This is a genomic window from Pseudomonas sp. fls2-241-R2A-110 (assembly GCF_030209165.1).
Taxonomy (GTDB): Bacteria; Pseudomonadota; Gammaproteobacteria; order Pseudomonadales; family Pseudomonadaceae; genus Aquipseudomonas.
Genome location: NZ_JARVSN010000024.1, coordinates 57,672 through 236,915, shown reverse-complemented (window position 1 = coordinate 236,915; position 179,244 = coordinate 57,672). Strand labels below are relative to the sequence as shown.

161 protein-coding genes, 3 tRNA genes and 2 pseudogenes (1 of these 166 cut by a window edge) are annotated in these 179,244 nt (G+C 58.3%); 106 read left to right on the top strand and 60 right to left on the bottom strand.

Annotated features, from left to right (window positions below; genetic code table 11):
- Positions 1–284: 284 nt before the first annotated feature.
- Together QRN31_RS20770 and QRN31_RS20765 are read right to left on the bottom strand one after the other, a co-directional pair.
- Positions 285–485, bottom strand: a complete 201-nt coding sequence (locus QRN31_RS20770; protein ID WP_038983272.1) for a YbdD/YjiX family protein — start codon at positions 483–485, stop codon at positions 285–287.
- A 15-nt stretch (positions 486–500) separates the two neighbouring features.
- The gene (locus QRN31_RS20765; RefSeq protein ID WP_285434180.1) at positions 501–2,558 is read right to left on the bottom strand and encodes a carbon starvation CstA family protein; all 2,058 of its coding nucleotides are present in this window, start codon (positions 2,556–2,558) and stop codon (positions 501–503) included.
- Positions 2,559–2,935: 377 nt separating this feature from the next.
- Between QRN31_RS20765 and QRN31_RS20760 the strand changes: the two genes are divergently transcribed.
- From QRN31_RS20760 to QRN31_RS20740, 5 genes are all read left to right on the top strand, one after another.
- Complete coding sequence (locus QRN31_RS20760) at positions 2,936–4,303, top strand: cache domain-containing protein (RefSeq protein WP_285434178.1); 1,368 nt, start codon at positions 2,936–2,938, stop codon at positions 4,301–4,303.
- Positions 4,304–4,336: 33 nt separating this feature from the next.
- The gene (locus QRN31_RS20755; protein WP_285434203.1) at positions 4,337–4,969 is read left to right on the top strand and encodes a response regulator; all 633 of its coding nucleotides are present in this window, start codon (positions 4,337–4,339) and stop codon (positions 4,967–4,969) included.
- Positions 4,970–5,123: 154 nt separating this feature from the next.
- Positions 5,124–6,662 (top strand): TolC family protein, encoded by a 1,539-nt coding sequence (locus tag QRN31_RS20750; protein ID WP_285434177.1) that lies wholly within the window; start codon positions 5,124–5,126, stop codon positions 6,660–6,662.
- On the top strand, positions 6,659–7,777 hold the full coding sequence (locus QRN31_RS20745; protein WP_285434176.1) for an HlyD family secretion protein: 1,119 nt from the start codon (positions 6,659–6,661) through the stop codon (positions 7,775–7,777). Before QRN31_RS20750 ends, QRN31_RS20745 begins: the two co-directional genes overlap by 4 nt.
- On the top strand, positions 7,767–8,792 hold the full coding sequence (locus QRN31_RS20740) for a DUF2955 domain-containing protein (RefSeq protein ID WP_285434175.1): 1,026 nt from the start codon (positions 7,767–7,769) through the stop codon (positions 8,790–8,792). Before QRN31_RS20745 ends, QRN31_RS20740 begins: the two co-directional genes overlap by 11 nt.
- On the opposite strand, the gene QRN31_RS20735 is transcribed toward QRN31_RS20740, so the two are convergent.
- Positions 8,777–9,070, bottom strand: a complete 294-nt coding sequence (locus QRN31_RS20735) for a hypothetical protein (RefSeq protein ID WP_285434174.1) — start codon at positions 9,068–9,070, stop codon at positions 8,777–8,779. The two genes, QRN31_RS20740 and QRN31_RS20735, sit on opposite strands and share 16 nt — an antisense overlap.
- Positions 9,071–9,292: 222 nt before the next feature.
- Here QRN31_RS20735 and QRN31_RS20730 point away from each other — a divergent pair, with 222 nt between their 5' ends.
- Entirely contained in the window at positions 9,293–11,677 is a 2,385-nt protein-coding gene (locus tag QRN31_RS20730; RefSeq protein WP_285434173.1) for a DUF3772 domain-containing protein, read from the top strand.
- A gap of 23 nt (positions 11,678–11,700) precedes the next feature.
- Here the strand turns inward: QRN31_RS20730 and QRN31_RS20725 are convergent, their stop codons facing one another.
- Positions 11,701–12,621, bottom strand: a complete 921-nt coding sequence (locus tag QRN31_RS20725) for a helix-turn-helix domain-containing protein (RefSeq protein WP_285434172.1) — start codon at positions 12,619–12,621, stop codon at positions 11,701–11,703.
- Positions 12,622–12,783: 162 nt separating this feature from the next.
- On the opposite strand from QRN31_RS20725, the gene QRN31_RS20720 reads away from it, so the two are divergent.
- The 13 genes from QRN31_RS20720 (at position 12,784) to QRN31_RS20660 (ending at position 28,449) form a co-directional block, all read left to right on the top strand.
- The gene (locus tag QRN31_RS20720) at positions 12,784–14,142 is read left to right on the top strand and encodes a glutamine synthetase family protein (protein WP_285434170.1); all 1,359 of its coding nucleotides are present in this window, start codon (positions 12,784–12,786) and stop codon (positions 14,140–14,142) included.
- A gap of 169 nt (positions 14,143–14,311) precedes the next feature.
- Positions 14,312–15,400 carry a polyamine ABC transporter substrate-binding protein gene (locus QRN31_RS20715; protein WP_285434169.1) on the top strand — a complete coding sequence of 363 codons (1,089 nt, stop codon included), beginning with the start codon at positions 14,312–14,314 and terminating at the stop codon, positions 15,398–15,400.
- Positions 15,397–16,689 (top strand): NAD(P)/FAD-dependent oxidoreductase, encoded by a 1,293-nt coding sequence (locus QRN31_RS20710; RefSeq protein ID WP_285434167.1) that lies wholly within the window; start codon positions 15,397–15,399, stop codon positions 16,687–16,689. The genes QRN31_RS20715 and QRN31_RS20710 overlap by 4 nt, the downstream gene beginning before the upstream one ends.
- A 212-nt stretch (positions 16,690–16,901) precedes the next feature.
- Positions 16,902–17,498 carry a paraquat-inducible protein A gene (locus QRN31_RS20705; RefSeq protein WP_285434166.1) on the top strand — a complete coding sequence of 199 codons (597 nt, stop codon included), beginning with the start codon at positions 16,902–16,904 and terminating at the stop codon, positions 17,496–17,498.
- On the top strand, positions 17,495–18,154 hold the full coding sequence (locus QRN31_RS20700) for a paraquat-inducible protein A (RefSeq protein ID WP_285434165.1): 660 nt from the start codon (positions 17,495–17,497) through the stop codon (positions 18,152–18,154). Before QRN31_RS20705 ends, QRN31_RS20700 begins: the two co-directional genes overlap by 4 nt.
- Complete coding sequence (locus QRN31_RS20695) at positions 18,135–19,790, top strand: PqiB family protein (protein WP_285434163.1); 1,656 nt, start codon at positions 18,135–18,137, stop codon at positions 19,788–19,790. Before QRN31_RS20700 ends, QRN31_RS20695 begins: the two co-directional genes overlap by 20 nt.
- Before the next feature lie 17 nt (positions 19,791–19,807).
- Positions 19,808–20,368: a PqiC family protein gene (locus tag QRN31_RS20690; RefSeq protein ID WP_285434162.1), complete on the top strand. Its 561-nt coding sequence runs from the start codon at positions 19,808–19,810 to the stop codon at positions 20,366–20,368.
- A gap of 217 nt (positions 20,369–20,585) precedes the next feature.
- The gene (gene pmrG / locus QRN31_RS20685) at positions 20,586–21,221 is read left to right on the top strand and encodes a lipopolysaccharide core heptose(II)-phosphate phosphatase PmrG (protein ID WP_285434201.1); all 636 of its coding nucleotides are present in this window, start codon (positions 20,586–20,588) and stop codon (positions 21,219–21,221) included.
- An 87-nt stretch (positions 21,222–21,308) separates the two neighbouring features.
- Entirely contained in the window at positions 21,309–23,009 is a 1,701-nt protein-coding gene (arnT, locus tag QRN31_RS20680; RefSeq protein WP_285434161.1) for a lipid IV(A) 4-amino-4-deoxy-L-arabinosyltransferase, read from the top strand.
- Between the two features lie 43 nt (positions 23,010–23,052).
- Positions 23,053–24,579 carry an ArnT family glycosyltransferase gene (locus tag QRN31_RS20675; RefSeq protein ID WP_285434160.1) on the top strand — a complete coding sequence of 509 codons (1,527 nt, stop codon included), beginning with the start codon at positions 23,053–23,055 and terminating at the stop codon, positions 24,577–24,579.
- A gap of 187 nt (positions 24,580–24,766) precedes the next feature.
- Positions 24,767–25,780, top strand: a complete 1,014-nt coding sequence (locus QRN31_RS20670) for an iron ABC transporter substrate-binding protein (RefSeq protein WP_285434159.1) — start codon at positions 24,767–24,769, stop codon at positions 25,778–25,780.
- Positions 25,781–25,783: 3 nt separating this feature from the next.
- Positions 25,784–27,382, top strand: a complete 1,599-nt coding sequence (locus QRN31_RS20665; RefSeq protein ID WP_285434199.1) for an ABC transporter permease — start codon at positions 25,784–25,786, stop codon at positions 27,380–27,382.
- Entirely contained in the window at positions 27,379–28,449 is a 1,071-nt protein-coding gene (locus QRN31_RS20660; protein WP_285434158.1) for an ABC transporter ATP-binding protein, read from the top strand. The genes QRN31_RS20665 and QRN31_RS20660 overlap by 4 nt, the downstream gene beginning before the upstream one ends.
- Before the next feature lie 10 nt (positions 28,450–28,459).
- On the opposite strand, the gene QRN31_RS20655 is transcribed toward QRN31_RS20660, so the two are convergent.
- Entirely contained in the window at positions 28,460–29,350 is an 891-nt protein-coding gene (locus tag QRN31_RS20655; RefSeq protein ID WP_285434197.1) for a site-specific integrase, read from the bottom strand.
- A gap of 436 nt (positions 29,351–29,786) precedes the next feature.
- Here QRN31_RS20655 and arnB point away from each other — a divergent pair, with 436 nt between their 5' ends.
- The 9 genes from arnB to QRN31_RS20610 are packed head-to-tail and all read left to right on the top strand — an operon-like array spanning position 29,787 to position 40,194.
- Positions 29,787–30,935 carry a UDP-4-amino-4-deoxy-L-arabinose aminotransferase gene (arnB, locus tag QRN31_RS20650; RefSeq protein WP_285434156.1) on the top strand — a complete coding sequence of 383 codons (1,149 nt, stop codon included), beginning with the start codon at positions 29,787–29,789 and terminating at the stop codon, positions 30,933–30,935.
- Positions 30,932–31,951 carry an undecaprenyl-phosphate 4-deoxy-4-formamido-L-arabinose transferase gene (arnC, locus tag QRN31_RS20645; RefSeq protein WP_285434154.1) on the top strand — a complete coding sequence of 340 codons (1,020 nt, stop codon included), beginning with the start codon at positions 30,932–30,934 and terminating at the stop codon, positions 31,949–31,951. The genes arnB and arnC overlap by 4 nt, the downstream gene beginning before the upstream one ends.
- Positions 31,948–33,954 (top strand): bifunctional UDP-4-amino-4-deoxy-L-arabinose formyltransferase/UDP-glucuronic acid oxidase ArnA, encoded by a 2,007-nt coding sequence (gene arnA / locus QRN31_RS20640; RefSeq protein ID WP_285434153.1) that lies wholly within the window; start codon positions 31,948–31,950, stop codon positions 33,952–33,954. The genes arnC and arnA overlap by 4 nt, the downstream gene beginning before the upstream one ends.
- Positions 33,954–34,838, top strand: a complete 885-nt coding sequence (arnD, locus tag QRN31_RS20635) for a 4-deoxy-4-formamido-L-arabinose-phosphoundecaprenol deformylase (protein WP_285434152.1) — start codon at positions 33,954–33,956, stop codon at positions 34,836–34,838. The genes arnA and arnD overlap by 1 nt, the downstream gene beginning before the upstream one ends.
- Complete coding sequence (arnT, locus tag QRN31_RS20630; protein ID WP_285434151.1) at positions 34,835–36,484, top strand: lipid IV(A) 4-amino-4-deoxy-L-arabinosyltransferase; 1,650 nt, start codon at positions 34,835–34,837, stop codon at positions 36,482–36,484. Before arnD ends, arnT (QRN31_RS20630) begins: the two co-directional genes overlap by 4 nt.
- Positions 36,481–36,825: a 4-amino-4-deoxy-L-arabinose-phosphoundecaprenol flippase subunit ArnE gene (gene arnE, locus QRN31_RS20625; RefSeq protein ID WP_285434150.1), complete on the top strand. Its 345-nt coding sequence runs from the start codon at positions 36,481–36,483 to the stop codon at positions 36,823–36,825. Before arnT (QRN31_RS20630) ends, arnE begins: the two co-directional genes overlap by 4 nt.
- Positions 36,822–37,223, top strand: coding sequence for a 4-amino-4-deoxy-L-arabinose-phosphoundecaprenol flippase subunit ArnF (arnF, locus tag QRN31_RS20620; protein WP_285434148.1), 402 nt, complete (start codon positions 36,822–36,824; stop codon positions 37,221–37,223). The genes arnE and arnF overlap by 4 nt, the downstream gene beginning before the upstream one ends.
- Positions 37,220–38,599 carry a UDP-glucose dehydrogenase family protein gene (locus QRN31_RS20615; protein WP_285434147.1) on the top strand — a complete coding sequence of 460 codons (1,380 nt, stop codon included), beginning with the start codon at positions 37,220–37,222 and terminating at the stop codon, positions 38,597–38,599. Before arnF ends, QRN31_RS20615 begins: the two co-directional genes overlap by 4 nt.
- The gene (locus tag QRN31_RS20610; protein ID WP_285434145.1) at positions 38,596–40,194 is read left to right on the top strand and encodes an ArnT family glycosyltransferase; all 1,599 of its coding nucleotides are present in this window, start codon (positions 38,596–38,598) and stop codon (positions 40,192–40,194) included. Before QRN31_RS20615 ends, QRN31_RS20610 begins: the two co-directional genes overlap by 4 nt.
- Before the next feature lie 52 nt (positions 40,195–40,246).
- Here the strand turns inward: QRN31_RS20610 and QRN31_RS20605 are convergent, their stop codons facing one another.
- Positions 40,247–41,212 (bottom strand): LysR family transcriptional regulator, encoded by a 966-nt coding sequence (locus QRN31_RS20605; protein WP_285434144.1) that lies wholly within the window; start codon positions 41,210–41,212, stop codon positions 40,247–40,249.
- Positions 41,213–41,508: 296 nt separating this feature from the next.
- Between QRN31_RS20605 and argH the strand changes: the two genes are divergently transcribed.
- The 13 genes from argH to QRN31_RS20540 all read left to right on the top strand — a co-directional run bounded on the left by argH (position 41,509) and on the right by QRN31_RS20540 (position 55,396).
- Positions 41,509–42,936, top strand: coding sequence for an argininosuccinate lyase (gene argH / locus QRN31_RS20600; RefSeq protein WP_285434143.1), 1,428 nt, complete (start codon positions 41,509–41,511; stop codon positions 42,934–42,936).
- Between the two features lie 149 nt (positions 42,937–43,085).
- Positions 43,086–43,964, top strand: coding sequence for an amino acid ABC transporter permease (locus QRN31_RS20595; protein WP_285434142.1), 879 nt, complete (start codon positions 43,086–43,088; stop codon positions 43,962–43,964).
- A 10-nt stretch (positions 43,965–43,974) separates the two neighbouring features.
- On the top strand, positions 43,975–44,739 hold the full coding sequence (locus tag QRN31_RS20590) for an amino acid ABC transporter ATP-binding protein (protein WP_208668100.1): 765 nt from the start codon (positions 43,975–43,977) through the stop codon (positions 44,737–44,739).
- A gap of 39 nt (positions 44,740–44,778) precedes the next feature.
- Positions 44,779–45,603 carry an ABC transporter substrate-binding protein gene (locus tag QRN31_RS20585; RefSeq protein WP_285434141.1) on the top strand — a complete coding sequence of 275 codons (825 nt, stop codon included), beginning with the start codon at positions 44,779–44,781 and terminating at the stop codon, positions 45,601–45,603.
- A gap of 151 nt (positions 45,604–45,754) precedes the next feature.
- Positions 45,755–46,603 carry a polysaccharide deacetylase family protein gene (locus QRN31_RS20580; protein ID WP_285434139.1) on the top strand — a complete coding sequence of 283 codons (849 nt, stop codon included), beginning with the start codon at positions 45,755–45,757 and terminating at the stop codon, positions 46,601–46,603.
- Positions 46,596–47,483, top strand: coding sequence for a polysaccharide deacetylase family protein (locus QRN31_RS20575; protein ID WP_285434137.1), 888 nt, complete (start codon positions 46,596–46,598; stop codon positions 47,481–47,483). The genes QRN31_RS20580 and QRN31_RS20575 overlap by 8 nt, the downstream gene beginning before the upstream one ends.
- The gene (locus tag QRN31_RS20570) at positions 47,480–48,856 is read left to right on the top strand and encodes an MmgE/PrpD family protein (protein WP_285434136.1); all 1,377 of its coding nucleotides are present in this window, start codon (positions 47,480–47,482) and stop codon (positions 48,854–48,856) included. The genes QRN31_RS20575 and QRN31_RS20570 overlap by 4 nt, the downstream gene beginning before the upstream one ends.
- A gap of 16 nt (positions 48,857–48,872) precedes the next feature.
- Positions 48,873–50,051, top strand: a complete 1,179-nt coding sequence (locus tag QRN31_RS20565; RefSeq protein WP_285434135.1) for an MFS transporter — start codon at positions 48,873–48,875, stop codon at positions 50,049–50,051.
- A 159-nt stretch (positions 50,052–50,210) separates the two neighbouring features.
- Positions 50,211–50,918, top strand: a complete 708-nt coding sequence (locus tag QRN31_RS20560) for an HPP family protein (RefSeq protein ID WP_285434133.1) — start codon at positions 50,211–50,213, stop codon at positions 50,916–50,918.
- Positions 50,919–51,283: 365 nt separating this feature from the next.
- The gene (locus QRN31_RS20555) at positions 51,284–52,906 is read left to right on the top strand and encodes an acyl-CoA dehydrogenase family protein (RefSeq protein ID WP_285434132.1); all 1,623 of its coding nucleotides are present in this window, start codon (positions 51,284–51,286) and stop codon (positions 52,904–52,906) included.
- Between the two features lie 2 nt (positions 52,907–52,908).
- Positions 52,909–54,141: a cytochrome P450 gene (locus tag QRN31_RS20550; protein WP_285434130.1), complete on the top strand. Its 1,233-nt coding sequence runs from the start codon at positions 52,909–52,911 to the stop codon at positions 54,139–54,141.
- Positions 54,138–54,536 (top strand): Rid family hydrolase, encoded by a 399-nt coding sequence (locus tag QRN31_RS20545; protein WP_285434129.1) that lies wholly within the window; start codon positions 54,138–54,140, stop codon positions 54,534–54,536. Before QRN31_RS20550 ends, QRN31_RS20545 begins: the two co-directional genes overlap by 4 nt.
- The gene (locus QRN31_RS20540; RefSeq protein ID WP_285434127.1) at positions 54,533–55,396 is read left to right on the top strand and encodes an alpha/beta hydrolase; all 864 of its coding nucleotides are present in this window, start codon (positions 54,533–54,535) and stop codon (positions 55,394–55,396) included. Before QRN31_RS20545 ends, QRN31_RS20540 begins: the two co-directional genes overlap by 4 nt.
- Before the next feature lie 98 nt (positions 55,397–55,494).
- On the opposite strand, the gene QRN31_RS20535 is transcribed toward QRN31_RS20540, so the two are convergent.
- The 8 genes from QRN31_RS20535 to QRN31_RS20500 form a co-directional block, all read right to left on the bottom strand.
- Complete coding sequence (locus QRN31_RS20535; RefSeq protein ID WP_285434126.1) at positions 55,495–55,857, bottom strand: DUF6124 family protein; 363 nt, start codon at positions 55,855–55,857, stop codon at positions 55,495–55,497.
- A gap of 582 nt (positions 55,858–56,439) precedes the next feature.
- Positions 56,440–57,474: an arginine N-succinyltransferase gene (astA, locus tag QRN31_RS20530; RefSeq protein ID WP_285434125.1), complete on the bottom strand. Its 1,035-nt coding sequence runs from the start codon at positions 57,472–57,474 to the stop codon at positions 56,440–56,442.
- On the bottom strand, positions 57,471–58,409 hold the full coding sequence (ctlX, locus tag QRN31_RS20525) for a citrulline utilization hydrolase CtlX (RefSeq protein ID WP_285434123.1): 939 nt from the start codon (positions 58,407–58,409) through the stop codon (positions 57,471–57,473). Before ctlX ends, astA begins: the two co-directional genes overlap by 4 nt.
- Before the next feature lie 271 nt (positions 58,410–58,680).
- A complete protein-coding gene (locus QRN31_RS20520) occupies positions 58,681–59,160 on the bottom strand; it encodes an Lrp/AsnC family transcriptional regulator (protein ID WP_008026500.1) in 480 nt (159 codons plus the stop codon).
- Positions 59,161–59,172: 12 nt separating this feature from the next.
- A complete protein-coding gene (locus QRN31_RS20515; RefSeq protein ID WP_285434120.1) occupies positions 59,173–59,934 on the bottom strand; it encodes an ABC transporter ATP-binding protein in 762 nt (253 codons plus the stop codon).
- Positions 59,935–59,987: 53 nt separating this feature from the next.
- Positions 59,988–60,698 (bottom strand): ABC transporter permease, encoded by a 711-nt coding sequence (locus QRN31_RS20510; RefSeq protein WP_285434118.1) that lies wholly within the window; start codon positions 60,696–60,698, stop codon positions 59,988–59,990.
- Positions 60,695–61,420 carry an ABC transporter permease gene (locus tag QRN31_RS20505; protein WP_285434116.1) on the bottom strand — a complete coding sequence of 242 codons (726 nt, stop codon included), beginning with the start codon at positions 61,418–61,420 and terminating at the stop codon, positions 60,695–60,697. The genes QRN31_RS20510 and QRN31_RS20505 overlap by 4 nt, the downstream gene beginning before the upstream one ends.
- A 61-nt stretch (positions 61,421–61,481) precedes the next feature.
- A complete protein-coding gene (locus QRN31_RS20500; RefSeq protein ID WP_285434115.1) occupies positions 61,482–62,261 on the bottom strand; it encodes a transporter substrate-binding domain-containing protein in 780 nt (259 codons plus the stop codon).
- Between the two features lie 448 nt (positions 62,262–62,709).
- On the opposite strand from QRN31_RS20500, the gene QRN31_RS20495 reads away from it, so the two are divergent.
- Together QRN31_RS20495 and QRN31_RS20490 are read left to right on the top strand one after the other, a co-directional pair.
- On the top strand, positions 62,710–63,816 hold the full coding sequence (locus QRN31_RS20495) for an enoyl-CoA hydratase/isomerase family protein (RefSeq protein ID WP_285434114.1): 1,107 nt from the start codon (positions 62,710–62,712) through the stop codon (positions 63,814–63,816).
- 3 nt (positions 63,817–63,819) lie between these two features.
- Positions 63,820–64,971: an acyl-CoA dehydrogenase family protein gene (locus QRN31_RS20490; RefSeq protein WP_285434112.1), complete on the top strand. Its 1,152-nt coding sequence runs from the start codon at positions 63,820–63,822 to the stop codon at positions 64,969–64,971.
- A 126-nt stretch (positions 64,972–65,097) separates the two neighbouring features.
- Here QRN31_RS20490 and QRN31_RS20485 read toward each other — a convergent pair whose 3' ends face one another.
- The 6 genes from QRN31_RS20485 to QRN31_RS20460 all read right to left on the bottom strand — a co-directional run bounded on the left by QRN31_RS20485 (position 65,098) and on the right by QRN31_RS20460 (position 72,059).
- Positions 65,098–65,871 (bottom strand): enoyl-CoA hydratase, encoded by a 774-nt coding sequence (locus tag QRN31_RS20485; protein ID WP_285434195.1) that lies wholly within the window; start codon positions 65,869–65,871, stop codon positions 65,098–65,100.
- A gap of 28 nt (positions 65,872–65,899) precedes the next feature.
- Positions 65,900–67,027, bottom strand: coding sequence for an acyl-CoA dehydrogenase (locus tag QRN31_RS20480; RefSeq protein WP_285434110.1), 1,128 nt, complete (start codon positions 67,025–67,027; stop codon positions 65,900–65,902).
- A gap of 116 nt (positions 67,028–67,143) precedes the next feature.
- Positions 67,144–68,337: an acetyl-CoA C-acyltransferase gene (locus QRN31_RS20475; RefSeq protein WP_285434109.1), complete on the bottom strand. Its 1,194-nt coding sequence runs from the start codon at positions 68,335–68,337 to the stop codon at positions 67,144–67,146.
- Between the two features lie 12 nt (positions 68,338–68,349).
- Positions 68,350–69,111: an SDR family NAD(P)-dependent oxidoreductase gene (locus QRN31_RS20470; RefSeq protein WP_285434107.1), complete on the bottom strand. Its 762-nt coding sequence runs from the start codon at positions 69,109–69,111 to the stop codon at positions 68,350–68,352.
- 16 nt (positions 69,112–69,127) lie between these two features.
- Positions 69,128–70,792, bottom strand: a complete 1,665-nt coding sequence (locus QRN31_RS20465) for an AMP-binding protein (protein ID WP_285434106.1) — start codon at positions 70,790–70,792, stop codon at positions 69,128–69,130.
- A 250-nt stretch (positions 70,793–71,042) separates the two neighbouring features.
- Positions 71,043–72,059, bottom strand: coding sequence for an AraC family transcriptional regulator (locus QRN31_RS20460; protein ID WP_285434104.1), 1,017 nt, complete (start codon positions 72,057–72,059; stop codon positions 71,043–71,045).
- Between the two features lie 196 nt (positions 72,060–72,255).
- On the opposite strand from QRN31_RS20460, the gene efeU reads away from it, so the two are divergent.
- From efeU to efeO (QRN31_RS20440), 4 genes are read left to right on the top strand one after another with little or no spacing between them, the layout of a single operon-like run.
- Positions 72,256–73,095 carry an iron uptake transporter permease EfeU gene (gene efeU / locus QRN31_RS20455; RefSeq protein ID WP_285434102.1) on the top strand — a complete coding sequence of 280 codons (840 nt, stop codon included), beginning with the start codon at positions 72,256–72,258 and terminating at the stop codon, positions 73,093–73,095.
- Positions 73,096–73,103: 8 nt separating this feature from the next.
- Positions 73,104–74,324 (top strand): iron uptake system protein EfeO, encoded by a 1,221-nt coding sequence (gene efeO, locus QRN31_RS20450; protein ID WP_285434101.1) that lies wholly within the window; start codon positions 73,104–73,106, stop codon positions 74,322–74,324.
- Positions 74,321–75,619, top strand: a complete 1,299-nt coding sequence (gene efeB / locus QRN31_RS20445; protein WP_285434100.1) for an iron uptake transporter deferrochelatase/peroxidase subunit — start codon at positions 74,321–74,323, stop codon at positions 75,617–75,619. The genes efeO (QRN31_RS20450) and efeB overlap by 4 nt, the downstream gene beginning before the upstream one ends.
- 23 nt (positions 75,620–75,642) lie before the next feature.
- Positions 75,643–76,467: an iron uptake system protein EfeO gene (gene efeO, locus QRN31_RS20440; RefSeq protein WP_285434099.1), complete on the top strand. Its 825-nt coding sequence runs from the start codon at positions 75,643–75,645 to the stop codon at positions 76,465–76,467.
- 136 nt (positions 76,468–76,603) lie between these two features.
- On the opposite strand, the gene pssA is transcribed toward efeO (QRN31_RS20440), so the two are convergent.
- Entirely contained in the window at positions 76,604–77,947 is a 1,344-nt protein-coding gene (pssA, locus tag QRN31_RS20435; RefSeq protein ID WP_285434098.1) for a CDP-diacylglycerol--serine O-phosphatidyltransferase, read from the bottom strand.
- A gap of 244 nt (positions 77,948–78,191) precedes the next feature.
- Here pssA and QRN31_RS20430 point away from each other — a divergent pair, with 244 nt between their 5' ends.
- Positions 78,192–78,755: a TetR/AcrR family transcriptional regulator gene (locus QRN31_RS20430; RefSeq protein ID WP_285434096.1), complete on the top strand. Its 564-nt coding sequence runs from the start codon at positions 78,192–78,194 to the stop codon at positions 78,753–78,755.
- Positions 78,756–78,810: 55 nt separating this feature from the next.
- Positions 78,811–79,287, top strand: coding sequence for a nuclear transport factor 2 family protein (locus tag QRN31_RS20425; RefSeq protein WP_222586513.1), 477 nt, complete (start codon positions 78,811–78,813; stop codon positions 79,285–79,287).
- A gap of 125 nt (positions 79,288–79,412) precedes the next feature.
- On the opposite strand, the gene sfnG is transcribed toward QRN31_RS20425, so the two are convergent.
- Complete coding sequence (gene sfnG, locus QRN31_RS20420) at positions 79,413–80,507, bottom strand: dimethylsulfone monooxygenase SfnG (RefSeq protein WP_285434094.1); 1,095 nt, start codon at positions 80,505–80,507, stop codon at positions 79,413–79,415.
- Positions 80,508–80,850: 343 nt separating this feature from the next.
- Here sfnG and QRN31_RS20415 point away from each other — a divergent pair, with 343 nt between their 5' ends.
- Complete coding sequence (locus tag QRN31_RS20415; protein ID WP_285434092.1) at positions 80,851–82,089, top strand: acyl-CoA dehydrogenase family protein; 1,239 nt, start codon at positions 80,851–80,853, stop codon at positions 82,087–82,089.
- 180 nt (positions 82,090–82,269) lie between these two features.
- Positions 82,270–83,049 carry a TSUP family transporter gene (locus tag QRN31_RS20410; protein ID WP_259154910.1) on the top strand — a complete coding sequence of 260 codons (780 nt, stop codon included), beginning with the start codon at positions 82,270–82,272 and terminating at the stop codon, positions 83,047–83,049.
- Here QRN31_RS20410 and nudC read toward each other — a convergent pair.
- The 3 genes from nudC to QRN31_RS20395 form a co-directional block, all read right to left on the bottom strand.
- Entirely contained in the window at positions 83,017–83,847 is an 831-nt protein-coding gene (nudC, locus tag QRN31_RS20405) for an NAD(+) diphosphatase (protein WP_285434091.1), read from the bottom strand. The two genes, QRN31_RS20410 and nudC, sit on opposite strands and share 33 nt — an antisense overlap.
- Before the next feature lie 6 nt (positions 83,848–83,853).
- On the bottom strand, positions 83,854–84,666 hold the full coding sequence (locus tag QRN31_RS20400; RefSeq protein WP_285434089.1) for a crotonase/enoyl-CoA hydratase family protein: 813 nt from the start codon (positions 84,664–84,666) through the stop codon (positions 83,854–83,856).
- Between the two features lie 217 nt (positions 84,667–84,883).
- The gene (locus tag QRN31_RS20395) at positions 84,884–85,657 is read right to left on the bottom strand and encodes a class I SAM-dependent methyltransferase (RefSeq protein ID WP_285434088.1); all 774 of its coding nucleotides are present in this window, start codon (positions 85,655–85,657) and stop codon (positions 84,884–84,886) included.
- Between the two features lie 193 nt (positions 85,658–85,850).
- On the opposite strand from QRN31_RS20395, the gene QRN31_RS20390 reads away from it, so the two are divergent.
- The 5 genes from QRN31_RS20390 (at position 85,851) to QRN31_RS20370 (ending at position 88,603) form a co-directional block, all read left to right on the top strand.
- Complete coding sequence (locus QRN31_RS20390) at positions 85,851–86,381, top strand: tetratricopeptide repeat protein (RefSeq protein ID WP_285434086.1); 531 nt, start codon at positions 85,851–85,853, stop codon at positions 86,379–86,381.
- A 65-nt stretch (positions 86,382–86,446) separates the two neighbouring features.
- A complete protein-coding gene (locus tag QRN31_RS20385; protein ID WP_261985155.1) occupies positions 86,447–86,932 on the top strand; it encodes an RNA polymerase sigma factor in 486 nt (161 codons plus the stop codon).
- On the top strand, positions 86,929–87,696 hold the full coding sequence (locus tag QRN31_RS20380; protein ID WP_285434084.1) for an anti-sigma factor family protein: 768 nt from the start codon (positions 86,929–86,931) through the stop codon (positions 87,694–87,696). Before QRN31_RS20385 ends, QRN31_RS20380 begins: the two co-directional genes overlap by 4 nt.
- 359 nt (positions 87,697–88,055) lie before the next feature.
- Positions 88,056–88,340 carry a DUF3077 domain-containing protein gene (locus QRN31_RS20375; protein ID WP_285434082.1) on the top strand — a complete coding sequence of 95 codons (285 nt, stop codon included), beginning with the start codon at positions 88,056–88,058 and terminating at the stop codon, positions 88,338–88,340.
- Positions 88,337–88,603: a short-chain dehydrogenase gene (locus tag QRN31_RS20370; RefSeq protein WP_285434081.1), complete on the top strand. Its 267-nt coding sequence runs from the start codon at positions 88,337–88,339 to the stop codon at positions 88,601–88,603. The genes QRN31_RS20375 and QRN31_RS20370 overlap by 4 nt, the downstream gene beginning before the upstream one ends.
- Positions 88,604–88,844: 241 nt before the next feature.
- On the opposite strand, the gene QRN31_RS20365 is transcribed toward QRN31_RS20370, so the two are convergent.
- The 3 genes from QRN31_RS20365 to QRN31_RS20355 form a co-directional block, all read right to left on the bottom strand.
- Positions 88,845–89,087, bottom strand: coding sequence for a hypothetical protein (locus QRN31_RS20365; RefSeq protein WP_285434080.1), 243 nt, complete (start codon positions 89,085–89,087; stop codon positions 88,845–88,847).
- A gap of 130 nt (positions 89,088–89,217) precedes the next feature.
- Entirely contained in the window at positions 89,218–90,519 is a 1,302-nt protein-coding gene (locus tag QRN31_RS20360) for an ATP-binding protein (RefSeq protein WP_285434079.1), read from the bottom strand.
- Between the two features lie 4 nt (positions 90,520–90,523).
- Positions 90,524–91,225 (bottom strand): response regulator, encoded by a 702-nt coding sequence (locus tag QRN31_RS20355; RefSeq protein WP_285434078.1) that lies wholly within the window; start codon positions 91,223–91,225, stop codon positions 90,524–90,526.
- A gap of 269 nt (positions 91,226–91,494) precedes the next feature.
- Between QRN31_RS20355 and QRN31_RS20350 the strand changes: the two genes are divergently transcribed.
- The 7 genes from QRN31_RS20350 to QRN31_RS20320 all read left to right on the top strand — a co-directional run bounded on the left by QRN31_RS20350 (position 91,495) and on the right by QRN31_RS20320 (position 99,780).
- Positions 91,495–92,652 (top strand): efflux RND transporter periplasmic adaptor subunit, encoded by a 1,158-nt coding sequence (locus QRN31_RS20350; protein ID WP_285434077.1) that lies wholly within the window; start codon positions 91,495–91,497, stop codon positions 92,650–92,652.
- Positions 92,653–92,666: 14 nt separating this feature from the next.
- Positions 92,667–95,762, top strand: a complete 3,096-nt coding sequence (locus QRN31_RS20345; RefSeq protein WP_285434076.1) for a multidrug efflux RND transporter permease subunit — start codon at positions 92,667–92,669, stop codon at positions 95,760–95,762.
- 186 nt (positions 95,763–95,948) lie between these two features.
- On the top strand, positions 95,949–96,842 hold the full coding sequence (locus tag QRN31_RS20340) for a hypothetical protein (protein WP_285434075.1): 894 nt from the start codon (positions 95,949–95,951) through the stop codon (positions 96,840–96,842).
- 108 nt (positions 96,843–96,950) lie between these two features.
- Positions 96,951–97,592, top strand: coding sequence for a DUF1345 domain-containing protein (locus QRN31_RS20335; protein ID WP_285434074.1), 642 nt, complete (start codon positions 96,951–96,953; stop codon positions 97,590–97,592).
- A 76-nt stretch (positions 97,593–97,668) separates the two neighbouring features.
- Positions 97,669–98,508 carry an AraC family transcriptional regulator gene (locus QRN31_RS20330; protein ID WP_285434073.1) on the top strand — a complete coding sequence of 280 codons (840 nt, stop codon included), beginning with the start codon at positions 97,669–97,671 and terminating at the stop codon, positions 98,506–98,508.
- Positions 98,509–98,559: 51 nt separating this feature from the next.
- Positions 98,560–99,174 (top strand): LysE family translocator, encoded by a 615-nt coding sequence (locus QRN31_RS20325; RefSeq protein ID WP_285434072.1) that lies wholly within the window; start codon positions 98,560–98,562, stop codon positions 99,172–99,174.
- Positions 99,175–99,318: 144 nt separating this feature from the next.
- The gene (locus QRN31_RS20320) at positions 99,319–99,780 is read left to right on the top strand and encodes a hypothetical protein (RefSeq protein WP_222586497.1); all 462 of its coding nucleotides are present in this window, start codon (positions 99,319–99,321) and stop codon (positions 99,778–99,780) included.
- A 52-nt stretch (positions 99,781–99,832) separates the two neighbouring features.
- On the opposite strand, the gene QRN31_RS20315 is transcribed toward QRN31_RS20320, so the two are convergent.
- Positions 99,833–102,340, bottom strand: a complete 2,508-nt coding sequence (locus tag QRN31_RS20315; protein ID WP_285434071.1) for an autotransporter outer membrane beta-barrel domain-containing protein — start codon at positions 102,338–102,340, stop codon at positions 99,833–99,835.
- 311 nt (positions 102,341–102,651) lie between these two features.
- Positions 102,652–105,747, bottom strand: coding sequence for a hypothetical protein (locus QRN31_RS20310; RefSeq protein WP_285434070.1), 3,096 nt, complete (start codon positions 105,745–105,747; stop codon positions 102,652–102,654).
- Between the two features lie 236 nt (positions 105,748–105,983).
- Here QRN31_RS20310 and QRN31_RS20305 point away from each other — a divergent pair, with 236 nt between their 5' ends.
- From QRN31_RS20305 to QRN31_RS20285, 5 genes are all read left to right on the top strand, one after another.
- On the top strand, positions 105,984–107,009 hold the full coding sequence (locus tag QRN31_RS20305; RefSeq protein WP_285434069.1) for a LacI family DNA-binding transcriptional regulator: 1,026 nt from the start codon (positions 105,984–105,986) through the stop codon (positions 107,007–107,009).
- A gap of 168 nt (positions 107,010–107,177) precedes the next feature.
- Complete coding sequence (locus tag QRN31_RS20300) at positions 107,178–107,960, top strand: sugar phosphate isomerase/epimerase family protein (RefSeq protein WP_285434068.1); 783 nt, start codon at positions 107,178–107,180, stop codon at positions 107,958–107,960.
- Positions 107,953–108,939 (top strand): sugar kinase, encoded by a 987-nt coding sequence (locus tag QRN31_RS20295; protein WP_285434067.1) that lies wholly within the window; start codon positions 107,953–107,955, stop codon positions 108,937–108,939. Before QRN31_RS20300 ends, QRN31_RS20295 begins: the two co-directional genes overlap by 8 nt.
- Before the next feature lie 105 nt (positions 108,940–109,044).
- Positions 109,045–110,334: an MFS transporter gene (locus QRN31_RS20290; RefSeq protein WP_285434066.1), complete on the top strand. Its 1,290-nt coding sequence runs from the start codon at positions 109,045–109,047 to the stop codon at positions 110,332–110,334.
- 21 nt (positions 110,335–110,355) lie between these two features.
- Positions 110,356–111,333, top strand: a complete 978-nt coding sequence (locus tag QRN31_RS20285) for an NAD(P)-dependent oxidoreductase (protein WP_285434065.1) — start codon at positions 110,356–110,358, stop codon at positions 111,331–111,333.
- A 128-nt stretch (positions 111,334–111,461) separates the two neighbouring features.
- Here the strand turns inward: QRN31_RS20285 and QRN31_RS20280 are convergent, their stop codons facing one another.
- The 4 genes from QRN31_RS20280 to QRN31_RS20265 all read right to left on the bottom strand — a co-directional run bounded on the left by QRN31_RS20280 (position 111,462) and on the right by QRN31_RS20265 (position 117,121).
- A complete protein-coding gene (locus tag QRN31_RS20280) occupies positions 111,462–112,649 on the bottom strand; it encodes a pyridoxal phosphate-dependent aminotransferase (RefSeq protein ID WP_285434064.1) in 1,188 nt (395 codons plus the stop codon).
- Between the two features lie 43 nt (positions 112,650–112,692).
- A complete protein-coding gene (locus QRN31_RS20275; RefSeq protein ID WP_285434063.1) occupies positions 112,693–114,318 on the bottom strand; it encodes a methyl-accepting chemotaxis protein in 1,626 nt (541 codons plus the stop codon).
- 335 nt (positions 114,319–114,653) lie between these two features.
- Complete coding sequence (locus QRN31_RS20270; protein ID WP_285434062.1) at positions 114,654–115,796, bottom strand: glycerate kinase; 1,143 nt, start codon at positions 115,794–115,796, stop codon at positions 114,654–114,656.
- 206 nt (positions 115,797–116,002) lie between these two features.
- A complete protein-coding gene (locus tag QRN31_RS20265; protein WP_285434061.1) occupies positions 116,003–117,121 on the bottom strand; it encodes a sugar diacid recognition domain-containing protein in 1,119 nt (372 codons plus the stop codon).
- 169 nt (positions 117,122–117,290) lie between these two features.
- Between QRN31_RS20265 and QRN31_RS20260 the strand changes: the two genes are divergently transcribed.
- Positions 117,291–118,601, top strand: coding sequence for an MFS transporter (locus tag QRN31_RS20260; protein ID WP_285434060.1), 1,311 nt, complete (start codon positions 117,291–117,293; stop codon positions 118,599–118,601).
- Between the two features lie 144 nt (positions 118,602–118,745).
- On the opposite strand, the gene QRN31_RS20255 is transcribed toward QRN31_RS20260, so the two are convergent.
- The gene (locus tag QRN31_RS20255; RefSeq protein WP_285434059.1) at positions 118,746–119,105 is read right to left on the bottom strand and encodes a DUF6124 family protein; all 360 of its coding nucleotides are present in this window, start codon (positions 119,103–119,105) and stop codon (positions 118,746–118,748) included.
- Between the two features lie 582 nt (positions 119,106–119,687).
- On the opposite strand from QRN31_RS20255, the gene QRN31_RS20250 reads away from it, so the two are divergent.
- Both QRN31_RS20250 and rarD read left to right on the top strand, forming a co-directional pair.
- Positions 119,688–120,701, top strand: a complete 1,014-nt coding sequence (locus QRN31_RS20250) for an aldo/keto reductase (RefSeq protein ID WP_285434058.1) — start codon at positions 119,688–119,690, stop codon at positions 120,699–120,701.
- Positions 120,702–120,910: 209 nt separating this feature from the next.
- Positions 120,911–121,792, top strand: coding sequence for an EamA family transporter RarD (gene rarD / locus QRN31_RS20245; protein WP_285434057.1), 882 nt, complete (start codon positions 120,911–120,913; stop codon positions 121,790–121,792).
- Positions 121,793–121,919: 127 nt separating this feature from the next.
- Here the strand turns inward: rarD and hppD are convergent, their stop codons facing one another.
- The gene (hppD, locus tag QRN31_RS20240; protein WP_285434056.1) at positions 121,920–122,996 is read right to left on the bottom strand and encodes a 4-hydroxyphenylpyruvate dioxygenase; all 1,077 of its coding nucleotides are present in this window, start codon (positions 122,994–122,996) and stop codon (positions 121,920–121,922) included.
- Positions 122,997–123,246: 250 nt separating this feature from the next.
- Positions 123,247–124,185, bottom strand: coding sequence for a DMT family transporter (locus QRN31_RS20235; RefSeq protein WP_285434055.1), 939 nt, complete (start codon positions 124,183–124,185; stop codon positions 123,247–123,249).
- 76 nt (positions 124,186–124,261) lie between these two features.
- Between QRN31_RS20235 and QRN31_RS20230 the strand changes: the two genes are divergently transcribed.
- The 4 genes from QRN31_RS20230 (at position 124,262) to QRN31_RS20215 (ending at position 127,384) form a co-directional block, all read left to right on the top strand.
- Positions 124,262–125,134 (top strand): LysR family transcriptional regulator, encoded by an 873-nt coding sequence (locus QRN31_RS20230; RefSeq protein ID WP_285434054.1) that lies wholly within the window; start codon positions 124,262–124,264, stop codon positions 125,132–125,134.
- Positions 125,135–125,248: 114 nt separating this feature from the next.
- Positions 125,249–126,784: an EAL domain-containing protein gene (locus QRN31_RS20225; protein ID WP_285434053.1), complete on the top strand. Its 1,536-nt coding sequence runs from the start codon at positions 125,249–125,251 to the stop codon at positions 126,782–126,784.
- Positions 126,785–126,852: 68 nt separating this feature from the next.
- Positions 126,853–127,035 (top strand): hypothetical protein, encoded by a 183-nt coding sequence (locus QRN31_RS20220; protein ID WP_208668044.1) that lies wholly within the window; start codon positions 126,853–126,855, stop codon positions 127,033–127,035.
- Positions 127,019–127,384 carry a histone-like nucleoid-structuring protein, MvaT/MvaU family gene (locus QRN31_RS20215; protein ID WP_285434052.1) on the top strand — a complete coding sequence of 122 codons (366 nt, stop codon included), beginning with the start codon at positions 127,019–127,021 and terminating at the stop codon, positions 127,382–127,384. The genes QRN31_RS20220 and QRN31_RS20215 overlap by 17 nt, the downstream gene beginning before the upstream one ends.
- 175 nt (positions 127,385–127,559) lie before the next feature.
- Here QRN31_RS20215 and QRN31_RS20210 read toward each other — a convergent pair whose 3' ends face one another.
- Positions 127,560–128,084, bottom strand: a complete 525-nt coding sequence (locus QRN31_RS20210) for a DUF4946 domain-containing protein (RefSeq protein ID WP_285434193.1) — start codon at positions 128,082–128,084, stop codon at positions 127,560–127,562.
- Between the two features lie 145 nt (positions 128,085–128,229).
- On the opposite strand from QRN31_RS20210, the gene gloA reads away from it, so the two are divergent.
- On the top strand, positions 128,230–128,751 hold the full coding sequence (gene gloA, locus QRN31_RS20205) for a lactoylglutathione lyase (protein ID WP_285434051.1): 522 nt from the start codon (positions 128,230–128,232) through the stop codon (positions 128,749–128,751).
- A gap of 89 nt (positions 128,752–128,840) precedes the next feature.
- Here gloA and ahpF read toward each other — a convergent pair whose 3' ends face one another.
- The 3 genes from ahpF to QRN31_RS20190 form a co-directional block, all read right to left on the bottom strand.
- A complete protein-coding gene (gene ahpF, locus QRN31_RS20200) occupies positions 128,841–130,403 on the bottom strand; it encodes an alkyl hydroperoxide reductase subunit F (protein WP_285434191.1) in 1,563 nt (520 codons plus the stop codon).
- Positions 130,404–130,525: 122 nt separating this feature from the next.
- Positions 130,526–131,089: an alkyl hydroperoxide reductase subunit C gene (gene ahpC / locus QRN31_RS20195; protein ID WP_046047429.1), complete on the bottom strand. Its 564-nt coding sequence runs from the start codon at positions 131,087–131,089 to the stop codon at positions 130,526–130,528.
- Positions 131,090–131,239: 150 nt separating this feature from the next.
- Positions 131,240–132,178: a site-specific integrase gene (locus QRN31_RS20190; RefSeq protein ID WP_285434050.1), complete on the bottom strand. Its 939-nt coding sequence runs from the start codon at positions 132,176–132,178 to the stop codon at positions 131,240–131,242.
- A 178-nt stretch (positions 132,179–132,356) separates the two neighbouring features.
- Here QRN31_RS20190 and QRN31_RS20185 point away from each other — a divergent pair, with 178 nt between their 5' ends.
- Positions 132,357–133,376 carry a DNA-binding protein gene (locus QRN31_RS20185; protein WP_222586473.1) on the top strand — a complete coding sequence of 340 codons (1,020 nt, stop codon included), beginning with the start codon at positions 132,357–132,359 and terminating at the stop codon, positions 133,374–133,376.
- On the opposite strand, the gene gorA is transcribed toward QRN31_RS20185, so the two are convergent.
- Together gorA and galU are read right to left on the bottom strand one after the other, a co-directional pair.
- On the bottom strand, positions 133,373–134,731 hold the full coding sequence (gene gorA / locus QRN31_RS20180) for a glutathione-disulfide reductase (RefSeq protein ID WP_285434049.1): 1,359 nt from the start codon (positions 134,729–134,731) through the stop codon (positions 133,373–133,375). The two genes, QRN31_RS20185 and gorA, sit on opposite strands and share 4 nt — an antisense overlap.
- Positions 134,732–134,862: 131 nt before the next feature.
- Positions 134,863–135,702: a UTP--glucose-1-phosphate uridylyltransferase GalU gene (galU, locus tag QRN31_RS20175; protein WP_090183531.1), complete on the bottom strand. Its 840-nt coding sequence runs from the start codon at positions 135,700–135,702 to the stop codon at positions 134,863–134,865.
- Between the two features lie 270 nt (positions 135,703–135,972).
- On the opposite strand from galU, the gene QRN31_RS20170 reads away from it, so the two are divergent.
- Both QRN31_RS20170 and QRN31_RS20165 read left to right on the top strand, forming a co-directional pair.
- Positions 135,973–136,158, top strand: coding sequence for a hypothetical protein (locus tag QRN31_RS20170; protein ID WP_259154957.1), 186 nt, complete (start codon positions 135,973–135,975; stop codon positions 136,156–136,158).
- A 141-nt stretch (positions 136,159–136,299) separates the two neighbouring features.
- Entirely contained in the window at positions 136,300–136,581 is a 282-nt protein-coding gene (locus tag QRN31_RS20165; protein WP_285434048.1) for a hypothetical protein, read from the top strand.
- A gap of 11 nt (positions 136,582–136,592) precedes the next feature.
- Here the strand turns inward: QRN31_RS20165 and QRN31_RS20160 are convergent, their stop codons facing one another.
- Together QRN31_RS20160 and QRN31_RS20155 are read right to left on the bottom strand one after the other, a co-directional pair.
- Entirely contained in the window at positions 136,593–136,823 is a 231-nt protein-coding gene (locus tag QRN31_RS20160; protein ID WP_259154958.1) for a hypothetical protein, read from the bottom strand.
- Between the two features lie 72 nt (positions 136,824–136,895).
- On the bottom strand, positions 136,896–137,252 hold the full coding sequence (locus QRN31_RS20155) for a hypothetical protein (protein ID WP_222590411.1): 357 nt from the start codon (positions 137,250–137,252) through the stop codon (positions 136,896–136,898).
- Positions 137,253–137,464: 212 nt separating this feature from the next.
- Here QRN31_RS20155 and QRN31_RS20150 point away from each other — a divergent pair, with 212 nt between their 5' ends.
- From QRN31_RS20150 to ada, 5 genes are all read left to right on the top strand, one after another.
- Positions 137,465–137,767 (top strand): DUF1883 domain-containing protein, encoded by a 303-nt coding sequence (locus QRN31_RS20150; RefSeq protein WP_007900033.1) that lies wholly within the window; start codon positions 137,465–137,467, stop codon positions 137,765–137,767.
- A gap of 35 nt (positions 137,768–137,802) precedes the next feature.
- On the top strand, positions 137,803–137,982 hold the full coding sequence (locus tag QRN31_RS20145) for a hypothetical protein (RefSeq protein ID WP_285434047.1): 180 nt from the start codon (positions 137,803–137,805) through the stop codon (positions 137,980–137,982).
- A gap of 135 nt (positions 137,983–138,117) precedes the next feature.
- The gene (locus QRN31_RS20140) at positions 138,118–138,822 is read left to right on the top strand and encodes a 2OG-Fe(II) oxygenase (protein ID WP_285434046.1); all 705 of its coding nucleotides are present in this window, start codon (positions 138,118–138,120) and stop codon (positions 138,820–138,822) included.
- Positions 138,812–139,492, top strand: coding sequence for a DNA oxidative demethylase AlkB (gene alkB, locus QRN31_RS20135; protein ID WP_285434045.1), 681 nt, complete (start codon positions 138,812–138,814; stop codon positions 139,490–139,492). Before QRN31_RS20140 ends, alkB begins: the two co-directional genes overlap by 11 nt.
- Before the next feature lie 87 nt (positions 139,493–139,579).
- Positions 139,580–140,644 (top strand): bifunctional DNA-binding transcriptional regulator/O6-methylguanine-DNA methyltransferase Ada, encoded by a 1,065-nt coding sequence (gene ada / locus QRN31_RS20130; protein ID WP_285434044.1) that lies wholly within the window; start codon positions 139,580–139,582, stop codon positions 140,642–140,644.
- Here the strand turns inward: ada and acuI are convergent, their stop codons facing one another.
- Entirely contained in the window at positions 140,645–141,628 is a 984-nt protein-coding gene (gene acuI, locus QRN31_RS20125; RefSeq protein ID WP_285434043.1) for an acrylyl-CoA reductase (NADPH), read from the bottom strand.
- A 210-nt stretch (positions 141,629–141,838) separates the two neighbouring features.
- Here acuI and QRN31_RS20120 point away from each other — a divergent pair, with 210 nt between their 5' ends.
- The 8 genes from QRN31_RS20120 to QRN31_RS20085 all read left to right on the top strand — a co-directional run bounded on the left by QRN31_RS20120 (position 141,839) and on the right by QRN31_RS20085 (position 147,930).
- Positions 141,839–142,903 carry an NAD(P)H-dependent flavin oxidoreductase gene (locus QRN31_RS20120; protein WP_285434042.1) on the top strand — a complete coding sequence of 355 codons (1,065 nt, stop codon included), beginning with the start codon at positions 141,839–141,841 and terminating at the stop codon, positions 142,901–142,903.
- A 144-nt stretch (positions 142,904–143,047) separates the two neighbouring features.
- Positions 143,048–143,815 carry a molybdate ABC transporter substrate-binding protein gene (gene modA, locus QRN31_RS20115; RefSeq protein ID WP_285434041.1) on the top strand — a complete coding sequence of 256 codons (768 nt, stop codon included), beginning with the start codon at positions 143,048–143,050 and terminating at the stop codon, positions 143,813–143,815.
- Positions 143,816–144,496 carry a molybdate ABC transporter permease subunit gene (modB, locus tag QRN31_RS20110; protein ID WP_285434040.1) on the top strand — a complete coding sequence of 227 codons (681 nt, stop codon included), beginning with the start codon at positions 143,816–143,818 and terminating at the stop codon, positions 144,494–144,496. It abuts the gene before it with no gap.
- Between the two features lie 3 nt (positions 144,497–144,499).
- Positions 144,500–145,579 carry a molybdenum ABC transporter ATP-binding protein gene (gene modC / locus QRN31_RS20105; protein WP_285434038.1) on the top strand — a complete coding sequence of 360 codons (1,080 nt, stop codon included), beginning with the start codon at positions 144,500–144,502 and terminating at the stop codon, positions 145,577–145,579.
- A 76-nt stretch (positions 145,580–145,655) separates the two neighbouring features.
- Positions 145,656–146,696, top strand: coding sequence for a DNA topoisomerase IB (locus QRN31_RS20100; RefSeq protein ID WP_285434037.1), 1,041 nt, complete (start codon positions 145,656–145,658; stop codon positions 146,694–146,696).
- Between the two features lie 71 nt (positions 146,697–146,767).
- On the top strand, positions 146,768–146,989 hold the full coding sequence (locus QRN31_RS20095; RefSeq protein WP_090188686.1) for a hypothetical protein: 222 nt from the start codon (positions 146,768–146,770) through the stop codon (positions 146,987–146,989).
- 113 nt (positions 146,990–147,102) lie between these two features.
- Positions 147,103–147,333: a hypothetical protein gene (locus QRN31_RS20090; RefSeq protein WP_090183510.1), complete on the top strand. Its 231-nt coding sequence runs from the start codon at positions 147,103–147,105 to the stop codon at positions 147,331–147,333.
- 312 nt (positions 147,334–147,645) lie between these two features.
- The gene (locus QRN31_RS20085; protein WP_285434036.1) at positions 147,646–147,930 is read left to right on the top strand and encodes a hypothetical protein; all 285 of its coding nucleotides are present in this window, start codon (positions 147,646–147,648) and stop codon (positions 147,928–147,930) included.
- A gap of 89 nt (positions 147,931–148,019) precedes the next feature.
- Here the strand turns inward: QRN31_RS20085 and QRN31_RS20080 are convergent.
- A tRNA-Leu gene (locus tag QRN31_RS20080) sits at positions 148,020–148,106 on the bottom strand.
- 403 nt (positions 148,107–148,509) lie between these two features.
- On the opposite strand from QRN31_RS20080, the gene QRN31_RS20075 reads away from it, so the two are divergent.
- The 3 genes from QRN31_RS20075 (at position 148,510) to QRN31_RS20065 (ending at position 154,359) form a co-directional block, all read left to right on the top strand.
- Positions 148,510–148,752, top strand: a complete 243-nt coding sequence (locus QRN31_RS20075) for a hypothetical protein (RefSeq protein ID WP_285434189.1) — start codon at positions 148,510–148,512, stop codon at positions 148,750–148,752.
- A gap of 989 nt (positions 148,753–149,741) precedes the next feature.
- On the top strand, positions 149,742–152,675 hold the full coding sequence (locus QRN31_RS20070) for an ATP-binding protein (RefSeq protein WP_285434035.1): 2,934 nt from the start codon (positions 149,742–149,744) through the stop codon (positions 152,673–152,675).
- Positions 152,668–154,359, top strand: coding sequence for a response regulator receiver domain (locus QRN31_RS20065; protein WP_285434034.1), 1,692 nt, complete (start codon positions 152,668–152,670; stop codon positions 154,357–154,359). The genes QRN31_RS20070 and QRN31_RS20065 overlap by 8 nt, the downstream gene beginning before the upstream one ends.
- An 18-nt stretch (positions 154,360–154,377) precedes the next feature.
- Here QRN31_RS20065 and QRN31_RS20060 read toward each other — a convergent pair whose 3' ends face one another.
- Complete coding sequence (locus QRN31_RS20060) at positions 154,378–155,544, bottom strand: DNA cytosine methyltransferase (RefSeq protein ID WP_285434033.1); 1,167 nt, start codon at positions 155,542–155,544, stop codon at positions 154,378–154,380.
- Between the two features lie 195 nt (positions 155,545–155,739).
- On the opposite strand from QRN31_RS20060, the pseudogene QRN31_RS20055 reads away from it, so the two are divergent.
- A pseudogene (locus QRN31_RS20055) lies at positions 155,740–155,963 on the top strand (DUF159 family protein); the annotation flags it as partial.
- A 124-nt stretch (positions 155,964–156,087) separates the two neighbouring features.
- Here QRN31_RS20055 and QRN31_RS20050 read toward each other — a convergent pair.
- A pseudogene (locus QRN31_RS20050) lies at positions 156,088–156,264 on the bottom strand (DNA adenine methylase); the annotation flags it as partial.
- Here QRN31_RS20050 and QRN31_RS20045 point away from each other — a divergent pair.
- A complete protein-coding gene (locus QRN31_RS20045) occupies positions 156,205–157,104 on the top strand; it encodes a tyrosine-type recombinase/integrase (protein WP_285434032.1) in 900 nt (299 codons plus the stop codon). The pseudogene QRN31_RS20050 and the gene QRN31_RS20045 overlap by 60 nt on opposite strands.
- Positions 157,105–157,415: 311 nt before the next feature.
- Here the strand turns inward: QRN31_RS20045 and QRN31_RS20040 are convergent, their stop codons facing one another.
- From QRN31_RS20040 to QRN31_RS19990, 11 genes are all read right to left on the bottom strand, one after another.
- Positions 157,416–158,729, bottom strand: a complete 1,314-nt coding sequence (locus tag QRN31_RS20040) for a PDDEXK-like family protein (protein WP_285434031.1) — start codon at positions 158,727–158,729, stop codon at positions 157,416–157,418.
- 100 nt (positions 158,730–158,829) lie between these two features.
- Positions 158,830–159,792 carry a hypothetical protein gene (locus QRN31_RS20035; protein WP_285434030.1) on the bottom strand — a complete coding sequence of 321 codons (963 nt, stop codon included), beginning with the start codon at positions 159,790–159,792 and terminating at the stop codon, positions 158,830–158,832.
- Between the two features lie 303 nt (positions 159,793–160,095).
- A complete protein-coding gene (locus tag QRN31_RS20030; protein ID WP_285434029.1) occupies positions 160,096–160,563 on the bottom strand; it encodes a hypothetical protein in 468 nt (155 codons plus the stop codon).
- Positions 160,564–161,040: 477 nt separating this feature from the next.
- Entirely contained in the window at positions 161,041–162,288 is a 1,248-nt protein-coding gene (locus QRN31_RS20025) for a hypothetical protein (RefSeq protein WP_285434028.1), read from the bottom strand.
- A gap of 506 nt (positions 162,289–162,794) precedes the next feature.
- Positions 162,795–162,868: transfer RNA gene (locus QRN31_RS20020), tRNA-Cys, on the bottom strand.
- Positions 162,869–162,914: 46 nt separating this feature from the next.
- Positions 162,915–162,990: transfer RNA gene (locus tag QRN31_RS20015), tRNA-Gly, on the bottom strand.
- 63 nt (positions 162,991–163,053) lie between these two features.
- Positions 163,054–163,614 (bottom strand): CDP-diacylglycerol--glycerol-3-phosphate 3-phosphatidyltransferase, encoded by a 561-nt coding sequence (pgsA, locus tag QRN31_RS20010; RefSeq protein ID WP_090183490.1) that lies wholly within the window; start codon positions 163,612–163,614, stop codon positions 163,054–163,056.
- A 32-nt stretch (positions 163,615–163,646) separates the two neighbouring features.
- Positions 163,647–165,470: an excinuclease ABC subunit UvrC gene (uvrC, locus tag QRN31_RS20005; RefSeq protein ID WP_090183489.1), complete on the bottom strand. Its 1,824-nt coding sequence runs from the start codon at positions 165,468–165,470 to the stop codon at positions 163,647–163,649.
- A 2-nt stretch (positions 165,471–165,472) separates the two neighbouring features.
- On the bottom strand, positions 165,473–166,114 hold the full coding sequence (gene gacA, locus QRN31_RS20000) for a response regulator transcription factor GacA (RefSeq protein WP_008015884.1): 642 nt from the start codon (positions 166,112–166,114) through the stop codon (positions 165,473–165,475).
- Between the two features lie 127 nt (positions 166,115–166,241).
- Positions 166,242–166,688 (bottom strand): GNAT family N-acetyltransferase, encoded by a 447-nt coding sequence (locus QRN31_RS19995; protein WP_285434023.1) that lies wholly within the window; start codon positions 166,686–166,688, stop codon positions 166,242–166,244.
- Positions 166,685–167,443, bottom strand: coding sequence for a carbon-nitrogen hydrolase family protein (locus tag QRN31_RS19990; protein ID WP_285434022.1), 759 nt, complete (start codon positions 167,441–167,443; stop codon positions 166,685–166,687). Before QRN31_RS19990 ends, QRN31_RS19995 begins: the two co-directional genes overlap by 4 nt.
- 626 nt (positions 167,444–168,069) lie before the next feature.
- Between QRN31_RS19990 and QRN31_RS19985 the strand changes: the two genes are divergently transcribed.
- The 9 genes from QRN31_RS19985 to QRN31_RS19945 form a co-directional block, all read left to right on the top strand.
- Positions 168,070–169,158 (top strand): 3-deoxy-7-phosphoheptulonate synthase, encoded by a 1,089-nt coding sequence (locus QRN31_RS19985; RefSeq protein ID WP_285434020.1) that lies wholly within the window; start codon positions 168,070–168,072, stop codon positions 169,156–169,158.
- Between the two features lie 299 nt (positions 169,159–169,457).
- Positions 169,458–170,339, top strand: coding sequence for an esterase/lipase family protein (locus QRN31_RS19980; RefSeq protein ID WP_285434018.1), 882 nt, complete (start codon positions 169,458–169,460; stop codon positions 170,337–170,339).
- A 98-nt stretch (positions 170,340–170,437) separates the two neighbouring features.
- Complete coding sequence (locus tag QRN31_RS19975; RefSeq protein WP_008150918.1) at positions 170,438–170,719, top strand: peptidylprolyl isomerase; 282 nt, start codon at positions 170,438–170,440, stop codon at positions 170,717–170,719.
- A gap of 134 nt (positions 170,720–170,853) precedes the next feature.
- Positions 170,854–172,722: an extracellular solute-binding protein gene (locus tag QRN31_RS19970; RefSeq protein ID WP_285434014.1), complete on the top strand. Its 1,869-nt coding sequence runs from the start codon at positions 170,854–170,856 to the stop codon at positions 172,720–172,722.
- Positions 172,722–173,783, top strand: coding sequence for a microcin C ABC transporter permease YejB (locus QRN31_RS19965; RefSeq protein WP_285434012.1), 1,062 nt, complete (start codon positions 172,722–172,724; stop codon positions 173,781–173,783). The genes QRN31_RS19970 and QRN31_RS19965 overlap by 1 nt, the downstream gene beginning before the upstream one ends.
- Complete coding sequence (locus tag QRN31_RS19960; RefSeq protein WP_259155057.1) at positions 173,783–174,805, top strand: ABC transporter permease; 1,023 nt, start codon at positions 173,783–173,785, stop codon at positions 174,803–174,805. The genes QRN31_RS19965 and QRN31_RS19960 overlap by 1 nt, the downstream gene beginning before the upstream one ends.
- Positions 174,806–174,817: 12 nt before the next feature.
- Complete coding sequence (locus tag QRN31_RS19955) at positions 174,818–176,398, top strand: ABC transporter ATP-binding protein (protein WP_285434011.1); 1,581 nt, start codon at positions 174,818–174,820, stop codon at positions 176,396–176,398.
- Between the two features lie 151 nt (positions 176,399–176,549).
- Positions 176,550–177,965, top strand: a complete 1,416-nt coding sequence (locus QRN31_RS19950; RefSeq protein WP_285434009.1) for a sigma-54 interaction domain-containing protein — start codon at positions 176,550–176,552, stop codon at positions 177,963–177,965.
- A gap of 287 nt (positions 177,966–178,252) precedes the next feature.
- A protein-coding gene (locus tag QRN31_RS19945) for a GntP family permease (protein ID WP_285434007.1) crosses the window boundary here: on the top strand, positions 178,253–179,244 show its 5' portion. The gene runs 400 nt beyond the window's last position; the window shows 992 of its 1,392 coding nt (coding positions 1–992); the start codon lies at positions 178,253–178,255; its stop codon lies off the right edge, out of view.

The following is a 179,244-nucleotide window of genomic DNA, read 5'->3' as shown; positions in this document are numbered from 1 at the left end:
GGCCGATGGCGGCGGGCCCACGGAGCAGGACCGGAGCGAGGGCATGCCGAGCCTAAGCGAGGCACCGAACGTCAGGGGCAAGAGCCCTTTGGTTACTTTGGGGCTTTTCCAAAGTGACCCGCCGTCAGGGCGGAACCCTAAGCCGCCGTAACCGCAGCAACGGATATGCCCCCAATCCCACCCCAAAAACCATCTTAAGTAAACATCATCAGCCAAATCATCCGGCTTTTCCGTGCACTCAGACGCAGTATCAGAGCAACTTCAGCAATGGCTTCCCCATTCACTCAACAACAGCGAGTCTGTCCATTGCCACCGCCGTATCGCGCTTCCTGACGTTCCCGAAAGAACACCTCATAGCTCATCACCGGCTTGTCCGGGTGTTTGGTTTGCATATGCTCGACGTAGGTGTCGTAGTCCGGCATCCCGACCATCAAGCGCGCAGCCTGACCAAGGTATTTACCGAGACGACTCAAGTCATTAAACATGCTCGCCCTCCTCCATCAAACCTGCGGGATTGCCTGATACGGCGCTTCTTTATCCGTACGTTCTTTGCTGCCCCAGGCGGCGATACCGACCTTAAGTGCAAAGAACAGGATGCTGAAGACCACAAACAGAAACAGCGCCGTCAACGTGGCGTTGGTGTAGGCGTTGAAGATCACGTGCTGCATCTGGTCGATGCTTTTGGCCGGGGCGAGGATCTGACCATTGGCCAGGGCATCGCTGTACTTCTTGGCCAAGGCCAGGAAGCCAATCGCCGGGTTGGCATCGAAGAGCTTGATGAAACTTGCCGTGACGGTGCAGATCAGCAGCCACACGGCGGGCAGCATGGTCACCCACACATAGCGCTGGCGTTTCATTTTGATCAGCACAACGGTGGCCAACATCAGCGCAATACCGGCGAGCATCTGGTTGGAGATACCGAACAGCGGCCACAAGGTGTTGATGCCGCCCAGTGGATCGATCACGCCCTGATACAGCAAATAGCCCCACATCGCCACACAACCGGCAGTCGCGATCAGGTTGGCGGGCCAGGAGTCGGTGCGTTTCAGCGACGGCACGAAGGAGCCGAGCAAGTCCTGCAGCATGAAGCGTCCGGCACGCGTGCCCGCGTCCACGGCGGTCAGGATAAACAGCGCTTCGAACAGGATCGCGAAGTGGTACCAGAACGCCATGGTGTTTTCACCGGGCAGGACGTGGTGCAGGATCTGCGCGATACCGACCGCCAGGGTCGGCGCACCGCCGGCACGGGCCAGGATGGTGGTTTCACCGATGTCCTTGGCCACCGCTTGCAACGCGTCCGGGGTAATCGCAAAGCCCCAGCTGCTGACGGTTTGCGCCACCGAAACCACATCCGCGCCGACCAGTGCCGCCGGGCTGTTCATGGCGAAATAGACGCCTGGCTCGATCACCGACGCGGCGACCATGGCCATGATGGCGACGAAGGATTCCATCAGCATGCCGCCGTAACCGATGTAACGGGCATGGCCTTCGCTCGCAAGCAACTTCGGTGTTGTACCGGAAGCGATCAGCGCGTGGAAACCCGAGACCGCGCCACAGGCAATGGTGATAAACAGGAACGGGAACAGAGCGCCCTTCCACACCGGCCCGGTGCCGTCGATGAACTGGGTCAAGGCCGGCATTTTCAGGTCGGGCATGGTGATCAGGATGCCGATCGCCAGCGCCACGATGGTGCCGATTTTAAGGAAAGTTGACAGGTAGTCGCGCGGGGCCAGGATCAGCCAAACCGGCAATACGGCCGCCACAAAACCGTAGCCGATCAGCATCCAGGTGATCTGGATACCGGTGAAGGTGAAGGCTTTGGCCCAGACCGGATCAGCGGCGATTTGCCCGCCCAGCCAGATCGAACCGAGCAGCAACAGCACACCGACCACGGAGATTTCACCGATGCGCCCCGGGCGGATGTAGCGCATGTAGATGCCCATGAACATCGCAATCGGGATGGTCGCCATCACCGTGAAAATGCCCCATGGGCTCTCGGCCAGGGCCTTGACCACGATCAGCGCCAGCACCGCGAGGATGATGATCATGATCAGGAAGCAGCCAAACAGCGCGATGGTCCCGGGGATGCGGCCCATTTCTTCACGGACCATGTCGCCCAGGGAGCGGCCGTTGCGGCGGGTGGACATAAACAGGACCATGAAGTCCTGAACGGCACCGGCCAGCACCACGCCGGCGATCAGCCACAGCGTGCCGGGCAAGTACCCCATCTGTGCGGCCAATACCGGACCGACCAGCGGCCCCGCGCCGGCGATGGCGGCGAAGTGGTGACCGAAAAGCACGTGTTTATTGGTCGGCACGTAGTCCAGGCCATCGTTATTGATGACCGCGGGCGTGGCACGATTGGGGTCGAGTTGCATCACTTTGGTGGCGATGAACAGGCTGTAATAGCGGTATGCAACGAGGTAAATAGCGACTGCTGCGACTACGATCCAGAGGGCGTTGATCGCTTCGCCGCGGCGCAGGGCCACGACACTCAGCGCAAACGCTCCCAGGACAGCCACGGCAAACCAGGCGAGGTGTTTAGCCAGACGGGGCATAGCGTGTCTCCTGCCGACAGCCAGTGACTGCGGCGGTAATTTTTATAATTGTGTCCGCGGTGCGGAGCTGGCCCAATATCTGCGCATGTCGTCTACAAATAAATCCGCGTTACTACGTACGTGGCATCTACGTAGTTCTACGTAGATGCTGCAGATCCTCTGTAGGAGTGAGCCTGCTCGCGATAGCGGACTGACACTCACCATCAATGTCGTCTGATACACCGCTATCGCGAGCAGGCTCACTCCCACAGGGTTTTGTATTTGAGTTGAAGGACACCAAAGCCGCAGGTCATTCCGTCCTGCCGCGCTACAGGACGCGCGTATCTTTGGCATATGATGCCGGCCTTCGCCCACCCTCCGCCCGGTCAGGAGCCAAGATGCAGCTCAAACACAAAATCGTCGCGCTCGGGATTCTGCCGCTGGTCCTGGCGATTGCGGTGATCTGCGCGCTGGTGATTTCCCTGAACCGTCAACTCGGCGACCAACAGGCGCAACTGATCGAAGACAGTATTCTGGCGAGCAAGCGTGCCGAACTTAAAAACTACGTGGAAATGGCGCAAAGCCTGATCGCGCCGCTGTACGACGACGGCCACGGTGATGAGCACGCCCAGCGACAAGTGCTGGAAGAACTGCGCAAACTCAGCTTCGGCATCAATGGTTATTTCTTCGTCTACGACCGCGAGGGTCGTAGCCTGATGCACGCGCGCCAGTCGGAACTGGTGGGCAAATACCTGTGGGACATGAAGGATCCGCACGGTTTGCCGGTGATCCAGGCGCTGCTAAACAGCGCACAGTCAGGCGAAGGCTTTCAGCGCTATGCCTGGAACAAACCCTCCTCCGGCAAAGTGACCGACAAGCTGGCCTACGTGGTGATGCTGGATCGCTGGGGCTGGATGCTCGGCACCGGCATCTACCTTGAGGACGTTGAACGCGCCACTCAACAAGCGCGCGACGAAGTGGCCCAGGGCATCCGCAAAACCATGCTGGCGATTGCCGTCGTCGCCCTTGTCGCGGTGTTGTTTGTCTTTGCCAGCGGCATGACGCTGAACGTCAGCGAGCATCGGCTGGCGGACAAAAAGCTTCAGCGCCTGACCCAACGGATCGTCAGCCTGCAGGAGGAAGAACGATCACGGGTGTCCCGTGAACTGCACGACGGTATCAGTCAGTTGCTCGTCTCCATCAAGTTTCAGTTCGAACTGGCCAGCCTTCTGTTGGAGAACGGCCCGGCACAAGACAAAGGGTTGAGCACGCTAAAAGAGGCCACGCAGCGCCTTGGGGACGCGATTGGCGAGGTTCGCAGCCTCTCTCACGATTTGCGCTCCTCGTTGCTCGACACCCTGGGTCTGCCGGCCGCCATCGGCCAACTCGCCACGGAGTTCGAGCAACGCAGCGGTCTGAAAGTGACCTACGACGATAATGAATTCGACTGTGATCTGGTCGATGGCGCGGCGGTCTCTCTGTTTCGGATCGTGCAAGAAGGCCTGACCAATATAGAACGCCATGCCCAGGCTAGAAACGTCTCCATTACCCTGCACGGTTCGGCGGATTCCGTACGGCTGACCGTGGTCGATGACGGCGTCGGTTTCAACGTGGCTCAGGTCGAGCGTCGCCATGCAGGCATCGGGTTGCGTAATATCCGTGAGCGCGTCGAACATTTTGGCGGGCGTTTCGACCTGGTCTCGCTACCCGGAAGAAGTGAGCTGGACGTGCTGCTGCCAATGAAAGCACCCGGTTCAAAACACTGAAACACCCCACTACAACAAGAGTGAATGACCGCAATGAACCTGCCCTGCCCGATCCGCGTCGCTCTGGTCGACGATCACGCCCTGGTCCGCGATGGGATCAAAGCCCTGCTCGCGGTCATGGCGCCGCTGGAGGTGGTGGGCGAAGCCGAAAGTGGCGCCGATGCCATCGAGATGGTCGGACGTTGCCAGCCAGACCTGTTGCTGGTCGACATCAGCCTGCGGGACATGAACGGGCTCGAGCTGACGCGCCTGTTACGCAGTCAGTACCCGTCGCTCAAAGTGCTGGTGCTGAGCATGTACGACAATTATGAATACGTGAGTGAATCCGTTCGCGCCGGCGCCAGTGGCTATGTGCTGAAGAACTCGCCGTCGCGGGAAATCATTGCGGCGATCGAAGCCATTGCCAGTGGCGGCACGTTTTACAGCGCCGAAATCGCCCAGCGGCTGATTGCCGATAAAGGCACCGACAACGAGCTGACGCCGCGCGAGAGCCAGGTGCTGTACAAAATGGCTCAGGGCTTGAACAACAAGGAAATGGCCCGTGAACTCGACATCAGCGTGCGCACGGTGGAAACCCACCGTCTGAGCATCCGGCGCAAACTCAACATCGACAAACCCGCCGCGCTGGTCAAATACGCCATCGATCACGGGATCATTTCGCCGTAGAGCGCCCTGCATTCAACGTGACCTTGGAGGCTGCCTTTTATCGTCGTGCCGTTCAATGATCGCTGAAGGTTTGAGGGCGCTTGAAAAGCTTGGCCGCCGATGGCGCGATTGGGCGGCTATGCTCCAGTGATCGTCCCTGGCTGGAACCTACGGAATGCCTCCACGTCGATCCCTGCTGATGAGGCCGGGCCACCTCATGTTGCTGGGCTTGCTGGGGCTGAGCGGCTGCGTACGGGTGGGACCCGACTTCCAGTCTCCCGCAGAGGCGTGGATCAAACACTGGGACACCCCTGCCCTTGCCCACGCCAGCCAGCGCGCGCTGACGCCGGACCTGCGGCAATGGTGGAGCGTCTTCAACGACCCGGTCCTGGACCGTTTGATCGCTGAGGCCGATGCCCATAACTCAGACCTGAAAATCGCCGGCCTGCGCGTGGTTGAAGCGCGCGCCCAACTGGGCATTGCTCAAAGCACCTTGTACCCGCAACTACAACAAGCCAGCGCCGACAGTTTGTACGTCAACCGCCGACAATCGGGCGGCAACAATCCGCAGGACAGTCATTTCTGGCAATACAGTGCCGGGTTCGACATCGGCTGGGAGCTGGATTTCTGGGGGCGCTTCAGTCGAGCGATCGAGTCATCGGATGCCAGCTATTTTGCCGCACAAGCCAACTACGAAGACGTGCTCGTGTTGCTGCGCGCCCAGGTTGCGGACAGCTACTTTTCGTTGCGCACTTCCGAGGCGCGGCTGCGCGTCGCCCGGGAAAACGCCAAACAGCAACTGCGCAACGTCGACATCACCGAAAAACTGTTCAAAAGTGGCCAGAGTGCCGAGCTGGACCTGCAACAGGCCAAGACCCAATACCTGGGCACCCTCAGCACCTTGCCGACGCTCGAAGATCAGATCCAGCGAACCCGCAACGCTTTGTCCGTACTGATCGGGCAACCGCCCGGCGCCTTGCCGCAGCTGGCGGAAAACCCAGGATTGATCCCGCTGGTCGACCGCGCCGTGCTGCAGGACATACCGGCCAATTTGCTGCTGCGTCGGCCCGACGTACGCGCCGCCGAGCTGAACGTCGCCGCACAGTCGGCTCTGATCGGTGTCGCCGAAAGCGATTTCTATCCGTCGCTGACCTTGCTGGGCAGCATTGTCTGGTCGGCCGATACGCTCAAGGGCACGTCCAGGAGCCTGGACCTGATCGGCGGCCCCAGTCTGAGCTGGAACGTGTTCGATTACGGCAGGATCAGCAACAACGTGCGCGTTCAGGATGCGCGCCTGCAGCAGCTGATCGAGGCCTATCGCGACAAAGTCCGTCAGGCCGCGCGGGAGGCCGACGATGCCGCCTATGGGGTGATCAAGTCGCTGGAAGGCGAACAAATCCTCGCGCAAGCTGAAGTGACCGCCAAGCGTTCGCTGGTGCTCGCCAGCGTCCAGTACCGCGAAGGTTATTCGGATTTCCAGCGGGTCCTGGACGCGCAACGCGCGCTGCTCGAGCAGCAGGACAACTACCTGGTCGCTCGCAGCAACGCCGTGAGCAATCTGATTGCCCTCTACAAATCCCTGGGCGGCGGGTGGTACAGCGCCCAGCCAATCATCGATCCGGCCACCCGCCAGCAGATGGAACAACGCACCGACTGGGGCGACCTGTTGCACGAAGCCGGCTCCCCTCTGCCCGACAAGGTAAAACAACCATGAGCGAAGCCGCGCAGACCGTTCCCGAAGCGCCCGCGCCCGACCCGGCGAAAAAAGGCATCAAATGGGTGTTGCTGCTGATTGTCCTGAGCCTGACGTGGTACCTGCTGGCCGACCGCTTCACGCCCTACACCCAACAGGCGCGGGTGGGAGCGTTCGTCATTCCGGTCGCGTCTGAAGTTGCCGGGCGGGTGATCCGCGTCAACGTGCGCAACAATCAGGACGTCAAGGCCGGTGACGTGCTCTTCGAGGTCGATCCGCAGCCGTATCAGATTGCCGTCGACCGGGCACGCGCAGACCTGGAATCGACACGCCGACAGGTCGGCGCCAGCACCGCCGGCATTGCCTCGGCACAAGCCAACTTGCGGGCCGCCCAGGCCAACGAACTCAAGGCCAGGCAAGACAATCAGCGTCTCGAAGGCTTGTATCGCGAAGACCCCGGCACCATTTCCGTACGCGTGCTTGAAGTGTCCCGTGCCAACCGTGAACAGGCGGTCAGCCAGGTCGCCGCCGCTCGTGCCGAAGTCCAGCGTGCGCGCGAGCAGGAAGGCGGCAGCGAGGAAACCAACGCCCTGCTGCGCAGCGCTGCCACGGCGCTGTCCAAAGCCGAACTGGATTTGTCCAACACGCAGATCCGTGCGCGCTCGGCGGGGCTGATCACCGACCTGCGCACCGACGCCGGGCAATTCGCCGCGGCCGGTAGCCCGGTCATGACCTTGATTGCCATCCACGATGTATGGATCAGCGCGGACATGACCGAAAACAACCTGGGCCTGATCAAGCCCGAGACGCCAGTCGCCATCGTGCTGGACGCGCTGCCGGGCGAAATTTTCGAAGGCCAGGTGCGCAGTGTCGGGTACGGCGTCAGCGTCGGGCAGCCAACCCAGCCGGGGACGTTGCCCAGCGTGCAAAACAGTCGCGACTGGTTGCGGCCGGCACAGCGCTTTCCGGTGATCATCCAGTTCTCCCCAGCGTCACTCGCCACGCTGCGCGACAACCGAGCCATCCGTGCCGGCGGGCAGGCGGAAGTCATGGCCTTCCCCACCGACGGCAATCCGTTGAATCCGCTTGGCCGATTGTTTGTGGGGTTCATGAGCTGGCTGAGCTATGCCTATTAAGCGCACACCGCGCGAACAACGCGCGCTGCGCCTGGCCACGGGCACGGCGCTGTGCCTGGCCGCCAGTTTCGGCCTGGCGTTGCCGATTCCCTTTTTAGCGCCGGTGTTGTGCCTGATCCTGCTGGCCTCGGTCAATCGGCCGCTGCCGTTCAAGGCGGCCGTGGTGCTTGCCTTGGTCGCGATGCTAACCACCAGTGTCGGCCTGCTATTGATTCCGATACTGCGTTATTACCCTGTCAGCGGGGTGCTGGTGATCGGTGTGAGTCTGTTCCTGGTCTTTCGTTTTGGCCTGCGCGGCGGCAATCCGCTGATCGTGACCTTTCTGGTGATCGGCCTGACCATGATCTCCTCGGCAGGCGTCGCTGAATTCGACCTGGCGGCGATGGTCATCGGGGCTCTGGTCAAGGGCTTGCTCCTTGCAGTGTTGGTCGTGGCGATCAGTCACGGATTATTCCCGGACCCGCCGAATGCCCCTTCGCCGCCGCCCGCCGCGCCCCTGCCCGACGAAGAAGTCAGCAGGGTTGCGCTACGAGCCACACTGATCGTGCTACCGGCATTCCTCTTGGCGCTGATCGACCCGGCAGGTTACTTGCCCATCATCCTCAAGGCCGTCAGCCTCGGCCAGCAAAGCTCCACGACTAACGCCCGCAACGCCGGCCGTGAACTCGTCGGTTCAACCTTGTACGCGGGCCTGCTGGCGATTCTGTTCTGGAGCGCCCTGAGTCTGTTTGTGCACCTGTGGATGTTCTTTCTGTGGATGCTGCTGTTCGCCCTGGTGCTGGCGCGCAAACTGTATGCCCTGAGCCCGACGCGATTCACCCCCGGGTTCTGGCTCAACACCCTGATCACGCTGATTATCCTGTTGGGCCAGTCGGTGCAGGACAGTGTCGCCGGCAAGGACGTGTACACGGCGTTTGCCGTGCGCATGGGGTTGTTCCTGCTCGTGACGCTGTATGCCTGCCTGATGGTTCATCTGCTTGTGGCACGGCGGGAGAAAACTCAAGGATTGACCTGATAACCCCTTGCCTGCAGGCAATTGACATAGGCCATCTTCGCTTCGTCCTGGTCGCCTTCATAAAATTCATCATGCTGACGCCCGTGGGTCTCAGGCGCAACGGTGCCCGAGGGCGGCGGCGTTGGGCTCTGACTGAGCGCCACGTCATGGCAATCATCGACATCGAGCTGGGTTTGTTGCGAGTCCTGTCCCTTCATCGGCACGACGGTTTCGGCCCAGGCCTGGGGGCATGAAACGGCCAATACAGCGCACAGACTGATAAACCACACCTTACTCATAAAGATCTCCAACGCAGTCCGTTACCCTGCAAGTACACCGGGTGGTTTGGCAGTTCAAGACAGATCACCGACTTATTGAGCAAAAAGGAGTGTAGATCACACACCGTTCGTTCCCCTCGCGCAATGGCCCTGAAGGCGCCTGTCCATGATTCTTTTCGATCGTTTTGGCGTGATGGCCTAACCTCATAGGTTAAGCGACCAATAACAGAGCCGGGCACTCCTATGCGCAAGGCATTGAAGGCAGTCATTTTCGTCGTGCTCACGCTGCTTGGACCGAGTGCCACCTGGCTGTCGGCCGCCGAGCTGCTGCCTCCATCGGCTGTTTTAGGCACTTCGTCCGCTGCGATCTCCCAGAGTGATCTGCAAGCGCTGCAAGCCCGCCTCGACCGGATCAAGCAGCAAATATCGCAGGCCAATAACCTCACACAGATGGTCGGCCTGCAGGACACCGTGCAGTTGTTTATTAAGGATGTGGACACCCTGCAGTCTTCCCTGCTGCCCGAACAGAAGCAGCTACAAGCCCAACTTGATGTGCTGGGCCCGGTGTCGCAGGGCGATATCACGCCAGAAAAATCGGACATTGCAACGCAAAGTGCCTATCTGTCCGAGCAAAAGGCCAAAGTCGATTTCAATTTGAAAACCCTGGCGGCGCTGAGAAGCAACGCTGCCGACCTGATCATTCAAATTGCCGGCATCCGGCGCAGCATTCTGGAAACCGAAGTCACGCTGCGCAGCGGCAGCATCCTGTCGCCGGGGTTCTGGGCACCGTTTTTCAATCCGCTGCCGGAGGACCGCCAGCGTTTTGCAGAATTCATCCAGCAGGCCGGCAGTGCGCTCCAGGCTGCCTGGCAGCCCGGCAATCGACTGTCTGGCATCACCCTGATTTTGCTGGCGGCGGCCCTTTGGTCCTGGGGCCGAAGAATCGCCGAACGCGGGCTGACCTGGATGTGCATTCATCGAATGCCCGAAGGTCGTTTGCGCCGAAGTTCCCTCGCACTGGCTTCTGTCGTGGCCACAGTGTTGACCACCGCCGGTGCGGTGCAACTGCTGTTTTATGCGCTCACGCGAGACTTGCCGCTGTCGCCCGTGATTCAGAACTTTGCCGATGAATTCGAAAAAGTCATCTATGTCTGCATCCTGATCACCGGTTTGAGCCGGGCGCTGCTGTCGACCCGGCATCCGTCCTGGCGCCTGCCCGCCATCGCCGACCCGGTTGCGCTGGCGATCCAGCCCTACCCCAGACTGTTGTCCGTCACGCTGCTGATTCTGGTGGGCCTGGCACAAATCACCAATGTCACCGGCATGAGCGCACCGGCCATCCTCTTTGGCCGGGGACTGATTTCGCTCCTGGTCACACTGATTATCGGTGCCTTGTTCCGGCGTGCCAGCCAAGTCCGAAGAGCCGTGGTGGACAGCGGTGAGGCGCCCGAATCGAGCACCACCCTGGCCGGCCTGATTTACTCGTTCGCCGCCGTCGTGATTGTGGTGGCGCTGCTTGCGCTGCTGATCGGCTATGTCTCCCTGGCAAGGTTCATCACTTATCAACTGGTCTGGGGATTCATCATCCTGTGCGGGTTCTACTTGTTGACGCAGGTGTTCAGAGACAGCTGTGAGTACCTGTTTTCACCCAAGAGCCCCAGCGGCAAGGCGTTCAAGCAATTGCTCGGTATCGGCGATGTGCGCCTTGAGCAAGTCTCGATCATTTTGTCCGGCGTGGGGCGTGCCACGTTAATTTTATTGGCGGTGATTTCACTGTTTGTGGGCGGGGTCGGTACCACACTCGGGCAACTGTTTACCCAAACGTTCGCCATCCTCGGCGGCGACGGCTTGCGCAAACTGAACATCATCCCTGACCACCTGTTGAAAGCCGTACTGGCCCTGTTGATCGGTATCTACCTGATTCGCTCACTGCGCCGATGGCTGGATGACGAACTCCTGCCCAAGACCGACATGGACCCCGGCATGTGCGCCTCGCTGAGCACACTGTTTTCCAACATCGGTTATGCCTTGGTGATTCTGATGACCCTGTCATCACTGGGCATCAAATGGACCAACCTGGCGTGGATCGTCAGCGCCTTGTCCGTGGGCATCGGTTTCGGCTTGCAGGAAATCGTCAAGAATTTCGTCTCTGGCCTGATTCTCCTGACCGAGCGACCGGTCAAGGTGGGCGACCTGATCAGCATCAGCGGCGTCGAAGGCGACATTCGGCGCATCAACGTCAGGGCCACCGAAATACAACTCAGTGACCGCTCGATCGTCATCGTCCCCAACTCACAATTGATTTCGCAGAACCTGCGCAACGTCACCCTTGGCGGCAGTGCCCAAGGGGTCGCGACACTCGAACTGGTATTCCCGCTGGACATTGACCCTGAACAAGTGAAAACCCTGCTGCACGACACCTATCAGGAACACGAAACCATCCTGGAAAAACCGGCGCCGTTTGTACGCTTCAGCAAACTGACTCCCGACGGCATCACGTTGACGGTCACCGGTTACGTCAGCAGCCCGAGAATCGTCGGCATAACCAAAAGCGATCTGCTGTTTGAAATTCTCAAGCGATTGGGGGCAGCGGGTATTGAGCTGGCGAAACCGGCGCCAGTGACCTGACTGGACGCCAGGCAATGCCGACCTTAAACCGGGGTTCTTTTCGGCCCTGCGCGTTTCAGCGTTTCGCTCGGCAGTTCCTTGAACAGCGCCCGGTAACTGCTGGAAAACCGTCCCAAATGCCAGAACGACCAGTTCATCGCCACTTCGGCGACAGTCGTCTCATTCGGGGTTCGGGCCAGCAATTCGCGGTGCGCGCTGTTCAGTCGGCGCAGGCGCAGCCAATGGGTCGGGGTCATGGCGGTGAAGGCCTTGAACGCATGCTGCAATTGACGCAGGGACACCCCGGCCACCTGGGACAGTTCCAGCAAGTTGAGGGTTTCTTCCGGTGAATCAGCCGCCCACTCACCGATGCGTTTCATGATCGTGCGCTCTTCGGTGCGCCGCTGCAGGCCACCGCGGTCCAGGCACACACAAGCGTTATCGAGGATGTAGAGGCAATCCTCCAGCAACTGCTGGGTCAGCGCTTCCTTGCTCGGTGGATCGAGCGTCTCTGCCAGCCGGGTCAAGGTGCCGCTCAACCAGCGGCTGAACAAGGCGTTCTGCCCGCAGTTGAGCGGCGACATGAACAAGCCTTCCAGCCGCGCGATGTTCAAACCGTGGCGCTGGACGAACTCGGGGCCGAACACCACGGCGATTTCCTGATAGTTCTCCGGGGTGATCCAGATGTTGCGGCTTTCGCCATTCAACACGTACAGCGCGTTGTCGCTGCGATCGAAACAAAACGCCAACGCCCCCTGCGGCGCACTGAAATTCTGCTCGACCCGGGTGTTCATCTGTTCTTCGTAAATCTCCACGCCTTGCAGGTCCAGGTAGCGCACGCGCCCGGCGAAATGCCCCGGTGACATCTGTTGATAGTGCTGCACCCAACCCGGTGTGGCACGGATTTGCGCGGCGACATCATCGGTATTGAACGCTTGAACCTGTAACGGACTGGACGCTGACATGGGATGACCTTACGCACTCGTTTGGTGCGTTTTGGTGTGGCTTAAAGTGGATAGATAGAACGACAAGGCTCGCCCAAGATAGTCGTCAACGCGTCACAGGGGAAGTGTGTGGTGGATGAAGCCGCCCTCCCCGACGTTAATAAAACCAATAACGAGGTCTTTATGAATGTCCCCTTCGATCAGCTGTTCACGTGGCTGAAAGATCACAAGATTACCGAAGTCGAGTGTGTGGTCAGCGACTTGACCGGCATTGCTCGCGGCAAAATCGCACCCACCAACAAGTTCCTGCATGAGCGAGGCATGCGCCTGCCGGAAAGTGTGCTGTTGCAAACGGTAACCGGGGACTTTGTCGACGACGACATTTACTACGACCTGCTGGACCCTGCCGACATCGACATGGTCTGCAAGCCGGACGCCGACGCGGTGTACGTAATTCCATGGGCCATCGAACCGACAGCAATCGTGATCCACGACACCTTCGACAAGTTCGGCAACCCGATCGAACTGTCGCCACGCAACGTGCTGAAGAAAGTGTTGCAGCTGTACACCGACAAAGGCTGGCGGCCGATTGTCGCGCCGGAAATGGAGTTCTACCTGACCCAGCGCTGTGAAGACCCGGACTTGCCGCTCAAGGCACCGATGGGCCGTTCGGGGCGCGCTGAAAGTGGTCGCCAATCGTTTTCAATCGATGCCGCCAACGAATTCGACCCGCTGTTCGAAGACGTCTACGACTGGTGCGAACTGCAAGGCCTGGACCTCGACACGCTGATCCATGAGGACGGCCCGGCGCAGATGGAAATCAACTTTCGTCATGGCAACGCGCTGGACCTGGCCGACCAGATCACCGTGTTCAAGCGGACCATGCGTGAGGCGGCACTCAAGCACAACGTCGCGGCGACGTTCATGGCCAAACCGATTGGCGATGAACCCGGTAGCGCCATGCACATTCACCAGAGTGTGGTCGACATTGCCACGGGCAAGCCGATCTTCGTCGACGCCGACGGCAACATGAGCGAACTGTTTCTGCACCACATTGGCGGCCTGCAAAAATACATCCCCAAAGTACTACCGATGTTTGCGCCGAACGTGAACTCGTTCCGCCGCTTCCTGCCGGACACTTCAGCGCCGGTGAACGTCGAATGGGGCGAAGAGAACCGCACCGTCGGCCTGCGTGTGCCTACCTCAAGCCCTGAAGCCATGCGCGTCGAGAACCGATTGCCGGGCGCGGACGCCAACCCATATCTGGCGATTGCCGCCAGCCTGCTGTGCGGCTACATCGGCATGGTCGAAGGCGTTGAACCGAGCGCGGCGGTGCAAGGTCGAGCCTACGAACGACGCAACCTGCGCTTGCCGATCACCATCGAAGACGCGCTGACGCAGATGGAAGAAAGCGAAACCATCGAGCGTTACCTGGGCAGCAAATTCGTCAGGGGTTACGTCGCGGTCAAGCGTGCCGAGCACGAAAACTTCAAGCGCGTGATCAGCTCCTGGGAGCGCGAGTTCCTGCTGTTCAGCGTTTAACCCCTTCCCATTGATCGTTCCCACGTCGAGGCGTCGAACCGTCTGCGTGGGAATGCCTCAAGGGACGCTCCGCGTTCCAATGGGACGCAGAGCGTCCCGGGCTGCATTCCCACGCGGAGCGTGGGAACGATCACACCGATCACAATCCAATAATTCAAAGAGGTGTCGAATGCGTCTATTGAAATCCATGGTTCCGGTCGCGCTGACCTTGCTGTTCAGCGCGGTTGCGCAGGCCCAGCCTACCGTCAGTGTCTACAACTGGACCGATTACATCGGCGACACCACTCTCGTCGACTTCCAGGCCAAAACCGGCATCAAGGTGATCTACGACGTATTCGATTCCAATGAAACCCTGGAGGGCAAACTGCTCGCCGGCCGCACCGGGTATGACGTGGTGGTTCCGTCCAACCACTTCCTCGCCCGCCAGGTGAAGGCCGGCGCGTTCCTCAAGCTGGATCGCGCACAGCTGCCGAACTTCAAGAACCTGGACCCGAAGCTGCTGGCATTGCTGGAGAAAAACGATCCGGGTAACGAGCATTCCGTGCCGTACCTGTGGGGCACCAACGGCATCGGCTACAACGTCGACAAGATCAAGCAAGTGCTGGGCATTGATCACATCGACTCCTGGGCTGTGCTGTTCGAACCTGAAAACATCAAGAAGCTCAGCCAATGCGGTGTGTCGATGATGGACTCGGCCGATGAAGTGTTCCCGGCGATCCTCAATTACATGGGCATGGACCCGCGTAGCGAGAACCCTGAAGACTACAAAAAAGCCGAAGCCAAGCTGTTGAGCATCCGGCCTTACATCACTTATTTCCATTCGTCCAAGTACGTGTCGGACCTGGCCAACGGCGACATCTGCGTAGCCTTTGGTTATTCGGGCGATGTGTTCCAGGCGGCCAACCGCGCCAAGGAAGCCAAGAACGGCGTGAACATCGCCTACGCCATCCCAAAGGAAGGCAGCAACCTGTGGTTTGACCTGCTGGCGATTCCGGCCGATGCCAGCAATCCGAAACAAGCCCATGCCTTTATCAACTACCTGCTGGACCCGCCAGTCATTGCCAAGGTCAGCGCCTCGGTCGGCTACGCCAACCCCAACCCGCCCGCGAAGGCGTTCATGGACGCTGAGTTGGTGAACAACCCTGAGGTGTATCCGCCGCAGGCTGTCCTCGACAAACTCTACATTTCAACCACCCCGCCCCAGGCGATCATGCGATTGATGACCCGTTCCTGGAGCAAAGTGAAGTCCAACAAATGAACAACGAACACGCACAGTCCTATTACGCCGCGACAGCCCATCACCTGACGCCCTTCCCTGCGTTGATCGAGGATCTGTTCGCCGATGTCTGCGTGATCGGCGGCGGTTTTACCGGGGTCAACACCGCCATCGAACTGGCACAGCGCGGGCTCTCGGTGATTGTGCTGGAAGGCCGGCGCATCGGCTGGGGCGCCAGTGGGCGCAACGGTGGGCAATTGATCCGCGGCATCGGGCATGACGTTAGTGGCTTCAGTCGTTATGTCGGCGAAGAAGGCGTGCGCTATCTAGAACGCGCGGGCATTGAGTCGGTGGAATTGGTGGGCAAGCGTATTCGCGATCACGGTATCGATTGCGACCTGCGCTGGGGCTTTTGCGAACTGGCCAACACCCCGGCGCAGTTCGCGGCCTTCAAAGCGGAACAGGCCGATTTGATCGACTCGGGTTACGCCCACGAAACGCGGTTGGTCGGACCAGAACAGATCCGTCAGCAGGTGGTGAATTCCGGCGTGTATGCCGGCGGGTTGGTCGACATGGGTTCCGGTCATTTGCATCCACTCAACCTGGTGCTTGGCGAAGCACGGCTCGCGCAGTCACTGGGTGTGCAGATTTTCGAGCAGAGCCCGGTGCTCGAGGTTATTCATGGCAGCACCGTGCAGGTTCGTTGCGCCGCAGGCACAGTGCGCGCCGGCAGCCTGGTGCTGGCGTGCAATGCGCACCTGGAAGACCTCGAACCGACACTCAGCGGCAAGGTGCTCCCGGCAGGCAGCTACATCATTGCCACTGAACCTTTGAGACCAGAGGTGGCGGCGCAGTTGATCCCGCAGAACCTGGCGTTGTGCGACCAGAAAGTCGGGCTCGATTACTACCGGCTCTCGGCGGATCGGCGCTTGCTGTTCGGCGGTGCCTGCCATTATTCCGGGCGCGATCCGGCGGACATCAGCGCCTACATGCGCCCACAGATGCTCAAGGTTTTCCCGCAACTGGCCAATGTGCGCATTGATTACCAATGGGGTGGCAAGATCGGCATCTCGGCCAATCGCTTTCCTCAGGTCGGGCGCTTGCGACAGCACCCGAACGTGTTCTACGCCCAAGGATATTCCGGGCATGGGCTGAACGTGACCCATTGGTGCGCGAAGCTCTTGGGCGAAGCCATCCATGCTGGACACAGCCAGGGCTTCGACGTGTTCAGCGCCATACCGCACATGACCTTCCCCGGTGGACCAATGCTGCGCTCGCCACTGCTGGCGCTCGGCATGTTCTGGTATCGCTTGCGCGAATTGCTTGGCTGAAGGCCATGATCGTTCCCACGCTCTGCGTGGGAATGCCTCACCGGACGCTCTGCGTCCGCTTTTTGGAACGCGGAGCGTCCCTGGCTGCATTCCCACGCAGAGCGTGGGAACGATCAACATCAGGCGTTTACGCCTTTCGATTTGCTCTATCGCTAGGCACTTCTATATTGAGGAGGTGCTCTGACTTTCCTGTGTCCTGGCGAGTACGGCCTATGGCTACGACAAACCACCTGATCATTTGCGAGCACTGCGACAGCGTGTATGAAAAAGTCACGCTCGCCAAACATCAAAAAACCCTGTGCATACGCTGCGGCGGCGTGCTTCAGCGTTATAACGGCTTGACGGTGGAGCAGCGCCTGGCGCTGACCTTCACCGCGCTGATGCTGTGGATTTTCGCCAATTTCTACCCAATCATGAACATCAGCCTCAAGGGTCTGAAAAACAGTGCAACCCTCTGGGATTCGGTACTGGCCCTGAGCCTCGGCCCCATCACGTTCATCGCCATGGTGGCGGCAATTGCGATGATCATCGCCCCGATTTTTCAGCTGGTGCTACTGATCTGGGTGCTCGGCTACGCCCTCGCCTCCCGACGCTCGCCAGGTTTCAGGTTTTGCATGCGCTGGCTGGAAACCCTCAGGCCCTGGAGCATGCTGGAGGTGTGCCTCTTGGGCGCGATGGTCGCGGTCATCAAGCTGGCCGGGTTGCTCGATGTACTGCCGGGTATCGGCCTGTTTGCCCTCGCCATACTCAGCCTGATGATGATCCGCATTGCCGGTCGCGATATCCGTGAGCTGTGGGACATCTTATGAACTTGCCCCCGGTCGCCAGCGAACTCAACCTGTGCCTGTGCCACACCTGCGGGATTGCCTGCGACATGACCGGTGAGCCCCACGAATGCGAGCGTTGCGGCGCGCCACTGCACCGGCGCAAAACCAACTCGCTGGCCCGGACCTGGGCCTACATGTTCACGGCCCTGGCGTTTTACGTGCCGGCCAATCTGTTGCCGGTAATGAACACCAAGATGGTCGGCCATGGCGCCGACAGCACGATCATGAGCGGTGTACTGGAGTTCTGGGAAGCCGGTGCCTGGGACATCGCCCTGATCATCTTCATCGCCAGCATTGCGGTGCCGGGGATCAAGTTCGTCGCACTGACGCTGCTGCTGGTCACGGTGCACCGCGACAGCGACTGGGCGCGCAAAGAGCGCTCAAAACTGTACCGGTTCGTCGAGGTCATCGGTTATTGGTCAATGCTCGACGTAATTGTCGTGGCGCTGGTGGCCTCACTGGTCAAGTTCCAAGCCCTGGCCGATATCGAGCCGCGCCCGGGCATTCTGTTTTTTGGCCTGGTGGTGGTGTTCACCATGCTGTCGGCGATGAGTTTCGACCCTCGACTGATCTGGGATAGCGAGCGGTCGGACACCCACCGGAATGAGGAGGACATGGATGAAGTCGCAAGCCACTGACGGGCCGCAAGCTCCCGGGCAAGCCCCCGTAAAAACTCGTCGTTTCAGTGTTTCACTGGTCTGGATCGTGCCCATCGTTGCGGTACTGGTGGGGATTTCCCTGGTGGTCCACAGCCTGTTGCAGGAAGGCCCGACCATCACCGTCACCTTCAAGACCGGTGATGGCCTGACCGCCAACAAGACTGAAGTCAAATACCGCAGCGTGGTGATCGGCCATGTCTCGGACGTCGAACTGAGCAACGATCAGAAGAGTGTGAACGCGACAATCAAGCTGGCCAAACAGGCGGAAAGTTTTACCCGCGCAGACTCGCAATTCTGGGTGGTGCGTCCGCGCATCGGGGCCGGCGGGGTGTCGGGCATCGATACCCTGCTCTCCGGTGATTACATCGGCGCCGACATTGGCCAGGCCAACGCTCGCTCCAAGCAATTCAAGGGCATTGAAAACCCGCCACCCATTACCTATGGCGAGCCGGGCAAGCGTTTCACCCTGCACACCGAGGACCTTGGTTCACTGGACATCGGCTCGCCGGTGTACTACCGCAAAATCCCGGTCGGCCAGGTCGTCGCCTACGCTCTGGACCCTGACGGCAAAGGCGTGAACATCGACGTATTCATCCACGCGCCCAATGACGCCTATGTCACCGAAAACACCCGATTCTGGAACGCCAGCGGCTTTGATGTCAGCGTCGGCGCCAATGGTTTTGCGGTGAAGACCGAGTCGTTGTCCTCGATTCTGGTGGGTGGCATCGCGTTTCGCGCACCCGATTACAACCCCGACGACAAGCCCGCGCCTGAAGAGTACGCCTACGAATTGTTCGAGGACCAGCAGACCGCCCTCGCCCCTCCCAATGGCAAACCGCAGTTCCTGTCCCTGCGTTTCGACCAGGCTCTGCGTGGACTGAAGGTCGATGCGCCGGTGGAATTCCTCGGGATGGAAATCGGCAAAGTGGTCTCAGTCAATCTGGATTTCGACGAGAAGAAAAAGAGCTTCCCGGTCAACGTCGGCATCGTGATCTACCCGCAACGTCTGGGTAAGGCACACACAAAATTGCTCAAAGCCTACAATCATGACCCCAGTGACGAAGCCGGTGGCGTGCGGCTTATCGGCTCCTTTATCGAGAATGGCCTGCGTGCACAGGCACGCAGCGGCAACCTGTTGACCGGTCAGTTGTACATCGCGCTGGATTTCTATCCGAAGGCTGAAAAAGTCGTGTTCGATCCAAGTGCTCGCCCTGTCATCATTCCGACCGTTCCTGGCAGCCTCGAAGAACTCCAGGGAAAACTGGAAGCCATGGTCGACAAGCTCAACAAACTGCCGGTGGAACGCATCGCCGGCAACCTGGACAGCAACCTCGTCGAATTGCGTAAAGGCCTGGCGCAGTTCAATGCCAAGACCCTGCCCGGGGTGCAAACAACCCTGGCCGACGTCAGCAAGACCTTGCAATCAGCCAGTTCGACCTTGGCCGAGGATTCGCCGCAACGAGAACAGTTGACCCAGACCCTGGACGAACTGGGACGCATGTCGCGCTCCTTGCGTGAGCTCTCGGATTACCTGGGGCGGCATCCGGAATCGCTGATTCGCGGGCGCCCCAACAACGCCGCGCCGATGGATCTGAAAGCGCCGCCGCGCAACTGACCACAGGAGCAATACCCATGGCTTTGAAGCTGAAAATCACCTTGGTCACCGCGCTGTTGCTGCTTGCCGCATGCCGCAGTGATCCGATTCATTTTCACACCCTGACTCCGGCACAGCCAGGAGGAACAGCCAGGGGCAACGCTGCGGATGTCGTGATTGAAAGCATTACCGTGCCGCCGCAAGTCGATCGCCCGCAGATCGTCATCCGTCAGGGCAGCAGTGGGCTGGTCATTCTTGAAACCGAATGGTGGGGTGCGAGCCTGCCGGATGAATTGAGCAGCGCACTGGTGGATCAACTGGTCAACAGCAATCTGCAGCACAAAATCTCATTGCGTGTGGATTTTCAACGCTTTGATTCGATACCCGGCCAATACGCGCTGATCGACGTCAAATGGCGCCTGCGCAATCCCGGCGACACCGACAACACACTGGTGACATGCCGCAGTACCTTGCAAACCCCTTCAGGCCCAAGCATCGATGATTTGGTGGTCGCCCATCAGAACAACGTGAAACACCTGACCGCGCTCATCAGCCAAGCGGCCAAAGGCCCCTCGCGGGGTTGCCCTGCGTCACCCTGAACCGCCCGCTGCAAGTAAATCACTCTCAAACTCGACGGTGCGCACGTTTGTGCGCGTCCGCTTTACCTAAACAACGTAGGAGATAACAATTTGCAACAACTTATTAATGTTGCTCCGGCAATATCTCTGCAATTTTTTCACATTCGTTTCACTACTCCGCTACCTGAGCAGATTTAATTTTAGGCGCATCGTTCCCACCTTACATAACGAAGAACTCATGACTTCTCGGTTAATAAAACTGGCGTCACTCAGCGCAGCCCTCGTAGTGGTTGTACTGGTTTCAGGCTTTGCCTATTGGTCAAGATCGCCAGTCAATCTGGGCGGTGCCAACGCCGAAGACCGATCTCAATTGTTGCGGCAATGGCAAGCCGGCGAAGTCGTTGCGCTGGTTCGTCATGCCGAGCGCTGTGACCGTTCCAGCAACCCGTGCTTCGGCCCGGCGGACGGCATAACCAAAGTGGGTAACGATGCCGCCATCGCTGTGGGCCAAGGTTTCACGCGGCTGGGCATGGATCAGGCCGATGTGATAAGCAGCCCGGCCACTCGTACGGCGCAAACGGCGCACGCCATGTTCAGCAAAGATGCGATCGCTCAGGACTGGCTCGCCAGTTGTGGCAAACCCCTGCGTAACGATGTCGTGGCCCATAAACGTGCTAACCATAATCTGGTGCTGGTCACTCACAGTGGCTGCATCAGCGATTTTGAAGCACAAACAGGCTACCCTCATGCGGCAACAAGCGAATATGGCAGTTCCTTGCTCGTCCACATTGACGCGAAAGGGGAACTTAAAATACTTGGGATCGTGAAGGCCGATGACTGGAAATCCTTGCTGCAAGGCAGCAGCGTCCAGTAACGAACTTTAACGACTACAGCAGCCTCACGCTTTTAGTTATTTTCAATTTTAAAATTGCGCTCTCGCGTATAGCGCCAAGGACGAAAAATGACGTCTCGTAACCCCCTGCCCAACACTATTTCCCGTGCGTCCAGTCCGGTTGACCGCTGGCTGTTGCCCGGCTTGCTGTTGGCATTCGTGATGTTTTACCTGTTACCGATGCTGACCCACGGCCTGTGGATTCCCGACGAAACCCGCTATGCCCAGATCAGCCAGGAAATGCTCCTCAGCGGCAACTGGATTTCTCCGCATTTCATGGGTATTCGCTACTTCGAAAAACCCATTGCCGGTTACTGGATGATCGCCATCGGCCAGGCCGTGTTTGGCGACAACCTGTTCGGCGTACGTATTGCCTCGGCAGTGAGCACCGGGCTGAGTATCTGGCTGGCGTATTTGATTGCCCAGCGATTCTGGAACGATCCGCGCAAGAGTTTCGCCTGCGCAATGCTCTACATGAGTTTCGGCCTGATCGCGGGGCAAGCCGGGTACGCCAACCTAGATCCGCAATTCACGCTCTGGGTCAACTTGAGCCTTGTAGCCTTGTGGTTTGCCCTCGATAGCCAGTCTTCGCGAGGTAAATTGGGGGCTTGGGCATTGTTGGGCGTTGCCTGTGGCATGGGCTTCATGACCAAAGGCTTTCTAGCCTGGCTGCTGCCGGTGTTGATCGCCCTGCCCTACATGATCTGGCAGCGCCGGATGGGTGAACTGTTGCGTTACGGTCCACTGGCGGTAGTCGTGGCGACGCTGGTGAGCCTGCCGTGGGTGCTCGCCATTCACCATCAGGAACCTGACTTCTGGCGGTTTTTCTTCTGGAACGAACACGTCCGCCGGTTCTCCGCCGAGAATGCCCAGCACGCTCGACCATGGTGGTTTTACCTGCCGCTGCTGCTTGCTTCGAGCTTGCCTTGGGCGGTACTGCTGCCCAATACACTGATCGACGGCTGGAAAAACAAGCGTCAACCGGTCATTGGCTTCCTGCTGCTCTGGATGCTCCTGCCACTGGCCTTCTTCAGTACAAGTAGCGGAAAACTGCCGACTTACATCATGCCGTGCCTGTTGCCTCTGGCCTTGCTGATGGGGCACGCAATCATGGAGATGCTGAGCCAGCAGCGAGGCAAGCTGATTCGCATCAACGGCGTGGTCAACGTCGTTATCGCTACCGTGGCCCTGATCGCGCTGCTGTATCTGCAGGCCACTAAAGAGATCTACGCAAACACCGAGATGTTCAGTCTGTCCCTGATGTTCTTCGCATTGATCGGCTGGATCATCGCCAACGCCTTGCAAGTTCTGCGTCCACTGTTGTTCTGGGCCATGCCAGCCCTTGGACTCTGGTTGCTGGTGGCGTTGCTACCGGCGGCGATGCCGTCACAGATTGTCAATAGCAAGATGCCCGACCAGTTCATCGCCGAGCACCTGGACGCATTAAGCCAGACATCCTCCCTGCTCAGTAATGACCTGGGCGCGGCATCGGCCTTGTCGTGGCGGCTCAAGCGGCCACAGGTCGACCTATTCAACACTATCGGCGAGCTGAAATACGGTCTCGACGACCCCGCCATGGCATCGCGCAAAGTGACGATGGACAATGTGGGGCAATGGATGACCGAAGCTCGCAAGAAAGGTGCGGTCGGTGTAGTGATGCGGGTCAACAGCGTCCAGGAAGTGCAGGAGGTCGAACTGTTGCCCATCGATGGCAAACGCTATCAACGCGGCAACCTGGAGATCCTGATCTTCCCGCAAAGCCAACCTTGACCAGCTAACGCCACATCAGCGCTTCACCTAAAGGAAACCCTTCATGAAGTTTTGGACAACTGACAGGGGCGCATTGGCGCTCCTGCTGGGCGCGTGTGCGCTGATGCTGTTACTGGGGTTGGGCGGTCGGGAGTTGTGGGGGGCGGAAACCCGATGGGCCAACATCTCGTTGCAGATGCTGCAGAGCGGTGACTATTTCGATCCGTACCTCAAGGGCGGCCCGTATTACGACAAACCACTGCCCTCCTACTGGCTGATCACGGCGACCGCGTGGCTGATCGGTGGCTTGAACCACTGGTCATTGCGCCTGACCTCGGTCATTGCCGCGTGGCTCACCGTCTGGCTGGTGTACTTGATCGGCGAGCAGCTCTTTCGCAAAGGCACCGGCCTGATTGCCGGCTGGATGTTGGCGACCACCTTCTATTTCATCTTCTGGGCACGCGTCGCCACGGCTGACATCCTCACCGTGTGCGGTGTAGTGGCTGCAGTCTGGTGGTATTGGCGCGGGCCGGATGACACGCGTTTTAGTCGCTACCTGGGCTTTTTCCTGTTGCTGTCCCTGACCTCACTGCTCAAAGGCTTGATCGGGTTCATTCTGCCGGGCCTGGTGTTGCTGCCGCATGTCGTGCAGGACGGTCGCTGGAAACGCCACCTCAATCTGCGGATGTGCGCCGCCTTGGTGATCGCCGGGGCGTTCTACATTACGCCGTTCATGTTGTCGCATATCTATGGCGCACCGACTTATGGCGAAAGCGGCCTGAGCCTGGTGTTGCGGGAAAACGTCGTGCGGTTTTTCCAGCCCTTCGACCACATCGGACCGATTTACACCTACCTGATTTACCTCCCGGTCTACACCTTGCCTTGGGCGCCTTGCTGGCTGCTGGGGTTGTGGGTGGCGCTGCGCAATTGGCGCAGCATGGAACCCAATACCCGCTGGCTGGTGTGGGGCTTGGGTCTGTTGATGCTGTTTTTCACCGCCAGTGGCAGTCGACGCAGTTATTACGTATTGCCCTTGGTGCCCTTCGCCCAATTGCTGGGTGCGTGGTGGATCACTCACCGAATGGCTGAGCGCAACGAGACCGGCAGGTTCACTCGCAAGTTGAAAATTGGCTTCGGTGTGGCCACCGCGTTGTTGGTGTTGGTGATCGGTGTCGTCTATCCGTGGACCAACGGTGGCGGTGGCGTGATTGCATTCGCAGAAACGGTCAAGCTTGAGGCCAGCAAACGTGCGCCTTTGGATAAATGGAACATGGTGATGATCGAGGTGGACAACAAATTGCCGATGTACTTGCAAACCGGCGGCGCCCCCTTCTATTACGTGCGCGAAGACCAGGACTTTCCTCGCAATGGCAATACCGAGGCGCTTATGGCCTGGCTGGACCGCACCAGCGGCCAACACTGGGATCCACAGCGCACTATTGTCGTCGCGCAGTTCCGCAATGGCGATCCGTTACCGTTGAACTACCTGGGTTCGGATCATCATGTCATCACCACCACCCCCACCAACGGCGAACGTATGTTTCATGCTCGGGAGGACCAAAGCGTTGCCTATATCCCTGGCATTCAGTAGCTAATCCACCGGACAATGGTCAGCAGCGCTGCTAATCTGAATGGAAATGACATGTATTAACGGTTTTTTTAACGTTTTTTTCTCATTTCCCCCTCTACATTCGCAGCCATCCAAAAATTGCAAATGATTCGCATTGATACACACGCGACTTGTTTGCATGACGACCATTGCCAGGAGCTGCTACCGAATGACCGCCCGTGTCCCCGCGTTTCTGAAAAAAGCATTATTGGCCACCGCGCTGATCAGCGCCGCCCACGCATATGCCGCCGATACCGACGGCATTGTGGTCTATAACGCTCAGCACGAGAGCCTGACCAAGGCCTGGATTGACGGTTTTACCAAGGAAACCGGGATCAAGGTCACCGTGCGCAATGGCGACGACACCGAGATGGGTAACCAGATCGTGCAGGAAGGCGCCGCGTCCCCTGCCGACGTGTTCCTGACCGAAAACTCCCCGGCGATGGTGCTGGTCGACAACGCAGGGCTTTTTGCACCGGTTGCACCGTCTACCCTCGAGCAGGTCGGCGAAGCTTATCGTCCGGCCCACGGCAAATGGGTCGGTATCGCTGCGCGCTCCACGGTGTTTGTCTATAACCCGAGCAAACTGCCCGAAGCCGAGCTGCCAAAATCGCTGATGGACCTTGCGGGCCCGAACTGGAAAGGTCGCTGGGGAGCATCACCCGCTGGTGCCGACTTCCAGGCTATCGTCGCGGCAGTGCTGGAACTCAAGGGCGAAGCGGCTACGCTTGAATGGCTCAAGGCGATGAAAACCAATTTCACCGCCTACCGCGGCAACAGCGCCGTGCTCAAGGCGGTCAACGCCGGACAGGTCGACAGCGGCGTGATCTATCACTACTACAGCTTCGGCGATCAGGCCAAAACGGGCGAGAACAGCAAGAACACCGCCCTGCACTACTTCAAGCACAAGGATCCGGGCGCCTTCGTCAGCGTTTCGGGTGGCGGCGTCCTGGCCTCCAGCCAGCACAAGGAACAAGCTCAGGCGTTCCTGAAATGGGTGACCGGCAAAGACGGCCAGAACGTCCTGAAAACCGGCAACTCGTTTGAATACGCCGTGGGCAAAAACGCGCAATCCAATCCAAAACTGGTGCCATTGCAACAGCTCGATGCGCCAGCGGTCGATGCTTCGAAACTCGACAGCAAAAAAGCCGTGGAGCTGATGACTCAAGCGGGGCTGCTCTAATTGATACCTGAAACACTGCCCGCAAATTTACCTGCGGCGATTCCCGACAACCTGCGCAGACGCCCCCGCGGCCTCTTCGCAGGTCGCGGTGGCGCGTGGGTCATCGGTTTGTCGGTGCTGGTTTCGCTGCTGGCACTGATGCCGATTGCCTTTGTCATCGGGGTCTCGATCCAGACCGGCTGGACAACGCTGGTGCCGCTGGTGTTTCGGCCACGGGTCGGCGAATTGCTGATCAACACCGTGTTGCTGGTGGTGATCACGATTCCCCTGTGCATTGCGCTTGGCCTGGCTCTGGCCTGGCTGACGGAACGCACCAACCTGCCGGGGCGACGTGCCTGGTCGTTGCTGGCGACCGCCCCGCTGGCGGTGCCGGCCTTCGTGCACAGTTATGCATGGGTCAGCCTGGTGCCGCCGATACACGGGCTATTTGCCGGGGTGCTGGTCTCGGTGATCGCCTATTTCCCGTTTCTGTACTTGCCTGTCGCCGCAACGTTGCGGCGGCTCGACCCGGCCATCGAAGACGTGGCCGAATCGATGGGACTCAAGCCTTGGGCGATCTTTATTCGCGTGGTGCTGCCGCAGCTGCGTCTGGCCATCTGTGGCGGCGCCTTGCTGGTGGGCCTGCACCTGCTGGCCGAATACGGTCTGTACGCGATGATCCGCTTTGACACCTTCACCACGGCGATCTTCGATCAGTTCAAATCGACCTTCAACGGTCCCGCCGCGCACATGCTGGCCAGTGTGCTCGCCCTGTGCTGCCTGGCGATGCTGACCGCCGAATCGGCTGCTCGCGGCTCGGCGCGTTACGCCCGGGTCGGCTCCGGCAGCGCGCGTGAGCAACGGGTTGTACGCCTCGGCGCAGGATCGACGGCTCTCGCGCTGACGCTGCAAATCAGCACCTGCGTGCTGGCGCTCGGTGTTCCGTTGATTACGTTGGGCAAATGGCTGATAGCGGGAGGCGCACAGGTCTGGAACCTGGCCGAGTTGATGCCCGCGCTTGAACAAACCCTGCTGCTGGGGGCCGCAGGCGCGGCGCTCACCACCTGCGCGGCCATCCCGATTGCGTGGCTGTCGATTCGTTCTCCCGGTCGTCTGCAACGCCTGCTGGAAAGCTGCAACTACATCACCAGCTCGTTGCCCGGTATCGTCGTGGCACTGGCCCTGGTGACCGTGACCATTCATTTCGCCCGACCGATATACCAGACCACCATCACGGTGCTGCTGGCGTACCTGCTGATGTTCTTGCCGCGCGCCCTGGTCAGTTTGCGCGCAGGAATCGCGCAAGCACCTGTAGAACTGGAAAACATAGCGCGCAGCCTCGGCCGCTCGCCCGCGCAGGCCTTGTGGCTGGTCACCCTGCGCCTGGCCGCCCCCGGTGCAGCCGCCGGTGCAGCGCTGGTGTTTCTGGCGATCACCAACGAGCTGACCGCGACCCTGTTGCTCGCGCCCAATGGTACCCGCACCCTGGCCACTGGCTTCTGGGCGCTGACCAGTGAAATCGACTACGTCGCCGCAGCGCCCTATGCCCTGCTGATGATCCTGCTGTCGCTCCCGTTGACCGGACTCCTCTATCACCAATCCAAACGAACGGCTGGCCGATGAACGCTCTTGAACTCCATTCGATCTCCAAGTTCTACGGCTCCCAGCGGGCCTTGGAAAACGTCAGTCTGTCGGTGCCGACTGGCAGCCGAACGGTGATTGTCGGCCCCTCCGGCTCCGGTAAAACCACGCTGTTGCGGATGATCGCCGGCTTCGAGTTCCCGGACACCGGCAGCCTCTCGCTTAACGGTCAGATATTGGTCGATGAGACCCACGAAGTCCCGGCGCATCAGCGTTTGATTGGCTATGTCCCACAGGATGGCGCCCTGTTTCCGCACATGACCGTGGCCGCCAACATCGGTTTTGGGCTGTCCACCAAAGGTGAGGCAAAGCAGCAACGTATCGCCGAATTGATGGACAGCGTGGCCCTGGACGCAAAAATGGCCAATCGTTGGCCCCATGAACTGTCCGGCGGCCAACAACAGCGAGTGGCGCTGGCACGAGCCCTGGCGCAGCAGCCGCGCCTGATGCTGCTCGACGAGCCGTTCTCGGCACTCGATACCGGCCTTCGCGGCGCCATGCGCAAAATGGTGGCGCGATTGCTGAGCGATGCCGGCGTGACCACCATTCTGGTCACCCATGACCAGAGTGAAGCGTTGTCGTTCGCCGATCAGTTGGCGGTCATGCGCGATGGTCGCCTGGTTCAGTCAGGCCATCCGCTGGACCTCTACCGTTATCCCGACGATGAACAGACGGCGCTGTTTCTCGGTGATGCCGTGGTCATGCCCGCCAGAATCGAAGCCGGGTGGGCCCATTGCGATCTGGGGCGCATACCGGTCAACAACCACAGGAACAACAACTCAGCGCAGATCATGTTGCGCCCCGAGCAACTGCAACTGATCAGCATCCAGCCCAGTCCTGCCGAAGGTCCCGGGTGTCGCGCCGTGGTGACCGACCGGGATTTCAGCGGCAACACCTGCACCTTGACCGTGGAATTGCAGCCTTCAACGGCTGGCGAACAGCCAGGCCGGTCCTTGATGGTGCGCAGCTCCGGCATGTATGCACCGCCCGCCGGCAGTGCAGTTCACGTCTCGACGATTGGCCACGCCCACGTTTTGGGTGAGTCCTGATTTCACCCCGTCAAAGATCGAACCGGTCCACCGCCCGCCGCCGCTCGTTGTCGTCACGCACATCGTAGTTGGCGGTGGTCTGGATGTTGCTGTGGTGCGCAAGTTTCTGCGCGATCGACAGGTCGAACTCCTCGATCACCCGGGTAATGAACGAACGGCGGAAATCATGCGGCATGATTTTCACGCCGACCTGCGCACCACGTTGCCGGGCGATGTAATAGATCGCATGTTTGGTGATGCGCTCGCGAGTGATGTGACTGCCACGGCGGATTCGGTTGAACAGGAACGGATCGTCCACTTCACCTTCCTTGAGCAGCGAACGGCGCAGCTCCAGCCAGTCCTGCAACTTGGCAAAGGCCCAGGCCGGCGCGTATTTGATCAATTGCTTGTTGCCCTTGGCCGTGACCCGCAAGCTGCGTTCGGCGAAGTCCACCTGTGACAGGTCGAGGTTCACCGACTCGGACTTGCGCATCCCCGAACCATACAAAATCCCGATGATCGCCGCGTCTCTCAACCCTTGTGGACGTGGGTCCGCCGCGCAAACCGCCATGAGCTCTTGAATCAGCGAGCGCCTGAGGTTGCGGCCCTGGGACAACCGCGTACCGGCGATGCCCTTGACCGAACGCATTTTCAGCAAGTGTTCCTGGCTGATCAGACTCATGCGCCACGCTTCGTTCATCACCCCACGCACTGCGTTGACGTAGAGCGAGGAAGTGTTCGGCGCATAACCGTCCGCGCGCAATGCCGCCACCAGCGCAATGACATTGTCAGGTTGAAGCTGATGCCAGGGAATCTCCTCGACATTCATGTCCTCGAACCCCAAACGGTCGGCTGCATCCTGCAAAACGTAGCGCATGGTCAACTGACTGGACGGCGCCAATCGGGCGAGGTAGACGGTCATCGGGTTGGTTTTTGAAGCGGCGGTATCGGTGATAGGTAAGTCAGTCAAACGTAACGGCCTTGATTGGAAATCACTTGAACAAAACAACTAAGGGTTGCAACAATATTTATCTAACGCGAGACACTTGTGCGGGAATGTTCTTCGAAGAAGCAGGATGAGCGGCGTAAGGCTGAACAGTGCCTGTATGACTTCCAGATAAACGATTACTCGACCGGCTTTTCATGTTCCTTTCACAAAATCTGGCATAACCTTGATTGATCTGGAAAAAGTCTGCTCCTCGCCCAAACTGCCGACACAAACGACAAAAGTCAATTGAGGTCGCGCATCGCGATGCTGATACAAGTAATTGATGCAGCGCTGATTTTTAGTCTAAGCTTTCGTTGGATCCAACGAATCAGCGCTGAACGTCCGTAATTTTTTCAACCCCGAGGTGCCAATGAGTCAGGCTTTTCTCCCCTTCTCCCGCCCGAGTATCGGCGATGAAGAAATTGCCGCCGTAGAGCAAGTATTGCGCTCTGGCTGGATCACGACCGGGCCGAAAAACCAGGAACTGGAAGAGCAATTTGCTCATTACGTGGGCAGCCGTCACGCCGTGGCACTTTCCTCGGCCACTGGCGCGATGCATATCACGTTGCTGGCGCTGGGAATCGGTCCAGGGGATGAAGTCATCACACCGTCCCAGACCTGGGTGTCCACTGCCAACATGATTTGCCTGCTGGGCGCCACACCCGTATTCGTCGACGTTGACCGCGACACGCTGATGAGCGACGTGGCCAGCATCGAAGCGGCCATCACCCCGCGCACCAAGGCAATCATTCCGGTGCATTACGCGGGTGCCGCATTTGATCTGGACCCGCTTTACGCGCTGGCCGACAAGCACGGCATTACGGTTATCGAAGACGCCGCCCATGCAGCCGGCACCCTCTACAAAGGTCGCCATGTCGGCGCCCAAGGCACCGCAATTTTCTCGTTCCACGCGATCAAGAACATGACCTGCGCCGAAGGCGCGATGTTCGTCAGTGACGATGAAGCCCTCGCCAATCGAGTGCGCATGCTCAAGTTTCACGGCCTCGGCGTTGATGCCTACGACCGCCTGACCCACGGCAGAAAACCTCAAGCCCAAGTGATTGAGCCGGGTTTCAAATACAACCTGGCCGATATCAACGCCGCCATTGCCCTGGTACAACTCAAGCGCCTTGACGAGATCAATGCCAAGCGTACAGAACTGGCCCAGACCTACCTGAAACGTCTGGAAGGCTCCAAGGCACTGCCGTTGGTCATGCCGACCTACCCGCAGCAACACGCCTGGCACCTGTTCATCCTGCGCATTGACGCCGAGCGCTGCGGTCTGGATCGCGAAGCCTTCATGAAGGCCTTGCAGGAGCAGAACATCGGCACCGGCATTCATTTCATCGCAACGCACTTGCACACCTACTACCGTCAGCGCTTTCCTGACATCTATCTCCCCAACACCGAATGGAACTCGGCGCGTCTGTGCTCGATTCCGTTATTCCCCGACATGACCACCGACGATGTCAACCGTGTCGTCGATGCCATTGAAAACACACTGGACACACGCCTGTGAAACCGTATCCGATCCATTGCGTGTCGATCGTCATCCCGGTCTACAACGAGCAAGACAGCCTGCCGGAGTTGCTGCGACGCACCGAAGCGGCATGCGAGCAACTGAACCATGACTATGAAATCGTCCTGGTCGATGACGGTAGCCGCGACGACTCCGCACAAATCCTTGAAGAAGCTGCCCAGCGTGAGTCCAGCAAGGTGGTCGCGGTCATTCTCAACCGCAACTACGGCCAGCACGCCGCAATCATGGCCGGTTTCGAACAGTGCAAAGGCGACGTAGTCATCACGCTCGACGCCGACCTGCAGAACCCTCCGGAAGAAATTCCGCGCCTGGTCGCCCAGGCCGAACTCGGTTACGACGTCGTCGCCACGGTCCGCAGCAATCGCCAGGATTCGGCCATGCGCCGCTGGCCTTCGAAGCTGATCAACCTCGCCGTGCAGCGCTCCACCGGCGTTGCAATGAGCGACTACGGCTGCATGCTGAGGGCCTATCGTCGGACCATCGTCGACGCCATGCTCGCCTGCCGTGAGCGCAGCACGTTCATCCCGATTCTGGCCAACAGTTTCGCCCGGCACACCACGGAAATCCTGGTGATGCACGCCGAGCGCGAGCACGGCGAGTCCAAGTACAGCCCGATGCGTCTGATCAACCTGATGTTCGACCTGATCACGTGCATGACCACCACGCCGTTGCGGCTGCTGAGCATTGTCGGCTTCGCCATGGCGGCACTCGGCGTGCTGTTTGCCACTGCGCTGATTGTCCTGCGCCTGGCCTTCGGCGCCAGCTGGGCAGGCCACGGCACGTTCGTGCTGTTCGCGGTGTTGTTCGTATTCACCGGCGGGCAATTTATCGGCATGGGGCTGTTGGGTGAATACCTGGGCCGCATGTACAGCGATGTACGCGCACGTCCACGTTTCTTCATCGAAAAAGTTCTGCGTAGCCAACCCGCCACGCCAGTTTCCGTTGTCACTGTTGACGGCCTCACTTCCACTTCTTCAGATCAGGTTCTCTCATGAGCGCAAAAGCTGTTGTCTTCGCCTATCACGATATTGGCTGTGCCGGCATCGAATCCTTGCTCGACTCGGGTTTCGACATCGCCGCGGTGTTTACCCATGCCGATGATCCGAAGGAAAACGCCTTTTACGGCTCTGTAGCGCAACTGTGCGCGCGCAAAGGCATCCCGGTGCATGCACCGGAAGACGCCAACCATCCACTGTGGATCGAGCGCATCAGCAAACTCAATCCTGAATATCTGTTTTCTTTCTACTACCGCAACCTGTTGGGCGAACCGCTGTTGGCCACGGCCAGCAAAGGCGCATTCAACCTGCACGGTTCGTTGCTGCCGCGCTATCGCGGTCGCGCACCGGCCAACTGGGTGCTGGTCAATGGTGAAACCGAAACCGGCGTGACCTTGCACCGCATGGTCAAGCGCGCCGACGCTGGCGCAATCCTGGTCCAGAAAAAAGTTGCGATCGAGCGCAGCGACACCGCACTGACCCTGCACGGAAAATTGCGCCAGGCCGCCTCCGACCTGCTGCACGACACCCTGCCTCAGCTGCTTGCCGGCAAAGCTGTCGAAACGCCGCAGGACGAATCCAAAGCCACCGTGTTCGGCCGCCGCACCGCTGCCGACGGCAAGATCGAATGGAAACGCCCGGCTGAAGAACTGTTCAACCTGGTCCGTGCTGTCACCCAACCTTACCCGGGCGCGTTCTGCGACGTGGGCGAACACAAACTGATTGTCTGGAGCGCAGAAGTCGCCAAGGGCAATGAAGGTCAGAAACCAGGACGAGTCATCAGCGTCGATCCACTGCGCATCGCGTGTGGCGAAGATTCGCTGGTAATCACCTCCGGCCAGCGCAACGAAACCGGCTTGTACCTGAGTGGCCCGCAACTGTCCAACGAACTGGGCCTGGTCGACGGCTCCATGCTGCGCGGCGCCGAGTCCGGCCGCGGCCCGCGTCGCACCCGAGTACTGATCCTCGGTGTGAACGGCTTCATAGGCAATCACTTGTCCGAGCGTCTGCTGCGTGACGACCGCTACGAAGTGTACGGCCTGGACATCGGTTCGGACGCCATCGAGCGTCTGCGTAAACACCCGCGCTTCCACTTCGTCGAAGGCGACATCAGCATTCACTCCGAGTGGATCGAATACCACATCAAGAAGTGCGACGTGGTTCTGCCGCTGGTGGCCATTGCCACCCCGATCGAATACACCCGTAACCCGCTGCGCGTGTTCGAGCTCGACTTCGAAGAGAACCTGAAGCTGGTTCGTTACTGCGTCAAGTACAACAAGCGCGTGATCTTCCCGTCGACTTCCGAAGTCTATGGCATGTGCCAGGATCAGAACTTCGACGAAGACACCTCCAACCTCATCGTCGGTCCGATCAACAAGCAGCGCTGGATCTACTCGGTCTCCAAGCAACTGCTTGACCGGGTCATCTGGGCCTATGGCCAGAAAGGCCTGAACTTCACCCTGTTCCGTCCGTTCAACTGGATGGGGCCACGCCTGGACCGTCTGGACTCGGCGCGTATCGGCAGCTCGCGTGCGATCACTCAATTGATCCTGAACCTGGTGGAAGGCACGCCGATCCGCTTGTTCGACGGCGGTGAACAAAAACGCTGCTTTACTGACATCGCCGACGGCGTTGAAGCACTGGCACGGATCATCGACAACGATAACGATGCCTGCAACGGCCAGATCATCAACATCGGTAACCCGGACAACGAAGCCAGCATTCGTCAGTTGGGCGAAGAGCTGCTGCGTCAGTTCGAAGCTCACCCATTGCGCGACAACTTCCCGCCGTTCGCCGGCTTCCGCGATGTAGAAAGCAAAGCGTTCTACGGCACCGGCTATCAGGACGTGTCCCACCGCAAACCGAGCGTCGCCAACGCCAAGCGCCTGCTGGGCTGGACGCCGACCGTAGAGATGAGCGAAACCATCGGCAATACACTGGACTTCTTCCTGCGTGAGGCCATGCTTGAAATCTCGGAGTCCTCCAAAGAAGAATCACGCTGATGCAGGCAGGCCTTCGAATCGATGTAGACACTTACCGAGGCACCCGTGAGGGGGTGCCTCGTCTGCTTGAAATCCTCGATGAAGCGCAGGTCAAGGCAACGTTTTTCTTCAGTGTCGGACCGGACAACATGGGGCGCCATTTATGGCGCCTCATCCGCCCGCAATTTCTCTGGAAAATGTTGCGTTCCAACGCCGCGGGCCTGTATGGCTGGGACATCTTGCTGGCCGGTACGGCCTGGCCTGGCAAACCGATTGGCCGCGATCTCGGTCACTTGATGCGCCAGGCCCAGGCTGCCGGGCACGAGGTTGGCCTGCACGCCTGGGATCACCATGGCTGGCAGGCCAATGCCGGACGCTGGAGCGACGCGCAGCTGATCGAACAGATCCGCATGGGCGTGGATACCCTCAGCGATATCCTCGGGCAAAAAGTCGAGTGTTCGGCGGCTGCCGGTTGGCGTGCGGATGAACGGGTGATCGAGGCCAAAGAGGCGTTCGGCTTTCGCTATAACAGCGACTGTCGTGGCCAAAACCTGTTTCGGCCGATCCTGGCCGAGGGTGGTTTGGCTGCCCCGCAAATCCCGGTCGACCTGCCGACTTTCGATGAAGTGGTGGGCCCAGTGGTGGCCGCCAAGGATTTCAACGCGTTCATTCTCGATCGATTCAAACCAGAGAACCTCAACGTCTACACTATTCATGCCGAAGTAGAAGGGATTCTGATGGCTAACGATTTCCGTCAATTGCTGGCCGATGCACGCCAGCGTGACATTCGTTTTACACCCTTGGGCAATCTGTTGCCCGAGACCCTTGCCACCTTGCCAACGGGCCGTGTCGTGCGCGGCAATCTCGATGGCCGAGAAGGCTGGCTCGGAGTGCAACACGCATGAGTAACCGCTTGGCATTACCGCTGTTGCTGGTGATTTTCCTGCTGGCCTACTTGTTGCCATTAGGCAGCCACGGTTTATGGATTCCCGATGAAACCCGCTACGCCCAGATCAGCCAGGACATGCTCCTGAGTGGCAACTGGGTGTCGCCGCATTTCATGAGCCTGCGCTATTTCGAAAAACCGGTAGCGGGTTACTGGATGATTGCCGCCAGCCAGGCGCTGTTTGGTCAGAACCTGTTTGGTGTGCGCTTCGCCTCGGCCCTGAGCATGGGCCTTAGCGTATTGCTGTGCTTCCTGGTCGCCCGTCGACTGTGGAACGATCCGCGCAAGAGCTTTGCCTGTGCGCTGCTGTACATGAGTCTGACGGTGATCGCCGCTCAGGCCGGTTACGCCAATCTCGATCCTCAATTCACCTTTTGGGTCAACCTGAGTCTGGTCGCGTTGTGGTTTGCGCTGGACAGCGCTGACCGCACACGCCGTTTGATCGGCTGGGTGGTGCTGGGACTCGCCTGCGGTATGGGTTTCATGACCAAGGGGTTTCTCGCCTGGTTGCTGCCGGTGCTCGTCGCCCTGCCCTGGATGATCTGGCAAAAACGTTGGCGTGAGCTGCTGATCTACGGTCCGCTGGGGATTGCCGTGGCCATTGCGGTCAGCTTGCCGTGGGTCCTGGCGGTGCACGCGCAAGAACCTGATTACTGGCGATTCTTCTTCTGGCATGAACACATTCGCCGCTTTGCCGGTGACGATGCCCAGCATGACGCGCCGTGGTGGTTTTATCTGCCGTTGCTGGTCGGTTTCAGTTTGCCATGGGTGGCGTTACTGCCTCCCGCGCTGAAGCAGGCGTGGCAAAGCCGCAAGCAGGCTCACATCGGCTTCCTGTTGCTGTGGCTGCTGATGCCGCTGCTGTTTTTCAGCCTGAGCAAAGGAAAACTGCCGAGTTATATCCTGCCGTGCCTGCTGCCATTGGCGTTGCTGCTGGGTAATGCGCTGGCTGACCGGCTCAAGCTGGAACAGGGTCGGGCGATTGGACTCAACGGTTTGCTCAACCTGATCCTGGGCGTGACCCTCCTGCTCGCGCTGGTCTACCTGCAACTGAAAAAGCCGCTGTACGACCATGAATTGCACAATCTGGTATTGGTATTCATCGGCCTGATCGGCTGGATCATGGCGAACTTGCTGCAAGCCTTCCGCCCCCTGCAATGCTGGGCTGCACCAGCATTCGGCAGCCTGCTGCTGATCGGACTGTTGCCCGCCGGGCTGCCCAATTCGGTGGTGTCCAACAAGACGCCTGACCAGTTCATCCTGCATCACGTCGACGAACTGGCGCAGACCGGTAAATTGTTGAGCAACGATCTTGGCACTGCTTCGGCCCTGGCCTGGCGCCTGAAACGCCCCGACGTTGCGTTGTACAACACGGTAGGCGAGCTGAAATACGGACTTGCCTATCCTGATAGCTCGAAGCAACGAGTGGACACCGACAGCGTACAAGAATGGATGCGCGAAGCGCGTCGCAACGGTTCTGTCGGCGTGGTGATGCGGGTCAAGGGTGACGATGAACTGCAAGAAATCGAGCTCTTGCCCAAAGACGGCAAACGTTATGAACAAGGCAACCTGGTCATTCTGATCTTCCCTCAAGGTGCGTCATGAGCCTGCTACTGCTCCTGGTCGCGTGCCTGCTGACCTGTCTGGGCCAGATCGCCCAGAAGTACGCCGTCGAGAGCTGGCGCTCCAAGCCGTCTGGCTGGGGCGAGAAATTGTGCTCGCCCTGGCTTTGGCTGGCACTCGCCTCGTTGGGATTTGGCCTGCTCGTCTGGTTGCTGGTGCTGCAGCGCCTTGAAGTCGGCATTGCCTATCCAATGCTGAGCATCAATTTCGTGCTGATTACTCTGGTTGCACGTTTTGTCTTTCACGAAACCATCGACCGTCGCCACTGGCTGGGTGTAGCCCTGGTCATTGGTGGTGTCGTTCTGCTGGGGCAACACGCATGAGCCGGCGCCGTGGAATTACCTTCGCCATGGGCAGCGTGCTGCTCGTGAGCGCGGCCCAGCTGGGCATGCGCTGGAGCATGACGCACCTGCCGTCACCCGATGCCTGGCTCAGCGCCCCCCTTGATAAACTGGCCATCGCCGTGGTGTTTACCGCGATTGTGGCCTATGCAATGTCGATGCTCTGCTGGCTCGCCGCCCTGCGTGATCTGCCGCTGGGCCGGGCCTATTCGCTGCTGAGCATCAGCTATGCGCTGGTGTACCTGCTGGCCGCCAGCCTGCCGTTTTTCAACGAAACATTCAGTCTTTCTAAGACTCTGGGGGTGGCCTTGGTCATGCTCGGGGTCATCACCATCAACACACGTCCAGTTAGCGCGCCCGAACTCAGGAGTGCATCATGAAAATCAGTGTATTTGGAAGCGGTTATGTGGGTCTGGTGCAGGCAGCCGTTCTGGCTGAGGTTGGCCACGACGTGGTCTGCATGGACATCGACGCAAAGAAAGTCGAACTGCTGAAACAAGGCCATGTGAGCATTTTCGAACCGGGGCTTGCTGCCCTCGTTCGCGAAAGCCTGGAAGCCAAACGCTTGCATTTCACCACCGACGAAAAACTCGCCGTGCAGCATGGTCAGGTGCTGTTTATCGCGGTTGGCACGCCGTCCCAAGAGGACGGATCGGCGGACTTGAGCTACGTGTTCTCGGTAGGCGAAGCGGTTGCGCGCCATCGTGAGCAACCGGTGATTCTGGTGGAAAAATCCACTGTACCAGTGGGCACTGGCGACGCGTTGCGGGCACACATGGACAAGTGCCTGGTCAAAATCGACCGAAAGCTGCAGTTCGATATCGTCTCCAACCCCGAGTTTCTGAAAGAAGGCTCGGCGGTTGCCGATTGCCGCCGGCCAGACCGGATCATCGTTGGCTGTGAACGTGATGAAGTGCGCGACGTAATGCGCGACCTCTACTCGCCGTTCAACCGCAACCACGACCGCATCATGTTCATGGACCTGCGCAGCGCCGAGCTGACCAAGTACGCCGCCAACTGCATGCTGGCGACCAAGATCAGCTTCATCAACCAGATCGCCGAACTGGCCGAGCACCTCGGTGCGGACATCGAATCGGTGCGTCTGGGCATCGGCGCCGACTCGCGCATCGGTTACCACTTCATCTACCCCGGCTGCGGTTATGGCGGCTCGTGTTTCCCCAAAGACATGCGCGCGTTGATCCATAGCGCCAAAGAAGCGCACTGCTCCAGCGATCTGCTGCAAGCGGTGGAGGCCATCAACGAACGGCAAAAGAACAAGCTGTTCGATCGCATCAACGCTTTTTACAAGGGCGATCTGGCTGGCAAAACCTTCGCCGTATGGGGCCTGGCGTTCAAACCGAACACCGACGACATGCGTGATGCGCCGAGCCGGGTTCTCCTGGAATCGCTGTGGGCCGCCGGCGCCAGCGTGCGCGCGTTCGACCCGGAAGCCATGCAGGAGACCCAGCAGCTGTACCCGAACGAATCGAAGCTGATGCTGATGGGTACTCCGGAATCGGTGCTGTCCGGTGCTGACGCGCTGGTCATCTGTACCGAGTGGCAACAGTTCAAGGCTCCGGATTTCGATCTGATCCAGGAGCGGTTGAATGCACCGGTAATCTTTGACGGGCGCAATCTCTACGATGCCGAACGCCTGGCACGCAGTGGTTTCATGTACTTCCCGATGGGCCGTGGAGAGTCGCGCAAACTGCCGATTCCTCTGCAGCAGTGGCCTGCTAAACAAGGCGTCGCTTGACCGCCCTATCGCCTCCTGTTCGTCGGCAGTCGCTGGTTCTAGGGCTGCTGGCGCTGCTGTTGTTCATTGCAGGGGTGTATCAGCAGACAGTCATCGGTTTTGATTCGCGGTTCATTTTGTTTGCCCAAGAGATGCTGCGTCATGGGCCAACGGTTTTTCCGACGTCCTATGGCCAGCCCTACGCTGACTATTCGGCGGTTTCAACGCTCTTCATCTGGCTGCTGTCGTTGCCCTTTGGGCACATCAACAGCCTGACAGCCTGGTTGCCGAGCGCGTTGGCGGCGGCGGTGATCGTCGCGCTGATGTACCGTTTGCTGGCGCCCTACTCCCCTCGTTGGGCGCTGCTAAGCATCGCGATGCTGCTGTTGACGAGTACCTTCATCACCGAAACCCGTGCGGTATCCCAGGATCTGATCCTCGCCGCCGTGGCTTTTGCTGTGTTTTATCTGGGTTACGCTGCCGATCATTTCGGCGCGCGACGTCGCTGGCTGCTGATCTTTACCCTGCTGCTCTTGGGGTTCGGCGTTCGTGGGCCGATCGGCCTGGTGGTGCCAACCGGCATGTTGTGCAGCTATTTCCTGCTCAATCGGCAATGGCAGCGCCTGTTCGGATTCGGCCTGTTAGCGGCGCTTCTGCTGACGGTGTGCGTCGGTGCCGTGTTGTGGTTGGCGGAAGCCATCGGCGGCCCGGACTTCATGCATGACGTGGTGCGCATGCAGTTCCTGGGGCGCATGGACGGTAGCGAAGGCGTCAGCGGTTCGCTGTATTACTTCACCAGTTCGCTCGGCAACTACGCGCTTGCCTATCCGCTGGCTCTGCTGGCATTGGCTGCGGTCTGTCTGACGAATCCACGTCAGGCGGGCCCCGAGCTGCGCTTGTTGCAATACTGCACGGCAGCGGCGCTGATCGTAATGGTCGGGCTGTCGATCCCCCAGGCGAAGAAAGCCCGCTACCTGCTACCGATGGTGCCTATGGCGGCGATCATTGCGGCGTATCCCTTTCAGGTAGCACAGGGTCGGTTGTTTGCGTGGTTGCGCGGGTTGATGCAAGCCGTGTGGTTGCTGATGCCGGTGCTGTTGGGCGTTCTATTGCTGGTTCTCCATCGACGTTATCCCGAAGAACTGCCTTCGATTACCGGCATATTGATCTTTCTCGTTGCGCTGCAAGCGATTGCCGTGGCGACATTTTTCAGACCGCGATGGCAGGCACAGGTGTTGGCGTTGTGTGCGGTGCTGGCATTGTGGACGGTTTACATCGTGGTATACGAACCGGTCGAACGCAGCCTTTATGACACCCAATCCTTTAGCCGTGCCGCCTTCGCGCTCGTACAGAAAGAACCAGCGCCGCTGGTGATGCACGGGATGGGCAAGGATGCCAAGGCGATCAAGTTCATGGTCAATATCGAACAGGACCTGCAACCGGTGTTTACCGAATCGGCACAGGAACTGGAGAGTATTCAGGGGCCCGCGTGGCTAATGATGGACCGCCACTATTACAACGCCTTGAAAGGCACTGCCTTGGGCAACTTGGAACCGGCATTAAGTGGGCGTTTCGATAAAAACGACTTCATATTGCTGCACTTGCTCAAACCATAAACCCGCCAAAAATAAGCCCCGGGAATCGTTGTCTGCTCATCGGGGCTTATCATCAAACCGGCGCCTTCAGATCAACCCCCAACGCCTGCGCAAACGCTTTAACCAGCGGACTGCGCACGGTGTTGTGGCGCAGGATCAAATTGAACGGCGTGACGAGGCTTATCAGGTCCGGACGCACCGCCCGAAGCAGCCCTTGAGCCACCATCGAGGCGGCGTAATGCTGAGGCAGAAAACCGACGAATCGCCCGGTCTTGATCAACAGCGCCACGGCTTCCACCTGAGTGGCTGACGCCGAAAAACTGTCGTAGTGAGCAAAATTCAGCTTGTCGCGATGAATCGCGTAGCGGTGGTTCACACACTCGTGATCCTTGAGCACCTGGCTGCCGATTTCAGCGTCCGGCACCGAAAACAACGGGTGACCGACCGCGCAGTAAACTTCCGAACGTTCTTCATACAGCGCATAGTAATCAAACTCTTCGCGCTTCTGATAAACCGGGACAATACCGGCCACTAACCGACCTTCTACAACGCCTCGTTCCACTTCATCCAGTTGTGAAGCCTGAAGTTGAAACCTTACTTTCGGCGACGTTTCATTAATGTGCCTTAGCGCTGCAACTAACGGTGAATTAGGGTCGGAAATTGTATTGTCGATAACCCCCACACCCAAGTCACCAATAAGTTCATTTTGTGCCGAACTAAGCCGATCGCGAAAGTTATCGACCGAGGCAAATAGATCGATGGACGCCTGGTACACAAGACGCCCTTCTTCGGTCAGGTGAAACCCTTCCCGCCCTCGGGTGCACAAGCGCATGCCAATGCGAATTTCAAGGTCGGAGATCTGTTTGCTGATGGCTGCCAGCCCCACATTCAGCTCGTTCTGAGCCGCACTAAAGCCCCCCGCTTCGACCACCGCCTTGAATACTTTGAGCAATTTGAAATCCAGCCCACTGAGGGCCAACGGTGCCCGATGTACCGTTTTCGGTGGCGGGTTTCCGGAATTGGAAAGTGGGGTTTCCATAATGCTTATTTACCTCTGGCGCGCTATTCAACAACCTGTGTCCAACAACAAAAACATAGCTGGCCAATAATAATGAACACAGAAAACCAGGCTTGGCAACCGCTAATAATTTCCGAACTTCAGTGCCAACTCACTGATTTCGAACCATTAAAAGCTGACACTTCGATCAGTTCTCGCCCTTTCGCAACTGCCCCTTTTGAAACCTGCTTTGGCCCCATCACGCCCGATTGATTCGTGGCGCGATTTCAGGCCCTGGCACACCGATTTCAGTTCGCTTACCGACGAGGAAAACAACAATGTCTCAAACCACCGACCGTCTCTGGGGTGCTCGCTTCAAAAGCGGTCCGTCCGAAGCCCTGGCGGCCCTGTCCCGTTGCCCCGAGCGCTACTTTCGCCTCACCCCTTACGACCTGGCCGGCTCCAAGGCGCATGCCCGTGAACTGCAACGCGCCGGACTGTTGAGCGAGCAGGAAACCCTGACCATGCTCGACGCCCTGCAACGCATCGGCGATGACTTTCGCGCCGGCAGCATCGCGCCGACCCTGGACGACGAAGACGTCCACACCTTTATCGAACGCCTGCTGACTGAACGCCTCGGCCCACTGGGCGGCAAACTGCGCGCCGGCCGCTCGCGCAACGATCAGACGGCCAACGACCTGCGCCTGTTCCTGCGCGATCATGTGCGCACCCTGGCCGTTGAAGTGCTGGACTTGCAGCAAGCCCTGGTGGAGCAGGCCGAGCAACACATCGAAAGCATCTGCCCCGGTTTCACTCACCTGCAACAAGCACAGCCCATCGTCTTCGCTCACCACTTGCTGGCTCACGCCCAATCGATGCTGCGTGACGTGCAACGCCTGGTCGACTGGGACGTGCGCACTTCCTTGTCGCCATTGGGTGCCGCAGCGATGGCCGGCTCCGCCATCGCGCGCTTGCCGCAGCAGTCGGCCAAGGAAATGGGTTACAGCGGCGTCTGCGAAAACTCCATCGACGCCGTGGCCAGCCGCGATCACGTCGCCGAATTCCTGTTTATCGCCAGCATGCTCGGGATCAACATCTCCCGCCTCGCCGAAGAGTTTTGCCTGTGGTCGTCGCGCCAGTTCCGTTGGGTCGCGCTGGACGATGCCTACGCCACCGGCAGTTCGATCATGCCGCAGAAGAAGAACCCGGACATCGCCGAACTGGCCCGTGGCAAGGCCGGCCGACTGATAGGCAATCTGACCGGTTTGCTGTCGACCCTCAAGTCCCTGCCGCTGTCGTACAACCGCGACTTGAGCGAAGACAAGAACGGCGTGCTCGACAGCGTCGACACCCTGCTGCTGGTGCTGCCGGCGATGGCCGGGATGGTCGCGACCATGAAGGTCAACGTTGAAGAACTGCGGCGTCAGGCGCCATTGGGCTTCACCCTCGCCACCGAAGTCGCCGACTGGCTGGCCATGCGCGGCGTGCCGTTCAAGGAAGCTCACGAAATCACCGGCGCGCTGGTCCAGGCCTGTGAGAAACACGACCTCGAATTGTGGGAAGCGTCCCCGGCGCTGCTGGCCGAGATCGATCCACGCCTCACCGCCGAGGTGCGCGACAGCCTGACCCTGGAAGCTGCCATTGCTGCCCGCAGTGGTTGGGGCGGCACAGCGCCGCAACAGGTTCGCGAACAGATCGGCCGCCTGAAAACCGCGCTCGCCGCCCAGCAAGCGTGGACCGAAAACTATCAGGGGTTCCGCCTCTAAAGCAGTACGCAAAACCTGTGGGAGCGAGCTTGCTCGCGATAGCGGTATTACATTCAACAGAGATGTCGACTGACCCGCCGCCATCGCGAGCAAGCTCGCTCCCACAGGGATTGAGTCGGACCTGAAACACCCGCTTACGGAGAAACAACATGAGCCAGACTCAGGCAGAACGACTCCAGTCGGAGCGCAAACTGGCGGAAAACCAGTTCGATATCACCCAGTACGATCACGTGCCACGGCGTTACTACGGGCGGATCTTTTTCGCCACGTTGATCGTCATTGCGATCATCGGCCTGGTGCGCGCCTTCGCCGAAGGCAAGATCGAATGGTCATACATCGGCCAGTTCCTCACCTCCCAGGCCATCATGTGGGGCTTGCTCAACACCATCGTCATGGCGGTGCTGGCGATGGCGCTGGGCATTGTCTTCGGGGTCATCACCGCGATCATGCGCATGTCGGCCAACCCGATCCTGCGCTACGTGGCAGTGACCTACACCTGGCTGTTCCGCGGCACACCGCTGATCCTGCAACTGCTGTTGTGGTTCAACCTGGCGCTGATCTTTCCCACCATCGGCATTCCCGGCGTGTTCGAGATGGACACCGTGAGCCTGATGACGCCATTCGTGGCCGCCCTCCTCGGCTTGAGCATCAACCAGGGCGCCTACACCGCCGAAGTGGTGCGCGCCGGCCTGCTCTCGGTCGACACCGGCCAGTACGAAGCGGCCAAGTCGATCGGCATGCCGCGCTTGCAAGCGCTGCGCCGGATCATCCTGCCGCAAGCCATGCGGATCATCATTCCGCCGGTCGGCAACGAGTTCATCGGCATGGTGAAAATGACCTCCCTGGCGAGCGTCATCCAGTACTCGGAACTGCTCTACAACGCGCAAAACATCTACTACGCCAATGCCCGGGTCATGGAGCTGCTGATCGTCGCCGGTATCTGGTACCTGGCCACCGTCACCGTGCTGTCCTTCGGTCAAAGTCGTCTGGAGCGTCGTTTCGCTCGCGGCGCCGGCAAGCGTTCTTGAGGAGCCCAACATGAGAAGCATCGTCAAGGCCGTGAGCCTGAACAAATATTACGACCAGTTCCACGCGCTCAAAGACATCAACATCGAAGTCGAGCAAGGCGAAGTGCTGTGCATCATCGGCCCGTCCGGGTCCGGCAAAAGCACCTTGCTGCGTTGCGTCAACCAGCTGGAAAAGATCGACAAGGGCGGCCTTTGGGTCGACGGCGAACTGGTTGGTTACCGCATCGCCGGCAACAAACTGCACGAACTCAATGAATCGCAAATTGCCCGTCAGCGGCTGGCCACCGGCATGGTGTTCCAGCGTTTCAACCTGTTCCCGCACATGACGGTGCTGCAAAACATCATCGAAGGGCCGTGCCAGGTGCTCAAGCGTTCACCCAAAGAGGCGACCGAAGAAGCCGTGGAACTGCTCGCCCGCGTCGGCCTGGCCGACAAGCGCAACAGCTACCCGATCGAACTCTCGGGTGGTCAGCAACAACGCGTCGCCATTGCTCGCGCATTGGCCATGCGACCCAAGCTGATGCTGTTCGATGAACCCACTTCGGCACTCGACCCGGAACTGGTCGGTGAGGTGCTGTCGGTGATGCGCGATCTGGCGCAAACCGGCATGACCATGATCGTCGTCACCCATGAACTGGGCTTCGCCCGTGAGGTTTCCAACCGCATGGTGTTCATGGACGGCGGGCAGATCGTGGAGGCTGGAAGCCCCGAAGAAATACTAATAAGTCCGCAAAACCCACGCACCCAAAGCTTCATTTCTGCCGTTCGAACCTAAGCGCCCATTGGCGCTCACAACACTCATAAGAGAACGACCATGAAGAACTTCGTTATCCCCGCAGTACTCGCAGGCCTGATGGCTTCCAGCTTCACCATGGCCGCCGAATTGCCGGCCAGCATCAAGGCCAAGGGCGAGATCGTCGTCGCGATCATGCCGAACTACCCGCCAATGGATTTCAAGGACCCGGCCACCAACACCCTCACCGGCCTCGATTACGACCTGGGCAACGCCCTGGCCGAGCGTCTGGGCGTGAAGATCAAATGGCAGGAAACCGGCTTCGAGCAAATGATCAATGCGCTGACCACCGACCGCGTGGACATGGTGCTGTCGGGCATGACCGACACCGCGGAGCGTCAGGCCAGCGTGACCTTCGTCGACTACTTCACCAGCGGTCCACAGTTCTACACGCTGCAAAAGAACAAGGACTTCAACGAGATCACTGACCTGTGCGGCAAGAAAGTCGGCACCAGCCGCCGCACCACCTTCCCGGCAGAAATCGCCGAGTGGAGCAAGGCCAACTGCGAAGCCGCCGGCAAGCCTGCGATCAATGTGATCGGCACCGAAGGTTCGGCCGATGCCCGTGCGCAACTGCGTCAGAGCCGTATCGATGCCGCGATGCAAGGCAGCGAAACCCTTCCTTACCTGAAGACTCAGGAAAAGGACATGTACAAAACCGTTGGCCTGCCGATCTCGCAGCAGTTCACCGGCCTTGGCGTGAGCAAGAAAAAGCCTGAGTTGAGTGAAGCCGTGAAGGTCGCGCTGCAAAGCATGATCGACGACGGCACGTACCAGACCATCCTGAAGAAATGGGACCTGGAACTGGGCGCGATCAAAACCGTGACCGTTAACGCCGGTAAATAAGCTGTCGAGATAAATGCAATACCTGTGGGAGCGGGCTTGCCCGCGAAGGGTCCATCACATTCAACATTGATGTCACCTGAGAGTCCGCCATCGCGGGCAAGCCCGCTCCCACAAGGTTTGTGATTGTTTATAGATCGTCGGAGCACTAACGATGTCCTCCTCGCTACCCCCCACCTGGCCCGACCAGCACACAGCCTGTCTAGCCCTGGCCTTCGACCTCGACGGCCCCACCGGCGATGCCATGCTCAATGGCTCGATCTGGCGCAAGCCCGAGTATTTCGGCTTTGGCGGTTACGGACCCTATCGAGCGTTGCCGCGCCTGCTTGATCTGCTTGACGAGTTCCGGATTCCGACGACGTTTTTCGTCCCGGCCTGGGTCGTGGAAAACTGGCCGAAACAATGCCAGGCGATCGTCGAGCGCGGGCATGAGGTGGCGTACCACGGCTACAAACACGAATCCTTTTACGCCCTGACGCTGGAACAGCAAAAGGACGTGATGAAGCTGTCCCGCGAGGTGTTCTGGAAGCACCTGAACATCCGCGCCGAAGGCTTTCGCACGCCATCCGGCGATTGGCGGGCAGAAACCCCGGCCATGCTGGTGGAAGCCGGCGTGACCTATTCGAGCAGCATGCGCGGCGACGACCGACCGTATCTGGTCAACGTCCCGGGCTTCGACACTCCGCTGGTGGAAATCCCCGGCCGCTGGGAAATGGACGACTACGCCTCCCTCGCCTACACCCGCGCACCGGACTTCCCTTCCGGCCTGGACCGCACCGCCAGCTACGCACTGACCCTGGACAACTGGTGCCGCGAGTACGACGGCGCCATGAATGAAGGGCTGTGCCTGACCACCCTGTTCCACCCCAAGATCACCGGCAAGCCGGGGCGCATCCTGCTGCTGGAAAAACTCTTCGAACACATGCGCCAGCGCGATGACGTGTGGTTCGCCACCTGCCGCGATGTCGCCCAGTGGTGGCTGAAGGAGCATCACCATGACTGATTCCGCTGTCTGGCCCAAAGGCTACCGCTGTGCCGTGGTCCTGACCGTCGATTACAACGACATCCACGGCATCCTGACCCAGGCGCCGGAAGTCGCCGGGCGCGACAAGACGCTGTCGGTCTGGCGTTACGGCACCCAGCGCGGGGTCGAGCGTTTGCTCGACCTGTTCGCCGAGCTCGGGGTGCGCAGCAGCTGGTGCATTCCCGGCATCGTCGCCGAGGAAAATCCACAGCACCTTCAATCCATTCAAGCCGGCGGACATGAGATTGCCTGCGCGGGCTATCGCCACCAGAACTACGACACTCTCAGCCTCGCCGAGCAAAACGCCGAGATCGCCAAGGGCTGCGACGCCTTGCAAGCACTGACCGGCGTACGTCCTACAGGCTTTCGCATTCCGGCTGGCAACGGCGCGCCGGGCTTCATCGAAGCCTTGAGGGATCACGGCATTCGCTGGTCGTCGTCGTGGCGTGGCGATGATTTGCCCTTCGCGCATCCCACGGCCCCCGAAGTGATCGAGTTGCCGTTGCACTATGAGCTGGAAGACGAACCCTATTTCGCCTTCAACCTCAGCCCGGCCGTGCCGCCAGCGCAATCGCGAATCGCCTCTTACAGTCACACTCTGGGCAACCTGCAAATGGACTTTGCCGGGTTTCACCGGTTCGGCCTGTGCTACGTGCTGCGCCTGCACCCGGAAATCATTGCCACGCCAGGGCGGATTGGCGTGTTGCGCGAATTGCTGCAAGGCATCCAGCAACACGATGACGTCTGGATCGCCACGGCCGGCGAGGTCGCGCAATGGTGGGCGGATTCAGCGATGCCTGTCGCCGAGGATCATCCGGCATCCGTGTATGAGCGCCATTATCGGGATTACCTGCTATGACCGAACGCATGCAGCGACTGGCGCGGTTTTGCGTCGATACGCAATTTGAAGACCTGCCACCGGCGCTGGTGGCGCAAGCCAAACGGCACATCCTCGACACCTTCGGCGCGACCCTGGCCGGAGCCGAGAGCGCGGTGGCGCAACAAGCCCGCCAGGTATTTGCCGGTGAGACCGGTAACACCCTGGTCTGGGGCACTGACCTGAGGATCGGGGCCGCGCAGGCGGCGATACTCAATGGGGTCGCCGCTCATGCACTGGAACTGGATGACACGGGTGGCTGCGACCATTCCGGCGCGGTGGTGCTGCCGGCGGTCATGGCCGCAGTGTCGATGTCTGAACGACCGGTAAGTGGCCGCGAGCTGATCACCGCCGTCGTCATCGGCTACGACATTGGCCGGCGCGTGCTCGAAGCGTGCGGCAGCTATTCGGCCCACAACGGCGCTGGCTGGCATTCGACCGCCACCTGTGGCGTGTTTGGCGCAGCCGCCGCGTGTGCGCGGATTCTTGGTCTGGATGCGCCACAAACCTTGTCGGCGCTGGGCATTGCCGGCAGCTTCAGCGGCGGTCTGTGGGCCTTCATTCATGACGGTTCGCAGAGCAAGAAACTTCACACAGGCCGTGCCGCGGAAGGCGGATTGCTGGCGGCGCGATTTGCCCGCCAAGGCATCACCGGGCCGTCAAAGTTGTTCGATGATGTCTGGGGCGGTTTTCTCAAGACCCTGGCTGGTGACGCGGCCGTGTCCGAAGCGCTGGACGCCGACCTCGGCGTGGTGTGGAAACTCGCCCGCTGCTCGATCAAGCCTTATGCCGCGTGTCGCGGGACACACTCGGCGATCGATGCATTGGGCCTGTTGCTGGATCAATTGCAGGTGGATGCCAGCCGGGTCGAAGACGTTCAGGTGTCGCTGTGCGGGTTTCTTCAGGACATGTGTGGCGGGCAGAATGTCAGCACCCTGGCGGCAGCGCAGATGAGCCTGCCCTATGCTCTCGCCGCCCGGCTGGTGCATGGCCATTGTCGGCTGCAAGCCTATGACGATCAGCAACGTGGCGATCCGCGCATCGCTCACTGGATGTCGCGCATTCACCTTGAAGTGGACCCGCAACTGTCAGAGGATGGCGAGCCCGTCGTCAGCCTGCGGACCGTGGACGGTCGGCAGGCTAGCCTGTGTGTCGACCCGCCATTGGGTGCGCCGGGAAATCCGTTGAGTGATGCGGCACTGGAAGAGAAGTTTTTCAGCCTCGCCGGGCGGGTCATGCCGCGGGAGCGGGCTGAGGAGCTGCTTGAGCAGTTGTGGCGACTTGAAGAATCGGAATCTGTTGAGACATTGATCGTTCCCACGCTCTGCGTGGGAACGATCATCAAATCTGAATAAGGACATTTGCCCCACCGTGGTCACTTACTCGCTTGTTATCCGCCGCCTGATGATCGTTTCGCTGACCATCGTCGTCAGCCGCGCCATCACCAGTCCGCTGCTGACGTTGTTCCTGAGCAACAAACTGGGCCTCAACCAACAGGACGTCGGCTTACTGCTAGGCATCGCGGTGTTCATCGCCACCCTGCTCGCGCTCTACGGCGGCTACATCATCGACCGGCTCGAAAAGCGCCGTTTGCTGATTCTTGCGATGCTCTCCAGCGCCATCGGCTTTGTCCTGCTGACTTTCGCCGAAAACCTCTACCTGACCACGGCCACGCTGGTGATCACCGAAACCGCCTCGGCGCTGTTCCTCATCGGCTCCAAGGCGATCCTCAGCGAAAACCTGCCCATGGGCCAGCGCGCCAAGGCCTTTTCGTTGCGCTACACCCTAACCAACATCGGCTACGCCACCGGGCCGATGCTCGGCGTGGTGATTGCCGGTGTGTACCCGATTGCACCGTTCCTGATAGCCGGCGGCATCGCGTTTTTCAGCATCTTCCTGATGATCGGGATTCCCAAGGACGCGGCCCCGACACCCGCAATCGGCCAACCACAAAGTTTTCTGAAAACCCTGATCACCCTGAAGAACGACCGCACGCTGATCATGTTCACCTGCGGTTGCCTGCTCAGCACCGTGGTGCACGGACGTTTCACCCTGTACCTGTCGCAATACCTGTTGGTGACCCACGATTCGAAACGCGCCCTGCAAACCATGGCTGCCCTGCTCGCCTGCAATGCCATTAGTGTGATTCTGCTGCAATACCAGATCGGCCGTTTTCTAAAGCGCGAGCAACTGCGCTACTGGATCGCCGGTGGCACCAGCCTGTTCATCGTCGGCCTGATCGGTTTCAGCCTGGCCGACAGCCTGGTGTCGTGGTGCGTTGCCATGTTCATCTTCACCCTCGGCGAAATGATCATTTACCCCGCCGAATTCCTCTTCGTCGACACCCTGGCCCCCGAAGAGCTGCGCGGCAGCTATTACGGCGCGCAGAACCTGGCCGCGCTGGGCGGTGCCTTGAGCCCGGTGATCTGCGGTTTTCTGCTGATGCACACGCCCGCGCCCACCATGTTTTATGCCCTGAGCGCACTGACCGCGATGGGCGGATTCCTGTGTTTCATTAGCGGACGTCGCGTCGCGATGCAGCAAAAATAATGCACTGAAACTGCATTAATATGAATTTGTCAGCATCGGCATTCATCGGCACACTGTGCCCCGTTCCTCCCCCAATAGTTGGAACTCCTTCAAGGGCTTTCTGGGTATCCCAGCTAAGCCTTTTTTTTTCCTCGGATTTTTCATTGGATCGTTAGCCCCATGCTTGCTCGCTGGTTACCTGCCGCCGTCAACACCCGCCCTTCAGAATGGAGCCGTGCCGCCATCGGCATGTCCCTGGGCACGCTGTTCAGCGTCTGGCTGTGCAGCCAGGTGTTCGGCATGCAAGTGGCACAGCATTTAATCGGGCCGCTGGGTGCCTCGGCAGTGTTGCTGTTCGCGGTGTCTTCCGGCGCCCTTGCGCAGCCGTGGTCAATTGTTGGCGGTTACTTGAGCGCCGGGGTGATTTCGCTGCTGGTCGCTCACGTCCTCGGGCGAACCCTGGGCAGCGCGTGTCTGGCGGCCGGCATGGCGCTGATTCTGATGTGCTGGCTGCGTTGCCTGCACCCGCCGGCCGGGGCCTTGGCCTTGCTGTTGGTGCTGGCTGATCCGGCGACCATCGCGATGGACTGGAAAGCCCTCGGCCCGGTCATGCTCAGCGCAATGACCATGCTGGCAAGCGCCCTGGCCTACAACAACCTGACGCGCATTCGCTACCCCAAACGCGCCAGCGAACCGGTGGCGGTGGTGCCTGCCGATCATCCTCCGATCGACAGCCAGGCGATCACTGCCCAGGACCTGAAACTGGCGCTGGCGGACATGGAAGCGTTCTTCGACGTCACCCCCGAAGACCTTGAACAACTGATCCATATCAGTGAGTTGCACGCCAAACGTCGCAGTATTGGTGAAGTGTTGTCGCGTCGCGTGTAGCGCGAAGGGAGCGACCAATGGTCAAGCCATCGCCTTGCCTGTCGCCGATCTGTTGCTACAGTCAAAAACGTACCGCATAGAGTTGTCTGCCTTTCACTACGAAGTCTGGCTCGCCGTAATGTCCAGTAGCGATGACACAGAAGTCTGGCTATGGAGAAACACTCATTGTTGTTGAGTGGCGACGCTGCCTTCGCGCTTTGACAGAACCGCGCCTCCCCAGGAAAACACCACGCAATCCGTCGTGACCGCTGCCATTGGCAGCCGTTGGTTCATGGCGAGTCGATTGTCGTGTTGTGTGCTGCGCCAGCCCTCTGGCTCTGGTGGTTTCGAAACCATTTTTTCGAAATCCGAGAGAGGGATCTTCCATGAGCAATACACTGCTGAACATGCTGCGAACCCCCGCGTTCGACGCAAGGGCCCGCCACGCCTTGCCTTTGCGCGACTACATGGAGTTGACCATCAGCCGCATGCGCCAGATCGTCCGGTCCGGGCTGATCACCAATGACAAGTGGCTGGGTCAACCCTGTCAGTCGGACATGCGCCAGATGTGCAATGACCTTGGAATCGTCGGCGCCTATGACTACGCGCTGTTTTCCTCGATTGTCGACCACATGATTGCCGGCAACGCGTTGTTCGCCCAAGGCGACGCCCTGCAAGTCGCGCGCTGCCGTCAGGAAGTGATCGAAATGAGCCAGGTCTACGCCTTTGGCTGCACGGAAATTCACAGCGGTTCCGACGTCGCCAACCTGCAAACCACCGTGACCTATGATCGAACCAATGCGTGCCTGATCCTGCATACGCCTTTGCCGGACGCCTGCAAATTCTGGATCGGCAACGCGCTGTACGCCGCGCAAGTGGTCATGGTGCTGGCGCGCTTGATCGTCGATGGCAAGGACGAAGGCCTGCACTGGTTCCGGGTGCCGATCCGCGAGCAGGAAAGCGGTCCGCTGTTACGCGGCGTCAAGGTCATCGCCTGCGACCCGAAAGGCGGAATCCATGCCAATCAAGTGGCCGGCCTGTGCTTCTACGACATGCGACTGACGCTGGACGCGATGATGCAGCGCCATGCCCGGTTCAGCACTGAAGGGCGATTTGTCAGCGACGTGCCCAAAGACAAGCGTGTGACCAGCGCCATGGAAACGTTCATTCAGGAGCGCGTGTTGCTGCTGGCGGCGGCCCGGGGTGCAGCGGGCCTTTGCGCTCATCTGGCGTATCGGTTTGTCGGCCATCGACAGGTCAAACGCGCTGACGGAGGCGAACCGCTATTGGCCAAACCGCTGATTCGGCAACGGTTGTACGTCGAGCAGCTAAAGGCCCTCGCCCTGAAAATTCTGGAACAGGCAGTGCTGTCACGCTTCGAGGCCATGTGGGATCAGCCCGACAAACGCAAGGAGCTGCACATTCTCGCGGCCATCGCCAAGAGCGTCGGCACCTGGGTCGGGCTGGACGTGATGCGCAAGTGCCGCGAGCTGTGTGGTTCCCAGGGTTTTCACCATCACAACCAGATCGTCACGCTGTGCATGGATTGCGAGATCAGCATCACGTTTGCCGGCGACAACAGCGTCATGGCCTACCAAGTGGCCAGGGATGCCGTGACCCGTCCGCGATTTGCCTCGCGGCCCACGGATAACGTTGCTCAGCGAGTCGAGAAGACCATTGTCGAGCGCTGTAACAGCCCCGCTGACGTTTCACATGCCCAGGCGCTGGCCTTGACCCATGCCCGGGCGCTCGACTTGATCATCAGCGAAGTGCAGAGCTCTCACGTGATTTCACCGGAGCTGCTGAGTGACATCGTCAACGTGTTCGCCGCGTACCTGAGCGAAGGCGGCGTGAGCGTAGACCAGGCCAAATTGAACGAACACGCCACTGAAGGCTGGATCTCGCTGCTGGGCGCCTTGCTGCAGCCGCCGCCGGAACTGATCACTGCGCCTATCAATGATGCGGACTACATCCGTCAATTCACCGCCGCCTTGTACGAGGAGCAATGAACATGGACAGTGAAACGCTACTCGACTTCACCGATCGCAAGACGGTTCAGGATCCTTATCCCGCCTACGCCTGGCTGCGTGAGCATCAACCGGTGTATTGGTGCCCGCACTTCAAAGCCTGGTTCTTGACCCGGTACAGCGATGTCTTTGCCGCGCAGGCAGACACCAGACGCTACTCCTCGAACCGCATGCAGCAACTGGTCGATGCCCAGGTGCCCCCCGACAAACGCGCGCAACTGGCAACGTTCGTCAAACTGGCGTCCAAGTGGATGTACGCAGAGGATGGCAAGGATCACAAGGACAGTCGCCACCTGCTGGGCAAAGCCTTCAACCCTCGCGTCATCGAATCGTTGCGCCAGGACATCGAACAGATCACCAAGGGCGAACTGGACGCGCTAGAACCCCAGACAGACTTGATGGCCAAACTGTTCAATCGCGTTCCGGCGCTGATCCTGGCCAACCTCTATGGCATCCCCCGCGAAGACGCGCTGAAACTCAGGCGCTGGACCGACGACATTCTAATCTTCCTGGTTGGCAGCCTGGACCCGGACAAAGGGCCTGAGCAGGCGCTAAAAGGCGTCGAGGAAATGTACGCGTATTTCGCCGACGTCATCGAGCAGCGGCGAAAACACCCCGAAGACGATCTGGTCAGCCGGGTCCTGGAGGCCTGCAAGGGCGGCGATTCGAGCCTTGATCAGGTGCTTGCGCAAATCGTCTTCATTCTGGTGGCGGGCTACACCACCAGCGCTGACCAGTTGTGTATCGGGCTCCTTCATTTGCTTGAGCACCCCGAGCAACACCAGGCCCTCAAGGCCAATCCGGACCGGATCAAGTCAGCCATCGAAGAGATGCTGCGTTTCGACTCGGCAGGCTCTTTCAGCCATCGGGTGCTCAACGAAGACGTCACGATCCATGGCGTGACGATGAAACAAGGCGACCTGGTCTACCTGATGCGCGCATCGGCCAATCGCGATCCGGCGAAATTCCCCGACCCCGATCGTTTCGACATCGACCGCAAACACAACGATCACCTGGCGTTTGGTCGCGGCGAGCATTTCTGCATGGGCACGGCGCTGTTCAGGCTGGAAGCCGAAGTGGTGTTCAGCGCGCTGTTCAAGCGCTTTCCCGATTTGCGCCTGATTGCCGACAACCCGGCGATCTGGCGCACCAACAACCTGCAATTTCGTGGACTGAAATCACTGCCCATTGATCTGGGCAAGGGAGCAGCACAATGAAAATCCAACGCGTTTTTTCCGCAGCACCGTGGGAAACCGAAGCCTGCTACTGCAGGGCAATCCGGGTGGGTGAGCGCATTTTGATGGGCGGCACCGTGGCGTTTGATGACAAGGGCAAGCCATTCAAGCCCGGAAATGCGTACAAACAGACCCTGCGTTGCCTGGAAATCATAGAAACCTCCATCAAGCAGCTTGGCGTAGATCGACGAAGCATCATCGGGATTCGCATTTATACGACAAGCATGAAGTTCTGGCCGGACATCGCGAGGGCGCACAAGAAATTTTTCAAGGGCCACCCACCGACATTGATGTGTCTGGCGGTCAGCGAATTGATCAGCAAAGAATATGTGGTTGAGATAACCACCGAAGCGATCTCCTGCAAGGTGAAATCATGACGGCCAATCAACAGGACTTTGGACCTACCGTAGAAGGTGCCAGAACAGCACTTCGCGACGTGCTCGTCGTCAGCGTTCGCGACCTGTCGATCCAAAGCCACGGCCGCCCATTGCCACTAAGGCTTTACACCCCCGCCGGCCCCGGCCCCTTTGCCGTATTGATGTTTTTCCATGGCGGCGGCTGGGTCACCGGCGATCTGGACACCCACGACGGTTTTTGCCGGGTGATGTGTGAATGGGCCGGTTGCGCCGTGGTGGCCGTGGACTACGCCCGGCCGCCCGAACACGTCTTCCCTGCGGCGGTAGACGATTGCTGCGCGGCGACCGAATGGGTTGTCGAATATGGCCCAGCCATGGGGCTGGATCCTTCGCGAATGGCAGTGGCGGGCGGAGGCTCGGGTGGCGGGCTAGCAGCGGTCATTTGCCAATGGGCCCGTGAACACTCGCGGTTGTCGATCATCTTTCAGCTGTTGCTTTACCCGTTGCTGGACTGTCTGGCTCAACATCCTTCGCACCGGGAGTTTGCCGAAGGCTTCGGGCTGACCGGCAAAATGCTTGAGTGGTACATCAATCAATACGTGCCCAATGGGGTCTCGCGCGATGATCCACGCCTTTCTCCCCTGCGCCACCAACACCTGCGTGGCTTGCCGCCTGCGTTGATCATCACCTCTGAACGGGATGTATTGCGCGACGAAGGCCGGGAGTATGTGCGCCGGCTGACGGAGGCCGACGTACCGGTTCAACACAAAGAATATTCGGGCATGCTCCACGGTTTTATCAACTACCCGGCGGACTCTGATGATGCCAAGCAGGCACTACTGCTCTGCGCTCAGTCGCTGCAGAGGCACTTTCACCCATGAAAAATGGATAGGGCCCCCGTTGGGCTGCGAAGCGACCCCAAAAATGGGGCCGCTGCACAGCTCAACGCGTTACCTGCTGCTCACCATGCAGGCCGCAGCTACTGGGGCAGATCAATTTTATCCAGCACACGATTCGCGGTGATCTCCGCCACCATGATGCTGTTCGAAATCCCCAAAAGCGCATAACGCGATTCGCCCTCCAGATGATCCACCAACTGATGGACCATCACATCGACCGAAGCCAACGTCTCGACCAGATAAACCGCCAGGGTTTCGGCCGTGGCGTCAGGGTCTATGGAAAACAGGGTACTGGGTGTGCGCGGGATGGCTTTGATGTCGGCGTTCGACGGGAAATGGAAGTCGAGGGCTCGCTCGGCGGCTTCGTTGAATTTTTTGGAATCGGTGGATTCGTAGGGGGAAACGTCGTCGGTTTCGGGTGGGTTGGGTGTTGGTTTGAACATAGGTGAAACTCCTCTCATCGTATATGGAGCCATCACCCTCGCTACCAAACGACGGGTGGTGACCATGCACAGGTTGGTAGACCGGGATGTGAGGAGACCGGCGCGCCCGAAGACGCCCTGCGCATGACCACCATAAAACAGAGGCGAAAAAACGCCGCAAATGGTGATGCTTTGCACCTCACATAAAACCCGGGGCTACCAAACCCCCATCGCTGTTCTTCAGCGACGGGGAAACGATAAAACCCAGGCCCAAGGCGCACAAGCCGGCGGATTCTGGCGCAGTCGTAGGCAACGACGCAAGGATGTGTAGCCTGAGAGAGTTTCTGGAGATGTCGATTAAACATCTCCGTTTAATTTCTCCTGGCTAAAACAGAAACGCTCTTCGATGTCACGCCGGAAGAACCATAACAATTTAACAATATCAGTTAGTTACACGCCATACTTCGCAAAATTGATGAAGTCAAAGCCAACGTTTCTGACGTCACACATCCCACGCCCTTTTTAGCCCCTTTTAGCGCGTGCAAATGCACGCGTGTGGCTGACCAGGGCCAGTGTCCTGGCCCTTGGCACGCGAGCAAGGGTTCAAGCCGCAGATAACTGCCGTGCCGGCACCGCCAGACTCACCGCACGCACCGACGCACCCGCGCTCAGCCCCAGGGTTTTGGCAGTCTGCGCATCCACAATCAACGTGCCGGCGGCGACCCGCGCCGGTGCCGCCGTGATCCGGCACTCGGCGAACTGGCGGTTATGAATCAAGTAAGTCGCCGCCTGTTCTCCCGGTGTGCCAATGCTCAATTGCAGCACCTGGCTGTCACGCACCGCGCGGATGTCGCCGGTGGCGCATTCAATCAGCGGCCCGCCGTCGAAAATGTCGATGTAGTCTCGGTGCTCGAAGCCTTCCGCCTTGAGCATGCCCAGCGCCGGTTCGGTGTTGGGGTGCACCCGGCCGATCACCGTTCGCGCCGCTTCGGGCAATAGGCAGGTCGGTAGCGGAAACTTGGGCATCAACTCGGCGATGAAGGTCTTGTTGCCCAGGCCTGTGAGGTAATCGGCATCGGCAAAGTCCATCTTGAAGAAGTGCCGCCCCAAGCCTTCCCAGAACGGTGAGACGCCCTCTTCGTCCGAATAGCCGCGCATTTCGGCAATGACCTTGTCGCCGAACTGCTGACGGAACTCCGCCAGAAACAGGAACCGCGCCTTGGACAACAGACGGCCATTGAGCCCGCTGCGGTGGTCGGCATGCAGGAACAGCGAGCACAACTCAGAATGGCCGGTCATGTCGTTGCCCAGGAACAGCGTCGGCAATTGCTGATTGATCCCGAGGTTTTTCGAGGCGGCGACAAACAGGCCCAAACGATAGTTGTACCAAGGCTCGCGCAGCCCGACGGCACCGGCCAGTGCGCAAATGCCGATGGCTTCTTGCTGATCGTTCTCCAGCACAAACAGGTAGTCGGCATCGGCGCGCTCGGCCTCGCCAGCAAAGGTTTTCGCCGCCCATTCCAGACGCTGGCGCAAACGCGACGCATCGGCGGGCAAGGTGGTCAAACCGGTTCCGGCGCTGTGGGCCAAGGCTAGCAGGGCCGGCAAGTCTGCCGGTGTGGCGGGACGGACGATCATTGCGCGTGCTCCTGTGCAGCTTGATGTTTGGGTAGAAAGACCTCGGCCAACATGCAACGGGCGCTGCCGCCACCGATGCGCTCGATGGTGTCGATGTTGACCGGCAGCGGCGTGGCGTGGGTTTCGATCACGCGGCGCTGATCGGCCTCCAGCGATTGCCAGGCAGTGCGCGACATCACCAGCAGTGGTTCGCCTACGGCGGTCCGGACTTCCAGCATGTTGCCGGCGAAGGACTCCAGTTGTGCCCAGTTCAAGGCGATGACCTGCTTGCCGCTGTCTTCGAGCCTTGAGCGCAGGGCCAGGCGTTCAGCGGGCGCAGCGACCGAGTCCAGGCACGCCACGGCCAGGCGCGTGCCAACGCTCATCATTACGTTGGTGTGGTAGATCGCAACGCCGTGGCGATCCACCGCGTTGAAAGCACAGAGCTCGTAGCCCAGGTGATTGACCAACTGGTCCAGCGCCAGGGCGTGGGTGCGCGTGGAATAACCGGCGTAGCAAATCCGTTGCTCGCGATCCAGCACCATGCTGCCGGTGCCCTCCAGGAACACGTCCTGTTGCTCGAGGTTGGAAAGGTCCAGCAACTGCTCCACCCGGTACTCATCGCGCAGCCAGTCGAGTACGCCTTTGTCCCGCTCCAGACGCCGGTTATGGCCCTGCATCGGGTACAACACCAACGTGCCGTCGGGGTGGCTGCTCCACCAGTTGTTGGGAAAGATCGAGTCCGGGGTGTGCGGCGCTTCGCGGTCGTTATGCACCCTGACGTCGACGCCGTGCTCACGCAGCGCGGCAACGTAGCCATCGAACTCTTGCAGGGCTTTTTGCTGAACGTCTTCGCTGACGGCGGCCGGCTGCTGGAAACGGTTGTTCGCCGCCGTGTCCTGATTGAAGGAGAAACGTGTCGGGCGAATCATCAAAACGGTATTGGTGGTTTGCATGGGCACAGATTCAATGAGGGTTGAGAGGTGCTCATTGTCTGTTTTGGCAGCGGAAAAACCCGGTTGATGAGGGGGTTGCCGATGATGGAAACGGCTGAAAATTCTGGCTGGCTCAGCCGATTCGGCGAGGGCTGAATACGGGTCGGAAAGCTGCATAAAACTGTGGGAGTGAGCCTGCTCGCGATGGCGGTGGGTCAGTCAACATAGTTGTCGTCTGACACTGCGCCATCGCGAGCAGGCTCACTCCCACAGGTTGTATTTCGTTGCAGACCTATTCCATCGTGGTCTTGACCATCGCCAGTTCCGGATGGCTCACCAGCTTGTCGATGTGCAGCTCAGGATCATCGAACCAGACCTCGGTCAGCACCCGGTAATGCTCCATGTCCCGGCAACGCATGCGCAGGCTGTAGTCGAACGCGCCGCTGATCAACCGACATTCCAGCACCTGCGGACAGGCGCGGACCTTGGCCTCGAAGGCCTTTTGCGCGGCCCGTCCACTCTGGTTCGACAACGCCACCAACACCAGCAACGACAGGCCTGGCGTCAGTTTCTTCTCATCGAGAATCGCACCGTAACCACGGATAACCCCGAGCTGTTCAAGTTTGCGCACCCGCTCCAGGCAGGGCCTGGGTGTCAGGTGCACGCGCTCGGAAAGCTTTTGATAAGTGATGCGCCCTTCGTGGCGCAGCACTTCGATGATTGCCTGATCGATACGATCAAGCACGATCGACAGATCGCGGATATCCGCCATGTACGTCTTGCCTCACTTCAAACGACCCGATAGGAATTGCTGTAAACGTTCACTCTTGGGCTGGTCGAGGATCGTTGCATCACCCTGCTCCTCGACCCGCCCCTGATGCAAGAACAACACTTGGCTGGACACTTGCCGGGCGAAACCCATTTCGTGGGTCACCATCAACATTGTCCTGCCCTCTTCGGCCAGCGCCTGAATCACTTTCAGCACCTCGCCCACCAGTTCCGGGTCGAGTGCCGAGGTCGGCTCATCGAACAACAGAATCTCCGGTTCCACGGCCAGGGCCCGGGCAATCGCGACGCGTTGTTGCTGGCCACCGGACAGAAACGCCGGGTATTGATCTGCCACCCGTTGCGGCAAACCGACCTTGTCCAGATAAGCCCGGGCGCTGTCTTCGGCGGCCTTTCGGCTAACCCCCAACACGCGACACGGCGCCAGCACAATGTTCTCCAGCACCGTCAGGTGGCTCCACAAGTTGAAATGCTGGAACACCATCGCCAGCCGTGTGCGCAAACGTTGCAACTGCTTCGGGTTGGCAACGCGCATGCCACCGACGCCCTGACGCGTGAGGACTCGCTCACCATCCAGGGCAATGGCGCCCTCGTCCGCGCGCTCCAGAAAGTTGATGCAGCGCAGCATGGTGCTTTTACCCGAACCGCTGGCGCCGATCATGCTCACCACATCCCCGGCCCGTGCGTTCAACGAGACGCCCTTGAGCACTTCATTGTCACCAAAGCGTTTATACAGATTTTCAACCGTGAGTTTGTACATGCAAAAAACTCCTGCAGCCGCGCCGGCCGCGACGCTGCTTTGGATAAAAGAATTTAGTGAGCCGGGCCGAGGAAACTCAGCCAGCGCTTCTCCGCCAACCGGAAGGCGCCAACCAGGCCAAACGACAGGGCGAGGTACAGCAAGCCGGCAATGCCGAAGGCCTGGAAGGTCATGAACGTCGCGGCATTGGCATCCCGGGCGATTTTGAGAATGTCCGGAATGGTCGCGGTGAAGGCCACCGACGTGGCGTGCAGCATCAGGATCACTTCGTTGCTGTAATACGGCAGCGCGCGGCGTAACGCCGAAGGCAGGATCAGCCGCAGGTACAGGCGCCAACCGCTCAAGCCATACGCGTGGGCGGCCTCGATTTCGCCGTAGGGAATGCTGCGAATCGCCCCGGCGAAGATCTCGACGGTGTAAGCGCAGGTGTTGAGGGTGAACGCCAGCAACGTGCAGTTCATCGCGTCGCGAAAGAACGCTTCGAGCAAGGGTTGCGAACGAACCACGGCGATGCCGTAAATCCCGCTGTAGCAAATCAGCAACTGGATATACAGCGGCGTACCGCGAAATACGTAGGTGAACAGCTGAACCGGCCAGCGCAGCAGCCCCCAGCGCGACACCCGCAGGATCGCCAACGGCAGCGACAGGAAAAACCCCATCACAATGCTTGCCACCAGCAACCACAGGGTCATGGCCAGGCCGGTCAGCGTGTCGCCGTCGGTGAACAGGAAGGGTTTCCAGTATTCGGCAATCAACTCGATCATCGCGCCATCCCCCGCACGCCCTGGTTGTAGCGCCGCTCCAGCACCCGCAGGACGTAGTTCGACGCGCTGGTGATCAGCAAGTACAGCACTGCGGCCAGCAACAGAAAGTCGAGCATGTTGAAGGTGCTTTTACCGGCCTCCTGCGCGACCTTGACCAAATCAGACAAGCCAATGATCGAGACCAGCGCGGTAGCCTTGAGCAGCACCAGCCAGTTGTTGCCCAGGCTCGGCAAGGCAAAGCGCATCATTTGCGGGAACACCACGAAGCGAAAGCGCTGCCAGCGATTCAGGCCAAAACACGCGGCGGCCTCCTGCTGACCGCGCGGCACACTCAAAATCGCCCCGCGAAAGGTTTCAGTGAAGTACGCGCCATAGATGAAACCGAGGGTGACGATGCCGGCCACGAACGGGTCGATTTCCATGTAGGCCCAGCCCATGGCTTCGGTCAGGCTGCTCAGCCAGCCTTGCAGGCTGTAGAAAATCAGCAGCATCAGCACCAGGTCCGGCACACCGCGAATCAGCGTCGTGTAAAAAGTCGCCGGCAGGTTGAACAGCTTCAGCGGCGACAATTTCGCCGCCGCGCCGAGCAGCCCCAGCGCCATGCTGACCACCAGTGAAAGCGCCGCCAGTTTGAGCGTGACCCAAGTGCCGTGCAGCAACAATGGGCCATAGCCTTGCAGGGCCGAGAGGTCGACCCCGATCAGATTCAGGAAGGAATTCACGCCAGTCACCCGTCTTGAGGCGCCCGACGGTCGCTGCGACACAGCGACCGGGGCGCGAGGATCAGTTGTTGTAGAGGTCCAGATCGCCGAAGTGTTTCTGCTGGATCTGTGCGTAGATGCCCTTCTCATGCAGGGCCTTGATGGCGGCATTGAGCATGCCTTTGAGTTCGTCGTTGTCCTTGCGCACGCCGATGGCGATTTCCGACGGTACCAACGGGTCGCTGATGCCTTCGCTGTTCTGGAAGTCCGCGCCTTGCGGCGAAGTCAGGAAGCTCATCTGCGCTTGCAGTTTGTCCTGGATCGAGGCATCGAGACGGCCATAAACCAGGTCGGCGTACACCTGATCCTGATTCTGATAGGCCTTGAGCTTCACCCCGCCCGGCCCCAGTTTGGCCTTGGCGTAGGTTTCCTGAATCGTGCCCTGCATGTAGCCGATGGTCTTGCCGCGCAGCGACTCGGCGGTGGGCAATAAACCAGAGTCCTTGCGGGTGACGATGGCGGTTGGTCCGGCATAGAGGCGATCAGTGAAGTCGATCTGTTTTTTGCGGGTTTCGGTGACGGTCATCGAGGACTCGATGGCGTCGAACTTGCCAGCCTTGAGGCCGGGAATCAGTCCATCAAAGTCATTGCTGACCCACACGCAAGTCAGCTTCAGCTCGGCACAGATGGCATTGCCCAAGTCCACGCCAAACCCTTGCACGCCGCCATCGGCGGTAGTTGACTCAAAGGGTGGGTAGCTCGGGTTAACGCCGAATCTCAGCTCTTTCCATTCCTTGGCGCCGGCACCCGTGGAGCAGCACAGCAACGCGAGTACCGACAAGCTCAGCCATTTAGTCTTCATCTTCTTGAATCCCGATTTATTTGGAATTATCGCGGCCGGATTGACCAGGCCACCTTTATGGGCAGGAACAGAGAGTCGATGCGGCCAACACCGCAACAGCGTTCTTTTTGTTTTGTACGCAGGGCCGCACTCTGCGGCACCCGGCTTGAAACCCTCGGCACAGAGGGCTTGAAACCGGAGGTCAGAATGCCAACAGATGAGCAGGGGCTGGTGTCGTACGGGCCGGCGCAGACACCCGGATTGCGCTGATAAGGGCTTTTTCACAGCCGATTCGGTCGTCAGCGCGGCTCGCGGCCCTTCTCAGCAAGAAATTATGCGTCTTCATGACAAAAGTGCAGACGAGACCTGCACATATCCGGGTTGTACAGGGCAAATTTGCACTGTTACGATCCGGCATCGCTCGCGCGCGAGCTTGTCTATAAAGAACAATAAAAGCAGGGAGTTACTGATGACTGCTCAGGTTTCATCGAAGGGTATTTCGCCCGTGGATGCCACGCAAAACGAAGTGCTGGCCGAGGTTCGCAACCACATCGGTCACCTGACCCTCAACCGCCCCGCCGGCCTCAACGCCCTCACCCTGGACATGGTCCGTCACCTGCACCGTCAGCTCGATGCCTGGGCTCAGGATCCGCAGGTGCATGCGGTGGTTTTGCGCGGTGCCGGCGAAAAAGCCTTCTGTGCCGGCGGCGATATCCGCTCGCTGTATGACAGCTTCAAGAGCGGCGACACCCTGCACGAAGATTTCTTCGTCGAGGAATACGCCCTCGACCTCGCCATTCACCACTACTGCAAACCGGTGCTGGCCCTGATGGACGGTTTTGTCCTCGGCGGCGGCATGGGTCTGGTGCAAGGCGCCGACTTACGTGTGGTCACCGAGAAAAGCCGTCTGGCGATGCCTGAAGTCGGCATCGGTTATTTCCCGGATGTCGGCGGCAGTTACTTCCTGCCGCGCATCCCCGGTGAACTCGGAATCTACCTGGGCGTCAGCGGCGTGCAGATCCGTGCGGCGGATGCGCTGTATTGCGGACTGGCCGACTGGTTCCTGGAAAGCGAAAAGCTGGCCACGCTCGATGAGCAGCTTGATCAGCTCCAATGGCACGGGACACCGCTCAAGGACTTGCAAGGCCTGCTGGCCAGTCTCGCGGTGCAACAACTGCCCGATGCGCCGTTGATCGCGCTACGCCCGGCCATCGACCATTTCTTCGCCCTGCCCGATGTGCCGAGTATTGTTGAGCAACTGCGTGAAGTCACGGTCGCCGACAGCCATGAGTGGGCCGAGACCACCGCCGACCTGCTGCAAAGCCGTTCGCCGCTGGCGATGGCCGTGACGTTGGAAATGCTGCGTCGTGGTCGGCACTTGAGTATCGAAGAGTGCTTCGCCCTCGAGTTGCACCTGGACCGCCAGTGGTTCGAGCGCGGCGACCTGATCGAAGGCGTGCGCGCCTTGCTGATCGACAAAGACAAGACCCCGCGCTGGAACCCGCCGACCTTGCAGGCGCTGGACGCCGCGCACGTTGCGAGTTTCTTCACAGGCTTTGACCAGACTGGGAGCTGAGCCATGCACGATATCGAATTGAGCGAAGAACAAGTCATGATCCGCGACATGGCCCGGGATTTTGCCCGCGGCGAAATCGCGCCCCACGCGCAGGCCTGGGAAAAGGCCGGCTGGATCGATGACGGTCTGGTGGCGAAGATGGGTGAACTGGGCCTGCTGGGCATGGTGGTGCCGGAAGAATGGGGCGGCACCTATGTCGACTACGTCGCCTACGCCCTGGCGGTGGAAGAAATCTCTGCGGGTGACGGCGCCACGGGTGCGTTGATGAGCATCCACAACTCCGTGGGCTGCGGGCCGGTGCTCAACTATGGCACCGACGAACAGAAACAAACGTGGCTACCGGACCTGGCCAGCGGTCAGGCCATCGGCTGCTTCTGCCTGACCGAGCCGCAAGCCGGCTCCGAAGCCCACAATCTGCGCACCCGCGCCGAACTGCGCGACGGCCAGTGGGTGATCAACGGCGCCAAACAGTTTGTCAGCAACGGTAAACGAGCGAAGCTGGCGATTGTCTTTGCCGTGACCGATCCGGACCTGGGCAAACGCGGTATCTCCGCGTTCCTGGTGCCAACCGACACCGCCGGCTTCATTGTCGATCGCACCGAACACAAGATGGGCATTCGCGCCTCCGACACCTGCGCGGTGACGCTGAGCAACTGCACGATTCCCGAAGCGAATCTGCTGGGTGAGCGTGGCAAAGGTCTGGCCATTGCCCTGTCCAACCTCGAAGGCGGCCGTATCGGCATCGCGGCGCAGGCATTGGGCATTGCCCGTGCGGCGTTCGAAGCGGCGCTGGCCTATTCCCGTGATCGCGTGCAGTTCGACAAACCGATCATCGAGCACCAGAGCATCGCCAATATGCTGGCCGACATGCACACCCGACTCAACGCGGCGCGGTTGTTGATTCTGCACGCGGCGCGGTTGCGCAGCGCTGGCAAGCCGTGTCTGTCGGAGGCGTCACAGGCCAAGCTGTTTGCATCGGAGATGGCCGAGAAGGTCTGTTCTTCGGCGATGCAGATTCATGGTGGGTATGGGTATCTGGAGGATTACCCGGTGGAGCGTTACTACCGAGATGCGCGGATCACGCAGATTTACGAGGGGTCGAGCGAGATACAGCGGATGGTGATTGCCCGCGAACTCAAGAACTACCAGGTTTGACCCCCTAAAAGCATCGCGAGCAAGCTCGCTCCCACAGGGTTTCTCTGGCGCTCACAAATGTTGCGTCCACCAGAGATCAAATGTGGGAGCGAGCTTGCTCGCGATGACGTCAGCTCAGACGCTAAATCACTTCCCCTGGAACTCAGCTTCACGCTTGGCAATAAACGCCGCCATCCCTTCCTTCTGATCCTGCGTGGCAAACGCTGCATGGAACACCCGGCGCTCAAAGCGCACGCCTTCGGACAGGCTCACTTCAAAGGCGCGATTGACGCTTTCCTTGACCATCATCGCAATCGGCAATGACTTCTTGGCGATCAACGCCGCGACTTTCAGCGCTTCTTCCAGCAACTCGTCCGCTGGAACGATCCGCGCGACAATCCCGCAACGCTCCGCTTCCACCGCGTCGATCAAGCGCCCGCTCAGGCACATTTCCATGGCCTTGGCCTTACCCACGGCGCGGGTCAGGCGCTGGGTGCCGCCCATGCCCGGGAGCACGCCGAGGTTGATTTCCGGTTGACCGAATTTCGCATTGTCACCGGCCAGGATGAAGTCGCACATCAGCGCCAGCTCACAACCACCGCCCAAGGCAAAACCGTTGACTGCCGCGATGATCGGCTTGCGACGGTTGGCCACGCGATCGCTGTCGCTGAACAGGTCGTCGAGGTAGATCTGCGGGTAAGTCAGCTCGGCCATTTCCTTGATGTCGGCACCGGCGGCGAAGGCTTTTTTCGAGCCGGTCAGCACGATGCAACCGATGTTCGAATCGGCTTCCAGGCCATCAAGGGCGTGGTTCAGTTCGCTGACGATCTGCGCGTTCAACGCGTTCAGCGCTTGCGGACGGTTGAGGGTAATCAGGCCGACACGGCCATGGGTTTCCAACAAAATCGTTTCGTAACTCACAGAGCTCTTGTTCATAAATCAGTCCTTCTCAAAGATTGCGCGAAATGACCATGCGTTGAATATCGCTGGTGCCTTCATAGATCTGGCAAACCCGAACGTCGCGGTAGATGCGCTCCAGCGGGAAGTCGTTCAGGTAACCGTAACCGCCGAGGGTTTGCAACGCCGAGGAACAGACCTTCTCGGCCATTTCCGAGGCGAACAGCTTGGCCATGGACGCTTCGACCAGGGCCGGTTTGCCGCTGTCTCTCAATGCCGCCGCGTAATGCACCATCTGCCGTGCGACGGCAATCTGGGTGGCCATGTCGGCCAGGCGGAACGCTACGGCTTGGTGTTCGATGATCGGCTTGCCGAAGCTCTCGCGCTCACGTGCATAGTCACAGGCTGCCTCAAACGCGGCTCGGGCCATGCCCACCGATTGCGAAGCGATGCCGACACGACCACCTTCCAGGTTGGCCAGGGCGATCCGGTAACCTTCGCCCTCCTCACCCAGTCGATTGGCGACCGGCACCTTCACGTCTTCGAACAGAATCTGGCAGGTATCGGAGGCATGCTGGCCGAGCTTGTCTTCAACCCGCGCGACTTTGTAGCCCGGCGAATCGGTCGGCACGATCAACGCTGTGATGCCACGCTTGCCAGCACTCGGGTCAGTCACGGCGAACACGATCACCACCCCGGCGTTCTGCCCCGAGGTGATGAACTGCTTGCAACCGTTGAGCACGTAGTGATCGCCTTCCAGCCGCGCGCGGGTTTTCAGGCCGCTTGCGTCGGAACCGGCCTGGGGTTCGGTCAGGGCAAACGCCCCGAGCATCGCGCCGCTGGCCAGCGGCTTGAGGAAACGTTCTTTCTGCTCATCGTTGCCGTACTTGAGGATCGGCACGCAACCGACCGAGTTGTGCACGCTCATGATGGTCGAGCACGCGCCATCGCCGGCAGCGATTTCTTCCAGGGCCATGGCGTAGGCCAGGTAACCGGTGTCGCAACCGCCCCACTCTTCCGGCACCAGCATGCCGAAAAAGCCCAGCTCGGCCATCTCGCCGATGGCTTCCTTGGGGAAGCGGTGTTCGCGGTCCCACTCGGCGGCGAACGGTTTGAGCCGTTCCTGGGCGAATTGCCGGGCCGCGTCGCTGATCTGAAGTTGTTCGTCATTGGGAATCATGGTGAATCCTTAAAATCCGGGGTACGACACAGAACTCTGTGGGAGCCAGCCTGCTGGCGATGGCGTCGTATCAGCCAATCGCCAGCAGGCTGGCTCCCACAGGGGTGAAGTTGGCCTTAGTACAGGCATTCCACGGCCATGGCCGTGGCTTCACCGCCGCCGATGCAAATCGCCGCGACGCCGCGTTTCAGGCCTTTCTGGCGCAGGGCCGAAAGCAGGGTCACGAGGATCCGCGCGCCAGACGCGCCAATCGGGTGGCCCAAGGCGCACGCGCCGCCGTGAACGTTGATCTTCTCGTGGGGGATTTCCAGATGGGTCATCGCCGCCATGCCAACCACGGCGAAGGCTTCGTTGACTTCCACCAGGTCGACGTCATTCAGCGACCAACCGGTTTTCTTCATCAGTTTCTTGATCGCACCGACCGGGGCCACCGGGAACAGGCCCGGGGTGTCGGCGAACGCCGCGTGACCGTGAATCACCGCCAGCGGTTTCAGGCCTTGTTTTTCTGCGTCGGAACGGCGCATCAGCACCAGCGCCGCCGCACCGTCGGAGATCGAACTGGAGTTGGCCGCCGTCACCGTTCCGCCCTCGCGGAACGCCGGTTTCAGCGAAGCAATCTTGTCCAGTTTGGCCTTCGGTGGCTGTTCGTCGTTGCTGATCAGCACTTGCTCTTTGCCGACCGTCACGGTCAGCGGCACGATTTCGTCCTTGAAGCTGCCGTCCTTGATCGCCTGCTGCGCGCGGGTGGTCGAGGCAATGGCAAACGCGTCCTGAGCCTCACGGGTAAACCCGTTGGTTTCAGCGCAATCCTCGGCGAAAGTGCCCATCAGGCGGCCCTTGTCGTAGGCGTCTTCGAGACCGTCGAGGAACATGTGATCGAGCACGCGGCCATGGCCCATGCGGTAACCGCTGCGAGCGCGATCCAGCAGATACGGCGCGTTGGACATGCTTTCCATGCCGCCCGCGACGACCACGTCGGCGCTGCCGGCCATCAGCATGTCGTGGGCCAGCATCGCTGCTTCCATGCCCGAGCCGCACATCTTGTTCAGGGTGGTGCAGCGGGTCGATTTATCCAGCCCGGCGCCTAACGCGGCTTGACGCGCCGGGGCTTGACCGAGGCCGGCAGACAGCACGCAACCAAACAGCACCTCTTCAACGGATTGCGGCGCGATACCGGCCCGTTCAACGGCGGCACGGATCGCGGCAGCACCCAGTTGCGGTGCGGTCAGGCTTTTCAGTTCGCCCTGGAAACCACCCATGGGGGTGCGGACGGCGCTGACGATAACGATTGGATCGTTGGCAATAGTCATGACAAATCCTCCTTATTTGGCGGCCATGCGCAAGGCACCGTCGAGACGGATCACCTCGCCATTGAGCATGCTGTTTTCAATGATATGCCTGACCAGCGCGGCATACTCGCCCGGTTTGCCCAGACGCGGCGGAAATGGCACGCCGGCGGCCAGGGATGCGCGGACTTCCGGGGTCATGCCGGCCATCATCGGGGTTTCGAAAATCCCCGGGGCGATGGTCATTACACGAATGCCGAAGCGCGCCAGTTCACGGGCGGCGGGCAAGGTCAGGCTGACGATTGCGCCTTTGGACGCGGCGTAGGCCGCTTGGCCGATCTGGCCATCGTAGGCGGCGGCCGAAGCGGTGTTGATGATCACGCCGCGCTCGCCGTCGGCATCCGGTTCGGTTTCGGCGATGGCCGCCGAGGCCAGACGCAACATGTTGAAGCTGCCGATCAGGTTGACGTTGATCACCTGGCTGAAACTGGCCAGCGCATGCGGGCCGTTCTTGCCGAGGATCTTCTCGCCGCGCACGATGCCGGCGCAGTTGACCAGGCCATTGAGGCCACCAAAGGCCTTGACCGTCGCCTGCACCGCCGCTTGCGCCGCGGCTTCGTTACTGATGTCGGCCACTACGCTTTGGGCACCAAGGCGCTCGGCCTGGGCCGCAACGGCTTCGGCGTTCATGTCCACCAGCATCACTTTGGCGCCGGCCGCGACCAGCATTTCAGCGGTCGCTGCACCGAGACCCGATGCGCCGCCGGTAACGAGAAAAACCTTGTTTTCGATCTGCATCATAGTTTCCTTCGATTCAAGCAGAAGCTTTTTGAGCCGCGGCCTCTTGAGCCTTGGCGATTTCCTGGTTGCGCAAGATAAAGCGCTGCAATTTGCCGCTTGGGGTTTTCGGCAATTCGCTGACAAATTCGATTTCACGCGGGTATGAATGCGCGGCCAGACGTTTGCGCACGTGCTGGCGCAGTTCTTCCGCCAGCTCCGGCGTCGGGCGGTAATGCTCGCCAATCACCACGAAAGCTTTCACCAGTTCGGTGCGCTCCGGGTCGGGTTTGCCGACGACAGCGGCTTCGGTCACTGCAGGGTGTTCGATCAACGCGCTTTCCACGTCGAACGGGCCGACGCGGTAGCCGGAGGTGGTGATCACGTCGTCGCTACGGCCGACGAAACTGATGCTGCCATCCGGGTTCCATTCGACGGTGTCGCCGCTCAGGTAATAGTTGCCAACGAAGGCCTTGGTCGGCGCGCCTTCGTAACCGTTGAACCAGCACATCGGCGATTGGCTGCGGTCGATGGCCAGGATGCCGGGCTGGCCGACGCCCAGTTCCTTGTATTCATCGTCGAGCACCGCGATGCGGTGGCCCGGCGAGGCGAAACCGGCGGCGCCCATATGGATCGCGTGTTCCAGGCCATGGTGATTGCACAGGACCATGCCCAGTTCGGTCTGGCCGTAATGGTCGTGAATGACCACGCCGAGGTTGTCGGCAAACCAGCGGATCACTTCCGGGTTCAGCGGCTCGCCGGCGCTGCTGACGATGCGCAGCTTGCCTTTGATCGACTTGGCAAATTCGTCGCCACCAGCGATTAGCAGGCGATAGGCAGTCGGTGAACCGGTGAGGTTGGTGATCGCGTATTTGTTGATGACCCGGCAGGTGCTTTCGAGGGTGAACGGGCCATCGTAAAAGGTGATCGGATGCCCTATCGACATCGGCCCGGTGACACCGAAATATATGCCATAGGCCCACCCCGGATCGGCCAGGTTCCAGAATGCGTCTTCCGGGCGCAAATCCACGGCGTCGCAGGTGTAGCCCTTGAAGGCGACGATGGCCTTGAGCGGCACGTACAGGGCTTTCGACGGGCCGGTGGTGCCCGAGGTGAACATCAGCAGGAACGGGTCTTCGCCGGTCAACAGCACCGGCTCACATTGGGAAGAATAATTGGCCAGTTCGGCCCAGAAGCTGTAGTCGCCACGGACGATGCCTTGGCCTTTGGGTCCGCCGACGGTGACGATGGTCGGGCAGTCGGCGACATCCGCGAGTTTCGGCCGATTGACTGCGTCGGTCACCACCACTTTGGCGCCGGAGTTGCTCAAGCGGTGCTCGATGGCTTTCGGGCCGAATGCGGTGAACAGTGGCTGATAGACCGCGCCGATGCGCCAGGTGGCAAACACGGTGATCAATAATTCGATATTGCGTGGCAGGAGGCCGGCGACCTTGTCGCCTTTCTGCACACCTTGGGCCAGGAGGAAGTTGGCAAACCGCGCCGCTTTTTCCTGCAAGTCGCTAAAGGTATACGTCGCGCTGGAGCCGTCACGGCCTTCCCAGAACAGCGCAATGCGCCCCGGCAATGCATGCCGGTCGCAACACTCGACACAGGCATTGAGGGCCTGCAGATTGCCGGCCAGAGAAGTATCGACGGTGTGCTGGTAGTTGAACTGTGAAGTCGCAGACAAGTAATCGCGCATTGCCAGAATCCCGCTGTTTTTTTATTGGGTTGGGGGAACCGTAAGTAACAGGGAAATACTCGCTCTGCGCGGGGAAAGGGACAATGGTCAAAGCTATCAAGTTGTCTGACTGGTTTGGCCAAGGTTTGAATGGTGTGGCGCCTTTGCGGGCCTCATCGCGAGCAAGCTCACTCCCACAGGGGGAACTCATTCCAAATGTGGGAGCGAGCTTGCTCGCGATAGCATCAGCGCAGTCACCACATGCTTGGGATCAATCAGCTTCGTTGAGGATCAAACTCCGGTAATGCCCCGGATTGGACCCCGACCACTTGCGAAACGCCTTATAAAACGAGCTGGCATCAGCGAACCCCAAGCGCGCAGCGATTTCGGCGAAGCTGATCTGCGGCTCGGCCAGCCAGACGATGGCCAACTCCTTGCGCACGCTGTCCTTGAGCCCTTGATACGTCTGCCCTTCTTCCGCCAGCCGCCGGCGCAGGGTGGAAGCCGACATGCACAGTTGTTGCGCCAGCGGTTCGGTCTCTGGCCATTGTTCGGCGGGTAGTTGCCGCAAATCGTGTTTGATCCGGCTGGCCAGGCTCTGCGGATCGCGGTACTTGACCAGAATATTGGCCGGCGCATGGGCCAGGAAACGCTTCAGTTCCTCAGCGCTGCGCTTGATCGGCAGGTCCAGGCACTCGGCCGAAAAAATCATCCGCGTGCGCGGTCGGTCAAAGCGCAGGTTCTCGGAGAACATCACCTGATAGTCATCGCAGAAATCCGGCTCCGCGCAGCGCAGTTCGATGGCCAGAATCGGTATCCGCCGCCCCGCCAGCCAACAGGCGACGCCGTGCACGATCATCCAGTAGGTGAAGTAGGTAAAAGCGCGGCGCGGGTCCTGGTCGTCTTCGAGCAGGACGATCTCGGCCAGGCTTTGCTGACGCACCAGTTGCGCGGGCATGTTCTCGAGCATCAACGACAGGAAATTCAGGCCCGTGGTCAGCCCGGCGGCCAGGCTCGGCTGGATCATCGAACTACGGCACAGAAACGCCAGGCTGCCGGACTTGAGTTTGCGCGGGTCCATGCCAAAGAACTCATCGTCCCCACGCCGGGCCAGCAGGCGCCACAACCGTGCATACGCCGTAGCCGGGATGCGGGCGTCGTTGGAGTGCAGCAGCGCCGGATCGATGCCGACTTTGTTCAACACCTCATCGGTGGCAGAGCCCGGGGCACAGCTTTGCAGCAGTGCTTCGCGCACCAGTTGAATGGAGATGGTGTCTTTTTCCGACATTGAGCGAAGTGTGCCTTGTTCTTGTTGAGTGCCGGCATCTTAGCGCAGCCTTCAGCCCAATGCAGATCCCACAGGCTCCAGTGTGATGTTTAAGGTTGTTCAGCTTAGGTTCAGGTAAATAGCAATCAGTTCTATTTGGTAATGAGTGTCATTATGTTACAAATTAGCACCCTATCTAGCTTCGTAACGGTGCTGAATGCTTGTCCCCTTTCTGATCATGCTGCGCGAAGGCATTGAAGCCGCGTTGATCGTTGGCATCATCGCCAGCTACCTGCAACAGACCGGCCGTGGCCAGTGGATGCCCGCCGTGTGGATTGGCGTGTTCCTCGCCGTTGCACTGGCGCTGCTGGTGGGCGGCGGGCTGGAACTGGTCAGTGCCGAATTTCCGCAGAAACAGCAGGAGCTGTTTGAAGGCGTGGTCGGCCTGATCGCCGTTGGCATCCTCAGTTCGATGGTGTTCTGGATGCGCAAAGTGGCGCGTTCGATCAAGCATTCGCTGCACGTGTCCCTCGATCAGGCACTGACCGGCTCCAGGCACCAAGTCACGGCGCTGATCGCCATGGTGTTTTTCGCCGTGGCCCGCGAAGGCCTGGAAACCGTGTTCTTTCTGCTGGCGGTGTTCCAGCAAAGCGAAGGCCCGGCGGCACCGATTGGCGCCCTGCTCGGCCTCATCCTGGCGATCATCGTCGGCTTCCTGATCTACACCGGCAGCATGCGCCTGAACCTCAGTGCGTTCTTCCGCTGGACCGGGCTGTTCATCCTCGTCGTGGCCGCCGGGATCCTCGCCAACTCGGTGCAAGCGCTGCATGAAGCCGGGATCTGGAATCACCTGCAAACGGTGCTGTTCGACTTCAGCGCAACGCTGCCGATGGATGGCCCACTGGGCTCGGTGCTGGCGGGGATGTTCGGTTATCAGGACGCGCCGACCGTCAGCACGCTCGGGGCTTATCTGATCTATCTGCTGGTGGCGCTGGTGATGTTTTTTCTCCCCGCGCCGACGCCCGCTAAACACCCCTCTTCCGCTTCCAGTCAGTAAGGGCTCCCATGCCAAATCCAGCCCCTTCCCAGGCTTCCCCTCCCCGCGCCTTGCGCTGGGCGGTGGCCGGTTCGGTGATCGTGATGATTGCCGCCGGCGGCCTGTTCTACTACGCCTCGCAACGGGCGGCGGCCAAGCGCCAGGCCCACCATGACGAAGTGGTCGTGACCATTCACCCGCACAGCTGCGAGCCGAATGCACTGACGGTGCCGGCCGGTCGAGCCAGTTTCCGCATCGTCAATCGCTCGGACCGTGCGGTGGAATGGGAAATCCTCGACGGCGTGCTGGTGCTCGAAGAACGGGAAAACATTGCGCCGGGCTTGAGCCAGGTGATCAACGCCAACCTGTTGCCCGGCGATTACGCGATCACCTGCGGCCTGCTCAGCAATCCGCGCGGCACCTTGCACGTCACCCCGACGGCCGCGTCAGAGGCTGCCGCCCAGGCCAAACCGTCGATGGTCGCGTTCATCGGGCCCTTGTCGGAATTTCGCGTGTACCTGAGCAGCCAAAGCACGGCGCTGATCAAAGCCGTCAACGCACTTGAACACGCCATTGCTGCCGGCGACCTGAGCCAGGCACAGGCACTGTATGCACCGGCCCGCGCCGCTTATCAACGAATTGCCCCGGCCGCCCAGCGTCTGGCCGAACTGGACAACGCGATCAACGCCCGCGCCGATTACTTCGAAAAACGCGAGCAGGACCCCGCCTTCGCGGGCTTCCACCGCATCGAGTACGCGCTGTTCCAGCAACGCACGCTCGTTGATCTGGCGCCGGTGGCCCAGCGGCTGAGCCGCGATGTCACCACGCTCAAGCAGCAATTGCTCGCCCAGTCGCTGCCACCGGAGCAACTGGTGAGCATTGTCGTGCGCAATCTCAACAGCCTCGCCGAAGTGCGCGCCAGCAGCGGTGAAGAAGAACGCTACAGCCACACCGACCTGAATGGTTTCGCGGCCAACCTCGATGCGACGCGCAAAGTCGTCGACCTGTTGCGCCCGCTGCTGAGCAAGTCCGCCGTCCAATTGCTGCAGAAAGTCGACAGCGCGATCACCGCCCTCGACGCCGACCTCAACGGTTTCAAGCTCAAGGACGGCTACGCGAGCTACGACACGGTCAGCGCCGAGCAGCGCAAACAAATCGCCGACAAGGCCAGGACACTGGCCGACGCACTCGATGGCATCGATCCCGCCCTTGGCCTTTCCGGCCTGTCCGCAGAAGACTCAAACCGATGAACGACTCAGAACACTTCAATCTCCAGCGCCGCCGCGTACTGATGGGCATGGGCGCTGCCGGCGTCGCCCTGGCCGGCGCTGCGCTCAGTTGCCCGGCGATGGCCGCAAGCCCTGCGCAAGTTACCGAAGCGCCGAGCAGCGACAACACCGAAGACCGCCACGCCTTCCACGGCCAGCATCAGACCGGCATCGTCACCCCGCGTCCGGCGTCCGGCATGCTGGTGTCGTTTGATGTGCTGGCCAGCGACCGCCAGGACCTGGAGCGGCTGTTCCGTACACTCAACGAGCGCATCGCGTTCCTGATGAAGGGTGGCCCGGTGGCTCAGGTCGACCCGAAACTGCCGCCCGTGGATTCGGGGATTCTGGGCCCGGTGGTGACACCCGATAACCTGACCATCACCGTGTCGGTCGGCGAGTCGCTGTTCGATGAGCGCTTCGGTCTGGCCGACGTCAAGCCCAAGCGGCTGATCCGCATGGTCGGTTTCCCCAACGATGCGCTGGAAGCCGATTGCTGCCACGGCGACCTGAGTTTGCAGTTCTGCGCCAACACCACCGACACCAATATCCACGCCCTGCGCGACATCGTGAAAAACCTGCCGGACCTGCTGCTGGTGCGCTGGAAACAGGAAGGCAGCGTGCCGCCACAGGCCCCGGCGAAACCCGGAATGCCGGCGCAGAGCGCACGCAACTTCCTGGGTTTTCGCGATGGCTCGGCCAACCCCAATTCCAACGATGCCAAGGCCATGGATCGCATTGTCTGGGTCCAGCCCGGCAGCGACGAACCGGCGTGGGCGGCGAATGGCAGTTATCAGGCCGTGCGGATCATCCGCAACTTCGTCGAGCGCTGGGACCGCACGCCGTTGCAGGAACAGCAAAGCATTCTCGGTCGGGTCAAGAGTTCCGGTGCGCCCATGGGCGGTGCTCATGAAACCGAGGTCCCGGACTATGCCAAGGATCCGGAAGGCAAGCTGACCAGGCTCGATGCGCACATCCGTTTGGCCAACCCGCGCACCGCCGCGAGCCAAGCCAACCTGATCCTGCGCCGGCCGTTCAACTACTCCAACGGGGTGAACAAGAACGGTCAGCTCGACATGGGCCTGCTGTTCATCTGCTACCAGGCCGATCTGCAAAAAGGCTTCATCACCGTGCAAACCCGACTCAACGGCGAGCCACTTGAGGAATACCTCAAACCCGTCGGCGGAGGGTACTTCTTCACCCTGCCGGGTGTGACGGGCGATCAGGACTTCATCGGTCGCTCGCTGCTTGACGCCGCTTCTGCAAAAACAACCGCATAAATACCCCCACACGGAACCGTCATATGAAAAAGTCGCCACTCGCGTTATTGCTGACCCTAGGCTTGCTCAACACTCCGCTTTCGGCTTTCGCAGCGACGGCGCCGATGGATCTGGTGGGACCGGTTTCGGACTACAAGATCTACGTCACCGAGCAACTGGACGAACTGGCCAGCCACACCCGGCAGTTCACCGAGGCGGTGAAAAAAGGCGACCTGGCCACCGCGCAAAAGCTCTACGCCCCAACCCGGGTTTACTACGAGTCCATCGAGCCGATTGCCGAGCTGTTCAGTGACCTCGATGCGTCCATCGACTCCCGTGTCGACGACCACGAAAAAGGTGTGAAGGCGCAAGACTTCACCGGTTTTCACCGCATCGAATATTCGTTGTTTTCCGAGAAGAGCACCCAGGGCCTGGGCGAGCTCGCCGATGGCCTGGACAAGGACGTGAAAGACCTGCAAACCCGCGTGGCCGGCCTGACCTTCCCGCCTGAGAAAGTCGTCGGCGGCGCGGCGGCGCTGCTGGAAGAAGTGGCGGCGACCAAGATCTCCGGCGAAGAAGATCGCTACAGCCACACCGACCTGTATGACTTCCAGGGCAACATCGACGGTGCGAAGAAAATCGTCGACCTGTTCCGTCCGCAGATCGAGAAACAGGACGCCGCGTTTATCGCCAAAGTCGACAAGAACTTCGCCAGCGTGAACCGGGTTCTGGCCAAGTACAAAACCAAGGACGGTGGTTTTGAGACCTACGACAAAGTCAAAGACAACGACCGCAAGGCGTTGGTCGGGCCGGTGAATACGCTGGCTGAGGATTTGTCGACGTTGCGCGGGAAATTGGGTTTGAACTGATTTTTGCAGTGATTTAGCGGGCCCCATCGCGAGCAGGCTCGCTCCCACACTGGATCTGGTTTCAATCCAAATCCCCTGTGGGAGCGAGCCTGCTCGCGATGACATTTTTGCAGGCTACACAGATGCGCGGTAACGCTTACAACATCCGATACAACAACCGTTCAATCCGCACCCGACTGACACGCTTCAAAAACTTGGCCACCGCCGGCGGGTATTCCAGCAAAGTGTCCAGATCCTGATAACGCCCGATGCGGGCGGTGTTCTGGAAAATCTCCCCCAGCTCCTTGCTGCGCGACTCCAGCAGTTCACCTTTCGGATCATCGATCAGCAGCGCGTTTTCCAGGTCGAGGCGGAAGGCGCGCGGGTTGAGGTTGTTGCCGGTCAACAAGGTGTAGCGCTTGTCGATCCACATGCCTTTGAGGTGGTAGGTGTTGTCGCCGTCCTTCCACAAATGCAGGTTGAGCTTGCCGCTGTCGATGCTTTCCTGGTGCCGTTTGGCAAAGCGTCGCAGGCTGATCTCGTAAAGGTACGGCAGCGCCGCGATCACCTTGAACGGCTCGCTCGGCGGGATGTAGAAGTCGTTGGCGGTCTTGTCGCCGACAATGATGTCGATCTTCACGCCGCGCCCCAGGGCCCGGTTGATCTCCCGGGTCACCGCCAGCGGCAGGTTGAAGTAAGGCGTGCAGATGGTCAGCTGATGCTGGGCGCTGGCGATCAACTCGCAAATCACCCGGCTCAACGGATTGTTCTTGCCCACACCGAGCAACGGGCTGACCGACAACCCGGTTTTCTCCGTGGTGCCTGCCGTGGTGTCGTACGTGGCGTGCTTGAGGCGGCTGCGTAAATCGCCGATGTCGTTGCGCAGGCTGCGGGTGGTCGGCAGGTTCGGCAGATCGAGACGATGCACGGCTTTGGAAGCAATCAAACCGTGCTGGATCAGGTGCTGCATCGAGTCGGCCAGCGCGTGATTCTGCAGCAGGTGATAGCGGTCGTAGCGGTACTTGTCGAATTTGTGCAGGTAAACGTTGTTCAGGCTCGCGCCGCTGTAGATGACACAGTCGTCGATCACAAAGCCCTTCAAATGCAACACGCCGAACAGCTCGCGGGTCTGCACCGGCACGCCGTACACCGGCACCTCACTTTCGTGGGTACGGGTCGCTTCCTGATACCAGGCCGAGTTGCCTGGCTGCTTGCCGGCACCGATCAACCCGCGCTGGGCGCGCAGCCAGTCCACCACCACCACGATATCCAGTTGCGGACGCGCCAGTTTGGCGGCGTGCAGGGCATCAAGGATTTCCTGACCGGCTTCGTCCTGTTGCAAGTACAGCGCGACGATGTAGATGCGCTGAGTGGCACTGGCGATTTTTTCCAGCAGGCAACGTCGAAACTCGGCGGCGCCGGAAAGGATGGTGACGGCATCGGCGGTCAGCGGAAAACTGCGCAGTTTAGGCAGCAGAGAGCGTTTGAAAAGCGACGGCATAGGGCTCGCAAAGGGTCAATTCCGAATAGCCAGAGAGCTTACACCATGGATCCGCTGGGGTCTTGTTACTGCACCGATCGACCGATCATTCCCACGCTCTGCGTGGGAATGCCGCCATGGACGCTCTGCGTCCGCTTCTGAGAGGCGACGCGGAGCGTCGCGGGATGCATTCCCACGCAGAGCGTGGGAACGATCTTCATAAAACCTGTTGACCAAGGAGAACGATCGTTCTACTGTTCGCCACATGAACGAAATCACTAGCAACGACACACGCGACATTATTCTGGATGTCACCGAAAAGTTGATCTACAAAAGTGGCATCGCCGCCACTGGCATGGATCTTCTGGTGAAAACCGCCGGCGTCTCCAGAAAAAGTATCTACCGCTACTTCGCCAACAAGGAGGAGCTGACCGTCGCCGCTTTGCAACGCCGCGATTTACGCTGGATGAACTGGTTCAGAACCGCGGTCGATCAGGCGCAAACCCCGGCCGAGCGTCTGCTCAACCTGTTTACCGTGCTCAAAGAATGGTTCGACTCGGAAGGCTTTCGCGGTTGCGCATTCATTAATACCAGTGGTGAAACCGGAGATCCGCAAGACCCGGTTCGCCGGGTAGCCAAAGACCACAAACAAAAGCTGCTCGACTACGTGCGCGAGCTCTGCACCGAATATGGGGCTGCCGACCCGGAGACGCTGGCCAGACAGCTGCTGATCCTGATCGACGGTGCCATTACCGTAGCGCTTGTGATGGGTGATCACAGTGCCGCCGATAATGCGCAATGCATGGCGCGAAAGTTATTGGACCTGTAACACTTAAATAAGCCCGACAACTTGCCTGAACGTTAATTTGAAAGGGAGACCTTAAATGTCTAACGCTGAAGTTCGTCCGCCATTGCCGCCGTTTACCCGTGAATCCGCGATCGAAAAAGTTCGCCTGGCCGAAGACGGCTGGAATTCCCGCGACCCGGAACGCGTATCGCTGGCCTACACCCTGGACACCAAGTGGCGTAACCGCGCCGAGTTCGCTTACAACCGCGAAGAAGCCAAAGGTTTCCTGACCCGCAAATGGGCCAAGGAACTGGATTACCGCCTGATCAAAGAACTCTGGGCCTTCACCGGCAACCGCATCGCCGTGCGTTACGCCTATGAATGGCACGACGACTCGGGCAACTGGTTCCGTTCCTACGGCAACGAAAACTGGGAGTTCGATGAAAACGGTTTGATGGCCAACCGGTTTGCCTGCATCAACGACCTGCCGATCAAGGAAAGCGAGCGCAAGTTCCACTGGCCGCTGGGTCGCCGTCCTGACGACCACCCGGGCCTTTCCGACCTCGGTCTGTAAACCAAATACTGATCGTTCCCACGCTCTGCGTGGGAATGCCTCACCGGACGCTCCGCGTCCACTTCAGGGACGCGGAGCGTCCCGGGCTGCATGCCCACGCAGAGCGTGGGAACGATCGTGGGTGTTCAGGCGACTGCGGTTTGCGGCTTCACCTGCGCTTTGGCTTCAAGCTCACGCACCAACGGCAACACCCGCTTGCCGAAGTACTCCACTTCTTCCTGAAAGTGCAGGAAGCCGGCCAGCACCAGATCCACACCCACCGCTTTCAACGCCACGATGCGCTCGGCAATCTGTTGCGGCGTGCCGATCAGGTTGGTCTTGAAGCCATCGTTGTACTGCACCAGATCCTCGAAGGTCGACTTGGCCCAGTTGCCCTCACCCTCTGGCGACGCCCTGCCCGCTTGCTTCGCCGCATCGCCGAACGCATTGACCGCTTCCGGATCGGCCTGATCGATGATCTGCGCCAGCACCGCTCGCGCCTCTTCTTCGGTGTCGCGGGCGATAACAAACGCGTTGACGCCGACTTTCACCGAGTGGTTGTTGGCCGCCGCCTTGATGCGAATATCGTCGACCTGGGCTTTGATCCCTTCCGGCGTATTACCGTTGGTGAAGTACCAGTCCGACACCCGTGCCGCCATGTCCCGTGCCGCGCGCGAGCTGCCGCCCTGGAAGATTTCCGGCTGCCCCAGAGGCTTGGGCTTGAGGCTGTAATTGTCGAAGCGGTAGAAGTCGCCACGGAACGTGAAGTTGTCCTGACTCCAGACGCCTTTCAACGAGCGGATGAACTCTTCGGAACGACGATAACGCTCATCGTGTTCCAGCCAGTGTTCGCCAATCGCTTGAAACTCACCCTTGAACCAGCCACTGACGATGTTCACCGCAATCCGGCCATTGGTCAGTTGATCGATGGTCGCCAGTTGCTTGGCCGCCAACGCCGGTTGCCAAGGGCCTGGCAGGATCGCGGCGATGACTTTGAGCTGGGTGGTCGCAGCCAGCAACGCATGGCTGAAGGCGACGGATTCGTGCTGGAACTCGGCGCCATAACCGGCAGTGAAGCGAATCTGCGTCAGGGCGTATTCGAAGCCGGCTTCTTCAGCCAGTTGCGCCAGTTTACGGTTGTAGTCGATGCCCCAGTGGGTACGTTGTTCGATCTTGCTGACCACCAGCCCGCCGCTGACGTTCGGCACCCAGTAGGCAAATTTGACGGCTTGCTGACTCATTGGTTTGTCCTCGGGACTTTGGGGAAGTCCTTGGGTCAGAGCAGCAACCGTGCCAGCGTGGATTCGTAAATGCCTTGAGCCAAGTGAAATCCCTGTGGGAGCGAGCTTGCTCGCGATTGCGGTGTGTCATTCAACATCTTCATTAGCTGATATACCGCTATCGCGAGCAAGCTCGCTCCCACAAAAATCCGGGTAGGTCTGGGGCAATTTGCTGATGGACTGTTGGTACGGCAACAGTTGCGATGGCTAAAAACTCGTGTAAGCCCGCAATGACGGGGTTCTCAAACTCGGCATGGACCCTGCAATCCCCTTGGCACTCACCGCCGTTCCAAGGAGCCGACCCATGACCGAACACCAGATCATCAATCCTCTGTCCATTGGCACTGACTATGAGGCACTGGCCTCGAGATTCCGTCCGATCTTCCAGCGCATTGCCGCTGGCGCCATTGAACGCGAACAATCGCGCAGCCTGCCGCACGAGCCGATCACATGGCTGAAGGAAGCCGGTTTCGGTGCCGTACGGGTGCCGGTTGAATATGGCGGTGGCGGCGCGTCCCTGCCCCAGTTGTTCGAGCTATTGATCGAACTGGCCGAAGCCGATTCCAACGTGCCCCAGGCCCTGCGCGGGCATTTCGCCTTTGCAGAGGACCGCTTGAACGCACCGCCGGGACCGGGCCGGGACCTGTGGTTCAAACGCTTTGTCGACGGTGACCTCGTCGGCAACGCCTGGACTGAGATCGGCAGCGTGGCGATTGGCGACGTCATCACCAAGGTCTCGCCCCACGGCAATCATTGGCGGCTCAACGGCGAGAAGTTCTACAGCACCGGCAGCCTGTTTTCAGACTGGATCGACGTCTATGCGCAGCGCAGCGACACCGGCGGCGACGTGATTGCCGCGGTCCGCACTCGTCAGCCGGGAATCACCCAAAGCGATGACTGGGACGGGTTTGGCCAGCGCACCACCGGCAGCGGAACGTCACGGTTTATCGACGCGGAAGTGGACGCCGAGAACCTCATCGATTTCGCCACCCGGTTCAAATACCAGACCGCGTTTTATCAGTTGGTGCTGCTCGCCACCCAGGCCGGCATCGGCCGCGCGGCATTGCGCGACGTGGCTCATCAGGTGCGCGAGCGCAAACGCATCTACAGCCATGGCAATGCGGCGCAGGTCAGCCAGGACTCGCAGGTGCAGCAGGTGGTCGGGGAAATCGCCGCCCTTGTGTATGCCGCCGAAGCAACAGCCTTGAAGGCCGCACAACCGGTGCAACGAGCGTATCTGGCGCGGTTCTCGGGTGATGAAGTGCTGGAGCAGGCGGCGAATGTTGCGGCGGAAATCGAATCGGCCAAGGCGCAGGTGGTGGTTTCGGAGCTGATCCTGCGGGCGACCACGCAGCTGTTCAATGCGCTCGGAGCATCGGATGTGCGGGCGGGTAAATCGCTCGACCGGCATTGGCGCAATGCGCGGACGGTCTCGTCGCACAATCCGCTGATCTACAAGGCGCGGATTGTCGGGGATTGGGCGATCAACGGGACAGAGCCGCCGTTTGTGTGGCAGATCGGGAATGGGCCGCAACCTAAGTGATGTAGCGCCGGCATCGCGAGCAAGCCCGCTCCCACAGGGATCTCTACAACACTGGAGATCCCTGTGGGAGCGGGCTTGCTCGCGAAGAGGCCAGACGGGTCGCCGCGAAGTTTGGATATGGGTAAGATATCGGCCCTTCCCCGCAGCCCCTTGCTGCACCCCGCCGAATAAGCCGATTCCATGCCTTTCGAACTCAGCGTTGACCTCACCACCCTGGCCATTCTGGCCATCGTCGCCTTCATTGCCGGTTTCATCGATGCCATCGCTGGCGGTGGCGGTCTGCTGACCACCCCGGCCCTGCTGACCGCTGGCCTGCCGCCGCACCTGGTGTTGGGCACCAACAAACTGAGTTCGACCTTTGGCTCGGCCACCGCCAGTTTCACCTTTTACCGGCGCAAGTTGTTCCACCCCAGACAATGGATACATGCCATCGTCGGCACGCTGGTCGGTGCCCTGACGGGTGCCGTGGTCGCGCATTATCTGCCGGCGGAATGGCTGAACAAGATGCTGCCGGTGATCGTTTTTGCCTGCGGCCTGTACCTGTTGTTTGGTGGCACGCCGAAAGCGCCACTGGACAGCGACGCACCGATCAAGAAAAAGTGGCAATCGACCCAAGGCTTCAGCCTCGGCTTCTACGATGGCGTAGCAGGTCCCGGCACCGGCGCGTTCTGGACGGTCAGCAGCCTGCTGCTTTACCCGATCGACCTGGTGAAGGCCAGTGGCGTGGCGCGCAGCATGAACTTCGTCAGCAACATCGCGGCGCTGTCTGTGTTTGTGTTTTCCGGGCAAGTGGACTGGATCATTGGCCTGAGTATGGGCCTGTCGGTGATGGTCGGCGCATTCTTCGGCGCTCGCACCGCCATCAGTGGCGGTGCGAAGTTCATCCGTCCGGTGTTCATCACCGTGGTGCTGGGTTTGACCGTGCGCTTAGCCTGGCAACACTGGTTCAGCGTGGCCTAAACGCCGCGCCACGTAGACGTCGATAAGGTAGCGGGCAATCGAGCGAGACGCCGGCAACGGCGGCAAGTCGTGAACGTTGAACCACTGGGCGTCTTCGATCTCGTCTTCCTGACAGACAATCTCGCCGCCAGCGTACTCGGCATGAAAACCGAGCATCATCGAATGCGGGAACGGCCAGCACTGGCTGCCCATGTACTGGATATTCTTGACCTCGATCTGCACCTCTTCGCGCACCTCGCGAATCAGGCAGTCTTCGGCCGACTCACCCGGCTCGGCAAACCCGGCCAACGTGCTGTAGACCCCGGCCACGAAGCGTGGCGAACGGGCCAGTAGCACTTCATCACCCCGGGTCACCAGCACGATCATGCTCGGCGAAATCCGTGGGTAATAGCGCAGGTCACACGACTCGCAGTACATCGCCCGCTCACGAGGAACCTGGGTCGCCGCCTGGCCACAGTTGCCACAAAAGCGGTGTTCGCGGTACCAGGTGCCAATCTGCGCGGCATAACCGAGCACTTTGTACACCGTGTGATCACCGTCGAGCATGAAGGCGCGCAGCCCCTTCCAGTTGCACCCCGGTACTTCGCTGTGACTGCTCAATTCCAGCAGATAGACCGGCTCGCCATCCAGATGGCCGATGCCATGCTCGGCAAGGATCGACAGGTCCTGGCGCTTGAGCCATTCGCGTGGGAACAGCGCGCCATTGTCATCGAACATAAAACCTTCGGGACTGCGGGCCACGGCCCAGCCGCCGGGTTGATCGGTGTCCAGTACTGCAGTGGTCCAGCGTGAAGTCATTTTTAATCAATCCAGAAATTCGGGTTTCTGTTTGCTCATATGGGCGGCCATGGCCACGCGCAAATCGGTGGATTGCAGCATGGCGGCGTTCCAGGTGGCGACGTATTCCAGGCCGTCATCGATGCGATGGTCGCGCATGTAGCTGATCATCTCCTTGGTGCCGGTGATCGCAATCGGCGACTTGGCGGCGATCTCGCGGGCAATGCCCATCACGCCGTCCAGCAAGCTGGCATGGTCGCTGTAGACCCGATTGACCAAGCCAATCGTGCGCGCTTCATCGGCACCAAAGGTGCGACCAGTGTAAGCCAGTTCACGCAGCATGCCGTCACCGATGATCCGCGGCAAGCGCTGTAAGGTGCCGACGTCGGCGGCCATGCCGATGTCGATTTCCTTGATAGAGAATTGCGCGTCTTCAGCGGCGTAACGCATGTCGCATGCCGCAATCAGGTCGATGGCGCCGCCCAGGCAATAGCCTTGAATAGCCGCCAGTACGGGCTTGCGGCAATGATCAACGGCATTGAACGACGCTTGCAGGGCGAGAATCTTGCGGCGCAGCAAGCGCGCGTTGCGGCCGACGTCCTTGCCCAGTTCATTGGCCACGCTAGCGAGCATCATCAAGTCGATACCCGAGGAAAAATGTTTGCCGGCGCCACTCAAGACCACCACACGAACCTCGTCGGTGTCATCGATCCACTGGAAAATCTCGATGATTTCGCTCCAGAACGCGGCGTTCATCGAGTTGATCTTTTCCGGGCGGTTAATCTGCACATGGGCGATTTTATCGGCCAGTTCGACGGTGAACGCGGTGTACTGAGACATGGCAGTGATCCTTTTACCGGGCAAAAAATGAGGCCCGGACTATAACAAGGCAATGCCTGGGGGAGTAAGGCAGTGGTTCGGCCAAAAGCGGGACTACTCAGGGTTCTGTAGTGTCTGGACTGGCCTCTTCGCGGGCAAGCCCGCTCCCACAGGGATCTCTGCAACCCTGAAGATCCCTGTGGGAGCGAGCCTGCTCGCGATTGGCCGCACCACCCATCTACCTGCCCTTCACCGCCACAAACGCCAAGGTTTCATAAGGCACCGTCACCACATCTTTCCCACGCAACGCCGACTCCCCGGCAACCAATGCGCGCAACTGCTCGTCAACCTTCGCTCGCTGCTCCTGCGGCAGCGCCGCGATATAACTGATGGAGCGCACCCGGTTGAAAATCACGTCCTCTGGCGTCCCCGTGTGCGCATGTTTGAAATGCTGCGCCTGCAATGGCCCGAACGCCGGGTGCGGAAAGGCCTGGCGCCAGGCACCGGTGTGAAAGCGCGGCGTATCGCCTTCCAGCGCGTTGACGATCGCATCCAGTTTCGGCATCCAGCTCACGCGGGTATCGCGCAGGTTCCACACCAGCCCCAGTTTGCCGCCCGGTTTCAGCACCCGGGCGATTTCAGTCAGCGCCTCGGGGCTGGCAAACCAGTGAAAGGCCTGGGCGCAGACCACCACGTCCACCGAGGCATCGGGCAGCGGTAGATCCGTCGCCGTGCCGCTGACCGCCAACACATCCGGGAAGGCCAGCGACAGTTTTTCCAGCATCTGCGCCACCGGTTCCACGGCAATCACCTGTGCCCCGGTCGCCACCAGCCGCCCCGTGAATTTGCCGGTCCCGGCACCGAGGTCGATCACGGTTTTGTGGGCGTTCAATTCAAGGGTGACCGTCAGCCAGTCAGCCACCTGCGGCGGATAGTCCGGGCGGCCGCGAACATAGGTGTCGGCGGCCGTCTTATAGCCCGCGGCCGCAGCATGATGGACCTGGTCTTTCATGGCAGTTCTCCCGATGGACAACGAATGCTGTCGAGCATAGCGCCTGGATTTGAGCTTTCCTTGTAAAGATCGACACACAGAAATGAATAATTGTTCACTCTCAGGTGTTCTCTTCATGACGCCCATGAGAATTGCCGCCGGACGCTGGCGGGCGCGGCTCAACTGAAACGAAACTACTTCCGGAGCACCCTTCATGACCTTGCGTTTTGCTGTTTTAACCACCCCGCTGCTGCTCACCGCCGTCTTGTCCGGTTCGTTGGCCTGGGCGCATGGCGATGTAGAAGAACCGGCCAAGCCCAATTGCCCCAAAGGCCAGGTCTGGGACAGCAAGCAACAGAAATGCCTGAGGCAAACCAACAACCTGGTGCCGGACGCCGACCGCACCGACTATGCCTTCCGCCTGGCCAAGGACGGGCGCTACGAGGAAGCCCTGGCCCTGCTCGACACCCTCAAGGAGCCCAACACTGCAAAAGCCCTTAACTACCGAGGCTACGCCACGCGTAAACTGGGGCGTACCGACGAAGGCATTGGTTACTACCTGCAATCGGTCAAACTCGACCCGCAGTATGCGCAAGTGCGCGAATACCTCGGCGAGGCCTATGTGATCAAAGGTCGACTGGACCTGGCTCAGGAGCAGTTGCAGCGGATCAAATCGATCTGCGGCAGCACCTGCGAGGAGTACCAGGACCTGGCCGAAGCCATCAACGATTCATCGAAAACCTGACATAGAGACAAACGGAGGTCGCCATCGCCAGCGATCAGGCAATACGGGCAGAGCTAGGCCAGCATTTGACGCGTTTATGGCGTTACGGCCTGCTGCTGTCCCGGCAACGGCATGTCGCCGAAGACTTGGTGCAAGCCACTTGTGTTCGGGCACTTGAGCGTGCCGGGCAATTTGTCCCGGGTACGCGCATGGACCGCTGGCTGCTGAGCATTTTGCATTCGATCTGGCTCAACGAAGTGCGCTCTAGGCGGGTGCGCCAGGGCCAGGGTCTGGTGGATGCCGACAGCCAGTTGTCGTTTGACGGTGAGTCGGTGGCACAGACCCATGTCCTCGCCGCCCAGGTGATCCGCCGCGTCGATGCCCTGCCCGAGGCGCAACGCGAAACGGTGTACCTGGCTTACGTCGAAGGCTTGTCCTATCGCGAAGTCGCCGAAGTGCTGCAATTGCCCATCGGCACGGTCATGAGCCGACTCGCTGCCGCCCGCGTGAAACTGGCCGAATACCCGCCACTGCACGCGGTACCGAACCCTTCAACTGGAGAACGTCGATGAACGATCGCGCGACACCTTCGGATGAGCAGTTGGTCGCCTACCTGGACAACCAACTCGACGTCGAACAGCGCACGCGTATCGACGCCGCCATCGCCGAAGACTCCGTGCTCAATCTGCGCCTGCAATGGCTGGCACGCAGCAGCTTGCCGTTTCGCCAGGCCTATGACGAACTGGCACAACAGGCGCCTGTCGATCGTCTGCAATCGATGCTCGACACCTTGCCATCGCCTGAACGCCCGGCCGTCAGTCGCCGCTGGTTCCTCGCAGCTGCCGCCGGTCTGGTGGTCAGCGGCGTATTGGCCGATCGCTTGTTCCTCGGCTGGCAACTGAGCCAGCAAAAGAGCAACTGGCGCGGGCTGGTGGCCGACTATATGGCGCTCTACGTGCCGCAGACCCTGGACCATTTGCCCAGCGATGAAGCCACCGAGCGCGCGCAATTGCGCACCATCGACGCCCGGCTGGGCCTGAACCTGTCGCCGGCACAAGTGGCCCTGCCCCGGTCCGAATTCAAGCGCGCGCAAATCCTTGAATACGAAGGCGTGCCCATCGCGCAGATTACCTACCTCGACCCGGCACATGGCCCGATTGCATTGTGCGCAACCCGTTCCAACAGCGGCAGCCGACACTTCGCCCATGAACGCCGCCACGGCATGAATGTGGTGTATTGGGCCGACATGGAACACGCCTGGATGCTGATCGGGCACAACCCGGCGACGGAACTGGAGGACATGGCGAAGGTGTTGAGGAGTCGGCTTAGTGCTTAAGGTTGCTACGAATGTTGTAGCAGCCTAAGGCGCTGCTCAGGTTCGGAACAAACCTACAAGCGAACCGTCTGTTTCAGGCGTTCAGCCTGTTGACTGCCTTTACCTCACTCCCTATCCTCGCGTCCGTCACGACTCATTCGTGATCGGGTTTGACGGCTCGGTGGTTTTAAGGTGTGCATTGTCCTCCAACTTTGCTCGTGCACTTGTGTGCTCGACATAAAGTTTAATGGTGACTGTGCGCGGGGCACTTTCGAGTGCGCCGGGTGCCTTAGACCGGTCCGTCAACCTGCGCACAGTTGCCACCCATTCGTTTGACGGCGCCTTGGTGGCAGCTCTTGATGGACTAAGGAGCTACACCGATGACCAACGCAACCACAAAATCCACCCCCTTCGCCCGCTGCGATCACGTCGATCACCACCTCTTCGCCGTGCAACCCGACATCCCGTTACTCGATGCCCTCGAACACGCCGCTGTCTACCTCAGCTGCGCAGAAGCCCTCGCCCACCAGGCCCCCACCGCCACCCGCCCCGAACACAAAGCCTCATTGCGCTGGGCAAGCCAGCAGATGCTCGGCACCGCACGCTCACTGGTGCAAGCCTCAATCGATGGCCTGCACGCCGCACAAGCGGGAGGTGAGGCATGAACCCGCACATGGCGATGACCAACAACGATTGCGACATCCCGGTCTTTCTAATCGCAACTCAGGCGCCTCTGGATGTCTTGCACAGCAACGCGGCCACCCGGTTTCTGGCGGTCACACAGATGATGGAAAGCCTGGCCAACCTCGACATCACCCGCGCCAGTGGCGCAGACGTGCAGCAGATCGCCCACGCGGCGGCGATGTTGCTGCGCGATGGTTGTGATGTGATGGATGTGTTGGGGCGGCAGATTCGGGCGCAAGGCTGACGGATAAACTGGCGTTTTGGCCAGAATCCACCTGTGGCGAGGATGCAATCTCCCTCGCCACAGGGTTGGGCGTCGGGGGTGGATTGAGTGGTTAATCAATCCGCCCCGTCTTATTTACAAAGGCAAGCGTTCTGCAGTCGGCGTAACGCATTAGGTTCTTTATCGCATCTGCTTTTGCTCACTTGGAGTCTAATGTACATATGCGAGAAAAACGCGACAGCCAATCGGTAAACGCATTCACTCAAGTAGCCTTTTCAAGGCCCGTTCCCCCTTTAAGGTCCTTACTTGGCAAGTACTTCACCTTGTCGCCAACCTGATACACATCTTGCAAGTTCAGCGCGAGCGCGATTGGGTCCAGACGAACCTCAAAGAGCACGTCCCCGCTTCCACTCTTAGGGGTGACAGTGACCAGGTAGTTGCCATTGGGTGTATTGCCGACGGCATTTACAGTACCTGTAACTTTTTTCGCAGTGATCTTTGTCATGTTGCGCTCCTTGCGTTGAGTGGTTGCATCGACCGATTGCTCGGCAAATGCATTCGTCGCTGAAGCCATGAAAACGCTACATGATGAAAATATCTACTGTCAGATCTGACAGGTACAGCGCTGGAGCGCGTCAGGCCTGAGCGGGCAACCACAACCGAAACCGCGCGCCGCCCAATGGCGATGGTTCGACAGTCAGCGTGCCGCCCTGCGCTTCCAGCGCCCGCCGACTGATCGCCAGTCCCAATCCGAACCCACCCGTTGCCCGATCCCGGCTACGGTCCAGCCGATAGAACGGCTCGAAAACCCGCTCGCGCTCCTCATCCGGGATGCCGATGCCATCGTCGTCCACCCAAATCTCACAACCTTTTGGGCAAACCTTGACGCCAATCTGAATGCGCTTTTCGCAGTAGCGCATGGCATTGCGCAGCAGGTTCTGAATGGCGCGCGCCGTCAATCGCGGGTCCAGCACGAAGCGTTCAAGTTGGCCATGCAGCAACACGTCGATGACGATTTCCGGAGATTCCAGCTCTTCATCGACGCTGCCCAGAATGCTGTCGATGAATTCATCCAGCGACACTTCAACCCGCTCGGGCAGTCTCGCCGGGTTTTGCAGGCGGCTGTAGGACAGCAACTCCAGCACCAACTCGTCCAGCTCACGAATGTGCGCGACCAGGCCTTGCAGGCGTTCGAGACTGGCGGCCGGCAAGTCGTCGGACAGCGCCAGGGCCAGGCCGAAATCCAGACGCGTCAGCGGTGTGCGCAGTTCGTGGGACACAGCGTTGAGCAAGTCGCGTTGCTGGTTGAGCAGGTTTTCGATATCGCCGGCCATGGTGTCGAAGACGTTGGCCAGGCTGCCGATGTTGGAATGGGGAGAAATCTGTGTGCGCTCGCCAAGGTGGCCTTTGCCGAAGCGCTCGGCGGTGCCCTTGAGGCGCTCCAGATCGCGCCAGTGCGGGCGTAGCCACAGCAACAGGCAGGCGAGCATGGTCGCACCGATCAGGACGTTGATGCTCCAGTACAACAGGCTGACGTCCATCGGGTCCGGTGGCACGACCATTTGCACCACCGTCTGCTGGTTCAGCGGCGCCACCGCCAAGGTGCGCCAGCCCCAGTCGCCGATGCGCACGACATTCTCGCCACGCTCCAAACGCTCGCGCTCATAGAGGGTGAAATCGGCGTCGTCGGGGCGGCTCAGGACGATGTGCAGCGGCGCAAAGTCCTTGTCCATCTCGCCCGCCAGCGTCGGCCATTGCGCTTCGGGCACGGCATGGAACTGCTTGACGATGAGGGTTTGCAGCCCGCGCGAATAATCGAGGTTGTAGGTGATAAAGCGCTCATGAAAGACCTTGATCACCAGGTCTGGCACCAGGTAAATCGCCGCGCTGAACGAGACGATGGTCACCAGGTACAGGCGAAACAGAATCCTGAACATCGTCTCAGCATTCCCACTCGGAACGGCTGAACAGGTAACCCTTGCCCCACACGGTCTTGATCTTGCGTGCCTCGCCTGCGTGGTCGTCGAACTTGCGCCGCAACTTGGAAATCGCCACGTCCACCGAACGGTCGGTGCCATTGAATTCAATGCCGCGCAGGCGTTGCAGGATCTGATCGCGGCTCAGCACTTCGCCAGCGTGTCGGGCCAACACCACCAACAGGTTGTACTCACCGCTGGACAGTTCGACGAGCTGGTCGCGCCAGGTCACGGTGCGCTCGGACAAGTCGATGCACAGGTTGCCCATGAGGATGCGATCGTTGGCGGTCTGCGGTTCGCTGAGGCTGCTGCGGCGCAACAGGGTACGCACGCGGGCGAGCAAGACCCGGGGTTCACACGGTTTGGTGACGTAGTCATCGGCGCCCATTTCCAGGCCCAGCACTTGATCGTGGCTGTCGTCGCGGGCGGTCAGCATCAAAATCGGCAGCGTGGCCGAGTCCGCCCGCAGCAAGCGGCAGACTTGCAGACCATCGAGCCCCGGCAGCATCAGGTCGAGAATCACCAGATCCGGCGGATCGACCCGCGCCCGTTCGCGAACATGGTCGCCACGGCTGATCACGCTGACGCGATAGCCGTTGCGTTCCAGGTAGCTGGCAATCAGCTCGGAGAGCGCGGTGTCGTCTTCGACCAGGAGGATGTTGGGCATGGGGGTGTTTCCAGAAAGTGCAGTGGCAACTGATAGACCGCCATCGCGAGCAAGCTCACTCCCACAGTTGAAATGCGTTCCCCTGTGGGAGCGAGCTTGCTCGCGATAGCGGTTTAACCGTCGCAAAAAGTGTCAAGCGGCCAAGGATATACGCCCTCACCCGCCCGTGAGTAAAACCCTTACACAATTTCACACAGCACCAACAAAGCTTCACCGCTACCCTCGCCGCCTCGCCGTAGGATGCGTGCAGTCATTATTGGGGTATTTACATGTCAAACAACCTGCTTGCCAGGCTCAGCCTGATGGCTCTGGCGCTAACGCTGAGCGCGTGTGACAAGTCCTCGAACGCCGAAGAACAAGCGCCACTGGCCACGGTGCGGGTCGAAACGGTCGAAGCCCGGCCCCTGTCGATCACCAGCGAGTTGAGCGGGCGGATTGCCGCGCCACGGATTGCCGAAGTCCGCGCCCGGGTCGCCGGCGTGGTGTTGCAACGCGCTTTTCGCGAAGGCAGCGACGTGAAACAAGGCGACGTGCTGTTCCGCATCGACCCGGCGCCGTTCAAGGCCGACCTGGACAGCGCCGAAGCGTCCTTGCGCAAGGCCGAGGCCAACGCCTTCCAGGCCAGGCTGCAGGAACAGCGCTACGCCCAGTTGATCGAAGGCAACGCCATCAGCGGCCAGGATTACGACAACGCCCGGGCCAGCGTCCGGCAAACCGCCGCAGACGTCGCCGCCAACAAGGCCGCCGTGGTCCGCGCCAGACTCAACCTTGGTTATGCCACCGTCACTGCACCGATTTCCGGGCGCATCGGCCGTGCGCTGGTGACCGAAGGTGCATTGGTGGGGCAGAACGAAACCACGCCGCTGGCGCTGATTCAGCAGTTGAACCCGATCCATGCCGACCTGACCCAATCGACCCGCGAACTCAACGATCTGCGCCGCGCGTTCCGTTCCGGCCAGTTGAAGGAAGTGGGCCAGGGCCAGGCCAAAGCCACGTTGATCCAGGACGACGGCAGCCTCTACCCGCTGCCGGGCAAGTTGCTGTTTACCGACATCACCGTCGACCCGGGCACCGGCCAGATCATTCTGCGCAGCGAATTTCCCAACCCGGACCTCGACTTGCTACCCGGCAGCTTCGTGCGTGTGCGCCTGGAACAAGCGGTGAACCAGCAAGGCATCAGCGTGCCGCAGCGGGCCATCCAGCGTGACAGCGCCGGGATTGCCCACGTGTTGTTGATCGACGCCGAGCAGCGTGTCGGCCAGCAACCGGTGGAGTTGGGCGCCGTGCAGAACGATCGCTGGATCGTCACCGGCGGCCTCAAGTCAGGCGACCGCATCGTCACCGAAGGCCTGCAACATGCCAAGCCCGGTGAGAAAGTCCAGATCGACAACACCCCTCTTCCACTTGCCCAGGTTTCTGGTCAGTAAGCAGGACGCTTTTTATGCCGCAGTTCTTTATCGATCGCCCGGTGTTTGCCTGGGTGGTTGCCCTGTTCATCCTGCTGGCCGGCGCCTTGGCCATTCCACAGCTGCCGGTGGCGCAATACCCCAACGTCGCGCCGCCGCAGGTCGAAATCTATGCCGTGTACCCCGGCGCTTCGGCGCAGACCATCGATGAAAGCGTGGTCAGCCTGATCGAGGAAGAACTCAACGGCGCCGATCACCTGTTGTATTTCGAATCCCAGAGCAGCCTCGGCAGCGCCACCATCAAAGCCACTTTCCAGCCCGGCACCAACCCGGAAATGGCCCAGGTCGACGTGCAAAACCGTCTGAAAGTGGTGGAGTCGCGCCTTCCGCAAGCGGTCAACCAACAAGGCTTGAAGGTGGAGAAAGTCTCCGCCGGTTTCCTGCTGCTGATCACCCTGACCTCCAGTGATGGCAAGCTTGACGACGTGGCGCTCAGCGATTACCTGGCGCGCAACGTGATGAACGAGATCAAGCGCCTGGACGGCGTCGGCAAAGCCCAGCTGTACGGTGCCGAACGGGCGATGCGGATCTGGATCGACCCCCAGAAGCTGATCGGTTTCAACCTGACTCCGGCCGACGTCAACGCTGCCATCGTGGCGCAGAACGCCCAGGTGTCGGCCGGCAGCATTGGCGATTTGCCAACCCGCACGACACAGGAAATCACTGCGACCATACTGGTCAAAGGCCAATTGTCGACGCCTGAAGAGTTCGCCGACATTGTCCTCAAGGCCAACGCCGACGGTTCCACCGTGCGCATCAAGGACGTGGCGCGGGTCGAGATCGGCAGCCAGGAATATCAATTCGGCACGCGCTTGAACGGCAAACCCTCGACCGCCGTCAGCGTGCAGCTGTCACCCGGCGCCAATGCCCTGAGTACCGCCACATTGGTACGGGCGAAGATGGACGACCTGGCGCGCTACTTCCCGGCGGGCGTCGAATACAAGATTCCGTACGACACCTCGCCCTTCGTCAAAGTCTCGATCACCAAAGTGATCTACACCCTCGGCGAAGCGATGCTGCTGGTGTTTGCGGTGATGTTCCTGTTCCTGCAGAACATCCGCTACACGCTGATCCCGACGCTGGTGGTGCCCGTGGCGTTGATGGGCACCTTCGCGACCATGCTCGCGCTGGGTTTCTCGATCAACGTGCTGACCATGTTCGGCATGGTGCTGGCCATCGGCATTCTGGTGGACGATGCCATCGTGGTGGTGGAGAACGTCGAGCGCATCATGGCCACCGAAGGCCTGTCGCCCAAGGAGGCTACGCGCAAGGCGATGAAGCAGATCACCGGCGCGATCATCGGTATTACCCTGGTGCTGGTGGCGGTGTTCATTCCGATGGCGTTCATGCAGGGTTCGGTGGGGGTGATTTACCAGCAGTTCTCGCTGTCGATGGCCACCTCGATTCTGTTCTCGGCGTTCCTGGCGCTGACATTGACCCCGGCGTTGTGCGCAACCCTGCTCAAGCCGATTGCCAAGGGCGAGCATCATGAAAAGAGCGGATTCTTTGGTTGGTTCAACCGTGGCTTCGAGCGCTTGACCGAACGCTATCAAGGCTGGGTCGCCTACGCGCTGAAACGCACGGGCCGTTACCTGCTGATCTACGGCGTGCTGCTGATCGGTCTGGGGCTGTGTTTCAGCCGTCTGCCCTCCTCGTTCCTGCCGGTTGAGGATCAGGGCTACACCATCACCGACATTCAACTACCGCCAGGCGCGAGCAAAAACCGCACGGTGCAGGTGGTTGAGCAAATCGAAGCGCACAACGCCACCGAACCCGGTGTTGGCGATAGCACGGTGATTCTTGGTTTCAGTTTTTCCGGCAGCGGGCAGAACGCCGCGCTGGCGTTTACCACGCTCAAGGATTGGTCGGATCGGGGCAGCGACGACTCGGCAAGTTCGATTGCCGACCGTGCCAACATCGTGCTGAGTCAGATCAAGGACGCTGTGGCGTTCTCGGTGTTGCCACCGCCGGTAGACGGCCTCGGAACCTCCAGCGGTTTTGAGTTCCGCTTGCAGGATCGCGGCGGCCTCGGCCATGCCAAGTTGATGCAGGCCCGTACCGCATTACTTGCCGCTGCCGAGAAAAGCCCGATCCTGATGAACGTGCGCGAAAGCGCCTTGGCCGAAGCACCGCAAGTGCAGCTGGAAGTCGACCGCAAACAGGCCAACGCGCTGGGCGTGTCTTTTGCCGATGTTGGCAACGTGCTGTCAACGGCGGTCGGTTCAGCCTACATCAACGACTTCCCCAATCAGGGACGGATGCAACGGGTGGTGGTGCAGGCTGAAGGCGATCAGCGCAGCCAGGTCGCCGATGTGTTGAACATCCACCTGCGTAACGACGCCGGAAAAATGGTGCCGCTGTCGGCCTTCGTTCAGGCGAAATGGATTCAAGGCCCAGCACAATTGACCCGCTACAACGGCTACCCGGCTATCGCCATTTCCGGCGAACCGGCACCCGGCCACAGCACCGGCGAAGCCATGGCGGAAATCGAACGGCTGGTGGCGCAAGGCCCGGCAGGATTGGGTCAGGAATGGACCGGGCTGTCGTTGCAGGAACGCTTGTCTGGCAGTCAGGCGCCGATTCTGCTCGGGCTGTCGCTGCTGATCGTGTTTCTGTGTCTGGCGGCGCTGTACGAGAGCTGGTCGATCCCGACATCGGTGTTGCTGGTGGTGCCGCTGGGTGTGCTCGGTGCCGTACTGGCCGTGACCTTTCGCGGAATGCCCAACGACGTGTTCTTCAAGGTCGGGTTGATCACCATCATCGGTCTGTCGGCGAAAAACGCGATCCTGATCATCGAATTTGCCAAGAGCCTTTATGACGAGGGCCATGATCTGGTCGACGCGACCTTGCAAGCCGCCCGCTTGCGCTTGCGACCGATTGTGATGACCTCACTGGCTTTCATCCTCGGCGTGGTGCCGTTGGCGATTGCCACCGGAGCCAGTTCGGCGAGCCAGCAAGCGATCGGCACCGGGGTGATTGGCGGGATGATCACGGCGACACTGGCGGTGGTGTTTGTGCCGGTGTTTTTTGTGGTGGTGATGAGATGCGTGAAGGGTAAAGCAAAAGGGTAAGTCAAACCTCTCGGGCGATGGCGATAACAGTCGCCCGAGAGCACCTATAACGCATATGCATGATCGCTATAACGAACCCATCTCAATAACCTGTCATATTTGACAGTAGTCGAAGCGTTTGCTGAACCATAACCTAGAGGCGTTAGTGATTGAGACTGACTAAACCATTAGGATTCAGGAGCGCACATGAACAATACAGCCACCTGCACTGTCACCGCTGTAGTGACAGGCCTCCCTCAATATACTCAATATAAAAGCAATGGGTTTTGCCAATTCTACAAGGGCCCGATGGCCAAATTTTGGAATGCAGACTCGGCTCATCGTGCTGATCAAGAAAATGCGATTCAACTATCTGTTCAAATTCCTGACAACGGCAACAACACTTTCATCATCAACGATGACAGTAGTGACATAACGGCCGCACGGGCATCGTTGACCGAACACTCTGGGGCACTGATCAGACCTTTCATTGCAACGTCAGGCAAGTTGACAAACGTCAATATCGACTTGGCCAACCGGACAGTCGCATTTGATTTCGAATTCGTCGCCAAGTCAGGAAAACAGATCGTTGAGGTGAGTCAGGGGTCGGCCAAATATGCAGAGATTGAAGAACACTTTTTCAAACCGGCAACAATCGATAGCGACCAGTACGTCACTGCCACCCTCGAGGGGAGTACTTATTCAGAATACAACGCTAATGAATTCAATCTCTTGTGGAAGCCCGATAATGGTTTTGGCATCCGTTACCCTCAATGGCAGGGTTGGTCCAGGGTCTATACCGATGCAACGCCCCATCGGCACCGAGACACTGTTTCCGTGACCATCGCGGACGATCTTGTACCGGGCACTTATGACCTCGACGAGTACAAGGACAAAATTTATGCAATTTACGCTGAGATTGATCCAAACGGCCCATTGTATGAGGGGACGGGGGGAACACTTGTACTTGAGAAGACGCCATTGCAGGGTTCGTCAATAGGCGTACTTAAAGGTCGGATTTTAAATTTCGTAGGTGTTTTTAACGCCGAAAGACAAATGAAGTCAGATTGCATAGAGTTCAACGTGGAAGATAAAAGATAGTCGGCTTGTACTTGTGACAACGCGTTTGATGTGTCTCAAACGCGCCGTACTTGCTGCACCACTCACAGCAAGGCTATGGTGCTGCATCGCCCCTGACCGTGAGTCTCCATGCCCTTCCTTGCCCGCACCCACCCTCGCCTGTCCGCCGCCGCCCTCCTTGGCGTCGCGGCAGGCATTCTGGTTCCAGCCGATTCGATCATCAGCAAAATCCTCATTGGCTGGAATGCCGGGGTCTGGACCTACCTGATCCTGATGTTCTGGCTCGCCACGCGCGCCAAGGCTCCGGACGTGAAGCGCATTGCCGAGATTGAAGATGAAAACGCCGGTCTGGTGTTGTTCGTGGTGTGCATCGCCGCCATTGCCAGCCTCGCGACCATCACCTTTGAACTCGCCGGCAGCAAAGACCTGGAAACCACCCGCAAACTTCTGCATTACGGCTTCACCGCGATGACGGTGATCGGTTCATGGTTGTTGATCGGGGTGATTTTCAGCGTGCACTACGCTCGCCTGTTCTACACCTGGGACGGCAAAGACCTGGCGCTGCGTTTCGCTGAAGGGCTGGAAACCCCCAATTATTGGGACTTTCTGTATTTCTCCTTCACCATCGGCGTGGCGGTGCAGACCTCGGATGTGGGCGTAGCGACACGGGGCATGCGCAAGATTGTGCTGGCGCAATCGCTGATCGGTTTTTTGTTCAACACGGCGATCCTTGGCTTCTCGATCAACATCGCAGCCGGACTGTTCAACTGATGCGTGCACAAACGTTCTAGGTATCGACCTCGGCATCGGCGTTAAATAAGCCGGTATTCCGTCTCACAGGTGCAGCATGTCCCCTGACAACTGGATCGAACTGGCCCAGGACGCCGATACCGGCATCGAGACCCTGCGCGCGCATTTCCAGGGCCATGCCTACGACCCGCATTGGCACGACAGCTACCTGGTGGGCGTGACCGAACAAGGCGTCCAGCAATTCAATTGTCGTCGGGCGAAACATCAGAGCACCCCGGGCAAAGTGTTTCTGCTGGAACCGGGCGATATCCACGACGGCGAAGCACCGACCGAAGACGGCTTCACTTACCGCATGCTGTACCTCGACCCGCTGTGGTTGCAGCGTGAACTAAGTGTGGTCTTCGAAAACGCTCCCGATAACAGTCAATTGAGCTTCGCTCACACGCTGGCCAGCGACCCGCGACTGGCCCACGCCACTAGCCTGGCGTTTCAAACCCTGCATCACGGTGAGCTGAAGATCGTGCGCCAGACCGCCCTCGACAATTTGCTCGAACGCCTGACCAGTCACCTGCACTGGCGCACTCGGTACGGTGAAGATCCACGCCTGCCGCTGGTGGCGCAGAAAGCTCGGGATTACCTGCACGCCAACGCCCAATTCGATATCGGTCTTGATCAGGTTGCCACCGCGGCGGGTGTCGACAGATTTCGTCTGACTCGGGCCTTCAAGGCCGCCTATGGCCTGGCGCCACACGCCTATTTGGTGCAGTTACGGTTGTCGAAGGCGCGGCGAATGCTGGCCGACGGCGTGCAACCGGCTGCAGTGGCCATGGAGTTGGGGTTTGCCGATCAAAGTCATCTGGGACGTTGGTTCGTTCGGGCCTATGGCCTGACGCCAGCGATGTACCGCAAGCGCTGCTCAAATCTTCCAGACGTTTGATTCTCGACTTGTGAACATCTACTCCTGCGATTTATTCAGGAGCCTGACCTCATGCTGTCCACATTCCCGACCCTGTTACCGTTTTTACTGTTCGCTTTCGTAGCCTCTATTACGCCGGGGCCGACCAATATTCTCGTATTGAGCACCAGCGCCCGACATGGCTTCAAGGCGGCCCTTCCGATCGTGTTCGGTGCCTGTTCAAGCGCTGCGTTGATGGTGCTGCTGGTCGGTAGCGGTCTGGGTTCGACATTACACGCACACCCGGTGATTCACGCGACGGTGTACTGGGCGGGCATTGCCTGGCTTAACTATCTGGGATGGAGAATATTTTGGTCACCGTCCGTTGAGTTAAATTCGCAATCTTTGCCCTCAGGCCCACGGCTTGGATTCTGGAGCTCGGCGGGCCTTCAGTGGATCAACCCGAAGAGCTGGATGATGGCGTTGGCCGTGATCAGTGTGTTCACCGCCGGTGGTGGTGACAAGGCCGCGAAGGTGCAGCAACTGTCACTGCTGTTCTTTTTGATCGCACTCCCTTGCCTGGGCGCTTGGGCGGCGCTGGGGAGCGGGACGGCACACTTGCTACGGTCAGACCGCGCGCGAAGCTGTTTCAACAGGACCATGGGCGTATTGCTGATAGCCGCCGCCTGGCTACCTGCATTCGTTTAGTTTTGTCGCTATAAAAAGCCCGTTGTAAACTGTCAACTATGACAGTTTACAACGTGTTCTAAACCAGGCTCTCATAGCACATCCAGGATTAGGGCCTGCCACGGCCTTTGGATACCTTACTCAAAGTAACGGGAGACCCAATCCATGAATGCTGTTATCAAACGTACCGGTTTTGCCGCAGGTAATTATGTGATTGCCAAAGCGTTCGCCAATACCGAACTAACCTTTGTCGATTTCAACGCTACCTCTCGGCTGATCGGCAAGGTCAAAACGGGAGCCAAGAAACTTGACGCCCTCTGTATTACCGCTATCGAACGAAGTGATAAACGTACCCGCGCGTCACAAACGACTGTTCGTGAACTGACTATCCTGCTTCCCGACAGCCTGGATGTTGGTGAATACGAAGTAAAAGGCCGTGACGATGTAGGATTCAGTTTAAAAAACGATGACGGTACTGTTTATGAAGGTATCTCCGGCAACATTTCGATCACGCCGGCGAGCGAAGGAAACGTCAAGGGCAGCTTCAATGTCAATATTGAAATGCCCAACACCGAAGAGCAAACGTTTATTCTCAAGGGCGACTTCCAGGTGTTAAAAGCAGGTTAACCCTGCCACATAATAAAAAAGGGAAGCCTCGGCTTCCCTTTTTTATTCAAGATCAGAACTTGTAATGAGCCCCCATATTGATACCGAAGTCCTTGGTGACGTTGTCACCCTTGCTGGTGTCCAGTTCAGTGTGCAACTGCCACCGGTCATTCAATGTCCAGGCCACGCCAGTGCCGACTTCCAAACGGTTACCTCGCAGGTCATTTTCGAAGGAGTTCTGATTGACCCGCACTTCATTGCTTTTCACAAACTCACGAACGACGGCTGCACGGATGTGCGGTTGCAGAACACTGCCGTTGGCCAACGTCATGCCACGGCCCAGTGTTACACCCGCCTTGCCAAGCATGGACCGCGTGGTATCGGCATCCACCTTCAAACCGTTATCCAGGCTGAAGTCCTGGCCTTGCACCGAGGCCATCTGCCACTGAGTGAAGGGTTCGATGTAATACCCATCCTTGAACTCGATGTGCTTGCCGAACTCCACCGACGCACTGGCCCCTAGATTGTTGTAGCTACCCTTGGTCAAGGTGTCATCGCTCAATGACACCTTGGCTTTATTGCGAAAATGGTTGAGCTTGGCCACGGTATCCAGGTAGTAGCCGCTATCGCCCAACCAAGTACCGTAGACCCCAAGCGAAGTACTGCCGATTTCACCGGAACTGCCGCGACTCAGATCAAGGTCCGACTGGCTGTAACCGATAAAAGCCCCCAACAACATCTGTTCGCCGGCAATCTGGACCGGCGTATCCACGCCCATGGACAACCCGGCCTGGCGCTGACTGTATCCATTACCGTAAGCGTTATTGCTGATGCTGTAGCGATTGCCATACGAGCGAATCCAGCCTCCCGTCGGACTGCTGCTGCTTCGCAACTCGCCCATGCGGTTGGTCAGCGAAGCCATTTCACCGTAGATCACCGTCGGCGCGGTACCGAAGATCGCCATGACCGCGCGGGTGGGCGTGCTCACCACCTCCCTGTCGGGACGCAGATACCAATCCTCACCCTCCTTGACCAGCTGATAGGTAAAGGCCCCGGAATCCAACCTCCCGTTGGGCAGAGCGAATTGGGCACTACTGCTGCCGACCGACTGCACCACTTTGATCTGCGAATCATTGACCGGATCCGAACCGCTGCTGGAAACCCGCAATTGATGACTGCCAGTCGCGCTTCCGGTGAGGTTCAACAGATTGGTCTGGTGGGTGCGAAAGTCAGTGCCAATTTCAAAGGTACCGTTACCGCTCAGATTGGCCACGTTGAGCTGAAAGTACTCCTTATCACCTCCCAGCCGGACAATCCCTCCATTGTTTAGATTGAGATTGTTCACGGACTGGCTTTGCGTCATTTGCCAGAACGCCTGGTTATTGATGGAAAAATTGCTCACATTGTTGACCTGTCCGGTCAGGCTCGCCCCATTATCCAGAGTGAGACTGGACAGACTCTCCGTAGCCGCCGTGACATTACCCTTCATCTGGCTTTGGTTATTGATCGAAGCAGTGGAGACATCCTGCAAGTCACCCGTGAACGTGGACGCGTTGTTGATCGTTACTGCCGACGCTCGCAATACATTACCTGTCACCACGCTCTGATGATTGACCGAGACATTGGCGGTATCTTGCAGATTGCCGGTGAGCGAAGACCCGTTGTCGAGCGACACGCTTGAAGCGCCCAGCACATTGCCGGTCATTTGCGCCTGATTGTTGAGGGTCGCGTTGGTGACATTCTGCATATCACCGTTGAGTACCGCTTTATTTTGCAAGGTAACGTTTGCCGAACCACCCGCCGCCACAATCACATTGCCGACCACATGGCTGTCGTCGACCAGCAGGTTGGCCAAAGCGCCAGTTCGCACATCAAGCACAATGCCGTTGCCACCTTTGAGGCTGGAGCCGTTACTGACTTCAATGTCGGCAATGGTCGGGAAGTTCGGCGCATTGATACCGACAACGATGGCCGAGCCGGTTTTACCTTCGACATGGGTGTTGTTCAGAAAAATCTTCGAATGAATCAGCGCTGAAGCCAAGGTATCAGTGCCAACGGTCACACCATTGAGCCCCCCTGTAACCGTACTGCCTGTAGCGGACAACGAGCCTTCGAGCAGACGAATCCCGAAGCTGCTGGCCCCGGTGCCCTCGACGATGGAGTTCTGCACATTCAGCTCGCTGAAACGATTGCCGGCAATGCCCCCTTGCAGGCCACTGACGACACTGTTATTGCTCAGGTTCACCCTGGAGCCGCCAACGCTGGTAATGTTGCGAACAGCTGATATTCCGACCCCGTTTATGCTGGTGACCGTTGAATTATTCAACGTGGCCGTCGCATTCGTCAGGGCAATGCCGTTTTGAAGCCCGCCAGCACCCGTCGAATTGGTCGTCGAATTGCGCAGATCAATCAGCCCGCCTGTCGTACTGGCGATGCCCAGCGTTGTGGCACTTGAGCCAATGAGTGTGGCGTTGTTCAGCACTTGCCACGTATCCAGGGGTGTACTGGAATCTATGTTTTGAGTGGTGCCTGCCGGTATGGTGGCGGCCTGAACCGCAGAAATATTAAGCAGGCCCGGCATGAAGGACAACATCCATACACTGAGTGTTGTTTTGGAAAAAGTGAGTACTGGCTTTGGCGACATAGTTGAGTCCTACTCGATTACATTCCTTCAGGAACGAGTGACCGACTCGGGAAAATCGCAAGCCGGACTAATAACGGCCGCCAGACTACGGATGAATCCTTGAACGATATGTAGGATAAGTCGGCCTTAAAGTAGGACTTATCCTTTTTTATACGTATGAACTTCCGTATCCGAACGTAAAAAACTCCTTGCTGATGAAGAAGAAAACGCTCTCCCTCATCAGCAAGCAGTAGAGCTTGACGTGTTAATTACGGTGAAACTTCCGGACGCTCTAGCTCGCAATACACAAGGCTGGCGTTCAATATTTGGACTGCAACGGTAACTTCCGACGTAATACCGTTAACCGTGTAAGCGATGCGCGCATAACGGGCCGCCGGGCGCGTTTTGCCGTCGGGGCTTGGCAGTTGAATCGTTCTGATTTGCGGGTTGTACTCCGTCAGATTGAATTCCAATGGACCTGTCGCTGGCATGGGCGCCGAACGGGTAATCAGCGTACCGGGAATCGGCGCCGCACCCACGGCATTGGTGACCCGTCCTTCGAAATTCAAATTCACCATTGCGCCGGTCGGGATATTGGCATCGCGCTCGATACGAATCCGCAGGCTACGCGGCTGAAACGGCGGCATCGGGCCGTTTGGCACGACTGGGTGATTAAAGGCCGGGCAACTGATACTGGTGATGAAGCGCTCAGGTATCAAGTTGCCAGTTGGCCCTCTGAAGGCAGATACAACGATTCTAGGCACAGGCAGGTTGATCACGATTGCCGTCACGTCGACTTTGGTCGTGATCAGTTGTTTCATCTTATTGGCACTGCCAGGGAACTCGATTGTGATATAGGCCTCTCTGGCATTTGCACCCGTACCATTGCCCTCGGCAAGGATCGTGGCCCATGATAATGCGGTGCGCACAGACGTATCGCCGATGCGCACCGGCACAGGGTTGCCGACCTGTTTGCCTTGGTAAAAGAACGTGACAATTTCTCGCCCGCTCACAGGCCGGGCAGGGTCACTCCAGATCGGCCAGATCATTTCTGCAGCAATACCGGCTTGCGCTGGAGTGAGCGTATTGGGATTTGGAACGGGCGTTCCTGCACCTTGTACGACTACCGGCACAATATTGGGGTTTTCCAGATCCGGCAGGTTCGGCTGCTCCGGCCCCGCGTATGCAAAGTCAATAATACCGAACGCCGGGGGTGAAACCGGGTTGGGGTTAATGGTGGGCCGGCCCAGTTCAAACCAGTACTCGAATTCCACTTCATCCAGGCCGTTTGCGTCGCCAAAGACCAGGGAAAAAAAGTCGTAGTCCAGCGAGAACTTCAGAGGACCTGGAGTACCGGCCGGAGGGATCGTTTGTTCGTTGACCTCAAATATTCCCTGAGAGGAAGACATGTACGGGATTACCCGGTCATTTTCAATTGAATTTATCGGATGATCAGTTTCCATGATGACTTTCGACGGTGGCGGATTAACCGTCGTCAAGTTAATCGCAATGGCACCTGTGGGGCCGGTGACCGGAATGCGTGGCGCATCGAGGATTGGCGCTGGTGTTACAACCCGTTGTAACAGGGTTGTAATAGCTGCGTTATTACTGATACTCCCTGGCAAGTCCGTCAGGTTGTAGGAATAATAGTATGTCCCTTCTGCCAGGTTCTGCAGAAAACTCAGCGGAATGTTGATAACCCCGTCGGCAGGAAGTGGCCCACTGAACGCGGGTGTTTCCCCTTGCATCAACGTGAAGGTCGTCAACTGCGAAATGTAGAAGTTGACGACGTCGTTGCCCGCTTCAAACTTCTGATAGGTGTTGGGAACGTTAAGGTTCAGACCACCGGCATTGGCAGGGTCATTCAACCAGGCATCATTAATGATTGCGGGCACGGTCGTCCCTAGTGTCAGCAATGTCGGCCGATTCCCGGTGCCGTTGGGACCACCTGGCTGACGCTGATGAGGGGCGGTCAGATCGATCAATGCTTCAGCGTACGGGCTGGAAGTATCGACGTTGCCGGGCACATCATGAATGACAAAAGCAAATTCGTACGCCGTGTAGTCACCCGCCGCATGGAATTTTTCGATAAGGGTATCGACAGGTACATCAAATGTAACCGGGAACGTCCAGTCGCCTCCTGATTGATCGACCTTTAACTTCGTTGCCACAATAAACGTCGGATCGAACTCGTTAATAACTGTTCCTTTCGGAAAAACATGAAGATCGATCCGGGCTGCACCCAGATCACTTTTGTCAGCAACATCTGACAACTCAACTTTTATGAGTCTGTCTTCTCTTAGTTGCTTGTAAGTCAGCCTGCGATCCGCCAACTGACCAACAATAATGGGAGTCACGGCAAGCACGCCGATTGCATCCTTAACGGGCATATTCATTTTTGAAAACTCCATCGGTGAGTGATTCATTGAACAATCAACGTCAATACCCAATAAACAATCGTGCGACGACAGGCTGCAGGCTTCTGGCACCAACGCTTTACCACTTTCGATATCATCTAACGCATCATCTACAACTATTGAACCCAAGCCTCTCGCGAGAACCGGACCACAGGGCGGTTGCCCTGGAAGAGTCCTGTCAATCTTCAACAAGCCAACTGCCGACTTCCCCAGCGCAATACCGTTTCTAAAAAGCGTGTAGTGAGCCAGTGCCGATCCATATTGAATGGGTTTTATATATTGCTCATACTTATCGTTCCCAAGAACAAAGAGGGGACCCTCTTCAACGTCTGTTTTTGTCAATGTTTTACTGACTTGCAACGCTGTTCCCGGGATAGGCCTAACCCCGTTGAGACTGTCGAACCCCTCCCAACCCAGAACACACTCATCACCCAAACTAAAACGCCCCGGCTGTACGGGAGCCTTAATGTGTACTGCCTCCCACACCTTCGGAGAAGAACTGCAATTGAGGTATCCCCACAGTGTGGTATTGGGAAACGTCGGCTCTTCAAGATTCACCGGAACAGGACGTCTGACAATGAATGTTTGAGGCAATGAAGTATCTTCATTGCCGCTGTCACCCTGGGTGACCCGGTACTTCAAATCGATATTGCCGTTACGCTGCAGGTACTGCGCCGGTAACAAAAAGAAGTTCGGGATGGTGACGGGAACCGGAAACGGGTTGCTGTAGAACAACGTTTCTATATTTGCTCCCGGCTCTGTCACCCAGATTTCCAGCAAATCGCTGTTGCCAATGATGACGGAAGGGTTGGGCCATTTTGGAATCAACAACCTGGCGCCGTCTGTGGAGGTCACTGGCGGAAGCACACGATCGGCACCTACACCCTCGATTTCCAAGGGCACGGCAAACAATCCGATGGACGTTTCGTTGTTGGCAAGTGACGACATATCTTTATCTCTTTGAAGGCTGCCACTTCAGCCTTGGTGGAATTAGACCCACTTGCCTCTTGCCTGCCTACTGTCATATCTGACAGGTTTTTCCACCGTTCGTCGGTAAAAATACGCTCCTCAGACTGGCTGACGGTTAGAAAAACTTGACGACGTTGCGGAAAATGTTGTTCTCTGAAACCGGTTTCATTGTCGAACAATGGAATTACCTGAATGACTAATAAGAAGATCGCCAGATGAACGATTTCTCCGCCGCCCAGCGCAGCCGCGTCACGATGCTCGACGTCGCCGAACATGCCGGCGTCTCGAAAGCCAGCGTCTCGCGCTTCATCGGCGATGACCGCGCCCTGCTTTCCGACGCCACGGCCTTGCGCATCGAGCAGGCGATTGCCGCACTCGGCTATCGCCCCAACCAGATGGCCCGTGGCCTGAAACGCGGTCGAACCCGCCTGATCGGCATGCTGGTGGCCGATATCCGTAACCCTTATTCGATTGCCGTGATGCACGGGGTGGAAACCGCCTGCCGTCAGCACGGCTACAGCCTGGTGGTGTGCAACACCGATCGTGATGACGAGCAGGAGCGTCAACACCTGGCGCTGCTGCGCTCGTACAACATCGAAGGCTTGATCGTGAACACCCTCGGGCATCACCGCGATGAATTGCGCGAGTTGCATCGTGAAATGCCGATGGTGCTGGTGGATCGTAAGGTCGAGCAGCTTGAGAGCGATCTGGTCGGGCTAGACAATCCGGCCGCTGTTGAAATGGCCCTCGCCCACCTTGAAGAACGCGGTTATCGCGATGTGCTGATGGTGACGGAGCCGTTTGACGGCACCAGTTCGCGGATCGAGCGAGTCGGCAGTTTCAAGTCGCAGATCGAGCAACGCGCGGCGATGTCCGGCGCAGTGGTGGAAACCGGCAGCGAGCTGACCTCGCACCTGAAAACCTTCTTGAACACACCCGGCGTTGGCCCGAAAGCGTTGTTTTGTGCCAACGGCATTGCAGCATTGGCGACCACTCACGCGTTGCGGGAATTGCAGTGCAACCTGTTTGAAGAGGTGGGGCTGATCGCCCTGGATGACCTGGATTGGTATCCGTTGGTGGGCAGCGGGATTACCGCCCTTGCCCAGCCCACGGTGGAGATTGGCGCGAGTGCATTTGAATGTTTGCTCAAGCGGTTACGCGGGGATGACGGGCCGGTGCGGACCCTGGATTTTTCGGCTCGGTTGATAGTGCGTGGGTCGACTCTGGGGGATTTGCGGTGAATGTTCCGGCCTCATCGCGAGCAGGCTCGCTCCCACATTGGTTTTGTGTACGCCACAGATCCCCTGTAGGAGTGAGCCTGCTCGCGATGAGGCCCTAAAGGACAGGACAAAACTCAAGACAGCCTTTTTTTTGAATAAAAATGAAACCGGTTTCAGAGGTGCAGAACAATGAATAAACCACCCGTTTCCATCAGCCTTTCCAGCTACGGCGCCGACCTTGTCCGCCAACGCGGCCAAGGCAGTTTTATCGAAGTATTGGCCGCAGCCGGTGCCACACGCATTGAGTGGCGCGAAGAGTTGCTGACCGATGAAGACCCACGGCAACTGGCCGAGGACACACAATCACAGGGCCTGGAGAGTATCTACTCCTCGCCGATGGAGCTGTGGCTGGCCGGTCAGTCGAAGCCCAATCCTGACCTGCGCGCGACCCTTGAACGCGCCCAGACGTTCGGCGCCAAATGGCTGAAAGTGTCGCTGGGCTATTTCACCGACAACAATGACTTGCTGGCCCTGGATCGTGTGCTGGCCCAGAGCCCGGTGCAACTGCTGGTGGAAAACGACCAGACCTTGCACGGAGGACGCATTGAACCGTTCCAGCGCTTTTTCGGCGAAGTGGAGCAACACAACCTGCCAATCAAAATGACTTTCGACATCGGTAACTGGCACTGGCAGGACCAATCCGCCGCCAGCGCCGCCCGGTTGCTTGGCCGGCATGTCGGTTATGTGCATTGCAAGGCCGTGATGCGCCGCGCCGACGGCAAACTGGTCGCCATCCCACCCACCGCCAGCGACGTGCATGAGTGGGAACAACTGCTGCGGCACATGGCCCAAGGCGTCATGCGGGCGGCGGAATATCCGCTGCAAGGCGATGATCTGATCCAGCTTACCACCGAACACGTCGCCACCCTCGCCCACCTCGGTCAATCCCGTTTGGAGAGCGCTCATGCCTGAGTTCGATATTCTGTCATTCGGCGAAACCATGGCGATGTTCGTCGCCGAGCAGAACGGTGATCTGGCCGAGGTGAGCCAATTCCACAAGCACATTGCCGGGGCCGACAGCAACGTCGCGATTGGCCTGTCACGGCTGGGTTTCAACGTGGCGTGGTTGAGCCGGGTTGGCGCTGACTCGCTGGGCCGGTTTGTCGTCGACACCCTGGAAAAAGAAGGTCTGGATTGCAGTCACGTCGCCATCGACCCTGCACACCCGACCGGTTTTCAGCTCAAATCCCGCGCCGACGATGGCAGCGATCCCGTGGTCGAGTATTTCCGTCGCGGTTCGGCGGCCAGTCATTTGTCGGTGCAATCGATCTCCGAGCCGTTGCTCACCGCTCGCCACTTGCACGCCACCGGCATTCCGGCGGCGCTGTCCGTGTCGACCCGGGAGATGTCATTCGAACTGATGACGCGCATGCGCCAGGCCGGGCGCAGTGTGTCCTTCGACCCAAATCTGCGCCCGAGCCTGTGGGCCAGCGAACAACTGATGATCACTGAAATAAACCGCCTCGCCGCCCTCGCCCATTGGGTGCTGCCGGGATTGAGTGAAGGACGTCTGCTGACCGGGTTCGACGACCCGGCCGACATTGCGGCGTTCTACCTCGACCTGGGCGTTGAAGCGGTGGCGATCAAGCTCGGGCCGCATGGCGCGTATTACCGCACGCAGCTGGACGAGGGATTTGTTGCCGGCGTGCCGGTAGAAACCGTGGTCGACACCGTCGGCGCTGGCGATGGCTTTGCGGTCGGGATGATCAGCGCCTTGCTGGAAAACCACAGCGTTGCCGATGCCGTGGGGCGCGCCAACTGGATTGGCAGCCGCGCGGTTCAGAGTCGGGGGGACATGGAAGGGTTGCCGACCCGGCTGGAAATGTCCGTCGAATTCGAGGCCGCCATCGCGGGCAAGCCCGTTCCCACCGGGGGTTTTTGTTTCACCTAGATCCAATGTGGGAGCGAGCTTGCTCGCGATGAGGCCTGCACAGTCACTGAAGATATTTAAACCGTTACCTGCTGCGACAAAAACAACAAGCTCAGGAGCACCACTATGAAAACCGCAACACTCGCCGCCCGCCGTTGGTGGTACATCATGCCCATCGTTTTCATCACCTACAGCCTGGCGTATCTGGACCGCGCCAATTATGGATTCGCCGCCGCCTCGGGCATGGCCGCCGACCTGATGATCACGCCGGGCCTGTCGTCGATGCTCGGCGCACTGTTCTTCCTTGGCTACTTTTTCTTCCAGGTGCCGGGCGCAATCTATGCCCAGAAACACAGTGTGAAAAAGCTCATCTTCGTCAGCCTGATCCTCTGGGGCGGCCTGGCCACGTTGACCGGGATCGTTTCCAACGCCTATTGGCTGGTGGTGATTCGCTTCATGCTCGGCGTGGTCGAAGCCGCCGTGATGCCAGCAATGCTGGTGTACCTGTGCCACTGGTTCACCCGTGCCGAACGCTCGCGCGCCAACACCTTTTTGATCCTCGGCAACCCGGTGACCATGCTCTGGATGTCGGTGGTGTCGGGTTATCTGGTGCAGCATTTCAGCTGGCGCTGGATGTTCATCATCGAAGGGTTGCCGGCGGTGCTGTGGGCCTTTATCTGGTGGCGCCTGGCCGATGATCGTCCGGCCCAGGCCAAATGGCTGACCGAACAAGAGAAGCAGGATCTGCAAAGCGCCCTCGCCGCCGAGCAGGTCGGCATCAAAGCCGTGAAGAACTACGCCGAAGCTTTCCGCTCACCGAAAGTCATCATCCTGGCCTTGCAGTTTTTCTGCTGGAGCATTGGTGTCTACGGTTTCGTGTTGTGGCTGCCGTCGATCCTCAAGGCCGGTGCGCAGATGGACATGATCGAGGCCGGCTGGCTTTCGGCGCTGCCGTATCTGGCGGCCGTGATCGGCATGCTGCTGGTGTCCTGGGGTTCGGACAAACTGCAGAAACGCAAACGTTTCGTCTGGCCGCCGCTGCTGATTGCCTCGATCGCGTTCTACGGTTCCTACGCCTTGGGCGCCGAACATTTCTGGTGGTCCTACACCCTATTGGTCATCGCTGGCGCCTGCATGTATGCGCCTTACGGACCGTTCTTCGCCATCGTTCCCGAAATCCTTCCGGCCAACGTCGCGGGTGGCGCGATGGCGCTGATCAACAGCATGGGCGCACTGGGTTCGTTTGGTGGTTCGTATCTGGTGGGTTACCTGAACAGTTCCACGGGATCTCCGGGTGCGTCTTATCTGTTGATGAGCGGCGCGTTGATGCTCTCGGTGGTGTTGACGATTTTCCTCAAGCCCGGTGCCAGTGACCGGGTCGTGGCTGCGCAGCGGCCCGCGACTGCTCACCCTTGAATTGAAGTTGAGACGATGACGATGAAAAAGCAGGTTGTGCTGTACAAGAAACTTTCTCCGCTGCTGATGGCGCGCCTGCATGAGCACGCCGACGTGACGCTGATCGACAACCTCAACCCGGAGGGCATCGCGCAACTGCGCGACGCCCTGCCCCGGGCCCAGGGTTTGCTCGGTGCGAGCCTGAAACTGGATGCGCAATTGCTGGACCTGGCGCCGCATCTGGAAGCCATCGCCAGCGTCTCCGTCGGTGTCGACAATTACGACATCGACTACCTGACCGAGCGCCGGATCCTGCTCAGCAACACCCCTGACGTGCTGACCGAAACCACCGCCGACACCGGTTTCGCACTGATCCTGGCCACGGCCCGGCGCGTGGTGGAACTGGCGAACATGGTTCGCGCCGGCCAATGGCAGCGCAACATCGGCCCGGTGCATTTCGGCACGGACGTGCATGGCAAAACGTTGGGCATCATCGGCATGGGGCGCATCGGTGAGGCGTTGGCCCAGCGCGGACATTTCGGCTTTGGCATGCCGGTGATCTATCACAGCCATTCACCGAAACCCGCGGTTGAGCAGCGCTTCAATGCTCAATACCGCAGCCTCACGGAGTTGTTGCAGCAGGCCGATTTCATTTGCCTGACGTTGCCGCTGACGGCTGAAACTGAAGGCTTGATTGGCGCCGAGGAATTCGCCCTGATGCGGCCCGAGAGCATTTTCATCAATATTTCCCGGGGCAAGGTGGTGGACGAAACGGCACTGATTGAAGCGCTGCGGACCGGGCAGATTCGTGCTGCCGGGCTGGATGTGTTTGAGCGTGAGCCGCTGCAGACGGATTCGCCGTTGTTGACGTTGAACAACGTGGTGGCGACGCCGCACATGGGTTCGGCAACCCATGAAACACGCGAGGCGATGGCCAGGTGCGCGGTGGATAATCTGCTGATGGCGTTGGCGGGTGAGCGACCGAAGAATCTGGTGAATGCCGGGGCTTGGCAGGACTGATCGTTCCCACGTCGAGGCGTCGAACCGTCCGCGTGGGAATGCAGCCCGTGACGCTCTGCGTCACATGGGACGCGGAGCGTCCCCAGATGCATTCCCACGCAGAGCGTGGGAACGATCTGGAGCGCTGGTCAGGCTCGCCGCGCCTCCAGCAGTTGCTCCGCGCACGATGCAATCCGCTGGCACGCATCCGCCAGCTTCAACTGATCCACCACCAGTCCGATGCGAATATGCCCCGCCGCACTCGGTCCGAACGCCTCGCCGGCCAACACCGACACGCCGTATCCCTCCAGCAGTCGCTCGGCAAATCGCTGGGCGCACAACCCGGTCGGGCGCACGTCGACCATCACAAACATTCCGCCGTCAGGTTTGATTGCACGAATCCCGGCACTGCCATCCAACATCGAACACACCAGATCGCGACGCTGGCGATATTCCTCGCGCATCTGCGCCACCTCCGGCAAGTCTTCGTCCAATGCCAATTGCGCCGCGTTCTGAATAAAATCCGGAATGCCGAACAACATGCACAACGACAAATTCACCAGATGCTCGGCCAAGGTTTTCGGACCGATCGACCAGCCCACCCGCCAGCCGCTCATGGCATGGGATTTGGACAGGCTATTGATGGTCGCGGTGCGCTCGGCCATGCCCGGCAAACTGGCGGGGCTGGTGTGCTCGCCCTCGAACAACAGATCGCTGTAGACCTCATCGCTGATCAGCCACAGATCATGGCGCACACATAACGCGGCCAGCGCGCGCCACGTGTCGAGCGGCAAACTGGCACCGGATGGATTGTTCGGACTGTTGAGCAGGATGACGCGGGTTTTCGGCGTGATCAGTGCCGCGACATCCGCCGGGTCGACCCGAAAGCCGTTCTGCGGACGCACCGCCACCGGTACCACTTTGGCCCCGCAGGCGCCAAACACGCCTTCATAGGTCACGTACATCGGCTCGGCAACGATCACTTCATCGCCCGGATCGAGCAGGCATTGCGCAACCGAATACACGGCGCACTGCGCTCCCGGGAACACGATCACATGATCGGCGTCCACCGTCTGGCCACTGCGTTGACGATGGCGACGGGCGATGCTGCTGCGCAGTCCACGACTGCCGCGCACCTCCGGGTAATGCGTGTCGCCGGCGTGCAGGCTGTCGATGGCCGCCTGGACGATGGGCTTCGGCGTGTCGAAATCCGGATCGCCGATCGACAGCAACAATACATCGATTCCTTGTTCGCGCATTTCCAGCGCTCGGTCATGAATCTGCCAGACTGCCGCTCCGTCGCCGGCGATTCGTTGGGTCAAGGCTGAATAGCGCATGTCATTCTCCTGTCGCGCGCGGACTCCAAACCTCAACCCTACCTCAAATCACAAAGCGCGCCACCATCGCATTCAAATTCACCGCAAGCCGCGACAGTTCATGGGTGGCAGCGCTGGTCTGGTTGGCACCGGCGGCGGACTGGGTGGCCAGATCGCGGATGTTCACCAGGTTGCGGTCGACTTCGCGGGACACCTGGGCCTGTTCTTCCGAGGCGCTGGCGATCACCAGGTTGCGCTCGTTGATCAAGTGGATCGACTGGGTGATCTGCTCCAGCGCGACACCGGCGGCGCGGGCCATTTCCAGGGTGCTTTGGGTGCGCTGATTGCTTTGCGCCATCGACGAGACCGCTTCACCTGTACCGTTCTGAATACCGGCGACCATTTTTTCGATTTCCTGGGTCGACTGCGCAGTGCGATGGGCCAGGGCCCGGACTTCGTCCGCCACCACGGCAAAACCGCGCCCGGCTTCACCGGCACGGGCGGCTTCGATGGCGGCGTTGAGTGCCAGCAGATTGGTCTGCTCGGCGATGGCGCGGATCACGTCCAGCACTTTGCCGATGTCGCGGCCCTGAGTGGCCAGGCCTTCGATCATCAGCGAGGTGTTTTGCACGTCGTGGGTCATGGTCTGGATGGCGTTGACGGTTTCCACCACACGGTCACGGCCTTCGCGTGCGGCCTGGGTCGACTGGTTCGAGGCTTCGGATGTCGACACCGCATTGCGCGCCACTTCTTCCACGGCGGCGGTCATTTCGTTGACCGCCGTGGCCGCTTGTTCGATTTCGTTATTCTGTTGCTGCATGCCCCGGGACGCTTCCTGGGTCACGGTACTGAGTTCTTCGGCGGCCGCGCCCAGCTGGGTCGCGGAACCGGCGATCTGTTCGATGGTTTTGCGCAGGTTGGCCTGCATCCCGGACAAGGCGCCAAGCAAACGGGCCGGTTCGTCTTGCCCATCGATTTCGATGACGGTGGTCAGGTTGCCACCGGCAATGGTCTGGGCCACCTGCAACGCGCGGTTCAGCGGCGAGACGATACTGCGGGTCAGCAGCCAGGCGAGCAATACGGTGAGCAGCGCAGCAATGACCGCCACCGCGACGATGCCGGTAATCGCGCTGCTGTAATGTTCGCCCGCTTCGACGGACGCCGATTTGGCATCGCTGTTGTTCAGGGCGACCAGTTTGTTCAACTGCTCGCCCATCTGATCGGTGCCGTCCTTGATCCGTGTATTGATCAAGGCACGCATCTCATCGAGCTTGTTCTGTCGCGACAGCTCCAGCATCTGATTCTGGGCTTGCATGTAATTGTCCAGCGTCGCCGTGAAGGTCTTGTACAGCGCAGCTTCTTCGGGGCTGGCGGGTAACGCGGCATAACTGGATTGCGCGGTACGCACCTTGTCGACCAGCGCACCGATACGGGTTTGCGCTTCCTGCAACGCGCTCGCGTCACGGTTGACCAACACCCGGAAGGAAAGGATGCGCAGGCGCAGAACGTTTTCGGTCAGGTTGCCCAGATAGCCGACACTGGGCAGCTGCGTGCTTTCCATGTCGACGGAAGCCTGGCGAATGACCGACATGCGGCTCACGGCGAATACACCCAGCCCGATCACGAGCAAGGCAATGAAGGCAAAACCCAGGAAAGCTCGAGGCGCGATATTCAGGTTACGCAGTGACATAGCAAGATACTCGGTGATTGAGGCTTCGAGCATCCATGCCGTGATCACTGAAGGGCGGGCGGTGGCGCGCGTTTTCAGTTTGGCGGCGCTGTTGTAATTGGTTTTTGCGCGCCTATTGGCTGTATCGGCAGGGGATGAGGTTTTTTGCAGGGGGCTGTCGAAAAATATTTCAAAACGTTTCACGTGCTTCGTCCATGAAACACTCAATAGCCAAAACCTGTAGGAGCGGGCTTGCCCGCGAATGCGGTGTGTCAGGCACCATTAATGTCACTGACGCGCCTTCTTCGCGGGCCAGCCCGCTCCCACAGAAATTGCACTTGCCTGACAGGTATTCGTCAGGCCTGGCGCGTCGCCATTCGCCATACTCGCGCGATATCGCTGGCACGATCGCGCAATAAGCGTGGCGCCTCGGCACACGCTTGCTCCAGCGTCATCGGCCCACTGGCCAAGGCAAACGCGGCATCGATGCCATGTTCGTACAGGTCCTGGTAACCCTCGCCCAAGGTTCCGGCGATGACAATCACCGGCACGCCCTGCTCCCGGGCAATACGCGCCACGCCGAACGGGGTTTTGCCGCGCAGCGTCTGGGCATCGAAACGCCCTTCCCCGGTGATGACCAGGTCGGCGCCCTTCACGGCTTCGGCCAGCCCGACCAGTTCGGCGACGACTTCCACGCCGGCCTTGAATTGCGCCTTCAGAAACGCCTTGGCCGCGAAGCCCAAACCACCTGCCGCGCCGCTGCCCGGTTCGTCCTTGACGTCTTTGCCCAATGCCTGGGCGCACAAGCGGGCGAAGTGTCCAAGAGCTGCGTCCAGTTGCTGCACCTGTTCGGGCGATGCTCCTTTTTGCGGACCAAAAATCGCAGAAGCGCCGTGGGGGCCGCACAGGGGATTGTTGACGTCGGCTGCAATGTCGAATTGCACCTCGCTCAATCGCGGGTCGATTTCACTCAGGTCGATGTGGGCCAGTTGCGCCAGCGCCAAACCGCCCGGCGCCAGCGTTTGCCCTTGAGCGTCCAGCAGCTTCACGCCCAATGCCTGCATCGCTCCGGCACCGCCGTCGTTGGTGGCGCTGCCGCCAATCGCCAGGATCACCCGTTGTGCCCCGGCGTCTAGCGCGGCGCGAATCAGTTCGCCAGTGCCGAACGTGCTGCTGGTGCAGGCATCGCGTTTGCCCGGCGCGACCAATTGCAGGCCGCTGGCCTCGGCCATTTCGATGATCGCGGTGTGGTTGTGCGGCAACCAGCCCCACGCGGCATCGACTGACACACCGAGCGGACCACGCACCGTGGTACGGCGCAATTGGCCTTCGCACGCCGCCAGAATCGACTCGACCGTCCCTTCGCCGCCATCGGCCATCGGACATTTGATCAGTTGCGCATCAGGCCAGACCTCAGCCAGTCCGAGCGCAATCGCGTCGGCCACACCCTGGGCACTGAGGCTGTCTTTGAACGAATCGGGGGCGATGACGATTTTCATGCGAATTCTCCAGTTCCAATGCGCTCCATGCTGCCAGCAGCCCCGGACAATAACGCCAGTCCGCTGCACAAGCGGGCATGACGATTATTGTTCATTTTCACAAAACCGTATTTTCCGACCCGACATCGATGTTGGCTGGTGGTCTGCCATCGCGAGCCTGCTCGCGATACCGTCCTCAAGATCGCCCCCATCCCAAAGTCATACACCTACGGAGCGTCGGTTTGCGGCAAAAGCTGAACACCCAGGTACAACGCCAGCATGCCATCCAGCTTCAGCGGATCAACCCCGCTCAGCTCGGCAATCCGCTCCATCCGATAGCGCAGACTGTTGCGATGAATCCCCAATGCATCGGCACACGCCTGGCTCTGCCCATCGTGCTCACACCAACTGCGCAAGGTCGCCAGCAACTGACCGTTACCGTCCTTGGCGATGACCTGGCGCAGCGGTTTGAGCAATTCATCCAGCGCATCGTCATTGCGGTGACGCCAGAGCATCACCGGCAGTCGATAACGGTTGAGCGTGAGCAAGCGCGAATGCGGCAACACATCGCGACCATAGGCCAGCAAGTCGCCGACACGCCGATAGCAACGGCGCAGCCCCGACAGTCCATCCGCCTGCCCGCCCACCGCAATGCGCAAAATGTTCCAGCCCAGGCCATCGAGTTTTTCCAGCAGTCGATCATTCTCGATTGTCTGGGTCGCCGGGCGGCACCACAGCAGCGAGGACTTGGCCGAACTCACGCACCAACTGTCCGGGTAACGCGAAGTCAGCCAGGCGCTGAGCGCCTCGACGGTTTGCCCCGGCCCGTGTTCCATGCCCAACTCGAACAGATAAGGCACCCGCGTCAATTGCGGCTTGAGCCCCAATTGCTGCGCCTCGTCCAGCAAACGCGGCGAATCCCCCGCCTCGCTCAACAGCAACGCCAGCAAATCATCGCAACGCTGACGCCGCCACTGCTGCTCGGCCTGCTGATTGCGCTGACCGACCAACATCTCGGCGGTCATACGCACAAGCTCGGCGTACGTGCGCAGTTGCTCGGGTTCGCCGGTGATGCCCAGCACGCCGATCAAGCGCTGATCGAGCAACAGCGGCAGGTTGATCCCCGGCTGCACGCCTTTGAGATGAATCGCCGTTTGCGCGTCGATTTCCACCACTCGCCCGTTGGCCAGCACCAGTTGCGCGCCTTCGTGGCGAGTGTTGATGCGCTCCGGTTCGCCGCTGCCCAGAATCAACCCCTGACTGTCCATGACGTTGACGTTGTACGGCAGAATGGCCATCGCCCGGTCGACGATGTCCTGGGCCAGGTCGTGATCGAGTTCGAACATAATGGGGATCCTTGAAAACGCTGGTAGGACGGTTGTTCAGCCGCACAGGGCTGGCTGATAAACCCTGTGCTCAGGCACAAAGACAACAACCATCAGGGTGGTCGAGACTCTCTGGGCGATCAACTTACCCGTTGCATCACAAAAAATCATAATAATGAGAGAGCCCGCCATGTCACAGAGCGCCGCCGCTACCCAGGCCATCGTTGACGAAAAAAACGCCGTCTACAAACGCATTACCCTGCGTTTGATCCCCTTCATCTTCATCTGCTACCTGTTCAACTACCTCGACCGGGTCAACGTTGGATTCGCCAAACTGCAGATGCTCGACGCGCTGAAATTCAGCGAAACCGTGTACGGCCTCGGCGCCGGGATCTTCTTCATCGGCTACGTGCTGTGCGGCGTGCCGAGCAACCTGGCGCTGACCAAATTCGGCCCACGGCGCTGGATTGCGCTGATGATGATGGTCTGGGGCTCGCTGTCGACCTGCCTGCTGTTCGTCACCACACCGACCGAGTTCTACACCTTGCGCCTGTTCACTGGCGCGGCTGAAGCCGGGTTCTTTCCGGGTGTGGTGCTTTACCTCTCGCAGTGGTTCCCGACCTTCCGCCGTGGCCGCATCATGGCGCTGTTCATGTCGGCGATCCCGGTGTCCGGCCTGCTCGGCAGTCCGTTCTCCGGCTGGATCCTCAACCACTTCGGCGCAGGTCAGGCCGGTTTGGCCGGCTGGCAGTGGATGTTCCTGTTGCAAGGCATCCCGACCGTGATCCTCGGTGCCCTCGCCTACTTCCTGCTCAGCGACAGCTACGCCAACGCCAAATGGCTCACACCGTTCGAGCGTTCGGTGCTGGAAGCCGACCACGCCGAGGACCTGGCCAACAAACCGAAAACCACCACCGACTCGCTGCTGGCCGTGTTCAAGAACCCGGCGATCTGGGCCTTTGGCTTGATCTACTTCTGCATCCAGAGCGGCGTCTACGCGATCAACTTCTGGCTGCCGTCGATCATCAAGAACCTCGGTTTCAGCGACAACCTGGTGATCGGCTGGTTGAGTGCGATTCCGTACCTGCTGGCGGCGGTGTTCATGTTGATGGTCGGTCGCTCGGCGGACCTGCGCAAAGAACGTCGCTGGCATTTGGTGGTGCCGATGCTGATGGGCGCGGTCGGTCTGCTGATCGCCGTGAACTTCGCCACGACGCCGGCCATCGCGATTCTCGGCCTGACCATCGCCACCATGGGCGCCCTCACCGGCTTGCCGATGTTCTGGCCGGTGCCGACGGCGCTGCTGAGCGCGGGTGCGGCGGCGGGCGGTCTGGCGTTGATCAACTCCATGGGGCAGATGGCGGGTTTCCTCAGCCCGTACCTCGTGGGTTGGGTCAAGGACAGCACCGGCTCGACCGATGCGGCGTTGTATCTGCTGGCGGGAGTGATTGTGTGCGGCAGCTTGCTGGCGCTGCGCATGACGCGAACGTTGCGGGTGTAATGATCGTACTAATAATCGTTCCCACGCTCCGCGTGGGAATGCATCAAGGGACGCTCCGCGTTCCAGCTCTCGATAGGGACGCGGAGCGTCCCGGGCTGCATTCCCACGCGGACGGTTCGACGCCTCGACGTGGGAACGATCTCGTCAAGCGTTCTGCGGATCGACGTTATCCAGCGCCCGGTTCACCGCCAACTCGCCCAGCATGATGATCTGCTGCAACGCCAGCATCTTGTGGCGCTGCGGCCCGTGCAACTCCCCGGCAAAATCACTCGCCATCACACTCGCCGAGGCCATGGACTCGCAGGCGTGAGCCAACAGGCTTTCCGAATCGATATCGGGTGCGATGAGGAACATCGTGCTGGGTTTTCTTGGGGGTGGTGCCTTGGCGGGATTGAGGTAATGGTCGAGAGCGCGGTCGGCGGCTTCGTTGAATTTTTTGGAATCGGTGGATTCGTAGGGGGAAACGTCGTCGGGGGCTGGTGGGTTGGGTGTTGGTTTGAACATAGTTGGAACTCCTAACAAGATAAAAGGAGCCATCACCCTCGCTACCAAACGAGTGGGTGGCGGCCATGCTCAGGTTGGTAGACCGGGCGTTAGGAAACCGGCGCGCCCGAAAGCGCCCTGCGCATGACCACCATAAAAATCAGAGACGAAAACTCTGAAAAAGGTGGTGCTGTGCACCTAACAATAATCCCGGGCTACCAAACCCCATCGCTGTTCTTCAGCGACGGGACAAACGATAAAACCCAGGCCCAAGGCGCACAAGCCGGCGGATTCTGGCGCAGTCGTAGGTAACGGCGCAAGGATGTGTAGTCTGAGAGAGTTTCTGAAGGTGTCAGTTAAACATTGCTGTTTATTACTCGCCTTTAGGCCGGGCGATTGCTGACGTTGTTCGATTACCGGCAAGGTAATCTGTGCCATTCATCTATTTTGCCCTCACCGGGTTCAAGTCTCGGAACGGGCCAAGGTGCTGAAAGCGTTCCTGCAAGAGCGCTGTCAGCGCCCTCTGTCGATAATTCAGATTGCTCCACACCGCCGTTCTGGTATTTGATTGAGGCTTTCTCCCACCGGTAAAAGGATTTCGTCATGAGTTATCGCACGCTGGGTCATTCGGGTTTACAGGTGTCGACCCTGACCTTGGGCACCATGATGTTCGGCGAACAGACCAGCACCGAAGATTCCCTGCGGATCATCGACAAGGCCTGGGACCAGGGCGTCAATTTCATCGACACGGCGGACGTTTACACCAACGGCCGTTCCGAAGAGATCGTCGGCGAAGCGATCGCCGGCAACCGCCACGAATGGGTGCTGGCAACCAAGGTCGGTTTTGGCCCGGTGGACGGCGTTCCGAACCGCAGTGGTTTGAGCCGCAAGCACATTTTCAACGGCCTCGACGCCAGCCTGACGCGCCTGGGCACTGACTATCTCGACATCTATTACCTGCACCGCGAAGACCACAACACGCCGCTGGAAGTGACGGTGTCGGCGATTGGCGACTTGATTCGTCAGGGCAAGATTCGTTATTGGGGCTTGTCAAACTACCGTGGCTGGCGCATCGCCGAGGTGATTCGTGTGGCGGATCAGTTGGGCGTCGACCGGCCGGTGATCAGCCAGCCGCTGTACAACATCGTCAACCGTCAGGTGGAAACCGAGCAGATCACCGCTGCGCACAATTATGGCCTTGGCGTGGTGCCTTACAGCCCGCTGGCGCGCGGCGTGCTCAGCGGCAAATATGCGCCGGACGTGAAACCCGATGCCAACAGCCGTGCGGGCCGGGCCGACAAGCGCATTCTGGAAACCGAATGGCGAGTCGAGTCGTTGCGCATTGCCCAGCAGATTCAGCGCTACACGCAGGAGCGTGGCGTGGGCATTGTCGAATTCGCCATTGCCTGGGTGTTGAACAACAGCGCCGTCACCTCGGCCATCGTGGGGCCGCGAACTGAAGAACAGTGGGATGCCTACACGAAAGCCCAGGCGGTGAAGATCACGGCCGAGGACGAGGCGTTCATTGATTCGCTGGTGGTGCCAGGGCATTCCTCGACGCCGGGGTTTAATGATGTCAGCCATTTCGTGTCGGGGCGCAAACCGCGCACGACTTGAGATTTATCGCGGGCAAGCCCGCTCCCACATGAGCTTTGCGTCGAACACAAATGCAGTGTCCCGCACAAAACCCCTGTGGGAGTGAGCCTGCTCGCGATAGCGGTCTGACATTCACTGGGATGTTGAAAATATCGATCACCCGGCCAATATTCAGCACAAAAAACACGTATCCTCTGCGCCCGTTTCACGTTCAACCTCGCGAGGGCAGTTTGTCTAAAGGTATCGCTTTATCGGTCTCGGCCTCTGTGCTGTTTGCCGTCATGTATTACTACACATCGTTGCTCGCTCCCCTGAGCGGCGTGGAAATTTTCGGCTGGCGCATGCTGCTGACCGTGCCCTGCATGACTGTGTTCATGGTGGTGTCCGGCGAATGGAAGCGCGTGATCGACATTTTTCGGCGCATTGCCAGCACGCCAAAATTGATGGCTGGCCTGATCGTCTCGGCGGCCCTGCTCGGTGTTCAGCTCTGGCTGTTCATGTGGGCGCCGCTTAACGGCTATAGCCTGGATGTGTCGCTGGGTTATTTCCTGTTGCCGCTGACCATGGTGCTGACCGGGCGGATCGCCTATGGCGATCGCCTCTCTTATTTGCAAAAAGTCGCCGTGGTGCTGGCCTGTCTCGGGGTGGTCAACGAGGTGTATCAGGTCGGTGGGTTTTCCTGGGCCACCTTGCTGGTGTGCATCGGTTATCCGCTGTATTTCATCGTGCGCAAGCGCTTGGCTGCGGACAACCTCGGCGGCCTGTGGCTGGACATGGCGTTGATGCTGCCGGTGGCGTTCTGGTTCGTGCAGAGTGGCGAGCAGGGTTTCGGCGTGTTTGATCAACACCCGTGGCTGTCGCTGCTGATCCCGATACTCGGGGTGATCAGCGCGTCGGCGCTGGTGGTCTACATCATTGCCAGCCGCTTGTTGCCCTTCAGCCTTTTCGGACTGTTGAGCTATGTCGAGCCGGTGTTGCTGCTTGGCGTCGCGTTGCTGCTTGGGGAAAGCATCAAGCCTGGAGAATGGCTGACCTACATTCCGATCTGGCTGGCGGTGGTGGTGTTGATGTTTGAAGGGTTCAAACACCTGGTCCGGCATCGCAAACCTTAAAGCCACACACAAAACAAATGTGGGAGCGGGCTTGCTCGCGAAGGCGTCGTGTCAGTCAACTCAGATGTTGAATGAACAATTGCATTCGCGAGCAAGCCCGCTCCCACAGGTTTAGCGGTGTGGCGGCTTACTCAGTGGCGAGCACGCCACGACGAACCTGATCACGTTCGATCGATTCGAACAGCGCCTTGAAGTTGCCTTCACCGAAACCATCATCGCCTTTGCGCTGGATGAATTCGAAGAACACCGGGCCCATCAAGGTCTCCGAGAAAATCTGCAGCAGCAGGCGCTTGTCGCCCGACTCGGACGAACCGTCCAGCAGAATCCCACGCGATTGCAGCTGATCAACCGGCTCACCATGGTTAGGCAAACGGCCTTCGAGCATCTCGTAATACGTTTCTGGCGGCGCGGTCATGAAGCGCATGCCGATGCTTTTCAGATGATCCCAGGTCTTGATCAAGTCATCGCTGAGGAAGGCCACATGCTGGATGCCCTCACCGTTGAACTGCATCAGGAACTCTTCGATCTGCCCCGCGCCCTTGGACGACTCTTCGTTCAGCGGGATGCGGATCATGCCGTCCGGCGCGGTCATCGCCTTGGACGTCAGCCCGGTGTATTCGCCCTTGATGTCGAAGTAACGGATTTCGCGGAAGTTGAACAGCTTCTCGTAGAAGTTCGCCCAGTAAGCCATGCGACCGCGATACACGTTGTGAGTCAGGTGGTCGATGATTTTCAGGCCAGCGCCGACCGGGTTGCGGTCCACGCCGTCGATGAACACGAAGTCGATGTCATAGATCGAGCTGCCTTCACCGAAACGGTCGATCAGGTACAGCGGCGCGCCGCCGATTCCTTTGATCGCTGGCAGGTTCAGCTCCATCGGGCCGGTTTCGATGTGAATCGGCTGGGCGCCGAGTTCCAGTGCGCGCTTGTAGGCCAGCTGCGAATCCTTGACCCGGAACGCCATGCCGCATACGGACGGGCCGTGCTCAGCCGCGAAGTAGGAAGCAACGCTGTGGGGTTCGTTGTTGAGGATCAGGTTGATCTGGCCCTGGCGATACAGGTGCACGTTTTTGGAGCGGTGGGTCGCGACTTTGGTGAAGCCCATGATCTCGAAGATCGGCTCCAGGGTGTTCGGGGTCGGCGATGCGAATTCGATGAATTCAAAGCCCATCAGGCCCATTGGGTTTTCGTATAAATCTGCCATTTTGGCGCCTCATCATTTTTTAGAATTAACGGAACGTTAGTCGCTAAGAATGCTGAAGCCGGCGGGTGGCGCGCAGGAGATGCCGCGCACACTGCGCGCGAGGAAGTCACCGTAGATCAATTGAAACCCAAAACTCTTCATTGTCGACCCAAGGCTCTTGCGGGCGAGGCTTCTGCTGCCAGAAGACGATTTATTATTGTATGCGTAACCCGATTCTACACAGCGTAAATAGGTTTGTCCGCCTTCTGTATCAAATCCCCTTTTTCCTCAACTGCGCAAGGGGTTTGTTGCACAGGAAAATCCCCGCCAGGATCAGCCCTCCTCCCAGGCACATCGCCAGCGTCATTTGCTCGTCCAGCAGCAGCGCACCGAGGATGACCGCTGTCAGCGGGTTCAAGGCGATGAACACCCCGGAACGCGTCGCGCCAATTTGGCGGATGCCGTCGTAATAGCCGATGTAGGCCAGCGCCGAACCTAAAACGCCCAAGTACATCAGGCTCAACCATTGTTGCGGGCCGAGGCTTAAGAGCACGTCGGCACTCAGTTCACCGCGCACGGCACTGGTCATCCACAGCATCGCCGTGCCCAGCAGAATCGAATACGTCACGGTCTGCACCGGCCCCAGCGTCTGGTTCAGCTCTTTGGAGCACAGCGAGTAAACGCCCCAGCCAAGCACGCAGCCGAAAATCAGCAAGTCACCAATCCAGGCATCGGCATTACCGGCCAACAGCAGTGGGTTTCGGCTGACAATCACCAGGCTCGCCCCGGCAATACAGATCGCAATGCCGGCGACTTTGGCTCGGCTCAAGCGTTCCTTGAACAGCAGCCACGATGCGAGTCCGATCACCGCAGGGTTCAGCGCGACGATCAATGACGCTCTTGAGGCGTTGATGTAATGCAGCCCATAAAAGAAGCACAGGTTGTAGAAGAAGATCCCGAAGAACCCCAGCAACGCCAATTGCAGCCACTGCTTGAGGCTCGGTTTGGCCAACGGCACGCGGGCCAATAGTAAAAACAACAGCAGCGCCACGCTGGCCAGCAGAAATCTCAGGCTGGCCGCGAATAGCGGGGTCAGGCTGTCGGCCAGAAACCGTCCGGCGACAAAGGTCCCGCCCCAGATCATGGTGACGGCGGCGAGCTTCAGGTAAACCGGCACGTCCGAAGACGTCGTTTGTGCGCAGGTAGTCATTGGACGTGGAACCTTGATCGGACAGATCACGTATCATTCGCCTAATGCACGATCATCGTAAAATGAGTAAAAGCTCATGACTCTGACTCAACTCGAGATTTTCTCGCTCGTCGCCGAACTGCGCGGATTCACGGCAGCGGCCAATCGGTTGGGGATTTCCCAATCGGCGGTCTCCCACGCTTTGAAGTCGCTGGAACAGGAATTGGGCGTCGAGTTACTCAGGCGACACCAGTCCCAGGTCGAATTGAGTGACATCGGCCAACAGCTTTTACTACGTGCCCGGGCGATGCTCGGCCTGGCCAACACCTTGCGCCAGGAAGCTGCCGATGCCCGTGGCATGAAAAGCGGCACCTTGCGCATCGGTTCATTTGGCCCGACCTCATCGATCAAACTGTTACCGATGATCCTGCAGCACTATCGCAGTGCCCACCCAGGCATTGAGGTGCACATTGACGAAGGTCCTGACCGCCAGGTGATTCAATGGCTCGAAGAGCGGCGAATCGATGTCGGTTTCGTGGTGTTGCCCGAAGACCGTTTCGACACCGTTATGTTGATCGAGGATCAGTTGGTCGCGTTGCTGCCCAATGATCACCCGCTGGCCAGCCGCGACAGCCTGAGCTTGAGCGACTTGTGTCACGACCCGTTCGTGCTGACCGAAGCCGGATCTTCGCAGCTGGTGTCACGCTTGTTCAGTGCAGCCAGACTCACACCGAACATCCGCTATCGCTGCTCGCAGTTGCTCAGCACCCTGGACACCGTGAGCCGTGGCGATGCCTTGACCGTTGTCGCCGAAGGTTCATTGCCCGACGACAGCGACGACCGCTACGTGAAAAAACCGTTGTCGCCCGCTGTCACTCGCCGGGTCGGGCTGGCGGTGCTCGACCAGCGCCAATCGTCGCCCGCGACATTGGCGTTTATCAAACTGGCTTCAAGCCTGAACAACCGTTGAGCGGCATAACCGCCGACGGCCATCTATCATGGCCGTTACCAGAACTCTTTTGGGAGGCGTGTCGTCGTCCTGCCAGCATTTGAGAGCCACACTTCACCGTCACAGGCTTCGCAAATGCCCCTGAACGTCAAAAGCCGCCGCAAACGCAGCAAACGTATCGCTGTCACCCTTTTGAGCGCGCTGCTCCCGATGGTGTTGGGTGTTGCCATCCTGTCCATGCAGGCGGAGCGTGCACTCAAGCACAGCTCCGGGCTCACAGCCGAAGAAGCCATTCGCCAATTCGAACTGATGCTCGACAACACGGCCCAGGCGGCGCAGGTCTTGCTGCCGCTGGCTGGCCAACCGTGCAATGACGTCAAGCTGGCATTGCGCGAACAGGTCACGCGCCGTCCATTCGTGCGCTCGACCAACCTGGTGTGGGACAACACTGTCTATTGCAGTTCGTTGTTCGGTGATTATCAGGAAAAGGTCAATCCGGGCGATTACACCCAGGGCAAGTTGTGGCTCATGAATGGCAACCCGGTGACTCCCGACACCGCGTTATTGGTCTATCGGCTCAACGACGGTGACCGGGGCGCATTGACGACCCTGGACGGTTATCACTTGAGCAATGTCTTGCGTTTGATTGGTCGCGAGACACAGTTGTTGCTGCAAGTCGGCCCCGACTGGTTATCCGAAGACGGCAAAGTTCACGAAACGGCCCTGCCCGCCTTACCAGTGGCAGAAAGCAAACTGACGTCTTCACGTTACGCGTTCACCGTCGCCGCCGGCTTCCCCGCAGGAGAAACCTGGCGCTACATGATTAGCGAATATCCGCCGCTGTTCAGTTTGCTGATCTTCTTCGGCGCGGTATTCGGTTCAATCGGGCACTTTCTGCAAAAGCGTTCATCATCCCCCAGCCACGAAATGCAGCGCGCGCTGGACGCGCAGGAGTTCGTTCCCTATTTCCAGCCGGTAGTGCATGGCGATACCAAAAAATGGTCCGGCGCCGAAGTATTGATGCGCTGGCATCATCCCAAGGAAGGCTTGGTGCGCCCGGACCTGTTCATCCCGTTCGCCGAGCATTCGGGATTGATCGTGCCGATGACCCGCTCGTTGATGCGACAGACCGCAGCGTTGCTGGCGCCGGTCGCCGGCTCGTTCGGCGCACCGTTCCACATCGGCATCAATATCACCGCCAGTCATTGCAAGGACCTGGAACTGGTTGACGACTGCCGGGAGTTTCTCGCTGTTTTTGCGCCAGGCGCGGTCAGACTGGTGCTGGAGTTGACCGAGCGTGAACTGATCGAGCCAATGCCCATTACGCTCCAGTTGTTCGAGCAGCTCCAAGCCTTGGGCGTGTTAATTGCGATCGACGACTTTGGCACCGGTCACTCAAGTCTCGGTTATCTGCGCCAGTTCAATGTCGACTTCTTGAAAATCGACCAAAGTTTTGTCGCGATGATCGGTGCTGATGCGCTGTCACGGCACATTTTGGAAAGCATTATCGAGCTCTCGGCCAAGCTTGACCTGGGCATAGTCGCCGAAGGCGTGGAAACCGAGGAGCAAAGTGATTATCTGACGGCTCACGGGGTGAACTTCTTACAAGGTTATCTGTTCGCCCGGCCAATGCCCGCCGCGCAATTCATTAATGCATTAAGCCACCGTTAACTAGCAGGGTTACGGGATGGGGCCACGAATCGACGCACCAAATTGAATCAAAAGATTAGTGTTGTTACATGAAGAAAAAGACAGGATTTACTCTTGGGCATTTAACTACTACAATTTTTCATGCCTGCTCAACATTGGCAGGTGAGCCACTTATCACCGAGTCGCTTCAAGGCTCTTGGCTTATAGCTTTGTTTGCGGTTGGTATCAGCCAAACACACTATTGGAGTAAAGATATTGTCCAGACTCGCTGAATTCCGCGCCGCCGAAAAGGCCCTTCAAGAACAGCTCAAGCAGCTGGAATCGCTGAAGAATGATGCCGGGCTCAAGAAAGAAATCGAATTCGAAGAAAAGCTCCAGGGGCTGATGAAAACCTATGGCAAAAACCTGCGGGACATCATCGCCATTCTCGATCCGAACCCGTCAAAAACCGGTCTGCAACAGGCAAAAGCGCCTAAAACCCGCCGCGCTCGTGTGGTCAAGGTTTATCAGAATCCGCATACCGGCGAGCTGATTGAAACCAAGGGTGGTAACCACCGTGGCCTGAAAGCCTGGAAGGAACAATACGGTGCCGCTACCGTTGATTCCTGGCTGCGCGGCTAAACACTCGCGCCGACACAAAGCCCTGCCTAGTGCAGGGCTTTTTTATGGGCCACCTGTAAAAGCAATGATTAGAAGGGCTTAACTCGCTACTTGGCCACCAACTTTGTGCTTAATCCCTTTGGGTATCTAAAAATTTCGGCTCACTCCAAAATCTGCTGTCTCGCAACACCTGTAACTAAAGTTTCAAGCTGTTACGAGTCGCCTCTATTTCATCCTGACTTGCCTTATAAGCGTCCGCCTGCCCCGCATAGGAAAGAACATAGGCCTTATCGGCATCCAGCGCGGCAACCAAAGTTTGCGACAGCACATGTCGACCGTTCTGGGTAATCGTGCAGGTGGTCTCCAACGCCGACAGCCGGCTCAAGGTCGCCGGGTGAATTTTGTTGCAGACGCTTTGATAGCCGCCTTGAAAGAAGTCCTTCTGCACTGATTTGCGCATTTCCAGCAACACGCCTTGCAGATTGACCTGATGACCGCGTTCGACTTGAGTCATGGTCAACTCCATCACCAACACCGGCGTACCTCCCTGGTCATTTTTTGCCGCGCGTTGGCGAGATACCGCAGTATTGGCCTCGTCATGCGCGACAGCCTCAACTGCCCAGCCCGTTGGCCAGCTCACTACAGGCGCTTCTGCGTGAGCGTTGGCGACTGCTGACAGCAGACAAAACAGGGCGCAGGTGAATTGACAGAATCGGATCATCGCAATGGACACTCACAAAATGAACCGTAAAGTCTGAGCCTCGTCCACCCGTCAGGCAATAGCAGACTGTTTGGGTTTGGTGATGTCTGAGCCCTTGCGTATCATTGTCGCCATTCGTTAGCCCCACTTATTTCCCGGAGGGCCCATGAGCCTGCACGAATTGAACACACTCCCTGGCGTGACTGCCCAACCTGACACTGCCACTCAGCAGTTTGTCTTCAACCACACCATGCTGCGCGTCAAGGACATCACCAAGTCGCTGGATTTCTACACCCGCGTGCTGGGTTTCTCGCTGGTGGAAAAACGCGATTTCCCGGAAGCCGAATTCAGCCTGTACTTCCTGGCGCTGGTTGATAAAAACCTGATCCCGGCAGACGCGGCGGCACGCACTGAATGGATGAAATCGATCCCCGGCATTCTCGAACTGACCCACAACCACGGCACCGAGAATGACCCGGATTTCGCCTATCACAACGGCAACACCGACCCACGCGGCTTCGGCCACATCTGTATTTCCGTGCCGGACATTCGTGCAGCTTGCGAACGCTTCGAAGCACTGGGTTGCGATTTCCAGAAACGCCTGAATGATGGTCGCATGAAGAGTCTGGCCTTTATCAAGGACCCGGATGCTTACTGGGTCGAGATCATCCAGCCGGCGCCGCTGTAAAACTCAGCGCAGATCCCCTCTGGGAACGATCAGTCAGCACAAAAAACCCCATGATCGCTCATGGGGTTTTGTGTTTTCAGCGTCGGGTTTTATGCCGGAGCCGAGGTGCGGATCAAGTGATCGAATGCGCTCAGCGAGGCTTTGGCGCCCTCGCCCACCGCAATCACGATCTGCTTGTACGGCACTGTGGTGACGTCACCGGCAGCGAACACACCGGGCATCGACGTTTCACCACGAGCGTCGACGATGATCTCGCCGCGAGGCGACAACTCGATGGTGCCTTTGAGCCAATCGGTGTTGGGCAGCAAACCGATCTGCACGAAGATCCCTTCCAATTCGACATTGCGCAACTCGTCCGACTGACGATCCTTGTAGCGCAGGCCATTGACCTTCTGACCATCGCCCAACACTTCAGTGGTTTGCGCACTAGTGATCACGGTGACGTTCGGCAGGCTGTGCAACTTGCGCTGCAAGACTGCGTCGGCGCGCAACTGAACGTCGAACTCCAGCAGGGTCACATGCGACACGATGCCCGCCAGGTCGATGGCCGCTTCGACGCCGGAGTTACCGCCGCCAATCACCGCCACCCGCTTGCCTTTGAACAGCGGACCGTCACAGTGCGGGCAGTACGCCACGCCCTTGTTGCGGTATTGCTGCTCGCCCGGCACGTTCATTTCACGCCAGCGCGCCCCGGTCGCCAGAATCACGGTCTTGGCTTTCAACGTCGCGCCACTGGCGAAGCGGACTTCGTGCAGCTCGCCGTTCTTGCCCGGCAGCAACTTGTCGGCGCGTTGCAGGTTCATGATGTCGACGTCGTATTGCTTGACGTGTTCTTCCAGCGCCACGGCCAGTTTTGGCCCCTCGGTTTCCTGCACGGAGATGAAGTTCTCGATGGCCATGGTGTCGAGCACCTGCCCGCCAAAACGCTCCGCCGCCACGCCGGTGCGAATGCCTTTGCGAGCCGCGTAGATCGCAGCTGATGCACCCGCCGGACCACCGCCGACGACCAGTACGTCAAAGGCTTCCTTGGCGCTGATCTTCTCGGCCTGGCGTTCGATGCCGCTGGTGTCGATCTTGGCGAGGATTTCCTCCAGGCCCATGCGGCCCTGGCCGAAGTTCACGCCGTTGAGGTAAACGCTTGGCACGGCCATGATCTGGCGATCATCAACTTCGGCCTGGAACAACGCGCCGTCGATAGCAACGTGACGGATGTTTGGGTTCAGCACTGCCATCAGGTTCAACGCCTGGACCACGTCCGGGCAGTTCTGGCAGGACAGCGAGAAGTAAGTCTCGAAGCTGAACTCGCCTTTGAGCGAGCGGATCTGTTCGATCACTTCTGCGCTGGCTTTCGAGGGGTGGCCGCCAACTTGCAGCAAGGCCAGCACCAGCGAGGTAAATTCATGGCCCATAGGGATGCCGGCGAAACGCAGACTGATATCGGCACCCGGGCGATTGATCGAGAACGATGGTTTACGCGCATCGTCACCGTTGTCGAGCAAGGTAATTTGGGTCGAAAGGCTGGCAACGTCTTTCAACAGTTCAAGCATTTCCTGGGATTTCGCACCGTCGTCGAGGGAGGCAACGATCTCGATCGGCTGGGTGACCCGTTCCAGGTACGATTTCAACTGGGCTTTTAGATTGGCGTCCAACATACGGGCGATTTCCTTTTTCGGAGACATAAAAAAACGCCCGAGCGAATCTCGCCCGGGCGTTTTATAGGGCGGTGCGGCTTACTTAGGTGCGGAAACCCGCCCTGATGATGCGATCCACAGACTTAGATCTTGCCGACCAGGTCCAGGGACGGAGCCAGAGTGGCCTCGCCTTCTTTCCACTTGGCAGGGCAAACCTGGCCTGGGTGAGCAGCGACGTACTGGGCAGCCTTGATTTTGCGCAGCAGCTCGGAAGCGTCACGGCCAACGCCGCCATCGTTGAGTTCAACGATTTTGATCTGGCCTTCAGGGTTGATCACGAAGGTGCCACGGTCAGCCAGACCGGCGTCTTCGATCAGCACGTCGAAGTTGCGGGAGATGGCATGAGTCGGGTCGCCGATCATGGTGTACTGGATTTTGCCGATGGCTGGCGAGGTGTTGTGCCAGGCAGCGTGGGCAAAGTGAGTGTCGGTGGAAACGCTGTAGATCTCGACGCCTAGTTTCTGGAACGCGTCGTAGTTGTCAGCCAGGTCTTCCAGTTCGGTCGGGCAAACAAAGGTGAAGTCGGCTGGGTAGAAGAACACGACAGACCACTTGCCTTTCAGGTCAGCGTCCGACACTTGTACGAAGTCGCCATTTTTGTAGGCGGTAGCTTTGAACGGTTTAACTTGGCTGTTGATGATAGGCATCGATGACTCTCCGTCGGGTTTGAAAAGTTGGTTTGAAAAGTTGATGAGGTGAATCCTACCCACTCGATCATCGCCTGGCTCATTGGCAAAGCTCATGCTGCTGATTGGTTTTCGCTATTAGCGGACAGTATTAATAGAAGAAAACGAAATCTAGAGCGTCAACGGCTTTTCAGTGAGTCTGGCCATCCCGAGAAACGGGCTCGCTTCAACATAGCGCATGGCCGACTTCATATCCTTCCAGCCCACGTAACTCATCAATGATTTCAGGTCCCAGCCGCTTTGGTGCGCCCAACTGGCAAAGCCGCGCCGCAGGGAATGGCTGGTGTAGTGCTCGGCGGGGATGCCGGCACGCTCCAGAGCCTGGCGCAGTAAAGGGATCACGCTATTGGCGTGCAAGCCCTCCTCGCTCAAATGACCCCAGCGGTCGATGCCGCGAAATACCGGGCCACGCACCAGCGCCGCTTCGGTAATCCATTGGATGTAGGCGTTCACTGGGCATAGCCGCTGCAGGGCCGGCGTCTGGTAAGTCTTGCCGAGGTTCTCGCGATCGCCTTTGCTGCGTGGCAAGTAGAGGGTGATGCCGGAGCCGGCACTGGCTTGCACGTGTTCGATCTGTACACGGCATAACTCATCGCTGCGAAAGCCGCGCCAGAACCCCAGCAGGATCAGCGCCGCGTCGCGTTTGGCGCGGAGCAATCCGGGTTGATCGTTTTGCGCCCTGGCGGTTTGCGCTTCCTGCTCCAGCCAGGCAACCACTTGCTCCAGATGCTGAAGCTGCAATGGCTCGGCCTGTTTTTCCTGTGCCGGGTGCAACGCACGGATGCCCTTGAAGACTTTGCGCACCACCGGGGCTTTGGTGGGATCAGGAAAACCCTGGCTGCTGTGCCATTGCGCCAGCGCGGACAGACGCAGCTTCAACGTGTTGATCGACAGCACGCCCGCATGAGCCACTAGGTATCGCGCCACGCTGTCGCTGGTGGCCGGCAGAAAACCACCCCAACTGACTTCGAAGTGCTCAATCGCCGCCCGGTAGCTGCGACGGGTGTTGTCGCGGGTGGCGGCTTGCAGGTAGCGATCCAGGTCAGTCATGGGCTCAATTCTCGAAAACGTACCGCGCTAGCGGGGTAAAACCAGCCGTATGGCGCATCACACGGGGTAATACCAGTATATCCCGTATGATCAAGTTACATTTTTAATCTTTTTCAATTGAATGGTACACTGCCAACTTTAGTGTTACGTACCACAGTACGAAATCGTAGGAGAACACATGGCTCGTGGCGGCGTTAATAAAGCAGTGGTACAAGCGGCACGCTTGGCGATCCTTGCACGCGGTGAAAATCCCAGCATCGACGCAGTACGGATCGAGATGGGAAACACCGGCTCAAAAACCACCATCCACCGTTATTTGAAGGAGCTGGACGACGGCAGCGAACGCGTCGAGACACCTTCGGAACCGATCGACGATGAGCTGGCTGGACTGGTTTCACGCTTGGCGCAACGACTGAAGGAAAAGGCGCAAGAACCCATCGACGAGGCACGCGCCCAGTTCGATCAGCAGCGTAAAGAGCTGGATATCCAGCTGACTGAAGCGCAACGGGCCAACACCGAATTGCATCAGCAATACGAGATTCAAAGCCTGGCGCTGACTCAGGAATCCGAGTCGCTGCAAGAAACCCGCGCCCTGCTGCAGACCGAGCAAACCCGCAACGCCGGCTTGAATCAGGCGCTGGCGGACTTCGAGTTGCGCCTTAAAGACAAGGATGAGCAGATCCGCTCACTGGAAGAAAAGCACCTGCACGCGCGCGAGGCGCTTGAGCATTACCGCAACGCCGTCAAGGAACAGCGCGAGCAAGAGCACAGTCGCCACGAAGGCCAGGTGCAGCAGATCCAGATGGAGTTACGCCAGGCCCAGCAAAGCGCCATGGTGCGCCAGGACGAAATCACCCAACTGCATCGCGACAACGAGCGCCTGCTCACCGAGAACCGTGGCACGCTGCGGGAGCTGGGACTGCTGCAGGATCAACTCAAGCAAACCAACAGCCGACAGGATCAACTGCTGGAGCAGGTCAATCGCATCGACAGCGAACGCACCCTCCTCCAGGAACGCTTGCGCGCCGCCCTGCTGGAAAGCCAATCACTGAAGCAGAACGTTGATGAGCAGTCGCAGATAAACAAAGGATTGGAAATCGAATTGCTCAAGACTCAGGCGAGTCTCGATGAAAGCCTGCGCCTGGCGGCTGTCGTTGCAACAGCGCCAGACGCTTCAGAGCCTCAAAAGAAAGATTAAGCGTTAACCGGTGTGCGCATGGTGACGAACTCTTCGGCGGCCGTTGGGTGCACACCAATGGTTTCGTCGAAGTCGCGCTTTGTCGCGCCCGCCTTCAAGGCAATCGCCAGGCCCTGAACGATCTCGCCAGCATCCGGCCCGACCATGTGGCAGCCCAGGACCTTATCGGTCTTGGCATCCACCACCAGCTTCATCAGCGTGCGCTCCTGGCAGTCGGTCAGGGTCAGCTTCATTGGACGGAAACGGCTTTCGAAGATCTGTACTTCGTGGCCGGCTTCCCGCGCCTCTTCCTCGCTCAGACCCACCGTTCCGATGTTCGGCAGACTGAACACGGCCGTCGGGATCATCTTGTAATCCACTGGACGATACTGCTCCGGCTTGAACAAACGACGCGCCACGGCCATGCCTTCAGCCAGGGCAACCGGCGTCAGCTGGACACGGCCAATCACATCGCCGAGGGCCAGGATCGACGGCTCTGTAGTCTGATACTGCTCGTCGACTTCGATGAAGCCTTTCTTGTCGAGCTTGACGCCCGTGTTCTCCAACCCCAGGTTATCCAGCATCGGACGTCGGCCGGTAGCGTAGAACACGCAGTCAGCCTCCAGCTCGCGACCATCCTTGAGCGTCACCTTCAGGCTGCCGTCGGATTGTTTATCGATGCGCTCGATATCGGAATTGAATTGCAGGTTCATGCCCCGCTTGGTCAGCTCTTCCTGCAAATGCTTGCGCACCGAACCGTCGAAGCCACGCAGGAACAGCTCACCGCGATACAACAACGTGGTCTCGGCGCCCAGCCCGTGGAAAATCCCGGCAAATTCCACCGCGATATACCCTCCCCCAACCACCACGACACGCTTGGGCAGCTCTTTGAGGAAGAAGGCTTGATTGGAACTGATCGCATGTTCGTGCCCGGGAATCTCCGGAATCTGCGGCCAGCCACCGGTAGCAATGAGGATGTTTTTGGCGGTGTAGCGCTCGCCATTGATCTCGACCGTGTTCGGGTCAACGATCCGGGCATGGCCTTCATGCAAGGTGACGCCACTATTGACCAGCAGGTTGCGGTAAATCCCGTTCAGGCGATTGATCTCGCGATCCTTGTTGGCGATCAGCGTTGCCCAATCGAACTTCGCTTCGCCCGGCGTCCAGCCAAAACCTGAGGACTGCTCGAAATCTTCGGCAAAGTGCGCGCCGTAGACCAGCAACTTCTTCGGCACGCAGCCGACGTTTACACAGGTGCCACCCAGGTAGCGGCTCTCGGCCACAGCCACTTTCGCACCAAAACCAGCGGCAAATCGCGCAGCTCGTACACCGCCGGAACCGGCGCCAATCACATACAGGTCAAAATCGTAGGCCATTTTCAATCTCCTCGGCAGGCAACCAGCATACCCGCAGACGTCCGTTGGGCAAGCGCTGCAAGCGTTATGGGGGCGGAAAATGAAAAAGCCACCCGAAGGTGGCTTTTCAATACAAGCAGGTCAGGCGCTAATCAGTAAGCCTTGCCAGTCTTGTAGAAGTTCTCGAAGCAGAAGTTGGTCGCGTCGATGTAGCCTTCAGCGCCACCGCAGTCGAACCGCTTGCCTTTGAACTTGTAGGCCATGACGCAGCCGTTTTGGGCCTGCTTCATCAGGGCGTCGGTGATCTGGATTTCACCACCCTTGCCTGGCTCGGTTTGTTCGATCAGGTCGAAGATGTCCGGCGTCAGGATGTAACGACCGATGATCGCCAGGTTCGACGGCGCGTCTTCCGGCTTTGGTTTTTCAACCATGCTGTGAACGCGGTAGATGTCGTCGCGGATCATCTCACCGGAGATCACACCGTATTTGTGAGTTTCTTGCGGGTCGACTTCCTGGATCGCGACGATCGAGCAGCGGAACTGCTTGTACAGCTTGACCATCTGGGTCAGGACGCCGTCACCATCGAGGTTGACGCACAAGTCATCCGCCAGTACCACGGCGAAGGGTTCATCACCGATCAGTGGACGACCGGTCAGGATCGCGTGGCCCAGGCCTTTCATTTCTGTCTGGCGGGTGTAGGAGAACGAGCAGTTGTCGAGCAGCTTGCGGATACCGACCAGGTATTTCTCTTTGTCGGTGCCCTTGATCTGGTTTTCCAGCTCGTAGCTGATGTCGAAGTGGTCTTCCAGAGCGCGTTTGCCGCGACCGGTGACGATGGAGATTTCAGTCAACCCAGCGTCCAGTGCTTCTTCGACGCCGTACTGGATCAGTGGCTTGTTTACCACCGGCAGCATTTCTTTGGGCATGGCTTTAGTCGCTGGCAGGAAGCGAGTACCGTAACCGGCTGCTGGGAACAAGCATTTCTTGATCATATAAGTCCTTGAAAGGGCTGTGTGTACGAGTTTCGGCGCAGTCTAATCAGGCGGCGTGCACCTTACAATGCCCCGCACTGGCTAACCGATGCCAACATAGAGAAATATTATCGCGGATAGTTCCGCAGATCTGATGGCCGACCCTAATAGATAGCAGAGATCAGCAGACCTGCACGGGCGATTCAATCGCACCACCATACGCCCATCGGCACCGCCTGAGTGCATTTGGCGCTATCATTGCGCAACAGAACCAGCCAACGAGGCAGATAGATGTCGGATGCAAAAAGCGTCAACGGGTACTTGATCAGTAAGGCGAAAGACGGCCAGTGGTGGCTGCAAAGCGCCACGGGTGAAAAAATCGGTCCCTTGCCGACCGAGGCAATGGCAACTGAGGTGGCATCCGTAATGGAACTGGAACACCCAACCACCAACCGTCGCGGCAAAGACAAGGCTTGATCTGAACCCGGTTTTTTGACGAAGCCCTGCTCATGCAGGGCTTTTTTTGTGATTGCCTGCAAAGAAGTGGCCATTCGCTATAACCTTTTGACATCAGCGATGTCACAGCCATAGCCCCATCATCCTGACGACGACAACAACATGAAAAGATTTTTGCCACTGATTGCGATATTGGCCCTGAACGGCTGCGCCACTTCCGAAACGACTTACCTGAACAATGGCGAGCAAGGCCTGACCATCGAATGCTCTGGAGAAGCCAACTCCTGGGCCACTTGCTATGAAAAAGCCGACGCCTCGTGCGCTGGTACCGGCTACCGGATCGTCGGTACCGACGGCTCACCTTCGACCAAGGAAAGCGACAAGACACTGGGTGTCGATGTCGGCAACTTCAAAAACCGCAGTGTCGTGGTGGTCTGCAAGTAAAGCCTGCGGTTCTACATGTGAATTTCGGCGAATTTGAGCCCGAGGCCGCGTACGGTCTCGATCAAATCGTCGAGGCGAGCGAAGGATTCAACTTCGTCGTTCTCATCCACCAGGAAATAACTGCGCCCGGCGCTTTTCTTGAAAAAAACGATCCATTCACCCGGGGTCGCCGGGTTCTGAATCACGTGGGTGGCAGAGATCAGACCCTCTGCATGGCGCTCCCGCACCTGCTCTCGCTTCATGCTCGACTCCAAAAATGACAATGCCGTCAAAGTGCGACCTTGACGGCATTGGTGCTGAAGCTCGCCATTCTATCAGCCGGAAATACAGATATTGGCGGCTTTCTGTACATCCTTTGGACGTATCGGCACATTGGACATCCGCTCATGCAGCTTGATACTGCTGCCGCTCGAGCGTTCTTCGATATCGAAGACAGCGGCCGGGGCCGAAGAAAACTTGGCTGGCACGATCACCCGCACACCGTCCTTGTGCGACTCCAGTTGCAAGGCGCCACGACTCTTCGCCAGATTTTCTACCAGGCACTGCGCATACTCATGGGGCTTCTTGCCTGAGATCACATTCATCGTGGGCAGCGTTTCACTAATTTCCGCGACATTTGCGCAACCGCTCACTACTAAAGCCAGCGGCAGGACCAATACACCCCACTTCATACTAAACCTCCGATAAAGACCCTCCGACAGCACAAATGCTGGTTTTCTCCGAGGCTCATTGCTTTTATCGCTCATAGAATTCCGAATAACTGTTTTTAATTGTCAAAGCGGACCCCGGCGACCGGATAATAACCCGTTCGGGCTGATAAACTGCGCCAATCGCCCATGCTATCGTTTTGATTTTGTAGAAAAAGCCCTTCTGGAGGCGCCTCATGAAATTTATCCACCAGCGCGAGCACCTCAACGAAGACGACATCGTCGTCATCCAGTGCTCGCAAATGTGCAACATCCGCTTGATGAACGACGCCAACTTCCGCAGCTTCAAGAATGGTGGCCGTCACACTTACCACGGCGGTGCGTTCGACACCTTCCCGGCCCGGATTACAGCGCCGAGCACCGGTTTCTGGAACATCACCATCGACACGGTCAACCGTCGTCCGATCAGCGTGACCCGTAAACCGACCCTGACGCACTCGATCAAGATCATCCGTCGTTCCAGCTCGAAACTGAGCTGAAAAACGCTCCCACACGCACACAGGCAGGTATCACCGTGGCCCAAACGACCAAGTACGTCATCAAATACAAACTCAACGGTGAACGCCGCTTCGAATTTGCCCAGCTCGTAAACGGCACTGAAGAAGAAGCCAAAGCCGCGCTGGACGCCATCCATGGTTCGAGCGAAGACGTCATCAGCGATATCAGCGATATCAGCGTCAGCAAGGCACTGTAACGCGACTCGGCCCCCGGAGCGACAACAAGGACGTCATGCTCCGCGCCCTCTCGAGTCTGGCCGCAAGCGCCGGAGTGTTCACCCTCTTATCGAGCCCTAGACTGCCTGCCTCGACCTTGGGTTAAGGAGTCAACGATGAGCGAACTCTCTTTGGACACGCTGGACTGGGTGACACTCGGGCAGCAACTCGACCAGGATGGTTGCGCCGTCCTCAAGTCGCTTTTAAGCGTGACGACTTGTGACGAAATCAGCGCGCTCTATCCGCAACAGAACCCCTTTCGCTCCCAAGTGATGATGGCTCGTCACGGTTTTGGCCGCGGCGAGTACAAATACTTCAAATACCCACTGCCGGATGTGGTCGCCTGCTTGCGCAGCGCGCTCTACCCTCTCCTCGTGCCGATCGCCAATCGCTGGTACGAATGCATGGATCTGCCAACCCGCTTTCCCGCAACGCACGAAGCGTTTCTTGCGCGTTGCCATGCCGCCGGTCAGGAGCGCCCGACACCGTTGTTGTTGCAATACGGGCCGCAGGACTACAACTGCTTGCATCAGGATCTGTACGGCGAACACGTGTTTCCGCTGCAAATAGCGATTCTTCTGTCAGAACCGGATGAAGATTTCACCGGCGGCGAGTTTGTGTTGACCGAGCAGCGACCGAGGATGCAATCACGTCCGCAGGTCATCGGCCTGAAGAAAGGCGATGGCGTGATCTTTGCCGTGAATCAGCGCCCGGTCAAAGGCGTGCGTGGCTATTACCGAGTGACAATGCGCCACGGCGTGAGTCGCCTGCACAGTGGAAAACGGCATACTCTTGGAATCATCTTTCACGATGCGCTATGACCCCATGAGCCCGACCACCCTCGATATGTTTGCTGATGCCGAACCCGAGCAACAGCCCAGGCGCGAGCAGATCGGTGAACAGTCCTACGTCCTGCGAGGCTTTGCCCTGCCCTGGCTGGAACAATTGCTGCCTGAACTGGAAGCGGTTCTGGCGGCAGCGCCGTTTCGGCAAATGGTCACGCCGGGCGGTTTCACCATGTCCGTCGCCTTGAGCAGTTGCGGCACTTGGGGGTGGACTACCGACCGCAGCGGTTACCGGTACACGCGTCACGACCCGCAGACCGGACAGCCCTGGCCGAAGATGCCCGAGGTGTTTTTCGAACTGGCACAAGCGGCGGCACGGGAAGCGGGATTTGCGGACTTCGTACCTGATTCCTGCCTGATCAACCGCTATATCCCTGGGGCCAAGATGTCATTGCATCAGGACAAAGACGAAGGTTCCTACGCGGCACCCATTGTTTCTGTGTCTCTGGGGTTGCCGGCCACGTTTCTGTTCAGCGGCTTTGAACGTGGGGACAAAAGCCAGCGCATAGGGCTGCAGCATGGCGATATCGTGGTCTGGGGTGGCGTCGACCGCTTGCGCTATCACGGCGTCCTGCCGATCAAGGAGGGTTATCACCCTCGACTGGGCGAGCAACGGATCAACTTCACCTTTCGAACCGCCGGTTGAAACCTTCGAATTCGACCGCAAGACTCGGAGTGCCACGATCCTGCTGGCTGGATAGTCTGAATGAAACGGGCCAACGGATAAAACGCGATGACAACTCATTCGAAAATAATCGCCACCAAGGACGATCCCCGCTGGGCGGCTGTCGTCGCACGCGACCCGGGAGCGGACGGGCAATTTGTCTATGCGGTGAAAACCACCGGAATCTACTGCCGCCCCAGCAGCCTGGCGCGCCTGCCGAACCCACAGAATGTCGAGTTTTTCGACACCGCTGAACAAGCCCGGGCGGCCGGTTATCGTCCGAGCAAGCGGGCCGCAAAGGATCAAAGCGACGTTGCTGCACAACACGCGGTGATCGTGGCCGCCGCGTGCCGTCACATCGAATCTGCCGAACAGCTGCCGGCCTTGAATGAATTGGCGCAGGCTGCTGGCCTGAGCAGTTTCCACTTTCATCGTGTGTTCAAAGCCGTGACCGGGTTGACGCCCAAGGGTTACGCCACGGCCCATCGCTCACGCAAGGTTCGTGATCGTCTGGCGCATGGCGGCTCGGTCACCGATGCCCTTTATGAGGCAGGCTTCAATTCCAATAGCCGCTTCTATGAGTCGGCCGATCAGGTGCTGGGCATGAAACCTGGCGATTACCGCGCGGCCGGCAAAAATACCGACATCCGCTTCGCCGTCGGCCAGTGTTCCCTGGGGGCGATTCTGGTGGCGCAAAGTGAACGTGGCGTCTGCGCGATTTTGCTGGGGGACGATCCACACCAATTGGTCTGCGACCTGCAGGACAAGTTTCGACGTGCCAACCTGATTGGGGCCGATCACGCGTTTGAGCAATTGATCGCCAAGGTGGTCGGATTTATCGAAGCACCGGCCATGGGCCTGGACTTGCCCCTGGACGTACGCGGGACGGCATTCCAGGAACGGGTCTGGCAGGCGCTGCGGGAAATTCCTGCCGGCAGCACCGCCAGCTACGCCGATATCGCTCAACGGATCGGTGCGCCGAAAGCCGTGCGCGCCGTGGCCCAGGCCTGTGGCGCGAACAGCATTGCGGTGGCCATTCCCTGCCACCGCGTGGTGCGTAGCGACGGCAACCTGTCGGGCTATCGCTGGGGTGTCGAGCGCAAGCGTCAGTTGCTCGAACGCGAAACGGTGTAATCAGCGGTTCACGTCAACCACAACCCGACCGCGCAATTGCCCGGCCAGCAAGCGCGGTGCGGCTTCAATGGCTTCGCTCAAGCCGATCTCATGGCTGATCAGCGGCAGCAGGGAAAAATCCAGATTTTTCGCCAGGCGGTTCCAGGCCTCTACACGCTTGGCTTTGGGTTGGGTCACGCTGTTGATCCCGGCCAGGGTCACACCGCGCAAAATGAAGGGTGCAACTGACGCCGGAAAGTCCATGCCCTGTGCCAGACCGCACGCGGCCACCGTGCCATTGGCCTTGGTGCTGGCACAGGCGTTGGCCAACGTGTGGCTGCCGACCGAGTCGATCACCGCCGCCCAACGCTCTTTGGCCAATGGTTTGCCAGGCTCGGAAAGCGTGGCGCGATCGATGATTTCGCTGGCCCCGAGCTGCTTGAGGTAATCGTGTTCGGAGGTGCGGCCGGTGGATGCCACGACCCGATAGCCGAGTTTGCTCAACAGTGCGATGGCGAAGCTGCCGACACCACCATTGGCGCCAGTGACCAGGACCTCGCCCTGCTCAGGCGTCACGCCGTTATGCTCCAGCGCCAGGATGCACAGCATTGCCGTGTAACCGGCAGTACCGATCGCCATGGCCTGGGCTGCGGTGAATTCTTTAGGCAGTGGAATCAGCCAGTCGCCCTTCAGGCGAGCCTTTTGCGCCAGTCCGCCCCAGTGCCCTTCGCCCACGCCCCAGCCATTGAGCAGGACCTGGTCGCCGACCTTGTAGTCGGGATGCTCACTGACCTCGACGCTGCCGGCCAGATCGATCCCCGGCACCATCGGGAATTTCCTGACCACCGGGCTGCTGCCAGTGATTGCCAGGCCATCCTTGAAGTTCAGCGTGCTGTACGCCACGCGCACCGTCACATCGCCCTCGGGCAGTTGATCGTCATTGATCTCTTGCAGTGTGGCCCGGTAACCGCTGTCGTCTTTGTCGATCAAAATGCCTTTGAACATCATGCCCTCTCAATGGAATCAATCAGGTTGTGGGCCTATTGAAATACCACAAAGAAACATTTCGCCGTACAAGACTTTCAGCTAAGCCGCTAAAGCGTCGGGCGTTTTCATGACGCATGGCTATGCTTTTTTTCGCCAGCCAAAAGTCGACTGGCCCTGCCCTGGTAATTACTGGTAAAAAACGGTTCTACCCGTCGGAGATTCATTGAAATGAGCCAATGGCCAGACACCCGCATTCTTGACCTGCTCGGCATCGAGCTGCCGATCATCCAGGCGCCCATGGCTGGCGCCACCGGCTCGGCCATGGTCATTGCGGCGAGCAATGCTGGCGGCCTGGGTTCTATGCCAGCCGCCATGCTGAGCATCGAGCAATTGCGCGAGGAGCTGAAGACGATCCGTCAACACAGCCAGCGTCCGTTCAACATCAACTACTTTTGCCATCAAATGCCAGCCGCCGACGAGCAACGCGCGCGCGAGTGGAAGAATCTGCTGGAACCGTACTATCGGGAGCTGGGCGTCGATTTCGAAGCACCGACACCGGTCTCCAATCGTGCACCTTTCGATAACGCGGCCTGCGAAGTGCTCGAAGAATTTCTCCCCGAAGTCGTGAGCTTCCACTTCGGCCTTCCAGAAAAATCCCTGCTGGATCGAGTCAAGGCCACCGGGGCAAAAATCCTCTCGTCGGCGACCACGGTCGAAGAAGCCATCTGGCTGGAACAACATGGCTGCGACGCGATCATCGCCATGGGTTACGAGGCTGGAGGCCATCGCGGGATGTTTCTCAGCGATGACCTGAGCAGCCAGGTGGGAACATTCGCCTTGGTGCCGCAAATCGTCGACGCGGTGAAAGTGCCGGTGATTGCAGCGGGCGGGATCAGCGATGCGCGGGGCGTGGCGGCAGCGTTTGTACTGGGTGCTTCGGCAGTGCAGGTGGGGACGGCTTATCTGTTCACACCGGAAGCCAAGGTCAGCGCGTCCCACCACAAAGCGTTGCGCACCGCCAAGGAAAGCGAGACCGCGGTGACCAACATTTTCACCGGTCGCCCGGCACGCGGAATTCTCAATCGGGTCATGCGCGAACTCGGCCCCATGAGCGATAAAGCCCCCGCCTTCCCTCTGGCCGGTGGTGCATTGATGCCGTTGCGCGCCAAAGGTGAAGCGGATTTCAGCAACCTCTGGGCTGGGCAGGCGTTTACGTTGTGCACTGAAACGACAACCGCCGAGCTGACTCGGCAGTTGGCAGAAGAAGGCTTGGCCAGGTTAATTCGTCGATAACACGCAGTCCCCTGTAGCAGTCGCCAAAGGCTGCTACAGGCCAGTCCTGAACTCCACGCATTCCGTTTGCAGGCATTTCGCTATATATTCCGCTATATAGCGTTTTAACCCCCTTGTTGCATTCGCCTATAACGGAGCCGTTTCATGACCATTCGTGCCTCACGTTTTGCCCCCACCTGTCTCGCAGGCCTTGTCGCCGCATTCGCTTTCGGCTCCGCTCAGGCGGACGAAGTCCAGGTGGCCGTTGCCGCCAACTTCACCGCGCCGATCCAGGCCATCGCTGCTGATTTCGAGAAAGACACCGGGCACAAACTGGTCACTTCCTTCGGCGCAACGGGCCAGTTCTACACCCAGATCAAGAATGGCGCGCCGTTCGAGGTGTTCCTCTCGGCAGACGACACCACCCCGCAAAAACTCGAAGCCGAAGGCGATACCGTCAAGGGATCACGCTTCACTTACGCCGTCGGCACGTTGGCGCTGTGGTCGGCAAAAGATGGATACGTCGATGCCAAGGGCAAAGTGCTCAGCGACAATCAGTATCAGCATTTGTCCATTGCCAACCCAAAGGCTGCTCCCTATGGCCTGGCCGCCACACAGGTGCTGGCCAAGCTGGGCCTGAGCGACAAGGTCAAAGACAAAATCGTCGAAGGCCAGAACATCACCCAGGCCTACCAGTTCGTTTCCACCGGCAACGCTGAACTGGGTTTCGTAGCCTTGTCTCAGATCTATAAAGACGGCAAAGTCACCGGCGGTTCGGCGTGGATCGTTCCGGCGGACATGCACGACCCGATCAAACAAGACGCCGTGATCCTCAATAAGGGCAAGGACAACCCGGCTGCCAAAGCGTTGGTTGACTACCTCAAGGGTCCGAAAGCCGCCGCTGTCATCAAGTCCTACGGTTACCAACTCTAAATGACCCTGACGAGTGCCGATTTTTCCGCCATCTGGTTGACCCTGAAACTGGCGTCCCTGACCACGGTGATCCTGTTGGTCATCGGCACTCCGATTGCGTTATGGCTGTCGCGCACTCAGTCCTGGCTGCGTGGCCCGGTCGGGGCCGTCGTCGCCCTGCCCCTGGTGCTGCCGCCCACGGTGATTGGTTTTTATCTGTTGCTGGCGCTGGGCCCCAATGGCTTTGTCGGTCATTTCACCCAATCGCTGGGGCTCGGCACGCTGACCTTCAGTTTTGCCGGCTTGGTCATCGGTTCAGTGCTTTACTCGATGCCGTTCGTGGTCCAGCCGCTGCAAAACGCGTTTTCCGCCATTGGCACTCGCCCATTGGAAGTAGCCGCGACCTTGCGCGCCAATCCGTGGGACACTTTTTTCAGCGTGATTCTGCCACTGGCACGCCCGGGATTTATCACCGCGACCATTCTCGGTTTCGCCCACACCGTCGGCGAATTCGGTGTGGTGCTGATGATCGGCGGCAACATCCCCGACAAGACCCGCGTGGTCTCAGTGCAGATCTACGATCACGTCGAAGCGATGGAATACGCCCAGGCCCATTGGCTGGCCGGGGCGATGCTGGTGTTCTCGTTTGCCGTGTTGCTGGCGCTCTACTCCAGCCGCAAAACCAAAGCGGGCTGGAGCTGATCGATGATTCATACGCGACTGAAACTGAATTACTCGGGGTTCGCCCTGGACGTGGATCTGCATTTGCCGGGCCGTGGGGTGACCGCGCTATACGGTCCTTCCGGGTCGGGAAAGACAACATGCCTGCGCTGCATTGCCGGTCTGGAACGGGCCGAAAACGGCTTCATTCAGGTCAACGATGAAGTCTGGCAGGACAGCGACAAGACGATTTTCGTCCCGCCACATAAACGCGCACTGGGTTACGTTTTCCAGGAAGCCAGCCTGTTTCCCCACCTGTCGGTGCTGGCCAATCTGGAATTCGGTCTCAAACGTATTCCGAAACCGCAGCGCCGCGTCGACATGGCGCATGCCACTGAACTGCTGGGTATCGGTCATCTGCTGGACCGTCATCCGCAACATCTGTCCGGCGGAGAACGGCAACGTATCGGCATCGCTCGTGCGCTGCTCACCAGCCCGAAACTGTTGCTGATGGACGAACCGCTGGCGGCGCTGGATAGCCAGCGCAAAAACGAGATCCTGCCGTACCTGCAACGCTTGCACGATGAACTGGACATCCCGGTGCTGTACGTCAGTCACTCGCAGGATGAAGTGGCGCGGCTGGCCGATCACCTCGTCTTGCTCAGCGATGGCAAGGCGCTGGCCAGCGGTCCCATCGGTGAAACCCTGGCGCGTCTCGATTTGCCTCTGGCGCTGGGCGACGATGCTGGCGTGGTGGTTGAAGGTCATGTCTGCGCTTATGACCCGCACTATCAATTGCTCACGCTGCAATTGCCCGGTTCCGATCTGAGCATTCGGGTGGCACACGCGCCCATGAGCCAGGGTCAGGCATTGCGCTGCAAGGTCCAGGCACGAGATGTCAGCCTGAGCCTGCAAAGCGTCGAGCAAAGCAGCATCCTCAATCGCTTGCCCGTTACGGTGATCAGTGAAATCGGCGCCGACAATGCCGCCCACGTGCTGATCCGCCTGAATGCGGCGGGCACGCCACTGCTCGCTCGAATCACGCGTTACTCCCGGGATCAACTCGGCGTGCACCCCGGCCAACAGCTTTGGGCGCAAATCAAAGCGGTGGCCGTCCTGGCTTAAATCCGCTGGCACCACGGCGAACAGGCGCGGTCAATGGCTTTACAGGCCCCTGATTTGTCGCCGAGGATTGCCCGCCATGCCCGATAACGCGCTGCCCGATGTGCTGCCACCGGACCTGCACTATGTCGATGACACGCAGCCCGGAATCACCCGCAAGCTGTTGCGCGGGAAATTCTGCTATTTCGATCCTGCGGGCCAGCGCATCAAGGACCCCGACGAAATCAAACGCATCAACGCCCTCGCCGTGCCACCGGCCTACACCAAGGTGTGGATCTGCGCCGACCCTCGCGGCCATCTGCAAGCCACCGGCCGTGATGCCCGCGGCCGCAAACAATACCGCTATCACCCGCGCTGGCGCGAAGTGCGCGACGCCGACAAATACTCGCGCCTGAGGGATTTCGGCCAGGCATTGCCCAAGTTGCGCAAACGTCTGGAAGCGTTGCTCGACGCGCCCGGGTTCAGTCGGGACAAAGTCATGGCGACCGTGATTACTTTGCTCGATGCGACGTTGATCCGGGTCGGCAACACGCAATACGCCCGGGAAAATCGGTCCTATGGACTGACCACCCTGCGTAGCCGCCACGTCGAAGTGAACGGCAGCGCGATCCTGTTCCAGTTCCGCGGCAAAAGTGGCGTCGAACACCAGATCACCGTGAAAGACCGACGCCTGGCGCGAATCATCAAGCGCTGCCTGGAGATCCCCGGACAAGACCTGTTTCAATACCTGGACGAACACGGCGAGCGGCACACCGTCAGCTCATCCGACGTCAATGCCTACCTGCAAACCCTCACCGGCGCCGACTTCACGGCCAAGGATTACCGCACCTGGGCGGGCAGCGCGCTGGCACTGTCAGTGTTGCGAGAGCTGCAGTGGGAGCCCGAATCGGATGCAAAACGGCATGTTGTGGCGATGGTAAAAGACGTCGCTAAACAGTTGGGCAACACCCCGGCAGTCTGCCGCAAATGCTACATCCACCCGGCAGTGCTCGAAGGTTTCATGCTCGGCGCATTGGCCGAACTGCCTCGGCCGAGGACGCGTAAAGGGCTGCGGGCTGAAGAAGTCGGGCTGGCCATGTTCCTGGACAAGATGATCGCCGCGACGGAACCGACGAACTGAGCCATCCTTTTTTGCACCTTCGCAAAGAACTTCTATAGTTGATGTGGACACAAATAAGCTGCGGTGACGCCATGGAAGACATTTTCGTTGTGAAGCGTTGCAACAAGATCATCATTCATGGTCGCCGAGCCGGAGAAACCAGCCACCTGCCACCCGACGCCGCCGTCTGGTATCGCATCGCCGATACTCGAACCCATGGTTTCATCGGTGACGGTTTCGATCTTGAAGAAGACGCCCGACGTGAATGCCGACAGCTCAATGCCAGGTCTCAAGTGAAGGTCCGACAAGGCTGAAGCCCGGGTCTATACTTAAACAGCTGATGGACCAGCGACCCCAATGGCAGAAAGCTCGCACTCGCGGGCTTTTTGCTGCCGCTTACCAGGTTTCTTGAACGGAGGTGTTTGCCATGTCCGAAAAAGAGTCCATCACCACCCTGCTCACCCTGCTTGACTCTCGTCAGGCCAGACTTGCTGCCGCGTGCAAGGAAATTGCCGACTGGGTGGATCATCAAGGGGGGCACCCGACAGCCCTCAGAATCCGTGATCGCCTGAACGATATCGAAAAAGACGAGCCGCTGATTCAAAACACCTTGTCTTCGCTAAAACCTGTCGAGCCACCGCTGCCAAGGTTCAGATGATTTGATCCGGATTCTTCCTTCGAGAAAGGGCATGATTCAGCACGCACGAACGGCGACTTAATCGTCACTGCGTGCGTGCCTGCTTGATTATTTCCTGTGATACCCCAACCCGGCCTGGCGCCGGGCTTTTTTATTTACGACTTTTCTTTCACGTTATGTTCACACCGCGCGCCCTAAAGTCAGCTCACTCCTTTGATGAACTCCCCCTTGGCCTGCCCGCATGCAGGCCATTTTTTTTGTCTGTTGTCCGGGCTGTCGAACGCCTGCAACCACGGGGTGTCAAATGACTACACGTCACGAAGGAGGCGTCTGATGGTCACTCACTTCAAAGTCAGCGGGCACTTGGCCTGCGGTCACAAAGGTAGCAAACTCACCTCAACCAACGTGCTAACCCGCGTCAAATGCAGAAGCTGCCGGAATACCGACGCATTCAAGGATGCGCGCAAGGCCGAACGCAACGCGGCACGCCGCGCCGCCCGCAAAGCCAAAGCCACTCACACCGCCAATGACTGGCGCGCCGCCTGGACGGAACGGCTTACTGCCATGACCGGGCTGCAAAGATTACCTCGTGGTTTTACTGGCCAGCCATTTGTTTAGAAGTGCCGTTCGATAACTGGCCGCTAAAATTGCGGAGCAAAAACGACAAAGGCCTGCATGAGTTTCCTCATGCAGGCCTTTGATATATATGGTGCCCGAAGCCGGAATCGAACCGGCACGCCCTTACGAGCGGGGGATTTTAAGTCCCATGCGTCTACCAGTTTCGCCATTCGGGCGGTAGCGCGGTGTAGCAGTCTGGAGACTGACAAATAACCATCTGGCAGTTCTGACGCTTGTGCAACAGAGGACGAAATATATACATCCCGTCCCGGTGAAGCAAGTTCGCAGATCCCGTTTTCAAGACAAAATCTTGCAGGACTGCTTAAATAAAAAAGCTCAGTAAATCATAGATCTACGGAGCTTATTTATAGTGGAGGCCGAGGTCGGAATCGAACCGGCGTAGGTGGATTTGCAATCCATCCACAAAACAAGCTATATCAATAGGTTAGCAGCTTTACCGTTCCGCAAGCTACTGATTTTTAAAGGCCTGTACCCCACGGCTTTCAAGATGCGGGTTTTGGGTTGCGGAACGGATTTCTGTCTTCTTCTCCCCTTGACTCCTACTCGGCGTCAGCCCAACTGTACCTTTGGCGCTCTGGATCTGCGCCTCCGCAGCCAAATTCAGACCTGCTCCCTTCTCTGCTATTCAAGATCAACGAAAATCAGCTCGCTCTCGAAGCCGCCATCCTGGAACTCACGAACTGGATCGAGCAGCGCGGGTCGGGTGAGGTCGCCGATAATGTTCGTGGGGCCCTAGACACCATCGACAAAAATGAGGAGTTCATCAAGCTGACGCTCGCAGTCCTAATGACGCCTGAGTGAGGTTATCGGCAGTTCAATACGGTCATTCAGGCACGATCTTGAGGCGAGGATAGAGATTCGAGATCCTGCTACCGTGTCCATAGGCCACTTCTTCCCTGTAAATACAACGTTTCAGCCCCTTTCCGATGGCCTGATCCGGCCTACGGCGGCCCTAAATTTGCACTCTAAGCAGGCTGATGGTGGCCGCATATCTTCGTTAGTGAAAGGCCATTCCGATGATGGATTTGGCGTAGCCCTCCCCCAACACCCTAGCCAGCGTGGCCAATGCGCTGCAATCACTTCGCCTCGCAGCAATTTTAAGCAAGCTGTGATTACTGCTCACCAGGGGCACTACCGGTACTATGCTTGCTCTTTTTCGAAGGGAGCCGACGCGATAAGATCCGTGGTGCGCTGGACACCATTGGCGTAAACGCGGGCCACATTAAACAAGGCTTGTCAAAGCTCAGAACCTAAGATCTCTAATCGAACACACGCCGATTGTGTTGGGGTATTTGACGTTAAAAAGCCCTACCACCCCGAATACAATCAGCTTGCTCTTAGAGATTGGGATAACGGAGCCGAGGTTGTGGGTCGAACTGCGGTGCTCGCCGGACGTAGGCAGAAATGTCCGTGGAGCTCCGGATTCAATTGGGGGAGACGCTGGCTGATCAGTCAGCGTTTGACCAAGCTCAGGGGGGGGAGATATCGGATAGGCACCAGCCTTCCCGCGGTAAGTTCAGGATCACGTCAAGCAAAGCTAACGAAGTAAGTAGTTTGACGTAGCATAGTAAACCTATGCAATGTACTTCTACTGCGCCCGTCCTTGAAGAATCTGGTGGCGTAAAACCCAGCCAGCTCATACGTATGCGCTCGCTCATGCATATCCCCATCGAGCTGCATGGTCTTTTCATAAAGGCAGGGATCCCCCCACCGGAATCCCGATCGACATTCAGCGTATGGTCCGGAAAAGGCTAGCATGCCAAGGAAATTAAGACATTTTGAGTAAAAATATGAAGGAATCTGTTGCGTTCCAAACGCGAGCGCGAACGATCGACCATTTGGGGCGTGAGCAGATTGCTGACGTCCCAACTGCGGTAAGCGAACTATGGAAAAATGCTTACGACGCTTACGCGCGTGAGGTCTCCCTGCACATCTACGGGGATGATGTGCCCGTTGCAGTGATGCTGGACGATGGCCACGGGATGACCCGTGAGCAGTTTCTCGAAAAGTGGCTGGTCGTTGGCACAGAGTCAAAGGCAGGGAATGATCCGGTACCCAAAGAACTACGAAAAGGCTTAACTGAGCGGCCTAAGCAGGGCCAAAAAGGAATTGGAAGGTTGTCTGTCGCGGCGCTAGGTGCCACGGCCCTGATAGTTTCTAAGCAGGCAGGCAACGATTTTGTTGCTTGTCTAGTGGATTGGCGGCTATTTGAAAACCCTTATTTGTTATTACAGGATGTCAAGTTACCTGTAGTAAGCTTCTACGAAGCCAAGGATCTTTTAATCCTTTTGCCGGAAATGCAAAAAGCTCTACTTGAAAATCTATCAGGCTCGCCCGATGACCCTATCCGAGAAGCGCGGTTGAAATTCGCTTGGACCGAATTCGATAGGTTGATTATGGAGCGAGACAATATAAAAGACGCAATATCGAGTCAAATAAAATACTCTGCAAAACAGAAATTTGATGTAGAAAAATTCTTAGCGGAATGGACTGTTTGGAGCGGGAAAAAGGATTCTGGAACCGCCATTATAATTTCCGAGCTGAATTCTGCACTATTAACATGGGTTTCTGATGGTGTTGCTGGAGCATCTGATGAGTCAGCCTCTATAAAGGCGTCCATGATACGGACATTGTCAGGCTTCTCGGACCCGTACAGCCCTTTACATGAGGCTCTTCAATATCGTGTCGTGGTCCATGATCGCTCTGGGGAAAAAGTAGTAGTTAGTCAGGAAGAAGATTATGGAATTGAGTTTATAGAAAGCCTAGATCACAGTTTAATTGGTAGTGTTGATGAGTTTGGTGTGTTTCTTGGCAGAGTGACGGTCTTTGGGAAGGATGTTGGCAATGTGGAAATCGTGCCTTCACACCCTGTCCCGACATCATATAAAGATAGAGTTGGAAAATTTTCACTTTGTATTGGCGCGTTTGAACCTCTGGTAAGGACCAGTTCGCTCAGCGAAGACATTTATGCAAAGGTTACGGAGCGAGCGGAAAGTCACTCCGGATTAAATGTTTATAGAGATGGACTTAGGGTGATGCCATACGGTCGCCCCGAGAATGATTTTTTTAAAATTGAAGAGCGCCGTCAATTTCATGCAGGCCGTGAATTTTGGTCGAGCAGGCGAATTTTTGGGCGCATAGCAATTAGTCGCGCAGGTAATCCAAACCTACGAGATAAGGCGGGACGCGAGGGCTTAATTGATAACGGGGCAAGTAGAGCAATTCAGTCCCTTATAATAGACCTGCTCAAAGTAACTGCACGACGGTATTTCGGTGGCGATGCTCCAGTGCGAAAAGAGTTGCTGCCAGGAGTAGAAGCTGAGAATAATGCTGCCGCAAAAAACGCTAAACAGGCCAGAAGCGGTCAGCTAAGCAACTTCAAAGAACATGTAAAAAACCAACTACCTGAACTGGAGCTGGCTCTAACTCGGGTTGACTCTTTAGCAAAACAGCTAAGAATCATTTTGGCCAAGCAAGATTTAGAAGAACTATGGAAACTATCAGATAGAGTTGATGAGCTTGAGAACATGCGAGCAGAACTTAAGCTGCCACCTAAGCCAAAGGTTTTGGGTAAATTTGAGGATAAGTACAGGGAGTATAGGGACCAATACGTAGTACTGGCCGAAATGGCAGAGTCGGTCCGGCGGGAATGGGCATTTGAAACTGAAAGGCTTAACGCTAAGCCAGCAATCGATGTTGTTAAAAATCGATTTGCAAGTAGTCAGAGCGCACTTGCTGACCAGCTCGTACGTTGGCGGCGGTCGATTATTGATATGCTAGCGTTAGAGCAAACACGAATTACAAATGACATCCAGATTGACCAGAAAGAGTTTTACAAAAAGGTTGCTCCTTTACTGTTCGAGGTTGAAGAGGGACGCGTGCCTTTGAGTGCCGCACTCTCTGAAATTGATGAAGTCCGGGCTCAGCTGAGTGAAGATTTCTCTGCAAGATATGAGGCATACAAGAGAAGCTTAGAACAACTTTCCAAAGGGATAGATTTGGACGGTGCATTTGCTTATGTGGGCGCCCGCACTGAAACTCTCGAAGGTCGGCTGGAGAAGATTCAGAGTCTAGCTCAGGTTGGAATTAGTGTAGAAATACTTAGCCATGAGTTACACGTACTAGATCGTCGCCTTCAAACGAGCCTTGACCGATTGCCAATGAATATAAAACAGACCAAGGAGTATGCGGAAGCCAATTGGGCTAGACAGGAGCTCGTAGAGCGGCTCAGGTTCTTGTCTCAAATGCAGGTCTCCGGCAACGATATTCGACAGCGAATAACAGGTGAACAAGTCGAAGAGTATCTTAGAGCTTTTTTCTCTAGCTCTCTCGATGACTTAAAAGTCTCACTAAAGGTTTCAGCTAAATTTAAGTCTGCGGGATTTTATGAATACCCGTCTAGAATATTTCCAGTATTTATAAATCTAATTAATAATTCATTGTACTGGCTGCCTGCAAGCGGCGAAAAGATAGTTGAAATTGATGTCGTAGATGGATCGATTGTTATTTGTGATAATGGACCGGGAATCGACACAGATGATATAGGCAATTTATTTGAGTTGTTTTTCACTAGACGCATACGCGGCCGCGGTGTTGGCCTGTATTTATGTCGACAGACTTTAGCGGCTGGCGGCCATACAATTTCCTACACCAATGAAAAACCTTGGAAGCTACTGACGGGCGCTTGCTTTGTAATTACGCTGCGGAATGGATTCGATGCCTGATATTACCCCTGAATTATTGAAAGAAGCCTTTATCGACCCTATTCGCTTCGCTCTAGTGCTTGACGACGACTTCCCTACATACGCCCAAATGGCTCGCCAGGATAGTCGAAAGTTTGATTATGAGCGCGCCAGTAGTTTATTTGATTTTTGCCGAGGACAGGGCTGGCTGTGTGATGTCGATAATGCCGTTCATGTGGCTGAAGAGTTTGAACGAGCAAAACATCTAAATCAGTCAGATCTATTGGTTTTGGATTTTCATCTGGATCCAGATAATCCCGAGGATCCGACAAGAGCTTTGGGTGTGTTGCAATCCCTAGCAAGATCAAATCATTTTAATCTTGTGATTATTTATACAGCTGCTGCCCCTGCTGATGTTGCACGAGATGTGGCCTTTAGCTTAGGAGGCGGCTGCGAGGTAAGTGCAATTGAATCAAAAGAAGTCAATGACTTTTTTGAAGAGCTCGATCCTGACGACTATGATGCTATTAAGGCTGAGTGTAATGTAGAAATTATTCAAGCTTTTCTAGGGGCTGATAATAGAGGTGGTAGTGCACGACAGCTAATCAAACTATTACACGAAAAAGGGATAAAAAAGCCACTTACACGCTCTGCTATTGGTATTTTGTGCCGAGAATATCTGGAAAGCAAAATATCTACGGAGATTTTACGTCTGCGTCAGGACAGCGCGAAAGTAGAAGTCTGCTTTTCTGATGCACAGCCAATGTGGATTGCCGAAGGGAATTTGTTTGCTGTTGTTGTAAATAAAAGCAACCCGGTGAGCGTACTTCTAGAGCAGTTGCACGCTGCGCTTATTTCCTGGGATCCTTCACCGCTAAGATTGCTGATGATTCATGCTCGTGCGGCGCTAGAGAAAGTTGGCACTACAGTCGACTCAAAGGTCTTAGAAACTCCCCGACGTCAAGCGGGCTGGTTACTGAGGATCATAGCCTCAACGACAGTTGCCGAGCGCCGCAGTCATATCAGAGACTTATATAGCAGGCTTTTTGAAAAGCTCATACTTGAGGTTGATGAAACCGTAGTCGGCTTTGGCGCCAAATTACTTGATGAAGTTAACGGCACACCTGTAGAAGCTGCATCTCGAATGGCGAAAGCGTCTGGGCTTTCTCATTTAGATATATATCATGCACTAAATGAATATTTATGTTCCGATGTTCATGTTGAGGGTGCGATGACTACGGGAGTTGTCTTTAGAGCTCCCAAGGAAGGAGGTTATAACTATTGGTTGTGTGCCTCGCCGGCTTGTGATCTTGTCGAGGGCCAAAATAACACGGGATGGGATGAGGAGTTACACCCTTATCGCCCAATCAGTGCTATAAGATTAACTCCTGTAAATGGCTTACAAAAGCGTTTGGAGGTAGCGACTCAGGGAAGAGATATTTTCCTCTTTATAGATGGTGCCCCTGTTGTGCTTGAAGTTGCAGATGGGACAACAAGGAAGATGAAGCTTGAGACCATGCTTCTTTTAGGTGGAGGCAGCATTGTAAATGCGAAATTCTCAGGTTTGATCATTGGACCAAACTCCCAAGGTATACCAAATATGATTACTACGGAATTTGAGTCTCTCGCGTTGTTGCGATCTGATTATGCGAACAAATTTCTCGCAGAGTCTGGTTATCAGCGAGCTAGAATTGGTGTTGATTTCGTTTGTTTTCCGAAGCCGTGAAACTGAGGGCGGGCTTGATCAGCTCGCCCTCGTAAGCGCTTGCGAGATTTTTTCAATGATAGCTTGCCCCAAGAGAATGGGAACTGCGTTACCAATCTGTTCGCCAGCAGCCATCAGTCCTCCACTGAATATAAAGTTATCAGGAAAAGTCTGAAATCTTGCTGCTTGGCGCAAAGTAATTCCATGGTTTTCCGTTGGATGTACGAACCGACCTTTTGACGGATTTATGCAGGCGGTGGTCATAGTCGGACCTGGTTTAGATGGGTTGATCCTCCCATATACATCGTTATGCCCACCGTGACCTTGGTGACACTTGAGGACTCGTCCGGAGTCAGATCGGCTGCCGCCGTTGATAGGCGTATTTTTGAATAGCTCGATTAATGCCTCGGAATGATTCATATGCTTGTCATTAGGGTCTTCAAGCGGAGCTCTGCCGAAAACCTCTGAAGCATTTAACCAGAATGGTCTTCCCTCTCGGATATTATCAGGAGTACCTGGTGCTACATGCGTGGGAGCTGGGGGCCACTCGATATCAAACGGCCTATCTTTATCAATACCAAGTATAAATACCCTTTTGCGACTTTGGGGGACACCATAATCACAAGCATTGAGAACTACTGGAGGAAAAATATCGTAATTAGCGTTTTTACCCATCGAATAAAAATTTTCAAGGTATTCAGTGTGGCGTGGCCATAGAAGCCCAGGAACATTTTCTACTAAAAAGACTCTAGGTCTAATTTTCTTTACGTAATCGAAATATCGAGCCAATAGTTCATTTCGTGGATCCCCTACGCCTTGATTCTTAAGGCGATGGCTAGAGAAACCTTGGCACGGTGGTCCGCCGATAATTATGTCGCACTCGCCTGCTACAACCCCCCATCGAGCAAGCGCATCTTCTGGCTCTAAAGGGAGTATGTCGGCATTTATAATTGGCACTAACTTTCCAGCAGACTTGGAAATATTTTGAGCATACGTTTCAGCCGCTTTTTTATTTATCTCTAATGCGCCAATGACGTTTACCCCGGCCCGAATGGCTCCGAGAGAAAAGCCACCGGCCCCAGCAAATAGGTCGATACACTTGGGAGCAGAAGGAAACGAGGAGAGAAAAACGGTGTTGCTAGAGCCGAATTCTGCCAGCAAAGGGCTAAGTTCCGACTCTTGAGGATCTATCACGATGTCCTGCATTCCCAACCCACATTCAAAATTGGTTCATTTTAGAGATATGTGCAGCGGGCGCAACGGCTAGCTGGTCAGCGGACCTGAAATTTGCGTAGGATCGCGATTTTCGTTCCGGTACCGCCTGTCGAAGCTGATCTAAAAAACGTTCACACTGCCCGGGGCGATGCGGTCCTTGTACGTCTGGTCGATCACCGTGATCGAGTTCACGACCGCCGTCCGGTGACACTATCGACTGAACTGGCGCGCGAATGGCTAGACTTAGGCACGCCCAAGGAGCGCGCCGAACAGATGGTGCTACTACAGGGTGAGCCTACCGAGGCGTTCCAATGGTTCAGGTGGACTGCGCCATCGGTAATGTGCGAAATCAGAGCCCTGAGCTGATAAAACCCAGCGAGGTAGAACCTCCTGCTCCTGGCTTGTTATAACTCGACGTCAGCAAATTGAGCCGTTCCTCCAATGCTACCTCGAACTTCAGGTAGAGACGTTCCGCATCGCCGGAGCGTAACGCGCCGAAAGTTTCCATCCTGAGCACGAATAAAAACGTGCCGACTAAAACAGCCCTCCTAACTCAGCCGGTTCCCAGTTCATAATGACCAGCTCACCACTGACCTCGGCTTTCCCCGGGCGCTGATTGGTGTTGCAGTAACGAATGTCCAGCGTCTCGAAGTGAAAACCGTCAAACACCCGCCAAATGTCTGGGTGGTCGTTGATGCTGACCATCACTTTTTCGACGACTACGAAAGAAAGGTCATCCCTGGGCTGAAGCCCGGTACTCAAAAGGACTACTTGAAAGGCCTCAAACAACTACGCAACGCGTTCGAGTCAGCCCCTGTAGATGCGGTCACCCCGCAAGTGATCGCCCAGTATCGCGACGCCAGAACAGCAAAGGTGCGCGCCAACCGCGAGATCGCCCTCCTCTCGACCATATTCACCTTTGCCCGCGAATGGGGGCTCACTGAAAAGGCAAACCCTTGCACCCGCTTACGCAGGAACAAAGAAACACCCCGCGACTTCTACGCAGGCAAAATCGTTTGGGATGCGGTTTACACAGAGGCACCTCCCGAGCTGAAAGACGCAATGGACCTAGCCTATCTGACCGGCCAGCGCCCCGCCGAGGTGCTCAAAGCATCAACTGCCGACTTGAACAACGGGTTCCTGATGATAGGCCAGGGCAAGACTGAGAAACGCTTGCGCATCCGTCTACACGACGGCGCAGACGCATCAGGGCTCAGCACCTTCCTCGATGCCCTGCTCGAGCGCAAAGCCATGACCGGCATCAGAAGTTCAAGCCTGATTACCAATCAGGCAGGCCTGCGAATGAGTTACGCAATGCTGAGAAATCGGTGGGATGAAGCCCGAGAAAAAGCAGCCGCGAAGGCCGCGGCTGATGGTGATGCAACGCTTGCCGCCGCGATCCGCCAGTTCCAATTCCGCGACATCCGACCAAAAGCTGCCAGCGAAATTGACGACATTAGTCATGCTAGTCGCCTGCTTGGCCACTCAACGCAGGAGATGACAAAAAAGGTTTATCGCCGTGTTGGTGAAATTGTGCGACCCACAAAATAACTAAGGGCCGCGATGGGCTGCTACCAGTAGGTTATCCCTGCGAAGACAAATCGAGCCAATATAGCTGCCGCTGGCCAAAGGCAGAATACGACCCAAAGCGGCCCTTCGCGACGTACGTTTCATGGGTAGAGTTCGCAGGGTGGATAGCGTCTAAGGCTAGGAGGGATACACAGGGGTTGGCGAACTGCTGCGGCCATCGGATTGCTCCTCCATGCGTTGAGCCAGCTTCCGGACGGACCCCAAAGGCATCACTACAGCCAACAGGTCAGAAACTCCTATCAGCTGTGTGGTGCTTGGGAGTGAATAAAAAATTACCTATTACTTAAGAATTTATTTAGAACTTCATCAATTTTAGCAATTGTTTGGACTGCAATATCAATCGCTTCAGTTGGCGTAACGTGCTCAGCGATGAGAATTCTTCTTCGGTCAGATGTCTGTCGCTTGCTAAGGCCACTGAATGTGGATTCAAAACTAGCACGCAATTCAGACTCGTCACACGAAAGAGGGTTGAATTCATTTTTTAGCCACACCAATTTGATCGTAAACTTTGGAGCTGATGGAGTTGATACTTTAGCGACTCGATATACGTCGAGGTATATCGGCCAACCTTCATCACGCTGGAAGTTTCCGATTTTTGAAGATGTCAGAGCGACCCAATAACTCCCTTCTTGGATAAACTCCGCTGCCAAACTAGGCGCAGCCTTGGCAAGCTTCTGCGCTAGGCTTGTTACTCCTCTAATTTTGATTAGCTTCTCGCAGACCGGTCTGTGCTGAGAGAAAAAGATCATCAGTTCTCCGACCGTCCCTTGGAGAGTGGAGTGTTCCCAAGTCTCCATCGGAATGCGTTTAAGCTCACGCATGCTTTCGATAACTACTGGGTAAGAAAGCGCAATGTCTGCCATCAAATCTGACTGCGCCTTGCTCGCTGGGCTTTCCCAGCTGGTTACACTTTGGCAATAAGTAGCTAAGAGCTGCGCGGATTGGTTTCCTCGATTTAGACTGTGCCGGGCTCGATTTGCTGAAGGTTCAAGCCACTGATAATCAAGTAAGCACCAGCGATTTCCAAGGGATGATAAATGGGCTTCAGAGTACGACTCAAGATCTTTGTCAATGACTACAAATGCGAGGTCGTAGTCTGAAAAAACCCGACGATCGGCTAATTCTGATTTTACTGACTTTACATATCGTTCCAGCTGCCCAGCGTCTAACGTAGCTTTTACTTTGTTTTCAATTGCTATGAGGATTTTGTTTCTTGGATCTACTAAAAACAGATCCAGTCTGCCATTGCTAGATCCATCATTGATCTTTATTTTAAATTCTCGCGTTACAAAAGCAGCACCGAAACTTGTTGTGCGTATTCTGCCTAGAGTCCACTTTTCAAAAAACTTTTTATTGTCAAATCTGCAATTGTCACTTGCCTCAAATGCAGCCTCCAGAAAATCTTTGATAACTGCATCGCCTTGAGCATGCCCTTCGTTGGGGTTCATGCACCAAGCCAATACGCTCGAATTTTGGTTTTCATTTAAATTTACAACATCAAATACGTTATCGGCTGTCTTGTTAAGCTCGATAAGCTCCAGCAACTTTGGGTCACTTAGAAAACTATAAAGATCGTCAGATTTCATCAACCGTATCTCAGTAGGTGCAGCTTTAAATTTCGGAGATTTTATCTGATTTCAGTGCGCAGCGCTTCATCCGTGCCTCGGGCGCTGTGTCTAAGGTTTTCTAAAAAGGATCGATCAAATTCACAATAACCGGCATTTGTACAACAGGGAAGTTTTTTAGGAGCTCAGCATCTAGCGCCTCTGCAAAGCTCTTTACCAAATCAGCGACTCGCCTAACATCGGCTGACGAGACATTTACAGGATAACCCTCCTTATCACGCCCCCCTCGGTGCACTATGTCATGACGGATTATAATTTCGGGCATGAATGGTGCAATGTCAGGGAATTTAATTCCTAGAGTTTTTTCAAGTAGTGGCTTGGCTTTATCCAAACGATGCCATATGAAGGTTTGTAAATAATCAATTACTTTTTTCTCTAAGCCTTCCATTGTGGTGAATATGTCTGAAAGTTTCAGCTTTTCTCCCGCGAAGTCTTCATTACTTTTAACAAAAGACCGCAATATATCGTCATTCTGTGTAACCCAGTAGGCAGTCGTATCCCACAGATAAGCCTCTAAAGCCGTTATTGTTGCGCTATGCAATAGCTGTATTACAAAATCTTGAGTAGTGGCAGGCCCTGTTAACGTTTCTTCAATTTTATTCAAACGCTCAATCAACATTTTCAGCGGGTCAGTGCGATCCTCTGGAAGCATTGAGTAAATATCATCGTATCCCCAATCTCCGTGATCAACCGCAGCCCATTCATCTCCACACTCTTGGACCAAGTCATTGATCAACTTTTCCATCACGTCGTATTCTACGACGTGTGAAAAACGCTCCTGTATCTCTTCGTTTGGATCGTGAGGGCCACCACAAATAAACTGATATCCACCCTCCCGACTTTCGTAGGGTGTGCAATTCGCAGGATCTTCAAACCGAGCATAAAACCACTGCCGCATTGCTTCAATCTGTAAGACTTCAGGGGCATCTTGAAGCCACTGATCATCAGGGTCGAATTCTCGAACATCCTGATTACCTGCTTCAGGCGGCAACTCTGGTCGGTCGTCGCAGTCCCATTGGCTCATGGCGTAATCTCCCTGTTAGCATCGTATGAACTGGGCCGAATGGTAATGAAGGCCCTAGAAGCCAATCTAACGCATGTCTAAAGCTCCTTAGTAGCAATATTTGCGACGGATATGCCGGCTACCATTCAACAAGCTGCCAGTGAGAGATTTCGCGTTCAACCGCTATGAATTGCCCCCACTTTCGCGACGCATCTGAATGACCGCACCTGGCCGATTTCGGTCGGTCGTGACAGGCATAAATCGACCCATAGCTGCCGCTCGATAGTTAACGGTAACGACCGAACCTTTAACCGGGAGTAAGGCTCAATGCCAATCCTTGGGGTCGCTCTGGAATAATTCTAGTTCAAGCCGACGAAGCTCCTCAAAGCCAGAAGATCTAGTCTTGATCTCAATCCACGCCCGCGCGAATGCCGGTAGTTTTAGGTTCGCCTCAATTCCCTCCGACCAACTTTTCCATACATCCGGAGTAATTCGCCCATGCGCCCGGAGCGAAGTTTGTTCATTAGTCAAATCGACATAACGATACAGCTCGTCGAAGGCTTCTTCGTATTCAGAGTCAGTTAGAATCTCCCCCATTAAAGCCTTCTTCGGCAGCTCTCCGGCCAATTCGCGGTATTCCTTTCCCAATGAGTCTTCAAACTGCAACTGCGCAATCTCACGACTCGTCTTTAACTGGTGTCGTGCGTACCACACGCCGATCGCAGCTACGCAGGCTGCAAGAGCCGAAATTGCGCTACCTACTGCACTAACGATATCAGTGATATTCGACATCACTTCCTCTCACCATAATATTATATTTATGAACATACGCTCCAAGTGCCGATGCTTAAAGCATTGCAGTCAGCTTAACTTTAATGGGCGCCATTATCGTCTAGTTCAGCCTACATTCATGCTGCGTGAACGCCGTTATCAATCAAGCTCAGAGAAACAAAGGATATCCCTAGTTGTGAGCCATGCAGCTCCGATTGCAACGTAGTCTCAGCAGGCAACGCGTTTTCCGCATCCATTCGGCAGGGCTTGCTCCATCTCTGTCAGGAAGCACGCACGGCTGCTCTGCTTCCGCTTACCGGCATATTCGATATCGGAGAAGACCATCTACTCATCCTCAAAGCTTGCTGAGGCGGCTGAACGGAGGCCACTTCAGCACAAGCCGGTTGCAAGTGCTGACTTGATCGGAGTTTCCCGCCTTACATAGTGGATATGCTCCCTTGCTACCAATGGGCTGCAATGGGGGGCACGAACCGAGTATCATCGGGGGTCAAGTAGAGCTTTGATCTGCGCTATCGGATAGTCGAGCTGATCATTGTAAAATGCCGCAAGCGTGCAATGTTCTTGTTGATAGGCGTCTATTCTGTACGGAATGAACACACTCTCAATAGATAGCTCGATACTATTCGTAACTATAAGCATCAGCGCATGATCTTTAGTAAGCAGTTTTTCTGAAAGAAGACGATATTTATTTTGGGGTTCAAATGCGGTATTAATGGGTTCGATCGTATCATTGATAAACTGCAGGGCAAGTGCGCCCGGACGCTTACCTGTTAACTGTTTATTTAAGGCTCGCTTGGATAATTTCTCCACTTCCGTCCAGATCCGGACATCTCCAGCGTATACAACCCTAATACCTTTCAACCTGTCTTCTGGGCTATGACACGCTACGAAAGCAGCTACTGAGCCAGGTAGGGACTGCGAAGCGTTAAAACACGCGCCCTCATCCATAGGGTCGCCAACCAGAGGACAAAAGTCTTCAGTGACCGAGAAACCGATGCCTTCTAAATTGCTTCCCTTGGCTTCGATCTCGCTGGCTAGATTAACAACGAATGTCTGGAAGCTCTTTTCGTCCGTGGGCACGGATTCAGTCAACGCAATGGTCAAGATGCTTGCGAAATCTTTCTTGGCTGGGAGAAGCCTTCCCAGCGAAATCTTTTCCAGCAAAGCACCTATCAAACGGTGCCCGTCAGCAAGGCGTACCGCGAATCCTTTATCGCCTGCGAAGGACTTGCACTCAAGCTCAAAGGGCTCTAGGCCTCCAGGCGGATAGACCAATAAGTCGAAGGTCTCCTTACCCTTGCTTTCTTCTGGCCAGTCGATAGTGCATCCCCTAGACGTGAGCACATAGGCCATGTAGAGCTCATACTGCAAAGCACGCATATCGCTAGAAAGTTTGAATGCTCCCTCAAATCGTTTTTTCAGTTCCTTTGGCCCCGGCTCACCACGATCGACAGCTTCGCAGAGCTCTACTACCCGCTGAACGAATAGCATAGTCTGATACATTGTGTTCCATTCGTAACCTGCACTTAGTGCGTACTTATGCCTCTCCCAGAACGTCAGGCCAAAGGCGACTGAGCTATCTAATTCCTCTTGGCCGCCGCGACCAGCGAACTGCTTTGATAGTTTACTAATATTTTCTACAACTTTAAGCCAAGGTTTGGCTGGATATAGATTAGTCAGCCGGTTATAGATATCCGGAAAGCCTAATATGGCAAGGGTGATCAAGGCGTTGTTTCCTTACTTCAGCATTGGATCCGGGCGCAGCCAGAACGGGCGCGCCTCCCGAATCGCACTCTACCTCAGGGAACCTCGGTACGCCACGGTCGGTGCTGGAGGGGATTTCGATGTCTAGGTCTCGCGCCGGCACATACGCTTCTCGGGACGCAGCATCCATCAACTTGCGTCCCCGCTCCCCCCGGAAGCTCCACAGCAGACAGAAGCGGCAGGCTCTAAATCTCTGAGGAAAACACCTCCGGGATATCCTTTTACCTATCCCTTTTCCTAGGGGGTTTAAGTGGCTTGTTCATGAATTTCTCACCCTCAATGACCCAATCTGGATCTCCTGATGTGTTATCAGCCACTTTTGGCCGATTGCGGCCTGACACTACTCTGATCCTAGGTACCCCCATCGTTCGCAGTTGCGGAACACCGCCCAAAAATTGCGGAACACGCCACTTTCCCGAGGGCAATAAAAAACCCCGTAGATCGTTGATCTACGGGGCTATTTATAGTGGAGGCCGAGGTCGGAATCGAACCGGCGTAGGTGGATTTGCAATCCACTGCATAACCATTTTGCTACTCGGCCACTTACATTTGCTGTCATGTTGCTCAACATCAAATGCGTACAAACTTGGAGCGGGAAACGAGACTCGAACTCGCGACCCCGACCTTGGCAAGGTCGTGCTCTACCAACTGAGCTATTCCCGCGTCTTGGTGTGGCGCATTCTATAGAATCCAGAAGCCCCGTCAACCCTTTGATTCAAAAAAGTTTTATTTCTTTTCCACGTCGGTCTTCAGATGTGGCCAGGCCGCCCGCAGGTATTGGACCATGGACCATAAAGTCAGGCCTGCGGACACCAACAGCAAGGCATAACCCACCAAGACCCAAAAGGAGAAGTCGGATGGATTGGCCAGCAGGATCACCAGCGCGAGCATTTGCGCGGCGGTTTTCCATTTGCCCAGGTTCGACACGGCGACGTGAGCGCGAGCGCCGAGTTCGGCCATCCACTCACGCAGCGCCGAGACGACAATTTCGCGACCGATGATGACGGCGGCTGGCAGCGTAAGCCACAGGTTGCCGTGCTCTTGCACCAGCAACACCAGCGCAACGGCCACCATCAGCTTGTCAGCCACCGGATCAAGGAACGCCCCGAACGGCGTGCTCTGCTCCAGACGCCGCGCCAGATAACCGTCCAGCCAGTCTGTGGCGGCGGCGAATGCGAACACCGAGGCGGAGGCCAGGTAGCTCCATTGATAAGGCAGGTAGAACAGTAAAATGAAGATCGGGATGAGCAGGACGCGTAGAACGGTAATCAGATTAGGGATATTCATCGGCACAACTGGCTACGAGGTGAGGTGGCATTCTACTCGCTGTGCAGATTTGCATAAATCAACTCTGCGAGCTTTTTACTGATTCCGGGTGCTTTGGCGATCTCTTCGATGCTGGCACGAGACAGCTCCTGCAATCCACCAAAATGTTTCAACAAATCGCGGCGACGCGTCGGTCCGACCCCTGCAACGCCCTCGAGCGTCGACGTACGCCGGGTTTTGCCTCGGCGAGCGCGGTGCCCGGTAATCGCAAAACGGTGAGCTTCGTCGCGTATCTGCTGAATCAAATGCAGCGCGGGGGAATCGCCGCGCAAGGTAAATTCGTGGGCTGCGTCGTTGAGGTACAGGGTTTCGAAACCGGCCTTGCGAGTCGCGCCCTTGGCCACGCCCAGCAAAATCAGGTCAGGCACCGCCAGCTCATTGAGTACGTCGCGAGCCATGGACAGCTGGCCCTTGCCGCCGTCCACCAACAGAATGTCCGGCAGCTTGCCCTCCCCGTCCTTGAGTTTGCTGAAGCGCCGGGTCAGAGCCTGGTGCATGGCTGCATAGTCATCGCCCGGGGTGACGCCTTCAATGTTGTAACGACGATAGTCGGACTTGATCGGGCCTTCCGGGCCAAACACCACGCATGAGGCCACGGTTGCTTCGCCGCTGGAGTGGCTGATGTCATAGCACTCGAGACGCTGCGGCGGCTCGTCCAGGTTCAACACTTCGGCCAAGGCATCGAAACGGGCGGCGACGTGCTGACGATTGGCCAGACGTGCACCCAGCGCCTGCTCGGCATTGGTGACGGCCAATTGCTGCCAGCGCGCCCGGGTGCCACGTACTCGATGGCTGATGGTCAGCTCGCGACCGCGCAGCTCTTCGATGGCCGTTATCAGCGTCGGAAAATCTTCGTGGACCACGTTGACGATCAGTTCGCTCGGCAAGTCGCGTTCTGGACTGGTGATGAAGTACTGACCCAGAAACGCGGCCATGACCTCGGAAACGTCTTCGTCGATACCGACCTGCGGGAAAAAGTTTTTGCTGCCCAGCACTCGACCACCACGCACGCTGATCAAGTGCACACAGGCGCCGCCCGGATTGACGAACGCGGCGATCACATCGATATCGCCTGTGCCGCCCTCCATGCTCTGTTGATCCTGAACCCGGCGCAGCAGGGAGATCTGATCGCGCAGTTCGGCGGCGCGCTCGAATTCGAGATTGATCGCCGCTTCCTCCATGCCCGCGGACAACTCGTCCGTCAGCGCATTACTGCGGCCTTCAAGGAACATCACCGAGTGACGAACGTCTTCGGCGTACACCTCTGGCTCAACCAGCCCGACACACGGCGCCTTGCAGCGCTTGATCTGGTATTGCAGACAAGGACGCGTACGGTTCTTGTAATAGCTGTCTTCGCACTGGCGAACGAAAAAAGTCTTTTGCAACAAGCTCAGGCTTTCGCGAATCGCACCCGCGCTGGGATAGGGACCGAAATACTTGCCCTTGGCCTTTTTCGCCCCGCGATGGATGCTCAAGCGAGGAAACTGGCCATCCGAAAGAAAAACGTAGGGATACGATTTGTCGTCGCGCAGCAGGATGTTGTACGGCGGACGCCACTCCTTGATCAGCGTCTGCTCAAGCAGCAACGCCTCGGTTTCGTTGGCCGTAATGGTCGTTTCGACCTGAGCGATACGGGCGACCAGCGCCGCCGTCTTGGGCGCAAGACCGGACTTTCGAAAGTAGCTCGACAGGCGATTCTTAAGGTTCTTGGCCTTGCCGACATACAGCAGGCGCGCATCGCTGTCGAACATGCGATAGACGCCGGGACGCCCACTGACCGTCGACAGAAAGGCGCTGGGATCGAAGACTTCAGTCATTTTCAGAGGCTGGCATCGACCATTCCGTGACGAACCGCCAACAGCGTCAGCTCGACATCACTGCTGATCGAAAGCTTTTCAAAGATGCGGTAACGATAAGTATTGACCGTTTTTGGCGACAGGCAGAGCTTGTCGGAAATGATCTGTACTTTCTGGCAGCCGACAATCATCAATGCGATCTGGATTTCGCGCTCCGACAATGCATCGAATGGCGAATCGTTAGTCGGCTGAAAGGATTTGATCGCCAATTGCTGGGCAATCTGCGGGCTGATATAGCGTTGGCCGGCGAACACCAGGCGGATCGCCTGGACCATTTCCGGCAAACCTGCGCCTTTGGTCAGGTAACCGGCGGCACCCGCCTGCAACAGGCGCGTAGGAAACGGATCTTCCTCGCACACGGTGACTGCTACGACTTTGATGTCCGGGTGGCTGCGCAATAATTTGCGCGTGGCTTCAAGACCGCCGATCCCGGGCATCTTGACGTCCATCAGCACCACATCGGGTTTCAACTCACGCGCCTTGAGCAGGGATTCTTCCCCGGACTCAGCCTGGCCGACTACTTGCAGGCCATCGATGTCAGCCAGCATTCGTGTAATGCCTGTACGAACGAGATCATGGTCATCGACTACTAGCACCCTAATCAAGCAGACACCTCGCGATATGGTCTTATTGGGTTGCCGGACACCTTAGCAAAAAGCAACTGGCAGACCTAGCGGCAAGCGTCATATAAAAAGTTTCAATACATCTTGAAAGGCTTGTCACAAGTGCGTTTCAGCGATGAAGGTCATCGACATCGCGCTGCATTCTCAGGAAACACTCGTCCTGACCGACCACCCTCAGCCCTTTTCGTTCGTAAAGTGCTTTGGCCGGATTCGTTTCAAAAACTGTCAGGCGTAATGCCGGACGCCGTTCCTTGCTTGCCATGGCGAATACCTGATCGATCGCCAAGGAACCGCCTCCCTGCCCCCGAAATGCTTCGAGCACGTGCAGTTCGCGGATATACAGGGCTTTGGCATCACGACTCAGGCTCACATAGCCCAGCAGGACATCGTCACGGACGATCAACCAGTTCTCGCGCCCGGCCCAAGCCACATCGAACGCCTCGTCCAGCCAGAGCAAATCATTCTGAATGTAATAACGCAGCATGTTGCGACAGGTCAGGCCACGCGCGAACGCCAGGTCCCCGGAGGTTGCCGGACGCAACTGGAACCCCGTCACGCTTGCGCAACCGGGACGATATGCCCTTCCCAGCCCGTAGCGTCGCGGCGGGCGACCACCAACAGGTTCCCGGTACCTGGCGCCGCTGCAATCAGCGAACCATCCTGCGCCCAGATGGCACTGCGCCCTGCTGACTCCCATCCACCTGTTGCACCAGCGTGGTTTGCCATGAGCACGGCCATCGAATGGGCGCTCGCATAACCTTGCAACATGGCACTGTCCGTCGCGTAGCCATTTTCAGTGATCAGTACGCCTGCGGCATATAAGTTGGCGCCTTGTTCCGCCGCTGCCGCGGCATGGCTGGCGTGAGAAAAATCGGCGCACACCGCCAACGCGACCGTGTCAGCACCGATCGTCAACGTCGAACCGCCCGTTCCCGGCGCAAACGCCACCTCTTCGCCCGGATGCAGATGCTGCTTGCTGTAGACCCCGAACGAACCGTCGGCGCCGAGGACCAACGCACCGATCAATACCGGTGAATCGTCCGACAGGCGAATCGGCATTCCGACCACACTCGTCACACCGACTTCCCTCGCGAAATCGCGTAGCGGTTGCAGCACCTCGGCATCGGGTGCAATCGCCAATTGCGCTGCCAGTCCACGCTCGTATCCGGTCAGCGACAATTCAGGAAAGACCAGCAACTGGATGCCCTGCTCCGCCGCCACCTGCATGAAGCGTTGATGCCAGGCAATATTGGCGGCGAGGTCGCCGGCAATGGAGATGGACTGGGCGGCGGCAATGGTCAGTGTCGTCATGGTTCGTCCTGGTAACGCTGCAAGTTGGGCTGAAGGCAAAGTGTGTCATAAACCCTGACGCACTCAAGCGATAGAAAATGCCGTCAGCAATCGATAGCATTTTCTGATTGAAACCGCGCACCGGCCTCTAGTAAGCTCGGCGCATCCATCGGAGACAGACCATGTTCAACGCCCTCTCACCGCTTCGTACTGCCAGCGCCCCGCGCTCGGCTGCGGCTGCCCGGGTGAACGACGTTTGTGCTCCGGTCAGCTTTTATTTTGGGTATTGGTTTAGCCACTGGCGCGCCTGATACCCACACGGCGCCCACTTTAAACGGGTCGCCACCAGAGAATTCTCAACCCCCGGTCGGCCTCCCGACCGGGGGTTTTGTTTTTTCAGCCCCATTACTTTCAGCAACACACCAGACACCTTGAGGATTCAGAAAATGAACTACGCCACTTATTACCGTCACGACAGTTTTACCGCCTGGCGATTTACCAGCCTCCGCTCGGGACAGCCTGCCGCCTCCGATCGGTCACCCACAGGTGGCAAGCACACACACGCAGCCAATCCGGCTAATTGTCGAACACCCCAGTAGGGCCGAGCGCGCGGAAACGAACCCGCCGCCCGTCCAGGAAGCCTGAATATGAACTCGTCCGTCTCTGCTCTGCCGCTGTCCACCTTGAGCCCTGCCAATGAAGCGCTGACCCTGCGCCTGCCCAGCTCATTGCAACTCAAACAGCAACTACCCCTCACTAACGCATTGACCCAGCAAGTCGCCGCGCACCGCCAGGCTGTTCGCGCGATTCTCAACGGTGAAGACTCCCGTTTGCTGATCATCGTCGGTCCCTGCTCGATTCACGATCCGCACTCTGCGCTCGAATACGCGGCCAATCTCGCCCGCCTCGCCGCCGACGTCAGCGATCAAATGCTGCTGGTGATGCGCGCCTATGTCGAAAAGCCCCGCACCACGGTCGGCTGGAAAGGCCTGGCCTACGACCCGCACCTGGATGGCAGTGACGACATGGCCGGTGGCCTGACTTTGTCCCGCGAACTGATGCGCGAAATGCTTCAACTCGGCTTGCCGGTTGCTACCGAGTTGCTGCAACCGATGGCGGCTGGCTACTTCGACGACCTGCTGAGCTGGGTCGCTATCGGCGCCCGCACGACCGAATCGCAGATCCACCGGGAAATGGCCAGCGGCCTCGGCATGCCGGTCGGCTTCAAGAACGGCACCGATGGCGGCGTCACGGTTGCCAGCGACGCCATGCGTTCGGCCGCCCACCCACATCGTCATTTCGGTGTCGACAGCCAGGGGCACCCTGCGATTGTTCAAACCCCAGGCAATCCCGACACCCATCTGGTGTTGCGCGGTGGTCATCGCGGGCCGAACTACGATCGCGACAACGTTGCGCAGATACGCAGTGACTTGACCCGACTCAAGATCCCGGCGCGGATCATGGTCGACTGCAGCCATGCCAACAGTGGCAAAGACCCGGCTCGTCAGCCTGCCGTGTTCAACGACGTGCTGGAGCAACGCCTGCAAGGCGACCAGTCGCTGATAGGCATGATGATCGAGAGTCATCTGTTCGAAGGCTGCCAGCCCTTGAGTCCGACGCTGCGTTACGGGGTTTCGGTCACCGATGGCTGCCTCGGCTGGGACACGACTGAACAATTACTGCGCCAAGCCGCCGACCGGCTCCGGGCTGGGGACAGCGTCCAACTCCCGGCATAGGCCTTCCCATGCAACCAGCCCTCGACAGAGGGCTGGCATCTGAAAAGCGAATCCTCTGACCGGCAAATGACCTACGGGAAGTAGGCCGTTGCTGCGATGTGCCTCGCCTGGTGCATAAAGATGTCCATATATTCCGAACAGGACCTCAGGGTATTTCGAGTTTTCCTACACTTTCTATAACTTTTTCATCAGGTTACAGCGGACTCTTCATACATCGCAGAGCTGCCAGTGTGCATTAGAGTGAGCCCATATCCACCCCTCTGAGCCACCTCTCTAAACACCGAGAAAAAGGAATGAACATGCTACGGAATGCAACCACTCAGTACCCGATCCTGCTGATCCACGGACTCTTCGGCTTCGATCGCATCGGCAATGTCGAACTCTTTCACGGCGTCAAGCAGGCCCTTAGAAGTGCCGGTGCAAGGGTCTTTATCCCTCACCTCTCGGCTACCCATAGCAATGAGGCCCGTGGTGACCAACTGTTGGCACAGATCGAACGGGTGCTGGAAGGCACCGGTGCCAGCCAGGTCAACCTTATCGGCCACAGCCAGGGCGCACTCGCTGCCCGTTACGCGGCAGCAGTCGCACCCGAGGTTATCGCTTCGGTAACCTCCGTCAGCGGACCGAACCACGGCTCGGAACTGGCCGACTTCCTGCGCAAGGCGCTAACGCCCGGCCGCCTGCCGGAGCATGTCGCTGCCACGGTTGCCACATTGTTCGCCGATTTCCTCTCGTTGCTCAGCGGCAATCATCAAATGCCGCAAAACGCCATCGCCGCACTCAACTCACTGACCACCGAGGGCGTGGGAGTTTTCAACGACAAATACCCCCAAGGGCTGCCAAAGACGTGGGGCGGCAAGGGCCGCGACCAGGTTAATGGGGTTCGCTACTACTCCTGGAGCGGCACGTTGCAGGGCACCATTCTCGACGAAGGACTTAACGCACTCGATCCGCTGCACGGGTTTCTGCGCGCCTTTTCCGGTTATTTCACCACTGAAGCCGAGCAGAATGACGGCATGGTCGGTCGCTACAGCTCCCATCTGGGGAAAGTGATCCGCTCCGATTACCCGATGGATCATCTGGACAGCCTTAACCAGACGGCCGGACTGGTCCGCAAAGGCATTGATCCTGCGGCCCTGTATGTTCAGCACGCCGAACGCTTGAAAAATGCCGGTCTGTAACCGGGCGCCGGACGGCCGAGCGGAACTTTGGGGGAGAATTAGCCCACTGAATCCGGTAGGCTCAACACTTTACTGAATATTGAAAGGAGTATTTCCCCATGGCCAAAGCCACTGCCCGTCACATCCTGGTTGCCTCCGAAGCCAAGTGCAACGAACTCAAAGCCCAGATCGAGGGCGGCGCTGATTTCGCCGAAGTTGCCAAAGCCAACTCCACGTGCCCGTCCAGCCGTCAAGGCGGTGACCTGGGTTCGTTCGGTCCAGGCCAGATGGTCAAGGAATTCGACACCGTGGTTTTCAGCGCCCCGATCAACGTGGTGCAAGGCCCGGTCAAAACCCAGTTCGGTTATCACCTGCTGGAAGTGACCAGCCGTCAGGACTGACGCCTGCGAAGTTTTGCGCACAACGGCCCGCCTTTTGGTGGGCCGTTGTGTTTGTGTGACGCGATACGGCTGGCGAGGCACGCGCCGGTAGCGTACAAATTGTGGTTATCGACCACCCGGCTTTAAGGCTGACAATGCGACTGGCTTTCCCCACATTATTGTTCACTGCCGTGGCCCTGTTATTGGCTGCCACCGGTGTGAATGCCGCACCGCAACATGCGTTGACCGTGTACGGCGAACCGGCGAAGTATCCCGCCGACTTCAGTCATTTTGCCTACACCAACCCGCAAGCCCCCAAAGGCGGCACGATGCGTCGTTCCGCCATCGAAATCGGCCATTTCGACCATATCCTGCCGTACATCGACAAGGGCATTGGTGTCACGCAGATCGACGGCTTGATCTACTCACCGCTGGCTCAGCGTTCGCTGGACGAGCCCTACACCGTGTATGGCCTGGTGGCGCAAAAGATGGAACGCCCGGACGACGGCTCGTACCTGCGCTTCTACCTGAATCCGAAAGCGCGTTTCGCCGACGGCACACCGATCACCGCCGAAGACGTGCGCTATACCTTCGACCTGCTGATGACCCAGGGCAGCCTGCGCTATCGCACGCAATTCGCCGATGTCAAAGGCGTCGAAGTGGAATCGCCCCTGACGGTTCGGTTCGACTTCAAAAGCAACGAAAACCGTACCCTGCCCCTCGACATCGCGACCTTGCCGGTGTTTCCCGAACACTGGTGGAAGACCCGCGATTTCGCCAATGGCGGCGGGTACGAAGCGCCGCTGGGCAGTGGCCCTTACAAGGTGAGCAAGGTCGACTCCGGTCGCAGCATCACCTTCGAACGCAACGCCGACTGGTGGGGCAAGGACTTGCCGGTCAGCCGCGGCCTCTACAACTTCGATCGTTTCAGCATCGAGTACTTCGGCGATACCGACGTCGCGCGCCAGGTGCTGCGTGGCGGCGCCTATGATTACAACCGCGAATTCTCCGCCACCGGTTATTCCATCGGCTACGACAGCCCGGCCCTGAGCGACGGTCGCCTGCAGAAAGCGCATCTGGCCACGCAAGCGCCGCAACCGGCCCAGGGTTTCGTGTTCAACCTGCAAAACCCGATATTCCAGGACCGCCGCGTGCGTCAGGCACTGGCCATGCTGTGGGATTTCGAGTGGAGCAACCGGCAGATGATGCGCGACATGTACATCCGCCAGCAGAGCTTCTTTTCCAACACCGACCTCGCCGCCCGCAAGCTGCCGGATGCCGGCGAGCTGGCGATTCTCGAACCGTTGCGTGGACAAATCCCCGACGAAGTCTTCACTCAGGTCTTCGAAGCACCGAAGACCGATGGCAGCGGCTTGATTCGCGACAAACAACTGCAAGCCCTGGACCTGCTCGAACAGGCCGGCTGGAAACCCGATGGCGATCAGTTGGTCAACGCCGAAGGCACGCCGTTGAGCTTTACCTTCCTGGTCAGCCAGAACGGCATGGACCGACTCCTGCTGCCTTACAAACGCACGCTGAAGCAGATCGGCATCGACATGAACATCCGTCGCATCGACTCCTCGCAGTACGTGAACCGGCTGATGAGCCGCGACTACGACATGATTGTCACCGGTTATCCGGTCACCACTTCACCCGGGAGCGAACTGTTCAACTACTTCGGATCGATCTCGGCCACCGACCCCGGCGCCAATAACTACATGGTGCTGAAGAACCCGGCGGTGGATACGCTGATCACCGGCCTGGTCCGCGCCACCACCCAGCCCGAGATGCTGCGCTACGCCCACGCCCTGGACCGGGTGCTGCAATGGAATTACTACTGGATTCCCAACTACTACCCGCCGGGCACCTCCACCGTGTGGTGGAACCGTTTCGGCATGCCTAACGAGCAAGCCAGCAATGACGAGGCCATCGAGACCTGGTGGGAAATCAGCACCACGCCGCTGACCAACCAGCAGATGACCGCCGAGAAAATCAGCCGTGGCAAACCCGGAGGGCCGCATTGATGTGGGCTTATATACTGCGGCGCCTGCTGCTGATCATTCCGACCTTGGTGATCATTCTTCTGGTCAACTTCATCATCGTCCAGTCGGCGCCGGGCGGTCCGGTGGAACAGGCCATCGCGCATCTGCAAGGCATCGGTGGCGCGACGGTCGGCGGCGGTTCCGGCGAGACCATGTCCGGCACCTCCCGTGCCAGTCGAGGCCTTGACCCGCAACTGATCAAGGACATCGAAAAACAATACGGCTTTGACAAGCCGGCCCCGCAACGCCTGTGGCTGATGCTCACCAGTTACGCGCGCCTGGACTTCGGCAAAAGCTTCTTCCGTGGCGCGACCGTTACCGACCTGATCCTGGAAAAGATGCCGGTGACCATTTCCCTCGGGCTCTGGGCCACGCTGATCACCTATCTGGTGTCGATTCCTTTGGGCATCCGCAAGGCTGTGCACCACGGCAGTCATTTCGACATCTGGAGCAGCACCGCGATCATCATCGGTTATGCGATGCCGGCGTTCCTGTTCGCGATGTTCCTGATCGTGGTCTTTGCCGGTGGCACCTCGCTGAACTGGTTTCCGGTGCGCGGGCTGGTGTCGGACAACTTCGATTCGCTGTCAACCGTGGGCAAGATCGCCGACTATTTCTGGCATCTGGTATTGCCCGTGACGTCGCTGGTGATCGGCGGCTTCGCGACACTGACGATCCTCACCAAGAACTCGTTTCTCAATGAAATCACACGCCAATACGTCATCACTGCCCGCGCCAAAGGCATGAGCGAACGGCGTGTGCTCTACGGCCACGTGTTCCGCAATGCGATGCTGCTGGTGGTGTCGGGGATTCCCCAGGCGTTCATCAGCGTGTTCTTTGCCGGCTCACTGCTGATCGAGGTGATTTTCTCCCTCGACGGCCTCGGACGCATGAGTTACGAAGCCGCCGTGTCGCGGGATTATCCGGTGGTGTTCGGCTCGCTGTTCATCTTCACGCTGTTCGGTCTTTTGATAAAACTCATCGGCGATCTTTGCTACACCCTGGTCGACCCGCGTATCGACTTCGCCGCGAGGAATGCCTGATGTTCAAGCTCTCGCCGTTAGGCCGTCGTCGCTTTGAACGCTTCAAGAAGAACCGCCGGGGCTGGTGGTCGCTGTGGTTGTTTGTCGGCTTGTTCCTGTTGACCCTGGGCGGCGAACTGATCGCCAACGACAAACCGCTGGTGGTCAGTTACCAGGGTCAATGGTATTTCCCGGTGTTCAAGCGTCACACCGAGCAGGAGTTCGGCGGGCAATTGCCGTTCCAGGCTGACTATCGCAGTGACTACGTGCAGAAGCTGATTAAAAAGGATGGCGGCTGGATGCTGTTTCCACCGATTCCGTTCAGTGACGACACGCCGAACTACGACCTCGACAAACCTGCGCCGAGCCCGCCTTCCAGCGTCAACTGGCTGGGCACCGACGACCAGGCCCGGGACGTCATGGCCAGGGTGATTTTCGGCGCGCGAGTCTCGATCCTGTTTGCGCTGATGCTGACCTTTGTCAGCGCACTGATCGGCATCGCCGCCGGTGCGTTGCAGGGCTACTACGGCGGCTGGGTCGATCTGATCGGTCAGCGTTTGCTGGAGGTCTGGTCCGGGTTGCCGGTGCTGTACTTGCTGATCATTTTGTCGGGGTTCGTCGAGCCTAATTTCTGGTGGCTGCTGGGAATCATGGCGCTGTTCTCCTGGCTCGCGCTGGTCGATGTGGTGCGCGCCGAGTTCCTGCGCGGGCGCAACCTGGAATACGTCAAGGCCGCCCGTGCGCTGGGCCTCACCGACCGCAAAGTCATCGTGCGGCACATTCTGCCCAATGCGATGAACGCGACCTTGAGCTACCTGCCGTTCATTCTCACCGGCGCGATTTCCACCCTCACGGCCCTGGATTTCCTCGGTTTCGGCATGCCCGCCGGCAGCGCGTCGCTGGGCGAGTTGATTGGCCAGGGCAAGCAGAACCTGCAGGCGCCGTGGCTGGGATTGACGGCGTTTTTTACCCTGGCGCTGATTCTTTCCTTGCTGGTGTTCATTGGCGAAGCGCTGCGTGATGCGTTTGATCCACGATCTTGAGACGGACCATTTATGAGTATCAACCTGATCGAAATCCGTGACCTCAGCGTGGCCTTCAGCGGCCAGACGGTGGTGCGCAACCTGAGCCTGGACATTCGCCCCGGTGAGTGCCTGGCGCTGGTGGGCGAGTCGGGCTCCGGCAAGTCGGTGACGGCGCATTCGATTCTGCAATTGCTGCCCGAGACCGGTACCGAAACCACCGGCAGCATCCGCTATCGCGGCAGGGAACTGCTCGGAGCGCCGGCCAAGGTATTGCGTGAGTTACGCGGCAACCGCATCGCGATGATTTTTCAAGAACCGATGACGTCGCTCAATCCGTTGCACAGCATCGAAAAGCAGATCGGCGAAACCCTGCTGCTGCACAAAGGCCTGGTCGGCAAACCTGCCCAGGCGCGAATTCTTGAGCTGCTGCACCTGGTGGGCATCCAGAATCCCAAAGAGCGGCTCAAGGCCTATCCTCATCAGCTGTCCGGCGGTCAGCGTCAACGCGTGATGATCGCCATGGCGCTGGCCTGCGAGCCGGAACTGCTGATCGCCGACGAACCCACCACCGCGCTCGACGTGACGGTACAGCGCAAGATCCTGATCCTGCTCAAGTCCCTGCAGCAGCGGCTCGGCATGTCGTTGTTGCTGATCAGCCACGACCTCAATCTGGTGCGCAGCATCGCCCAGCGGGTGTGCGTGATGAAGGCCGGCGAGATCGTCGAGCAGGCCCCCTGCGAGACGCTGTTTACCGAACCCAAACATCCTTATAGCTGTGTGCTGCTCAACGCCGAGCCGGAAGGCGAAGCCCTGCCCCGTGACGAGCGCGAAAACGTGCTGGAAGTGGACGATCTACGCGTGCAGTTCGCCCTCGGTGGTGGGCTGTTCCAGCGCAAGACGTACCTCAAGGCCGTGGACGGCATCAGCCTCAACATTCAGCGTGGCAAAACCCTGGGCATCGTCGGCGAGTCCGGATCGGGCAAGTCGACGCTGGGCCAGGCGATCCTGCGCTTGCTCGACTCCGAAGGCAGCATCCGTTTTCAGGGCGAGGCGCTGGACGGCCTGACGCAAAAGCAGCTGCGGCCTTGGCGCAAGAAGATGCAGGTGGTGTTCCAGGATCCGTATGGCAGCCTCAGCCCGCGAATGTCCGTGGCGCAGATCATTAGCGAAGGGCTGGAAGTCCACAGTCAGTTGACGGCTGAGGAGTGCAAGGCCGAGGTGATTCGTGCACTGGAGGAAGTGGGCCTGGATCCGCAAAGCCGCCATCGTTACCCGCACGAATTTTCCGGCGGCCAACGCCAACGCATCGCCATCGCCCGGGCCCTGGTGCTGAAACCGGCGCTGATATTGCTCGACGAGCCAACTTCGGCGCTGGATCGCACGGTACAAAAACAAGTAGTCGCCCTGCTCCGCCAGCTTCAGGAACGGCACGGCCTGACCTACCTGTTTATCAGTCATGACCTGGCGGTGGTGCGCGCCCTGGCCCACGACATGATCGTGATCAAGGACGGCAAAGTGGTGGAAAGCGGTGCCAGCCATGAGGTGTTTGAATCGCCGCAGCACCCGTACACCAAAGAGCTGTTGGCGGCAGCGCATCTGCAACAACCATAATCGCGTGCTTGCCGATGAACCGTATCGCTGCCTTCGCGGGCAAGCCCGCTCCCACGGTTGACCGAAGCATCCAGTCGGACGCGGTTAAGTGTGGGAGCGGGCTTGCCCGCGAAGAGGCCACTACAAGCAACACACCATCAGGATCTGCGCCATGAACACCACCGAAAGCCTCAAGGATTATCAGCGAGTTCGCTTGCTGGCGATCCGTTCGCTGTTCGAGATCATCGAGCAGTCCAGCGAGGGCACGGTGATTGTCGATCGTGACGCCAACATCGTCTGGATGAACGAGCGTTATGCCCGGCGATTTGGCCTGGAGTCGGCCGAAGGCGCGATTGGCAAGGCCTGCGAAAGCGTGATCCCCGGCAGTTTGCTGCGCGAGGTGGTGCGCACCGGACGACCGATCTTGCTCGACATGCAAGACACACCCAAGGAACCGCTGGTGGTGATGCGCCTGCCGATCCATGACGATGCCGGCGCCGTGATCGGTGCCATTGGTTTTGCCCTGTTCGACGAATTACACAGCCTCTCGCCGATGCTCAAGCGCTACCTGAGCATGCAGGAAGAACTGGCCTCGACCCGCTCGCTGCTGCGCGCGCGGCAGACCAAATACAACTTCGCCCATTTCATCGGCACCAGCGCCGCCAGCCTGGAAGTCAAACGCCGCGCCCGCCGCAGTGCCAGCGCCGAGTCACCGGTGTTGTTGCTCGGCGAAACCGGCACCGGCAAGGAGCTGCTGGCCCAGGCGATCCACGGTGCTTCACCCCGGGCGCACAAGGCCTTTGTCAGCATCAACAGCGCGGCGATTCCCGAGTCGTTGCTGGAAGCCGAGTTTTTCGGCACCGCACCGGGCGCATTTACCGGCGCGGATCGCAAGGGCCGGGCCGGCAAGTTGCAGATCGCTCAGGGCGGCACGCTGTTCCTCGATGAAATCGGCGACATGCCGCTGCCGCTGCAAAGCAAACTGCTGCGCGTGCTGCAGGAAAAAGAGTTCGAGCCGGTCGGTTCCAATGAAGTGATCCAGAGTGATGTGCGCGTCATCGCCGCCACCTCTACGGATCTGGAAGCGGCCATCAAGCGCGGCGAGTTCCGTGCCGACCTGTATTACCGACTCAACGTGCTGCCGATCAACGTACCGCCGCTGCGAGATCGTCTCGACGATTTGCCCGCCCTCAGCGAAGCGATCCTTGAGGAGTTGCGCAGCCAGCATGAGTTGAACCCCGAGGCGCTGGAACTGCTGGGGCAACACGCCTGGCCGGGGAACATTCGCGAACTGCGTAATGTGCTGGAACGCGCGGCATTGCTCAGCGATGACCTGGTGTTGAACGCCGGAGACATCCGTGCGGCGATCGGCACCTTTACGCCGGTGGAGCGTGCGACGCCGCTGATGATGGAGCCAGTCGCGCACGAGACCTTTAGTGAAGCCCGGGAGCGGTTTGACCGGCAGTTGATTGAAGCCACCCTGGCGCAATGTGGGGGGAAGGTGATCGAAGCGGCGGCGCAGTTGGGGCTGGGACGGTCTACTTTGTATAAGAAGATGGTGGCATTGGGGATTGCCGAGTCTCTATAACAAGACATAAATCTCCATTTGTAGACAGAGCATCGCGAGCAAGCTCGCTCCCACATTCGACCTCATTCTCAGGTACGGCGCGGTCAGTCTGTGGGAGCGAGCTTGCTCGCGATGAGGCCATTGCAACCCACGAAAGTCTCAGAACAGAGACGACTCTTTCTTCGCCAGCCCCTAAAATTTAAATTTATTCATATATTTCAATAACTTAAGTTAATGGCACGAATCTCGCTAAAGCCCTCTCCCACAAAAGATCCACCCTACAAAAATAACAATCCAGGAGACACACCATGAGTGTGATCATTGCCTTGGCAGCCCTAGCGCTGCTGATGCTGGCTGCTTACCGTGGCTACAGCGTTATCCTCTTCGCCCCGATTGCCGCCCTCGGCGCCGTTCTGCTTACCGACCCTTCCGCCGTCGCCCCCGCCTTCACCGGGGTGTTCATGGAGAAAATGGTCGGCTTCATTAAATTGTATTTTCCGGTGTTCCTGCTCGGCGCCGTGTTCGGCAAGCTGATCGAGTTGTCGGGCTTCTCGCGCTCCATCGTCGCGGCCGCCATTCGCTTGCTCGGCACTCGCCAGGCGATGCTGGTGATCGTGCTGGTCTGTGCCCTGCTCACTTACGGCGGCGTGTCGTTGTTCGTCGTGGTGTTTGCGGTCTACCCGTTTGCCGCTGAAATGTTTCGCCAGAGCAATATTCCCAAGCGCCTGATCCCGGCGACCATCGCCCTTGGCGCGTTCTCGTTCACCATGGACGCCCTGCCCGGCACCCCGCAGATCCAGAACATCATCCCCAGCACCTTCTTCAACACCACCGCCTGGGCGGCACCGTGGCTGGGTGTGATCGGCGCGATTTTCGTGTTCTGCGCCGGCATGCTGTTTCTTCAGCGCCAGCGCAACAAGGCTCAAGCTGCGGGTGAAGGCTATGGCACCGAACTGCGCAACGAGCCGGAAACCGCGGCCGACATCAAGCTGCCAAATCCGTGGATCGCACTGTCGCCGCTGCTGGCCGTGGGCATCATGAACCTGCTGTTCACCCAGTGGATTCCGCAGTGGTACGGCAAGACCCACAGCCTCGCGCTGCCGGGCATGGCCACGCCGGTGACCACCGACATCGCCAAACTGACCGCAATCTGGGCAGTTCAGGCGGCCTTGCTGGTCGGCATCATCATGGTGCTGGTGTTTGGCTTCCAGGCGATTCGCGGCAAATTGGCCGAGGGCAGTCGCGCTGCGGTCAGCGGATCGTTGCTGGCGGCGATGAACACTGCGTCGGAATACGGTTT

What these genes read in the sequence shown, in the direction of transcription:
- efeB (WP_285434100.1), top strand. Translation starts at nt 74,321, where the DNA reads ATGAACGACTCAGAACACTTCAATCTCCAGCGCCGCCGCGTACTGATG.
- QRN31_RS20275 (WP_285434063.1), bottom strand. Translation starts at nt 114,318, where the DNA reads ATGTCACTGCGTAACCTGAATATCGCGCCTCGAGCTTTCCTGGGTTTT.
- QRN31_RS20615 (WP_285434147.1), top strand. Translation starts at nt 37,220, where the DNA reads ATGAAAATCAGTGTATTTGGAAGCGGTTATGTGGGTCTGGTGCAGGCA.
- QRN31_RS20735 (WP_285434174.1), bottom strand. Translation starts at nt 9,070, where the DNA reads ATGAGTAAGGTGTGGTTTATCAGTCTGTGCGCTGTATTGGCCGTTTCA.
- QRN31_RS20550 (WP_285434130.1), top strand. Translation starts at nt 52,909, where the DNA reads ATGGACAGTGAAACGCTACTCGACTTCACCGATCGCAAGACGGTTCAG.
- QRN31_RS20260 (WP_285434060.1), top strand. Translation starts at nt 117,291, where the DNA reads ATGTCACAGAGCGCCGCCGCTACCCAGGCCATCGTTGACGAAAAAAAC.
- QRN31_RS20425 (WP_222586513.1), top strand. Translation starts at nt 78,811, where the DNA reads ATGTCTAACGCTGAAGTTCGTCCGCCATTGCCGCCGTTTACCCGTGAA.
- QRN31_RS20755 (WP_285434203.1), top strand. Translation starts at nt 4,337, where the DNA reads ATGAACCTGCCCTGCCCGATCCGCGTCGCTCTGGTCGACGATCACGCC.
- QRN31_RS20035 (WP_285434030.1), bottom strand. Translation starts at nt 159,792, where the DNA reads ATGAGCCAATGGGACTGCGACGACCGACCAGAGTTGCCGCCTGAAGCA.
- QRN31_RS20190 (WP_285434050.1), bottom strand. Translation starts at nt 132,178, where the DNA reads ATGACTGACCTGGATCGCTACCTGCAAGCCGCCACCCGCGACAACACC.
- QRN31_RS19970 (WP_285434014.1), top strand. Translation starts at nt 170,854, where the DNA reads ATGCGACTGGCTTTCCCCACATTATTGTTCACTGCCGTGGCCCTGTTA.
- pgsA (WP_090183490.1), bottom strand. Translation starts at nt 163,614, where the DNA reads ATGAATATCCCTAATCTGATTACCGTTCTACGCGTCCTGCTCATCCCG.
- QRN31_RS20745 (WP_285434176.1), top strand. Translation starts at nt 6,659, where the DNA reads ATGAGCGAAGCCGCGCAGACCGTTCCCGAAGCGCCCGCGCCCGACCCG.
- QRN31_RS20340 (WP_285434075.1), top strand. Translation starts at nt 95,949, where the DNA reads ATGAACAATACAGCCACCTGCACTGTCACCGCTGTAGTGACAGGCCTC.
- nudC (WP_285434091.1), bottom strand. Translation starts at nt 83,847, where the DNA reads ATGACTTCACGCTGGACCACTGCAGTACTGGACACCGATCAACCCGGC.
- QRN31_RS20395 (WP_285434088.1), bottom strand. Translation starts at nt 85,657, where the DNA reads ATGAAAGACCAGGTCCATCATGCTGCGGCCGCGGGCTATAAGACGGCC.
- QRN31_RS20495 (WP_285434114.1), top strand. Translation starts at nt 62,710, where the DNA reads ATGACTGCTCAGGTTTCATCGAAGGGTATTTCGCCCGTGGATGCCACG.
- QRN31_RS20085 (WP_285434036.1), top strand. Translation starts at nt 147,646, where the DNA reads ATGGTCACTCACTTCAAAGTCAGCGGGCACTTGGCCTGCGGTCACAAA.
- QRN31_RS20750 (WP_285434177.1), top strand. Translation starts at nt 5,124, where the DNA reads ATGCCTCCACGTCGATCCCTGCTGATGAGGCCGGGCCACCTCATGTTG.
- QRN31_RS20250 (WP_285434058.1), top strand. Translation starts at nt 119,688, where the DNA reads ATGAGTTATCGCACGCTGGGTCATTCGGGTTTACAGGTGTCGACCCTG.
- QRN31_RS20160 (WP_259154958.1), bottom strand. Translation starts at nt 136,823, where the DNA reads ATGAAGCGAGAGCAGGTGCGGGAGCGCCATGCAGAGGGTCTGATCTCT.
- QRN31_RS20255 (WP_285434059.1), bottom strand. Translation starts at nt 119,105, where the DNA reads ATGTTCAAACCAACACCCAACCCACCAGCCCCCGACGACGTTTCCCCC.
- QRN31_RS20170 (WP_259154957.1), top strand. Translation starts at nt 135,973, where the DNA reads ATGTCGGATGCAAAAAGCGTCAACGGGTACTTGATCAGTAAGGCGAAA.
- QRN31_RS20375 (WP_285434082.1), top strand. Translation starts at nt 88,056, where the DNA reads ATGACCAACGCAACCACAAAATCCACCCCCTTCGCCCGCTGCGATCAC.
- QRN31_RS19965 (WP_285434012.1), top strand. Translation starts at nt 172,722, where the DNA reads ATGTGGGCTTATATACTGCGGCGCCTGCTGCTGATCATTCCGACCTTG.
- QRN31_RS19980 (WP_285434018.1), top strand. Translation starts at nt 169,458, where the DNA reads ATGCTACGGAATGCAACCACTCAGTACCCGATCCTGCTGATCCACGGA.
- QRN31_RS20470 (WP_285434107.1), bottom strand. Translation starts at nt 69,111, where the DNA reads ATGCAGATCGAAAACAAGGTTTTTCTCGTTACCGGCGGCGCATCGGGT.
- arnF (WP_285434148.1), top strand. Translation starts at nt 36,822, where the DNA reads ATGAGCCGGCGCCGTGGAATTACCTTCGCCATGGGCAGCGTGCTGCTC.
- arnA (WP_285434153.1), top strand. Translation starts at nt 31,948, where the DNA reads ATGAGCGCAAAAGCTGTTGTCTTCGCCTATCACGATATTGGCTGTGCC.
- QRN31_RS20065 (WP_285434034.1), top strand. Translation starts at nt 152,668, where the DNA reads ATGCCTGATATTACCCCTGAATTATTGAAAGAAGCCTTTATCGACCCT.
- astA (WP_285434125.1), bottom strand. Translation starts at nt 57,474, where the DNA reads ATGATCGTCCGTCCCGCCACACCGGCAGACTTGCCGGCCCTGCTAGCC.
- QRN31_RS20570 (WP_285434136.1), top strand. Translation starts at nt 47,480, where the DNA reads ATGACCGAACGCATGCAGCGACTGGCGCGGTTTTGCGTCGATACGCAA.
- QRN31_RS20590 (WP_208668100.1), top strand. Translation starts at nt 43,975, where the DNA reads ATGAGAAGCATCGTCAAGGCCGTGAGCCTGAACAAATATTACGACCAG.
- QRN31_RS20400 (WP_285434089.1), bottom strand. Translation starts at nt 84,666, where the DNA reads ATGTCTCAGTACACCGCGTTCACCGTCGAACTGGCCGATAAAATCGCC.
- arnB (WP_285434156.1), top strand. Translation starts at nt 29,787, where the DNA reads ATGAGTCAGGCTTTTCTCCCCTTCTCCCGCCCGAGTATCGGCGATGAA.
- QRN31_RS20210 (WP_285434193.1), bottom strand. Translation starts at nt 128,084, where the DNA reads ATGATCCGATTCTGTCAATTCACCTGCGCCCTGTTTTGTCTGCTGTCA.
- QRN31_RS19960 (WP_259155057.1), top strand. Translation starts at nt 173,783, where the DNA reads ATGTTCAAGCTCTCGCCGTTAGGCCGTCGTCGCTTTGAACGCTTCAAG.
- QRN31_RS20740 (WP_285434175.1), top strand. Translation starts at nt 7,767, where the DNA reads ATGCCTATTAAGCGCACACCGCGCGAACAACGCGCGCTGCGCCTGGCC.
- QRN31_RS20325 (WP_285434072.1), top strand. Translation starts at nt 98,560, where the DNA reads ATGCTGTCCACATTCCCGACCCTGTTACCGTTTTTACTGTTCGCTTTC.
- QRN31_RS19985 (WP_285434020.1), top strand. Translation starts at nt 168,070, where the DNA reads ATGAACTCGTCCGTCTCTGCTCTGCCGCTGTCCACCTTGAGCCCTGCC.
- QRN31_RS20060 (WP_285434033.1), bottom strand. Translation starts at nt 155,544, where the DNA reads ATGCAGGACATCGTGATAGATCCTCAAGAGTCGGAACTTAGCCCTTTG.
- QRN31_RS20140 (WP_285434046.1), top strand. Translation starts at nt 138,118, where the DNA reads ATGAGCGAACTCTCTTTGGACACGCTGGACTGGGTGACACTCGGGCAG.
- modB (WP_285434040.1), top strand. Translation starts at nt 143,816, where the DNA reads ATGACCCTGACGAGTGCCGATTTTTCCGCCATCTGGTTGACCCTGAAA.
- QRN31_RS20515 (WP_285434120.1), bottom strand. Translation starts at nt 59,934, where the DNA reads ATGTACAAACTCACGGTTGAAAATCTGTATAAACGCTTTGGTGACAAT.
- QRN31_RS20285 (WP_285434065.1), top strand. Translation starts at nt 110,356, where the DNA reads ATGAAAAAGCAGGTTGTGCTGTACAAGAAACTTTCTCCGCTGCTGATG.
- QRN31_RS20030 (WP_285434029.1), bottom strand. Translation starts at nt 160,563, where the DNA reads ATGTCGAATATCACTGATATCGTTAGTGCAGTAGGTAGCGCAATTTCG.
- QRN31_RS20465 (WP_285434106.1), bottom strand. Translation starts at nt 70,792, where the DNA reads ATGCGCGATTACTTGTCTGCGACTTCACAGTTCAACTACCAGCACACC.
- QRN31_RS20695 (WP_285434163.1), top strand. Translation starts at nt 18,135, where the DNA reads ATGAAGTCGCAAGCCACTGACGGGCCGCAAGCTCCCGGGCAAGCCCCC.
- QRN31_RS20070 (WP_285434035.1), top strand. Translation starts at nt 149,742, where the DNA reads ATGAAGGAATCTGTTGCGTTCCAAACGCGAGCGCGAACGATCGACCAT.
- QRN31_RS20480 (WP_285434110.1), bottom strand. Translation starts at nt 67,027, where the DNA reads ATGATTCCCAATGACGAACAACTTCAGATCAGCGACGCGGCCCGGCAA.
- arnT (WP_285434161.1), top strand. Translation starts at nt 21,309, where the DNA reads ATGACGTCTCGTAACCCCCTGCCCAACACTATTTCCCGTGCGTCCAGT.
- galU (WP_090183531.1), bottom strand. Translation starts at nt 135,702, where the DNA reads ATGATCAAGAAATGCTTGTTCCCAGCAGCCGGTTACGGTACTCGCTTC.
- QRN31_RS20555 (WP_285434132.1), top strand. Translation starts at nt 51,284, where the DNA reads ATGAGCAATACACTGCTGAACATGCTGCGAACCCCCGCGTTCGACGCA.
- QRN31_RS20655 (WP_285434197.1), bottom strand. Translation starts at nt 29,350, where the DNA reads ATGACCGTCTACCTCGCCCGATTGGCGCCGTCCAGTCAGTTGACCATG.
- QRN31_RS20500 (WP_285434115.1), bottom strand. Translation starts at nt 62,261, where the DNA reads ATGAAGACTAAATGGCTGAGCTTGTCGGTACTCGCGTTGCTGTGCTGC.
- QRN31_RS20265 (WP_285434061.1), bottom strand. Translation starts at nt 117,121, where the DNA reads ATGTTCGAACTCGATCACGACCTGGCCCAGGACATCGTCGACCGGGCG.
- QRN31_RS20760 (WP_285434178.1), top strand. Translation starts at nt 2,936, where the DNA reads ATGCAGCTCAAACACAAAATCGTCGCGCTCGGGATTCTGCCGCTGGTC.
- QRN31_RS20690 (WP_285434162.1), top strand. Translation starts at nt 19,808, where the DNA reads ATGGCTTTGAAGCTGAAAATCACCTTGGTCACCGCGCTGTTGCTGCTT.
- QRN31_RS20290 (WP_285434066.1), top strand. Translation starts at nt 109,045, where the DNA reads ATGAAAACCGCAACACTCGCCGCCCGCCGTTGGTGGTACATCATGCCC.
- QRN31_RS20415 (WP_285434092.1), top strand. Translation starts at nt 80,851, where the DNA reads ATGACCGAACACCAGATCATCAATCCTCTGTCCATTGGCACTGACTAT.
- QRN31_RS19950 (WP_285434009.1), top strand. Translation starts at nt 176,550, where the DNA reads ATGAACACCACCGAAAGCCTCAAGGATTATCAGCGAGTTCGCTTGCTG.
- QRN31_RS20535 (WP_285434126.1), bottom strand. Translation starts at nt 55,857, where the DNA reads ATGTTCAAACCAACACCCAACCCACCCGAAACCGACGACGTTTCCCCC.
- gloA (WP_285434051.1), top strand. Translation starts at nt 128,230, where the DNA reads ATGAGCCTGCACGAATTGAACACACTCCCTGGCGTGACTGCCCAACCT.
- QRN31_RS20335 (WP_285434074.1), top strand. Translation starts at nt 96,951, where the DNA reads ATGCCCTTCCTTGCCCGCACCCACCCTCGCCTGTCCGCCGCCGCCCTC.
- efeU (WP_285434102.1), top strand. Translation starts at nt 72,256, where the DNA reads ATGCTTGTCCCCTTTCTGATCATGCTGCGCGAAGGCATTGAAGCCGCG.
- QRN31_RS20545 (WP_285434129.1), top strand. Translation starts at nt 54,138, where the DNA reads ATGAAAATCCAACGCGTTTTTTCCGCAGCACCGTGGGAAACCGAAGCC.
- pmrG (WP_285434201.1), top strand. Translation starts at nt 20,586, where the DNA reads ATGACTTCTCGGTTAATAAAACTGGCGTCACTCAGCGCAGCCCTCGTA.
- QRN31_RS20185 (WP_222586473.1), top strand. Translation starts at nt 132,357, where the DNA reads ATGGCTCGTGGCGGCGTTAATAAAGCAGTGGTACAAGCGGCACGCTTG.
- modA (WP_285434041.1), top strand. Translation starts at nt 143,048, where the DNA reads ATGACCATTCGTGCCTCACGTTTTGCCCCCACCTGTCTCGCAGGCCTT.
- QRN31_RS20360 (WP_285434079.1), bottom strand. Translation starts at nt 90,519, where the DNA reads ATGTTCAGGATTCTGTTTCGCCTGTACCTGGTGACCATCGTCTCGTTC.
- QRN31_RS20315 (WP_285434071.1), bottom strand. Translation starts at nt 102,340, where the DNA reads ATGCCGGGCCTGCTTAATATTTCTGCGGTTCAGGCCGCCACCATACCG.
- QRN31_RS19955 (WP_285434011.1), top strand. Translation starts at nt 174,818, where the DNA reads ATGAGTATCAACCTGATCGAAATCCGTGACCTCAGCGTGGCCTTCAGC.
- QRN31_RS20725 (WP_285434172.1), bottom strand. Translation starts at nt 12,621, where the DNA reads ATGTCAGCGTCCAGTCCGTTACAGGTTCAAGCGTTCAATACCGATGAT.
- arnD (WP_285434152.1), top strand. Translation starts at nt 33,954, where the DNA reads ATGCAGGCAGGCCTTCGAATCGATGTAGACACTTACCGAGGCACCCGT.
- QRN31_RS20765 (WP_285434180.1), bottom strand. Translation starts at nt 2,558, where the DNA reads ATGCCCCGTCTGGCTAAACACCTCGCCTGGTTTGCCGTGGCTGTCCTG.
- ada (WP_285434044.1), top strand. Translation starts at nt 139,580, where the DNA reads ATGACAACTCATTCGAAAATAATCGCCACCAAGGACGATCCCCGCTGG.
- QRN31_RS20675 (WP_285434160.1), top strand. Translation starts at nt 23,053, where the DNA reads ATGAAGTTTTGGACAACTGACAGGGGCGCATTGGCGCTCCTGCTGGGC.
- QRN31_RS20700 (WP_285434165.1), top strand. Translation starts at nt 17,495, where the DNA reads ATGAACTTGCCCCCGGTCGCCAGCGAACTCAACCTGTGCCTGTGCCAC.
- QRN31_RS20155 (WP_222590411.1), bottom strand. Translation starts at nt 137,252, where the DNA reads ATGAAGTGGGGTGTATTGGTCCTGCCGCTGGCTTTAGTAGTGAGCGGT.
- QRN31_RS20230 (WP_285434054.1), top strand. Translation starts at nt 124,262, where the DNA reads ATGACTCTGACTCAACTCGAGATTTTCTCGCTCGTCGCCGAACTGCGC.
- QRN31_RS19990 (WP_285434022.1), bottom strand. Translation starts at nt 167,443, where the DNA reads ATGACGACACTGACCATTGCCGCCGCCCAGTCCATCTCCATTGCCGGC.
- QRN31_RS20330 (WP_285434073.1), top strand. Translation starts at nt 97,669, where the DNA reads ATGTCCCCTGACAACTGGATCGAACTGGCCCAGGACGCCGATACCGGC.
- sfnG (WP_285434094.1), bottom strand. Translation starts at nt 80,507, where the DNA reads ATGAGTCAGCAAGCCGTCAAATTTGCCTACTGGGTGCCGAACGTCAGC.
- QRN31_RS20770 (WP_038983272.1), bottom strand. Translation starts at nt 485, where the DNA reads ATGTTTAATGACTTGAGTCGTCTCGGTAAATACCTTGGTCAGGCTGCG.
- QRN31_RS20575 (WP_285434137.1), top strand. Translation starts at nt 46,596, where the DNA reads ATGACTGATTCCGCTGTCTGGCCCAAAGGCTACCGCTGTGCCGTGGTC.
- acuI (WP_285434043.1), bottom strand. Translation starts at nt 141,628, where the DNA reads ATGTTCAAAGGCATTTTGATCGACAAAGACGACAGCGGTTACCGGGCC.
- QRN31_RS20660 (WP_285434158.1), top strand. Translation starts at nt 27,379, where the DNA reads ATGAACGCTCTTGAACTCCATTCGATCTCCAAGTTCTACGGCTCCCAG.
- QRN31_RS20520 (WP_008026500.1), bottom strand. Translation starts at nt 59,160, where the DNA reads ATGGCGGATATCCGCGATCTGTCGATCGTGCTTGATCGTATCGATCAG.
- QRN31_RS20235 (WP_285434055.1), bottom strand. Translation starts at nt 124,185, where the DNA reads ATGACTACCTGCGCACAAACGACGTCTTCGGACGTGCCGGTTTACCTG.
- QRN31_RS20705 (WP_285434166.1), top strand. Translation starts at nt 16,902, where the DNA reads ATGGCTACGACAAACCACCTGATCATTTGCGAGCACTGCGACAGCGTG.
- QRN31_RS20225 (WP_285434053.1), top strand. Translation starts at nt 125,249, where the DNA reads ATGCCCCTGAACGTCAAAAGCCGCCGCAAACGCAGCAAACGTATCGCT.
- ahpC (WP_046047429.1), bottom strand. Translation starts at nt 131,089, where the DNA reads ATGCCTATCATCAACAGCCAAGTTAAACCGTTCAAAGCTACCGCCTAC.
- QRN31_RS20540 (WP_285434127.1), top strand. Translation starts at nt 54,533, where the DNA reads ATGACGGCCAATCAACAGGACTTTGGACCTACCGTAGAAGGTGCCAGA.
- QRN31_RS20365 (WP_285434080.1), bottom strand. Translation starts at nt 89,087, where the DNA reads ATGACAAAGATCACTGCGAAAAAAGTTACAGGTACTGTAAATGCCGTC.
- efeO (WP_285434099.1), top strand. Translation starts at nt 75,643, where the DNA reads ATGAAAAAGTCGCCACTCGCGTTATTGCTGACCCTAGGCTTGCTCAAC.
- QRN31_RS20670 (WP_285434159.1), top strand. Translation starts at nt 24,767, where the DNA reads ATGACCGCCCGTGTCCCCGCGTTTCTGAAAAAAGCATTATTGGCCACC.
- QRN31_RS20510 (WP_285434118.1), bottom strand. Translation starts at nt 60,698, where the DNA reads ATGATCGAGTTGATTGCCGAATACTGGAAACCCTTCCTGTTCACCGAC.
- QRN31_RS20320 (WP_222586497.1), top strand. Translation starts at nt 99,319, where the DNA reads ATGAATGCTGTTATCAAACGTACCGGTTTTGCCGCAGGTAATTATGTG.
- arnT (WP_285434151.1), top strand. Translation starts at nt 34,835, where the DNA reads ATGAGTAACCGCTTGGCATTACCGCTGTTGCTGGTGATTTTCCTGCTG.
- QRN31_RS20095 (WP_090188686.1), top strand. Translation starts at nt 146,768, where the DNA reads ATGGAAGACATTTTCGTTGTGAAGCGTTGCAACAAGATCATCATTCAT.
- QRN31_RS20350 (WP_285434077.1), top strand. Translation starts at nt 91,495, where the DNA reads ATGTCAAACAACCTGCTTGCCAGGCTCAGCCTGATGGCTCTGGCGCTA.
- modC (WP_285434038.1), top strand. Translation starts at nt 144,500, where the DNA reads ATGATTCATACGCGACTGAAACTGAATTACTCGGGGTTCGCCCTGGAC.
- efeO (WP_285434101.1), top strand. Translation starts at nt 73,104, where the DNA reads ATGCCAAATCCAGCCCCTTCCCAGGCTTCCCCTCCCCGCGCCTTGCGC.
- ahpF (WP_285434191.1), bottom strand. Translation starts at nt 130,403, where the DNA reads ATGTTGGACGCCAATCTAAAAGCCCAGTTGAAATCGTACCTGGAACGG.
- QRN31_RS20165 (WP_285434048.1), top strand. Translation starts at nt 136,300, where the DNA reads ATGAAAAGATTTTTGCCACTGATTGCGATATTGGCCCTGAACGGCTGC.
- QRN31_RS20410 (WP_259154910.1), top strand. Translation starts at nt 82,270, where the DNA reads ATGCCTTTCGAACTCAGCGTTGACCTCACCACCCTGGCCATTCTGGCC.
- QRN31_RS20100 (WP_285434037.1), top strand. Translation starts at nt 145,656, where the DNA reads ATGCCCGATAACGCGCTGCCCGATGTGCTGCCACCGGACCTGCACTAT.
- hppD (WP_285434056.1), bottom strand. Translation starts at nt 122,996, where the DNA reads ATGGCAGATTTATACGAAAACCCAATGGGCCTGATGGGCTTTGAATTC.
- uvrC (WP_090183489.1), bottom strand. Translation starts at nt 165,470, where the DNA reads ATGACTGAAGTCTTCGATCCCAGCGCCTTTCTGTCGACGGTCAGTGGG.
- QRN31_RS20310 (WP_285434070.1), bottom strand. Translation starts at nt 105,747, where the DNA reads ATGTCGTCACTTGCCAACAACGAAACGTCCATCGGATTGTTTGCCGTG.
- QRN31_RS20430 (WP_285434096.1), top strand. Translation starts at nt 78,192, where the DNA reads ATGAACGAAATCACTAGCAACGACACACGCGACATTATTCTGGATGTC.
- QRN31_RS20345 (WP_285434076.1), top strand. Translation starts at nt 92,667, where the DNA reads ATGCCGCAGTTCTTTATCGATCGCCCGGTGTTTGCCTGGGTGGTTGCC.
- QRN31_RS20295 (WP_285434067.1), top strand. Translation starts at nt 107,953, where the DNA reads ATGCCTGAGTTCGATATTCTGTCATTCGGCGAAACCATGGCGATGTTC.
- QRN31_RS20090 (WP_090183510.1), top strand. Translation starts at nt 147,103, where the DNA reads ATGTCCGAAAAAGAGTCCATCACCACCCTGCTCACCCTGCTTGACTCT.
- gorA (WP_285434049.1), bottom strand. Translation starts at nt 134,731, where the DNA reads ATGGCCTACGATTTTGACCTGTATGTGATTGGCGCCGGTTCCGGCGGT.
- QRN31_RS20580 (WP_285434139.1), top strand. Translation starts at nt 45,755, where the DNA reads ATGTCCTCCTCGCTACCCCCCACCTGGCCCGACCAGCACACAGCCTGT.
- QRN31_RS20560 (WP_285434133.1), top strand. Translation starts at nt 50,211, where the DNA reads ATGCTTGCTCGCTGGTTACCTGCCGCCGTCAACACCCGCCCTTCAGAA.
- pssA (WP_285434098.1), bottom strand. Translation starts at nt 77,947, where the DNA reads ATGCCGTCGCTTTTCAAACGCTCTCTGCTGCCTAAACTGCGCAGTTTT.
- ctlX (WP_285434123.1), bottom strand. Translation starts at nt 58,409, where the DNA reads ATGCAAACCACCAATACCGTTTTGATGATTCGCCCGACACGTTTCTCC.
- QRN31_RS20475 (WP_285434109.1), bottom strand. Translation starts at nt 68,337, where the DNA reads ATGACTATTGCCAACGATCCAATCGTTATCGTCAGCGCCGTCCGCACC.
- argH (WP_285434143.1), top strand. Translation starts at nt 41,509, where the DNA reads ATGTCTCAAACCACCGACCGTCTCTGGGGTGCTCGCTTCAAAAGCGGT.
- QRN31_RS20305 (WP_285434069.1), top strand. Translation starts at nt 105,984, where the DNA reads ATGAACGATTTCTCCGCCGCCCAGCGCAGCCGCGTCACGATGCTCGAC.
- QRN31_RS20390 (WP_285434086.1), top strand. Translation starts at nt 85,851, where the DNA reads ATGACCTTGCGTTTTGCTGTTTTAACCACCCCGCTGCTGCTCACCGCC.
- QRN31_RS20715 (WP_285434169.1), top strand. Translation starts at nt 14,312, where the DNA reads ATGCGTCTATTGAAATCCATGGTTCCGGTCGCGCTGACCTTGCTGTTC.
- QRN31_RS20220 (WP_208668044.1), top strand. Translation starts at nt 126,853, where the DNA reads ATGAAGAAAAAGACAGGATTTACTCTTGGGCATTTAACTACTACAATT.
- QRN31_RS20270 (WP_285434062.1), bottom strand. Translation starts at nt 115,796, where the DNA reads ATGAAAATCGTCATCGCCCCCGATTCGTTCAAAGACAGCCTCAGTGCC.
- QRN31_RS20300 (WP_285434068.1), top strand. Translation starts at nt 107,178, where the DNA reads ATGAATAAACCACCCGTTTCCATCAGCCTTTCCAGCTACGGCGCCGAC.
- QRN31_RS20380 (WP_285434084.1), top strand. Translation starts at nt 86,929, where the DNA reads ATGAACGATCGCGCGACACCTTCGGATGAGCAGTTGGTCGCCTACCTG.
- QRN31_RS20280 (WP_285434064.1), bottom strand. Translation starts at nt 112,649, where the DNA reads ATGCGCTATTCAGCCTTGACCCAACGAATCGCCGGCGACGGAGCGGCA.
- QRN31_RS20595 (WP_285434142.1), top strand. Translation starts at nt 43,086, where the DNA reads ATGAGCCAGACTCAGGCAGAACGACTCCAGTCGGAGCGCAAACTGGCG.
- QRN31_RS20720 (WP_285434170.1), top strand. Translation starts at nt 12,784, where the DNA reads ATGAATGTCCCCTTCGATCAGCTGTTCACGTGGCTGAAAGATCACAAG.
- QRN31_RS20120 (WP_285434042.1), top strand. Translation starts at nt 141,839, where the DNA reads ATGAGCCAATGGCCAGACACCCGCATTCTTGACCTGCTCGGCATCGAG.
- QRN31_RS20040 (WP_285434031.1), bottom strand. Translation starts at nt 158,729, where the DNA reads ATGAAATCTGACGATCTTTATAGTTTTCTAAGTGACCCAAAGTTGCTG.
- QRN31_RS20355 (WP_285434078.1), bottom strand. Translation starts at nt 91,225, where the DNA reads ATGCCCAACATCCTCCTGGTCGAAGACGACACCGCGCTCTCCGAGCTG.
- arnE (WP_285434150.1), top strand. Translation starts at nt 36,481, where the DNA reads ATGAGCCTGCTACTGCTCCTGGTCGCGTGCCTGCTGACCTGTCTGGGC.
- QRN31_RS19975 (WP_008150918.1), top strand. Translation starts at nt 170,438, where the DNA reads ATGGCCAAAGCCACTGCCCGTCACATCCTGGTTGCCTCCGAAGCCAAG.
- QRN31_RS20605 (WP_285434144.1), bottom strand. Translation starts at nt 41,212, where the DNA reads ATGGAAACCCCACTTTCCAATTCCGGAAACCCGCCACCGAAAACGGTA.
- QRN31_RS20710 (WP_285434167.1), top strand. Translation starts at nt 15,397, where the DNA reads ATGAACAACGAACACGCACAGTCCTATTACGCCGCGACAGCCCATCAC.
- QRN31_RS20150 (WP_007900033.1), top strand. Translation starts at nt 137,465, where the DNA reads ATGAAATTTATCCACCAGCGCGAGCACCTCAACGAAGACGACATCGTC.
- alkB (WP_285434045.1), top strand. Translation starts at nt 138,812, where the DNA reads ATGCGCTATGACCCCATGAGCCCGACCACCCTCGATATGTTTGCTGAT.
- QRN31_RS20585 (WP_285434141.1), top strand. Translation starts at nt 44,779, where the DNA reads ATGAAGAACTTCGTTATCCCCGCAGTACTCGCAGGCCTGATGGCTTCC.
- QRN31_RS20490 (WP_285434112.1), top strand. Translation starts at nt 63,820, where the DNA reads ATGCACGATATCGAATTGAGCGAAGAACAAGTCATGATCCGCGACATG.
- QRN31_RS20460 (WP_285434104.1), bottom strand. Translation starts at nt 72,059, where the DNA reads ATGTCGGAAAAAGACACCATCTCCATTCAACTGGTGCGCGAAGCACTG.
- QRN31_RS20370 (WP_285434081.1), top strand. Translation starts at nt 88,337, where the DNA reads ATGAACCCGCACATGGCGATGACCAACAACGATTGCGACATCCCGGTC.
- QRN31_RS20730 (WP_285434173.1), top strand. Translation starts at nt 9,293, where the DNA reads ATGCGCAAGGCATTGAAGGCAGTCATTTTCGTCGTGCTCACGCTGCTT.